Origin of the sequence: Acinetobacter sp. YH12138, from assembly GCF_015218525.1 — a bacterium.
Lineage (GTDB): Bacteria > Pseudomonadota > Gammaproteobacteria > Pseudomonadales > Moraxellaceae > Acinetobacter > Acinetobacter amyesii.
Window position 1 is genome coordinate 1 of record NZ_CP048670.1, and the last position, 230686, is coordinate 230686.

Annotated in this window: 207 protein-coding genes, 6 tRNA genes, 3 rRNA genes, 4 pseudogenes and 1 riboswitch; of the genes and pseudogenes, 129 read left to right on the forward strand and 91 right to left on the reverse strand. The window is 41.9% G+C overall.

Going from position 1 to position 230686, the window contains the following annotated elements:
- The 5 genes from dnaA (at position 1) to G0029_RS00025 (ending at position 6809) form a co-directional block, all read left to right on the forward strand.
- A complete protein-coding gene (gene dnaA, locus G0029_RS00005) occupies positions 1-1386 on the forward strand; it encodes a chromosomal replication initiator protein DnaA (protein WP_168379515.1) in 1386 nt (461 codons plus the stop codon).
- A 108-nt stretch (positions 1387-1494) separates the two neighbouring features.
- Positions 1495-2643 (forward strand): DNA polymerase III subunit beta, encoded by a 1149-nt coding sequence (dnaN, locus tag G0029_RS00010; RefSeq protein WP_168379516.1) that lies wholly within the window; start codon positions 1495-1497, stop codon positions 2641-2643.
- A gap of 23 nt (positions 2644-2666) precedes the next feature.
- Positions 2667-3749, forward strand: coding sequence for a DNA replication/repair protein RecF (recF, locus tag G0029_RS00015; RefSeq protein ID WP_180074177.1), 1083 nt, complete (start codon positions 2667-2669; stop codon positions 3747-3749).
- A 43-nt stretch (positions 3750-3792) separates the two neighbouring features.
- Complete coding sequence (gyrB, locus tag G0029_RS00020) at positions 3793-6261, forward strand: DNA topoisomerase (ATP-hydrolyzing) subunit B (RefSeq protein ID WP_180110247.1); 2469 nt, start codon at positions 3793-3795, stop codon at positions 6259-6261.
- 170 nt (positions 6262-6431) lie between these two features.
- On the forward strand, positions 6432-6809 hold the full coding sequence (locus G0029_RS00025; RefSeq protein WP_180110246.1) for a hypothetical protein: 378 nt from the start codon (positions 6432-6434) through the stop codon (positions 6807-6809).
- 531 nt (positions 6810-7340) lie between these two features.
- Here G0029_RS00025 and G0029_RS00030 read toward each other — a convergent pair.
- The gene (locus G0029_RS00030) at positions 7341-9278 is read right to left on the reverse strand and encodes an ATP-binding cassette domain-containing protein (RefSeq protein WP_180056038.1); all 1938 of its coding nucleotides are present in this window, start codon (positions 9276-9278) and stop codon (positions 7341-7343) included.
- Positions 9279-9474: 196 nt separating this feature from the next.
- On the opposite strand from G0029_RS00030, the gene G0029_RS00035 reads away from it, so the two are divergent.
- The 4 genes from G0029_RS00035 (at position 9475) to erpA (ending at position 13425) form a co-directional block, all read left to right on the forward strand.
- Positions 9475-10479 (forward strand): putative solute-binding protein, encoded by a 1005-nt coding sequence (locus G0029_RS00035; RefSeq protein WP_180022815.1) that lies wholly within the window; start codon positions 9475-9477, stop codon positions 10477-10479.
- Positions 10480-10735: 256 nt separating this feature from the next.
- Complete coding sequence (locus G0029_RS00040) at positions 10736-11746, forward strand: putative solute-binding protein (RefSeq protein ID WP_180005536.1); 1011 nt, start codon at positions 10736-10738, stop codon at positions 11744-11746.
- A gap of 201 nt (positions 11747-11947) precedes the next feature.
- On the forward strand, positions 11948-12955 hold the full coding sequence (locus G0029_RS00045; RefSeq protein ID WP_180110245.1) for a putative solute-binding protein: 1008 nt from the start codon (positions 11948-11950) through the stop codon (positions 12953-12955).
- Positions 12956-13089: 134 nt separating this feature from the next.
- Positions 13090-13425: an iron-sulfur cluster insertion protein ErpA gene (gene erpA, locus G0029_RS00050; RefSeq protein WP_078194440.1), complete on the forward strand. Its 336-nt coding sequence runs from the start codon at positions 13090-13092 to the stop codon at positions 13423-13425.
- Between the two features lie 68 nt (positions 13426-13493).
- Here the strand turns inward: erpA and G0029_RS00055 are convergent, their stop codons facing one another.
- The 4 genes from G0029_RS00055 to grpE all read right to left on the reverse strand — a co-directional run bounded on the left by G0029_RS00055 (position 13494) and on the right by grpE (position 17753).
- Complete coding sequence (locus G0029_RS00055) at positions 13494-13871, reverse strand: hypothetical protein (RefSeq protein WP_171263823.1); 378 nt, start codon at positions 13869-13871, stop codon at positions 13494-13496.
- Positions 13872-13991: 120 nt separating this feature from the next.
- Entirely contained in the window at positions 13992-14903 is a 912-nt protein-coding gene (locus G0029_RS00060) for a matrixin family metalloprotease (protein ID WP_180110244.1), read from the reverse strand.
- A 215-nt stretch (positions 14904-15118) separates the two neighbouring features.
- Positions 15119-17059 carry a molecular chaperone DnaK gene (dnaK, locus tag G0029_RS00065; protein WP_078194438.1) on the reverse strand — a complete coding sequence of 647 codons (1941 nt, stop codon included), beginning with the start codon at positions 17057-17059 and terminating at the stop codon, positions 15119-15121.
- Positions 17060-17213: 154 nt separating this feature from the next.
- Complete coding sequence (gene grpE / locus G0029_RS00070; protein WP_111885723.1) at positions 17214-17753, reverse strand: nucleotide exchange factor GrpE; 540 nt, start codon at positions 17751-17753, stop codon at positions 17214-17216.
- A 936-nt stretch (positions 17754-18689) separates the two neighbouring features.
- On the opposite strand from grpE, the gene G0029_RS00075 reads away from it, so the two are divergent.
- On the forward strand, positions 18690-18917 hold the full coding sequence (locus G0029_RS00075; RefSeq protein ID WP_227591845.1) for a hypothetical protein: 228 nt from the start codon (positions 18690-18692) through the stop codon (positions 18915-18917).
- Between the two features lie 182 nt (positions 18918-19099).
- Here G0029_RS00075 and G0029_RS00080 read toward each other — a convergent pair whose 3' ends face one another.
- Positions 19100-19669 carry a hypothetical protein gene (locus G0029_RS00080; RefSeq protein WP_180110242.1) on the reverse strand — a complete coding sequence of 190 codons (570 nt, stop codon included), beginning with the start codon at positions 19667-19669 and terminating at the stop codon, positions 19100-19102.
- A gap of 201 nt (positions 19670-19870) precedes the next feature.
- Between G0029_RS00080 and G0029_RS00085 the strand changes: the two genes are divergently transcribed.
- Positions 19871-20941, forward strand: coding sequence for an alpha/beta hydrolase (locus G0029_RS00085; RefSeq protein ID WP_078194436.1), 1071 nt, complete (start codon positions 19871-19873; stop codon positions 20939-20941).
- 63 nt (positions 20942-21004) lie between these two features.
- Here the strand turns inward: G0029_RS00085 and G0029_RS00090 are convergent, their stop codons facing one another.
- Positions 21005-21676 carry an acetoacetate decarboxylase family protein gene (locus G0029_RS00090; protein WP_180110253.1) on the reverse strand — a complete coding sequence of 224 codons (672 nt, stop codon included), beginning with the start codon at positions 21674-21676 and terminating at the stop codon, positions 21005-21007.
- A 101-nt stretch (positions 21677-21777) separates the two neighbouring features.
- On the opposite strand from G0029_RS00090, the gene G0029_RS00095 reads away from it, so the two are divergent.
- The 11 genes from G0029_RS00095 (at position 21778) to G0029_RS00145 (ending at position 33047) form a co-directional block, all read left to right on the forward strand.
- The gene (locus G0029_RS00095; protein ID WP_180005529.1) at positions 21778-22347 is read left to right on the forward strand and encodes a peptidylprolyl isomerase; all 570 of its coding nucleotides are present in this window, start codon (positions 21778-21780) and stop codon (positions 22345-22347) included.
- 429 nt (positions 22348-22776) lie between these two features.
- Positions 22777-24315 (forward strand): 16S ribosomal RNA (locus G0029_RS00100).
- A 61-nt stretch (positions 24316-24376) separates the two neighbouring features.
- Positions 24377-24453: transfer RNA gene (locus tag G0029_RS00105), tRNA-Ile, on the forward strand.
- Between the two features lie 74 nt (positions 24454-24527).
- Positions 24528-24603, forward strand: a tRNA-Ala gene (locus tag G0029_RS00110).
- 442 nt (positions 24604-25045) lie between these two features.
- Positions 25046-27939: ribosomal RNA gene (locus G0029_RS00115) — 23S ribosomal RNA — on the forward strand.
- 196 nt (positions 27940-28135) lie between these two features.
- Positions 28136-28250 (forward strand): 5S ribosomal RNA (rrf, locus tag G0029_RS00120).
- The 16S, 23S and 5S rRNA genes sit together here with 2 tRNA genes alongside, the layout of an rRNA operon.
- A 219-nt stretch (positions 28251-28469) precedes the next feature.
- Positions 28470-29021, forward strand: coding sequence for a DUF4256 domain-containing protein (locus G0029_RS00125; RefSeq protein WP_180110344.1), 552 nt, complete (start codon positions 28470-28472; stop codon positions 29019-29021).
- Between the two features lie 407 nt (positions 29022-29428).
- Positions 29429-30778, forward strand: a complete 1350-nt coding sequence (locus G0029_RS00130) for an aromatic acid/H+ symport family MFS transporter (protein WP_180110345.1) — start codon at positions 29429-29431, stop codon at positions 30776-30778.
- Positions 30779-30937: 159 nt separating this feature from the next.
- Positions 30938-31519 carry a group I intron-associated PD-(D/E)XK endonuclease gene (locus G0029_RS00135; protein WP_180110346.1) on the forward strand — a complete coding sequence of 194 codons (582 nt, stop codon included), beginning with the start codon at positions 30938-30940 and terminating at the stop codon, positions 31517-31519.
- A gap of 73 nt (positions 31520-31592) precedes the next feature.
- Positions 31593-32462: an IS982 family transposase gene (locus G0029_RS00140; protein ID WP_005137615.1), complete on the forward strand. Its 870-nt coding sequence runs from the start codon at positions 31593-31595 to the stop codon at positions 32460-32462.
- Positions 32463-32735: 273 nt separating this feature from the next.
- Positions 32736-33047 (forward strand): ankyrin repeat domain-containing protein, encoded by a 312-nt coding sequence (locus G0029_RS00145; RefSeq protein WP_180063070.1) that lies wholly within the window; start codon positions 32736-32738, stop codon positions 33045-33047.
- 69 nt (positions 33048-33116) lie between these two features.
- On the opposite strand, the gene G0029_RS00150 is transcribed toward G0029_RS00145, so the two are convergent.
- Entirely contained in the window at positions 33117-33686 is a 570-nt protein-coding gene (locus G0029_RS00150) for a type 1 glutamine amidotransferase domain-containing protein (protein WP_180110327.1), read from the reverse strand.
- A 443-nt stretch (positions 33687-34129) separates the two neighbouring features.
- Here G0029_RS00150 and G0029_RS00155 point away from each other — a divergent pair, with 443 nt between their 5' ends.
- Positions 34130-35305, forward strand: coding sequence for a PQQ-dependent sugar dehydrogenase (locus G0029_RS00155; protein WP_180110326.1), 1176 nt, complete (start codon positions 34130-34132; stop codon positions 35303-35305).
- Between the two features lie 93 nt (positions 35306-35398).
- Here the strand turns inward: G0029_RS00155 and G0029_RS00160 are convergent, their stop codons facing one another.
- A complete protein-coding gene (locus G0029_RS00160) occupies positions 35399-36439 on the reverse strand; it encodes a TauD/TfdA family dioxygenase (RefSeq protein ID WP_180110325.1) in 1041 nt (346 codons plus the stop codon).
- 471 nt (positions 36440-36910) lie between these two features.
- Between G0029_RS00160 and G0029_RS00165 the strand changes: the two genes are divergently transcribed.
- On the forward strand, positions 36911-37306 hold the full coding sequence (locus G0029_RS00165; RefSeq protein WP_180051169.1) for a tautomerase family protein: 396 nt from the start codon (positions 36911-36913) through the stop codon (positions 37304-37306).
- Between the two features lie 478 nt (positions 37307-37784).
- The gene (locus tag G0029_RS00170; RefSeq protein WP_180110324.1) at positions 37785-39074 is read left to right on the forward strand and encodes a glutamate carboxypeptidase; all 1290 of its coding nucleotides are present in this window, start codon (positions 37785-37787) and stop codon (positions 39072-39074) included.
- A gap of 325 nt (positions 39075-39399) precedes the next feature.
- On the opposite strand, the pseudogene G0029_RS00175 reads toward G0029_RS00170, so the two are convergent.
- Positions 39400-39732 (reverse strand): annotated as a pseudogene (locus G0029_RS00175) (NADPH-dependent FMN reductase); the annotation flags it as partial.
- Between the two features lie 115 nt (positions 39733-39847).
- On the opposite strand from G0029_RS00175, the pseudogene G0029_RS00180 reads away from it, so the two are divergent.
- Positions 39848-40910 (forward strand): annotated as a pseudogene (locus tag G0029_RS00180) (RNA-guided endonuclease InsQ/TnpB family protein).
- Positions 40911-40928: 18 nt separating this feature from the next.
- On the opposite strand, the pseudogene G0029_RS00185 reads toward G0029_RS00180, so the two are convergent.
- The 5 genes and pseudogenes from G0029_RS00185 to ribF form a co-directional block, all read right to left on the reverse strand.
- Positions 40929-41138 (reverse strand): annotated as a pseudogene (locus G0029_RS00185) (NADPH-dependent FMN reductase); the annotation flags it as partial.
- A 145-nt stretch (positions 41139-41283) separates the two neighbouring features.
- Positions 41284-41766 carry an FKBP-type peptidyl-prolyl cis-trans isomerase gene (locus tag G0029_RS00190; protein ID WP_078190656.1) on the reverse strand — a complete coding sequence of 161 codons (483 nt, stop codon included), beginning with the start codon at positions 41764-41766 and terminating at the stop codon, positions 41284-41286.
- Complete coding sequence (gene lspA / locus G0029_RS00195) at positions 41759-42298, reverse strand: signal peptidase II (RefSeq protein ID WP_078190655.1); 540 nt, start codon at positions 42296-42298, stop codon at positions 41759-41761. Before lspA ends, G0029_RS00190 begins: the two co-directional genes overlap by 8 nt.
- Positions 42291-45137, reverse strand: a complete 2847-nt coding sequence (gene ileS, locus G0029_RS00200) for an isoleucine--tRNA ligase (protein ID WP_180110311.1) — start codon at positions 45135-45137, stop codon at positions 42291-42293. The genes lspA and ileS overlap by 8 nt, the downstream gene beginning before the upstream one ends.
- 63 nt (positions 45138-45200) lie before the next feature.
- Positions 45201-46202, reverse strand: a complete 1002-nt coding sequence (ribF, locus tag G0029_RS00205; RefSeq protein WP_180110312.1) for a riboflavin biosynthesis protein RibF — start codon at positions 46200-46202, stop codon at positions 45201-45203.
- 208 nt (positions 46203-46410) lie between these two features.
- Here ribF and G0029_RS00210 point away from each other — a divergent pair.
- The 3 genes and pseudogenes from G0029_RS00210 to G0029_RS00220 all read left to right on the forward strand — a co-directional run bounded on the left by G0029_RS00210 (position 46411) and on the right by G0029_RS00220 (position 49572).
- Positions 46411-47551 (forward strand): annotated as a pseudogene (locus G0029_RS00210) (TDT family transporter).
- Positions 47552-47810: 259 nt separating this feature from the next.
- Complete coding sequence (locus tag G0029_RS00215; RefSeq protein WP_180110313.1) at positions 47811-48887, forward strand: aromatic ring-hydroxylating dioxygenase subunit alpha; 1077 nt, start codon at positions 47811-47813, stop codon at positions 48885-48887.
- A 118-nt stretch (positions 48888-49005) separates the two neighbouring features.
- On the forward strand, positions 49006-49572 hold the full coding sequence (locus G0029_RS00220) for a 5'-nucleosidase (RefSeq protein ID WP_180110314.1): 567 nt from the start codon (positions 49006-49008) through the stop codon (positions 49570-49572).
- Positions 49573-49641: 69 nt separating this feature from the next.
- Here G0029_RS00220 and G0029_RS00225 read toward each other — a convergent pair whose 3' ends face one another.
- The 15 genes from G0029_RS00225 to ubiG all read right to left on the reverse strand — a co-directional run bounded on the left by G0029_RS00225 (position 49642) and on the right by ubiG (position 62992).
- Positions 49642-50262: a TetR/AcrR family transcriptional regulator gene (locus G0029_RS00225; RefSeq protein WP_078190649.1), complete on the reverse strand. Its 621-nt coding sequence runs from the start codon at positions 50260-50262 to the stop codon at positions 49642-49644.
- Positions 50263-50608: 346 nt separating this feature from the next.
- The gene (locus G0029_RS00230; RefSeq protein ID WP_180027319.1) at positions 50609-51415 is read right to left on the reverse strand and encodes an ABC transporter ATP-binding protein; all 807 of its coding nucleotides are present in this window, start codon (positions 51413-51415) and stop codon (positions 50609-50611) included.
- A gap of 10 nt (positions 51416-51425) precedes the next feature.
- A complete protein-coding gene (gene ssuC / locus G0029_RS00235) occupies positions 51426-52241 on the reverse strand; it encodes an aliphatic sulfonate ABC transporter permease SsuC (protein WP_180107839.1) in 816 nt (271 codons plus the stop codon).
- The gene (ssuD, locus tag G0029_RS00240) at positions 52241-53416 is read right to left on the reverse strand and encodes an FMNH2-dependent alkanesulfonate monooxygenase (RefSeq protein ID WP_168379803.1); all 1176 of its coding nucleotides are present in this window, start codon (positions 53414-53416) and stop codon (positions 52241-52243) included. The genes ssuC and ssuD overlap by 1 nt, the downstream gene beginning before the upstream one ends.
- A 33-nt stretch (positions 53417-53449) precedes the next feature.
- A complete protein-coding gene (locus tag G0029_RS00245; RefSeq protein ID WP_180107838.1) occupies positions 53450-54439 on the reverse strand; it encodes an aliphatic sulfonate ABC transporter substrate-binding protein in 990 nt (329 codons plus the stop codon).
- A 26-nt stretch (positions 54440-54465) separates the two neighbouring features.
- Positions 54466-55428 carry a sulfonate ABC transporter substrate-binding protein gene (locus G0029_RS00250; protein WP_180107837.1) on the reverse strand — a complete coding sequence of 321 codons (963 nt, stop codon included), beginning with the start codon at positions 55426-55428 and terminating at the stop codon, positions 54466-54468.
- Between the two features lie 338 nt (positions 55429-55766).
- On the reverse strand, positions 55767-57119 hold the full coding sequence (gene argA, locus G0029_RS00255) for an amino-acid N-acetyltransferase (RefSeq protein WP_111886026.1): 1353 nt from the start codon (positions 57117-57119) through the stop codon (positions 55767-55769).
- A gap of 86 nt (positions 57120-57205) precedes the next feature.
- Entirely contained in the window at positions 57206-58267 is a 1062-nt protein-coding gene (locus G0029_RS00260; protein WP_194087875.1) for an RNA-guided endonuclease InsQ/TnpB family protein, read from the reverse strand.
- A 178-nt stretch (positions 58268-58445) separates the two neighbouring features.
- Positions 58446-58856: an RcnB family protein gene (locus G0029_RS00265; RefSeq protein WP_168379728.1), complete on the reverse strand. Its 411-nt coding sequence runs from the start codon at positions 58854-58856 to the stop codon at positions 58446-58448.
- Positions 58857-59098: 242 nt separating this feature from the next.
- Complete coding sequence (locus G0029_RS00270) at positions 59099-59509, reverse strand: RcnB family protein (protein ID WP_180107834.1); 411 nt, start codon at positions 59507-59509, stop codon at positions 59099-59101.
- Positions 59510-59821: 312 nt separating this feature from the next.
- Positions 59822-59977: a hypothetical protein gene (locus G0029_RS00275; protein WP_168379727.1), complete on the reverse strand. Its 156-nt coding sequence runs from the start codon at positions 59975-59977 to the stop codon at positions 59822-59824.
- A 232-nt stretch (positions 59978-60209) separates the two neighbouring features.
- The gene (locus G0029_RS00280) at positions 60210-60629 is read right to left on the reverse strand and encodes a hypothetical protein (protein ID WP_180024665.1); all 420 of its coding nucleotides are present in this window, start codon (positions 60627-60629) and stop codon (positions 60210-60212) included.
- A gap of 168 nt (positions 60630-60797) precedes the next feature.
- Positions 60798-61547, reverse strand: coding sequence for a YciK family oxidoreductase (locus tag G0029_RS00285; RefSeq protein ID WP_078190639.1), 750 nt, complete (start codon positions 61545-61547; stop codon positions 60798-60800).
- Positions 61548-61583: 36 nt separating this feature from the next.
- Positions 61584-62282: an HAD family hydrolase gene (locus tag G0029_RS00290; protein ID WP_180107833.1), complete on the reverse strand. Its 699-nt coding sequence runs from the start codon at positions 62280-62282 to the stop codon at positions 61584-61586.
- On the reverse strand, positions 62282-62992 hold the full coding sequence (gene ubiG / locus G0029_RS00295) for a bifunctional 2-polyprenyl-6-hydroxyphenol methylase/3-demethylubiquinol 3-O-methyltransferase UbiG (protein WP_078190637.1): 711 nt from the start codon (positions 62990-62992) through the stop codon (positions 62282-62284). Before ubiG ends, G0029_RS00290 begins: the two co-directional genes overlap by 1 nt.
- Positions 62993-63174: 182 nt before the next feature.
- Here ubiG and G0029_RS00300 point away from each other — a divergent pair, with 182 nt between their 5' ends.
- Positions 63175-63792, forward strand: coding sequence for a thiol:disulfide interchange protein DsbA/DsbL (locus G0029_RS00300; protein WP_111885097.1), 618 nt, complete (start codon positions 63175-63177; stop codon positions 63790-63792).
- 59 nt (positions 63793-63851) lie between these two features.
- Here the strand turns inward: G0029_RS00300 and G0029_RS00305 are convergent, their stop codons facing one another.
- A complete protein-coding gene (locus tag G0029_RS00305) occupies positions 63852-64529 on the reverse strand; it encodes a TetR family transcriptional regulator (protein WP_180107832.1) in 678 nt (225 codons plus the stop codon).
- Between the two features lie 176 nt (positions 64530-64705).
- On the opposite strand from G0029_RS00305, the gene rph reads away from it, so the two are divergent.
- A complete protein-coding gene (gene rph, locus G0029_RS00310; RefSeq protein WP_111885099.1) occupies positions 64706-65422 on the forward strand; it encodes a ribonuclease PH in 717 nt (238 codons plus the stop codon).
- Between the two features lie 150 nt (positions 65423-65572).
- Entirely contained in the window at positions 65573-65812 is a 240-nt protein-coding gene (locus tag G0029_RS00315) for a hypothetical protein (protein WP_180084467.1), read from the forward strand.
- Between the two features lie 72 nt (positions 65813-65884).
- Here G0029_RS00315 and nadC read toward each other — a convergent pair whose 3' ends face one another.
- Positions 65885-66730, reverse strand: a complete 846-nt coding sequence (gene nadC, locus G0029_RS00320; RefSeq protein ID WP_180107831.1) for a carboxylating nicotinate-nucleotide diphosphorylase — start codon at positions 66728-66730, stop codon at positions 65885-65887.
- 198 nt (positions 66731-66928) lie between these two features.
- Between nadC and ampD the strand changes: the two genes are divergently transcribed.
- Positions 66929-67501: a 1,6-anhydro-N-acetylmuramyl-L-alanine amidase AmpD gene (gene ampD, locus G0029_RS00325; protein WP_180107830.1), complete on the forward strand. Its 573-nt coding sequence runs from the start codon at positions 66929-66931 to the stop codon at positions 67499-67501.
- Between the two features lie 86 nt (positions 67502-67587).
- On the forward strand, positions 67588-69129 hold the full coding sequence (gene murJ, locus G0029_RS00330; protein WP_180107829.1) for a murein biosynthesis integral membrane protein MurJ: 1542 nt from the start codon (positions 67588-67590) through the stop codon (positions 69127-69129).
- 164 nt (positions 69130-69293) lie between these two features.
- Here the strand turns inward: murJ and G0029_RS00335 are convergent, their stop codons facing one another.
- Positions 69294-69452: a DUF1328 domain-containing protein gene (locus G0029_RS00335; RefSeq protein ID WP_005006601.1), complete on the reverse strand. Its 159-nt coding sequence runs from the start codon at positions 69450-69452 to the stop codon at positions 69294-69296.
- 167 nt (positions 69453-69619) lie between these two features.
- Here G0029_RS00335 and G0029_RS00340 point away from each other — a divergent pair, with 167 nt between their 5' ends.
- Complete coding sequence (locus G0029_RS00340) at positions 69620-70072, forward strand: YcgN family cysteine cluster protein (protein ID WP_180054337.1); 453 nt, start codon at positions 69620-69622, stop codon at positions 70070-70072.
- Positions 70073-70099: 27 nt separating this feature from the next.
- On the opposite strand, the gene G0029_RS00345 is transcribed toward G0029_RS00340, so the two are convergent.
- Positions 70100-70576 carry a DUF523 domain-containing protein gene (locus tag G0029_RS00345; RefSeq protein ID WP_180107828.1) on the reverse strand — a complete coding sequence of 159 codons (477 nt, stop codon included), beginning with the start codon at positions 70574-70576 and terminating at the stop codon, positions 70100-70102.
- Positions 70577-70596: 20 nt separating this feature from the next.
- Positions 70597-72393, reverse strand: a complete 1797-nt coding sequence (locus G0029_RS00350) for an EAL domain-containing protein (RefSeq protein WP_180107827.1) — start codon at positions 72391-72393, stop codon at positions 70597-70599.
- Between the two features lie 252 nt (positions 72394-72645).
- Between G0029_RS00350 and G0029_RS00355 the strand changes: the two genes are divergently transcribed.
- Positions 72646-73914, forward strand: a complete 1269-nt coding sequence (locus G0029_RS00355) for a replication-associated recombination protein A (protein ID WP_180107826.1) — start codon at positions 72646-72648, stop codon at positions 73912-73914.
- Positions 73915-74252: 338 nt separating this feature from the next.
- Here the strand turns inward: G0029_RS00355 and purC are convergent, their stop codons facing one another.
- From purC to dapA, 3 genes are read right to left on the reverse strand one after another with little or no spacing between them, the layout of a single operon-like run.
- Complete coding sequence (purC, locus tag G0029_RS00360) at positions 74253-74972, reverse strand: phosphoribosylaminoimidazolesuccinocarboxamide synthase (protein ID WP_078190626.1); 720 nt, start codon at positions 74970-74972, stop codon at positions 74253-74255.
- Positions 74973-75008: 36 nt separating this feature from the next.
- A complete protein-coding gene (locus tag G0029_RS00365) occupies positions 75009-75614 on the reverse strand; it encodes a lipoprotein-34 precursor (NlpB) (RefSeq protein ID WP_078193263.1) in 606 nt (201 codons plus the stop codon).
- A gap of 15 nt (positions 75615-75629) precedes the next feature.
- A complete protein-coding gene (gene dapA / locus G0029_RS00370; protein ID WP_078193262.1) occupies positions 75630-76529 on the reverse strand; it encodes a 4-hydroxy-tetrahydrodipicolinate synthase in 900 nt (299 codons plus the stop codon).
- A 723-nt stretch (positions 76530-77252) separates the two neighbouring features.
- Between dapA and mhpT the strand changes: the two genes are divergently transcribed.
- The 5 genes from mhpT to ppk1 all read left to right on the forward strand — a co-directional run bounded on the left by mhpT (position 77253) and on the right by ppk1 (position 83032).
- Complete coding sequence (mhpT, locus tag G0029_RS00375) at positions 77253-78464, forward strand: 3-(3-hydroxy-phenyl)propionate transporter MhpT (protein ID WP_078193261.1); 1212 nt, start codon at positions 77253-77255, stop codon at positions 78462-78464.
- Positions 78465-78616: 152 nt separating this feature from the next.
- Positions 78617-79006, forward strand: coding sequence for a hypothetical protein (locus G0029_RS00380; protein ID WP_180084462.1), 390 nt, complete (start codon positions 78617-78619; stop codon positions 79004-79006).
- Between the two features lie 70 nt (positions 79007-79076).
- A complete protein-coding gene (gene pncA / locus G0029_RS00385) occupies positions 79077-79727 on the forward strand; it encodes a bifunctional nicotinamidase/pyrazinamidase (protein ID WP_180107825.1) in 651 nt (216 codons plus the stop codon).
- 73 nt (positions 79728-79800) lie between these two features.
- A complete protein-coding gene (locus G0029_RS00390) occupies positions 79801-80766 on the forward strand; it encodes a bile acid:sodium symporter family protein (RefSeq protein WP_180107824.1) in 966 nt (321 codons plus the stop codon).
- 202 nt (positions 80767-80968) lie between these two features.
- The gene (ppk1, locus tag G0029_RS00395) at positions 80969-83032 is read left to right on the forward strand and encodes a polyphosphate kinase 1 (protein ID WP_180107823.1); all 2064 of its coding nucleotides are present in this window, start codon (positions 80969-80971) and stop codon (positions 83030-83032) included.
- A 48-nt stretch (positions 83033-83080) separates the two neighbouring features.
- Here the strand turns inward: ppk1 and G0029_RS00400 are convergent, their stop codons facing one another.
- The gene (locus tag G0029_RS00400; RefSeq protein WP_078190618.1) at positions 83081-84337 is read right to left on the reverse strand and encodes a hypothetical protein; all 1257 of its coding nucleotides are present in this window, start codon (positions 84335-84337) and stop codon (positions 83081-83083) included.
- A gap of 77 nt (positions 84338-84414) precedes the next feature.
- On the opposite strand from G0029_RS00400, the gene serB reads away from it, so the two are divergent.
- The 3 genes from serB (at position 84415) to G0029_RS00415 (ending at position 87019) form a co-directional block, all read left to right on the forward strand.
- Entirely contained in the window at positions 84415-85635 is a 1221-nt protein-coding gene (serB, locus tag G0029_RS00405; protein ID WP_111885109.1) for a phosphoserine phosphatase SerB, read from the forward strand.
- A gap of 414 nt (positions 85636-86049) precedes the next feature.
- Positions 86050-86382, forward strand: a complete 333-nt coding sequence (gene aciT, locus G0029_RS00410; protein WP_078190616.1) for an AciT family ciprofloxacin tolerance protein — start codon at positions 86050-86052, stop codon at positions 86380-86382.
- Positions 86383-86539: 157 nt separating this feature from the next.
- Positions 86540-87019 (forward strand): SCP2 sterol-binding domain-containing protein, encoded by a 480-nt coding sequence (locus tag G0029_RS00415; protein WP_078190615.1) that lies wholly within the window; start codon positions 86540-86542, stop codon positions 87017-87019.
- 82 nt (positions 87020-87101) lie between these two features.
- On the opposite strand, the gene dtd is transcribed toward G0029_RS00415, so the two are convergent.
- Complete coding sequence (gene dtd / locus G0029_RS00420; RefSeq protein ID WP_180107821.1) at positions 87102-87542, reverse strand: D-aminoacyl-tRNA deacylase; 441 nt, start codon at positions 87540-87542, stop codon at positions 87102-87104.
- A 229-nt stretch (positions 87543-87771) separates the two neighbouring features.
- Between dtd and G0029_RS00425 the strand changes: the two genes are divergently transcribed.
- The 5 genes from G0029_RS00425 to asd all read left to right on the forward strand — a co-directional run bounded on the left by G0029_RS00425 (position 87772) and on the right by asd (position 93176).
- A complete protein-coding gene (locus G0029_RS00425; protein ID WP_180107820.1) occupies positions 87772-89289 on the forward strand; it encodes a catalase in 1518 nt (505 codons plus the stop codon).
- Between the two features lie 181 nt (positions 89290-89470).
- Positions 89471-89971: an ankyrin repeat domain-containing protein gene (locus G0029_RS00430; RefSeq protein ID WP_078190612.1), complete on the forward strand. Its 501-nt coding sequence runs from the start codon at positions 89471-89473 to the stop codon at positions 89969-89971.
- 146 nt (positions 89972-90117) lie between these two features.
- Positions 90118-91326: a nicotinate phosphoribosyltransferase gene (gene pncB, locus G0029_RS00435; protein WP_111885113.1), complete on the forward strand. Its 1209-nt coding sequence runs from the start codon at positions 90118-90120 to the stop codon at positions 91324-91326.
- 153 nt (positions 91327-91479) lie between these two features.
- On the forward strand, positions 91480-92328 hold the full coding sequence (locus tag G0029_RS00440; protein WP_180107848.1) for a sulfurtransferase: 849 nt from the start codon (positions 91480-91482) through the stop codon (positions 92326-92328).
- Positions 92325-93176, forward strand: coding sequence for an archaetidylserine decarboxylase (gene asd / locus G0029_RS00445; protein ID WP_078193251.1), 852 nt, complete (start codon positions 92325-92327; stop codon positions 93174-93176). Before G0029_RS00440 ends, asd begins: the two co-directional genes overlap by 4 nt.
- Before the next feature lie 145 nt (positions 93177-93321).
- Here asd and G0029_RS00450 read toward each other — a convergent pair whose 3' ends face one another.
- Together G0029_RS00450 and argS are read right to left on the reverse strand one after the other, a co-directional pair.
- A complete protein-coding gene (locus G0029_RS00450; RefSeq protein ID WP_180041413.1) occupies positions 93322-93921 on the reverse strand; it encodes an SPOR domain-containing protein in 600 nt (199 codons plus the stop codon).
- 245 nt (positions 93922-94166) lie between these two features.
- Positions 94167-95957, reverse strand: coding sequence for an arginine--tRNA ligase (gene argS / locus G0029_RS00455; protein WP_180107819.1), 1791 nt, complete (start codon positions 95955-95957; stop codon positions 94167-94169).
- A gap of 177 nt (positions 95958-96134) precedes the next feature.
- Between argS and G0029_RS00460 the strand changes: the two genes are divergently transcribed.
- Entirely contained in the window at positions 96135-96422 is a 288-nt protein-coding gene (locus G0029_RS00460) for a DUF2798 domain-containing protein (RefSeq protein ID WP_372491143.1), read from the forward strand.
- 59 nt (positions 96423-96481) lie between these two features.
- Here the strand turns inward: G0029_RS00460 and G0029_RS00465 are convergent, their stop codons facing one another.
- From G0029_RS00465 to G0029_RS00480, 4 genes are all read right to left on the reverse strand, one after another.
- Positions 96482-97075, reverse strand: a complete 594-nt coding sequence (locus G0029_RS00465; protein ID WP_180036023.1) for a hypothetical protein — start codon at positions 97073-97075, stop codon at positions 96482-96484.
- 106 nt (positions 97076-97181) lie between these two features.
- Positions 97182-98492, reverse strand: coding sequence for a DUF445 domain-containing protein (locus tag G0029_RS00470; protein ID WP_180107847.1), 1311 nt, complete (start codon positions 98490-98492; stop codon positions 97182-97184).
- 26 nt (positions 98493-98518) lie between these two features.
- Positions 98519-99076, reverse strand: a complete 558-nt coding sequence (locus G0029_RS00475; RefSeq protein WP_180107818.1) for a CC0125/CC1285 family lipoprotein — start codon at positions 99074-99076, stop codon at positions 98519-98521.
- A gap of 59 nt (positions 99077-99135) precedes the next feature.
- Entirely contained in the window at positions 99136-99675 is a 540-nt protein-coding gene (locus tag G0029_RS00480; protein ID WP_111885117.1) for a DUF924 family protein, read from the reverse strand.
- A 210-nt stretch (positions 99676-99885) separates the two neighbouring features.
- Here G0029_RS00480 and gshA point away from each other — a divergent pair, with 210 nt between their 5' ends.
- Positions 99886-101463, forward strand: a complete 1578-nt coding sequence (gshA, locus tag G0029_RS00485; RefSeq protein ID WP_180109600.1) for a glutamate--cysteine ligase — start codon at positions 99886-99888, stop codon at positions 101461-101463.
- A gap of 20 nt (positions 101464-101483) precedes the next feature.
- Positions 101484-102011 carry a disulfide bond formation protein B gene (locus G0029_RS00490; RefSeq protein WP_078190602.1) on the forward strand — a complete coding sequence of 176 codons (528 nt, stop codon included), beginning with the start codon at positions 101484-101486 and terminating at the stop codon, positions 102009-102011.
- Between the two features lie 69 nt (positions 102012-102080).
- Here G0029_RS00490 and G0029_RS00495 read toward each other — a convergent pair whose 3' ends face one another.
- Complete coding sequence (locus G0029_RS00495) at positions 102081-103412, reverse strand: alpha/beta hydrolase (RefSeq protein WP_180109601.1); 1332 nt, start codon at positions 103410-103412, stop codon at positions 102081-102083.
- Positions 103413-103655: 243 nt separating this feature from the next.
- On the opposite strand from G0029_RS00495, the gene G0029_RS00500 reads away from it, so the two are divergent.
- The 8 genes from G0029_RS00500 to G0029_RS00535 all read left to right on the forward strand — a co-directional run bounded on the left by G0029_RS00500 (position 103656) and on the right by G0029_RS00535 (position 113155).
- Entirely contained in the window at positions 103656-104255 is a 600-nt protein-coding gene (locus G0029_RS00500; RefSeq protein WP_180109692.1) for a YqiA/YcfP family alpha/beta fold hydrolase, read from the forward strand.
- A 188-nt stretch (positions 104256-104443) separates the two neighbouring features.
- Positions 104444-106324: a DNA topoisomerase IV subunit B gene (gene parE, locus G0029_RS00505; RefSeq protein WP_111885120.1), complete on the forward strand. Its 1881-nt coding sequence runs from the start codon at positions 104444-104446 to the stop codon at positions 106322-106324.
- Positions 106325-106697: 373 nt separating this feature from the next.
- The gene (gene urtA / locus G0029_RS00510) at positions 106698-107984 is read left to right on the forward strand and encodes an urea ABC transporter substrate-binding protein (RefSeq protein ID WP_180109602.1); all 1287 of its coding nucleotides are present in this window, start codon (positions 106698-106700) and stop codon (positions 107982-107984) included.
- Between the two features lie 96 nt (positions 107985-108080).
- Positions 108081-109715 carry an urea ABC transporter permease subunit UrtB gene (urtB, locus tag G0029_RS00515; protein ID WP_180109603.1) on the forward strand — a complete coding sequence of 545 codons (1635 nt, stop codon included), beginning with the start codon at positions 108081-108083 and terminating at the stop codon, positions 109713-109715.
- Positions 109716-109719: 4 nt separating this feature from the next.
- The gene (gene urtC / locus G0029_RS00520) at positions 109720-110793 is read left to right on the forward strand and encodes an urea ABC transporter permease subunit UrtC (protein ID WP_180109604.1); all 1074 of its coding nucleotides are present in this window, start codon (positions 109720-109722) and stop codon (positions 110791-110793) included.
- The gene (gene urtD / locus G0029_RS00525) at positions 110790-111611 is read left to right on the forward strand and encodes an urea ABC transporter ATP-binding protein UrtD (protein ID WP_180109605.1); all 822 of its coding nucleotides are present in this window, start codon (positions 110790-110792) and stop codon (positions 111609-111611) included. Before urtC ends, urtD begins: the two co-directional genes overlap by 4 nt.
- A 10-nt stretch (positions 111612-111621) precedes the next feature.
- Complete coding sequence (urtE, locus tag G0029_RS00530; RefSeq protein WP_068532840.1) at positions 111622-112320, forward strand: urea ABC transporter ATP-binding subunit UrtE; 699 nt, start codon at positions 111622-111624, stop codon at positions 112318-112320.
- 352 nt (positions 112321-112672) lie between these two features.
- Positions 112673-113155 carry a DUF1877 family protein gene (locus G0029_RS00535; protein ID WP_180109606.1) on the forward strand — a complete coding sequence of 161 codons (483 nt, stop codon included), beginning with the start codon at positions 112673-112675 and terminating at the stop codon, positions 113153-113155.
- 17 nt (positions 113156-113172) lie between these two features.
- On the opposite strand, the gene G0029_RS00540 is transcribed toward G0029_RS00535, so the two are convergent.
- Positions 113173-113673 carry a GNAT family N-acetyltransferase gene (locus G0029_RS00540; protein WP_180109607.1) on the reverse strand — a complete coding sequence of 167 codons (501 nt, stop codon included), beginning with the start codon at positions 113671-113673 and terminating at the stop codon, positions 113173-113175.
- Positions 113674-113774: 101 nt separating this feature from the next.
- Entirely contained in the window at positions 113775-114536 is a 762-nt protein-coding gene (locus tag G0029_RS00545) for an outer membrane protein OmpK (RefSeq protein WP_168379688.1), read from the reverse strand.
- A gap of 496 nt (positions 114537-115032) precedes the next feature.
- Between G0029_RS00545 and G0029_RS00550 the strand changes: the two genes are divergently transcribed.
- From G0029_RS00550 to G0029_RS00570, 5 genes are all read left to right on the forward strand, one after another.
- Entirely contained in the window at positions 115033-115398 is a 366-nt protein-coding gene (locus G0029_RS00550) for an HPF/RaiA family ribosome-associated protein (RefSeq protein WP_111885127.1), read from the forward strand.
- Positions 115399-115526: 128 nt separating this feature from the next.
- Positions 115527-116069, forward strand: coding sequence for an ankyrin repeat domain-containing protein (locus G0029_RS00555; protein WP_180109608.1), 543 nt, complete (start codon positions 115527-115529; stop codon positions 116067-116069).
- 14 nt (positions 116070-116083) lie between these two features.
- Entirely contained in the window at positions 116084-116854 is a 771-nt protein-coding gene (locus G0029_RS00560) for a transporter (RefSeq protein ID WP_180109609.1), read from the forward strand.
- A gap of 54 nt (positions 116855-116908) precedes the next feature.
- Positions 116909-118705, forward strand: a complete 1797-nt coding sequence (gene dsbD, locus G0029_RS00565) for a protein-disulfide reductase DsbD (RefSeq protein WP_180109610.1) — start codon at positions 116909-116911, stop codon at positions 118703-118705.
- A 2-nt stretch (positions 118706-118707) separates the two neighbouring features.
- Complete coding sequence (locus G0029_RS00570; protein ID WP_180101675.1) at positions 118708-119376, forward strand: glutathione S-transferase family protein; 669 nt, start codon at positions 118708-118710, stop codon at positions 119374-119376.
- Between the two features lie 34 nt (positions 119377-119410).
- Here G0029_RS00570 and G0029_RS00575 read toward each other — a convergent pair whose 3' ends face one another.
- Positions 119411-120577, reverse strand: coding sequence for a GGDEF domain-containing protein (locus tag G0029_RS00575; protein WP_227591846.1), 1167 nt, complete (start codon positions 120575-120577; stop codon positions 119411-119413).
- Positions 120578-120859: 282 nt separating this feature from the next.
- On the opposite strand from G0029_RS00575, the gene G0029_RS00580 reads away from it, so the two are divergent.
- Positions 120860-121429, forward strand: a complete 570-nt coding sequence (locus G0029_RS00580) for an FMN-dependent NADH-azoreductase (protein ID WP_180078552.1) — start codon at positions 120860-120862, stop codon at positions 121427-121429.
- 86 nt (positions 121430-121515) lie between these two features.
- Here G0029_RS00580 and G0029_RS00585 read toward each other — a convergent pair whose 3' ends face one another.
- Positions 121516-122427, reverse strand: a complete 912-nt coding sequence (locus G0029_RS00585; RefSeq protein ID WP_180109612.1) for an alpha/beta hydrolase — start codon at positions 122425-122427, stop codon at positions 121516-121518.
- A 155-nt stretch (positions 122428-122582) separates the two neighbouring features.
- Between G0029_RS00585 and G0029_RS00590 the strand changes: the two genes are divergently transcribed.
- Entirely contained in the window at positions 122583-123020 is a 438-nt protein-coding gene (locus G0029_RS00590; RefSeq protein WP_078193227.1) for a DUF2147 domain-containing protein, read from the forward strand.
- Between the two features lie 105 nt (positions 123021-123125).
- Here G0029_RS00590 and G0029_RS00595 read toward each other — a convergent pair whose 3' ends face one another.
- Together G0029_RS00595 and G0029_RS00600 are read right to left on the reverse strand one after the other, a co-directional pair.
- The gene (locus G0029_RS00595; RefSeq protein WP_180109613.1) at positions 123126-123473 is read right to left on the reverse strand and encodes a Spx/MgsR family RNA polymerase-binding regulatory protein; all 348 of its coding nucleotides are present in this window, start codon (positions 123471-123473) and stop codon (positions 123126-123128) included.
- A gap of 629 nt (positions 123474-124102) precedes the next feature.
- Positions 124103-124921, reverse strand: a complete 819-nt coding sequence (locus G0029_RS00600; RefSeq protein WP_078193225.1) for an exodeoxyribonuclease III — start codon at positions 124919-124921, stop codon at positions 124103-124105.
- A gap of 40 nt (positions 124922-124961) precedes the next feature.
- Here G0029_RS00600 and pyrE point away from each other — a divergent pair, with 40 nt between their 5' ends.
- The 3 genes from pyrE (at position 124962) to G0029_RS00615 (ending at position 127160) form a co-directional block, all read left to right on the forward strand.
- Positions 124962-125612 carry an orotate phosphoribosyltransferase gene (gene pyrE / locus G0029_RS00605; RefSeq protein ID WP_180041430.1) on the forward strand — a complete coding sequence of 217 codons (651 nt, stop codon included), beginning with the start codon at positions 124962-124964 and terminating at the stop codon, positions 125610-125612.
- 275 nt (positions 125613-125887) lie between these two features.
- Entirely contained in the window at positions 125888-126610 is a 723-nt protein-coding gene (locus G0029_RS00610; RefSeq protein WP_180084441.1) for a hypothetical protein, read from the forward strand.
- Between the two features lie 85 nt (positions 126611-126695).
- On the forward strand, positions 126696-127160 hold the full coding sequence (locus G0029_RS00615) for an SMI1/KNR4 family protein (protein WP_076753373.1): 465 nt from the start codon (positions 126696-126698) through the stop codon (positions 127158-127160).
- A gap of 41 nt (positions 127161-127201) precedes the next feature.
- On the opposite strand, the gene G0029_RS00620 is transcribed toward G0029_RS00615, so the two are convergent.
- Positions 127202-127399, reverse strand: coding sequence for a DUF3565 domain-containing protein (locus G0029_RS00620; RefSeq protein WP_180054181.1), 198 nt, complete (start codon positions 127397-127399; stop codon positions 127202-127204).
- A gap of 125 nt (positions 127400-127524) precedes the next feature.
- A complete protein-coding gene (locus G0029_RS00625; RefSeq protein WP_180109614.1) occupies positions 127525-128427 on the reverse strand; it encodes a GGDEF domain-containing protein in 903 nt (300 codons plus the stop codon).
- Positions 128428-128751: 324 nt separating this feature from the next.
- Between G0029_RS00625 and gshB the strand changes: the two genes are divergently transcribed.
- The 8 genes from gshB (at position 128752) to lpxC (ending at position 138115) form a co-directional block, all read left to right on the forward strand.
- The gene (gene gshB, locus G0029_RS00630; RefSeq protein WP_180109615.1) at positions 128752-129696 is read left to right on the forward strand and encodes a glutathione synthase; all 945 of its coding nucleotides are present in this window, start codon (positions 128752-128754) and stop codon (positions 129694-129696) included.
- Positions 129697-130034: 338 nt separating this feature from the next.
- Complete coding sequence (gene murG / locus G0029_RS00635; protein ID WP_218947989.1) at positions 130035-131096, forward strand: undecaprenyldiphospho-muramoylpentapeptide beta-N-acetylglucosaminyltransferase; 1062 nt, start codon at positions 130035-130037, stop codon at positions 131094-131096.
- Between the two features lie 14 nt (positions 131097-131110).
- Positions 131111-132559 carry a UDP-N-acetylmuramate--L-alanine ligase gene (murC, locus tag G0029_RS00640; protein WP_078190576.1) on the forward strand — a complete coding sequence of 483 codons (1449 nt, stop codon included), beginning with the start codon at positions 131111-131113 and terminating at the stop codon, positions 132557-132559.
- Positions 132560-132618: 59 nt separating this feature from the next.
- Positions 132619-133548, forward strand: a complete 930-nt coding sequence (locus G0029_RS00645; RefSeq protein WP_180035427.1) for a D-alanine--D-alanine ligase — start codon at positions 132619-132621, stop codon at positions 133546-133548.
- A gap of 3 nt (positions 133549-133551) precedes the next feature.
- Positions 133552-134406 (forward strand): cell division protein FtsQ/DivIB, encoded by an 855-nt coding sequence (locus G0029_RS00650; RefSeq protein WP_180109617.1) that lies wholly within the window; start codon positions 133552-133554, stop codon positions 134404-134406.
- A 68-nt stretch (positions 134407-134474) separates the two neighbouring features.
- A complete protein-coding gene (ftsA, locus tag G0029_RS00655; RefSeq protein ID WP_078193217.1) occupies positions 134475-135737 on the forward strand; it encodes a cell division protein FtsA in 1263 nt (420 codons plus the stop codon).
- A 159-nt stretch (positions 135738-135896) separates the two neighbouring features.
- On the forward strand, positions 135897-137087 hold the full coding sequence (gene ftsZ / locus G0029_RS00660) for a cell division protein FtsZ (RefSeq protein WP_180109618.1): 1191 nt from the start codon (positions 135897-135899) through the stop codon (positions 137085-137087).
- Positions 137088-137212: 125 nt separating this feature from the next.
- Positions 137213-138115 carry a UDP-3-O-acyl-N-acetylglucosamine deacetylase gene (lpxC, locus tag G0029_RS00665; RefSeq protein ID WP_180109619.1) on the forward strand — a complete coding sequence of 301 codons (903 nt, stop codon included), beginning with the start codon at positions 137213-137215 and terminating at the stop codon, positions 138113-138115.
- Positions 138116-138212: 97 nt separating this feature from the next.
- On the opposite strand, the gene G0029_RS00670 is transcribed toward lpxC, so the two are convergent.
- Entirely contained in the window at positions 138213-138653 is a 441-nt protein-coding gene (locus G0029_RS00670; RefSeq protein WP_111884464.1) for a DciA family protein, read from the reverse strand.
- 106 nt (positions 138654-138759) lie between these two features.
- Between G0029_RS00670 and G0029_RS00675 the strand changes: the two genes are divergently transcribed.
- The 3 genes from G0029_RS00675 (at position 138760) to G0029_RS00685 (ending at position 144421) form a co-directional block, all read left to right on the forward strand.
- The gene (locus tag G0029_RS00675) at positions 138760-139455 is read left to right on the forward strand and encodes a M23 family metallopeptidase (RefSeq protein ID WP_078193213.1); all 696 of its coding nucleotides are present in this window, start codon (positions 138760-138762) and stop codon (positions 139453-139455) included.
- Positions 139456-139736: 281 nt separating this feature from the next.
- On the forward strand, positions 139737-142439 hold the full coding sequence (aceE, locus tag G0029_RS00680) for a pyruvate dehydrogenase (acetyl-transferring), homodimeric type (protein ID WP_180109620.1): 2703 nt from the start codon (positions 139737-139739) through the stop codon (positions 142437-142439).
- Positions 142440-142441: 2 nt separating this feature from the next.
- Positions 142442-144421, forward strand: a complete 1980-nt coding sequence (locus tag G0029_RS00685) for a 2-oxo acid dehydrogenase subunit E2 (protein WP_180101664.1) — start codon at positions 142442-142444, stop codon at positions 144419-144421.
- A 48-nt stretch (positions 144422-144469) separates the two neighbouring features.
- On the opposite strand, the gene G0029_RS00690 is transcribed toward G0029_RS00685, so the two are convergent.
- Positions 144470-145180: a methyltransferase type 11 gene (locus tag G0029_RS00690; protein WP_180101663.1), complete on the reverse strand. Its 711-nt coding sequence runs from the start codon at positions 145178-145180 to the stop codon at positions 144470-144472.
- 58 nt (positions 145181-145238) lie between these two features.
- A riboswitch (yybP-ykoY riboswitch) is annotated at positions 145239-145381 on the forward strand.
- 74 nt (positions 145382-145455) lie between these two features.
- Between G0029_RS00690 and G0029_RS00695 the strand changes: the two genes are divergently transcribed.
- The 7 genes from G0029_RS00695 to recJ all read left to right on the forward strand — a co-directional run bounded on the left by G0029_RS00695 (position 145456) and on the right by recJ (position 153005).
- A complete protein-coding gene (locus G0029_RS00695) occupies positions 145456-146034 on the forward strand; it encodes a TMEM165/GDT1 family protein (RefSeq protein WP_078193209.1) in 579 nt (192 codons plus the stop codon).
- A gap of 194 nt (positions 146035-146228) precedes the next feature.
- The gene (locus tag G0029_RS00700; protein WP_180109621.1) at positions 146229-147026 is read left to right on the forward strand and encodes an MBL fold metallo-hydrolase; all 798 of its coding nucleotides are present in this window, start codon (positions 146229-146231) and stop codon (positions 147024-147026) included.
- Positions 147027-147124: 98 nt separating this feature from the next.
- Positions 147125-147490: a YkgJ family cysteine cluster protein gene (locus G0029_RS00705; RefSeq protein ID WP_180109622.1), complete on the forward strand. Its 366-nt coding sequence runs from the start codon at positions 147125-147127 to the stop codon at positions 147488-147490.
- A gap of 219 nt (positions 147491-147709) precedes the next feature.
- Entirely contained in the window at positions 147710-149176 is a 1467-nt protein-coding gene (guaB, locus tag G0029_RS00710; RefSeq protein WP_078190562.1) for an IMP dehydrogenase, read from the forward strand.
- A gap of 118 nt (positions 149177-149294) precedes the next feature.
- The gene (glmM, locus tag G0029_RS00715) at positions 149295-150626 is read left to right on the forward strand and encodes a phosphoglucosamine mutase (protein WP_180109623.1); all 1332 of its coding nucleotides are present in this window, start codon (positions 149295-149297) and stop codon (positions 150624-150626) included.
- 18 nt (positions 150627-150644) lie between these two features.
- Positions 150645-151301, forward strand: a complete 657-nt coding sequence (gene pdxH, locus G0029_RS00720) for a pyridoxamine 5'-phosphate oxidase (RefSeq protein ID WP_180109624.1) — start codon at positions 150645-150647, stop codon at positions 151299-151301.
- Positions 151302-153005: a single-stranded-DNA-specific exonuclease RecJ gene (gene recJ / locus G0029_RS00725; protein ID WP_180109625.1), complete on the forward strand. Its 1704-nt coding sequence runs from the start codon at positions 151302-151304 to the stop codon at positions 153003-153005.
- A gap of 71 nt (positions 153006-153076) precedes the next feature.
- Here recJ and G0029_RS00730 read toward each other — a convergent pair whose 3' ends face one another.
- Positions 153077-153862, reverse strand: a complete 786-nt coding sequence (locus G0029_RS00730) for a putative porin (protein WP_180109626.1) — start codon at positions 153860-153862, stop codon at positions 153077-153079.
- A 325-nt stretch (positions 153863-154187) separates the two neighbouring features.
- A complete protein-coding gene (locus G0029_RS00735; protein ID WP_180109627.1) occupies positions 154188-155036 on the reverse strand; it encodes a putative porin in 849 nt (282 codons plus the stop codon).
- A gap of 181 nt (positions 155037-155217) precedes the next feature.
- Between G0029_RS00735 and prfB the strand changes: the two genes are divergently transcribed.
- The 5 genes from prfB (at position 155218) to G0029_RS00760 (ending at position 160199) form a co-directional block, all read left to right on the forward strand.
- Positions 155218-156313 (forward strand): peptide chain release factor 2 gene (gene prfB, locus G0029_RS00740; protein WP_111884474.1). Its coding sequence is split into 2 segments (ribosomal slippage): positions 155218-155289 and positions 155291-156313, totalling 1095 coding nucleotides; the frame shifts between segments, so codons are not numbered across the junction.
- A gap of 154 nt (positions 156314-156467) precedes the next feature.
- The gene (locus G0029_RS00745) at positions 156468-156767 is read left to right on the forward strand and encodes an ArsR/SmtB family transcription factor (protein ID WP_078190555.1); all 300 of its coding nucleotides are present in this window, start codon (positions 156468-156470) and stop codon (positions 156765-156767) included.
- 37 nt (positions 156768-156804) lie between these two features.
- Entirely contained in the window at positions 156805-157893 is a 1089-nt protein-coding gene (locus G0029_RS00750) for an alkene reductase (RefSeq protein ID WP_180084429.1), read from the forward strand.
- A gap of 87 nt (positions 157894-157980) precedes the next feature.
- Positions 157981-159261 (forward strand): 3-deoxy-D-manno-octulosonic acid transferase, encoded by a 1281-nt coding sequence (locus G0029_RS00755; RefSeq protein WP_180109628.1) that lies wholly within the window; start codon positions 157981-157983, stop codon positions 159259-159261.
- Positions 159262-159488: 227 nt separating this feature from the next.
- Positions 159489-160199, forward strand: a complete 711-nt coding sequence (locus G0029_RS00760) for a 16S rRNA (uracil(1498)-N(3))-methyltransferase (protein WP_180109629.1) — start codon at positions 159489-159491, stop codon at positions 160197-160199.
- On the opposite strand, the gene G0029_RS00765 is transcribed toward G0029_RS00760, so the two are convergent.
- On the reverse strand, positions 160185-161156 hold the full coding sequence (locus tag G0029_RS00765) for a mechanosensitive ion channel family protein (RefSeq protein WP_180109630.1): 972 nt from the start codon (positions 161154-161156) through the stop codon (positions 160185-160187). The two genes, G0029_RS00760 and G0029_RS00765, sit on opposite strands and share 15 nt — an antisense overlap.
- A gap of 123 nt (positions 161157-161279) precedes the next feature.
- Complete coding sequence (locus G0029_RS00770; protein WP_180109631.1) at positions 161280-161858, reverse strand: DUF805 domain-containing protein; 579 nt, start codon at positions 161856-161858, stop codon at positions 161280-161282.
- Positions 161859-162142: 284 nt separating this feature from the next.
- Between G0029_RS00770 and acs the strand changes: the two genes are divergently transcribed.
- Complete coding sequence (acs, locus tag G0029_RS00775) at positions 162143-164086, forward strand: acetate--CoA ligase (protein WP_180024609.1); 1944 nt, start codon at positions 162143-162145, stop codon at positions 164084-164086.
- A 306-nt stretch (positions 164087-164392) separates the two neighbouring features.
- On the forward strand, positions 164393-165571 hold the full coding sequence (locus G0029_RS00780; protein WP_180109632.1) for an acyl-CoA dehydrogenase family protein: 1179 nt from the start codon (positions 164393-164395) through the stop codon (positions 165569-165571).
- 71 nt (positions 165572-165642) lie between these two features.
- On the opposite strand, the gene G0029_RS00785 is transcribed toward G0029_RS00780, so the two are convergent.
- The 4 genes from G0029_RS00785 to msuE all read right to left on the reverse strand — a co-directional run bounded on the left by G0029_RS00785 (position 165643) and on the right by msuE (position 170172).
- Entirely contained in the window at positions 165643-166257 is a 615-nt protein-coding gene (locus G0029_RS00785) for a riboflavin synthase subunit alpha (protein WP_180024607.1), read from the reverse strand.
- Between the two features lie 125 nt (positions 166258-166382).
- Positions 166383-167801 carry a cryptochrome/photolyase family protein gene (locus G0029_RS00790; protein WP_180078595.1) on the reverse strand — a complete coding sequence of 473 codons (1419 nt, stop codon included), beginning with the start codon at positions 167799-167801 and terminating at the stop codon, positions 166383-166385.
- Positions 167802-168294: 493 nt separating this feature from the next.
- The gene (sfnG, locus tag G0029_RS00795; protein ID WP_180024605.1) at positions 168295-169401 is read right to left on the reverse strand and encodes a dimethylsulfone monooxygenase SfnG; all 1107 of its coding nucleotides are present in this window, start codon (positions 169399-169401) and stop codon (positions 168295-168297) included.
- A 39-nt stretch (positions 169402-169440) separates the two neighbouring features.
- Positions 169441-170172, reverse strand: coding sequence for an FMN reductase (msuE, locus tag G0029_RS00800; protein ID WP_078190544.1), 732 nt, complete (start codon positions 170170-170172; stop codon positions 169441-169443).
- A 375-nt stretch (positions 170173-170547) separates the two neighbouring features.
- Between msuE and G0029_RS00805 the strand changes: the two genes are divergently transcribed.
- A complete protein-coding gene (locus G0029_RS00805) occupies positions 170548-171198 on the forward strand; it encodes a response regulator (protein WP_078190543.1) in 651 nt (216 codons plus the stop codon).
- Between the two features lie 170 nt (positions 171199-171368).
- Here G0029_RS00805 and G0029_RS00810 read toward each other — a convergent pair whose 3' ends face one another.
- Together G0029_RS00810 and G0029_RS00815 are read right to left on the reverse strand one after the other, a co-directional pair.
- Complete coding sequence (locus G0029_RS00810; protein WP_180101642.1) at positions 171369-172136, reverse strand: hypothetical protein; 768 nt, start codon at positions 172134-172136, stop codon at positions 171369-171371.
- 429 nt (positions 172137-172565) lie between these two features.
- Complete coding sequence (locus tag G0029_RS00815) at positions 172566-176054, reverse strand: PAS domain-containing hybrid sensor histidine kinase/response regulator (RefSeq protein WP_180109633.1); 3489 nt, start codon at positions 176052-176054, stop codon at positions 172566-172568.
- A 181-nt stretch (positions 176055-176235) separates the two neighbouring features.
- Between G0029_RS00815 and G0029_RS00820 the strand changes: the two genes are divergently transcribed.
- Positions 176236-176568: a DUF485 domain-containing protein gene (locus G0029_RS00820; RefSeq protein WP_078193192.1), complete on the forward strand. Its 333-nt coding sequence runs from the start codon at positions 176236-176238 to the stop codon at positions 176566-176568.
- A 1-nt stretch (position 176569) separates the two neighbouring features.
- Entirely contained in the window at positions 176570-178285 is a 1716-nt protein-coding gene (locus G0029_RS00825; RefSeq protein WP_111884487.1) for a cation acetate symporter, read from the forward strand.
- Between the two features lie 89 nt (positions 178286-178374).
- Here the strand turns inward: G0029_RS00825 and G0029_RS00830 are convergent, their stop codons facing one another.
- On the reverse strand, positions 178375-178749 hold the full coding sequence (locus G0029_RS00830; RefSeq protein ID WP_180108155.1) for a hypothetical protein: 375 nt from the start codon (positions 178747-178749) through the stop codon (positions 178375-178377).
- A gap of 251 nt (positions 178750-179000) precedes the next feature.
- Here G0029_RS00830 and G0029_RS00835 point away from each other — a divergent pair, with 251 nt between their 5' ends.
- Entirely contained in the window at positions 179001-179696 is a 696-nt protein-coding gene (locus G0029_RS00835; protein WP_180008803.1) for an ion channel, read from the forward strand.
- A 59-nt stretch (positions 179697-179755) separates the two neighbouring features.
- Here G0029_RS00835 and omp33-36 read toward each other — a convergent pair whose 3' ends face one another.
- On the reverse strand, positions 179756-180631 hold the full coding sequence (gene omp33-36 / locus G0029_RS00840) for a porin Omp33-36 (RefSeq protein ID WP_180108156.1): 876 nt from the start codon (positions 180629-180631) through the stop codon (positions 179756-179758).
- Positions 180632-181727: 1096 nt separating this feature from the next.
- Between omp33-36 and G0029_RS00845 the strand changes: the two genes are divergently transcribed.
- Entirely contained in the window at positions 181728-183434 is a 1707-nt protein-coding gene (locus G0029_RS00845; protein ID WP_180108157.1) for a GGDEF domain-containing protein, read from the forward strand.
- Positions 183435-183475: 41 nt separating this feature from the next.
- On the opposite strand, the gene G0029_RS00850 is transcribed toward G0029_RS00845, so the two are convergent.
- Complete coding sequence (locus G0029_RS00850) at positions 183476-184285, reverse strand: toxin-antitoxin system YwqK family antitoxin (protein ID WP_180078613.1); 810 nt, start codon at positions 184283-184285, stop codon at positions 183476-183478.
- 202 nt (positions 184286-184487) lie between these two features.
- On the opposite strand from G0029_RS00850, the gene blaOXA reads away from it, so the two are divergent.
- Positions 184488-185339 (forward strand): class D beta-lactamase, encoded by an 852-nt coding sequence (gene blaOXA / locus G0029_RS00855; protein WP_180108158.1) that lies wholly within the window; start codon positions 184488-184490, stop codon positions 185337-185339.
- A gap of 258 nt (positions 185340-185597) precedes the next feature.
- On the forward strand, positions 185598-187331 hold the full coding sequence (locus G0029_RS00860; RefSeq protein ID WP_180108159.1) for a P-loop NTPase fold protein: 1734 nt from the start codon (positions 185598-185600) through the stop codon (positions 187329-187331).
- Between the two features lie 113 nt (positions 187332-187444).
- Here G0029_RS00860 and uvrA read toward each other — a convergent pair whose 3' ends face one another.
- Positions 187445-190276: an excinuclease ABC subunit UvrA gene (gene uvrA / locus G0029_RS00865; RefSeq protein WP_180109634.1), complete on the reverse strand. Its 2832-nt coding sequence runs from the start codon at positions 190274-190276 to the stop codon at positions 187445-187447.
- A 179-nt stretch (positions 190277-190455) separates the two neighbouring features.
- Here uvrA and G0029_RS00870 point away from each other — a divergent pair, with 179 nt between their 5' ends.
- The 3 genes from G0029_RS00870 (at position 190456) to G0029_RS00880 (ending at position 192224) form a co-directional block, all read left to right on the forward strand.
- On the forward strand, positions 190456-190839 hold the full coding sequence (locus tag G0029_RS00870) for a hypothetical protein (protein ID WP_180035452.1): 384 nt from the start codon (positions 190456-190458) through the stop codon (positions 190837-190839).
- A gap of 134 nt (positions 190840-190973) precedes the next feature.
- Positions 190974-191312, forward strand: a complete 339-nt coding sequence (locus tag G0029_RS00875; RefSeq protein WP_180108161.1) for a GlpM family protein — start codon at positions 190974-190976, stop codon at positions 191310-191312.
- Between the two features lie 189 nt (positions 191313-191501).
- Positions 191502-192224, forward strand: coding sequence for a hypothetical protein (locus G0029_RS00880; protein WP_180109635.1), 723 nt, complete (start codon positions 191502-191504; stop codon positions 192222-192224).
- 107 nt (positions 192225-192331) lie between these two features.
- Here the strand turns inward: G0029_RS00880 and tenA are convergent, their stop codons facing one another.
- Entirely contained in the window at positions 192332-192997 is a 666-nt protein-coding gene (tenA, locus tag G0029_RS00885) for a thiaminase II (protein WP_180109636.1), read from the reverse strand.
- A gap of 207 nt (positions 192998-193204) precedes the next feature.
- Between tenA and G0029_RS00890 the strand changes: the two genes are divergently transcribed.
- The 4 genes from G0029_RS00890 to ahpC all read left to right on the forward strand — a co-directional run bounded on the left by G0029_RS00890 (position 193205) and on the right by ahpC (position 197296).
- Positions 193205-194290, forward strand: a complete 1086-nt coding sequence (locus G0029_RS00890; RefSeq protein ID WP_180035454.1) for a DUF475 domain-containing protein — start codon at positions 193205-193207, stop codon at positions 194288-194290.
- Between the two features lie 155 nt (positions 194291-194445).
- Positions 194446-195810: an MFS transporter gene (locus G0029_RS00895; protein ID WP_111884498.1), complete on the forward strand. Its 1365-nt coding sequence runs from the start codon at positions 194446-194448 to the stop codon at positions 195808-195810.
- Positions 195811-195861: 51 nt separating this feature from the next.
- Entirely contained in the window at positions 195862-196449 is a 588-nt protein-coding gene (gene ssb, locus G0029_RS00900) for a single-stranded DNA-binding protein (RefSeq protein WP_078193176.1), read from the forward strand.
- A 283-nt stretch (positions 196450-196732) separates the two neighbouring features.
- Positions 196733-197296, forward strand: a complete 564-nt coding sequence (gene ahpC, locus G0029_RS00905; RefSeq protein ID WP_078190520.1) for an alkyl hydroperoxide reductase subunit C — start codon at positions 196733-196735, stop codon at positions 197294-197296.
- 67 nt (positions 197297-197363) lie between these two features.
- Here the strand turns inward: ahpC and G0029_RS00910 are convergent, their stop codons facing one another.
- Entirely contained in the window at positions 197364-198287 is a 924-nt protein-coding gene (locus G0029_RS00910) for a LysR substrate-binding domain-containing protein (RefSeq protein ID WP_180088779.1), read from the reverse strand.
- Between the two features lie 107 nt (positions 198288-198394).
- The gene (gene ycaC / locus G0029_RS00915; protein ID WP_078193174.1) at positions 198395-199021 is read right to left on the reverse strand and encodes an isochorismate family cysteine hydrolase YcaC; all 627 of its coding nucleotides are present in this window, start codon (positions 199019-199021) and stop codon (positions 198395-198397) included.
- A 328-nt stretch (positions 199022-199349) separates the two neighbouring features.
- Here ycaC and G0029_RS00920 point away from each other — a divergent pair, with 328 nt between their 5' ends.
- The 3 genes from G0029_RS00920 (at position 199350) to G0029_RS00930 (ending at position 202786) form a co-directional block, all read left to right on the forward strand.
- Entirely contained in the window at positions 199350-200228 is an 879-nt protein-coding gene (locus G0029_RS00920; RefSeq protein ID WP_078190517.1) for a pirin family protein, read from the forward strand.
- 430 nt (positions 200229-200658) lie between these two features.
- Entirely contained in the window at positions 200659-201957 is a 1299-nt protein-coding gene (locus G0029_RS00925) for an FAD-dependent oxidoreductase (protein ID WP_180084408.1), read from the forward strand.
- Position 201958: 1 nt separating this feature from the next.
- Positions 201959-202786, forward strand: a complete 828-nt coding sequence (locus tag G0029_RS00930; RefSeq protein WP_180109637.1) for an SAM-dependent methyltransferase — start codon at positions 201959-201961, stop codon at positions 202784-202786.
- Positions 202787-202837: 51 nt separating this feature from the next.
- Here G0029_RS00930 and G0029_RS00935 read toward each other — a convergent pair.
- The 4 genes from G0029_RS00935 to G0029_RS00950 all read right to left on the reverse strand — a co-directional run bounded on the left by G0029_RS00935 (position 202838) and on the right by G0029_RS00950 (position 205933).
- Positions 202838-202913: transfer RNA gene (locus G0029_RS00935), tRNA-Thr, on the reverse strand.
- Positions 202914-203103: 190 nt separating this feature from the next.
- Positions 203104-203331 (reverse strand): hypothetical protein, encoded by a 228-nt coding sequence (locus tag G0029_RS00940; protein ID WP_078190515.1) that lies wholly within the window; start codon positions 203329-203331, stop codon positions 203104-203106.
- 572 nt (positions 203332-203903) lie between these two features.
- Positions 203904-204761 carry a hypothetical protein gene (locus G0029_RS00945; protein ID WP_180108164.1) on the reverse strand — a complete coding sequence of 286 codons (858 nt, stop codon included), beginning with the start codon at positions 204759-204761 and terminating at the stop codon, positions 203904-203906.
- A complete protein-coding gene (locus G0029_RS00950; protein ID WP_180108165.1) occupies positions 204758-205933 on the reverse strand; it encodes an MvaI/BcnI family restriction endonuclease in 1176 nt (391 codons plus the stop codon). Before G0029_RS00950 ends, G0029_RS00945 begins: the two co-directional genes overlap by 4 nt.
- Before the next feature lie 81 nt (positions 205934-206014).
- On the opposite strand from G0029_RS00950, the gene G0029_RS00955 reads away from it, so the two are divergent.
- Positions 206015-207577 (forward strand): DNA cytosine methyltransferase, encoded by a 1563-nt coding sequence (locus G0029_RS00955; protein WP_180108166.1) that lies wholly within the window; start codon positions 206015-206017, stop codon positions 207575-207577.
- A gap of 345 nt (positions 207578-207922) precedes the next feature.
- Here the strand turns inward: G0029_RS00955 and G0029_RS00960 are convergent.
- Positions 207923-208013, reverse strand: a tRNA-Ser gene (locus G0029_RS00960).
- 122 nt (positions 208014-208135) lie between these two features.
- On the opposite strand from G0029_RS00960, the gene G0029_RS00965 reads away from it, so the two are divergent.
- The gene (locus G0029_RS00965) at positions 208136-210016 is read left to right on the forward strand and encodes a potassium transporter Kup (RefSeq protein WP_078193161.1); all 1881 of its coding nucleotides are present in this window, start codon (positions 208136-208138) and stop codon (positions 210014-210016) included.
- A 203-nt stretch (positions 210017-210219) separates the two neighbouring features.
- On the opposite strand, the gene G0029_RS18530 is transcribed toward G0029_RS00965, so the two are convergent.
- The gene (locus G0029_RS18530) at positions 210220-210936 is read right to left on the reverse strand and encodes a hypothetical protein (protein WP_180109638.1); all 717 of its coding nucleotides are present in this window, start codon (positions 210934-210936) and stop codon (positions 210220-210222) included.
- 263 nt (positions 210937-211199) lie between these two features.
- Here G0029_RS18530 and G0029_RS00975 point away from each other — a divergent pair, with 263 nt between their 5' ends.
- On the forward strand, positions 211200-212288 hold the full coding sequence (locus G0029_RS00975) for a DNA/RNA non-specific endonuclease (protein ID WP_180109639.1): 1089 nt from the start codon (positions 211200-211202) through the stop codon (positions 212286-212288).
- Between the two features lie 117 nt (positions 212289-212405).
- Entirely contained in the window at positions 212406-212654 is a 249-nt protein-coding gene (locus G0029_RS00980) for a hypothetical protein (RefSeq protein WP_078193158.1), read from the forward strand.
- 98 nt (positions 212655-212752) lie between these two features.
- On the opposite strand, the gene aqpZ is transcribed toward G0029_RS00980, so the two are convergent.
- Both aqpZ and G0029_RS00990 read right to left on the reverse strand, forming a co-directional pair.
- Positions 212753-213439, reverse strand: a complete 687-nt coding sequence (gene aqpZ, locus G0029_RS00985) for an aquaporin Z (protein ID WP_180035460.1) — start codon at positions 213437-213439, stop codon at positions 212753-212755.
- Between the two features lie 166 nt (positions 213440-213605).
- Positions 213606-214616: an AraC family transcriptional regulator gene (locus tag G0029_RS00990; protein WP_180109640.1), complete on the reverse strand. Its 1011-nt coding sequence runs from the start codon at positions 214614-214616 to the stop codon at positions 213606-213608.
- Positions 214617-214727: 111 nt separating this feature from the next.
- Between G0029_RS00990 and G0029_RS00995 the strand changes: the two genes are divergently transcribed.
- Positions 214728-215348, forward strand: coding sequence for a hypothetical protein (locus tag G0029_RS00995; RefSeq protein ID WP_180109641.1), 621 nt, complete (start codon positions 214728-214730; stop codon positions 215346-215348).
- 374 nt (positions 215349-215722) lie between these two features.
- Here G0029_RS00995 and hisF read toward each other — a convergent pair whose 3' ends face one another.
- Positions 215723-216484 (reverse strand): imidazole glycerol phosphate synthase subunit HisF, encoded by a 762-nt coding sequence (hisF, locus tag G0029_RS01000; RefSeq protein WP_320109244.1) that lies wholly within the window; start codon positions 216482-216484, stop codon positions 215723-215725.
- 110 nt (positions 216485-216594) lie between these two features.
- Here hisF and G0029_RS01005 point away from each other — a divergent pair, with 110 nt between their 5' ends.
- Genes G0029_RS01005 through G0029_RS01015 form a run of 3 tightly spaced genes read left to right on the forward strand, consistent with a single transcriptional unit; the run spans position 216595 to position 218631 of the window.
- A complete protein-coding gene (locus G0029_RS01005; protein WP_180106109.1) occupies positions 216595-217545 on the forward strand; it encodes a homoserine kinase in 951 nt (316 codons plus the stop codon).
- Between the two features lie 27 nt (positions 217546-217572).
- Positions 217573-218199: a DUF1294 domain-containing protein gene (locus G0029_RS01010; protein ID WP_180010574.1), complete on the forward strand. Its 627-nt coding sequence runs from the start codon at positions 217573-217575 to the stop codon at positions 218197-218199.
- Between the two features lie 39 nt (positions 218200-218238).
- A complete protein-coding gene (locus G0029_RS01015) occupies positions 218239-218631 on the forward strand; it encodes a DUF4870 family protein (RefSeq protein ID WP_168378990.1) in 393 nt (130 codons plus the stop codon).
- Positions 218632-218721: 90 nt separating this feature from the next.
- Here G0029_RS01015 and G0029_RS01020 read toward each other — a convergent pair whose 3' ends face one another.
- The 8 genes from G0029_RS01020 to hisB all read right to left on the reverse strand — a co-directional run bounded on the left by G0029_RS01020 (position 218722) and on the right by hisB (position 225194).
- Positions 218722-219609 (reverse strand): DMT family transporter, encoded by an 888-nt coding sequence (locus tag G0029_RS01020; RefSeq protein WP_180024922.1) that lies wholly within the window; start codon positions 219607-219609, stop codon positions 218722-218724.
- Between the two features lie 68 nt (positions 219610-219677).
- The gene (hisA, locus tag G0029_RS01025; RefSeq protein ID WP_078190493.1) at positions 219678-220409 is read right to left on the reverse strand and encodes a 1-(5-phosphoribosyl)-5-[(5-phosphoribosylamino)methylideneamino]imidazole-4-carboxamide isomerase; all 732 of its coding nucleotides are present in this window, start codon (positions 220407-220409) and stop codon (positions 219678-219680) included.
- A 193-nt stretch (positions 220410-220602) separates the two neighbouring features.
- Complete coding sequence (locus G0029_RS01030; RefSeq protein ID WP_180109642.1) at positions 220603-221367, reverse strand: hypothetical protein; 765 nt, start codon at positions 221365-221367, stop codon at positions 220603-220605.
- Positions 221368-221801: 434 nt separating this feature from the next.
- Positions 221802-222467 carry a 3'-5' exonuclease gene (locus G0029_RS01035; protein ID WP_180109643.1) on the reverse strand — a complete coding sequence of 222 codons (666 nt, stop codon included), beginning with the start codon at positions 222465-222467 and terminating at the stop codon, positions 221802-221804.
- Positions 222468-222641: 174 nt separating this feature from the next.
- A complete protein-coding gene (locus G0029_RS01040) occupies positions 222642-223115 on the reverse strand; it encodes a DUF805 domain-containing protein (RefSeq protein WP_180109644.1) in 474 nt (157 codons plus the stop codon).
- Between the two features lie 228 nt (positions 223116-223343).
- Entirely contained in the window at positions 223344-223853 is a 510-nt protein-coding gene (locus tag G0029_RS18480; protein WP_180009276.1) for a DUF805 domain-containing protein, read from the reverse strand.
- A gap of 130 nt (positions 223854-223983) precedes the next feature.
- On the reverse strand, positions 223984-224601 hold the full coding sequence (gene hisH / locus G0029_RS01050) for an imidazole glycerol phosphate synthase subunit HisH (RefSeq protein WP_180106118.1): 618 nt from the start codon (positions 224599-224601) through the stop codon (positions 223984-223986).
- Positions 224601-225194, reverse strand: a complete 594-nt coding sequence (gene hisB / locus G0029_RS01055) for an imidazoleglycerol-phosphate dehydratase HisB (RefSeq protein WP_078190487.1) — start codon at positions 225192-225194, stop codon at positions 224601-224603. Before hisB ends, hisH begins: the two co-directional genes overlap by 1 nt.
- A 97-nt stretch (positions 225195-225291) precedes the next feature.
- Here hisB and G0029_RS01060 point away from each other — a divergent pair, with 97 nt between their 5' ends.
- The 9 genes from G0029_RS01060 (at position 225292) to G0029_RS01100 (ending at position 230354) form a co-directional block, all read left to right on the forward strand.
- Positions 225292-225681, forward strand: a complete 390-nt coding sequence (locus G0029_RS01060; protein ID WP_078193146.1) for a GNAT family N-acetyltransferase — start codon at positions 225292-225294, stop codon at positions 225679-225681.
- Between the two features lie 194 nt (positions 225682-225875).
- Positions 225876-225951 (forward strand) — tRNA-Phe (locus tag G0029_RS01065).
- 137 nt (positions 225952-226088) lie between these two features.
- A tRNA-Phe gene (locus tag G0029_RS01070) sits at positions 226089-226164 on the forward strand.
- Between the two features lie 157 nt (positions 226165-226321).
- Positions 226322-226771 carry a hypothetical protein gene (locus G0029_RS01075; protein WP_180106120.1) on the forward strand — a complete coding sequence of 150 codons (450 nt, stop codon included), beginning with the start codon at positions 226322-226324 and terminating at the stop codon, positions 226769-226771.
- The gene (locus tag G0029_RS01080; RefSeq protein WP_180106122.1) at positions 226771-227493 is read left to right on the forward strand and encodes a hypothetical protein; all 723 of its coding nucleotides are present in this window, start codon (positions 226771-226773) and stop codon (positions 227491-227493) included. The genes G0029_RS01075 and G0029_RS01080 overlap by 1 nt, the downstream gene beginning before the upstream one ends.
- 105 nt (positions 227494-227598) lie before the next feature.
- Positions 227599-228333 (forward strand): class I SAM-dependent methyltransferase, encoded by a 735-nt coding sequence (locus tag G0029_RS01085; RefSeq protein ID WP_180106124.1) that lies wholly within the window; start codon positions 227599-227601, stop codon positions 228331-228333.
- Positions 228334-228526: 193 nt separating this feature from the next.
- Complete coding sequence (locus tag G0029_RS01090) at positions 228527-229054, forward strand: hypothetical protein (RefSeq protein WP_227591847.1); 528 nt, start codon at positions 228527-228529, stop codon at positions 229052-229054.
- 192 nt (positions 229055-229246) lie between these two features.
- On the forward strand, positions 229247-229996 hold the full coding sequence (locus G0029_RS01095) for a hypothetical protein (RefSeq protein ID WP_180106126.1): 750 nt from the start codon (positions 229247-229249) through the stop codon (positions 229994-229996).
- Positions 229997-230075: 79 nt separating this feature from the next.
- Positions 230076-230354 (forward strand): hypothetical protein, encoded by a 279-nt coding sequence (locus G0029_RS01100; RefSeq protein WP_078190480.1) that lies wholly within the window; start codon positions 230076-230078, stop codon positions 230352-230354.
- Positions 230355-230686 lie beyond the last annotated feature (332 nt).

Consider the following 230686-nt stretch of genomic DNA (forward strand, 5'->3'; position numbering starts at 1 on the left):
ATGCTTTGGACAGACTGCTTAACTCGCTTGCGACAAGAGCTTTCAGGAAATGTCTATACAATGTGGATACGCCCACTGGTGGCAGAAGATGCAGGTGATAGTCTAAAACTCTATGCACCGAATCCGTATTGGACACGCTATATTCAAGAGCACCATTTAGAACTGATTTCAATTTTAGCGGAACAGTTGTCTGAAGGTCGGGTACGTAAAGTCGAGATTTTGGTCGATTCACGGCCTGGTGCAATTTTATCTGCAGCTGAGCAACCTGCAACAACCACCGCAGCATTAGAGTCAACGCCACAAGTGTCGGCACCAACACGTCCTAAAAAAGAAAAAGAAGAGACGTCTTCAAAAAATAACCGTAAGCGTCAGCTTAACCCATTATTTACCTTTTCCTTGTTTGTTGAAGGTCGTTCCAATCAGATGGCGGCAGAAACCTGTCGTAAAGTCTTGACGCAGCCCGGTGCTTCGCAACATAACCCGTTATTTTTATATGGACCGACTGGTTTAGGTAAAACCCATTTAATGCAAGCCGTAGGTAATGCATTATTGCAAGCGAAGCCGAATGCACGTGTGATGTACATGACGGCTGAAAGTTTTGTACAAGACTTTGTGAGCTCGTTACAGCAAGGTAAGGTCGAAGAATTTAAGAAAAACTGTCGTTCGTTAGATTTGTTATTGGTGGATGATATTCATTTGTTGGCGGGTAAAGAGGCCAGCTTGGTTGAGTTTTTCTATACCTTCAACGCGTTATTAGATGAATCTAAGCAAATCATTTTAACCTCAGATCGTTATCCAAAAGAACTGACTGAACTTGATCCACGTTTGGTTTCACGTTTTTCGTGGGGCTTATCGGTGGGTGTTGAACCGCCTGATATTGAAACCCGTATTGAAATTTTACTGAAAAAAGCGGAAAGCAATGGGGTGGAACTTCCACGGAATTGTGCGTTGTTTATTGCTCAACAAGTGGTTGCCAATGTCCGTGAACTAGAAGGTGCGCTGAATAAAGTCGTAGCCATTTCTCGTTTTAAAGGCACCCCAATCGATCTAGATGTGGTGCGTGAATCGTTAAAAGATGTGTTGGCAATTCGTGCGCGCACCATCAGCACGGAAAATATTCAGCGTGTGGTGAGTGAATATTTCCGTATTCCACTGAAAGAATTGATTGGTCCAAAACGTACACGCATTTATGCACGTCCACGTCAGTTGGCTATGGGGCTAGCACGTGAGCTGACAGGGGATAGTTTTCCTGAAATTGGTATGGCTTTTGGTAATCGTGACCACAGTACTGTGATGCATGCCTGTGAAAAAGTACAAAGCCTGCGTGAAGAAGATCCAATCTTCAATGAGGACTATAAAAACTTGCAACGTCTGCTGCAAAGTTAAGTCTTTTCGTTCAAATTCTGTTCTTGCAATGCGGTATATTCTGCCGCATAGTACACTGCTAAAAAATTAATTTATTTTGTCTGTCTTCAGTTTTTAGAGGAATGTATCGTGCGTTTAAAAATCGCGAAAGAAAGCTTACTGAATGTTCTATCACATGTCGTAGGAGCGGTTGAACGTCGCCATACCTTAAATATTTTATCCAATGTAAAAGTACAGGTAACAGAGCAAGCTTTGACCATTACGGGGTCGGATCTTGAAGTGGAACTGGTTGCAAGCACATCACTTACTGAAGGTGCATGTTTACAAGCAGGTGTGACGACTGTTCCTGCACGTAAATTGATGGATATCTGTAAATCATTACCGTCAGCGGCATTGATTGATTTGCAAATTACTGAAGATCAACGTTGTATTTTAAAATCTGGAAACAGTCGTTTTGTATTGGGTACTTTGCCTGCAGAAGACTATCCATTATTAACCACTGAAAATACTCAAGGCACTCAAGTCGGTGTGACTCAGCGTGAGTTAAAGCGTTTATTTGAGAAAACATCTTTTGCCATGGCGGTTCAAGATGTGCGTTTCTATTTGACAGGTACTTTGCTTGAAATTGATGAAAATCAATTGCGTGCAGTAACGACCGATGGTCACCGTTTGGCGATGTGTGAAACAGCGGCAAGCTCGAATGCGACACAAGCAATGCAAGCGATTGTTCCACGTAAAGCTGTAGGTGAATTGCAGCGTCTATTGAGTGTTGAAGACGAGCAATTATCGTTGTTGATTGGTCGTGAATTATTAAATGTAACGATTACCATTGCCAGCCGTGATAAAGAGCAGGGTGATATTACCGTACGTTTCACCACAAAATTGATCGATGGTAAATTCCCTGACTACCGCCGTGTGATTCCACGTGGTGGTGATAAAAATGTGCGCATTGCACATGATGTATTTAAACAATCACTACAACGTGTGGCGATTTTAAGTAATGAAAAATTGCGCGGCGTATTCTTGAAGTTTGATGCGGACACTTTACAACTTCGTGCCAATAACCCTGAGCAGGATGAAGCTATCGAAGATCTCGCGATTCAATATGCTGATGCACCGATGGAAATGTCATTCAATGCACAGTACTTATTGGAAGTTCTGAATGTATTGGATGGTGATGATGTTGCAATGACCATGACAGAAGCCAACCAGTCTGTATTGGTACAAGATCCACAGCAACAAGATCAAACCTATGTTGTGATGCCAATGCGTGTTTAATTCGGACTGACGTCTCAATTATTATGCATATCACGCGTTTACATGTAGAACGTGTTCGAAATTTAAAGACGGTTGCACTCTCTGGGTTGCAGCCGTTTAATGTCTTTTATGGGCAAAATGGTTCAGGTAAAACTTCTGTATTAGAAGCAGTACATTTGCTGGCAACTGGACGTTCTTTTCGAACCCATATTCCGAAAAACTATATTCAAAATAATAGCCCTGACGCTGTCGTCTTTGCGCAGTCTGCAACAGACCGCATTGGTATGCAAAAAATGCAGTCGGGCGAGCAAGTGATTAAAGTCAATGGCGACCTAGTGGGGACACAAGGGCAGTTGGCTAAGATTTTACCGCTACAACTCATCGATCCACAAAGTACCGATATTATTGATCATGGTGCGAAGCCACGACGTCAACTTTTAGATTGGTTGATGTTCCACGTGGAACCGGAGTTTTACCATGCATGGCAATATTATGCACGGGCATTAAAACAGCGGAATAGTTTGCTGAAATCACGACGTCATTTGAGTCTGTCTGACTTAGAACCGTGGAACAAAATGCTCAGTGACTATGGTGAGATATTACATAGTCTACGCAGCAATGTGGTGGAACAGTGGACTCGATATTTTCAACAAGATCTTGAAGCATTATTGCCTGATTTAACAGTGACATTGGAATATAGTGCAGGCTTTCATGCTGAAACAGGACTGCTGAATGATCTGACCAATCAGCATTTTAAAGACTGCGAGCGTGGCTTTACTGAGTATGGTCCGCACCGTGCAGATTTAAGGTTAAAAACTGCTATGGGTGATGCAGATGTTGTGCTCTCTCGTGGGCAAAAAAAGTTATTGATCATGGCGTTAAAACTGTCACAGATTGCAATGCTACATGCTTGTAATAAGGAAACTGTGGTATTATTAGATGATCTGACAGCAGAATTAGATTTAACCGCACAACAGCGTTTAATTGAGCGTTTAAGCCATCTTGGTAGTCAAGTTTTTATTACCACTTTAGACCATGATTCAGTGCAAAAACACTTACATGATTTATCTATTTCTTATCAATTATTCAAAGTTGAAAATGGTACGGTGCAGGCTGTTGTGCAATGAAATACCACCTTTGGATAGACCTATTTTTCACTAGGGAGAAACCATGAGTTCAGAAGATCAAGCTGCTTCTCAAACAGAACAAACCATAGAAAAAGCTTATGATTCCTCTAGCATCAAAGTATTACGTGGTCTAGACGCTGTACGTAAGCGTCCGGGCATGTATATTGGTGATACTGACGATGGTACTGGCCTACACCACATGGTGTTTGAAGTTGTCGATAACTCAATTGATGAAGCGTTGGCAGGTCATTGTGACGAAATTCAAGTCACCATCCATGAAGATGAATCTGTAAGCGTATCGGATAACGGCCGTGGTATTCCTACCGACATTCACCCAGAAGAAGGTGTTTCTGCAGCAGAAGTGATTTTAACGATTCTGCATGCGGGCGGTAAATTTGACGATAACAGTTATAAGGTTTCAGGTGGTCTTCACGGTGTTGGCGTTTCAGTTGTAAACGCTTTATCAGAAAAGCTCCTATTAAATATTCGTCGTGCGGGTAAGAGCTATGAGCAGGAATATCGCCATGGCGATCCTGTCTATAAATTACGTGAAACTGGTGTGACTGAAACTTCAGGTACAACAGTCCGTTTTTGGCCAAGTTCTGAAACCTTCAGTCAAACGATTTTTAATGTCGATATTTTGGCGCGTCGTTTACGTGAATTATCTTTCCTGAATGCAGGTGTGCGAATTGTACTACGTGACGAACGTATCAATTTAGAACACGTTTATGACTATGAAGGTGGTTTGTCTGAGTTTGTAAAATATATTAACCAAGGCAAAACCCATCTGAATGATATCTTCCACTTCACTACTCAAGCCGATAATGGCATTGGTGTAGAAGTTGCATTGCAGTGGAACGATTCTTATCAGGAAAATGTTCGTTGCTTTACCAATAACATTCCACAAAAAGATGGCGGTACGCATTTAGCGGGTTTCCGTGCTGCATTAACCCGTGGCTTAAACAGCTACATGGAAAGCGAAAACTTACTCAAAAAAGAGAAAGTGGCGGTTTCTGGTGATGATGCGCGTGAAGGCTTAACTGCAATTGTTTCGGTGAAAGTGCCTGATCCAAAATTCTCTTCGCAAACCAAAGAAAAATTGGTGTCGAGCGAAGTGAAAACTGCGGTTGAACAAGCCATGAATAAATCGTTCTCTGAATATCTTTTAGAGAATCCACAAGCTGCTAAATCGATTGCAGGCAAAATTATTGATGCAGCACGTGCGCGTGATGCAGCGCGTAAAGCACGTGAAATGACTCGTCGTAAGAGTGCGCTTGATATTGCAGGCCTGCCAGGTAAATTGGCCGATTGTCAGGAAAAAGATCCTGCATTGTCTGAACTTTACTTAGTCGAAGGTGACTCTGCGGGCGGTTCTGCAAAACAGGGCCGTAACCGTAAGATGCAAGCGATTTTGCCGCTGAAAGGTAAAATCCTCAACGTGGAACGTGCACGTTTTGACAAGATGATTTCTTCACAAGAAGTGGGAACATTGATTACCGCTTTAGGCTGTGGTATTGGCCGTGAGGAATATAACCCAGACAAACTGCGTTATCACAAAATCATCATCATGACCGATGCCGATGTCGATGGTTCGCACATTCGTACGCTACTGTTGACTTTCTTCTTCCGTCAAATGCCAGAACTTGTGGAACGTGGATATATTTATATTGCACAGCCACCGTTGTATAAGCTGAAAAAAGGCAAGCAAGAACAGTACATCAAAGATAATGATGCACTTGAGACTTACCTGATTTCAAATGCAATTGATGAGCTTGAATTACACATCAGTGCAGAAGCGCCAGCCATTCGTGGTGAGGCTTTAGCGGGTGTGATTGCGGATTATCAAACCTCTCAAAAGAGCTTGCATCGTCTGACTGTACGTTATCCTGCAAGTGTGTTGGATGGTTTATTGGCAGTGGACGGCTTTAAGTTAGATCAAGCAAGTAACCAAGACTATGTACAGACTTGGGGTGAGCAGCTACGTGCCAATATTGAGAAAACTCAGCCTAGCTTACGTCCTGAATTAAGTTTAGAAACGTTTGAGAATGAGGATACCGAAGGCAATAAGTCAGCGACCTATTTCCCGCGTATTACCATCTATGTTCATAACTTACCACACCAATACTTGTTAGATTCAGGTCTATTAGGTTCAGGTGAATATGCGCGTTTACTCAAAAATTCGAAGAGTTGGTTCACCTTATTGGAAGAAGGTGCTTACCTACAAAAAGGCGAGCGCAAAATTCCAGTGAGCAGCTTCCATCAGGTTTGGCAAAACATCTTACAAGACTCACGCCGTGGCATGATGATTCAGCGCTATAAAGGTTTGGGTGAGATGAATGCTGAGCAGCTTTGGGAAACCACGATGGATCCTGAGAACCGTAACATGCTGCAAGTAACGGTACAGGACGCGATTGAAGCTGATCGTATGTTCTCTTGCTTGATGGGTGATGATGTGGAACCACGTCGTGCTTTCATTGAAGAAAATGCGTTAAATGCGGATATTGATGCCTAAATTCTGATTACAGAATCATTCAAAAAAGCACTCTTCGGAGTGCTTTTTTTTGTGTTATCTTAAATAAAATCGAATATTAAATCGCCAATTTGTGTTTTATAAAATTGACTTATTCTGATGCTAAGCTCAAATCTATTTGAACTTAGCAGCTAAAAATAAGAGGTCTATATATGATGGACAATCAACTTGAACACATTCGTGACATTTGGGTAAATGCATTTTTTACCGGAAATTATACCGTTCTTGCCAAATACGAAGATGAGCACTTTAAGGTGGTTTATGAGCAAGACGGGCGTGTCGAAAGTAATTATGTCCGCTATGAACGTATTGCACATGCAGTGAAGAATGGGGTTTGGAAACCACAAAAACCAGACGTAGAATTTGAAGAATATGAGTTTAATCGTGACCAAACTGAGTGCAAAATTTTAATTGGTTTAGCCGAAACACAGCAGCAAATACAGGAAATCTGGCATTTTGATCAGACCTGGAAAATACAAGAATTACGTTTTTTAAAGGCAAAAAAAGTCCATCCTTCTGCCTTATCTTAAACAATAAAAAGTTTAAATTGATGTAGTCAGTGGAGATAAAATGCATCCATCTTATAAATGTGGGTAAGTTTTGTGAATTTTCACATTTAATAGTGTTCAACATCAAAGTCATTTATAATTGTGGATAATATCATTTAAAAATATTTATCCACAAAAAAGGTGGTTCGATATTTTGAATTTAAAAAATAAAAATGAATTTAAAACCAAGATTTGAATTTAAAAATGGCTTTTATGGATAACTATGGCAATGAGTTTGATGTGAAGTATATTTTTTGAATTCATTTACAAAGTTAGGGTAAAAGCTATCGCTGAATTTTTAGATTCTTTCCGAATAGAAATGCCTTAACGATGCAATAACCAGTTGGATATGAACATTCGATTTTTTAAATATTTTTTAGATTTATAGTGTGATTATTATTGTGAAGTATAAATAAAAAATCGCCGTGGAACATTTAAATTTCACGGCGATTGATTTTTTGAGCTTAAGTTAGGTTTTCTTAATAATGCAAATCTAGGGTTTTGCTTTTTAAATTAAGCCTCAAAACTACTTTCCATTTCTTCTAATTCCATCATTAATTCAAGCATTTGCTCTTCGACAGATTCAAGTTTGGCTTTTAATTCTGTTTGCTCATTCATCAGTTTGAGTAAGTCATCTTTACGACTGGCTTCATATAAAGCACTGTCTGCTAATAATTCCTCGATTTCGTTTAAGCGTGGCTGAATTTTGCTGATTTGCGCTTCATTTTTTTCAATGTTTTTACGAATCGGGCGGGTCAATTCACGCTGACGTGCAGCTTCTTTACGTTGCGCTTCTTTATCGACTTTGGAAATCGTCGGTTTAGTTTCAACTTGAGATTTGATGGGAGTCGGGGCTTGTTGACTATTTTTCATCATGTCGATCCGTGCTTGACGCAGCCAATCGGCATAAGCCACGAGGTCACCATCAAATTCGCGACATTTCCCATGATGTACCAATAATAATTCGTCACAAACACTGGCAATCAATTGACGTTCATGCGAAACCAAAACCACAGCGCCTTCAAAGTCTTGTAATGCCATAGTTAGCGCATGACGCATATCAAGGTCTAAATGGTTGGTCGGTTCATCTAGAATTAAAACATTGGGGCGCTGCCAAACAATCAAAGCCAAAGCCAATCGTGCTCGTTCACCGCCTGAAAATCCTTCACTTGGCGTATCCATGCGTTCGCCACTAAAACCAAAGCTACCTAAGAATGAACGTAATGCCGCTTCACTGATTTTTTTGTCAGCGATTCGAGATAATTGCAACATTGGGCTGGCATTGCCATCTAGAGCATCCATTTGATGCTGTGCAAAATAGCCAATATTCAACAGTTCCGAGGCTTTGCGTGTCCCTTGTAATAAGGGAAGATCACCAACCAAGGATTTAATTAAGGTTGATTTACCAGCACCATTCATTCCCAGTAAACCAATACGACTGTTTGGGGTAATCTGTAAATTCACATTGGTGGCAATCAGTTTGTCACCATAGCCAATGTCGACATGTTCCATTTGTAACAGTGGTGAGCTCATTTTGGTTGGCTCACGGAAACTAAAGGTAAATGGCGTATCGACATGCGCGGCAGAAAGTTCCTGCATGCGTTCTAATTGTTTAATACGACTTTGAGCCTGCTTAGCTTTAGTGGCTTTAGCTTTAAAACGGTCAATAAATTTTTGGAGATGCGCACGAGTTTCGAGTTGTTTTTCATAGGCTTGTTGTTGTTGTGCCAAGCGCTCAGAACGGGTGCGTTCAAAGGTTGAATAGTTACCGGTGTAAAGCGTCAGCTCTTGATTTTCGATGTGTAAAATATGATCAGTCACCGCATCTAAGAAATCACGGTCATGTGAAATCAAGATCAGTGTGCCTTCGTAAGCTTTTAACCAATCTTCTAACCACAAAATCGCATCTAAGTCTAAGTGGTTGGTTGGCTCATCGAGTAATAATAGGTCAGAACGGCTCATCAGGGTACGCGCAAGGTTTAAACGCATACGCCAACCACCTGAAAAGCTTGAAACATTGAGCTGGGACTGATGTTCAAAGAAACCCAGGCCGGCCATCAGTTGTGAGGCTTTTGATGGAGCTGTATAGCCATGGATTTCATCAAATCGGCCATATAAGTGTGCCAGCGCTTCATTGTCTAATTGTTCTGGATGTTCAAGTTTATGTTGTATATCCCAATATTCTTCATCGCCTGAAAGAACGAAATCAATCGCTTTCATATCGAGCGCTTTGATTTCTTGCGCCATATGCGCGACGGTCCATACCGCAGGACGAGTTAATGAACCACCATCAGATTCCATTCCACCTAAAAGTGCAGAAAAAAGAGTCGATTTACCTGCACCATTTACACCGGTTAAGCCGATTTTCCAGCCTGGATGCAATTGCATAGATGCTTTTTGAAATAAAACACGCCCACCGCGACGAATGGAAAGTTGGTCTAACTGAATCATGGAACTAACTAAACAAGAAGAATGTGAGGCTATTCTAATGGATGGCTTTGCAAAAGAAAAAACAAAGCATCGCAACCATCTGAAAAAATGTGACAGATTCCACGTATTTAGGTATATTGAATGGGCTTTAGTATTAAAAAAATATTTCAAGTTGTTGTTTTAAATGGATTAATAAAACATATTGGGAATATAAGAAATGAGAAAAGGGATTTTAATTTTATCGCTTCTTTCAGGTGTGATGTCTGCACAAAGCTATGCCAATCAGAAGGTCTGTGTGTTCGATTTACTTGGAAAAGCAGGGGAATCTTATAAGCTAATGGAAGAGTGGTCTCTAGCCAGTAAGGCATGGGGAGCACAAGTTCAACTGATTTCATATCAAGATGAATCCAAAGTCGATAAAGATTTTAAAGAAGGGAAATGTGACGCATTTTATATGACCTCGATGCGGGCACGTGCGTATAACAAATTTGCTGGTTCGATTGATGCCATTGGCGGTGTACCGAACAATACCATCGCACAAAAAGCCATTACCTATGTCTTAGATAAGCGGAACAGTAAGCGACTGATTACCAATTCAGGTAAAGATAGTTATGAAGTGGCAGGGATTGGGCAAATTGGTTCAGCCTATATTTTTGTCCGTGATCGCAATATCAATAATTTAGAAAAAGCTGAAGGTAAAAAATTTGCCATTTTGCATTATGACTATGCGCAAAAAGAGATGGTCGACCGTGTCGGCGCTGTGCCAGTCATGTCGGAAATTTCCAATTTTATTCGCAAATTTAATCAGGCCGAAGTTGAAATTGTGGCTGCGCCGGCTTATGCCTTTAAGCCACTCGAAATTTCAAAAGGCTTAGGCACTACTGGGGCGATGGTTAATTTTCCTGTGGTGAATGTCACGGCAGACCTGATTATTCGTAACAATAAATTCCCAGATGGTTTTGCTGAACCCTCTCGGCAATGGTTCGTTAAACAATTACCGAAAAGTTTTGCCATGGTAAAACGCATGGAAGCTGAAATTCCTGCCAAATATAAGATGAATCTCAGCAAAGATGATCAGTTGAAATATCAGAAAATTTTGCGTGAAGGACGGATGGATTTAACCAAACAAGGAATCTACGACTCCACCATGATGACGGTACTGAAAAAAGCACGTTGTACGATTGAGCGAACCAATTTTGAGTGTTCAGTGGCGGGTGAATAAGCTTTTTTCTGTATTTCTTTGTAAAGTTTCATAAAAAGGCTGTAAATGCAAAAAGCCTTTTTTGCATACAACATGATGATTATATTTATAATTTTGCCTTAAATAAAAAAGTGATATTAATCACAAAAAAACAGAATGTGCCAAAATGACATAAATAAATGGAGTAAATGCTCTATTTTTTTTAAATTAACTTGCTTAATATCGGCGTTGTGTAAGGACACCTCTGAACCATAAAAAGATTTGAAAGGAAAATAGAATGAAAAAAACGCTCCTATCATTGGCTACATTTGCTGCAATTGGCTTTGCTGGTTCAGCTCAGGCAGCAAAAGTAGATATCTGTGTATTTGACTTACTGGGTAAGTCAGGTGAGTCATACCAAATGGCTCAGGAATGGGCGCTTGCAGCAAAAGGCTGGGGTGCTGAAATTAACTTAATTCCGCGTCAAGATGAAGCAGTAGCCGACAATGATTTTAAAGCGGGTAAATGTGATGGCGTATTTATGACGGCAATGCGTGCTCGTCAATACAATAAATTTGCAGGTTCGATTGATGCGCTTGGTGGCGCACCGAGCAATGCAATTGCGCAACGTGCGATTACCTTTGCATTAGACCAACGTAATGCTGCAAAAATGGTCAGCAACCTAGGTGGTAAGAAATACGAAGTGGCGGGTATTGCTCCACTGGGTTCAGCATTCATCTTTGTCAAAGACAAAAAAATTGACTCAATTGAAAAAGCAGCAGGTAAAAAGTTTGCAGTATTAGGCTATGACGAAGCACAAAAAATCATGGTGCAACGTGTCGGCGCTCAAGCTGTGGTTTCAGATGTATCTAACTTTGTGGCGAAGTTTAATAATGGTCAGGTCGATATGGTGGGTGCGCCTGCGTATGCCTACAAACCATTAGAGATTTATAAGGGTTTAGGTACCAATGGTGCGATGTTTAACTTCCCAGTTTTACAAGTGACCGCGGACTTTATTATTCGTCCTGATCAGTTCCCAGCAGGCTTTGGTCAAAAATCTCGTGATTGGTTTGTGAAACATTTACCGAAGAGTATTGCGATGATTAACCGTTTAGAGGCGGGTATTCCTGCGAAATATAAACTTAACTTAAGTGCAGAAGATAAAACCAAATATCAAAAATTATTGCGTGAAGGTCGTATGGATATGACGAAACGTGGCATTTATGATGCGGGCATGATGTCAGTATTGAAAAAGGCACGTTGTTCTGTCGATAAAGCCAATTTTGAATGTTCACTTAGCGGCGAATAAACTGATATTTAAAGAAAAAAGCCTGGATTTATCCGGGCTTTTTTTCGCAAATGCACAGGTCATTTTCGCCATTGAGTCAGCAAAATATTCAGGTAATCTAAATTGAAATCGAGGGCTGTGAGTATATTTAATCATACTCCGCATGACCCAAAAATCAAAAAATGGTTAAAACAAAAACAGTAAAAAACAAGGAAAGTCAGTATGAAACAATGGACAAAGGCATTGAGTATTGCTGCTGCGTTAATGGTGGTGAATGGCGTAGCTCAAGCAAAGCAAGTGGTGTGTGTATTTGATTTGGTGGGTAAAAATGGTGATGTTTTTACCCTGATGAGAGATTACCAATTGGCGGCAAAAAACTGGGGCGCAGACATTGAGCTCCGCGTCGGTCAAAATGAAGCGGTGATTGCAGAAGATTTTAAAGCCGGTAAATGTGATGGGATTAGTGTTACTGGTATGCGTGGTCGTCAATTTAATAATTTTACCGGTTCTTTAGATGCCATTGGTGCGATTCCAGATTTGAAATTGGCCGTAAAAGTTATGCAAGGCCTTGCAAGTCCAACATTTGCTAAGAGCATGGTCAATAGTAAATATGAAGTGGCAGGTGTGATACCTGTTGGTGATGCCTATCTGTTAGTGAATGACCGAAGTATTAATACTGTCGCTAAAGCAGCAGGTAAAAAAATTGCGGTGCTTGACTACGATGAAGCACAGAAAATTATGGTGCAGCAGGTCGGAGCTCAAGCAGTCAGTGCCGATGTAACCAATTTTGGCGCCAAATTTAACAATGGTCAGGTAGATATAATTGGGGCACCTGCTGCGGTGTTCAAACCATTAGAATTACATAAAGGTTTAGGCAGCAAAGGCGCAATCGTCAATTATCCAATTTTACAAGTGACGGGAAATATCATTATTCGCCCAGATAAATTCCCAGCGGGGTATGGACAAAAATCACGTGATTGGGTCAAAACACAATTACCTCGTGCATTCACGATATTAGGCAAAATGAAGTCAGAAATTCCAGCCAAATATTGGATGGATGTTCCAACAGCAGACAAAGCTGGTTATCAAAAAATGATGCGTGAAGCGCGTATCGATTTGACTAAACGTGGTATCTACGACAAGCGAATGATGAAACTATTATGGCAATTCCGCTGTAAACAAGACCCTAAAAACTTCGAATGCGCATTACAGGAAGAAAACTATAAATAAGTTTTAAATGAATCTTGAGAAAAATACTCTGATTTAACTTTAAACTGTGAAGACTGACCATATATTGAGTATGTTATACTTGAAATATGGTCTTTTCTTTTTAAAGACACCCCAATGACTCAGAGGAATCCATCATGAATGCTCAAGCACTTGTGCTGACTGACAATGCTGCCAATAAAGTACGCCAATTGCGTGAGAGTGAAGGTAATCAAGACCTTATGTTACGTGTATATGTGACTGGTGGTGGTTGTTCAGGTTTCTCATATGGATTTAATTTTGCTGAAAGCCAAAACGAAGATGATGCTGAATTTATCAATGGTGATGTGAAGATGTTGGTTGATTCACTGAGCTATCAATATTTAGTTGGTTCAACAGTCGACTATATTGAAGGTCTTGAAGGTTCTCGATTTGTGGTTCAAAACCCGAATGCGACAACCACGTGTGGATGTGGATCTTCATTCTCGATCTAATCGTGATGATGAATTGAGCCATAAAAAAGCCCTCATTTAGAGGGCTTTTTTAATGTTTAAAATCGATATTAGGCTTCAAATTTTAGTGCTTCTAATAGATCTAAAATTACGGTAGTCACGTCTTGAGTCAATTGATAATTATTAAAAATTTCATATGCCGTAATGGTGACATCGGTATCACTCGGAAGCAGGCGTTGTTCTTCTTCGATGAGGTCACGGATCGGCAATAGGGTTTGTTTGACCTGTAAATGCAAGACATCTTTAAACTCAAGATTTTCGTCTTCGAGCTCAATTAATTGCTCATTAAAAAAGGGTAAAAGTACCGCATGGAGATAAGGTTGAATGTCTGTAATATCAAAAATCTCAATATCACGGGTTTGTTCAATCGTGCTGATGTGGTCATTCACTTCAATTAAGATATGGTAGTAACTCACATTGCTCTCCACGTAAGATGTCATTGATATAAGGGAATTATTGCAAATCAACAATAACATGAAATGCTAATTATTGTTGGTGAATCCTATAATATCCTTATAGATTGTATGGTTTTTTTTGCTTAGGGTGTTCTAACGATAATATAGTAAGCCTTGGTCTGCTGGCATCAGTTTAAAGTTTTCTAATTGTTGCGCGCCTAAGATTGGGTACATTAATGCAGCAGGGTCATTATGGTGAGATAAGCCGAGAGCATGTCCGAGTTCGTGGGCAAGGGTAAGGCGTAAATCATCTTCGGCATCAAATTGATAAATCTGAATCTGATCGCCCATAAAGACACCTTTATGAAACTCTCGTGCAGGAAAGCGCTGACTGGCTTGTATCACGCCTGCATTATATTGATCGATTTGCTGGTTATAGCTTAAGACTTGTTGGTTAAATTGATCATTTTGCTGATTAAATCGATCTATTTCTTGGTCTAATTGCATCGCTTGTGCTTTAACTTGCTCAAGTTCTCTTTCAACGCGTTGCATATTGGGGCCTTGCGCATGCTCGATTCGGCTCCAACCCATACGTTCTTGCGACAGTTGTACTATTTCAGCACGGATCATGGCTTGTTTTGATCGGAGCTGTTGCTCATTCATCTCCAGACCTTTTCTCGAATTTGCTAAGTTCTCGGCATATAAATCATTACGGGCTTTATCTGCGGCTAAGGTCTTTTGGACTTGCTTATAGGCATTGTATTGTTCTTGGCGGTCATCATAAATTAGATGGATCGCCAGTTGTGCATCTGGGTCATAGATAAATAACGGTTTGAGTGTCCCTTTATGCCATATCTCTGCGGCTTCTTGGCTAAGTTGAATGACTTGTTGCTGGCTTAATCCAAAACGCGGATCGACATCAGCAACCCGATAACGCAGTCGGGTATCGAGAGGGTGTAAAAGTCGATCTGAAATTGAATTAAATTTCAGTTGAGGATGCTGCTTGGTTTGATAGATCCACCAAGTACTCAAAACGATGACAACAATAATTAAAATCAAACGCATAGCGTCGCAAAACTTGATTATTTTGCATTAATTTAACTGAAATTTAGCGCTATGCAAATCTAAGTTTAGATTGATAGTGAGTCGAGAAGAATGTGGCTGTTTGAACGTTTGCGTGTTATTTGAATATTGCCTGATGCAGATAAAATCATCCACAAAAAAAACCGCGCTTTCGCGCGGTCTTTTTGAGCTTTGAAAGACTCAGTTAAAGCGACAAATTATTTTTTGTCATCTTTCACTTCAGTGAACTCAGCATCTACAACGCCGTCATCTGCTTTTTGAGCTTGACCTTCAGCGCCTTGGAAAGCGTTAGGATCAAAACCTTCAGCACCGCCTTGACCTTGTGCAGCTTCATAAGCACGTTGAGTGATCGGCATAATGATGTTTTGAAGTGCTTCAGTTTTCGCTTTGATTGCATCTACATCGTTTTCTTTAGTTGCTGCTTCGAGCTCAGCTACAGCAGCATCGATTGCAGATTTCTCATCAGCAGTTACCTGTTCGCCAAGATCTTTTACTGCTTTTTGAGCAGAAGAAACAAGTGCATCAGCTTCGTTACGTGCTTTCGCTAATTCTTCAAATTTACGATCTTCTTCAGCATTCGCTTCAGCATCTTTGATCATCGCTTCAATTTCAGCATCGCTCAAACCAGAGTTAGCTTTAATTTGAATTGATTGCTCTTTACCTGTGCTCTTATCTTTTGCAGATACTTTCAAGATACCATCAGCGTTGATGTCAAATGATACTTCAATTTGTGGTACACCACGTGGAGCAGGTGGAATATCGCCCAATTGGAAGTTACCCAACAATTTGTTTTGTTGAGCCATTTTACGTTCACCTTGGTAAACTGAAATGTCTACAGCTGGTTGGTTGTCTGCAGCAGTTGAGAACACTTGAGATTTCTTCGCAGGAATCGTCGTGTTTTTCTCAATGATCGCTGTTAACACGCCACCCATTGTTTCAATACCAAGTGTAAGCGGAGTTACGTCAAGAAGAAGTACGTCAGTTTTATCACCTGAAAGTACTGCACCTTGAATCGCAGCACCCATCGCTACAGCTTCATCTGGGTTCACGTCTTTACGTGGCTCACGGCCGAAGAACTCTTGTACTTTTTGTTGTACAAGTGGCATACGAGACTGACCACCCACCAAGATTACGTCAGAGATGTCAGAGGTTGAAAGACCTGCATCTTTAAGTGCAATCTTACATGGTTCAATTGTACGAGCAACCAATTCAGCAACTAAACCTTCAAGTTTAGAGCGAGTCACGTTGATCACTAAGTGTTTAGGACCAGTCGCATCTGCTGTGATGTATGGAAGGTTGATTTCTGTTGCATTCGAAGAAGAAAGCTCGATTTTTGCTTTTTCAGCAGCTTCTTTTAAACGTTGAAGTGCAAGAGGATCTTGTTTCAAGTTTACGCTTTGTTCTTTCTTGAACTCTTCAACCAAGTATTCAATTAATGCATTATCGAAGTCTTCACCACCAAGGAATGTATCACCGTTTGTAGACAATACTTCGATTTGTTGGTCGCCATCAAGATCAGCGATTTCAATGATTGATACGTCGAAAGTACCACCACCTAAGTCGTAAACCGCAACTTTACGGTCGCCTTCTTTTTTGTCCATACCGAACGCAAGTGCAGCAGCCGTTGGTTCGTTGATGATACGTTTAACATCTAAACCAGCAATTTTACCTGCATCTTTCGTTGCTTGACGTTGAGCATCGTTAAAGTACGCAGGAACAGTAATTACCGCTTCAGTTACTGTTTCACCAAGGTAGTCTTCAGCTGTTTTTTTCATCTTTTTCAAGATTTCAGCAGAGATTTGTTGTGGTGCAAGTTTCTTGTCGTTTACGTCAACCCAAGCATCGCCATTGTCAGCTTTGATGATTTTGTAAGGTACAAGGCCGATATCTTTTTGCACAGCTTGGTCTTGGTACTTACGACCGATCAAACGTTTGATTGCAAATAATGTGTTTTTAGGGTTAGTCACTGCTTGACGTTTAGCAGATTGACCGACAAGGATCTCGCCATCTTTATACGCAATAATAGATGGAGTTGTACGAGCGCCTTCAGCGTTGTCGATTACTTTTACTTTGTCGCCTTCAAGTACTGCTACGCAAGAGTTTGTAGTACCTAAGTCAATACCAATGATTTTCGCCATTTGGATGTTTCCTCTAAAATTCTTTTATTCCCAAACTCTTCCCTTTCTCAAAGGGAAATAAAAAGGGATTTACTTGTTATCCGATATGAGAGCCAATCAAAAATTTTCAAGTAATATTGGTTAAAATTTTTAATTCGTCTCAGAAAATTTGTCTTTATGCACCAACCATAACCATAGCAGGGCGTAATAGGCGACCGTTTAAACTATAGCCTTTTTGCAATACTGTTCCGATTTCATTCGATTTGGCATTTGGATCGATGCCCACAGCTTGGTGAAGATCTGCATTGAAACCATTTGCAGTATCCACAGCAACCACACCAAATTTTTCTAAAGTGCTGAGCAATGATTTCAGTGTAAGTTCTACACCTTCAGATAAACCTGATTTTTCATCACCTGCCGCAGCAATCGCGCGTTCAAGGTTATCAACTGACTCAAGCAATTGTTTTGCAAATTTTTCCAGCACAGTGTCTTTATGCTTTTCAGATTCGCGTTGAATGCGTTCTACACTTTTTTGCGCTTCATATACGGCATTTGCAGTACGTGCTTTTTCAAGTTTTAAGCTTTCTTCTAAATTGGTGATTTGTGCTTGTAAATCTTCAACTGAAACTTCAGCTTGCTCGTTTTCAGCTTGAGTTTGCTGTTCTGCTTGCTCTTGTTGAAGATCTTGAGCGTCTTGGTTTTGCTCAGTCGCCATTGATTTACTCCGTTTAAATGGGTTCTTAAACATGTTCAGTCCTTATAGCTGTGCGTTCAAACGACATCGATGCGTAACTGCCATGCGTTTTGAATTCATGATTAATAAAAGAAATCGGGGCAGGGGATAAAAATTCAAGCGAAGTCAGCGATTAAATGCAGTTTTTTATTCAAATAAATGGTTTTTCAGCAAAATATCGACTGCAAAATTAAATTCTATGAAAATATAAATTATTGATTTGAATGTATAATCATATTTTGATCGGATTTGTAGATTTTCATCATAAATTTTAACGGTTTCTCTTTGTGCCTGAAAATTTGAATAATTTATCTATCGGAAGTGACCATATCCACTGGAGAGAGGGATATGGTGACTACCTCTAGATTTTAGAAACACTTTTCCATGCTGATTTCCCAAGAATCAGCATTTTTTTTGCCTCAAAAATAGTGGTTAATATTTATACATAAAAACTCTTAGTATCAGTTTTATTAAATATTTCACAAAAAATGATCAGCACAGTATTCTTTGTTTCAGATTCTATCGCTGTAGTTTCCGAATTTATTTCGAATGTGTTTTTCATGGCCTGCTTCTCTCATAAGCAGGCTTTTTTTTGCATGAAATTTATAAAAACAGCCACTTAAGTAACTGAGTTGCAAGTTTTGTTGGAATTTATTGTATTCAAAAGCTCTGATCACGCTTTATTTAAAACCATTTATATTTATTTTATTAATAAAAAACAAAGCACTTGAGTTAAATAAATGATGTAAAGCCTCAAAATGAAAGAAAACTGCCTAATTAATAAAACGTTTCATAAGCTGTACCGTGCCTCGTAAAAAGTACAACTCAGAAGGTGGGAACTTCACAGAATTATTTTCCATTATGACTCGGGCAAAGTTGAGCTTTGCTTTTAATGATTCAATGAAGGAAATAATGAAGATGAAAAAAATTGGTTTATTCGCTGTCGCAGTTTTAGGTTTTGGTTTAGCTGCGGTAGGTTGTACGTCTCAAGATACTGTAGAATCTCCAGAAACCGCACAAGTAACGTCTGCAACTGAAGCATCTGTTACGACAGAACAATCAGGTGCTGTGGTTCAAGCAGATCCATCAGCTCAAGGTGCTGAAGTTCAATCTGCGCCTGCACCACAACCTACAGTTCAGCAATAAGATTGTTTAATGCTCTCTGACCTGTAACAACAGGCAGTCAAGAATAGACAGAAGATAGGATGCCTCTTCTGTCTATTTTCTTTTCTATTGCTTTTTTTACCTTTTCTATTTTTAGTGAGCGAAAAAAAAGCCCATCATGTAGATGAGCTTTTTACTTCTAACCGATCTGCAAAAAACATCAATTAACGGCGATTTTCCCATGCGCGACGACGTTCTTCAGCCGCTTTACGTTGTTGATCTGATGCCTTTCTTAAATCTTGAATATTTTTTTTGCGCTCTTGCTCAGTTTGTTTTCTACGATCTTGGCTGGCTTTACGGCGCTGTTCTTCTAAACGCTGACGCTCTTTGCTGACTTTTTGACGATCTTGTTCAGCACGTTTACGACGTTCCGCTTCAGAGTTTTTACGCTGTTGTTCTAGACGTTGACGTTCGAGTTCGTTTTTACGACGATCCCACTCTTGTTGATTTTTACGATTCTGTTCCCAGTTACGCTGGTCAAGTTGCTGCTTTCTACGTTCAAGCTCTAAACGATTACGTTGTTGTTGCTGACGTTCCCATGTACGACGGTCTTGTTCATAACGACTGTCGTAACGGCGATCATAACGATTGTCATAGCGTCGATCATTATTATCATAACGGCGGTCATAACGTTGATCATAACGTCCATCGTAGTAACCATCTTCAGGGAATGCTACGCAGCCTACAGCCAAAAAAGCAGTCGCAAAAGACAGAAGGATGATCTTTTTAGCCATGGTGAGTATCCTTTATCGAGAATGGGTTAGCATAATCAACCCATAAAACTTGGGTAAATTGTCAATGACAACTCTATAAAAGAAGATTAGCTTAACTAGGTCTGTACTATGTATGTTGATGTTGAGACTTATATGTGAATATGGTCACATTTGACCTAGATCATGTAGAAAGTATGAAGAGCATAATTCGAAGGATAGAGCATGTTTGCATTGAATGAATCACTTAAAAATATGAAAGATAAAGGCCAAGGTACGGCTGCTCGGTTACTTGATCGTCTTCCTAACTTTGCCAAAGAAAGCCTCGCAAAACGTCTCGATTATCCGTTTATTTTTCCAGAATTAGATCCGCTGGTGAAATGCATGATGGCGGCTCAACTCAAGCAAGGTAAGTCAGGCTTTGTGACTGAAGACTATGTGAAGTCTCGTAAATTATTTGATTTACAGATGGAGTCGATCAAGACCAAGCCGACCTTTGTGAAACAAGTGCAAGATATACGTCTACCTTTACAAAGTGCTACGCTGTTTGCGCGTCATTATCATCCTGCTCCAAATAAAAAATTACCGATGATCGTGTTCTATCACGGTGGTGGTTTTGTGGTGGGTGGTCTAGACACGCATGATGAAGTTTGTCGTTTATTGGCCGTGCATGCCAAAGCACAAGTTTTAAGTATTGATTATCCACTCACGCCAGAGGCCAGCCCAGCTCAATTAATGCAAAGTTGTGAAGATGCCTTGGCTTGGACTTATCAAAATAGTCGTCAGTTTAAAATTCTAAAAAATCGAATTGCGGTGGCAGGGGATAGTGCAGGCGGCAATATTGCTACCGCAGTTGCGCAGCGCAGTGCTCAGAAAGTTTTTGCCCCGCAAGCTCAGCTATTAATTTACCCAGTAGTGGATTTCAAGAGTCGCCACCCATCTTTCTATGCGTATAAAGATGGTCTAGTTCTGACTGAAAAAGATATTGATGTCGTAACGGCTTTATATGCAGAACAACATGCTGTGGCCTTGGATGATCCATTAATTTCACCGACCTATGGAAAATTGGCAGGTATCGCACCTGCGTATATCGTGACGGCAGGGCATGACGTTTTACATGACGAAGGTGAAATTTATTCGCATAAACTCCGTCAGCAAGGGGTAAAAGTGTTTTATCAAGAATATACCGATCAAACCCATGGTTTTATCAATTTAACCCCGGTTTCGCACCGAGCTAAAAAATACGTGATCGAGATCAGTACGAAGTTCCGTAAATTTTGGGATAAACGTAGCTAATCATTCCTTTATATAAAGTAAACCCAGTGTTTCACGTGAAACACTGGGTTTTTATTTATTGAGTTATTTATCTTGGATTTTTGCAGCAGGAAATACGAGGCTAAATTCGGGGACATAAAAGCTTTGCAATAATCGTGCTTCGGCAAAATTAGGAAAAATCTTCTGCGTGTTGTGCCATTCTACCTGTTTCAGTTTAGAGAGCCGTCCACGAAACTTCGGTGAAAATTGATAGCTCTTACCTTCCCACGCTTGTCTGATTTGCAACATCGCTGCTGGGATATGATGACTATTAATATAGAAAGAACGCTGTGAACGTGATTTTTTTAAACGGATCTGCATTTTGTGTTGTTCAACTTCTATAGTACAGACCACTTCATTGTCATGTTGTTGCCATTCAAACTTTGCCAACTCTTTAGGAATACCCCAGAGTTTTTGACCATGAATGACAGAGATATCTGTCGAAACATAAATCGTAGGAATCGAACTTAACCTTTTCTTACTCCATAAAGGGTGATCTAAAATCAGCAATTCGTCATAAGGACCCACAGGCGAATCATGGTATCGGACCAATAACACCTGAACCACACGACCTAAAGGCGATGTCGCTAAACGGAACATCTGCGCTTGTTGGATAAAACTCGGAGAGATCCAATAATTCAAAATAAAAGCATCGCCACGCAGTTGCCAAGGCGGTAAATGTGTCAATGGAGTGTCCGACGGTATTATTTGCGTCATCATTGTTCTCGTTTTAATAATGGCAGAATAATTACTTTTTAATCATCAAAGACTAATATACAGTCAATAACAAGTACGAGATCAACCAGAAGAGTTAGCAAATGTTAAAACAGATTTTATTTACCGCAGCACTTGGCTGTGTGAGCTTAAGCAGTTTTGCTGCCAATACTATTGTCGAAATGAAAACCTCTCAAGGTAATATTGAAATTGAGCTATTCAATGACAAGGCACCTATCTCAGCTAAAAACTTTGAAAGCTATGCAAAAGAAAAATTTTATAACGGCACGATCTTTCATCGTGTGATTCCTGGATTTATGGTTCAGGGTGGGGGTATGGATGTCAAAATGCAGGAGAAGCCAACAAAAGCGGCTATTAAGAATGAATCAAGTAATGGCTTGAGCAATAAACGCGGCACATTGGCAATGGCACGGATGAATCATCCTGATTCAGCAAGTAGTCAGTTCTTTATTAATGTTGCAGACAATGACTTTCTCAATAAAAGTGCAATGAATGCGGGATATGCTGTTTTTGGTAAGGTCACTAAAGGTATGGATATCGTCGATAAAATCGTAAAAGTTCCAACTGCGAACTATGGAATGCACCAGAATGTCCCTGTAAACCCAGTGGTTATACAGAGTGTGGTGATTAAAGCAGCACCTGTAAAAAACTAAGCACACAAAATAGGAAAAATATTTTACATGATATTTGTAATAAATATCATGTATTTATGTGAATAAAGTGTGTTTTTTGAACCATAATGGTGCATAAAAATAAAACACTCGTGTTCTTTGTGAGTGAAAAGCACTTGCACGTGTAAGAAATTGCCCTATAATGAGCACCATACCGACGAGATAGACGGAAACGAACGAAACGCGAAGCGTTGAGTTGTTAAGTTTATCGAAGTCTAGCTTCTAGCATTGACGAGATGTTAGGAAGATCATTAAGAGATTATGAAGAACAACTTGTGTGGATTTTTACTGATTGATTGATCGAAATTATTTTCATTGATTGATGGTAGAAATTACTCGAAGTTTATTTGAGCAAATTTTTGTCAGTAATTGATGAGCCAAGATTGGTACACTATATGTACTATTGATTTTAAACTGAAGAGTTTGATCATGGCTCAGATTGAACGCTGGCGGCAGGCTTAACACATGCAAGTCGAGCGGGAATAGGTAGCTTGCTACCGATTTCTAGCGGCGGACGGGTGAGTAATGCTTAGGAATCTGCCTATTAGTGGGGGACAACATTTCGAAAGGGATGCTAATACCGCATACGTCCTACGGGAGAAAGCAGGGGATCTTCGGACCTTGCGCTAATAGATGAGCCTAAGTCGGATTAGCTAGTTGGTGGGGTAAAGGCCTACCAAGGCGACGATCTGTAGCGGGTCTGAGAGGATGATCCGCCACACTGGGACTGAGACACGGCCCAGACTCCTACGGGAGGCAGCAGTGGGGAATATTGGACAATGGGGGGAACCCTGATCCAGCCATGCCGCGTGTGTGAAGAAGGCCTTTTGGTTGTAAAGCACTTTAAGCGAGGAGGAGGCTACTTTGGTTAATACCTAGAGATAGTGGACGTTACTCGCAGAATAAGCACCGGCTAACTCTGTGCCAGCAGCCGCGGTAATACAGAGGGTGCGAGCGTTAATCGGATTTACTGGGCGTAAAGCGTGCGTAGGCGGCTTTTTAAGTCGGATGTGAAATCCCCGAGCTTAACTTGGGAATTGCATTCGATACTGGGAAGCTAGAGTATGGGAGAGGATGGTAGAATTCCAGGTGTAGCGGTGAAATGCGTAGAGATCTGGAGGAATACCGATGGCGAAGGCAGCCATCTGGCCTAATACTGACGCTGAGGCACGAAAGCATGGGGAGCAAACAGGATTAGATACCCTGGTAGTCCATGCCGTAAACGATGTCTACTAGCCGTTGGGGCCTTTGAGGCTTTAGTGGCGCAGCTAACGCGATAAGTAGACCGCCTGGGGAGTACGGTCGCAAGACTAAAACTCAAATGAATTGACGGGGGCCCGCACAAGCGGTGGAGCATGTGGTTTAATTCGATGCAACGCGAAGAACCTTACCTGGTCTTGACATAGTAAGAACTTTCCAGAGATGGATTGGTGCCTTCGGGAACTTACATACAGGTGCTGCATGGCTGTCGTCAGCTCGTGTCGTGAGATGTTGGGTTAAGTCCCGCAACGAGCGCAACCCTTTTCCTTATTTGCCATCGGGTTAAGCCGGGAACTTTAAGGATACTGCCAGTGACAAACTGGAGGAAGGCGGGGACGACGTCAAGTCATCATGGCCCTTACGACCAGGGCTACACACGTGCTACAATGGTCGGTACAAAGGGTTGCTACTCCGCGAGGAGATGCTAATCTCAAAAAGCCGATCGTAGTCCGGATTGGAGTCTGCAACTCGACTCCATGAAGTCGGAATCGCTAGTAATCGCGGATCAGAATGCCGCGGTGAATACGTTCCCGGGCCTTGTACACACCGCCCGTCACACCATGGGAGTTTGTTGCACCAGAAGTAGGTAGTCTAACCGTAAGGAGGACGCTTACCACGGTGTGGCCGATGACTGGGGTGAAGTCGTAACAAGGTAGCCGTAGGGGAACCTGCGGCTGGATCACCTCCTTAACGAAAGATTGACGATTGGTAAGAATCCACAACAAGTTGTTCTTCATGACGATGTATCTGAGGGTCTGTAGCTCAGTTGGTTAGAGCACACGCTTGATAAGCGTGGGGTCACAAGTTCAAGTCTTGTCAGACCCACCATTCTGACTAACGAAGTATTTGAATAAAATACGGAAGCAAACAGAAAAACAGAAACATTGACTTATTGATAAGCTGGGGACTTAGCTTAGTTGGTAGAGCGCCTGCTTTGCACGCAGGAGGTCAGGAGTTCGACTCTCCTAGTCTCCACCAAATTTCAAGATAAGAAAAACAACGTTTTTCCTTGAAATTTAAGCAAGAAGCTACGCTTCGCGCAGGCTTTAATCAAACGAAGCTTGAGCTGAGTGTTAAACACCCAGATAAGTGTTTAGATCCTAGAGATTAACAAGTACAAGCGTTATGATACGCGGACTTGATAATCTCTGTGATTTATCACAGTTTCCTGACCTGACGAAGGCTGGAAAAATCATTAACAGAATATATTTGAGTTGAAATAATTTGTTCATACTCGTTTGATTTAACCTAACAAGCAATTGTGAAATTTAAATGAAATGAGTTACTAGCGAAATTAACTGAATCAAGCGTTTTGGTATATGAATCTAATTGAAGCTGTACAGTGATTAAATTCACGAAGCTCTAAACTGTAATGTTGGTTGATCTACTTGTAGGATCAAACGACTGTTTGGGGTTGTATAGTCAAGTAATTAAGTGCATGTGGTGGATGCCTTGGCAGTCAGAGGCGATGAAAGACGTAATAGCCTGCGATAAGCTCCGGGGAGGCGGCAAATATCCTGTGATCCGGAGATTTCTGAATGGGGAAACCCACCCGCTATAAGGCGGGTATCATAAACTGAATACATAGGTTTATGAGGCGAACGAGGGGAAGTGAAACATCTCAGTACCCTTAGGAAAAGAAATCAATTGAGATTCCCTCAGTAGCGGCGAGCGAACGGGGAAAAGCCCATTAAGTTATCTAAGCTTTAGTGGAACGCTCTGGGAAGTGCGACCATAGTAGGTGATAGTCCTGTACACGAAAGGGCTTAGATAATGATGTCGAGTAGGGCGAGGCACGTGAAACCTTGTCTGAATATGGGGGGACCATCCTCCAAGGCTAAATACTCCTGACTGACCGATAGTGAACCAGTACCGTGAGGGAAAGGCGAAAAGAACCCCTGTGAGGGGAGTGAAATAGATCCTGAAACCGCATGCATACAAGCAGTGGGAGCCAACTTGTTTGGTGACTGCGTACCTTTTGTATAATGGGTCAGCGACTTACATTCAGTAGCAAGGTTAACCGATTAGGGGAGCCGTAGAGAAATCGAGTCTTAATAGGGCGTTTAGTTGCTGGGTGTAGACCCGAAACCGGGTGATCTATCCATGAGCAGGTTGAAGGTTGGGTAACACTAACTGGAGGACCGAACCCACTGTCGTTGAAAAGCCAGGGGATGACTTGTGGATAGGGGTGAAAGGCTAATCAAACTCGGTGATAGCTGGTTCTCCCCGAAAGCTATTTAGGTAGCGCCTCGGACGAATACCATTGGGGGTAGAGCACTGTTTCGGCTAGGGGGTCATCCCGACTTACCAAACCGATGCAAACTCCGAATACCAATGAGTACTATCCGGGAGACAGACTGCGGGTGCTAACGTCCGTAGTCAAGAGGAAAACAATCCAGACCGCCAGCTAAGGCCCCAAAATTATAGTTAAGTGGGAAACGATGTGGGAAGGCATAGACAGCTAGGAGGTTGGCTTAGAAGCAGCCACCCTTTAAAGAAAGCGTAATAGCTCACTAGTCGAGTCGGCCTGCGCGGAAGATGTAACGGGGCTAAAACTATATGCCGAAGCTGCGGATTTACACATTAGTGTAAGTGGTAGGGGAGCGTTCTGTAAGCCGATGAAGGTGGATTGAGAAGTCTGCTGGAGGTATCAGAAGTGCGAATGCTGACGTGAGTAACGACAAAACGGGTGAAAAACCCGTTCGCTGAAAGACCAAGGGTTCCAGTCCAACGTTAATCGGGGCTGGGTGAGTCGACCCCTAAGGCGAGGCCGAGAGGCGTAGTCGATGGGAAATTGGTTAATATTCCAATACTTCAGTGTAATGCGATGAGAGGACGGAGAAGGTTAAGTCAGCCTGGCGTTGGTTGTCCAGGTGAAAGGAAGTAGGCATGTATCTTAGGCAAATCCGGGGTACTCTATGCTGAGATCTGACAGCAAGCTGTACTTGTACAGTGAAGTGGCTGATACCATACTTCCAGGAAAAGTCTCTAAGCTTCAGTTACACTGGAATCGTACCCGAAACCGACACAGGTGGTCAGGTCGAGTAGACCAAAGCGCTTGAGAGAACTCTGCTGAAGGAACTAGGCAAAATGGTACCGTAACTTCGGGAGAAGGTACGCTGCTTTTGGTGATGGAACTTGCTTCCTGAGCTGAGAGCAGCCACAGAAACCAGGCCCCTGCAACTGTTTATTAAAAACATAGCACTCTGCAAACACGAAAGTGGACGTATAGGGTGTGATGCCTGCCCGGTGCTGGAAGGTTAATTGATGGGGTTAGCGTAAGCGAAGCTCTTGATCGAAGCCCCAGTAAACGGCGGCCGTAACTATAACGGTCCTAAGGTAGCGAAATTCCTTGTCGGGTAAGTTCCGACCTGCACGAATGGCATAATGATGGGGGCGCTGTCTCCAGCAGAGGCTCAGTGAAATCGAAATCGCCGTGAAGATGCGGTGTACCCGCGGCTAGACGGAAAGACCCCGTGAACCTTTACTGCAGCTTGACATTGAACTTTGATCTTACTTGTGTAGGATAGGTGGGAGGCTTTGAAACCGAGACGCTAGTTTCGGTGGAGCCAATCTTGAAATACCACCCTGGTAATATTGAGGTTCTAACTCTGTCCCGTTATCCGGGACGAGGACCATGTCTGGTGGGTAGTTTGACTGGGGCGGTCTCCTCCTAAAGAGTAACGGAGGAGTACGAAGGTGCGCTCAGCGTGGTCGGAAATCACGCGTAGAGTATAAAGGCAAAAGCGCGCTTAACTGCGAGACCCACAAGTCGAGCAGGTACGAAAGTAGGTCTTAGTGATCCGGTGGTTCTGTATGGAAGGGCCATCGCTCAACGGATAAAAGGTACTCTGGGGATAACAGGCTGATACCGCCCAAGAGTTCATATCGACGGCGGTGTTTGGCACCTCGATGTCGGCTCATCTCATCCTGGGGCTGAAGCAGGTCCCAAGGGTATGGCTGTTCGCCATTTAAAGAGGTACGCGAGCTGGGTTTAGAACGTCGTGAGACAGTTCGGTCCCTATCTACCGTGGGCGCTGGAAATTTGAGAGGATCTGCTCCTAGTACGAGAGGACCAGAGTGGACGAACCTCTGGTGTACCGGTTGTGACGCCAGTCGCATCGCCGGGTAGCTATGTTCGGAAGGGATAACCGCTGAAAGCATCTAAGCGGGAAGCCTACCTCAAGATAAGATTTCCCTTGGACTTTATGTCCACTAAAGAGCCGTTGAAGACTACGACGTTGATAGGTTGGATGTGGAAGTGCGGTGACGCATGAAGCTGACCAATACTAATTGCTCGTGAGGCTTGACTATACAACACCCAAACAGTTGTATAAATAGCATCAATTGATTCACATATAATCAATCAAACTTGATTTAGTTGAAAAGCTAGATAAAATGAACACCTTAAATTAACTCAAGTACTTCTGTTAATAACTCATTTGGTAGAAAACTTAGCACGAAGAGCACTGCTCTGAGATTAGACTAAGCAAGTATCCATAACAGTTGTGCTGGCGACAATAGCAAGAGTGAACCACCTGATCCCTTCCCGAACTCAGAAGTGAAACCTCTTAGCGCTGATGGTAGTGTGGGGTTACCCATGTGAGAGTAAGTCATCGCCAGCTCATTATTCGAAACACCCCCTGCACTAGTCAGGGGGTGTTTTTTTATGCGTGATGAAAAGGGAAGAAAAAAATAATAAGAAAAGCAGAAAGACAAACTGGGAAATGATAGATATTTAAAAATAATACGGCTAAACAGCGCTAAAAATTTACATCAAGGTGAGTCTATATTCTTTATAGTGAAGTTCAGTCTCCAATGTATAAAAACAATAGGATGTGCAAATGCTCCAAGATCTCAATAAAGTCTCTATTTTAGAGATATTGCAGCAACGCTTTGAGGCAAATATGCAGCGTCATCCAGAATTGCTTTGGGATGATGTTAAAAAACAATTGATTGCACAGCCCTCAAAACTAAAAACTGTAATCGAAATGGAAAAAACAGGGGGTGAGCCAGATATTGTGAGGCTGAATCGGCAATCTCATGACCTGATATTTTATGATTGCAGTTTAGAGTCGCCAAAGCCTAGACGACGCTTATGTTATGACCGTGATGCCTTGGAGAATCGGAAGGATCATCCTCCCAAAAATAACGTAATAGACATGGTTCGAGACATCGGTGCTCAGCTGCTTACAGAAGAGGACTACCGAGCGATACAGCAAGTTTTTCATTTCGATTTAAATACTTCGAGCTGGATCGTGACGCCAGCAGATATTCGGCAAAAGGGTGGGGCACTGTTTTGTGACCGACGTTATGATCATGTATTTAGCTACCATAATGGCGCACAGTCATATTATGCGTCTCGTGGATTTCGCTGTAAGCTGGTGATTGCTTAATCTCAGCGCTATCAAGGTATTTAAAACAATCTAGAGTGTTCAAACGAACTTTTCTAAAGATATATTTTCGTTTGTTTTTTAGACATTTAAAATTTTTCTAAACTAAAGATAGAAATAAATGATGGTGTGTCGTTCTGAAGTTGAATGAAAGAATAGAAGAATTAGACCTAAAAACAAGGACATTATTATTTAAAAAAAGAAGTTAAATAATCATATATTGATAATGTTTAATAATTAAACTAAAGCATGAAAAATAACACAATTAACATGTACTTATAAGAGACTAGATTTATTAAACATACGTCTAATATCCCTAGAAAACACTGTTCCGTATATTCCGTGGCTGTTGAATTTTACTTAAAAATTCAATGAATGTTATGGACAAGTACTCATGGGAGATGAGAACGATGACAACGGAAAAAATAGACATAAATTCTGTAGTCGATAAGGCTAAATTTACCCCGTTCCACTTCAATGTAGTGGCTTGGTGCTTATTGATTATTTTATTTGATGGCTACGATTTAGCGATTAATGGCGTGGTTTTACCATTATTGATGCAAGACTGGGGCTTAAGTGCAATGCAAGCGGGGATGCTTGCCAGTACTGCGCTCGCAGGCATGATGTTTGGTGCCATGTTCTTTGGTTCTTTAGCAGATAAGATTGGCCGTAAAAAAGTCATCATGATCTGTATCGTTTTATTTAGTGGTTTGACCTTTGCTGGTGGTTTTGCGTCGAATCCAACAGAATTTGGTATTTTGCGTTTCTTGGCTGGTTTAGGGATTGGCGGTGTAATGCCTAACCTTGTGGCTTTAACGTCGGAATACGCGCCGCAGAAGATGCGTAGCACACTAGTAACGACGATGTTTAGTGGTTATGCAGTCGGTGGTGTGATGGCGGCACTTTTAGGTTCATGGTTCACCCCTGACTTTGGTTGGCAAATCATGTTCTTTATTGCAGGTATTCCACTTTTCCTTTTACCAGTGATTTGGAAATTCTTACCTGAATCTTTGGCATTTATGGTGAAAGAAAACAAACAGGAAAAAGCTCGCAGTATCGTGAAGCGCTTAGCGCCTGAAGTGAAAGTAACCGAAAATACAGTGTTCACTTTACCGCAGGAAAGCGTGCCTGAAGCTGCTAACGTGGTGAGTTTGTTCCGCCGTGGTCGTGCCGTAAATACATTGCTGTTTTGGGTGGCGTTCTTTACGTGCCTATTGACCATGTATGCGCTAAGCAGCTGGTTACCAAAACTGATGATGGCAGCCGGTTATTCTATGGATAACAGCTTAATGTTCATGATGGTCATGAACGTGGGCGCAGTTGTGGGTATTGTTGGCGGTGGTATTTTGGCTGACCGTTTCCACTTAAAACCTGTGTTGATGGTTTTGGGTATGATGGGCGCGATTGTGATGAGCTTGATGGGCTTCCAATCGAATCAGTTCTTACTATACATCTTGGTGTTCTTGGCAGGTGCTGCGTCTATTGGTTCGCAAATGCTGCTTTACAGCTATGTAGCGCAGTATTACCCACTTGCTGTACGTTCGACAGGTATTGGTTGGTCTTCTGCGATCGGTCGTATGGGCGCGATTGTAGGGCCGATTCTGATTGGTGGTTTGCTCGGTATGAACTTACCTGCGCATTTCAACTTTATGGCAGTAGGTTTACCTGTACTGATTACTGCGATCGCGGTTGCATTGATCATGCATGAAAATGACAGTGATAAAATTGATGTTAAAGAGGCATCTACAGCCAAAGCTTAAGTTGTGATTCTTTAAAAAGAAAAGCCTCCGAAAGGGGGCTTTTTTTGGGTTATTTAAAATGCTAATAAAATAATTATTTTATATTTTCTAATATTCTATATTTATAAGTTTTTAAAAAAGATATAAAAACTTAACTATGACTATTTTATGGGGGGAGAGATGGAGTTTATTGAGCAAATTAAAGAAGTAATGAAGGAATCGCGAAAAGAAATGCATGTTGATCAAATAGCAGAAGCAATCGTAGCGAAATATCCTCATACTCAGCAGCATCTAGATGTTTTATCTAAGAAAATCTCTTCGATACTTTCAAAGGATATTGACAAATATAAAACAAAATCAGAGTTCACAAAACCAAAAAATTCTAAAGGTGCTCCAAGACGGGGAATTTACAGATTAAAAATCAAAAAAGTTGTACCTGATATTGTTCCACCGCCACCTACAGTTAATGCACTGTATACGGGCAAGGCTGGTGAATTTGCAGTGATGGCTGAATTATTATTTTTTGGATTTAATACATCATATATGGCTGTTGATGATGGTATTGATCTTGTCGCAGCAAAAGATAATAAATACTTTCATATACAGGTTAAAACAGCCAATATATCTGAATCAAATAATCAGTATAGATTCACGATAAATCAGAGATCTTATGATTCAAAGGATGCATCATCTACTTTCTATATTTTTGTATTACGATCATGTAATGGTCCATCTTATGTAAATAACCCGAATCGCGGATAAGAAATAAACTTGAAAATAAGAAGACTAGAGCCATCAGTTGAGTTACCACACAAAACTCACAACTCTAGTCCTAATGTTCAATAGTACCGAATTATTCTGCGTAATTGATGATTTCTTTCTTAAATTTGAAGCAACTTATTGGAACTTTCTCAAACAAAATAACCATTCTTTAAGAATCAGACGTGCTCATCTGACGATCTCAGAAATCTGCTTTATTGCCATTTGGTATAAATGTTCTTATTTCAGCAATTTCAAAGCCTTTTTCACATGGTTAAAAGAAGATAAAAGACATTTGTTTAAAAGCTTACCATGTTACCAACGGATGATTCATCTGATCAATATGCACCAATTAGCAATACATGCTTTACATGTGGCTCTGATGAAAGGTCAAAATACCCAATATTTGTGGATTGATTCAACGACTTTGCCAGTCTGTAAAAATCAACGTATTCAACGCCATAAATCATTAGCTCAAATAGCATCTCGTGGTAAAAGCTCAATGGGCTGGTTTTATGGCTGTAAGCTACATATTGCGATGAACCCATTTGGTGAAATCGCTTGTTCTGCTTTATCAAATGGGCATATAGCTGACATAAAAATGGTTGAGCAATTGGCTGACGGCTTAGAAGCAAAGCTATATGGAGATCGTGGTTATATCAGCCAGGAACTAAAAAGCAGGTTAAAAGATCAAGGTATTGATTTGATTACTTACCATCGAAAAAACATGCAATCCATCCAACTATCTGCATCAGATGAATATCACTTAAGACAACGAAATAAGATAGAAACGTTATTCAGCTTATTGAAAGGACAATACAATTTAGTGACGAGTAAAGCTCGTAGTATTCATGGATTTCTGAGTGGGATTTACGCATCGTTATGTGCATATCAACTTAATCATCAAAATAAACCAACAATTCAAATTATGGAATCATTGGCTTAAGCGGGATTCGGGTTAAATAATTATATTATTCTTCCAAATAGTGATATCAGTCGATTACTGGAATCTGGAACTATTACACAAGCGGCTAAATTATCCATTCGTATTGAACGCGATAAAAATGGAAAATATTTATTAAATTCAAAGGAAACTGTGAATTACGCTTTAAATAGATTTGATAAAATTCGTTAAATAAACTGATTTATATGACCAATTCTGCCATGGTCATTAATTGACAAGCGATATTTATAGAAATTACAAATAGGTATTATGATCATGCAATTTAATTCTATCTCGCCAATCCCTGAAGATGATGCAGAACTGCATCTGCCTGAACTGGTGTACTGGGCATCTTTAGGTGAACTCGCAGAAGTCGAAAAATCTTTAGCGAATGGCACAGACGTAAACACTGCCGATGAAGAAGGCTATAGCGCACTGCATGCAGCCGCAGAAAACGGCTATTTAGACGTGGTGAAGCTTTTGGTAGCTAATGGTGCAAATGTACAGCATAAGACCCAATACACAGCATTAGAGCTTGCAGAAATGGCAGGCAATGATGATGTGGTAGCTTACTTAAAAAATTTGTAAGCCATAATATTTTATGAATCAACATTATAAAATACCCGCATGCAATATGCGGGTATTTTCATTTTAGTATTATTGTTGCTGTTGCTGTTGCTGTTGCTGTTGCTCAAGCTCCTGCTGAATCGCTTGATTAAACGCAGGCAAGTCATCTGGACAACGAGAAGTAATGAGCACCCAACCACCCGTATTACAGCGGTGCACCTGCTCATCGACCCAATGTGCACCCGCATTTTCCAAATCCAAACGAATACTTTTATAAGACGTCAGAGTTTTATCACGAATTCGTTCAGCATTAATGAGCGCCCAAGGACCATGACAAATTGCAGCAATAGGTTTTTGATGGTCAGCAAAGTTTTGAATAAGTCGCAGTGCATCTTCATCGATCCGTAGATGATCTGCATTGACAGTTCCGCCTGGAATTACTAACACATCATAGTCTTCAGCATTTACGTTGCTCAATTGGGCATTGGGTTGAACTTCAGCTTCGACCTTTTTGTCGGCTTTTACTGTTTGGACAACCGCATGTTTAATAGCGGCATGAATGGCTTCAATTCCCTTTTCATTTAAATAATTTAATGGTTGGATCAGCTCGTCATGTTCAACACCGACATTTGAAGTTATCACTAAAGCTTTTAAAGTCATGATTGACTCCTTGCAATGAGGATTGTCTACCACGCTAACAAGCTGACGGATTTGGGTATGTAATAATTTCGCAGGAAACTGTAAGAAGTTTTGACAGAGATGTTATGCGAAAGTTCTAGATTAGAGCGAACTTTTAAAAATCAGCTAGAAAAAGAAAACCCCGACATCCTGTCGGGGTTTTCTTCGTATTTCGTGTTCTAGATACAACTCCTTGTCATATCTCACGTCCTGATGTAGAAACTTATTGTTATTGTTTTATGTTTCGGAAACTTCCTGTCTCCTGATAACTGTAGATTAGGCCTGTTTCATAAACTTGGAAAGCCGCAATTTTCTGCATGTCATGTAAGCCAAAACGTACAAAATTATTCTGTTACCTTTCCAAAGAAAAATCATCTGATTAATTGATTAGAATCAAATGATTATAAAAGGGAAGGGAACAGTAAATGAAACAATGCTTACAATATTTTCGAACGCCTAGCCTCATCGTTGGCATCCTGATGACAGCCGCATGCCATGCGGAAAACACCACAACTACAGCACAAGATCAAACACCAAGCCAAACTCAAAATTCTGCACAAGTCCAGCAAGAACAGGGCTTTAAAATACAAAAAATCGCTCAATTCAATGAGCCTTGGGCCATCCAGCCACTTACAGACGGCCGTTTATTGCTGACTGAAAGAAAAGGTCAGCTAATTATCTTTAATCCGCAAAACCAGCAGAAAATACAGGTGAAAAACCTTCCCAAAGTTGCCTATGGCGGACAAGGCGGCTTAGGTGATATTGCACTCGATCCGCAGTTTGAAAATAATCATCAGATATATCTGAGCTATGCAGAAGCCGGACAGGGCGGTTATGGCGCTGTCATCGAAAAAGCCACATTAAACCTCAATGAAGCTGCGCCAAGTTTAAAACAGCGAAAAATCATTTGGAGGCAAATTCCAAAAGTAGAAGGTCAAGGCCATTATTCACACCGAATGCAGTTTGGCGCAGATGGAAAATTATGGGTGAGTTCGGGCGAACGTCAGAAGTTTGATCCTGCACAAGATCTACAGTCAAATTTGGGTAAAGTGCTGCGCTTAAATAGTGATGGAACACCTGCTGCAGATAATCCATTTCAGACCCAAGGTGAGGTTGCAAAGCAAGTCTGGAGCTTCGGGCACCGTAACCCTTTAGGCATGGCTTTTGATGCAAAACAGCAACTTTGGGTGGCCGAAATGGGCCCGAAAGGCGGTGATGAGTTAAATCTTGTGCAGCGTGCGAAAAACTATGGCTATCCACATGTGTCGAATGGTGATCATTATGATGATCAGCCGATTCCTGATCATCATACACGGCCTGAATTTGAAGCGCCTGCCATCAGCTGGACACCGGTGATTTCACCGTCGAGCCTGATGTTTTACCAAGGGCAAAAGTTCCCTTTGTGGAAAAATAAAGCGCTGATTGGCGGTTTGTCGTCTCAAGCAATCGTGATTGTGGACACAGCGCATCAGCCGGCAGCAGAAATCCAGCGCATCAACATGCCGCAGCGTATCCGTGGCTTGATAGAGGCCAAAGACGGCGCCATTTGGGGGATTGAGGACGGTGAAAAAGCATGGTTATTCAAAATTGAGCCAAAATAGCGGCTAAAAAATAAACAAAAAATTCAAAAAATAAAAAAAAAGCCCCTACGGGGCTTCTCACATACAGGCCTGCACGAATTTTAAATCCGTCAGCTAAGCCGCATAGTGCTCATCGGCATTAAATGCATTGGCTTGAATTTGAATTAATTTACGATTTCCTTGTTCTCCATTCATTCGCCAATGCGCAATTTTAATATTATCGACGATCGCAACATCACCTTTATGCCACTGCAAAAGCAGGGCATCTTTATACATCGCATCAAAAAATTGCTGCTTTTCGGCATCGCTCCATTCAATTTGTTGACCTTCTGGCGTGTAAATTTCCCAAGTCAGTTGCATGCCGTCCGCTGTCGAATCGATTTCAATCTCCCCGCGATTTTCAAAGCAATTTTTGGCCGCCTGATGGGCAAATGGATTGGTATTATTAGCAAAAGCCCACGGCTGAATCACATGCTTTTTCGTATCGGGGTGATGAATCACCAGTGGCGAACGCTGCAAGGTCAGTTTGGCTTTTTTATCTTGTCGAATCTCTAGACTAAACGGGCTCTTTTTCAGCAATAATCGGTCAAATAGCCCCACCTCGCGCGCCGAGACATAAGAAAAATGGTTCCATGCACCAAGATATTTTTCCTGTAGATGTTTCGGAAAACTCTCCCAAATCTGCTCTAAGTTATTAAATCCTGTTTCTGCCAAATACGTCGAAGGTTCCTGACAAAATAAGGCGATATAACGCGAGCGTTCTGAGCGTACTCCGCCTTCAACATGCGGGCCTTGTACCGAGTTTTCGACTGGACCCAATTGCACTGTGTTGCGGTCTATATAACGACGGTAGTCGCCAGCACCGAGCAAGTTCTCGCTGTATTTTCGCATCCAAGATGCAACCCAGCTGGGCATATTGGGGTTAAAAGCATTCCATGGAGTAAACTGAAAATATTGTTCAATCAGTTGGTTAAATTGTTCGGGTTGCTCGATGTTAAAACCACGAAATAGCAAGATGCCATTTTCATGGATTTGTTGTAAAAGCTCTTGTCGATGCGCGCCAATATATTGTGCAAGATCTTGTGGGCTATTGTGTTCTGGAGCGGCATGAAAAATGCGGGTAAAACTATTCAGTTGTTGCTGTTGCAATTGCATAGGTCATTCTCTAATTTTTTAATTCAATTTTTATTGTTGTCGCCTAATCCCTAAGCGCTGACAGTTCGAGCTGCTGAACTCGCAGCCGTTATTCTGTCTAAATTCTCTGCCGATTATAAGTACAGTTTTACTGTTGCGATGTAAGTATTGTTGATAAATTGCGATTTTTCGACGAATAGAGTGCGATCTCTGAATGAATGACGACATGAAAAAAGCCCTCGACATCCTATCGAGGGCTTTTTAGATTCATTCTAAAGATATGACTCCTGTCATACCGATCAGCGTTCCTGCTGCATGTGCATTATTTATTTTTATTGCAAGACATCCTGTCTCTGTATGTTCTTACTATAGGCGCGTTGCTGTTGAGGCCATAGGCGTAAATACTGCAAGCGCTGTAGGTAAATGCCTACAGCAGAACGTGGCTAGATCCTGCTAGTGTAGTGATCTAAATAACAACAATGAGTTTCGCGCATGCCTGCAACACAAATCGATATACGGATGCAATACAGCATAGAACAAGAACAACAGTTGATAAATGCTGTCTTTGACGCCTTACAACAGAGTTTTCAACTGCCTCGATATGACCGCAATATACGTTTGCAAGTGCATGCGCTACATCGGTTTCAGGTGCTTGATCATTTGACGCAGCCTGAGCGCTTTACACATATCACCATCGATTGTTTTGCGGGACGAACCGTGGCAACCAAGCGTAAGTTATATCAAATGCTGGTGCAAAATTTGGTGGAATTTGGCATTCCGGCCGACCATATCATCATTACCTTACGTGAAAGCCCTCTAGAAAATTGGGGGATACGAGGTGGTCAAGCCGCTTGTGATGTCGATTTAGGTTTTCAGGTCGATGTTTAGTCTGTGCAAATACATGGAATGTTGCTTTCACATCGCCTAAACGAAAAAAGCCCCGACATCCTGTCGGGGCTTTTTCGGATTCATTCTAGCGGTATAACTCCTGTCGTACCGTTAAGCTTCCTGCTCATTGTCTTATCATTGTTGTTTTATGTTCAGTGACATCCTGTCGCTGTATGACCTTAATATAAAAGTAATCCAATAACGTGAATAGTGTCTATTATCCGCATCTAATGTAAGCCAAAACGTACAACACCTAAATTATCATTCTATCCGTCTTGCATAGCATCTAGGCTCTCGACCGATAGAACTATTATCCAAATCGATCTAAACCCATTTTAAAACAGCAGGACGCTGGTTTTGATGTGACCAAACACTTCGCCTGTGGTGTTACATATTTTTGCGATTAATTGGTTGAATGGTGAACTAATTTATCAGACATTAAAAATTCATAATGAAAAATATACAGGGAATAGGATCGATGCTAAGAACACTTACACAACAAAGGACGACATCAAAACTTCAGCTCGCGTTAGGCTGCGCCATTGCGCTTAGTGCTTCAGCAAGTTGGGCAGCATCTCCACAAGAGATTAAGAAAATTGCGGAAAGTCAAAAGCAAAGTTATTTAGAAACCTTGAAAACCTTGGTCAATATTGAATCTGGAAGTAAAGATATTGAGGGTTTGAATCAAATTGCCAAGGTGGTCGCAGAGCAATTAAAAGCCACAGGGGCTGAGGTGAACGTGATTCAGCCCAAAGACATCATGAAACTCGATGGTGCGCCAGATCAGACAGGGCCGATTGTAAAAGCGATACTAAAAGGCAAAGGTAAAACGAACATTATGTTGTTGGCACATAATGACACGGTATATCAAAAGGGCCAATTACAAGGTCAACCGTTTCGTATAGACGGTAATAAAGCCTATGGCTTGGGTATTTTGGATGACAAGCAAGGTGTTGCTGCAGTGATTCATGTCTTGGATATGCTGAAACAGCTGAAGTACCAAGATTACGGCACCATTACAGTGTTAATTAATTCAGATGAAGAAATCAGTTCACCCGGCTCGCGCCAATTGATTATGGATACCGCTCAAAATCAGGATGTTGTCCTCTCCTTTGAAACCGGTGGTTTAGAGGGAAGTTTGATGTTAGCCACCAGTGGGATTGGTGCGGCTTATTTAGATATTAAAGGGCGGGGTTCGCATGCGGGGGTAAAACCTGAAGCAGGGGTCAATGCCTTGACAGAACTGGCTTTTCAGATTCAACAATTGGAAAATCTATCCAATCCGAAAACGGGTTTAAAGCTGAATTGGACTGTTGCGACGGCTGGAAAAACCCGAAATGTGATTCCTGACCATGCGACAGCGCAGGCAGATGCTCGTTCCTTAAAACCCCAAGATTTTGCCGAGTTGGAAAAAACCTTGAAGCAAAAAGTCAAAACCAAAAAATTGGCGGAAAGTCAGGTCGAGGTTAAATTTGAAGTCCGTCGTCCACCTTTAGAAGCCAGTCCACAAGCCAAAAAATTAGCCGCGACAGCGCAGCAGATTTATACAAATGAATTAAAGCTGCCGATGAAAGTTGAAACGACCGCTTGGGGTGGTGGTACCGATGCCGCTTTTGCTGGGGTTAGTTCAAAAGCCGCGATCATTGAAGGAATCGGTATGTCTGGCGATGGATTACATTCAGATAAAGCTGAATATATTTTGACAGATTCTATCGTGCCGCGTTTGTATTTGGTGACCCGCTTAATTGTGGAAAGTTCTAAAAAGTAATCGCATCCGATTGGATGAGATCCATTGAGCCATGGCCCTGAGTTTGGTTATGGCTCATGTTAGAGCTACACTTGTGCAGCATTTGAAATGAAAAAAGCCCCGACATCCTGTCGAGGCTTTTTCAGATTCATTCTAGCGGTATAACTCCTGTCCTACCGTAAGCTTCCTGCTTAGTCTTATCATTGTTGTTTTATGTTCAGTGACGTCCTGTCTCTGTATGTTTTAACTTTATCGTGGATGATGCATGGCGTATAGCTGCCATCTGCCGAAAATAATGTAAGCCTGAACCTACAAAAGGCGGCATTTATCACGCGAACGGCAATAATTAAGCACTCACATATTGCAGTAATTTTTTGAAAATCCCTTTAACCGCTTTGTTGTCAAATTCATTCGGTTCGAATTTATCTGTTTGATTACGCGTGAAAATGTCACGAATTTCAACTACAGCATTACTGTCAATTAAGCCCAATTGAGTTGCCACTTGGCGAATTTGATCAATTGAACGTGAACCATTGGTGCCACCATAGCTAACGTATGCCGCAGGTTTTCCGCCCCATTCTTTACCGAGGTAATCCAACGCATTTTTGAGCGCAGGGCTATAGCCGTGGTTGTATTCAGGGCTAATGAAAATAAATGCGTCGCCTTGCGCGATTTTATCAAATGGAGCGTAAAACTCTGTCCTTCAGGTCAGAGATATAAGCGACACGACATGAAGTGTCGTTTGATTTAACTAAGGACTATTTTCCTTGAGTTTTGATTGTTAATATAAGTACATGAAAACCCTTAAATTACGTATAAAAGACAAACATTGCAAGGTGTTAGACCAACTAGCATCAGAAGTGAACTTCGTCTGGAATTATGTCAATGATTTAGGGTTTAGGCATTTGAAGCGGAAAGGTGAATTTCTCTCTGCTTTTGATATTGCCAAATATACGAAAGGCACATCCAAAGAATGTAATTTACATAGTCAAACCATTCAGGCTGTAACTGAAGAAGTAGTCACCCGAAGAAAGCAATTTAAAAAGGCAAAGCTGAAATGGCGTGTCAGCAATAAAAAATCAGCAAGGCGCTCTTTGGGATGGGTTCCCTTTAAAAAGGTGGCTATCAAATATGCCAATGGATATGTCCAGTATGGAAAACACCAATTTAAGCTTTGGGATAGCTACGGTTTAAGCAAATACACGTTAAAAACAGGTTCATTTGTAGAGGATAGCCGTGGGCGTTGGTATGTATGTCTTGTTGTTGAATCGCCTAAGCAAGATAAATCGACAGCAACCAAAGCGATTGGTATTGATCTAGGCTTAAAAGATATTGCCACCTGTTCTGATGGCACAGTAATTTCAAATCCAAAATTCTATCGAAAATATGAGCAGAAATTAGGTATTGCTCAGAGAGCCAGGAATAAGAAGCGTGTTCGTGCATTACACGCCAAGATTGCAAATAGTCGAAAAGATCATTTGCATAAAGCAAGCACCAAGCTTGTGAATGAAAATGCATTGATTATTGTAGGTGACTTGAGTGCTAAAAAATTAGTAAAAAACCAAAATGGCAAAATCTGTTTTGGATACAGGATTTTCTGCACTAAAAACAATGCTCAAGTATAAATGCGAGAACGCAGGCGTATTGTTTGAAGAAGTCCAAGAAGCCTATACCACCCAAATCTGTTCGTGCTGCGGTGAGATCACCTCAAGTAGTCCAAAAGGTAAGACAGATCTTGGAATAAGAGAATGGGAGTGCATGAGCTATGGTACAGCTCATGATCGAGATATAAACTCAGCTCTAAACATTCTTGCGCTTGGGCATAAGCGTCTAGCTGTAGGAATCACCCTCTTTTAAGGGGGTGAGGATGTCAACTGCCCATGCTTGTTGTTTGGGTTGGTCATAAATCCCGGTTAATGGTGGATGTGCGCCTGCAAAAATAGGCAGATCCCATTCTTTTAAATCGACAATTTCAGTTTCTACGGTACTGTAGTCATAGCTTTCGATTTCTGAAAGTAGCCAGTTGGCAATCTTAATTGCCGTGCGGCCTTCGCGGACACTGCCGACAATAATATGAAGTTTCATGGTATTTCCCGTCTTGTTTTAAAGTCTTGCATTAAATTAATATGAATTCGGTCCGTTGCATATACAGAAAATGTATCGAGTCGATTGATAGTTATAAAAATAGTGATAAAAAAAAGCTCCCGAAGGAGCTTTCATTTGCTGAAACTTAGATCAGTTTCACGCCTTGTTGACCGGCAGGGGTCACTTTGAAAATTTCAACTTCAAAGGTGATATTTTTACCGGCTAGAGGGTGGTTGAAATCCACTTCGGTAATGTCTTCACCTACAGTTTTGATCACCCCATACAGACTTTGTTTGGCTTTATCTTCAAACTCAATCATATGGCCTTCAACAGGACGTTGCTCAAATTTGACAGTATCAAATTTTTGTACGTTTTCCGGGTTCCATGGACCAAAAGCATCTTCAGGAGGAAGGCTCACAGTACGGCGGTCACCTGCACGTAAACCGAATAAAGCTTTCTCAAAACCCGGTAATAAGCTGCCATCACCCATGACAAGGCTGACAGGTTCAGCACGGCTACGGGTATTGTCAATTTCTACGCCATTTTCAATAGCAACAGAAAAGTGAAGGTCTACTTTAGAACCTTCTTCAATACGAGTTTCCTCGTTAGGATTGATAAAATCAGTCATTTTGCGCTTCCGCACGTTGAATTCGGTGTTTTTCTAAGAAAAACGTATCGATAAGAAGCAGAATCGTGCCTAATGTAATGGCACTGTCTGCAATATTAAATGCAGGAAAGTGGCTGTTGTTGTAATACACGTGAATGAAATCCACCACATAACCTAAAGATACGCGGTCAATTAAGTTGCCGATTGCGCCGCCTAAAATCAGGGCAATGGCAATTGGAAGGACTTTCACGTTTTTTGGCATACGCATGAGCCAAAATACAAAAATGACAGACACAAGTCCTGCGAGTGAAGTAAAGAAATAACGTTGCCATCCACCGGCATCGGACAAGAAACTAAAGGCAGCGCCATAGTTATGTAGTAATGTCCAATTTAAAAAGGGCATGACAGGTACAGGATCTGCGTAGTTCAGATGTGTACTTGCAATCCATTTGGTCCATTGATCCAAAATAATGGCAACAATGGATAAGCCCACCCACACTAAATTGTGTGGGTAGAATTGAAAGAAGCCCTTTTTTTCTTGTGGATTAGGCATATTTTCTCTCTTCGCCTTGACCTGTAGGGAGGTTAATAATACAACGAGAACAAAGACCTGGATGTTCGTGATGTGTATTCACATCTGGCAGTACATGCCAGCAGCGTGCACATTTTTCACCATCAGCAGCAGAGACTTTGACATTTAAACCGTCAAGGTCAGAGGCTTCGCCTTGTGCTGCGTCAAATTCATTAACAATCACTTGAGAGGTGATGAGGACAAAACGCAGTTCTTCACCGAATTTGTCTAAAACAGCTTTCAGTTCAGCATTGGCCCAAAGTTCAACTTTGGCAGACAAGTTTGAACCCACAGTTTTTGCAGTACGTGCAGCTTCAATAAACTTGTTTACTGCAGATTTGACGGTGATCAAGGTTTGCCATTCAGCTTCAGTCACCAGATTCGCTGTAGAGGCTACAGGAATGTCATACCACTCCGCAGTAAATACATATTTCTCAGATTGCTCTGGAATCAACGGCCAAGCTTCTTGTGCGGTAAAGCTCAAGATAGGAGACATCCAACGGACAAAGGCTTGAACCAAGTGATACAACGCCGTTTGTGCAGAATGACGCGCTGCTGAGTCTGCTTTGGTGGTGTACTGACGGTCTTTGATGATGTCGAGATAGAAACCACCCAAGTCATTAATACAGAAGTTGGTCAATGCGCTAGTCACGATATGGAAGTTCATATCTTCATAAGCTTGTTGAATAGTTTTTTGTACTTCCGCAGCACGTTGCAAGATGTATTGATCCAGTGCGATCAATTGATCGACAGGCAAAGCATCAGTCGATGGTTTGAAGCCATTCAAGTTAGCCAACAAGAAACGCAACGTATTACGGATACGGCGGTAACCATCTGATGCACGGCTGAAGATTTCTTTACCTGCAGTCATTTCATAACGGTAGTCTGCAGACGCAATCCAGAAACGTAGGCCATCTGCACCCATGTCTTTAATGATGTCTTGCGGAGTGATCACGTTACCGATCGACTTCGACATTTTGCGGCCTTTTTCATCCACAACGAAGCCGTGAGTCAATAAGCCTTTGTAAGGTGCGCGGTTATTAATCGCCATAGATGTTAACAATGAAGATTGGAACCAGCCACGATGTTGGTCAGAACCTTCAAGGTACAAGTCAGCAGGGTCTTGCAATTCTTCACGTTCACGAAGTACTGCAAAGTGTGTTGTTCCAGAGTCAAACCAAACGTCTAGAGTGTCACGAACTGCATTGTACTGCTCTGCATCTGCACCGATAAACTCAGACGCATCACGGTTATACCAACCGTCAATACCTTCTTGTTCAATCAGCTTCGCGACTTCTTCGATTAGCTCAGGGGTACGCGGGTGAAGTTCGTTGGTATCTTTATGCACGAAGAATGGAATTGGCACGCCCCATGTACGTTGACGTGAGATACACCAATCTGGACGACCTTCAATCATCGATTGGATACGGTTTTTACCCCAATCCGGTACGAAGCTGATGTCATTTTCAATCGCGTTCAATGCACCTTGGCGTAAACCTTTTGCATCCATGCTGATGAACCATTGCGGTGTTGCACGGAAGATAATCGGTGTTTTATGGCGCCAGCAATGTGGATAGCTATGTTTGATCACCACATGTGCCCAAAGTTTGCCTGCTTCGGTTAAAGCAGCAATGATTTTTGGATTGGCTTTGTAGATGTGTTCGCCTGCAAAAATTGGCGCAGTCGGTAAATATACACCGTTGCCGCCAACTGGATTGTCGACTTTCAGGTTGTACTGTAAGCCAACTTTATAGTCGTCCACACCATGGCCTGGCGCGGTATGCACAGCACCTGTACCACTGCCGTCTGTGACATGCTCACCCAAAATCACTGGCACTTGGCGTTCAGCAATTAACGGATGTTGTAGTACTAGATTTTCAAGTTTTGCACCTACAAACTCAGCAATCACTTCTACTGCGTTAAAACCATAACGCTGAGTTGCAGATTCAACTAATGATTTTGCAAGGATGAAGTTTTGCGCTGCTTTGTCTTCGCCAGTTGCTTTCACCAATTGGTATTCAAGCTCAGCATGTAGAGCAACCGCTTGGTTGGCAGGCATAGTCCAAGGCGTGGTTGTCCAGATTACGATATCTGTAGAATCGCTAACTGTAACACCTAGGCGTGCAGATAAATCAGCTAAATCAACAACGCTAAAACCCACGTCAATCGCATCTGATTTTTTGTCTTCGTATTCCACTTCAGCTTCAGCTAAGGCAGAACCACAGTCTAAACACCAGTTGACTGGTTTAAGACCCGGCTCAATATGGCCTGCTTTGGCAATTTCACCGAGCGAACGAACGATGTCGGCTTCTTGTTTGAAGTTCATGGTGAGGTAAGGATTGTCCCAATCACCAAATACGCCCATACGCACGAAGTCTTTTTTCTGTAATTCGACTTGGGTGTAAGCATATTCACGGCAGGCTTTACGGAAAGTTGAGGCATCTACTTTTACGCCGACTTTACCGACTTTTTCTTCAACTTTCAGTTCGATTGGAAGACCGTGACAGTCCCAACCTGGTACATACGGTGCGTCAAAACCGTCCATTACACGGCTTTTGATGATGATGTCTTTGAGGACTTTATTCACCGCATGGCCTAAGTGAATTTGGCCATTTGCGTATGGAGGGCCGTCATGAAGCACATATTTTTTCTTGCCAATACGCGATGCACGAATCTGCTGATAAATGTTGTCGGCATACCACTCTTCTAACCATTTCGCTTCACGTACTGCGAGATTTGCTTTCATCGCAAATTCAGTACCTGGGAGGTTTAGCGTGGCTTTATAATCCACTGCATTTTCAGGAGTTTGCTTATCGCTCATGCAAGTTGTCTTCCAAATTTATCAGCCCGTTGACTGACGCGTTTTACAATAAATAATCGGGGTTTAAAAGGGGAAATGAGGGTGCTGACCTCGAAACTCAAGGAGCTTTTCGACGTCGTCATCAATTCCGGCTTTCAGTGCTTCAAGCGAAGGGTAGTCCTTTTCGCCATGTAAAAAGTTCAAGAACGTCACCCGCATTAACAGGCCATACAGATTAGCAGAAACATCAGGAAAATGTACTTCTAATCGCCATTCAGGATGTTCCTGTTTAATTGCGGGACGCGTACCAACATGCCCTGCACCAAACAGGGCAGAGGGTGCATAACCTGCAACCCCTAATTTGTCAGCATTTTCGTTTTTTACTTTATCTGTTAAAGATTCGGTTTCACAAATGACATCGACTGCATAAATGCCATTTAAACAAGGTTTATGACGGTTTAAACGCACATTAATGGTAGGAAAATTAATGGTGCGACCGATTTGATCGCCATACTGCACACGACCGGTGATGCTATAAGGACGACCTAAAAGTTTTGCGGCATGGGCAAGGTCGCCTGCTTGTAATGTCTGACGAACCAGTGTCGAACTGACACGTTCGCCATCAACTTCGACATTTTGCAGGGCTGTGACTTGGAAGCCGTATTGGCGTAAAAATTCGCTATTGCCTTGGCGGTTTTTGCCAAAGTGATGATCTTCGCCCAAAACTAAACTTTGTGTATTGAGTTTATTTTTTAAAATATCGGCAAATTCTTCGGCGCTGAGATTACGAAAGGCATTGTCAAATTTCGCCACCACAATATAGTCGACGCCCAGTCCAGTTAAATATTCGACTTTTTCACGTAGTGAACTGATTCGAGGCGGTGCATCATAAGCTTTAAAGAATTCAAGCGGTTGTGGCTCAAAAATCATCACAGCTGTTTTTAAGTTTTGTTGCTGTGCTATGTCTTTGAGCTGGCTGACCATCGCTTGATGACCCAAATGTACGCCATCAAAATTGCCAATGGTCACGGCAGTTTTGGGGAGTTCTAAGTGGGGCGCTAAAGCATTCAGACGGAGCAGCTTCATGGGCGAATCAATTGTTGAAAATGTTTGAGGGCTATATATTGCCATAATCTTCTGCGTTCGTCTTGTTGTTGTGTTTTTACTCAAGTTTTTTTATGCAGAGATGAATTTATTATCAGTAAAATAAATTATAAAAATAAATATTAATAAATTTTTCTTATTTAATGGTGTGCTTAAACTATAGACATTCCATTTTGATGAGCATCATGCGATGAAAATGCCATTTTATCAACTCCAGCATAAACAAGACTTGATTCGTCATTTCACCCCAAACTGGTTTACGGTGGTGATGGGCACAGGTGTGGTGGCCCTCATTTTACCATCTATAGCGGTGGCGCCGCAGTGGATGTGGTCCTTCGGAGCAGCGCTGTGGCAGATCAGCATCGTGTTGTTCATATTGTTTAGTGGGATGTATCTCAGCCGATGGATATTGTACCCACAAGCAGATTTTCCAGCATCCAGTGATGAGTTTATTTCTTGGGGCGATCCCCATGGCACTGGCAACCCTGATCAATGGCGCATTGAAATTTGGCACCACGCTATACACAGAGTTTTTGGGCATGAGCATCATCACATGGGCTGAATATTTATGGTATGTCGATGTGTTGATGTCAATAGCGATTGCATGGTGTGTTCCATTTCTGATGTTTAGTCGTCAGCAACATGCGCTGCAAGGCATGACCGCAGTATGGTTATTGCCGATAGTGGCTTGCGAGGTGGTTGCCAGTTCAGGCGGTTTATTGTTGGCGCATTTACCTGCACAGGCCCATTCTGTCCATATTTTGCTGGGGAGTTATCTGCTTTGGGGGATCTCAGTATTTCCTGCATTTGCCATCTTAAGCATCTTGTTGCTGCGTCTGGCTTTACATCAATTGCCAAGTAAGGAAATGGCGATCAGCAGTTGGTTGGCCTTAGGACCGATTGGGACAGGGGCTTTAGCGCTGTTACTTTTGGGCGAGCAAGCCCCACGTATTTTGACAGCAGTAGACTTGGCAGATTTAGGACAGGTGTTGCTTCAAGGCGGCGTGTTCGCAGCCCTTGTTCTGCTCGGATTTGGTGTATGGTGGTTTGGAATCGCTATACTCATCACACTAAAACATTTACGAGATTTACCCTTTAATCTCGGGTGGTGGGCGATGACGTTTCCATTCGGCGTTTTTAGTTTAGCAGTCATCAATTTGGCGGAACAGACGCAATTACACGCTATTCAACAGTTCGGTACTTTTTTTGCAGTATTGCTCTGTACGCTTTGGTTATTGGTGATGCTGAAAACCATACAAGGGTTTTATCGCGGCAGCTTATTTTTTTCTCCGTGTTTAAAAGCGTATTGTGATGCTCAGCGCGCATCTTAATTGATGTCGGGTGAATGTAAATCCGTTGAAGAAAAATATAGCGCGTTGGCTTTGACGGATTTCAGCAAACAAATATAGAGCTTGTGCAAGCGTGTGATGCAGTTACGTTATTTTGCTATCCAAGCAAAACATTCATGTATAAAATTTGCGCGTATTTTCGAGAGATCAACTGGCTTCGAGATATAAACTTGCTTGAAGTGTAGGAACTAGAGCAAGGCATATGGATTAAAACAAAAAAGATAAAAATAAGGATCGAATTATGTGTAATCAAACCCGTTTTTGGGATGATGCCAAAGGATTATTAGAAGAGTGGTACGTCGCTTGTACCTCTAAAGAACTCAAAAAAGATCAACCTTTTTCAGCCACCCTGTATGGTAAAAAATTTGTTCTGTTCCGACAAAAAGATGGAACAGCCGCTGCATTGCTCGATCAATGTGTGCATCGTGGTGTGCCTTTGTCTAAGGGTAAAATGACCGATGGCTGCGTGACATGTCCATATCATGGTTGGTCGTATCAGGGCGATGGGCATGTGGCGCATATTCCTAGTGTCAATGGACAATTTTTTCCAGAAAAACCGCATCCCTTTAAACAGCGTAGTTTTGATGTATGTGAGCAAGATGGGGTGGTATGGATTTATCTCGGTGAAAAGCCCAAACAGGAACGCCCGGAAATATTTAAATTACCGTTTTATGATCAAGCCGGCTGGGTCAGCTATTACATGGTCGGCAGTTATGATGGCGAGATGGGCGCTGTTGCACAGAATATAATGGATGTAACCCATACCATATTTGTCCATGAAGGCTGGTTTCGTTCAGAGTCGGGAAAAGCCGTGGATGCCACCATAGATGTCGGGCCGCGCAAAGTAGTCGTTGACTATCATGACCATGATGCAGATGTCGGCATGATGCCATGGCTGACCAATCCGCATGGTGCTGAACAGGTCCACCGCGACAGTTTTATCGCGCCGAATATTACCTTGGTGGAATACCATTGGGGAGAGCCATCGGGCATGGTGTTTAATAGTCTGATTAGCCCTGTGGGACCGTATGAGTCAAGGGTTTATACCTGTGTTAGTTATAAATTTCCGATTCCAAAATTGTTGTCTAAGGCATTGATGCCTGCTGTGAATGCCTATATTTGGGTCGTGAATAAACAAGACATTAAAATTTTGTCAGCGCGAAGAGCTGGGATCGAGCATATGCCAATGACCCATTCGCATAGTGTACGAGGGGATATGGCACATATTGCCTTAGAGAAGATTTTAGATGCCTTACGTCATGACCAACAATTGGCACCGTCATTTATTGGCAAACGTCCGATGCAATTTCAAATTTGATAACAGTCGAATCTGTTTGAGGAGTTTATTTTTCTGAGCAATGTGATTTTGGAAGATGATTTTTTCTGCGCACGTGCAAATGTATGCTATATGAAGGCATCAATTTGAGGAGACCGCTATGCGTCAGCAAATCGCTTTAATTATGGCACTGCCGAGTGAATCTAAAGGCTTGTTTGAAGCCGCAGGCATTGAAGTGCATTACAGTGGTATTGGTAAAGTCAATGCCGCATTTAAAGCCTTTGATGTGATTCAAAAAACCGGATGTCGTACTTTACTGAATTTGGGCACAGCGGGAAGTTCACATTTTGATGCACATGCTTTGGTTGAAGTGGCTCAATTTGTACAACGGGATATGGATGTATCGCCTTTGGGCTTTGATGTGGGTGTGACCCCGATGGATACTGATCATCCTGCTGAAATTCAGCCAGAGAGCATGTTTAGTCATTTGCCTAAAGGAATTTGTGGTACAGGCGACAGCTTTGAAACTGGGCTGCCGAAAGTACCGTGTAATCTTGTCGATATGGAAGGCTACGCAATCGCTAAAGTATGTAAAAAACTGGGTGTTCGCTTTGTATCGGTAAAATATATTACCGATGGTGCGAATGACACAGCACATCTGGATTGGGAAGAAAATTTATTATTCGGCGCAAAGAAATTATTGGAATTATATCAAACAGTAAAATAAGGCATTTAGCTAATTTCGGTCGGCGACCATAGAATGCTATGGTCGTATGCCAATTCGACCCAATTCAATTTACTTTTCTGGGCGTGGAATTACACCGTAAAGCATCATATGAACGGTATGTTGAATAATCCGTTGTTGCATACTGCGATTACGTAAGGTTTTTCCAGTGACCATTTCCATTTGGGTTGCAAAGTCAGCATAGTTTTGCGTAATTGCCCAAATGTTCAGAATTAAAAGTTCTGGATCAATATCTTTTGAAATTTTACCTTGCTCTTGCCAGTTGCTAATGACTTTGGCTTTGCGTTTCACTAATTTTTTTAGTGGGCCTTTTAAAATTTCAAGAATGTGTGGTGCGCCCTGAATGACTTCAAGTGCGAACAAACGTGAGGCTTTCGGTTGCGTACGAGATACTTCAATTTTCTGCAATAGATAATTGGTGATCGCTTCTTCAGGCTCAAGGTCTGCTTCCAACATTTGTAGCGGAGCAAGCCACTTTTGTAGAACCGTTGTCAGAACTTCAACATAAAGCGCTTCTTTATTTTCATAGTAATAGAAAATATTCGATTTATGCATTTCTGCAATCTGTGCGATCTCATCCAAGCTGGCGCCATTGAAGCCATACAGGGAAAAGACATCCAGTGCTGCATTAAGCAACTGGTGGCGTTTCTGGGTACTCTTTTTTTGTTCCATTAGCTCTTTTAAGAAAATGAAAAGGGAATATTGAATTGTACGGCAAATCAACAGATTTGTGCACAATCATCGTTTTTAATTTTATGAATTTTGGCAGTTTATTCTGTTCAACGGTCAAATAAATACGACGAATGCCATAATATTTCAAATAATCATTTTAGGGTGAAATTTAAATAAATCATTATTTTTAGTCATGGATTTATATGATTTGTCGTAATTTTTGTGATGTATTTGTCAACAGGCGATAAATCTACCTCAATGCTAAATATGGTTTTGTTGCGATATTGTTCTTGAATAGTACAGGAAGTCACACGGTTTAAGTGATGATTTCCTGCACAAGTACAGCTTAAGTGGCCAAGACCGCTTGTAAGACTTGTTGTTCAAGTTCAGTAAATTCAATGCCTTTTTTTCGTGGGCGGGTCAAATCGACACTAAATTCTTTGGCAATATGGCCTTTATCGAGCAAGATTATACGGTCTGCCAACTGCACGGCTTCACTTACATCATGCGTGACCAAAATCGCGGTAAACCCTTGTTCAGTCCAGAGTTTTTCAATCAAATTCTGCATATCTAAACGTGTTAAGGCATCGAGCGCACCCAGTGGTTCATCTAGCAGCAAAATGCGTGGTTTATGTGACAAAGCACGTGCCAGTGCAGTACGTTGACGTTGCCCCCCTGATAGCTGTGTTGGCCAAAGCCCCGCTTTGTCTTTTAAACCAACTTTCTCGAGGAGTGCTGTGGCATTGGCATGTTGGTCTTTGCTTAAACCGAGTTGCACATTTTTCTCAATGCTACGCCAAGGCAGGAGGCGAGGGTCTTGGAACATCACACGAATATCATCACTGGTGATGCCTTCACGAATATGACGAGCAGACTTAAATTTAATTTCGCCATAACTCGGTTTTTCTAAGTCGGCGATGAGGCGAAGCAGGGTACTTTTACCACAGCCACTACGACCGACAATCGCCAAGAATTCACCGGGTTGAATATGCAGGTCAAGGTCTTCAAGGACTTTAACATCGCCATAAAATTTGTGTAGTTGTTCGATCAGGATCTCTGCGCCCAACACCGCATGGGGGTTGATATCCTCGACAGAAGAACGCTGAGGTTGGGTTGAGTCGTCTGCATGACGGCTTATGCTTAAATCGGTCATCATATGCTCCTTATTTTTGGTAACCCGAGTGCCAACGGAGTAAATATTTTTCTAAGGCAACAGCCAGTACATCGGCTAATTTACCGAGTAGGGCATACAATAAAATCCCGACCAAGACGATGTCGGTTTGCAGGAACTCGCGTGCGTTCATGGTCATATAACCGATGCCGGCTTGTGCAGAAATGGTTTCTGCCACAATCAACAAAACCCAAACGAGACCGAGTGAAAAACGCAGACCAACCAAAATAGACGGCATCGCCCCCGGTAGAATGATTTCTTTATACAGTTGCCAGCCACTCAAACCGTAGCTTTTGCCCATTTCAATCAGTTGAGGGTCTACAGAGCGAATACCATGATAGGTGTTGATATAAATGGGAAAGATTACGCCAATAGCAACTAAAAAAAGCTTGGCCGATTCATCGATCCCAAACCATAAAATCACCAAGGGAATCAGGGCAAGAGCAGGAATGTTACGGATCATTTGCAGCGTGGTATCAAGTAGCGTCGATGCTGTTTTGGATGAACCATTCAGCAGCCCTAAAAAAAGACCTAATCCACCACCGACTAAAAGCCCAACCAAAGCACGACCCGCACTGATTTGAACATGCTTCCACAGTTCACCACTGATCAGTAAGTTCCAAAAGGCCACCACCACCTCACTTGGCGCAGGCAAAATACGACTTTCTAACAGCCCTGTAACAGAGGCAATTTGCCATACAATAATTAATGCAATAGGAAACAACCAAGGCAGCAAACGCTGCCCGAGTTGTGTTCCACGTGAAACCTTCGGTGCTTTGAAGGTTTCAACAGAAACAGTTTTGGACATTAGGCCGGCTCCTGAATCTTTTCAGCTTTTTTATTTTCATCTGGGGTGTAGTTGTTCGCGACAATCTCACCAAATGGGCCCGTTAAGTTAGGTTGAACCAATTTCTGACGCGTTTCCAATGGTAGTAGTGGGAACACCAATTCTGCGAAACGGATCGACTCTTCAAGGTGTGGGTAACCAGAGAAAATAAAGGTGCTAATTCCTAGATCAGCATATTCTTGGATACGTGCGGCTACCGTTTCAGGATCACCAACGAGTGCCGTACCTGCACCACCACGAACCAGGCCAACACCCGCCCATAAGTTTGGCGATACTTCTAATTTACTACGGTCGCCGTTGTGCAGTTCAGCCATACGGCGTTGACCAACAGAGTCCATGGTTTTGAACTTGGCTTGCGCGGCTGCAATGGTGGCATCGTCGACATATTGGATCAGCTCTTCTGCTGCTTTCCATGCTTCTTCATTGGTTTCGCGCACAATGACATGTAAACGAATGCCATAATTCAGTTCACGTCCTTTGGCTTTGGCTTTTTCACGCACCACTGCAATTTTTTCTTTTACCGCAGCAGGTGGCTCACCCCAAGTTAAATAGGTGTCAACTTGATCTGTCGCGAGTTCAACAGCTGCCTCTGAAGAACCGCCAAACCATAGTGGTGGATACGGTTTTTGTACCGGTGGATAAAGTAATTTTGCGTCGTCCACACTCAGGCGTTCGCCATGGAAGGTATAGCTTTCACCAGTATGTGAACGGGTTAAAATTTCACGCCAAATCGTGGTGTATTCTGCGGCAGTTTGGTAACGCGTCGCATGATCTTCATAGACACCATCACCCTTGAGTTCTTGCTCATCACCGCCTGTGACTAAGTTGAGTAAGATACGACCGCCAGATAAACGGTCAAAAGTTGCAGCCATACGTGCAGTCAGTGCAGGCGTTGTCACCCCCGGACGTAGAGCGACTAGAAATTTTAAATTTTTGGTGGCATCAATCAAGCTTGCAGCTGTAAGCCATGGATCTTCACATGAACGACCTGTCGGAATCAGAACGCCTTCATAGCCAAGATTATCCACCGCTACCGCAATTTGCTTCATGTAGGCATGATCGACTTGGCGTGCACCTTTACTTGTTCCTAAGTAGCGACTGTCACCGTGGGTAGGGATAAACCAGAAAATTTTCATGTTCAGTTCCTTGTATTTTTGATGGCTCGGGTATCAATGTGATGAAGGTGTCCAAACTTGCTTTTGGACTTGAATGTTGTTTGGAATCAGTTGGACTTGTTTAAATAAGTCCGCAATATTTTGCTGTGCTTGTATGACCTCGGGTGTCAGCGAGCGCACAGGAGATGGTTTAGATCGGCGAGAAAAGGCTTGTGCAGCAATATTCTTTTGCAGCCCTGTGCTGTTTTGATAAATATCTAAAGCCACATTTTGGTTCTTCACAATCCACTGATCGGAAGCGTCTAGGGCCTTTAAAAATTTAGCTGGGGCATCAGGGTGTGCTTGAACGACTTTTGGATTTGCCACATAAAATGAATAGGTCTTTGGAAAATCACCGGATTGAATCAGCACTTTAGCTTGAGCATCCAACTCCGCTGCAGATAAAAACGGGTCCCAAATGGCCCATGCATCAATTGATTTTTTATCAAATGCGGCTCGTGCATCTGCTGGTGGAATCCAAATTGGTTGGATGTCGCTCCACGTCAAACCGGCTTTTTCTAAAGTCTTGGCTAATAACTCATGCGCACTCGAGCCTTTTTGTACAGCAACGCGTTTGCCACGTAATTCTTGAATGGTTTTGATTGAGCTATCCGCTGGAATCACGACAGCAAGCGACTGTTCAGGCACCACTTCATAGCCAATATAATTCAGGTCTTTATTGGCAGCTTGGGCAAAAATAGGCGGGGTGTTGCCGACATAGCCATAATCCACCGCACCGACCGCAAGGGCTTCTAACATTTGTGGGCCAGCAGGGAATTCCTTCCATTCAATGTGAGCGCCGGGAAATTGTTGTTCAAAGAGCTTTTGTTCACGGGCAACCAGCAAATTTAAGGCTGATTTTTGGAAACCGATAACCAAGGTTTTTACGGCTGTTTCAGCTGGTTTTTCACGATCCTGCTGTGCTGTTTCTTGTTTTTGGCAGGCACTGAGTCCAAGGCCAAAAGTGGTTAAAGTTAGTATGGAAAATGTTCTTAGAATACGCATGGCATCGCCCTTATGCTGTGGTCGGCTTATTTGATAATGGCCGACTCAATATTTAATTTATTTGGAATTAATTTTTCGTTATAAAACGCATCAGCGACTTGCTGCTGCTCTTGCGCCACTTGTGCAGTAATTGGCGTCACTTGATTGCCTAAGCGGGAAATTGATGTTTTAAGCACATCCAGACCTAAGCCAGTTTTGCCTTCGAGTAATTTGGCCGCTTCATCTTGATTTTTAGAGACCCATTGCGTGGTCAAATTCAACTCATTCACCACAGCTTGCAGGACTTTTGGATTTTCCTGAGCAAATTTGCGATCGGCCAAATAGAACTGGTAGTTCTTCACCAAGTTTTCGCCATTGGCAATGGTGCGAGCATTAAGTTGATGCTCAGCGGCGGAAAGGAACGGGTCCCAAATTACCCATGCATCGACTGCACCTTTTTCAAAGGCAGCTCGTGCATCGGCAGGCGGTAAATACACGACATTGATGTCGCTAAATTTAAGCTGATTGGCTTCCAACAACTTGAGCAACAGGTAATGCACGTTTGAGCCTTTGTTTAAGGCCACACGTTTACCTTTTAAGTCCTGAATACTGTGAATAGCCGAATCTTTTTGCACAATTAACGCTTCAGCTTTTGGAACAGCAGGTTGGTTGGCAATGTAAACTAAATCAGTTTGAGCGGCTTGAGCAAAGATAGGCGGTGCTTCACCGACTTCACCAAATGACACGCTGCCCACATTGAGGCCTTCAAGCAGCTGTGGACCCGCAGGAAATTCCACCCATTTGATATTTACACCTTGGCTTTTTAAGGCTGTTTCTAAGGTTCCGCGTTCTTTTAAAATTGGCAATAAGCCATATTTTTGGAAGCCGATATTTAAGGTGACATTTTCATCAGCCTCTTTTTTGCCACAGCTCGACATCATCATGGCACCCACAACCGCTGTAGACAGTACAAGTGTTTTTGTCCAAAGTTTTACTTTGTGAGTACGCATGTGTTGCTCCTATAAAGGTCTAAATGTGCAGAACTGTTGATTTATGAACACATAAGCTAAAGAGTTTTCTTTTTCGAAAAAAATAAGAAAACTTAAATTTAAAATCAGGAAAAAAGATAAATAAAAATCAGAAAAACTTATGAGAAATTATGATTTTAGAAAAACATATAATGTGCAGAGGTATTATTTTAAGTTGTTGAAATTATTTTATTTATTATGGTTATTTAAATGGCAGATATGGTTATTCTGTGGCTTGCAAAGTGATTTGAGGGTGTAGCCAAGGGATTCGGCATAACCTTATGCAAAATAATGCTATTCAGCGCATAAAAAAAGCCACTTTAAAGTGACTTTTTACAAACCAATGAGTTTCTTTGGTAGTTATATAAGGCCTGACGGGCATTCGGTAAGTCATCGACACTGACTTGTTCAAAACCTTGTTCAAGGAACCAATGCGCTGTCCGTGTGGTCAAAATAAACAATTGTTCAATACCTAAATCTCGCGCTTTTTCTTCTAAATAATGCAAAATTTGGCTGCCACGATTCGATTTTCGATAACCTGGATGCACAGCCACACATGCGATTTCAGCAGAGCGTTTTTCATTCCCTGTGACAGGAATCGGGTATAACGCAGCGCAAGCCAAAATCGTACCGTCACGTTCAATCACTGCAAATTGTCCAATTTCATTTTCCAGACGTTCGCGTGAGCGATAAACCAAGATGCCTTCTTGTTCGAGAGGGCGTAACAGATTGATTAAGCCACCCACATCTTGAATATCGGCAGTACGCACTTCTTCATAATGCGCATCCGTGATCATGGTGCCAGAACCGTCACGCGTGAACAGTTCTTCGATCAATGCGCCATCATAGGCATATGAAATAAGATGAACACGGTGTACGCCTTGTAACGAGGCATCTTTAGCAACGCTTAAATGCAGGGCAATATCGGGATTAGAATCTTGATATTGCAAAATATGCTGATCAAGTTGATGAGGTGTAATTTCGCGTTGTAGCTGCCCATGTTCATTGTGCAAACCGTGTTGTTTGCCCAAGAAAATTAACTTATCCGCTTTTAAACTGATCGCAGTTTTGGTCGCAACTTCTTCAGCCAATAAATTAAACACTTCACCTGTAGTGGAATAACCTGTCGGCCCAAGCACCACAATGTTTTGGCTCTCTAAATGACGTTGAATTGCATCGATATCGACGGAACGAACTTCACCAGACAGTTGAAAATCGATACCGTCACGAATGCCATACGGTTTTGCCGTGACTAAATTACCTGAGACCACATCAATACGCGCGCCGTACATCGGTGAGTTGGCTAAACCCATAGATAGGAGGGCTTCAATTTGCAGACGAATGGAGCCAACAGCATTCATCACAGCAGGTAAAGATTCGCGAGTGGTGATGCGACGATGATGATGAAATGGTGTCTGGATGCCGCTGCTTTGTAAATTATGATTGATTTGCGGACGGGCACCATGCACCAAAATTAGACGAATACCAAGCGAGTGTAATAAGGCAATATCGTGAATAATATGTTGAAAATTTTCATGTTGCAGCGCTTCACCATCAAACATGATGACAAAGGTTTTGTTGCGATGCGCATTAATATAGGGTGCAGAATGACGGAACCAATGCACATACTGTAAGGTTGTGCTGGAAGATGGTTCAGTGATATTCGTTTGCATGCCTATGCCTGTTTATTCGCTCTGGTATGGATGATTCTAAACAAAAACATATGACAGCGGAAAGCAAATTTGACATCCTCACCCCCTTAAACGAGGGTGATTCCTACAGCTAGACGCTTATGCCCAAGCGCAAGAATGTTTAGAGCTGAGTTTATATCTCGATCATGAGCTGTACCACAGCTCATGCACTCCCATTCTCTTATTCCAAGATCTGTCTTACCTTTTGGACTACTTGAGGTGATCTCACCGCAGCACGAACAGATTTGGGTGGTATAGGCTTCTTGGACTTCTTCAAACAATACGCCTGCGTTCTCGCATTTATACTTGAGCATTGTTTTTAGTGCAGAAAATCCTGTATCCAAAACAGATTTTGCCATTTTGGTTTTTACTAATTTTTTAGCACTCAAGTCACCTGCAATAATCAATGCATTTTCATTCACAAGCTTGGTGCTTGCTTTATGCAAATGATCTTTTCGGCTATTTGCAATCTTGGCGTGTAATGCACGAACACGCTTCTTATTCCTGGCTCTCTGAGCAATACCTAATTTCTGCTCATATTTTCGATAGAATTTTGGATTTGAAATTACAGTGCCATCAGAACAGGTGGCAATATCTTTTAAGCCTAGATCAATACCAATCGCTTTGGTTGCTGTCGATTCATCTTGCTTAGGCGATTCAACAACAAGACATACATACCAACGCCCACGGCTATCCTCTACAAATGAACCTGTTTTTAACGTGTATTTGCTTAAACCGTAGCTATCCCAAAGCTTAAATTGGTGTTTTCCATACTGGACATATCCATTGGCATATTTGATAGCCACCTTTTTAAAGGGAACCCATCCCAAAGAGCGCCTTGCTGATTTTTTATTGCTGACACGCCATTTCAGCTTTGCCTTTTTAAATTGCTTTCTTCGGGTGACTAATTCTTCAGTTACAGCCTGAATGGTTTGACTATGTAAATTACATTCTTTGGATGTGCCTTTCGTATATTTGGCCATATCAAAAGCAGAGAGAAATTCACCTTTCCGCTTCAAATGCCTAAACCCTAAATCATTGACATAATTCCAGACGAAGTTCACTTCTGATGCTAGTTGGTCTAACACCTTGCAATGTTTGTCTTTTATACGTAATTTAAGGGTTTTCATGTACTTATATTAACAATCAAAACTCAAGGAAAATAGTCCTTAGTTAAATCAAACGACACTTCATGTCGTGTCGCTTATATCTCTGACCTGAAGGACAGAGTTTTACCCTCCATTTGATAAAAAAACACCTGAACAGTGTTCAGGTGTTGGGAAAGGGACTTAAGAGATCGTCGAATGATTAGCCATTCTTAATGCGAATGATGCGATCGGTACGATCATTGACTAGCACGTAGTCACCATTGATTTTGTACCATTGTTGATAACGACCGGTGTTCGGTAAACGGCGCGCTTCACGATCACTCACTTTGTAGCGGCTTGAATCGAAATAACGAGGAAAGCTTTGACCAACACGCCAATCGCGGCTTGGATTTACACGACGAAAGTCATTACGGTCGTAGCGATTATTGTCATAACGGTTGTTGTTATTCCAATTGCTCGGACGGTGATCTTTGTCCCAACGGTTGTCTTGATGTTGGTATGACGGATGGTAACGGCGGTCATCTTGACGATGGTCTGGCGCAGCAATGGCTGCTGTTGTAGCCATCAAAGCCGATACGGAAAGAACTAAACTCGATACGATTTTGTTCATGGGACACCTCTATACATTTCTAATCTGTTTTTCGATGATTCAAAATTAGCGAGAAAGTTCAGAGAAAGCGTGGGGGCAATATAGTTGAATTGTGAAATGTATGGAGGAAATTTGAAGGTGTGTAAATGATCTGAACGCTAGGCAGCATCAGCTTTTGCGGTTAAACATTAAAAAAACCTCATAAAAAAAGCCCAGAGTTGATCTGGGCTTTAAAAAAATGGCGAAATTAAATTCAAAACGGCTTACATACCTAAAATTTTCAGAATACTGTTACTATCTGAGTTGACCAATATGTAGTCATTATTGATTTTATACCATTGCTGATTACGCGATGGTTTAGGTAAGTTATGGTCTTTATAATTGACTTTATAACCATTACCACGATAATGCTGTGGCATCACATAGCCCGTTTGCCATTTATGTTGTTGCAAACGTTTGACTCCACGTTGTTCACGCATACGGCGTCGATCTTCAAGATCGTCATCGTCCTGATAACCACGGTAATCACGATCTTCTTTCATTTGACCATATGCATTGCCGCGTGGGCCATCAAAGCCACGTTCATCGTTCTTGAAGTGAGGCGCTGCAGACGTGATGCTGCTTGCTATTAAAGCACTGAAAGAAATAGCCAAAATTGGCAAAATCTTTTTCATGTTCAACCCTCATGAGTAATTTATCTTCAATATCACTACTGTACGCATTAAATGCAGAGAAACTGTGAAGAAAGATGAATATTTCTTTAAATAAAACGAAGAGATTGCGGATATTATGCGATAAATTTCGCGCTGAGAACAATCTTTCCATCTTGGAAGAGATGGTCCGATAATGCGCGCTTTTTATCCTTGCAATTCAGCTTTGATTAAATTTGAGGTCTATTGTAAGCATGATCAAAAAAGCCCATCAAGTCTTGACAGGCAAATGAGGGGGAGAGATGAAAGACTGAAAATGTTGAGTAACTTCGGGTTTTAGTACCACTGCTCGTTTAGGCATTGGAGTGAATAAATTGCTTGAGCCACAGATTCAGCTTGCTCGGCATCGTCCATTGCAGAGATCAAATTTTCAGTCAGTTGTAAGTTTTCAATTGAACGAATGGTTTCAATTTTGCGTGTTTGATCAGCCATTTGGGTCTCCTTGCCGTCGGTCTATGTCATGGCAAGCAGTCTATGCTTTTATATTTAATTTGAAAAACCGAATATTATTATAAAAATAATTTAAAAATACGATCAATGGCAAATTGGGTAATGAAGCTGTCTATTGATCAAAGCTTGTTGAATTTCAAATGCTAATCTAAGAGTTTAAAAAAAGGGCATCAAATGGCCCTTTTTAGTTCTAAATGTGTCACTTGGAACGTAATTAGTATGCGTATTTCAGGTCGGTATAATCCGTTAATGATTTTTGAATATGAGCTTGAATAAATTCATTAATATCTTCAGGTGTCATTGCTGCACCTTGTTTGGTAATCACATGCTCAAACGGTGCTTGATCTTGCGCAATGATGCGATAAACAAAGTTAGTGATCACTTGAAAGCCTGCTTCTTGCTTTTGAATGCAAGTGACATAGAAATAGGCATGCTCAAAGTTTAAGTCAGTATGCGAAAAAATAAATTGTTCAAATAATTTTGCATTTTGACCGACATCTAAGCCCTTTAAATCGTCCACGATACTCGGGTCGAATTTTATGCCATATTTTGCTGAAATCGGTTGACCATCGACCAGTAGGTTAACCATGCCATCCTCAGTTGGAGTCACTGTAATATTGCTAAAGTCAGACATGTATCAATCCAATGTTTTTAAAGAATGCCCCAAGTATCGGCAAATTTGCTAAAAACTCAAGTCGACTTTCGCGTGGGCACTGCAAAATCATTCGGTTAATGATGCGTTGTAAAGATTCAAGGCATAAAAAAAGGAAGCGCGAGCTTCCTTTTTAAATTGGCTTTCAGCTTATTCATCTTGAGCATCTATGCTGGCACCGGTTAAATGCAAGCTGTCATCACCCATCAAATATAAATACGCAGGCATGATACTTTCAGGCGTAGGCAAAGTTTTTGGATCTTCGTCTGGATACGCCTTTGCACGCATGGCAGTACGTGTCGCACCGGGATTAATGCAGTTAAAACGAATATTGGGATGCTCATTTTCTTTGGCGAACAATGTACTCACGGCTTCAATGGCAATTTTTGAGACCGAGTACGCGCCCCAACGTTCACGGGCTTCACGTCCCACACCTGAACTGGCAAAGACCACTGAGGCATGCTCAGATTTTTGCAGTAATGGCATTAGCTCTTGAGTCAGTACAAAAGGCGCACGAAGGTTCACCGCCATAACATCATCCCATACATCCACAGGATAATGTTCTAGTTCAGTCCGCTCACCCAAAATCCCGGCATTATGCAAAATGCCGTCAAGGCGTCCAAATTGCTTTTCTAAGGTATCGACCAACAGCTCATAATCACGAGGAGAGGCACTAGACAGTTGTAGCGGTAAAATCGCCGGTTGGGGGGCACCCAATCCTTCAATTTCATCGTAAATCACTTCTAGTTTATTCAGTGTGCGTCCATGTAAAACCACGGTTGCGCCATGTAAGGCATAGCTGAGGGCAGCCGCACGGCCAATACCATCGCCCGCACCTGTAATCAGGATAATGCGATCTTTGAGCAGATCGGGGCGAGGTTGATATTCTGAATATTTCATCCGTACCTCCTCGTTTTATTGTGTTGTGTTCTATCGTTATAAAGTCGCTGTGTTTAGCGTTTTCGGTTTGATGACCAAATCATGAATGACTTCATGCAATTCAGCAACAGTCTTCACTATACAATCTGCATGCCAAGCTGTTAAGTCATCTTTGTGTTGTAAAGGTAAATAGCCATAAGCCGCAAGAATTGTGTACATCTGCGCATTACGACCGGCATCGATATCACGTGGATGATCACCGACATAGATACAGTCTTGAGCATCTAGATGAATGTGCTTGGCTGCTAAATACATCGGCTCTGGGTCTGGCTTGGTTTTACTGACATCGTCTGGGCAAACCAATACCGAGCAGCGCTCATTCAAATTCAACGCTTTGAGCAACGCTTCACTGAGTGAACGCGGCTTATTGGTGACAATGCCCCACGGAATTTGATGTTGTTCTAACTCTGCGAGTAGTGGATACATGCCTTCAAATAGATCGGTATCAACTGCAATATCAGCACCATACAGATCTAGAAAGCGTTGACGATGTGCCAGAAAGACAGGATCTTCAACGTCTAACTCTGGATAGACCAGTTTGACCATCGCACGCGCGCCTTCAGATACTTGTACACGAATATCTTCTGCACTGACCACCGCAATGCCTTTGTCACGGCACATGTCTTGAATAATACGAATAAAATCAGCCGCGGTATCAATCAGTGTACCGTCAAGATCAAAGAGTACAGCTTTCATTAGGCTTCTTTCACCGTATGAACCATATAGTTCACATCCACATTCGGTGCGAGCCAATAGCGTTTGGTGATCGGGTTATAATGTAAACCAGTCATATCTTTGAGTTTTAACTCGGCTTGACGAATATCATGAGCTAATTCTGAAGGTTTAATAAACTTCGAATAATCATGAGTGCCTTTCGCCAACATACGTAAAACATATTCCGCTCCAATAATCGCAAACAAATACGCTTTAGGATTACGGTTAATGGTCGAGAAGAATACATGACCACCCGGTTTTACCAGTTTTTGACACGCTAAAATAATTGATGCTGGATCAGGTACATGTTCGAGCATTTCCATACAGGTAACGACGTCATATTGACCTGCTTGTTCTTCTGCCAATTGCTCTACAGGCACTTGGCGATATTCAATATTTTGCACATTTTCTTGTTCGGCATGTAGGCGTGCAACATTTAATGGCGCTTCGCCCATGTCGATACCCAATACTTGCGCGCCACGACGTGCCATGCTTTCAGCTAAAATACCGCCGCCACAGCCTACATCTAATACTTTCTTGCCAGTGATACCATTTGAATGCTCATCAATCCAGTTCAAACGCAGAGGATTAATCATGTGCAAAGGGCGGAACTCAGAATGCTGATCCCACCATATGGCTGCGAAAGCTTCAAATTTGGCAATTTCTTGTGGATCAACATTCAATTGCGACATCGGTTGCACCTCAATCAAGTCTTTATATTTTAGAAAAAAGTTTATGGGAGTTAGTGTAGCGCGTCCTGAAAAAAAAGCGATAAAAGCCTTAAAAAAGTTCACAGAATGAAAACGAAATCGACAGATTTGATTTATAGTGTTGCCATAAACTAATCATAATGATTTTGAGGACGATAAGTTCAATGAAAAAATTCCTTTTAGGCACGATTACAACAGCTATTTTGGCTTTTTCTGGCAGTGCGATGGCAGCGCAATTTGTCGCGGGGACTGATTACACAGTTATTCCAAAACCGATTAAAGTCGAACGTCCGGGTAAAATCGAAGTCCGTGAGTTCTTTTGGTATGGCTGCCCACATTGTTTTACATTAGAACCGCATATGCAAACGTGGTTAAAGCAATTGCCTAAAGATGTACGTTTTGTCCGTACACCTGCAGCAATGAACCCACTTTGGGAACAAGGCGCACGTGCTTACTATGCATCGGAAGCATTGGGTGTTCGTCAAAAAGCACATTTACAATTGTTCCATGACATTCATGTGGGTCAGAAAAATATCTTAGAACAAGGCGCATTTGCGAAGTTCTACACCCGTTATGGTGTTCCTGAAGCGAAATTTAACAGCACATTTAAATCATTTGCTGTGTCTTCAAAAATTGCTCAAGCGAAAAGCTTAGCAGCTCAATATCAATTGAGCGGCGTGCCTGCGATTACCGTCAATGGTAAATACATCGTACAAGGTGAAGATGCACGTACCGTTGAAATCGTGAAATTCCTTGTTGATAAAGAACGCAAAGCGAAATAACAGATGTTTTGAAAAAGCCGCACTCGATGCGGCTTTTTTATGACGGCACATTTTGCGTTTTAGGTCGATAAATTTTGCGGATCAGCGATTTGAGCCAAAGATCGATCCCAATGTAAGATGCCACGAAATAAGAGCTGAACTTGAGTCTGAGCTTGGCGGCGAAATTGTTGTAGCGCATCAGTACGTTGTGGAAGGTCAATATGTCGATGTAAGTCAATCCACTGCATTGCCCAACTTAAGGCCAATTCAAACAAAATTTGTCCCAATACTTTGAGGTCTTGTTCGGATTGAATATGTTGAGTCGCTTCAACTTGAGCCAGTGCATGGGCCAAATCGGTACTGAGAAAATTAAACTCACGTGTAATAGCTTGCCTTAAGGCTGCTGAACCACCCCAACGTTCAGCAATAAGAAACATCCATGCCTCAGGAAATTGCTCAACGGCATGAAATAAATAATCCAGACTTTGTCGTGTGCGTGCATCTGGCGCTTGAAAGCATTGCTGACTCATTTGATTGAGGACATTGCGAAGGTGCAGGGCCATTTGGTCGACCAGTTCCAAACCGAGTTCGTCCATGTCCTGAAAATGACGATAAAATGCAGCGGGGACCAAGCCAACATGACGGGAAATTTCGCGTAAGCTCAGGCTACTGAAAGAACGGCCCGTAGTACTCAATGCAAGCGCTGCATCAAGGATGGCTTTACGACTTTGTTGCTTACGTTCTTCCCGTATCGACATGCAATTCGTCCTGAATTTTGCGTGGCTTCAGTCTAACAAATTTCCTGATGACGTACGACGGGCCTATCAAAACTTGGATGAATGGATTTTGTAAATGCGCACGAATGCGTCCCGAATCTGGCTGTACCTTCTGTTATAATGTGCCGCAATCAATTTTGTCAGATTAAGGACTCATTATGCGTATCGACCAACGAGCATTAGATCAATTACGTGAAGTAAAAATTACCCGTAACTACACACGTTATGCGGAAGGTTCTGTATTGGTTGAATTTGGTCATACAAAAGTTCTTTGTACTGCAAGTGTCGACAACTCAGTGCCACGTTTCCTTAAAGGGAAAGGTCAAGGCTGGGTAACTGCGGAATACGGCATGCTTCCACGTTCTACACATACCCGTAGTGACCGTGAAGCAGCACGTGGTAAACAAAGTGGTCGTACACAAGAAATCCAACGTTTGATCGGTCGTAGCTTACGTGCCATGGTTGATTTGAAAAAATTGGGTGAAAATACAATTAGCATCGACTGTGATGTGATTCAAGCAGATGGCGGTACACGCACAGCATCAATCACAGGTGCAGCTGTTGCTTTGGTCGATGCGATGAATGTCTTGCTTGAAAATAAAAAAATTAAACAAGATCCGCTTAAAGGCTTAGTTGCAGCTGTTTCTGTAGGTATGTATCAAGATGAAGCATTACTTGATCTTTGCTATGAAGAAGATTCAAACTGCCAAACTGACTTAAATGTGGTCATGACACAAGCAGGTGAGTTCATTGAACTTCAAGGCACAGCTGAAGACAAACCATTTACGCGTGCACAGTGTAATGAAATGCTTGAATTGGCTGAAAAAGGCATTCAAGAATTGATCAAAAAACAACAAGAAGCTTTAGGCTGGTAAGTTGTTTGATTCAGTTTAAACTGAATAAAGAGCGCATCTTCGGATGCGTTTTTTTATGCGCTGAATATAGAAAATCCAACAAGAATCGGCTATTCAGTAGCGTGTCTTTGACTCAAATTAATAGGATCAGAATGCTTTGAAGAACTAAAAATGAAAAATTGGATGATGTATTTTTCTTTATTCAGCGTATTTTTGATCAGTGGTTGTGATTTTTTGGGGAATCAGGGTCAAGAGCGTGAAGGTGGTCGTTTATCTGAACAAAGTGAAAACTCAAAAGATCAGGACGATGATCAAGATGAGCGCGAGCAGCATGAAGACGATGCGGAGCATGAAAAGGACTCTGAACATGAAGATCAACGAGGTGCAAAACAACAGCAAGATGATGATTAAGTCATGCTAGAGGTTAAGCAGAAAAAAGGGTGCGACAGCACCCTTTATTTATGTTTAGAGTAAGCCTAGAGCTTAGGCATTAAAGCGCATCGATAAATCAATCGCTGTGACATCTTTGGTAAGCACACCCATCGAAATATAATCGACCCCTGTCGTTGCCACTTCACGTAAATTTGCAATAGTGATATTGCCTGAGGCTTCAAGTTTGCAGCGACCATTCACATGTTTGACGGCATCAATCATTTGTTGCTGACTAAAGTTATCCAACATCACAATATCCGCACCTGCTTCCAACGCTTGGTTGAGTTCATCCCAAGTTTCTACTTCCACTTCAACGGGTTTACCCGGAGCAATGGTATGCGCTTTAGCAATAGCTTGGCTAATGCCTCCAGCAGCCATGATGTGGTTTTCTTTAATCAAAAAGGCATCGAATAAACCTAAGCGATGGTTTTGACCACCTCCGACAGCAACTGCATATTTTTGTGCAATACGTAGGCCTGGCAGCGTTTTACGCGTATCTAATAAGCGAGTATTTAAACCTTCCAATTGTTGAACATATTCAGCTGTTTTAGTGGCTACAGCCGATAATGTTTGCACAAAATTCAGTGCAGGGCGTTCAACGGTTAATAGGCTACGTGCAGAACCTGCTAATTTTAAAAAGGCTTCGCCTGCGGCAACACGGTCACCATCATGTTTCAACCAAGTGACTTGGACAGCGGCATCATAAGCCTGAATGAGCGCATTGACCCACGGTTGCCCTGCTAGCACCATATCTTCACGACTAATAATTGTTGCGGTCGCTTGTTCATCTTCTGGAGTTAAAAGGGCAGTGATATCGCCTTCGCCAATATCTTCTTGTAGTGCGTGTTGAATATTGATTTGGATAGATTGTTCAAGCAAAGATTGCGATATGCTCATAAGAAATTCCGTATCTTTTTAACCCGAGAAAATGTGCGCGCTATATTAGCATTGTTCATGAAAAATGAGCGATTTTTAACTCCTTTCACAGACTTGAATTGAGATTTCAATGTGAAAGTTTTAGCATTAAACCTTTCAAGTAGGGCTCGGCGTTTTGATCTGCAGCATTGCAGGCCGGCTTAGACACAGGATTTTTTTATGTCACAAGCAACAACATTTCAGGTGCAGGATGGGCAATTGCTAGGTGCGCGTCAAATTCCATCACCGAATTTTAACCAGCGTCCTGAAGATACCGAAATTCAGCTTGTCGTCATTCATAATATTAGTTTGCCACCTTCTCAGTTCGGCGGTGGTTATATCGAAAAATTTTTCCAAAATCAGTTGGATTGGTCGAAACATCCTTATTTTCAAACTATTGAAGGGATGCAAGTATCGACACATTTATTGATCTTGCGTACAGGTGAAGTACTGCAATTTGTGAATTTTAATGATCGGGCTTGGCATGCAGGTCGTTCAACCTATTTAGCACAAAAAGAATGCAATGATTATTCGATAGGCATCGAACTCGAAGGAAGTGATGATTTACCTTTTGAAGCTGCACAGTATGCCGTGCTGACCGAGGTCGTGGCGTGTTTACAACAGGCTTATCCTAAAATTCAACAACATATTGCAGGGCATTCAGATATTGCACCGGGACGTAAAACTGATCCAGGTCCATTTTTTGAGTGGAACACTTTTCGTCAACAGCTGCATCATTTTAAAAACAAATAAACAATACATACTGCGTTTAATAAACCAATGAAATTCCTTGACGAGTTTCATTACAATAGGCGCACTTTCAAAAGTGAGAAATACCGATGGCGCTTTGGCGTTCGACAGTCATTGTCAGTGCAATGACTATGTTGTCCCGTGTATTGGGACTGGTACGGGATATTGTCCTGTTAAATGTATTTGGTGCAGGTAAAGACTTCGATACCTTCGTGGTTGCCTTTCGTATTCCTAACTTTTTTAGGCGCTTATTCGCAGAAGGGGCATTTTCACAAGCCTTTATTCCTGTATTGACTGAATATAAAACCAGTCGAACCCATGCCGAAGTCCAGATTCTGATTAGCCGTGTTTTTGGCTGTTTAGGTCTGGTGATGACTAGTTTGACGTTCATCGCGATGGTTGCGGCACCTGCCATTATTTATATCTATGCACCGGGTTTCCATGGTGATGCAGACAAGTTTGCGTTAGCTACCGATATGTTCCGCCTAACGATTCCTTACTTACTGTTTATGTCTTTAACGGCATTTGCCAGCAGTATTTTGAATAGTTATGGCTCATTCAGTACACCTGCGTTCGCTCCAGTGTTACTCAATATCGCGATGATTGCCGGTGCGCTGTGGTTAACCCCTTATATGGCTGAGCCAATTATGGCTTTGGGTTGGTCTGTTGTCGCGGCAGGATTCTTGCAATTGGCGATTCAGATTCCAGAGCTGTGGCGTAAAAAATTACTGATTCCACCCAAAGTAGACTTCAAACACGAAGGTGTTGATCGGATCATGAAGTTGATGCTGCCAGCACTGTTTGGTGTCTCAGTGACGCAGATCAACCTACTGTTGAACACCATTTGGGCGTCTTTTATGCAAGATGGTTCAGTATCATGGCTATATAGTGCTGAACGTATGACGGAGCTACCTTTAGGTTTGATTGGGGTAGCTATTGGTACCGTGATTTTACCGTCATTGTCTGCACGCCATGCTGAACAAGATCAGGACAAATTCCGCCGTATGATTGATTGGGCAGCTAAGGTCATTATCTTGGTGGGTGTGCCTGCCAGTATTGCGCTTTTCATGCTCTCTACACCTATTATTCAGGCCTTATTTGAACGTGGTCAATTTAGCTTTGAAGATACACAGATGACCGCATTGGCATTGCAATGTATGAGTGCCGGTGTGATTTCATTCATGCTCATTAAAGTGTTTGCACCAGGGTTTTATGCGCAGCAAGATACCAAAACTCCAGTACGTGTAGGTTTAATGGCGGTCGCAGCCAATGCCATTCTTAATGTGGTGTTTATTGGATTCTTTAAACTGATTGATTGGCATGCTGAGCATATGGCTTTGGCATTGGCATCATCGGGTTCCGCTTTAGTGAATGCAGGGATGCTGTATTTCTATTTACATAAGCGCAATATTTTCCGTTTTGGGGCGCATTGGAAAAAATTGGTGATTCAGTTTGCGATTGCCAATGCTGTGATGATTGCTGCACTGTGGTACGGCTTAACATGGTACAACGGTGATGTGTCTGCGTGGATGCGTGTCGCGGAAGTGATCATCTTATGTGTGATTGGTGTTGCTGCTTATGGTATCGCCTTAATTGCAACAGGCTTTAGACCACGTCATTTAAAACCATAAAGCTAAAACCATATAACGTAGTAAGTTTACGTGGATGTAAAAAAATAAGAGCTCATAGGCTCTTATTTTTTTCATTGACACTCAAGATGATAAAAACGTACGTTTCTTATCCATGAGTCTAAGGGGGGGTAATTTGTAGTTTAAAACGACATACAATCCGTCGCCTAAACTTTTCCTCGAGAGAGGAAACCAACAATTGCAAGGATAACTGCAATAACCAAAAGAATAACAGCAAAGTCTTTGGATAAGCCTGCCACACCACCAAAACCTAGCAGACTCGCAATCAATGCAATTACAGCGAAAATAATAGCCCAACGGAACATAGTTTTATCTCCATGTGATTTTTTATTCTGTATGCCCATTATAAGAGGCTAAAAAAACCTACTATGTAGTCTTTTGTTTATTTAATGTTCAATATTCGGTAACTTAAACAAAGAATTAATGTGCAGGTTCAGTTAATATGCCTGCCACCTTTGTTGCGAGCGAGAAGATGACCGATACTCTACGCCCACATTTTTGGAAAAAGCATGCTTTGACTGAACTCACCCATTTGGAGTGGGAGTCACTCTGTGATGGTTGCGGGCTTTGCTGTTTAATTAAGCTTGAAGATGAAGATACTCATGAGGTTGCCTACACCAAAGTGGCATGCAAACTTTTAGATTGTGAAAAGGCATCTTGCTCCAATTATCCAAATCGTCAATCACATGTTCCAGACTGTATACAGCTGACGCCACATCAGATTCACCAATTTCATTGGCTACCACCAAGCTGTGCTTATCGTAGAATTTCTGAAGGTAAAGATTTACCACGTTGGCATCATCTAGTGACGGGAAATCGTGACAGTATTTTGAAGGCACGAAAGTCTGCCGCAGGGCGTTGCATCAGTGAAGAAGACGTCAACCCTGATGATATTGAAGATTATATTGTACGTTGGGTACGCTAAAGGACACAGATACGCTCTATCTTGGATCTAGAGTTGATCTTGTATCATAGCCAGAAAGTCTTGTTCTGACAGAACCTGAAAACCGTGCTGTTTGAGGAGTGCTGTGGTTACTCCATAGCCTTCAATTTTCGTACGGGTAAAGCTGCCGTCATAAATATAATGGCTGCCGCAAGACGGGCTGCGATCTTTCAAGACAACAACATCAACTTTGTGTAATTGGGCCAATTCTAACATTTGTTGAGCACCTGCAATAAATTCAGCACTAACGTCTGTCCCCAAAACATCTTTAACTTGAGCTGTACCATTGAGCACATCAGTGGCTTGACCATTTTGAATTTCTGCAGGAAAACGTGGACAGCTCAGGCCGCCCATCATTTCTGGGCAGGCCGTAATGACTTGGTGAGTCTGCATCAGTTGGCAAATCGCTTGTTGTGTATTCGATTTGGCATCATAACGAACGGGTTGGCCTGCCAGACAGGCACTGACTAAATACTTCAGTGTCATCGTGTCTTGCTCCACAAGTTTTAGTGACTCAAAAGTTCCATCGCATGGTCATAACTGAGCGGACGATAAAAGTAAAAACCTTGTCCAGTATGACAATTACATTCTTTTAAGGTATCGACCTGTTCCGGTTTCTCTATACCTTCGACTAATATATTCAGGGAAACACTCGCACCAATTTGTGTAATCGCTTTGACAATGGCAAGTGCTGAACAGTCGGTATGCATGCGTTCCACAAAATTACGGTCTATCTTAATACAGTCGACAGGGTAATTACTCAAACGTGTTAATGATGAATGACCTGTACCAAAATCATCTAGAGAAATGTGTATGCCATGCTCTTTTAATAAATGGAGAGCGCGAATCACATAATTTGAGCCACGTTCTGACAGGCTTTGCTCGGTAATTTCGACCTCAATAATGTCTGGTGAGATACCAAACTGCTTTAAGCGATTCAGTAATTTTTCCGCATAGTCATCACGTAAAAATTCGACAGGTGCAGCATTTATTGAAATCGGTAGCGGTTGCAGTCCAAGTTCAATCCATTTTTGAATATCTTGAAAGATTTTAATTTGCATTGTTTCACTAATGCGTGAAGCCAATTCATAATCTTGAAATGCAGCAAAAATTTGAGAAGGTAATTGTAATTGTTGGTCTTTATCATACCAACGTAACAAGGCTTCAAAGCCGATAACTTGACTGTCAGAAAGACGAACCTTGGGTTGATAAAACGGAATAATTTGATTGGACTTAATCAAGCTGCGTGCAAGCGTTAATTGGCGAGTAGTATTTTCAAGGGTTTTGAACATAGTATGGTTGAACATTCGTACACCACCACGACCACTGCTTTTTAAATCATTTAGCGCAATATCAGCACATTTAAGTAAATTGGAGGTATTTTGTGCATCGCGTGGGTAGATCGCACAGCCAATACTCATACCAATATTGATACTTTGCCCATTATAGAAAATGGGCATGTCCATTTGCTGACAGGCGATGCTGGCAAAATTCTGTAATTGTTGTTGCGATTTTAAATTTGGAATAGAAATGGCAAATTCATCGCCACCTAAACGTGAAACTACAATATTTGTATCAAAACATTGCTGAAAACGCTGCCCAAGGGTATGCAGTAAATGGTCTCCTGCACTATGACCTAAGGTGTCGTTAATATGCTTAAAATAATCTAGATCGATTAATAACAAACCCAGTTGTTGCTGATGTTCTCGCGCCACTTTTAATTGGCTTTTAAATACTCGACTAAACGCACGGCGGTTTAATAAACCTGTTAAATCATCTCGTTCAATGATGCGTTGAAGTTTATTTTCTGCAAGTCGCTGTATCGTAATATCACGTGATACACAGAGGATTTCTTTGACTTGGCCATATTCGTTGAATACTGGGCTGAGCATATTATCCCAATAAGCCAAGGGTTCATCTGCTACTTGGCTCATGCCGACAAAGCGAGATATTTTACCTTCTTTGGCTTCGGCAAAAGCATTCAAACACGCGTCACGGACTTCTTCAGGCAGTAATTTATGCCAAGACATACCAAACTCAGTTTCAGTTAGAGGTACGCCCAGAGCTAAACATCCCGCGCGGTTCATATGCAGAACATGACCGTCTAGACTTAATAATTTTATACAGTCGACACTAGCATCTAACATTTGATTACGACTATTCAGTTTTTCTCGTAATTCAGCGAATTGATTATCTTGTAATTGTATATTCTTGGCTTGGGGCATTTTTTGAAATAAATTTATAGGTAGATCAATGCCTTGTTGAACTTGAACGATTCGCTTTTGCTTTGTTGATTGCTTCATACAATCTGTCCAATTGGGTCAGGCAAGTCTAAAATGGGATATCTTGCCGATGATACTTTAATTTGATCAATAAGGGCTAGGATGTCTTGTTACATTATAGTTAACATTCGCCTAAGCTTTTTTACATGCAAGATACTTAAATAACGACATTAAACCACCCTCATAAATTGAATACCGAATAAAGCAAAGATTCTGCCAAGGCAGTGTTAGAATAGAAAAAACGTCCCCAATTGCCGGAAACGAAATAATAAGATGTCAGACAGCCAAATTCCTCTTCCTGAACGCATGCGTCCTCATGATTTATCTCAAATTATTGGACAAGATCACCTTTTAGGTGAAGATGCACCGTTACGCCAGATGATTGACCAAGGGCATTTGCCATCGATTATTTTTTGGGGACCTCCGGGGGTAGGTAAAACCACGATTGCATTGTTGTTGGCGCAGGCTGTTGACCGACCATTTATTAGTTTATCTGCGCTCAATACTGGGGTGAAAGAGTTACGTGAAATCATCGCCGATGGTGGAGATTTATTGACACCTGTGGTGTTTATTGATGAAATTCATCGTTTTAATAAGTCACAACAAGATGCCTTACTGAATGCAGTTGAAAAGGGCAAAATTACCCTGATTGGTGCAACCACAGAAAACCCTTCATTTGAAGTTAATAATGCCTTATTGTCGCGTTGTCAGGTGTATACCTTAAATGCTCTGGATAATGACGCAATTCAGCGCTTATTGGATCAAGCCATTCACCAAGATTCGTTTTTAAAAGAGCGTTATATTCAAATCGAAGAATATGAAGCTTTATTTCAATTTGCCGCAGGTGATGCTCGTAAAGCATTAAATCTTTTAGATTTAATCGCCAGTACGTTTGAGCCAGACTTAGAAAATATCATTAACAATGCGGTGGTAGTCAAAGTTGCGCAGCAAAATATTGCACGCTATGACAAATCGGGCGAACAGCATTATGATCTAGTTTCGGCTTTTATTAAGTCGATTCGAGGCAGTGATCCAGATGCCGCTTTGTATTGGATGGCTCGAATGCTCAAAGGTGGTGAAGATCCGGTCTTTATTGCCCGTCGTATGTTGATTGCGGCATCTGAAGATATTGGCAACTCAAATCCAAATGCTTTACTGTTGGCTGGAGAATGTTTCCGATCTGTGCAGGCAATTGGTATGCCTGAATGTCGAATCATTTTGGGGCAATGTGCGGTATATTTGGCAACCAGTGCTAAAAGTAATAGTACTTATTTGGCCATCAACAAAGCCTTAGATTTGGCAGAAAAAACCTCGAATTTACCTGTGCCACTACATTTGAGAAATGCGCCAACCAAATTGATGAAAGAGCAAGGCTATGGCGTGGACTATTTATATCCACATAATTATCCTGAACATTTTGTCATGCAGGACTATATGCCGCCTGAACTAAAAGGCACTAAGCTGTATGAGTCTGCACGCAATAAACGTGAAGTCGAAGGTGAGCGTTTGCAGCAACGACGTTGGATGCAACAACAGCAGTAATAATTTGAATGATCATAATGGGAAGGCGCTTCGGCGCCCTTTTTTATGTCTATTTCATGCAAAAAAAAGCCCAACTCAAGGCGAGCTGGGCTGAAAAAATAGGATGTCTTTGGGGAGATACATCCTAGAGGGTAGATGGAAAATCTGGTCGGCATACACATTGGAAACTTATAGATCCTGGTGCTGCCTGGTATGTAGCTATCTTAGTGTGAACGTGGGTAAATGTGAAACAGAGGTTTTTTATGGTTAACATTTGTTTTTTCGATCATGGATTAATCGAGTAATATTTCATTAAAAAACCGAGCTAAAGAGCTCGGTTTTTTAAATCGATGAACGACTTAGATATCAGAAAGGTCGATACCTAAACGTGCAGCAACTTCTTCATAAGCTTCAACTACACCGCCTAAACCTTGACGGAAACGGTCTTTGTCGAGTTTTTTCTTAGTGTCTTTGTCCCATAGACGGCAGCCGTCTGGAGAGAATTCGTCACCTAGTACGATACGGTCGTGGAACACGCCAAATTCAAGTTTAAAGTCAACAAGCAGCATGTTGCCTGCATCGAATAGACCTTTAAGTACTTCGTTTACTTTATAAGTCAATTCTTTCATTTGAGCGAGTTGTTCTGCAGTCGCCCAACCTAATGCAATCGCTTGTGATTCATTCACCATTGGGTCGCCTAACGCATCGTCTTTGAAGAACAATTCGAAAGTTGGCGGAGTAAGTTCTTTACCTTCTTCAACGCCTAAACGACGGCAAAGTGAACCTGCTGCATAGTTACGAATTACGCACTCTACAGGAACCATGGTTAATTTTTTCACTAAAACTTCAGTTGGAGAAAGAAGTTTTTCGAAATGAGTTTCGATACCAGCCGCAGCCAATTTTTCCATGATAAAGGCGTTAAAACGGTTGTTCACCTTACCTTTGCGATCCAGTTGTTCAATTTTTTCACCGTTGAATGCAGAAGCATCGTCACGGAAAACTAGGATGAGGTGGTCAGAACTATCTGTTTCATAAACAGATTTCGCTTTACCAGTATAGAGCAAGGTTTGTTTTAACATGAGGGAACCTTTTTCGAGAAAAAATGCCTAGTACGACTAGGCTGGCCAATTTTGGTAAATCTGAGCTAACAGATCTGCAGCTTTTTCTTTGTCTGCAAAACTGTTATCGGCATTGAACACAGCGATGTTATTGCTTGAACCTACAGAAGAAAGTCTTAAGACATAGGTCTGCTGATCGACCTTGACGGTTACTTCGTAACGGTTTTTGCTCTGACCAACAATGGTATGGTTAAGGCTGCTGAGGGTAGCAAGTGTGTATTGCCAAATTGTAGCAGAATTTCCTTCAACTTTGATCAGTGGATTTTGATTTCCATCCACCAATAGTTGAGGGCGGCTAATATTTGTACTGTCTGTTGAGGAATCTGCAACGACATTATTTTTTTCCGCGGCTGGACGCGGAAGGGCATAGCGATTGCCGCGCTTATTTTCAAGCTTTGGTGCATGCTCAATTGCTAGCGGGTCAACTGATGGAGCAGGATACAAAGGCGTTGCAGGACGAACCATTGACCCTTCAGGGTATTTCAGCGGTTCAACATCTGTGGTTTGTTTATAGTCCAGTGTGCCATTATTAAAGGCAAGTGAACTACAACCGGCTAATGTAAATACTGAAAGTGCCAGGCTAAGTCCTAAACGTAATTGCATGATGTTTGCTCTTCTTTATTTGATAACGCCCGCAGTGATGAGTGCTTCACGAAGCGGAGTACGATATTGTTCTGCAAGGGGTGTTAATGGTAAGCGAATGCCTGTTTCAATCAGGTTCATCTCATGAAGTGCCCATTTCACAGGAATTGGGTTCGATTCGCAAAATAAAATTTGATGTAAATTTGCAACAGTATTGTTTTGTTGCTCGGCTTGGACTGCGTCACCCGCCAAAGCGCTTGCACACACTTCGCTCATCTCTTTTGGCGCCACGTTCGCAGTAACCGAAATGTTGCCTTTAGCACCTAAACCCATTAACTGATAAGCCGTTGCATCATCACCTGAGTACACCACCATATCTTTGCCTTTAAGGCCTTCAATGAGTTCTTGACCACGAGGAACATCGCCAGTGGCGTCTTTAATGCCCACGATTTGTGGAATATCAGCAAGACGGATCACGGTGTCGTTGTGCATGTCTACACCGGTGCGGCCAGGTACATTGTATAAAATTTGAGGTAAATCAACAGCTTCAGCAATCGCTTTGTAGTGTTGATACAGGCCTTCTTGGGTAGGTTTGTTATAGTATGGTGTAACTAATAATGCTGCATCTGCACCTAATTCTTTGGCTTCTTTGGTGAGTTCAATCGCTTCGTGGGTTGAGTTTGCACCTGTGCCGGCAATAATTGGAATGCGTTTGTTCGCCACACGGATGATTTCTTTGATCACCTGAGTGTGTTCGGCCATGCTCAAGGTAGAAGCTTCACCTGTAGTCCCTACAGCAACAATACTATTGGTGCCTTGCTTTATATGCCACTCAACCAGCTTCTCGAGGCTCTTCCAATCTACGCTGCCATCTTCAAACATTGGGGTGACGATTGCGACAATTGAACCTTGAATGGTCTGAGCTTGCTGAGTCATTTTGAAAAGCTATCCTATTTGTCCATCCGACAAGATGAAATATTGATTTCTGGATGGTTTCGAATTTTGATTTGTAGCATGTTCATTGGGCTATACCCAAATTGAATAATGCTTACGCAAATTATGACTGATCAAACGCATAAGAACAATATGCTTTGGTCAAAGCCATAAAATTCTTTATACAAATCAAACTTAAAACAATCAAGTGTAAAATAGCGGTTTTTTTGCAGGCTGAAAATTGTTCAGCAAGGGCTGAATCTTGAAAATGTGTTATTCAATCGAGAGGGTTGGCATGGTTGATGGGATTGATTAAATCATCAGCAAAAGGTTGATCTATGTGTATTTCGTGCTTTTTAATCAGAATTTAAGATTAAATAACAATGACTAAAGATTTAAAAACTATATCAATTCGCTCGGGTTTTATTACAAATGATTGTTAAAAACTTGGGTAATAATCTTTTTTATATCTAATAGAAATAGACATGTTTTTATGAGTGTTTAAAAAGATCGCTTGATTTGACTGTTCATTGCACGATTCATATTTTTTTATTTTAAATTTTTAATTGTTTTTACGACTTTGTGACTTAAAGCACAAAAACTATTACACCATGCACGTAATCCAATTTTGGACGAAAGGCTTCAACTTATTGGTAGTTATATCCTTTATAAGGCTCAGCGATGATGCGACTTAATTTGAACGCTGATGACAACAAGGATTCTCCAATGGAAAAGTCAGATAATAAGCATGCTATTGTCACGGTAGCAATCTGCTTCCTTATTGCCGTAATCGAAGGTCTGGATATTCAGGCTGCAGGTATTGCAGCAGCAGGGATTCGTGAATATTTCGGGCTGGATAGCTCGCAGCTAGGGGTGTTTTTTAGTGCCGGTATTTTAGGATTATTACCTGGTGCTTTGTTGGGTGGTCGGATTGCAGACCGAATGGGCCGTAAAAAAGTATTAATTTGGTCTACGGGGATGTTCGCCATCTTTACCTTATGTACGGTATGGGTAAATAGCTTCCATAGCTTACTCGCTGTACGTTTTCTTGCAGGTGCAGGTTTAGGTGCAGCAATGCCAATTTTAATTACCTTGGCATCTGAAGCGGTAACGCCACAAAATCGTGGTCGTGCAGTCGGTTTGATGTACTGTGGTATGCCTGTGGGTGCGGCAATCTTGTCATTAGTTGCAATGACGGACTTCGGTGCAAACTGGAAAAATATTTTCTATTTAGGCGGTTTATTACCGATTGTTGTGATTCCATTGATGATTTGGTTCCTGCCCGAATCGCGTGAATTCTTGAAAGCCAAAGATCAAGCGGTTCAAGCGACTGCCAATGGTGAAGTGCAACAAGGTGCTTTCAAAAACCTCTTTAACACAGAAAACCGCTTACGTACTTTCTCAATTTGGGTGAGCTACTTCTTCACCTTGATGGTGGTGTACATCATGCTGAGCTGGTTACCGTCGTTGTTCACCGAACTCGGTTTCACTCGTAAAGATGGTGCAACTGCGCAGTTCTACTTCATGGTGAGTGCAACCATTGGTACGATCATTTTAGGTATGTTGACTGACCGTTGGAAGAAAGCTTATGTGATCATTTTGATGTACGGCGGTATTTTGGCAGGTCTATTTGCGCTGAATGGTGCAGGTTCATTGACTCAAATGTACATGGCGTCAGCTTTAGTCGGTGCATTCGTGATTGGTTGCCAAGGTGTATTGTATGCCTTCGGTGGTATCGTGTATCCAACACAGTTACGTGGTACGGGTGTTGGTGTCGCTTCAGCCGTTGGTCGTGTCGGTGCAATGTTAGGCCCTGCAATTGCGGGTCAGTTATTGGCAGCAGGTTTTGGTGCGGCAGGGGTGATTACCGCGGCAATTCCATGTATCGCAATCTCTGCAATATTTATGTTGTTATTGGTACGTCGTATTCCATCATAAGGAACATGCCATATCAAAAAAAGCCCGCATCATGCGGGCTTTTTTTATGGCGACAATAGAAGTCGCACTAATGCTCTAAACCAATATAAATAAAAGTATTTGATGTAAAAATACAGCAGAAAGAAAAAACAAAAAATCAACGTAGAGGGGCTATGTCAGCAAGAAAACTGGTCGCAATTTTTAAAGTTGATCAACGTGAATTTAGTTTGTATCTACATCAGCACGAATTTATCTTGGAACTCAAACCTGTATTTCAAAGACATCGCCAACATCCGAGACAAAATGCGTGGTTAGCCTTTGCCGATGAACCTACCCTAGAAGATGTTGCTGAAAATATTAATGCATTTGAGGTCATGCAACAGACACGCAGCCATTTATTAAAATATATCTTTCAACATCAACCGCGATATTTTTATTTTCATGCTTCGACTCGGCGAAAAGCCCGTATTTACCCACGCTTTGCACAACGTTTGGTTGAGCATTTGCCCAAGTATCGGTATTGTCAGGAAGGACAGTCATTTTATTTTTACGCACAGGACTGAATACTAAGGCTTTTAAAATATGAGCGAATCAGTAGAGTCGCCGATAATGCATGACAACGGATGGAGAGATATGCAAAAAAATACAGCGCTGATTGTGGTCGATGTACAAAATAGTTTTACCCCAGGTGGTCAGTTGGCTGTTGCCAATGCCGATCAAATTATTCCAGGGATTAATCAATTGGGACAATACTTTGCGAATATTGTGCTGACTCAAGATTGGCATCCAGCCGACCATATTTCTTTTGCTGAAAATCATCCTGAGCATGCACCTTATGACAGCATAGAGCTGAATTATGGAACGCAAGTATTGTGGCCGACGCATTGTGTACAAGGCACACAGGATGCCGAATTGCATCCTGATTTAAATTTACCAACGGCGCAGCTAATTATCCGTAAAGGTTTTCATCAGCATATCGACAGCTACTCTGCTTTTATGGAAGCAGATCAGAAAACTTCAACAGGTTTGGCGGGCTATTTGCGCGAACGTGGTATTGATACAGTCTTTGTGGTGGGCATTGCCACGGATTTCTGTGTTGCTTGGACGGCAATGGATGCACGTAAGCTTGGTTTTGAAACTTTTGTGATTGCTGATTTGACCAAAGGGATCGATTTACAGGGTTCGCTTCAGCATGCATGGCAAGACATGTTGGCGAATGGGGTGAAGCGTATTTACCTGAAAGATATTGTGCAGCAGCATGCACAGGCATTATCTTTGGCATGACCCAGTGGGCTCAGTTGAGAAAAGGCACAAGGGTGTGCCTTTTTTTGTCCCTGTTTTTAAATGGAAGATGCCTATGTCGGCTTTCTTAAAATTCACTCAATTTGTGCAGAAAACATTTGCGATTTGGGTGGTGCTGTTTGCAGCGCTCGCCATGTTTTTTCCCGATGTATTTGTTTGGTTAAAAGCATATATCCCATGGATGCTAGGCATCATTATGTTGGGTATGGGCATGACCATGACACTGCAAGATTTTAAAAGTGTATTGCAAAGTCCGAAAGCTGTGATGATCGGGGTTTTGGCACAGTTTATTGTGATGCCGGGATTGGCTTTTTTCTTATGTAAATTATTACAACTGCCGACAGAGATCGCGATCGGGGTCATTCTTGTCGGTTGCTGTCCGGGTGGAACGGCCTCTAATGTCATCACCTATATGGCAAAAGGCAATACCGCATTATCTGTTGCCTGTACCTCTGTTTCGACATTACTGGCACCGGTTTTAACCCCTGCGATTTTCTATTTGCTGGCAAGCCAATGGATTGAAATTAATGCGGCATCGATGTTGGTTTCAATTTTACAAGTGGTTTTATTTCCGATCATTGTGGGGTTAATGATTCGAACTGTATTTAAGCACCGAGTGGATGCCTATATACAGGTCATGCCATTGGTTTCTGTTGTGGCAATTGTGGCGATTGTGGCGGCAATCATTGCGGGTAGCCGAACACAGATTTTGCAATCAGGTTTACTGATTCTTGGGGTAGTTGCCTTACATAATGGCTTGGGCTATCTATTGGGTTTTTGGGCCAGCCGAATATTTAAATTGCCCTATGCAGACTGTAAAGCAGTATCAATTGAAGTCGGGATGCAAAACTCAGGTTTGGGTGTGGCATTGGCGGCGACCCATTTTGCTGCTTCACCTTTGACCGCTGTGCCGAGTGCGATTTTTAGTTTGTGGCACAATATCTCGGGTCCTGCATTGGCAACCTATTGGGCAGCACGGACGAGTGAGCCCAAAGCATCGGAACAAGACAAGCCTGCATAAAAAACAATTCAGTAAAAAAGAGGGTAATCTCCCTCTTTTTTTATGTCGAAAATAAATTTTACGATTTGATGAACAGTGTTTTAGGGAATTGCATGCTTTTTTAATTGATTAATGCTATTTGTAACATAAGTGTCATCTCCGCATGCCTAACATGCCGGCAACCACTTTAGATATAGACTGTTTCAAGCAGCATTGAGAGGGTATGCAACATTTTCAGCATTCATCAGAGACCTATTATAATCGTGAATTGTCGCTTTTAGATTTTAATCGGCGGGTCTTGGCTCAAGCACTCGATTCAAGTTTACCGTTACTTGAACGCTTGAATTTTCTCATCATTTTTTCACGCAATTTAGATGAATTCTTTGAAATTCGCATTGCGGGGCTGATGAAACAACGAGATTTGAATGCGATTGCACGGACGCCAGATGCCATTCCGACTGAAGTGGTCTTAGATGAACTTTCCCAAGTGATTCATGACACGGTTGCACAGCAATACCACACCCTCAATCATGCTGTATTGCCTGCATTACAAAGTGAAGGCATTCGCTTTATTCAATTTAAAGATATTTTAGAAAAACATCGGGCGTGGATTAGCCATTATTTTAGTAAAGAAGTTCAACCAGTCTTAACACCAATTAGCTTAGATCCATCGCATCCGTTTCCACGCTTGGTCAATAAAAGCCTCAACTTTATTGTGAGTCTAGAAGGCAAAGATGCCTTTGGTCGTGCCATTGAAATGGCAATTGTGCCTGCGCCACGCTCATTGCCGCGTTTAATCAAAATGCCCGCCGAGGTTGAAGGCAGTGCAGAGACACAAATTTTCCTGACCGCCATTATTCAGCAACACATTAATGATTTATTCCCGGGGATGAAAGCGACGGGCTGTTATGCTTTTCGAGTGACGCGCAATGCAGATTTAGTTCTGGCTGAAGATGTGGATGACTTGGCGGTGGCATTAAAAGATGAATTGTCTTCACGGCGTTTTGGTCGGGCAGTTCGCTTAGAAATTGAAGATGATTGTCCGCAAAGCATTATTGATTATTTGTTAGATGAATTTGATTTGAGTGAGCAGGAGCTCTATCGCATTGACGGCCCGATCAATTTATCGCGTCTCAGTACCACTTTTAATCGACCTGAACTGAAATATCCGGTCTATACACCGATTATTCCTAAAGTTTTTCGTAAACAAACCGCGATTTTTGATGTATTAAAAACACAAGATGTGTTGTTACATCATCCGTTTGACTCCTTTCAACCGGTCATCAACTTATTACGTGAAGCTGCAAAAGACCCTCAGGTATTAGCCATTAAGCAAACGCTCTATCGTAGTGGGCCAGATTCGGACATCGTACAAGTTTTAGCGGAGGCAGCACGCAACGGCAAGGAAGTAACCGCCGTCATCGAACTTCGGGCGCGGTTTGATGAAGAATCCAATATTACCGTGGCCAATATATTGCAAGAAGCTGGGGCTGTCGTGGTGTATGGCATTGTGGGCTATAAAACCCATGCCAAGATGATTTTGATTGTGCGCCGTGAAAATAATCAGCTGTTACGCTACGCCCATTTGGGAACAGGTAACTACCACGCAGGCAATGCGCGGATGTATACCGATTATGGCCTGATGACGACGCATCCCGATATTTGCGAAGATGTGCATCGCATGTTTCAGGAATTGACCGGTATGGGCAAGATGGCGAAGCTGAAAGCCTTACTGCATGCACCATTTACTCTGCATACAGAATTACTGAAACTGATTGAACAGGAAATTGTTGCCGCACAAGCGGGAAAATACGCAAGAATTATTGTGAAGGTTAATGCACTCACGGAACCGCAACTGATTGCTGCTTTGTATCGTGCATCGCAAGCAGGGGTATCTGTAGATTTAATTATCCGTTCGATTTGTTGTTTGATTCCTCAGGTCAAAGGTATGTCTGAGAATATTCATGTGAGATCTATCGTCGGACGCTTCTTAGAGCATACTCGAGTGTATTATTTTGAGCATGCAGGCGAAAAACGATTGTACTGTGCCAGTGCTGATTGGATGGGACGTAACTTATTTTCACGGGTCGAAACCTGTTTTCCCATTTTGGAAAGCCGTTTGAAAAAACGCATTATGAAAGATTGTTTACTTAACTATTTGGAAGATAATCAAAATGCATGGGAAATGCAGTCGAATGGGCAATGGGAGAAAGTCGCGGTTGAAGCAGGTACCGAACCGCATAACGCGCAAAAATATTTGATTGCACAGAAAATTTCGACTGTTTAAGACAAAAAATCCCGACTTAAGTCGGGATTTTTGATTTCGCTCAAACCTTTACGAGGCTTTTGACTGTTTGGATTTTAAAATTTCAGTTCTGAAGTTTTGAGCCAATTCAGCGGCATCACTGTCCATCCCATTGAGCATAAATGCATGACGAGTGAGCACATTGGTCGGATTTGGCAAACTGACCAATTGGAAATGATCTGAAATCTCTTTGAGCAAAGTTGTCGGCACATGAATGGCACTTTCTTTAGCAACCAATTGTTGGACTAAACGTTCAGCCGCTTGCACAGAAGACAATTGCATGGCTTCGACAGAGCTTGAAATCGCGCTACGGGTTTGTAAAACGAAACGTTTTTCTTCACGGTAGCGTTTATATAAAACATCTGAAAGCAATTGGAATACTGAGCTGATCATGGTGAGGCAACGCAGCGCATCTGGAGTGTCAGCGGTCATGCTGATGGTTGCGCCATGTTCATCAAACTTATGTACCGTACTGATGTCAGAACTGTTCAATTTATAATGTTGAACACAGAGTTCTGTGGTTTTATTCAAGAAAATTTGGCAGAGATTAAAATACGGCACAGACACGGTTTTGTTGACGCTATCGAGCAGCTGTTTCGGATCATAAAATTGGATATTTAATGCCAAGCTGTTGCTGTCGAGAACCACTGGTTTCATGTCTTTATGCTGTTTTGCTTTGGCTTGCGCATTTTGCTGCGCTTGAGCAATCGCCACAGCGGCATTATGTTTTTCTTGTTCTAAAGCCTGCGCTAGCGTTTGAATTTCGTGTTTTAGACGTGATTCATTGTTGATTCGCGCTAAATATTCAGTACGACTTGGACGTGCAATAGCGCGATACGCCAACCATAACAAGCCATGTAAGAATAATGAAAATAGAATCGCGGCCCATTGCGTACGTAAGATTTCACCAATACTTGGTTTAATTAAAGTGATTTCAACTGTTCCGACTTTCTTTTCGTTTTGCAACGCATCACGAACAAAGATTTCACCGTCACGGGTTTTGGTCAAACCGCCTGTGGCCAAAACTTGATTATTGGCATTTAAAATGCGGATGGAAGCCACGCTCGGGTTGGTTGCATAGCGGTCAGCAAGTAAGGCTAATGATACGGTATTGGCCGGCTCAAGCTCAGATAGGCTGTCTGTAACCAATTGACTGGTCATCAGTTGTCCCTGACTGGCACGGTTTTCGTTCAGTTGGTGGGTTGTTGCCAATACCAATAAAAAGGTATGCAAAGCAAAACAAACTACTAATAGGCTAGCAAATAGCCCTTGTCTAGGCGCATTCAACGTAAACTTCCAAGGCAATTCTATTCAATTTAGATTATGATTCTTACATTAGTTGTAGCTCAGACCCGAGTCAATTCATGCGAGAAATCATTCTTATATCACTTTTAGGACCTGACCAACCTAATCAATTTACACGATTAATGCAGGTTTTGTCCGCACATTCCTTACAGATTTTAGATGTCGGACAAGCAGTCATCCACAATCAGCTGACTTTAGGTATTGTTGTTTCGTCGGAAGACCAGACTGCGACAGCATTAGCCATGAAGGAGATGTTGATTTTAGCACATGATATTGGCTTAACTGTGCGCTTTAAACCAATCTCTACAACAGAATATCAACAATGGGTAAATGAGGGAGGCCGCACACGCTATATCGTTACGGCACTTGCGCCAGAATTACAGGCGTCTCATTTACAGGCAGTTACAAATATTGTGTCCAGTCAAGGCTTCAATATTGAAACTGTGACTCGTTTATCTGGCCGTCCAGAGTTAGATGGATCAAGCGAAGGTCCGCGCCGTGCCTGCGTTCAATTTGGTTTAAAAGGCCAGATGTTGGATGCTACTGCAATGCGTGCAGCATGTTTACGTCTATCTACCGAACTTGGGGTAGATGTTGCCGTTCAAGAGGACAATGCTTACCGTCGTAATCGTCGTTTGGTCTGCTTTGATATGGACTCGACGCTGATTGAGCAAGAAGTGATTGACGAATTGGCGATTGAAGCGGGTGTCGGCGCTCAAGTGGCTGAAATCACTGAACGTGCTATGCAAGGTGAACTCGATTTCCAACAAAGTTTCCGTGCACGTGTGGCACTGCTCAAAGGTATGGATGCTTCGGTATTGCCTAAAATTGCAGAACGTCTGACCATTACAGAAGGTGCGGAACGTCTGATTTCAACGCTGAAATCACTGGGATATCGCACAGCTATTTTGTCAGGTGGTTTTCAGTATTTTGCCGAATATTTACAAGCAAAACTGGGTATCGATGAAGTGCATGCCAATGTACTGGACGTCCAAGATGGCGCGGTAACAGGTGAAGTGAAAGGCCATATTGTGGATGGTGCTCGCAAAGCCTTCTTATTGACACAAATCGCTGAAGAAATGGGGATTTCATTAGAACAAGCCATTGCAGTCGGTGATGGTGCGAATGATTTGCCAATGTTGTCTTTAGCCGGCTTAGGCGTTGCTTTCCGTGCGAAACCTTTAGTGCGTCAAAATGCCAATCAAGCCATTTCAAGCGTGGGTCTAGATGGTGTTCTTTACCTGCTTGGTGTGCATGATAAAGATTTAAATCGTGCTTAAAACCATTTAAGGCACAGTCAAAAACGTAGCCAAAAGGCTGCGTTTTTTTATGCCAAGAATTCAGCTCATCCGATGAACGGTAGAAGAAAATTGTCGATAAAAACAACGATTAACAGCATTCGAAAAATTAATTTTTTTAGCCTAAAACCAGCTGTTTTTTTTGTAATGACACTCGAAACGAGATGCCATCATTGTTCCAGAAATTCTTTAAAAAGAAAAAATGTAATGACAAAATAATGTTGCGACAAGGTGTGTCGCATTAACAAAAAACGAGACTTTTTTTATGCAAAAAACTCAGCATAATGCTTGCAAGAGATTGAGATCGACCAAATCTATTTACTGAAGATACAGTAGTGAGACGGCTCAGCATCCTGTAAGACAAGAGATGTCAGCTGTCAAATGACGGAGGTTTTTATGTTAACAGCGAATTTAGCAACAATCGTTGGCCTGAGCTTGGTATCGGCGGCTGTGATTGCTGTTTTCTTCTCGCCTTATCGTCGCTGGTTAAGTTTTATGCTGGCGGGGATGCTGGTGTGGGGACTCATTGAAGTGATTCGATTTGGCACACAAACCATGTTTGAATTATCAGTGACTTATAGTTATTTAACGGCATTAATGGCCGCAATGGTGGTATTCACTTTAGTATTGTTACGTGAAGACCGCCGTGCAGAGCGTGCGATGGCAAAGCGCCAATGTATAGAGCACACGCCTGTATATGATGAAGAACAGCAATGTTCGAGCCGATAAGTGCCAGAACAAAATTTCAATGAAAAATGCGCCTAGGGGCGCATTTTTTTATGAACGCATTAGTCCGATTTGAGATACAAAGCCTTACTTCTCAAAAGCCAAGTTATGTTAGGATGAAGCCAGTCAATTTTCCAACAATTACAATAGGCTTTAAGTCATGAAACTATCATCAATTCCTGTCGTAAAACTACCTTTAGTTGATGTCAGTACGGATCCACTTGATTTACTCGTGGCAGGTTTAGCGCTTCGTATGAAACAGCTTGCACGTACTAGCCCTAAATTCATTGAATTGGTTCATGAACGTCAATTCCGCATTCAAATCGGCACGGATTTAGGTGTTGCACGTCAAATTATTGTAAATAACGGACAGATTGATACTGTTTCAGGCGATGCTGAAAAAGCCGACTTTATTTTGCAATTTGCAGACAGCGAACAGGGCGTAAAAACTCTGATGAAAGGTGACCCAACTGCATTCATGACGGGTATGCAAAATGGCAGTATTAAAATGGAAGGTGATTTTGGTCTACTGGTTTGGTTTAACCAAGTGGCGAAGTTAATTCCACCTAAACTTCCAAAACCGGTTAAAGAAAAAATCAAAATCGCACGTGCGTTTATTAAAGAAAAAACAGGTAAGTAAGATTTACGCCTTGTTCTCCTCCTTTAGTGGGAGGATTAAAAAAAAAAGCCCTCTTTTGAGGGCTTTTTTTATGCTTCAGTGGTTATTCAACTTCTAAATTAAAGGTCACTGGACCGTCATTGACCAAATGCACTTTCATGTCGGCAGCAAAGATACCTGTTTGTACATGGTCATATTGGCGCTTGGTGTAATCGACCAGCTGTTCATACAGTGCTTTGGCATCGCTTGGCGGCATGGCAGGGCCAAAATCAGGGCGCAGGCCTTTTTGCGTTTGTGCCATCAGAGTAAATTGAGACACCAAGAGGATACTGCCGCCAGCTTGACTGACATTCCAGCCCATCTTGCCTTGTTCATCATCAAAAAAACGGTATTTCAAGATCTTATCGATCAGTTTTTTGCCCTTTTCTAAATCGTCATCTTTACCAAGTCCTAAAAACACTAAAATACCGTGATTGATTTCACCCGTGATCTCACCATCGACCACCACTTTGGCTTCCAAAACACGTTGTAACAAGGCCCGCATAAATTCTTCCGAGTAGAAAATTGAACATAGGGCAGGGATTGTAGCAAAGACAGCATTCTTTCGAAGCGATGTTTAGAAAATTTTGGGCTCAAACATTTGAAAATGAAATGTATATTTTTTATAAATCTAATAATGCGATTGAATTTATGAAAATAATCTGTTTTATCTATTTATTAAATGTCAGTATCTTTGCGGGGCAGGAAAGGTATTTAACAGAGAGATTAAGACGATGTTTAAGCGTTCTTTATTGGTTGCGATGTTAGCAACAGCAACAGCGGCGACTCAAGCAGCGCCATTAACCAAAGACAATGGTGCACCAGTAGGCGATAACCAAAACTCGATTACTGCGGGTCCAAATGGTTCAGTTCTACTTCAAGACGTACAATTGGTTCAAAAATTACAACGTTTTGGTCGTGAGCGTATTCCTGAGCGTGTGGTACATGCCCGTGGTACAGGTGCTTATGGTGAATTCGTTGCAACTAAAGATTTATCTGATCTCACCATTGCTTCATTGTTCAAAGCAGGTACTAAGACTCCAGTTTTCTTACGTTTCTCGACTGTAATTCATGGTAAAGGTTCTCCAGAAACTCTACGTGACCCGCACGGTTTCGCGATCAAGTTCTATACGCAAGAAGGCAACTGGGATTTAGTGGGTAACCAAACTCCAGTCTTCTTCATTCGTGATGCAATTAAATTCCCTGACTTCATTCACGCAATGAAGCCAAGCCCAATTGACAACGTTCAAGACGCGAACCGCGTATTTGACTTCTTGTCTAGCCAACCATGGGCAACTAACATGTTGACTTATGTGTATGGTAACCAAGGTGTTCCAACTAGCTACCGTGAGCAAGATGGTTTCGGTGTACACGCATTCAAAATGTACAACGACAAAGGCGAATATAAATACGTGAAGTTCAACTTCCGCTCTAAACAAGGCGTGAAAGGCCTGAACGTTAAAGAAGCGATGGAGCTGCAAGGTAAAGACTTCAACCACTTAACCAACGATCTTTACAAAAACATCAACGCGGGCAACTTCCCGAAATGGGATCTTTATATCCAAGTGTTAGATCCTAAAGATTTAAACAGCTTTGATTTTGACCCGCTTGATCCAACAAAAATCTGGCCGACGAACCTAGTTCCAGAAACTAAAGTCGGTACGTTAACGCTGAACCGTATGCCGAAAAACTTCTTCCAGGAAACGGAACAAGTGGCATTGGCTCCAGGTAACTTAGTCCCAGGTATCGAGCCATCAGAAGACCGTCTGCTGCAAGGCCGTATCTTTTCTTACTCAGATACACAAATGTACCGTTTAGGTGCGAACCACCAACAAATTCCAGTCAACCGTCCATTAGTTGCTGTAAACAACAACAACCAAGATGGTTACATGAATGTTGGCGGCACTTCATCAAATGTGAACTACGAGCCAAGCCGTATTGAGCCAAAACCAGCAACTGCGAAAGCGCGTGCGGTTGAAACACCGCTTTCTGGCACAGTTCAGCAAAAAGGCGTGAAAGAGCAAAACTTCAAGCAGGCGGGTGAGCTTTATCGTTCATACTCTGCGAAAGAGAAAGAAAACTTAATCATGAACTTGGCTGCTGACCTTGGCAACGTAAAAGATTCGGAAACGAAACACATCATGTTGTCTTACTTCTACAAAGCAGATGCAGACTACGGTATGCGTATGACTAAAGCAGTAAACGGCAACCTTGCAACAGTAAAAGCTAAAGCAGCACAACTGAAAGACTAATTTCGATCAGTCTGAAGGATTGGTAACTAGGGTCTAGAACGTTACCTCAAAAAAGTCCTATGAAGCTCCATACCTTTCCTGCACCCTAGGGGGAGTTTCATAGGCACTCCTTAAATATTCATTTTTATGAAATGAATTATTTCTAATTCAATTCTACATTCGATTTCTGTTGGAGTTCATCATGAAAGTTATGCAGCATTTGACTTTAGCCAGTCTTCTTGCGTTTGGTTCCGCATTCGCAAACGTGGCAATCGCGGAAGATATCTCCCCCGCTAAAGCGTCTGCAAGCGATCAGATGACCTCACAACAGGAATTGATTGCAATATTTTTTGCCGCAGCCAAAACTGGCAATGAAGAAGTGATTAATGAGTTTCTCAAGCATGGTTTTCCAGTCGATGTACGCAATGCCTCGGGTTTTACACCGCTGATGATGGCGACCTATTATGGTCATCAAAATATTGTAACTCGCTTGTTGGAACATGGTGCAGACCGCTGCGCACGTGACAATAAAGGCAACACTGCATTGATGGGTGCCATGTTTAAATTAGAATGGGCGATTGCAAAGCAATTACGCCAAGTGGATTGCGATGCAAATGCCAAAAAAACGGGGCAAAAGACTGCAGAACAGTTTGCACGTGAATTTGGTCAAGAAGAAAAATATCGACAATTACTCAAAAAATAATGAGCTTGATCGCGCTCAGCTTCAGCAAAAAAATTGAAAAAAGTCGATGAATCGCGGTGATTTATAAGTTATTCCACTAAATCAATCGGCTTTTTATCAATAAAGTATGCTTTAATGCAAAGAGTTGATAAAAACTGAAAGTCTTTATGTCTCCAATCATCCAATCCTTATTAGACACAGATCTGTATAAATTCACCATGCTTCAGGTGGTGTTACACAAATTTCCGCAAACCCACAGTGTGTATCACTTTCGCTGCCGTAACTTGGATGATACAGCCTACCCACTGGTTGAAATTTTGGATGATTTAAACATGCAGCTCGACATGCTTTGTCAGTTGAAGTTTAAAGAAGATGAATTGCAGTATTTACGCAGTTTACGTTTTATTAAAAGCGATTTTGTTGATTATCTTGAATTATTTCAGCTTAAACGCCGTTTTATTAAAGCGGGTATTGATGATGAAGGTCGACTCGACATTTGGGTAGAAGGCCCAATGGTTCAAGCGATGATGTTTGAAATCTTTGTTTTAGCCATCGTCAATGAATTATATTTCCAACGTATTCGTACACCAGAAGTTTTAGCCGAAGGTGAGCGCCGTTTACAACATAAGATTGCCTTGCTGAAGCAGTATGAAGCACGGCAAAATCCAAATGATCCACCATTCTTGGTCTCTGATTTTGGCACGCGTCGTCGTTATAGTTATGCATGGCAAAAGCATGTAATTGAAGAATTAAATCAGGCTTCACCGTATATTTTCCGCGGTACAAGTAATGTTCTGATTGCCAAAGACTTGAACATTACTCCAATTGGTACGATGGCGCATGAGTTCCTACAAGCATTCCAAGCGCTTGATGTTCGTCTACGTAACTTCCAGAAGTCTGCGCTAGAAACATGGGTGCAGGAATACCGCGGTGACTTAGGAATAGCCTTAACGGACGTTGTCGGTATGGATGCGTTCCTACGTGACTTCGATTTGTACTTTGCCAAACTATTCGACGGTTTACGTCATGACAGTGGCGACCCGTATGAATGGGGCGATAAAGCCTATGCACATTACAAAAAGCTTAAAGTCGATAGCAAAAGTAAAATGCTGACCTTTAGTGATGGTCTAAATATCGAAAAAGCGTGGGATTTGCATAATTACTTCAAAGACCGTTTCCAAGTTAGCTTTGGTATTGGCACCAACTTGACCAATGATATGGGGCAAACTGCGCTGAACATCGTACTGAAACTGGTTGAATGTAATGGTCAATCTGTGGCAAAAATTTCAGATAGTCCGGGTAAAACCATGACGGATAATGATACTTTCTTAGCGTATCTACGTCAGGTGTTTGACATCTCTGAAGTTAGCGCTTAAACACAGCATTAGATAAAAATAAAAAAGCCGAATCAATGATTCGGCTTTTTTATATCTAAAATATTGCTAAAGGAATGCAAAAATTCAGAATAATAGTGAAAATGACTTATGCTAAGATCGAATTTAATCGCACAAAATACAACACGAACAACGATGACAGCATCTACACTGAATTTTGGTCTACTGATTGAAGCGGAAGAATTGGTTCCACATCTTGGTAATGAAAAACTACGGATCGTCGATTTGAGTCGTCGTTCGGTTTATGACCAATTGCATATTCCACATGCACTGCATGTGCAGCCGAAACTGTTAGTGCGCCAAGAAGAACAAGCGATGGGGCTTTTACCTGATCAAGCCGGTTTAGAACAGCTCATCAGCTATCTGAGTATCAGTCCAGAACATCATGTAGTAGTTTATGACGATGAAGGTGGGGCATGGGCTGGTCGACTGATTTGGAACTTACATTGCCTCGGTTTTGAAAATACCAGTCTCCTCAATGGTGGCATCCATGCTTGGCTTGGGGCAGGCTTACCGACCTCGTCTGAAATTGAGAAATTTGAACCCGTAAGCCCATTGGTTGAAGTAAGTGCAGAGGCGCGTGCTCAGTATCAAACAGATTATGATGAGCTATTGGCTCGTGTGCAGCAGGAGCAGATCCAAGTATGGGACTGCCGTACCGAAGATGAATATACAGGACTACGTTTAGCAGCGCGACGCGGCGGTCACATTCCAGGTGCACGACATTTCGAATGGAGTACTGCCCTTAACCGAGAAAATCATTTAAAATTGCATCCTTTAGAACGCACACAACAACGCTTAGAACAATTGGGATTCAATTTAAACGAACCTGTGGTGGTATATTGTCAGTCCCATCATCGGTCGGGCCTAGCTTATATACTAGGACGTTTACTCGGTTGGAATATTCGAGCTTACGATGGTGCGTGGAGCGAGTGGGGCAACCGACTCGATAGTCCTGTGATCACCGGAGAGTTGCCGTCTTGAGCCTTACATCTCAGTTAAAAAAACAAATTTTTATTCAAGCTCAGCGTGTTGTTCCACAGCACAAATTATCACGTATCGTCGGTAAATTGGCTGCAAGCGAAAACCCTGTGGTGAAAAATGCTGTGATTACCGCATTTAAAGCACAGTATGGCATCGACATGTCGATTGCTGAGCAAAGTAATGCCCTGAAATTTAAATCATTCAATGAATTTTTCACTCGTTCTTTAAAAGAAGGCGTACGTGTAGTTGATGCAAATGCCAACAGTGTTGTTTCACCCGCAGATGGTGCGATTTCACAACTGGGTAAAATTGAAAATGGTGACGTATTTCAGGCCAAAGGGCAGAAGTTCACCGTTGAAAACCTGATTGCCGATCCACAATTGGCAGAGCCGTTTAAAAATGGTCAGTTTGCTACGGTTTATTTGTCACCAAAAGACTACCACCGTGTACATATGCCATTTGCAGGAACATTGACAGAAACCCTGTATGTACCGGGTGAATTGTTCTCAGTAAACCAGACCACTGCTGAAAATATTCCGGGTTTATTTGCCCGTAATGAACGTATGGTCTGCTTATTTGATACAGAAGTCGGACGTATGGCGGTTGTATTAGTGGGCGCAATGATCGTGGCAGGTATTGAAACCGTGGCTACAGGTAAAGTTAAACCGACAGGGCGTTTGGAACTCAATCAACACGATTTATTCTTAGAAAAAGGTGCAGAATTGGGCCGTTTCTATTTAGGTTCAACAGCGGTAGTGTTGTTTGAAGAAAACAAAATGCAATGGGATGCGACCTTTAAAGCCAACTCGACTGTGGTGATGGGCGAAGCTTTAGGGCATACCATTTAATGAATTCCCTGTCCCTTTAGGAGAGGGTTAGGGAGAGGTTTTTGAGCTAAGCTGATGTATTCAAAAAAGAATCCCTTCTAACCTCCCTTTATTAAAGGAATGAATAAAAAAAAGCGCCATCAGGCGCTTTTTTTAATTGCAAAATTTAGCGTTTTACGACAATCGAGTCGATACTGCTATGACGTAAAGTTTGCTGTGCAATCACAGCAGCTTCTTGTGAATCATAGGGGCCAGACACGACGCGATACCAAACTTTGCCATTTTCATTACTTTGGATCACATCGGCAGATAAGCCATTTAAAATAATTTCCGCACGACGGGCATCGGCTTGGTCAGGGTCATCATAGCTACGCACTTGCAAAATATAGCTTGCAGGGGCAGGTGTTGTTTCTGTGGCTTCAATACCCGGCTCAGTCGGTGCAGTGGTAGCCGTTTCAGGTGCTTCAACGATCACCACGGTTTCTTTGGTATCTGTTTCAGGCACAGCTTGATCTGGAATCGGGGTGACTTGTTGCTGAGGCAACAGATCATAAAAACGGTAATCTTTATTGGTTTCTTCTTGGTAGTGCTCAGAGGTAATTTGACCTTTCGGTTTTACCGGCTCCCATGGTTTCCATAACATCAAGGCCACCAAGAAACTCAACACGATTAAAATGATCACAAGTGTACCTAACCATGCAGGAATCAATGGTTTTTTAGGCTGATTTGGCCGCTCTGATACACCGCGTTGCGTTTTTCCAAACACGAGGAAACCTCTTTAATTGTAATTGTTACGAACCTAGTGGGAACTGACCCAAAACCAAGTTCTGATTATTATATATTACATGACTGTCATGCTGTTTATGTTTAATTTTCACAATTTCAACATCTTCAATTTTTCATAAAAAGATGACTGAATATCCATGAAAATACAGGCTCATAAAGAGCCTGTATAGGCGTCAATGTATATGGTTCATACATGGACGGATTCTAACGTATACTAAGAATGGCTTACATTGATTCAGGCGCACTCACACCCAATAATTCAAGACCATTGCGTAAAACTTGCTGTACGTTTACAGACAGTAATAAGCGTGCTTGAGTCAGTTCTGCATCATCACCCAAGACTTTATTTTCGTTGTACCAACCATGGAACAACGCCGCTAATTCTTTCAAGTAGTTACCCACTTGGTGTGGTTCATAGCTGTTTGCTGCACGAACCACAATTTCAGGGTAAGCCGCAAGTTTAGCAAGAACTTCAGTTTCAGCTTCTAACTCAAGTTTAGCTGCAAATTGACGTGCAGCTTCAGCAGAGAATTGAACGTCTGTCGCAGCGGCTTTTTCGAGCATACGGCAGATACGTGCGTGTGCGTATTGAATGTAGTACACCGCATTGTCTTTGCTTTGAGACACAGCAAGGTCTAAGTCGAAGTCAATGTGTTGTTCTGATTTACGCATGACATAGTAGAAACGAGCAGCATCGTTGCCTACTTCTTTACGTAAGTCGCGTAAAGTCACGAATTGACCTGAACGAGATGACATTTGAACCATCTCGCCGCCACGCCATAGGCTCACAAATTGAACCAAAAGCACCGTCAATTTTTTAGAATCATAGCCAAGCGCATCAATCGCTGCTTTCACACGTGCGATATAACCGTGGTGGTCTGAACCCCAGATATCCACGATATCGGTATAGCCGCGTTGTAGTTTATTTAAGTGATAAGCAATGTCAGATGCGAAGTACGTAGTTTGACCATTACGACGTTTTACAACACGGTCTTTTTCATCACCAAATTCAGTTGATTTGAACCAGATGTTGCCATCTTTTTCGTATAAGAAACCACGTTGATCGAGCATTTGTAATGCTTCATCAATTTTTTCAGTCAAGGTTGCTTCGCTGAACCATTGATTGAAAGTCACGCCAAATTCACCGAGGTCATCTTTAATGTCATCAAGAATGGCTTTCAGCGCAGCTTGATGGAACACACGGTAACCCGCAGCCAAATGGTTTTGTGAATTATGAATCAAACCATCAATGTGTTTTTCTTTATCACCTGAAACAACGACTTTATTGCCTTCGCTATCGAGTTCAGCGGCATATTGCACATCTTCTGGAACATCTTTGTAGATGTCGACAACAGGGCGTACATAAGCATCGCCATCTTTGTCGATAATGCTTTGAGCGATTTCTTTAACGTAGTCGCCTTGATATGCATTTTTAGGGAAGACCAGTTGTTGACCGGTCAATTCTAAATAACGCAAGTAAGTCGATGTCGCCAAGATATCCATTTGACGGCCAGCATCGTTGACGTAGTATTCACGGTCAACTTTAGCACCTGTTGCTTCAAGAAGATTGGCAACGGTCATACCGTAAGCTGCGCCACGACCATGACCAACGTGTAGGCTAGACGTTGGGTTGGCTGAAACGAATTCCACTTGAACACGTTTTTCAGCATTGGCCTGTGTACGACCGAACTGATCTTTCTGAGCTTGAATTTGGTCTAAGACAGCAAATCGTTGGTCAGCATTTAAAAAGAAGTTAATAAAGCCAGGACCTGCAATTTCTGCTTTGCTGATATCTGCGACTTCTGGAAGATTTGCCAGAATTTTTTCGGCTAAATCACGCGGCTTCATACCTGCAGCTTTAGAGGCAATCATGGCAATGTTTGACGCAAAGTCACCGTGGCTTCGGTCTTTGGTTCGGGTCAAATTGCTAGTATTGTTCCAGTCAGTTGGGAGTACACCTTCAGCTTGAAGGGATTGCACTGCATGATCGAGCGCTGCTTGTATTGCCGTATTCATAATCAGTCGAAAAATAAATGTCGCAGAAAAACGGTAAATATAGCAAATTTCAGACTCTTTAGGTGAACCCATTTGTTGCGAATAAAAAATATTCGATAAAAGTGAAGCATTGCTTATATCGAAGTAAAACGATATAAGTAGTTTAGCGATTCAGGATCACTGCTTGAGTATATGGACATGTCACAACCCACCCCTAAAATTTTTGGCAATGTGCCGAAGTTAGCTGCACGCTGGGCGCTGATTATCGTGCCATTTATTTTGTCCTGTCTCATGAGCGGCATTATTTCGTTTATTAATATGCTCAGAAATTTAGGTTGGTTTGAGGGTTTTCTTACCCTATGGCTGCATAATTGGATGATTTCTTGGGCAATTGCTTTTCCCATTGTACTGATTTTATTGCCATTTGTTCGAAAGTTTACAGGCCTGCTGGTTGATATGTCAGGGCCACAGCCACCTGCAAAATAAGCCTGCATGTAAGTCACAGTTGAGTAAAACGGTGACTTACTGCATTTCGCTTTAAATATTTATAGGCTATCGCGACAACTTACTGCTTTAGAGAGTAATTCGGCTTTGTTGTTTTGGAAGGTATAGAGTTTTGAGGAATTAAATACTTTAATGACTTTGGCCTGAGCGACAGCGGTTTTAAAGCTTTGGAACTTTTGCTGATGGGCTGTCTCAAACGGATTTCCAAAGTTTTTATTGTCGAGCAGAATTTGAATTTGCCCCACATTTGTATCATGTGCTTTTAGGATCTCTTGGCCATCCGCGTTGCTTATACTGAAAGTTGGGCGCTGAGTGCTGATTTTGCAATTCAATTTGAGGCTCAAGGTGAAATTGTCTGCCGATTTATTTTTGAGGGTAGATGTGCCTTGTTGATCATTTTCAATATAGACCCACTGATTTTTCGGCATATTGGTCAGCAGAGTTTCTAACTGTTGTTGGGTACTTTTGCTGATATCGACCGTGCCTTTTTTATCGATTTCAGGGGCTTTTTCTTTACCGAGCATGCCCATCACTTTGTCGCTGACTGTGCTACTGGTTTTGGAAATGGTCTGGCAAGCGCTTAAGCTACTGATGATTAGAATGAATGGTAGTGTATAGATGGCAGGTAAATGCATAGATTTTATTGTTCTATTAAATTTTCGGATCGGCAAAGTTTAACGGTTCTACGCATAAAGCTCAAACCTGCGGCCAATCTCCTTTGAGGAGGACTGCTGCAGGCGGCTAAAGCAGCCATTCTACACAGGCACGAATAATCCCCAGTGCGAGGCCAATAAAACCACCGACCACGACACCATTGACTCGAATCATATGCAAGTCGCCACCGACTTCGTTTTCGATCTTATCGATCATTTCACGTGAGTCCCATTCATGTATACGTTCACTGATAAACCGAATGACTTTTTCGCTGTATTGATCGGAGAGATTGATGGCAATATCACTCATTTTTTCATTCAGCAATTGGCGTACAGCAACGTTAGAGACAATATTTTCGCCCACTTGTTGAATGGCGACGCGTAGGTTTTGTGCAATACCTGAGTCCGGCTTTTGTAGATCAGATTTAATCGCATCACATAAAATCACAACAGCGCCGCTTAAAAAGTTAAGCATTTGTGGGCTGTCTAATAAAGCGTCCTTGGTGCTATTCAAACGTTGGCTGGCTACACTTTGATTGTCTGCCAACTCATGCATGAGTTGCTGTGCCATTTCTTCAATTTTTCGACGCCAAGGATGTTCTGGATCGGCCAACATAGATTCGACACGGCTCACCAATGAATCAATGGTGCGTTGTTGTACATCAATGCCGATCCAGCTGGCGCCTTTAGCTAACTTCCATACCCCAAGTTCTTTAAACAACTGGCGTGAAAGGTCGCGGGTTTGTTCTGGATGCTGTGTGACCCAATCATGGGCTAAATCGAGCCCGCGCTGTAACACATCTTGATGGAAGTCATTTTCTAAAACTGCCCGTAGCATTTCACTGGCAAGATGGTTGACTTGCGTATTGCGTACCCATTGCACGCTGTTATTTTGGATAAATCGTCCAATTTGTTCCTGACCGACAAATTCGAAAATTTTCGGTACCGTTTGCTGAATGACTTGGGTCACTTGAGCATTATTGTGCGGATTGGCTAACCATTTCCCGACGGCAAGAGAGAGATCCGTCTCCGCTAAGCTTTTTTCAACCACTTGTGGTGAAAGAAAATTCTCCTGAACAAAGCGGCCCATTGACTCGGCAATGCGTGCTTTATTACGAGGAATAATTTCTGTGTGGTCACGTAAAAATTTAGGAATCGGAATCCGACCAAAGGGATTGCGAAATAAAACGGTTATCGCATACCAGTCTGCCAAACCACCAACCACGCCAGCTTCTGCTGAAAGCATTAAAATATGAATGAGCCAGACGTATTCGGGCAGCAATTTAGCTGCGATCATCAATGCAATCCACGCCAGCACCGCCACCACCAAAGCAATGGTGGCGAAGCGTTTACTGCGTTGCAGATTGGGCGAAACAGCAGGCTGTTCAGTTGGGTTCATCAATGATCGGGTCTCTATGGGTTGACTTATTTGGTGGTAGGCTCAGCGGCTATAGGTAAAGGATTTCCTTGGCTGTCTAAACCATATTTAGCCCCGAGTGATTGCAAAATCAAGCGAGCATCAAAGGCATCCTGAGGGGCTTTGGCACGATCTTTATAGCAAGTAATACTGTAGGAAACTTGAGTTGGATCGAGTGTGACCACCTGTGGAACGTCATAAAACGGGCCTGGCCAAAAACCAGGATGGCGACGGTAATAGCCATATGGATAAGGCATTGGGTCTGGGTAAATCACCGCTTGGCGCGGCGGTTTTTGACTCCGATTACTCGGGTCATCCATGACTTTAAAATATTGAAAGCCATTGTGTAGGGTGGTTTGAGCGGCTTTAACCAAGGTAATTTCTTCGGCAGTACCATAGCTCATATTGGGTCTAGCTTGAAAGCTAATCCGGTAGCTTTGCGCATTTAATGGTGTCGCAGAATATTGACCGAGTTGTTCAAAGGTCAAAGGTTTTGATGGGGTTGTGGCACAGCCAGTCAAACCGAGTGCTGCGGTTATGGCTGCTGCGATAATGAGTTTGTTCATGCGCATACTCCTGTTTAGTCGGTTCATGGCAAGGGGAGATACTGGCCAAAAGCCGTCAATTAAAAGCTAGAATTGGGCTGGGTTAAAAATTCCAATTCCTCTGCTGTAGATGTTCTGTCCAATACCGCATTGCGATGCGGGTAACGTCCAAATCGATCGATAATCACTTTATGCTTTTTTTCAAATTCTAAGTTGATCGGATTGCCCAGTTGCTCAAATAATTTTAACGCGCTTTGATGGATTTTTGTCGATTCGCTATGCATAAAGGGCATATATAAAAATGAGCGCTGTTCAGGGCTTAATTGTAGATCTAAACCCTGCGCGATGGCTTCTTGTGCAAGCGCCAAAGCCAGTGCATCTTGGGCAAAAGCCAAGCCAGAGTCACGGAATAAATTTCTAGAAAATTGATCTAAAACAATAATTTCAGCCAATCGACCTTCGGCAGTAGTACGCCATTGCCACAGTTCTGCTTGACTGGCCGCTTGATGGATGTCTTTAAACTTTTTTTCGATTAAAACATCAAAATTATTGCTTTTAGCGAACCAATTAGGCTGATTTTCTGGGTTAAACCAAAATTCGAGAATATCTTGATAATTCATAAGTTTTAAGCATTATTAGCATATATTTGTTTATAAAATCACAAATTTCAAATGTCATATAGAGTAAGTTTGTGATAAAAAATTGCCAAAATAAAATCACGGTTTGTCTCAAAACTATACAGTGCGTCATATGCCCACTTCAAATCGCGTTATACTGATATAAACTGATGATTTTATTTTAGTAGTTTCTTCCATTTAAGCGAGATAGCAATGAGTCAACCCGAATCGACCTCTCAAGACATTTTACCGACTTGGGTAGATTCTTCGCTGATTAAAGGAATGTTGCGCGGTATTGAGCGTGAAAGCTTACGTATGCAAAGCAACGGTTTCTTGTCTCAGGCCGACCATCCCCAAGCTTTGGGTGCGGCTTTGACTCATCCGCATATTACGACAGACTATTCTGAAGCTTTAATGGAATTTATCACGCCACCAAAAGAAACTATTACAGAGGCGTTGAACTATCTGCAAGATATTCATGCTGTTGCGCATACGCATTTAGAACATGGTGAAAAACTTTGGCCGTTGTCGATGCCATGCATGTTGGATAAAGACGAAGACAGTATTCGTTTAGCGCAATATGGCAGCTCGAATATAGGACGTTTTAAAACCTTGTACCGTCGTGGTTTAGGGGTGCGTTATGGTCGCCGGATGCAGACCATTTCAGGGGTGCATTATAATTTATCCTTCCCAGATCATTTCTTTGAAGCACTTCAACAGCATGAAACTGACGACGCCCTCAAGGCATTGAGCTTACAGGATTATCGCAGTCATCGTTATTTCGGCCTGATCCGTAATTTTATTCGTTTAACGCCATTGGTGATGTTTTTGGTTGGGGCGAGTCCGTCGGTGTGTAAATGTTTTATGACTGGACGTGAACATCAGCTGTTACCGCTCTTAAAAGGCACGCTATTTTTACCCTATGCAACGGCGCTGCGTATGGGAAATTTTGGCTATCAAAATTCAGCACAAAAACAGTTAGGGATTCACTACAACGACATTCAGGCATATTTGGAAGGTTTGCAAAAAGCGGTCCATACCCCGTATGCCGCATTTAGTCATTTAGGTTTAAATGATGAACAGGGTGAACCGATTCAAATTAATGACCATGTGTTGCAAATTGAAAATGAATACTACAGTTTGGTTCGTCCGAAACAAGTGCCGCAGGATGGTGAAACACCGTCTGAAGCCCTGCAAAATCGTGGCGTAGGTTATGTTGAATTACGCGCGGTAGATGTCAATCCTTATAGCCCGATTGGGATCAATGAAGACACGGCAGGCTTGCTCGAAGTGGTGGCTTTGTACTGTTTATTGCAAGACAGTCCAGCGTTGTTAGATGCCGAACAAAATGAAATTGAGAAAAATCAGGCGGAAGTAGTGAACCGTGGTCGTGCGCCAAATGCGGTGATTTTACAGCAAGGTCAGGCAATTCCAATTGAAACATGGTGTCGTACACATGTTGCAGCGATGCAACCGTTGGCTGAATTGCTGGATGATTCTTACAATACAGATATTTACACTCAGGCAATGGCTGTGATGCAATCACGCATCGATGAAGTCGATGAAACATTGTCGGCACGTATGATTAGCGATACTTTAGAACAAGGTGGAACTTGGGGCTTTGGTAGCTTTATGGCCTTACAACATGCTGAAGTGTATGAGCAGCATGTCTTGAACCCTGAAACTGCAGCATACTTTGCACAAGCTGCTGAGCAGTCTTTAGAAAAACAGGCTCAACTTGAGCAAGACTGCACCTTGAGTTTTGAAGAATATTTGAAAAACTTTAGATAAAAAATTTAAGAGGATTTACCATGAAATGGAGTTTCCGCTTCGTGAGTGGTTTGTTGTTTTTAGCCAGTGTGATCGGTATGTCTTTTGCGCTGTTTTTAGAACATGTACAAGGCTTAGAACCTTGTCCGTTATGCGTATTCCAACGTATTGGTTTGATTGGACTCGGCATCATTTCATTGATTGCATTGATTCACAATCCAGCATCGAATTGGGGTAAACGCATTTACGCATTGTTGGGGACACTATCAATTCTTTGGTCTGCTGGGGTGGCTGCGCGTCATATTTGGCTGCAAAATTTACCGCCAGACAAAGTGCCGAGCTGTGGCCCAGGACTGGATTATTGGGTAGAAACGCTGCCGTTAAAATCGGTCTTTGAGCAAGTGCTGACCGGCTCTGGTGAATGTGCCAAAGTGGATTGGACCTTCTTGGGACAATCATTACCGGTTTGGTCATTGGTGTTTTTTGCGGTATTAACCTTGCTCAGTCTTTGGCAGTTATTGCGTAAATACCCAAGCAAACCAGTCCCACGTTTACGTGATAAATTTTAATTCTATGATGCAAAAAAAGCCCTCAACTGAGGGCTTTTTTTTTATGAGTCTGAATGGGGGAAGTTTACCTTAGGTCAGGGCAATGCCTTCCATACTTTCCAAGTCCATCATAAATTCATAGATATGATCACAAGCTTTATCGTCATTGTTTGGATAGAACCAATGCACGATTTGCTCAGCCACTTGCGGATGATGCTGAATTTCAAAATGGTTCAGGCCATAAAATATTGCTTTATGTGAGTCAGGTACTTTTAATTGGTAGCGTGGGTTTGGGTGTTCTCCTAACGCACTTTTCACACTGACCAAGTAATCTCCAATCACATGTCGCGTTTTATTGCGACGATGTTCATATTCGATGGTCCCTGCAACGAGGTATGTATTGATATGCGATGGAATCGGGGCTGGTTTACGGTTGTCGTCCATGAGTCCAATACGAACATCATTATGTTCCCAATCATCATCACGCACGCTGCCATAGCGCAAATCTAAAATGCCGTTACTGCGAATATTCACCACGTGACCTACGATTTTGACCAAGGGGAAACGCCCCAATTGATCTTGCAGATGAAATCCGATACGTTCAAGCACAGCACCATGATGCGGTGAGCCTAAGCAGACTAGATTTTCGACTTGATGAATCCATTGATACATATTTTGTTTGCCATAAAAAATGGCACTACGGGACACTAAGCCCCCCATACTATGACCAATTAAGTCGATACTGGTAATACCCGGGTTGCGACGGACCAAATCTTCTAATGTATTGGCAAGGCTGCGACCATTGGTCGAGATACGACGACCCGTGTTGTAATTTAAATACAGCATGGTGTTGTGGTCACGTTGTGACAGTAATTTTTCACCAATGCCGCCATATTTGGCTGTCGACCATGACAGATGATTCATGCACAGCCCATGAATTAACAGGGTAATACGACCGTTTAATTCGCCTTTTTGTACCGCACCATAATGGTCGTAAACCACCATCGGTAAGGCCATCGGGTTGTGATATTTCAGTAAATAGTCGCCTAAGACCCCATTCAGTGCGCCCACTAAAAAATGTAAAGACGGGGTGAGGAGTTTGTCGTGTAAGCGTGGGAATTTTTCTATAATGCTACGCAGCGTTGGTGCAAGTAAATAATTGCCATAATTGAAAAAAGTGTTGTAAGAAAATTCATAAATCCGTGCAATGGTCGGCTGCTTATGAAAGGCTTTCGAGCCTTGTTCGCTCATTCCAAAAATACTGATTAAAATTTCACGTTGAATGTTTTTGATCAAGTCATGCACGACATCACTAAAACGCATTGTCACGAGTTGTGCCAAACCTTCCAGCACATCTGCTTGACTGGGTGGCGTGCGGTCCCATTTACAATAGGTTTCATGCAATGGTGTTAAGCTAGGCATAATGTTCCTATCCTTACATTCAATGCTATCCCTCGATTGTATTTATTACTGGAATAGCCTGAAGTTTCATTGTTTATTTTATAAAATTCTCACGAACAGCTTTTACAATACCGATAACAGACCTGTCGGTGAATGCCTTTTGTCTGACAATTTTACTAAAAATTCAAATTTAGAAAATGTGACGCAGTTAGCACTTATATGCCACTTTTAAAGCAATTTAAAGATCAATTTGGAATCAAAATGATGAATATTGTGTATTTGCATGGTTTTCAAAGTAACTCAAATTCAGTGAAAGGACAGATACTGCGGCGCCATTGCGCAGACTTAAATGGTGTGCACGTGCATTTGCCAGATTTGAATATGCCACCGCTACAGGTGATGCAGCAGATGTCAGAGCTGATTGACGGTCTAGATGATGTGGTTTTAGTGGGCAGCAGCTTAGGTGGCTTTTATGCGACGCAGTTGATGGCATGCCATCACATTCCTGCAGTGCTCATCAATCCTGCGGTCTATCCATGGCAATTATTTCGTGACTTATTTGGCGAGACGGCATTGCCCTATCAGGTGACTGAAACGTGGTGCTTGGATGATGCACAGCTCAATCAAATGCAGGCTTTGGCGGTATCTAAGGTTGAAAATGCAGATCAACTGTTGGTCTTGCTCCAACAAGGTGATGAAACCTTGGATTATCGTGATGCTGCTGATTTCTATAGTGCGGTTCAAGCCGGCACGGCTATGCTGATCACTGAGGTGGGTGGAACACATGGCATGGATGATTTTGCAGAAAAAATACCGATGCTCTTGCAGTTTTTATCTGATGCTGTCAAAAATATGCCTAAATAAAATGATCCAATACAAATGCTGACCAGCTAGATCTAACATACAAAAAATGGGCAGTTACGACATCATTTGACGTTTAAATTGTTTAAGAAAATGGCGGCTGATCGCAAGAGATATGCATTTTAATAAAAAAGCATATACTGTAGCGCTTGAAGAAATGTTTTAACCAAAAAAGCAGGGAATTTTGCAACGTGACGCAATATACGGCTCAATCACTTGAAGTTTTATCTGGCCTAGATCCGGTACGTCGTCGTCCGGGGATGTATACAGACACTACACGACCAAACCATTTGGCACAGGAAGTGATAGATAACTCCGTCGATGAAGCGCTTGCAGGTCATGCCAACAAAATTACTGTGACGGTTTATAAAGATGGTTCTTTGTCGGTAGAAGACAATGGACGCGGTATGCCTGTTGATATTCATCCTGAGTATGGCCAAAGCGGGATTGAAATTATTCTGACCAAATTACATGCCGGTGGTAAGTTCAGTACCGATAACTACCAATTTTCAGGTGGTTTACACGGTGTGGGTATTTCGGTGGTGAACGCACTGTCAGATCGTGTTGAAGTGGAAGTTCAGCGTCAAGGCAATCTATATAAAATGGCCTTTGAACATGGCGTTCCTGTGGCACCGCTTGAGGTGTTGGAAGGTAAATGCGCTAAACGTGCAACGGGTACTACCGTGCATTTTTGGCCTGAAGCCAAATATTTTGATTCGCCTAAATTTGCGCTGAAAGCCTTAAAACACAACTTAAAAGCCAAGGCTGTTTTGGCGGCAGGCTTGCAGATTATTTATATCGATCAAATCAACAACGAAAAGATCGAATGGCAATTTGAAAATGGTCTGGTCGACTATTTGATGGATGAGCTACAAGACCGTGACATCGTTCCTGTTCCTGCATTTGTGGCGACTGGTGAAGCTGAACGTGCTAGTGCTGAATTTGCCATTTGCTGGAACGTTGAAGGCGGCGAACAGATTCAAGAAAGTTATGTCAATTTGATTCCAACTGCGCAAGGCGGTACACATGTCAACGGTTTACGTTCGGGTGTGACAGATGCGATTCGTGAGTTCTGTGAATTACGGAATTTATTACCACGGAATATGAAGCTGTCTGCCGAAGATGTGTGGGATGGCGTCAACTTTATTCTGTCTTTAAAATTCCAAGAGCCACAATTTTCGGGTCAAACTAAAGAACGACTTTCAAGCCGTGAAGCCTCTAGTGTGGTGTTAAATATTGCCAAAGACGCTTTTGCATTATGGCTGAATCAAAACTCCGATATTGCTATGCAACTGGCAGAAATGGTGATTGCCAAGGCCGGTCGCCGTTTAAAAGCTGCGAAAAAAGTTGAACGTAAAAAGATCGTTTCCGGCCCAGCTTTGCCGGGTAAACTGGCTGACTGTGTGGGCCATACCCTTGAAGAATCAGAACTGTTTATTGTGGAAGGGGATTCTGCAGGTGGTTCTGCCAAGCAAGCACGTGATAAGAACTTCCAAGCGATCATGCCGATCCGCGGTAAGATTTTAAATACTTGGGAAGTGTCTTCTGATGAAGTCTTAGCATCGCAAGAAGTACATGATATTGCGATTGCGATTGGTGTAGATCCGGGCAGTGATGATTTGTCAGAACTACGTTATGGCAAGATTTGTATCTTGGCCGATGCCGACTCGGATGGTTTGCACATTGCGACTTTACTTTGCGCACTGTTCGTCAAACATTTCCATACTTTGGTTGAGGAAGGACATCTGTTTGTGGCGATGCCACCGCTGTTCCGTATCGATGACAATAAAGATGTGCACTATGCCTTGGATGAAGATGAACTGGAAAGCATCTTAAAGAAATGTAAAACCAAAAATCCTCAAATCACTCGATTTAAAGGATTGGGCGAGATGAACGCGAGTCAGCTGCGTGAAACGACTATGGATCCCAATACACGTCGTTTAGTGCAACTGGACTTGGATGACGTACAGTTTACTTCAGGTTTACTCGACAAATTATTGGCGAAAAAACGCTCTTCAGACCGTAAGCATTGGTTGGAACAGAAGGGTAATTTGGCAGATTTGGCGGTTTAAAATTGCAATAAGAAAAAAACCACGCAAGTGGTTTTTTTTGCTTTAAATTTAGGAAAAGCTGCATGATTTGTGTGCTAATACACCGTATTTTTTGAAAAACGTCGCAAAATTGTTCAATTATAGGTCAAATGTTGGATACAAGTTTGTATGCATCTTTGCGGTGATTTTATGGTATTTGAATCGACCCATAAAAAATTAAAAGCAGATTTTATGATTGTAACTATATGAAAAATAATATTTAAAAATAAATAAAAGCACTCAATCAAAATAAAAAATAAGGCTTGGCACAGTTATTGAATTGCTCTGTTGTGATGAAAGACAACAAATGCATTTTAAAAATGTGACTTACAAGCTTAGGTTGGGAGTGTGAATAATGTTTCAACGCAATGTATTTGCTAAAAGTATTTTAGCAGCAACGATGACTGGGGCGATTGCTTTAACGGGCTGTTCAAAACCTGCAGAAGAAAAAACAGAAAGTGCTGTATCTGAACCAAAAGCCGCTGCAGCAAGTGGCGATACTATTAAAGTCGGGATCTTACATTCGCTGTCAGGCACGATGGCGATCTCAGAAACTTCTCTGAAAGATACGGCCTTGATGGCGATTAATGAAATTAATGCTAATGGCGGGGTATTGGGCAAAAAACTAGAACCTGTGGTGGTGGATCCGGCATCGGACTGGCCATTATTTGCGGAAAAAACCCGTCAGTTGATTACCCAAGACAAAGTAGCCGTGATTTTTGGTTGCTGGACGTCGGTATCTCGTAAGTCGGTTTTACCCGTGGTTGAAGAATTAAATGGCTTATTGTTCTACCCTGTTCAGTATGAAGGTCAGGAACAATCTAAAAATATTTTCTACACAGGTGCAGCACCGAATCAGCAAGCGATTCCTGCTGTCGAATATCTGATGAGTGAAGAGGGTGGTAAGGCAGAACGCTTTGTACTGTTGGGCACAGACTATGTTTACCCACGCACTACCAACAAAATCTTACGTGCATTCTTGAAGTCAAAAGGCATTGCCGATGCAGACATCATGGAAGAATACACGCCATTTGGTCATAGCAACTATCAAACCATTGTGGGCAATGTGAAGAAGTTTGCGGCAGGGAAAAAGACTGCTGTGATCTCGACCATTAACGGCGATTCAAATGTGCCGTTCTATCGTGAATTGGGCAACCAAGGCATCAAAGCTGCGGACATTCCAGTGATGGCGTTCTCTGTAGGTGAAGAGGAATTACGCGGTATCGACACCAAGCCGCTGGTCGGACACTTGGCATCGTGGAACTACTTCATGTCAGTGAAAAATCCAATGAATACTGAATTCACCAATAAAATGAAGCAGTATGCCGTGGAATACAAATTGCCAAATGCAGACAAGTTTGTGACCAATGACCCGATGGAAGCTACCTATGTCGGCATCAATATGTGGAAACAAGCGGTAGAAAAAGCAGGAAGCACAGATGTCGATAAAGTGCGTGAAGCTATGGCCGGCCAAGAATTTAAAGCGCCATCGGGCTATACCTTGCAAATGGATGCGTCGAACCATCATTTGCATAAACCAGTCATGATTGGTCAGATCCGTGCCGATGGTCAGTTTGATGTGGTACACAAAACGGCAAAAACCATTGCTGCAGAGCCATGGAGCCCGTACATCCCTAAATAATTCAATCCAAATGCCTGCTGCCATTGTGTAGTGGGCATGTTTTGATGTGATCCCTAGATGGGATTTGTTCTATTACTCAATAGGGATGCTTATAAGATGAAAAAATTACGCAATTTCCCGATCCTGTTTCTATTCCTGAGCCAATTATTCTGTCTGCAAATCGTGCATGCAGAAACAGCAGCAGATGTGGCACCTACGGTGCAATCTGTGCAGCAAGGTGACGCCATTCAGCAATTTGTTCGTGGTAGTTTTACCGAGCGACGTAGTTTACTGAATCAATGGCCGGGCGATATTGAATCCTTAGATCAGTTGGCCGCATTGGTCGAAAAAGACCAGTTATATAGTGGTCAAAGCGGTCAAACCTATATTTTAGAAACTGACGAAAAATTATTGAGCTATCCAGATTTGCAAACCGTGACGGATTGGCCTGCCGATTTATCTCAAGTCACCTTGGTGAATACCCTTCGTAAAGCCTTAACTTTTGCGCAAGCGAAAGAAAAGCTGCAATCGGATGATTTAAACCAGCGTTTAGATGCGATCGATATTTTAGAAAATAACTTGGCTGAGTTGGATGTTAAAAATATTAATCAATTGTATTTAAATGAAAAAAATAACAAAGTTAAAGCCCGTTTAGCGCAGCTCAAAGCACGTTTAGACTATCAAAACCCCGATGTATTACAAAAAATACAGGCGGCTAAAGTGCTGCAAGATTCTAACCGTCCCGATGTGTTGGCAATGGTGGAGCAGGAATTACAACAAGCCAATCTGCATCCCGAGTTAAAAGCCGCACTGACAGAAGCCAAGAGCAATATTAAAACCCGTATTCAGGCCAGTGAATGGACTGGACATGTCTTTTCCGGACTGAGCACGGCCAGTATTTTACTGCTTGCAGCGTTGGGACTAGCCATTACGTATGGCCTGCTAGGCGTGATTAATATGGCGCATGGTGAACTGATCATGATCGGGGCCTATACCACGTATGTGGTGCAAAGCCTGTTTAGGAGTCATCTCAGTAGCTATGTCGATTGGTGCCTCATTGCCGCGATTCCTGCCGCATTTATTGTAAGTGCTCTGATCGGCATGTTGATTGAACGTACTGTTATTCGTCCCTTGTATGGCCGTCAATTGGAAACACTATTAGCCACCTTTGGTGTGAGCTTAATTTTGATGCAATTGGTGCGCATGGTTTTTGGTGCGCAGAACGTTGAGGTGTCGAATATTTCATGGCTGTCAGGAGGGATCGCTGTGACACCGAGTCTGATGCTGCCTTATAACCGCATTGCCATTATTGGCTTTACCGTTGCGGTACTGTTGTTACTGGTTTACTTGCTGAATAAAACCCGCTTTGGTTTATTTGTTCGTGCCGTGACGCAAAACCGTCAAATGGCACAGGCCGTGGGTATCCGTTCTAGCCGCATTGACATGATGGCTTTTGGTTTAGGTTCAGGGCTTGCAGGTCTGGCAGGTTGTGCCTTAGCACAAGTCGGCAATGTCGGTCCTGATTTAGGACAAAACTATATTATTGATGCGTTTTTGGTGGTTGTGGTGGGCGGTGTTGGTCAAGTATGGGGTGCAGTACTGGCGGCCTTAGGTCTAGGTGTCAGTGGCACAGTGCTGGAAATCGGCATGGGTGCGGTCTTAGCGAAAATTATTCTACTGGTTCTTGTGATTTTGTTTATTCAAAAACGTCCACAAGGTTTGTTTGCCATCAAAGGCCGTTTTGTGGAGTAAGCGCATGAAAATCACTTCGTTATTATCGGATAAACCCTATAGCGGTATGGCGATTGCCGTGTGCTTTGCCATTTTGCTGATTTTGCCTTGGTTACATGTATTGCCAGCCGATTCAGCACTGCATTTATCAGCGTATTGGGTCACGCTCATTGGCAAGATTATGTGTCTCGCCTTGGTGGCATTGGCCTTAGATTTGGTTTGGGGCTATGCCGGCATTTTAAGCTTAGGGCATGGTCTGTACTTTGCCTTGGGCGGCTATGCCTTCGGTATGTATCTCATGCGCGAAGCGGCAGGGGATGGCTTACCCGATTTTATGCGCTTTTTGAGTTGGACCGAGCTACCGTGGTACTGGATGGGTACTGAACATATCGTGTGGGCATTGGCTTTGGTGGTTTTAGTCCCAGGACTGATTGCCTTCATTTTTGGCTTCTTTGCCTTCCGCTCCAAAATTAAAGGCGTGTATTTTTCAATTATTACCCAAGCCATGACCTTTGCTGCGGCGCTACTGTTTTTCCGCAATGAAACAGGCTTTGGCGGTAACAACGGCTTTACCGGTTTTAAAACCATCTTAGGTCTAGATATTACCTCTGCACCAATGCGTGCAACCTTGTGTTTCCTCACGGCACTGACTTTACTGGTCTGTTTTGTCGGTTTACGTCACCTGATGAATAAACCCTATGGTCGCGTACTTGGTGCAATTCGTGACAGTGAAAACCGTTTGCAATATTTAGGTTATCGCACCTTATGGTACAAGCTCTCTGCATGGGTCTTGTCCGCTGTGATCGCAGGGATTGCAGGTGCTCTGTATGTCCCTCAAGTCGGCATTATTAACCCGAGTGAGATGAACCCTGTCAATTCGATTGAAATGGCGGTGTGGGTGGCTGCAGGGGGGCGCGGTACGCTGATTGGCCCAATTTTGGGTGCAGGTTTAATCAACGGGGTGAAGACCTATTTTACGGTGGCTTATCCAGAGGCATGGCTATTGATTTTAGGTGCGCTGTTTATTGTGGTAACGATATTCCTGCCAAAAGGTGTGATTGGGCTATTAGAGCGGTTTAAAAAGGAGCGCAGCGAATGAATGATCAATGGGTTCAACCGCATGGTGGCCATGCTGCTGAAGTCTATGGGCGACCAAAGGAGCAGGGTGCAGATTTCAGTCACGGGATTGCCCTGTATTTGGAAAAAGTCAGCGTTTGGTTTGATTCTTTCCGTGCATTAAATGATTTGTCGTTATATATCAAAGAAGGTGAGCTGCGCTGCATCATTGGTCCCAATGGTGCAGGAAAAACCACGCTGATGGATGTGATTACAGGGAAAACTCGCCCAACAGAAGGTTCGGCTTTTTTTGGGCAAACCTATGATTTGGCAAAAATGAGCACAGAGCAAATTGCAGAAGCCGGGATCGGTCGTAAGTTTCAAAAGCCAACCGTATTTGAAAATTTTACCGTGATGGAAAACCTGTTATTGGCAGCGCCGAAAGATAAACGGGTGAAAAAGAGTTTTTTCAGCAAGCTTGATCCAGATGCGCAAAATGCCTTGGACGAATCTTTAGCACAAATCCGCTTAGAAGAATTGATCCATAAACCGGCAGGGCTGTTGTCACATGGTCAAAAGCAGTGGTTAGAAATAGGCATGCTACTGATGCAGCGTCCAAAGTTGATTCTGCTGGATGAACCTGTAGCAGGGATGACCGATGCTGAAACAGAGCGTACCGCAGAGCTGTGTTTAGAGTTGAAAAAGAACCATACCCTTGTTGTGGTTGAACATGACATGAGCTTTATTGACACCATCAGTGAAAAAGTCACCGTATTGGCGCAAGGTGCGATTTTGGCCGAGGGTACATTGGCCGAAGTCCAAGCCAATGAAGATGTCATTGAAAAATATCTTGGACGTTAAGGAGCAGACCATGTTAGAAGTCAAAGACGTCAATCAGTTCTATGGTGGCAGTCATATTTTAAGAGATGTGACATTTGCCGCTCCTGTGGGCGCATGTTCGGTGGTGCTCGGGCGAAATGGTGTGGGTAAAACCACCCTCTTAAAATGTTTAATGGGTATTTTACCAATCAAGTCAGGGCAGATCTTACTGGATGGCAAAGACATTTCTAAACTGAGTCCAGAGCAACGTGTACGTGAAGGCTTGGCTTATGTACCGCAAGGACGGGATATTTTCTCGACCTTGACCGTTGAAGAAAATATTTTGATTGGGATGGCAAAATTTAAGGGCGCTAAGACCCGAAAAGTGCCAGAACATCTCTACGAAATTTTCCCCGTATTGGATGAAATGAAACATCGTCGAGGTGGAGATTTATCTGGTGGTCAGCAGCAACAATTGGCGATTGCCCGTGCGCTCGCTTCCGAACCACGGGTATTGATTTTAGATGAGCCGACCGAAGGCATTCAGCCCTCGATTATTAAAGATATTGGTCGTGTGATTCGTCAGTTAGCCGATGGCGGAGAAATGGCGATTGTCTTGGTTGAACAGTTTTATGATTTTGCAGAAGAACTGGCAGATGAATATACCGTGATGGCGCGGGGGCAAGTGATTGCACAAGGTGTCGGTAGTGAAATGCCTGAAAAAGGCATTCGGGAACTGGTGGCGATTTAACATTTAGTTGACTACGATGTGTGGCGGGCTTGTATGAATCAAGCTCGTTACTCTTTTAATTCAATTTACTAAGATCAAAAAATCGTTGCTAGTCATGGCAGTTGAATCAAAAAAACGAGTGGCATAAAAAAAATTTGTTTAAGCCATACGCTTAAGTTGTTCTCAGCAGAGTCATTTGAAGCTTCAGCATCTAGTGCTTAAATGATGCTAAGCGCAGTACTGAAACTTTAGTAAAAGGCGACTTGGCATCCATCAGTATTCGATCAAATGCGGCCGAATATACAAAATATCTGCTTTATTTTTGTGTGGATTACATTAATCTAAATGTACGACATAACAAGAAGATAAGAATATGGACGCGATATTATATTTGATCCCACCGAATGATTTGGAAACACTGATTTTAGAAGCAGAAACCCCTCAAGATGTCTTGGATTCACCCTTTGTACAACATTCCTTATTTTTAGGGGAGGCATGGCAAGAGTTGAATCCATTATTAAGCGTGAAAAGGGATTCAGCTGCGGCACTGAGTTATGCCATTCAGGCAGAACATCCATTGTCAGAGCGACGACCGGGACTGAGCCTTGCAGTGCATTACAATACCGTAGTTCGCGTTGCAGAAATCCATCAGGCATTACAACAGTTAAGCGTGGATGAAATCAAAAAACGTTATTTGGTCACGATTGCAGAAACCGCACCTGAGCAAGAGCTTAAATTGGCCGAATTAAAACTGCTTTTTTTACAGTTACAAGATCTTTATCGTGATGCGGTGCGTCATAATTTATCGGTGCTGAGTGTGATACAAGATGGTATTCGTTTGGATAAATTACCATAAACACAGCTCAACACGGGCTATAACTGAAGTTGCATCAGGACCAGATCACGCCATTCACCAAATTTTTGTCCCACTTCAGGCATATAACCTGTTTGCTTAAAGCCTAATTTTTTGTGCAGGGCAATCGAGGCGCTATTGCCGTGATCAATGCCTGCAATCATCACATGTATATTTTGGCTTTTGGCATGCTGAATTAGGTGCTCTAATAATTGCTGACCAAGACCCAGTCGAGCATAGTTTGGGTCAATATAAACAGAATGCTCAACAGTATGTCGATAGCCAGCAAAATGACGGAAAGAACCATAGTCAGCATAACCGGCGATTTGCTGTTGATCCTGATCTTCAATCACCACAAATGGAAAATTTTGCTTTTGCAAATCCAGCAATTTCTGTTGAAAAGAGTCAAGGGTATAAGCTTGATCATTCCATGTCGCAAAGCCGTTGAGAACTTCATGATTATAGATTGCGAGCATGGCAGCTAAGTCTTGTAGAATTGCAGGTCGAATGAGAAAAGACATGCGCAAATTTCTGATAAAAATAAAGTCAATTTAAAAACTTAGGCATAAAAAAAGCAAGGTAAAGAACCTTGCTTTTTTCTTCATCGCGTTCTGAGTTGAACTTAGAAGTGGTATTTCACCAACGCGCTGACATCGTTTTGGTCCTGACCTTTCAGACCATATTTGTTGTTCCAAACCGAGTGTTCAACACCTACGTAGAGCTTAGTCTTAGGAGAGATATGCTTACCGATATTCCATTTATATTGGCTTGTCCAGTTTAATTCACTAGCTTGCGCCCCTTTTTCAGCGGTTGACCAGTCAAGGAAAGCATCTACTAGAAAATCTTCAGAGCCGATTTTAAATGGCACAGCATAAGTGATTGTCATTTGATAATCATCTTTAGTACCGGCTGATTTAGAATCGTTATCGGCTTTATAGAAGTTGATGTTTGCATACTGTGTATATGGAATGTCTAAAGCAAAGCCAATACCATACAAGAAGTTATTAAACTCAGAATTTTTGTCGTAGCCGGCATTATGTTCCCAAGTCGTTGCAATAAGAACGTCTTTGATCGGACCCATAGAAAGGTCTTTACCAGAAACTTCACCTAAGCTAAGGCGCGGTGCTAGCTCAAGGTAAGTCGATGCTTCATCATCTTTGTCCCAAGCTTGGTCAACGAAGAAGAATACATCTGAATATTTCAGTTTAGCGGCATATTCAGCTGTGATCGTTTTTTGTTCATTGTTGTCACCATCAAAAGGCACAACATAATTTTCACCATATAAGCCAGTTAAGCTGAAATCTTGCCATACGATAGGTGAAGCTTGAGTGAAAGCAGCAGCAGATGCTAATGCACATGATGCAACGATTTGTGTAAGTTTCATTAAAAAATATCTCCCCCCGAGAAGCACTGAAAGCATACAGATTATTAAGCAAAAATAAAGCCAAATTTTACTCAACGGCCAAATTGTTTTGTAATTTGAAGGGGAAATATGCCGTGAATGATCAATAACGGTAAAAGTGAGATTTTGAGTTTGAATGGAATTGTGCAAATAGAAGGTGGACGTCGAGGAAATGCACAAAAATATGACCCAAATCAATTAAAACAATGCAAATCTACAATAAAGTCTTACTTTTTGTATGGATATTAAAAAAATATCAAAATAGCACTTGCAAAATGTCAATATAAGACCGATATTCGAAGTATAAGGACACGGATCTGCAGACTCTAAAGTGTTCATCATTCAATGTGGAGGACGACGTTCCATACAAAGTTGAAGATGGTCATTGCTGTAACATTTACAGCAAATGTAACGTGCCAAGATAATAAGTTTTGCACAAATATTTATAGATATTACAGATAGATATGAGGATGATATTATGAACATAGAAATCCGTACAGATAAAAACATTCCTAATAGTGATCGATTAATTACATACGTTCGTGCAGAACTTAATGAAGAATTTCAGCGCCATAGTGAACGCATTACTCACTTTTCGGTGCATTTAAGTGATGAAAATGGGGACAAGGGTGGTAGCGACGACATTAAATGTATGATTGAAGCGCGTCCTGCTGGTTTGAAGCCTGTCGTGGTCAACCATCGTGGTCATAATGTAGATACAGCTATTCACGGTGCAATTGATCGACTTAAACGTAGTCTTGAACATGTGTTCGAAAAGAAAGAGAACCCACGCAGTACACAACCTGCTTTTGCTGAAGCAGATGACAGCGTAGACGACGAATAAGTCTCAAAATTTAAAAAAGCCCTGCGGGGCTTTTTTTGTGTGTTTTGTATTTTGTTTTACATGAAATTCAAACAAACGCAGCTTTATTCGGCATAATAGATCAAAATAAATTGAAGTGAGCTTTCCCGATGTTAACAGCGCAACAACAGCTTTTTGTGCAAGCGTTAGAAGAACAAGATCTTGCACAGGTGCAACGCCTGTTGGCAGATGGTCTTAATCCTAATTTTATCGATTTTGAAAAAGGACCAGCCGTTTCTGTATGGTCTGATGGTTTGTTTAAATGGTGGGAAATGGTTTGCGAAGCGTATGAAGCAGGTCAACCCTTAACAGCAGAACAGAAAGCACAACATTTAGACGTACATATGCAAATCTTGGAAGCGCTGATTCAAGCCAAAGCCAATGTGCATTTATGGGATGCTGAAGAAATTTACGGTCCATTATGGGACGCCGCGAGTGCAGCATGTGTCCCTGCGGTACAACGTTTATTGGATGAAAAAGTGAATCCAAATATGATTGATAGCGATGGTTTAACCATTTTATCGTCGATTAGTGAATTATTTTTTGACTGTGATTTTGACGCGGTAAATTGGTCGGAAGCATTGGAAGAAGAAAAACAAACCTTGGAGCTTTTGCGTAGCCATGGCGCAAAAATGAGCAAAGAATTAGCATAATTGTGAGTAAAAACATGACTGTATTTAAAGTTTTAAGCATTGCAACATTATCCGGTTTGAGCCTGTCTGCATTTGCGGCGAATTTTTCATTTGACCGTCCGGGCGCGGGTATGGGCACAGGCATTACCCCTGTAGGTCGTTTGGCGTGGGAACAAAGTTTGCCGGCAGCGAGCTATAGTGAAAGTCGTGATGACAATGGTGAAAAAGTAAAAAACACCACTTTAAATGCAGACATGTTATTCCGTACTGGTTTGGCAAAAGATTTGGAATTGCAATTGGGTTGGCAAGGTCCTGCATGGTCTAAAACCAAAGTTGCGGGTCGCTCAGTTGAAGAAGATGGTTTGGGTGATGTCAGCATTGGCCTGAAAAAAGCCATTGATTTGAATGATGAGAAATTATCGATGGCCATTCTTGCAGAAGCCATTATTGCAACAGGCAATCAAGGCTTTAGTGCTGAAGATGACATTTATAGTCTGACTTCAGCCGTGGCTTATGATTATAGCGATACAATTGGGACTTCAATGACCATGCGTTATGAAGTTCAAGATGGTGATTGGGCTGTGAGTGCTATTCCGGGAATGGAATATCACATTGCGGGTAATTTATCAGGTTTTTCTGAGCTGGTTTATCGCAAAGCAGAGAGTACCGATCAGGAAGTGTCATTAGCATCAGGTTTGACGTATGCCGTTTCGGATCGTATGCAGTTGGATGCGAGCGTCGGTCTAGAACTCACGGGCGGTCATAAAAATTATCAGTCAGGTTTAGGCGTATCTTACCTGTTCTAAAAGAACCCTAAATTTTAAAACGTATAAATACAGACTGAGGATGAATTCAGCTGAATGAAACAATGGACTTATGTTGCGGCAGCGGCTGTGCTGTCGTTCAGTATGGGCGTCTCTGCTCAGGATGCATTACTTTCAGCTGAAGATGCTTTTCCTTTCTCGGTCGTCTCCGATCGTGCAGATCAGGCGGAGCTGAGTTGGAATATTCCAGCGCATTATTATCTGTATCAGCACAAAATAGAGGTGAAGCAGGGCAATCAAGTTTTAGCTTTGGATTTGCCTGCTGCTGAGGATTTAAAAGACGATAACTATGGTCATACGCAGGTGTATTACCAACAGTTGAGTTTTAAAATTCCGACTCAAAAACTGCAGACCTATAAAGTCAGTTGGCAAGGCTGTGCCAAGGATCGAGTGTGTTATCCACCACAGAGTATCAGCTTTAAAACGGATGCTTCTGGTTTAGTCACACAGCAAAATCTAGCCACTCCAAGCAAACGTTTACTCGACTTTGCAGCAGAAAATACTGCCGAACAGCCTATGGCGAATCGTTTAGATCAGCAGCGGGCAGAGAATGCTGCATTGGCTTCTGAACGCTATACCGCAAGTGACCAAATGTGGTCTGAAAAATTAGCACAAAGCTCTATATTTTATGGACTTTTACTGTTTTTTGGACTGGGTTTTTTGCTGGCTTTTACCCCATGTTCATTGCCAATGCTGCCGATTTTAACCTCACTGATTGTCCGCGACAGCCGAGGTTTAAAAGCATGGATGATTGCACTGACTTTTGTCACCAGTATGGCGATGGTGTATGCCATTCTCGGCTTGGTGGCATCGTCTGCAGGTTTGAATTTCCAGCGTTGGTTGCAACAACCCTCGACTTTAATTGCCTTTAGCGTGCTCTTTGTAGTTTTTGCCCTGAATTTATTTGGTTTATTTGAACTGAAATTGCCACGCAGTTGGGTCAATCGCTTAGACCAAGCGCAGTCGATGCAAAAGGGCGGTAGTCTCGTTGGCGCTGGAGTCATGGGGATGATTTCAGCATTGCTAGTCGGTCCTTGTATGACAGCACCGTTGGCAGGTGCATTATTATTCATTTCCCAAACCCAAAGTCAGTGGCAAGGTGCATTATTGTTATTCACCCTCGGCTTTGGCATGGGGACCCCGCTATTGTTGGCCAGTGTCCTTGGCTCACGGGTATTGCCTAAAGCGGGTTTGTGGATGAATCAAATCAAGGTGCTCTTTGCTTTCATCATGTTGGCATTAGCTTTGTATTTTATTCGACCATTGATCAGTGAAGCTTGGTTACAGTGGTTATCCCTTGCTCTGGGGCTGGTGTTTAGCGCTTATGTGCTTTGGCGCATTTTATGGCGCAGTACTCAGCTCAAATGGTTGTATATCTTGGTGTTCTGTGCAGCTGTACCTTATATTGTGTACAGTCAATATCAACACAGCCAACGTTTTTTAGTCGAAGAAAATCAAAAACAAAGTGCTTGGCATGTGGCACATACAGCGGAAGAGTTTCAACGTTTATTAAGTGAAATTCCCCAAGGTCAATCCGCGATTATTGATGTCTATGCCGATTGGTGTGTGGCCTGCCAGCCGATTGAACATAAAGTTTTAAAATCGGCTGAGGTACAACAGGCTTTGGCACCGTATTACTTAATTAAGTTAGATTTGAGTCAGTATGATGCAACCCATCAAGTACTGCTCAATCAATGGGATATTTTAGGGCCACCGACCTATTTATTTTTAGATACAGCGCATCAAGAGATACGTGGACTGCGTTTGACGGGTGCTTTTAGCGAGAAAGAATTGTTAGCGCAATTGGAAAAATTTAAATCGCGTGGAGAATAAAAATGATGCAATTATATATTGCCAATAAAAACTATTCGACGTGGTCTATGCGACCGTGGTTGGTGTTACACGCGTTTAATTTACCCTTTCAAGAGATCTTGATTCATTTTTCTGAAGAAGCAGATGGCGGAGCATTCAAGCAGCAAATGTTAGCCCTACATGCCAATGGCAAAGTGCCCCTACTACAACATGACGGTGTGATGATTTGGGACTCATTGGCGATTTGTGAATATTTGGCAGAGCAGTTTCAAGAGCTTCCACTGTGGCCAAAAGATGCTACACAACGTGCATGGGCACGGAGTATTTGCGCGGAAATGCACAGTAGTTTTATGCAATTGCGTAGCTTATGCAGTATGAATCTGCAGGTGGATTATGGTCGTCATGGTCAGAGATTATGGTCTGAACATGCTGAATTGCGTGCTGAAGTGACTCGAATCGAGCAGATTTGGTCGAGTCGTCCTGCGGTGGATGGCTTTCTATGCGGTGAATTTAGTATTGCCGATGCATTTTTTGCACCCGTAGTGACACGTTTACAGACCTTCCAGCTACCTGTGAGTGACAACACACAGCGTTATATGCAAAAGATTTTGCAGCATCCTTCTGTGGTGGCATGGATCACGGCTGCTCAACAGGAACAGCCAGTCCGCCGTATGGAACAGTATCCACGTTAAAAGCTTAATGCCGCATCTGAGCTATATAAAAGTTTTAAACCAAATGGCTAAAGCTTTGTTGTTCGGTGTAGGCCATGACCATGTTACGACCACCAGCTTTAGCTGCATATAGCGCCTGATCAGCATGGGTCAGCAATTGTTGCGGTACCAATTCAGGCGTAGAAATTGCAATGCCAAAACTAGCTGTCACATGAATTGACTGACCGTCATGCCCCCAAATTTCAAGCTGTTCAATGGCTTTTCGACAGCGCTCTGCAATGAAAATCGCTTGTTCTAAGTTAGAATTTTTTAACACCAAAATAAACTCTTCCCCGCCAAAACGCCCAACTACATCACTACCGCGTAAATGTTGGTTTAATACTTGGCTGACGAGAATCAAGGTTTCATCGCCTTTATCGTGTCCGTATTCATCATTGATGCGTTTAAAATGGTCTAAGTCCAACAAGACCAGTGCATATGTATCTGTTTTAGCACTATCGAGCTGTTCCAAACACTGATTGATACTGCGTCGATTAAATAAATTGGTCAGTGGGTCGACTTGACTGAGTTTTTGAATCAAATGCTCACGGTGACGCCATTGGCTCAGTAAGATTTCAAATAAAGCCAGACAGGTTAATAAAATAGGAACAATGAAAAAGATCATTGAGAAGAGCCAAAAACTATTTTGATAGCCATAGGCATGAGGTTGAAAAATCGGGGCATAGGGAATAATGCCGCGAATACTTAAATACATGCAAATAGATAAAAAAATCGTGGCTGGAATCAGCATGCTATAGACGATTTTTCGTGTAAATAGCACTAATCCAACGGTCACCAGGCTCACATAGGAGATCATGGTGGCTGGGCTCATGACACCAATTAAATAACCATCACGACATAAAGAAATGACGAATAAGCCGACCGAAAGATAAGGTAAAACACGCTGAATTTTTGGGTTGTCTTTTCCAGCATAACAAGGCCAAATCAATAGCACCATTAAGCAAAAAAAGACGATGTTGGTCCACAATTGAGAGTGGATGAGTTCAAGGTTAACCCACTGCCAAAGTTCTGGCGTGAGTGAAATATATAATTTCCAAATGATCCAAAGCAGATGAATGGCTGAGCCAAGCATCAGCATGAGCATACACTTTTTCAGGATACTCCAATTCATGACCACTTCATCTTCCAGTAAATACTGGGCGATTCTATTGCGGAGGATCATGTCACGTATGCTTGATTTCACCGTCATCCTGTGTCATTGCCCTGTTCGAGTTATCAGTTTTTTTTCTTAAAGTTTATATAGATATCATTTTATAGGCTTACATTAGCATGAAAATTTACACTTGATAACGGTCAAGAACCGCTCAGTAATTTTAAATTTTTTGCGAGTTCAAAAAGATTGTTCTAAAAATAAAACATAGTGTCATAAGGATCGGGATTATTCTATTTATGAAAAGTGATTACACTAGGCTCAAGTTAATAACAACAGCTTTAGGTTTTAGTCATGAAAATTTTGCATATTGATTCAAGCATCATGGGCGACGCTTCAGTTTCACGTCAACTCAGCGCTGAAATTGTACAACAGCTACAGCAAAAACATGGTGATGCGGCACAGGTTCAATATCTCGATTTAGCAGTACAGCAGATTCCACATCTCAGCAGTGAAATTTTGATGGGTCAAAATGCAGAACAATCGGCTTTAGGCGAGCAGTTGTTACAACAGTATTTAGATGCCGATGTGGTTGTGGTTGGTGCTGCTATGTATAACTTCGGTTTGCCATCAACTTTGAAAGCATGGATTGACCGTATCAGTGTTGCAGGTCGTACCTTTAAATATACAGAACAAGGTCCAGTGGGTTTGGCAGGTGACAAAAAAGTCTATATTGCCAGCAGTCGTGGCGGTGTGTATGGCGATAACAGCCCTGTAGATTATCAAGAAGGTTTATTAAAAGCCGTGTTTAATTTCACAGGTGTCAGCGATATTGATGTGATTCGTGCCGAAGGTGTCAATATGGGACCAGATATGAAAGCACAGGCAATGGCGACAGCTCAGGCTCAAATTCAAGCCATTTAACAGATTGACATTTCCCTCTTAGGTCAGCATCTGCTGACCTTTTTTTATGGTGACTTTGATGCATTTCAGGGATTATTTTTCAGCGATTAATCCTGATCCAGTCGGTGTGCAAAATCGGCTAAATCACTCAGCGCACGCTGTCCTTCTTCAAACCATGGGCTAAACATTTGGAAGTTATGCCACATGCCGGTGTATAACTTGAATTCGACATCTAGGCCGGCTTCTTCTGCTTTGACTTTAAAACGCTGCGCATCATCCAATAAAATTTCTTTAGAACCCACTTGAATATGAATCGGAGGTAGTCCTTTGAGCTCTGCAAAAAAAGGCGAGACCAATGGATCAGCTCGATCGACCGAGCGGGGTACATAATAATCAATGCCTGTTTCGAGGGCTTCTATGCTTAACAGCGCATCATGCTTACGGTTATAGCGTAGGGATTCACTACTCAGCGTCAAGTCTAAAAACGGTGACATTAACACCAAACCACTGACTTGTGGAAGTTGGTCCTGTTGAATTTTAAGGGCTAAGGCAAGCGCCAAGTTTGCACCACAAGAGTCGCCTGACAAAATAATGTCTTTGGCTTGAACCCCTTGATCTAATAACACCGCATACACATCAAAAAGGGCATCGAGTGCTTCAGGGAACTGTGCTTCAGGGGATAAAGGATAATCCAAATGTAACACTTGCATTTGCGTGCGTGCCGCAACTTGAGTCAGAAACGCCCGATGCGTGTTCATCGAACCCAAGAAAAATGCGCCCCCATGAATATGAAAAATGAGTTGGGTCGATGCCTGTTGAGGTTTGATTTCTTCGGCTTTTAAGCTGGCTAAGCGAATAGGACGAATTTGTACATCGGGGTTTTGGGGAAATGCACGACACATTTGTTCCAAAGCAAACCTTAAAGTATTGGGCGGTAAATTGAATTGGCTCGGCCCACGAATTGTGGTTTTTAAAATGCTTTCTGTAATCAGTTGTTTCGTCAGTGGCGATATCTTCATTGTCTTTCCATCTTTTTCTATTTTTGGAATCGTGTGAGCATATTTACCAACACAAATTACAAGGTTACACTAAACGGTCACATACAAAAATTGATAAATTGTTGTGACTTTTGGATACTAATGTCGTCTATATCAGACCAGGGAAATAAACAAAAATGAAAAAAATTGCACTAGCATTAGGATTGATGAGTTTAGCCGCATTTGCAAATGCTGCAGATCCGCTAAATGGTACAACTTGGAAAACCATTGATGATAAAACCAAGCAGCCAAAAGCGATTGTAAAATTCACTGAGCAAAAAAATGGTACGCTTTCTGCGAGCATTCAGTCAGTTTTGACACCAGGTGAAGAAAACGCTTGTAAAAAATGTGAAGGCCCATATCACAACAAATCATTAAAAGGCTTACGTATTGTGACAGGTCTTAAAAATGTAGGTGGTACAAGCTATGAAGACGGTTCAATTTTGGATCCTCAATCAGGTAAAACTTACAAGTTAAAAGGTCAATTGGCTGATGGTGGCAAAAAACTAGAGCTTCGCGGCTTTATTGGCGTTGCTGCTTTAGGTCGTAATCAAACATGGATTCGTGCCAACTAATTTGACATGATTCAAACAAAAAAAAGCCTGACAATGTCAGGCTTTTTTATAGCCTATTTTCAGCCACAATTGAACTAGAGCCGTGCATGAGTGTGATAAAAAAATTTATTTCAATGCACGGTAAGCGCTTTCATCAAAGCCAACCAATAAATCGCTACCTGTATCGAGTACAGGACGTTTAATCATGCTGCTATGCGCTGTTAAACACTGAATCAAATTTTCTTCACTGGCTAAGGCTGTCTGTTGCTCTTCTTCACTGAGTTTTTTCCATGTGGTGCCTTTTTTGTTGAGAATCACATCAGCGCCTTTGGCATCGAGCCATTTTTTTACGGTTTTAGCATCAATCGCTTGTTTTTTATAGTCATGAAATTCGTAGCTTAGGCCTAATTCGTTGAGCAAGTCGAAAGCTTTTTTCATGGTATTACAGTTTTTGATGCCATAAATTTTAAGCATGAACAGGTGTCCTCAATTATTCAAACAATAAGATAAAAATACAATTCAGCATTATCCTACAGGCTAATTCATCAATGCTCAAAGCTCGATCTGGATGTGGATTGAGAAATAAATGTTTTGCTGTAAAAGTCGCATGTAATAAATATTGGGTATTGTCATCAAAACGACATTTTGGTCTTTTAGAATAGCCTACAGAACAAAACGATGCTCAGAAAAGAAAGCGATGCAATAACAAGAAAATTCAGCTTAAGGTTGCACAGTCAAAAGTAGAAAGAAAGCGAGAATAAGAAAATGCTGTGCAGATCGAATTTTTAGCTGTTTTATTTGGGGGATGTTTGAGTCTATAGATGTGGGGACTAGATAAGAGAAAACCCGCATTTAATCATCCTGATCATGCGGGTCTCAATCCAACGTCCATTGTCACATCCTTGAAAACAAGCTAAATCATTTAGTTTGTTTTTATACTTCCTTCGGCGTCCAATCCTTTTATGTCATCCTGACATGTCCCTTTGCCGTGCGACCATAATGCTATGTTCAAGTTATGAGATAAATCCACAAATTCGTCATGTAATGTGAGAAATAAGCTCTAATTGAGTAAACAATCGTTCACTCAATTAATTGTTGGAAGCTTAAATTTTATAATCAATAATGACAGGGGCGTGGTCGCTAAACCATTCATCTTTAAATATCCAAGCATTGACTGTACGTTCTTTCCAGTCTGGTGAACATGCATGGTAGTCGATACGCCAACCCACATTTTTGGCACGCGCTTGTCCTCGGTTAGACCACCAAGAGTAAAGCTCGGCTTCTTTACGTACCTCACGGAAGGTGTCGACATAGCCAAGCTCATCATAAATATGATCGAGCCATGCACGTTCATGTGGTAAGCAGCCTGAAGCCTTTTGGTTCCCAGACCAATTTTTAATATCAATACGTTTATGCACGATGTTGTAGTCACCGCAAACAATCACTGACTTATTTTCAGCACGCCATTGCTTCAAAATTTGTTGATATTCGCCTAAAAATAGGTCTTTGCGCGCCTGAGCTTCTTCACCCGATGAACCAGAAGGCAGGTAGAGCGAGCAAATATGTGCAGTTTGTCCAAGTCCTAAATCGAACTCAGCAGAAATAAAGCGGCCTTGAGTGTCTGCCAATTCAAAACCTAAACCATCTGTCACTGAAACAAAAGGTAGGCGGCTATAAATCGCAGTACCGGCATAGCCTGGGCGTTCTGCAGGGAAAAGGTGTGTAAACCAACCTTCGGGTTTAAATTTATCGGTCCATTGTTCATGGGTAATGCGGCTTTCTTGCATGCAGATGACATCGGCATCTGAAGTTGCCATCCAGTCAAAAATACCTTTTTTTTCAGCGGAACGCAGGCCATTCACATTAATTGAAACGACACGTAAAATTTTTTGATCACTTGGATAGCTACTCTTTGGTATCATGCTCAGGTTTAACCTCAAACTTAAAAAAATGGAGCACCTCATGACAGCGCAAGCGGCATTTAATCCACAAGCTTTTATCGAACTGGCATTATCACGTGGTGTGCTTAAATTTGGTGAGTTTACTTTAAAATCGGGTCGTGTGAGTCCTTATTTTTTTAATGCAGGTCTACTAAACGATGGCGAAGCCTTATCATTATTGGCTTCTGGCTATGCAGCTAAATTAACACAATGCGATAATGTGGAAGTGGTCTTTGGCCCAGCTTATAAAGGTATTCCATTTGTAGCAGCAACGGCTGTCGCACTGTCACAGAACCATGGTGTGAGCGTACCTTGGGGCTTTAACCGTAAAGAAGCGAAAGACCATGGCGAAGGCGGTGTATTGGTTGGTGCGTCTGTTGAAGGTAAAAAAGTCTGGATTATTGATGATGTGATCACTGCGGGTACAGCGATTCGTGAAGTAGTGACTATTCTGAAAAATGCCGGTGCACAAATTGCGGGCGTATTGGTGGCGCTAGACCGTCAAGAAAAAGGTCAGGGCGATTTGTCTGCGATTCAAGAAGTACAAAAAGAGTTAGAAATTCCTGTACATGCTTTAATCACTATGAAAGATTTAATGACTTTCTTAGATGCAAAAGGCGAAACTGAAGCCTTGGCGAAAATGGAAGCGTACCGTGTTAAATACGGCATCTAATTTTTCGGGATTTCAAAAGGCAGCTGAAGCTGCCTTTTTTACGTCTTTAAATGATGATTGTTGCATCTAAATAATAAAAAACGTGAAATATTGCTTAAAAAGTAGGCGTTAAACGTGAAGAATCAATAAAAAGCCGTCTCAGTGCGCTATTTACTGAAACGGCTTTAGTTAAAGTATTGATGCTTATAGAAAATTTAAAGAATTTCGTATAACGTGTATTATGTTAATTTTAGGAAAGCTCACTAATCATCAAATTAAAAATATAAGAGAGACTTATGGACTCATATCTTAATTCAGGGGCTGGTTTTCCTGCTGGAACACGTATAAATACAGACAAAGGTTTAATCGCCATTCAGAACATTAAAGTCGGAGATTTAGTACTGTCAAAGCCAAAAAATGGTGACGGAGAGTTATGCTATAAACCTGTTATAAGAATATCTACTTGTGAGAATAGTGAGATTTGGGAGCTAACCTATTTCCAAATTAAAGCAAATACAGATTTATCAAAATTAAATAAAAGCAAATTATTGCAACTTTCTCGCAAAGGAAAAATGGTCAGTAATATGCTGAGGTCTAATCAGACATTCTGGGTTAAGAATATTGGATGGACGCGCTTGGATGAGTTGAAGAACGGTCAAGCTATAGAAACATCTGATCAAGAAATCATTGGTCTTGTTTTTATGGTGAATCCATTACGAAAAACAAGTATGGAAAATGTGGCTGGAAGTTACCATCCTAGCAATATATTTAATGCGGATAAAAAAGGTTTTGATATTGAAAATGTTGAATATTTTACTTTTATCAAATATGGCTTAGAAGGACCTATCGAATGTATAGGTGATGATAATGTACCTAGTCCAATATGTGTTAATGGTGAAAGTGTTCACGTTCTCTCAGAGGCATTCCGATTAAAAACTTACAGCTTTGACGTTGAGGATGATTATACTTGCTTTATTACGAAGCTAGGATTGTGGGTTAATAATACTGCCTATAAATAATATAAGAAATAAATTACTAATTTTCTTATTTAACATAATGGCGATTATACGAAATTTCGTTATTCCTAGCAGGTAAAACAATCATATGCCTTATCAGAACTTAAATATTATGTATGACTTCGGACCAATCGACGTAAAGGTCATAGAAATTTTTGAGCAAGATAATAAAATTAATTTTCCTTTAAGTTATAAAAAGCTGATTGCTTCCCACAATGGGGTGCAATTTATTGAGAATAGCTTTGAATATTCTGATTCTAACAATGAAGTTGGAGAATCTAGCATAGCCTTTTGTTGTTTTGGACAAGGGGTAGGAGGTGATCATATTGAAAACTGTCAAGATCAGGATATATATGGCCATGATAAGATAGTCGTCTTTGGACTAAATGGTTGTGGTGACTATATCGGATTTGACTACAGATCTGACGTTAATAATCCGAAAGTAGTTCTTATGTACCATGATCAATATATCAAGGATCAACATGGACAGCCTAAATTAGAATTGATAGAAGTATGTGATAGTTTTGATAATTTTTTGAACTTACTAAGATAGCTTAAATTATTAGCCTGAGACTATATTTAACATAAAATCTCTTATACGAAACTCTCTTCATCACACTTCTTACATTCCAACATCACTCCTAACTTTTCATTCCGTCCTTGCTCAGTGATAACCCAAGGACGGTTTTGCCATGGAGGATCATGGCGGACATGCTGTGTATGACCACAAGCTAAAATGGCATACCAATGATTTTCATCATCCAAGGCAAAATCAACAATGGCTTGCTGCATATTAAACACCTATCTAAATTAAAATGATGCTGAAAAGGGAAAAGAGTTCATGTTGAGCAATCACAACGGCTTGAATATCGAATTGCAAAATAGACTGTGAAATTTGGTTTATTTCTGGCGCACACTTAGGCCGCGACAATTCTATTTTTCCCGCCATGTTTAGCTTTATACAGCGCTAGATCAGCACGTTGAATTGTATCTTCGTAGGTGCAATCTTCAGGCATGATGGTTGTCACTCCTATGCTCACGGTGACATGCGCGTTATCTATTGAAAACCGACTTAATTCTTTTCTGGAATGTTCATGAATCCGTTTGGCAAACTGGATGGCCTGCTCGCAGCCCGTGTTGGGCAAGGCGACCACAAACTCATCTCCACCTAAGCGGCAGGCGCAATCGGTCTTGCGCAGCGTTAAACGAAGAATATCTGCGACTGCTCGGATTGCCTCATCACCAACATGATGGCCTTTGCTGTCGTTGATCTTTTTGAGGTTATCAAGATCAAACATCAAGATCGAGGTCTGTATGGAATGCCGTAGGTATGACTCATAATGTAATGCTAAGTCATGCTCTAATTTTCTTCGGTTGAAAAGACCGGTTAACTGATCTGTATGGCTGAGTTCCTTCAGCTTGATTTCCAAGTTGTGACGCGCTGAAATATTACTTGCGACCCAAAGTACAACGTCTTCTTCATCTACCGAAAAACTGAGGGATTGGATGCGCACCTCAAACCAAATGGACTCTTCAGGACCATAATCGGGCAGACCTTTTACATCCCTATTGCTCAATTTGTACTCTTCGATGAGTAGATTTCCTGACGCTAGAGCTTGGTCGATCAATTGCATAAAAAAGTTGGCTTTATCTGGCTTGATCACATCTGAAATATAGGTACCAACAAGACCGGAACCATCGTGGTAATAACGAATATCGCGCCCGCCAAAAACTGCAACGTATTTTCCACTACGTGATATGACAAATGCAGGGTCTGGTAAAGCATCAAGAATGATAGCCATCTGCTCAATGTTGATCATCAATGAATTCTATTTTTTATTTACAATAATTAACACAATAGCTAAAAAAAATAAAAAATCACGTATTTTTTAACCAAAAATAGGGCTAAGTATATTTGGAAGTAATTAAACAGGTAGCAATGCTTTTGTATTTATTTATGCAAACCTATCAAATGATATTATTAAAGCTTATTTCCATTATTGAGATAAGGTGGATGATAGAAATGTTTTTAAATATTGCATGCATCACACGAATCCATACATACGCATGCAAAATCTGAATAAACAAAAGAAAAATCTCGGCTATACTCGTTCATAAATTGATAATGAACAGAGCACTGAATAATGCGTGTACTTGTTGTGATGGATCCCATCGAAAATGTAAACCTAAAAAAAGATACCTCAATGGCGATGCTATGGGCAGCAGCACGTCGTGGACATGAGCTAGGCTATGCATTACAGCAAGATTTATATATCGATCACGGCAAAGCCTTTGGTTTGATTTCACCGCTAAAAGTTTTTGAAGACTACAATCACTATTTTGAACTCGGCGAAAAACAAAAAGAATCAATTGCTGCTTATGACGTAGTTTTGATGCGTAAAGATCCTCCGTTTGACATGAACTTTGTCTACACCACCTATATTTTGGAACAGGCTGAACGCGAAGGCGCATGGATTATTAACAAGCCACAAAGCCTACGTGACTGCAATGAAAAATTGTTTGCGACGCAATTCCCTGAACTTCAAGTACCGACCTTGGTGACCTCGCAGCAAAGCCTGATTCGTGAATTTTTGCACGAACACGGCGATGTGATTGTGAAGCCATTAGACGGCATGGGTGGTATGGGCATTTTCCGTTTATACCAAGATGGCGTTAATATTGGTTCAACCATTGAAATCCTGACCAATAACGGCACACAGCCGATTATGGCGCAGCGTTACATCCCAGAAATTGTGGATGGCGACAAGCGCATCTTGATGATCAATGGCGAACCCGTACCGTATTGTTTGGCGCGTATTCCGCAAAATGGTGAAGTGCGTGGCAACTTGGCGGCAGGTGGTTTGGGCGAGGCGCGTCCATTGACTGAAAATGATAAAGCCATTGCAGCCAAAGTGGGGCCATTCCTTCGTGAAAAAGGTTTAGTCTTTGTTGGTCTGGATGTGATTGGTAATTACGTGACTGAAATTAATGTCACCAGTCCAACCTGCGTACGTGAAATTGATGCGCAATTTGGCACCTCGATTGCCGATGATTTATTCGATGTCCTTGAGGCAGGTTTAAAAGCTTAATTTTGCACTAGATTTAAAAGAGTCCTCCACGGGCTCTTTTTTTGTCCTGCGCTAAGGGGAGGGGAGCTTAAAAAGCAAAAAACTGTAAGTGAATGCAATTAAAGTGAAAAATTGTCTGATTTTTTTTCAATTCTCATAGATTAATAATAAAACTAGTTTAAACTTTTAAAATAGTAGAAAAAAACAATCATACGCCTGTTGAAAAAAAGTAAATTACCTTTCACGGTCATGCGTTTGTGATTACAATTGTTTGCTTAAAATCGAATATCATTAGCCTCTTTTTAGAATTGAAGAATTAGACAGTGACCGAAGTAACGCAAGTAAAGCCGAAACATGTCATGATGATGGCTGCCGGAACCGGTGGTCACGTCTTTCCAGCGCTCGCTGTTGCCAAAGAGTTGCAACAACAAGGCTGTGAAGTTTCTTGGCTCGCAACGCCAACAGGCATGGAAAATCGCCTGCTTAAAAATCATAATATTCCAATTTATCAAATTGATATCCAAGGCGTACGCGGCAATGGAGTCGTGCGTAAGCTGATGGCACCGTTTAAAATTCTCAAAGCTACTTTGAGTGCCATGCGTTATATGAAACAACTCAAAGTCGATGCTGTTGCAGGCTTTGGGGGTTACGTGGCTGGGCCAGGTGGCTTGGCAGCTCGTGCATTGGGCATACCAGTCATTATCCATGAACAAAATGCTGTAGCAGGTTTTACCAATACGCAGTTGTCACGTGTGGCTAAAATTGTCTGTCAGGCATTTCCAAATACCTTTCCTGCGCAAGATAAAATCGTAACCACAGGTAATCCTGTACGTAAGGAAATTACAGAAATTTTAAATCCGTCATGGCGTTACCAAGAGCGTGAAAAAGCTGGGTTGCCATTACGGGTATTAATTGTAGGTGGCTCACTGGGCGCACGTGCCTTAAATGAATGTGTGCCGGCTGCTTTGCAGCAATTAGAACAGCCCCTCAGTGTATATCATCAGTGTGGTCAAAATAATGCTGAAAGCACATTGGCTCGTTATGCAAGCGCACCTGAACATATACAAGTTGAAGTTCAGCCGTTTATTGAAGATATGGCAGCAGCCTATTCTGCAGCGGATTTGATTATCTGCCGTGCTGGTGCGCTAACCGTCACTGAAATTGCGACAGCGGGTGTGGCAGCCGTGTTTGTTCCTCTGCCAAGTGCAGTGGATGACCATCAAACTGCAAATGCAGGGTTCTTGGCCAATATCAATGCTGCAAAAATTTGCCCACAAGCGGACATGACCGCAGAAAGTTTAACAGCGTTGTTGAAGCCGCTGATGAATCGCCAACGACTTATGGAAATGGCGGTTAAGGCTCGACAACAGGCACAACCCGATGCGACACAGCACGTGGTTGGTTTAATTCAAGATTTGTAAAATTCGAGTAATCTATGTCTCCATCAACGCCTGCCGATCAAGCGAAAAAGCTCATTAAAGTGCCAGAAATGCGCCGTATTAAACACATCCATTTTATTGGGATTGGTGGTGCGGGCATGTGCGGTATTGCCGAAGTATTGAAAAACCAAGGCTATAAAGTTTCAGGTTCAGATATTAAAGCGTCGAAAACCACGGCTCAGCTTGAAGAAAACGGCATTCAAGTTTTCATCGGTCATGCTGCTGAAAATATTCAAGGCGCCAATGTAATCGTGGTATCAACAGCTATTGATTCTGAAAACCCAGAAGTGAAAGCGGCGATTGAAACCCGTACACCTGTCGTGCGTCGTGCAGAAATGTTGGGTGAATTAATGCGTTACCGTCATGGTATTGCCGTTGCGGGGACGCATGGTAAAACCACGACAACCAGTCTGGTGACCTGCATGTTGGCAGAAGAAAATCTGGACCCAACTTATGTCATTGGTGGTTTATTAAATCGTACTGGTGTGAATGCTGCATTGGGTGCAAGCCGTTATATCGTGGCTGAAGCAGACGAATCAGATGCGTCATTCCTGCATTTACAGCCGATGGCAACGATTGTCACCAATATCGATGCTGACCATATGGATACCTATGGCGGTAGTTTCGATGTATTGAAAGATACCTTCGTACAATTCTTACAGCGCCTTCCATTTTACGGTTTAGCTGTGATGTGTGGTGATGATGCCAACATCCGTGAAATTATGCCGCGTATTGGTCGTCCTGTCGTGACTTATGGTTTCAATGAAGACAATGACATTCGTGCCGTTGATGTGGCTCAAGAAGGCATGCAATCACACTTTACAGTTTTGCGTAAAGACCGTGAGCCGTTACGTTTAACCATTAACTTGCCGGGTCTTCATAATATCTTAAATGCCTTGGCAGCGATTGGTATTGCAACGGATGAAGGCGTTTCTGATGCTGCGATTGCGCGTGCCTTAGAAAGCTTCAGTGGTGTAGGTCGTCGTTTCCAAGTACAAGGCGAATTTGAAGTTGAAGATGGCTTGGTGAAATTGGTCGATGACTATGGTCACCATCCAAAAGAAGTCGAAGCGACCATTAAAGCGGCACGTGCAAGTCATCCAGATCGTCGTTTAGTGATGATGTTCCAACCGCACCGTTTTAGCCGTACGCGTGACTGTTTTGATGACTTCGTCGATGTATTGTCACAAGTTGATCAACTCTTGTTATTGGAAGTTTATCCTGCGGGTGAAAAACCAATTGTGGGTGCGGATAGTCGTGCATTGGCTCGAAGCATTCGTCTACGTGGTGAAGTTGAGCCGATTCTTATCGATCCAGTAGAAGGCAACTTACAAGCAGTAATGAAAAAAGTGTTACAAGCAAATGACTTGTTATTAACACAGGGCGCAGGTAATGTTGGAGCAATCTCAATCGAACTTGCTCAAAACAATCTCTATGTAAAATGATTACCGCTTGGTGATCCAAAGTTTGTTTAGACCGTAGATAAAAGTTTAAGGATATAAACGTGTCAAATGCTTCAAAATTCGGCAAAGTTGCCGTGTTATTAGGTGGGAAATCTGCCGAACGTGAGGTTTCTCTCGATAGTGGTAAAGCTGTACTTGAAGCATTGGTGCGTTCGGGTGTAAATGCCGAAGCATTCGATCCGCAGCAACGCAGTGTGACTGAGTTGGTGGCTTATGACCGTGCATTTATCGTACTTCATGGCCGTGGTGGTGAAGATGGTCAAATTCAGGGTACTTTGGAATGGTTAAACATTCCGTACACTGGAACGGGCGTTCAAGGCTCGGCGATTGGTATGGATAAAGTCAAAACTAAACAAGTTTGGCAAGGTTCAGAACTACCGACAGCACCTTATCGTATTGTCAGCAAAGACTCAGATTTACAAGAAATTGTAGATTCAATTGGTTTGCCATTTATTATCAAGCCGGTGCATGAAGGCTCAAGCATTGGTATGAGCAAAGTTGAAAAAATTGAAGACTTTGCAACTGCAATTGCAAAAGCGACCCAGCATGATGCAGTCGTGATGGCTGAAAAATGGATTACCGGACGTGAATTTACCATTGTGATTTTAAATGGTCAGGCATTACCGGTGATTCGTTTAGAACCGCCTGCAGATGTGGCTTTTTATGATTACGAGGCGAAATATAACCGTAACGACGTGCAATATGGTATTCCATGTGGATTGACTGAAGATGAAGAAAAGCGTCTACAAGCTTTATCTTTACGTGCTTTCCAAGCGGTAGGTGCGAGTGGTTGGGGCCGTATTGACGCGATGCAAGATGCAGACGGAAACTTCTGGTTACTTGAGGTAAATACCGTTCCGGGTATGACCAGTCATTCTCTAGTACCAAAAGCAGCCAATGCCGTAGGTTATAGTTTTGATGATCTTTGTGTCGCAATTTTGGAACAAACCCTGACAGGTGCGGCACACTAAATTATGGCTCAACTTCCTGCGTCTATGCGCCGTAAACGTGCAGCAACGACATCGATACATGACAAACCACCGACACGTAAGGAAAAGCTTACCAATCTGGGTGGATGGTTGTTGTTGTTTATTGCATGTGTGGTCTTGATTGCCGGAATTTGGGGGCTATATAAAGTCATGACGGATGCACGTGTGGCTGAACTTGATGTGGTGGGTGTGCGGAGCGCCCAAGAAAAACAACAAGTCATATCATACGTTTCACCGATGATGACTGAAAACTATTTTACCTCTGATTTACGTGTCATTCGTGACCGTACTTTAGAAATCTCTTGGGTCGATCGCGTGGTGGTATCGCGTGCTTGGCCAAATGCAATTCGTGTACGGGTGATGCCGCGTCAAGCGATTGCACGTTGGGGAACTGGGCGACTGTTAAGCGATAGTGGTGATGTATTTGCCGAATTAACCCCGACCAATCATCAGAATTTGCCGTTATTGCATGGGCCGACGAGTCAGTCCAAAATGATGATGCGTCGCTATAATGAAATTAATCAATTGTTTATACCTGTTGGTATTCGTTTAAAAGAATTATATTTAACCGAACGAATGACTTGGTTTATGCAGTTTGATTCAGGCTTACGCGTGATTGTCGATCAGGATCAGACCATGAGTAAGTTGCAGCGTTTAAGTTATCTCGCACACAGTGACTTAAAACCTGTTTGGCCACGAATTTCTGCCATCGATTTGCGCTACCGAAATGGTTTAGCGATTCAATGGAAAAACTCTGTGCCAGCAAAGTCGGTAAATGGTCAGTTTGTTGTAACCAGTGATGACATAGGCATTGCGAATGCAGCGCCTGTAAAGCCATAATGATCGGCTTTATAAGTAGAGGCTTTAAGCCATAAATTAAACAAACATGTGAATGGTAGTAGTAAATAATGAATGAAGCTGTTCCCTCGGTTGTTGCGATTGACATTGGGACACACAAAGTTTCAGTTTTGATTGGTAAGGTACACGCGCCAGACAATATCCAAGTGGTAGGGATGGCGACCGCTCGTAACCGCGGCATGAATAAAGGGAAAATTGTCAGTCTCGATAAAGTTGTTACCGCAATTAAAAATGCAGTGCAGGAAGCGGAAGATATGGCGGAATGTCGTGTACATTCTGCGTGGATTTCCATTCCAAGTGCTGAACTAAAAAGTTTTTATGCCTCTGGTCGTACTCCAATTGAAAATAATGACCATGCGATTACCACCAATGAAGTGGTGCGTGCTTTAGAACTGGCCAAAGCCAGTCATTTAACGTCTGACCATTATTTGGTGAGTGCTGTACCTTTAGGTTTTGAACTAGATGATGAACCTGAATGGGTGTTAAACCCGATTCGCATGTCAGCACGGAGTATGACAGGACATTATCATTTGATGATGTTGCCCATCAGCACCATGCAGAATTTGGATCGCGCATTAAAAGGTGCCAATATTGGTGTTGAACGCATGGTCATTTCATCATTAGCAACAGCTGAAGCCAGTTTGCTTAAAGATGAAAAAGAATATGGTGTGTGCTTGGTTGATATTGGTGCTGGTACGACCAACATTGCGGTGTATTTAGATGGTCGCTTGGCGATGACACACACTTTGCAACGTGGCGGTGAGCATGTAACGCGTGATATTGCTGCTGTATTGCAAACCACAACAGAAGAAGCTGAACGTATTAAGCTGTTATATGGTTGTGTTGATCTGAAAGTGGTTAAACCTGAAAGTATGATTCAGTTCCAAGGTATTGATGGTCCACAAACCATTAGCCGTATTGAACTGACCGAAATCATTATTGCGCGCTATGAAGAAATTCTTAATCAAGTGCGTAATGAGTTGGTCGATCATGGTGCGATTCATGGGTTATACCATGGTGTTGTACTCACAGGTGATGCCTGCCAAATTGAAGGGATGGTGACATTTGCGCGTCGGATGTTAGGTGTTTCTGCACATTTAGGTAATCCACCTATGCAAGTGTATGCTGATGATCAACAGCAAGCCGCTTTACGTCGTTCACAATACGCGACTGCCGCAGGTCTGTTAATTTTCAGTCAAAGTGAAACACAAGATACGATCGTTGAGCCAGAAGATACGGAAAAACTTTCAGTATTGAATCGGGTAAAACGTGCATGGTCGGGCTTCAATGACACCTTGAAGTCGATCTTTTAAGTTGAAATATTTGGGAATATTGTTGGGAAGTTGTACGGATTATTGCTTGTACTTGACAAGCTGGAACTTGGACAGCATTCTAAAAAACAATTTTTATTAAGATCAAGGCAGTATACGGGCTGAAGTGTCTGCCAATTATGGATTAGGAATTTTTTAGGCATGGCCTCATTTGAATTTTTAGAAGATGATCAAAGCGACAGCAACGGTCAAGCCCGTTTCACAGTATTCGGTGTAGGTGGTGCTGGCGGTAACGCTGTGCAACACATGTTGGAATCAGATATCGAGGGTGTAAAATTTGTTTGTGCCAATACAGACAAACAAGCACTCGACCGCATGAATGCACAATTTAAAATCCAACTCGGCGAGCAAAGTACGCGTGGTTTGGGTGCAGGTGCAAATCCACAAGTGGGTCAAACTGCTGCTGAAGAAAGCCGTGAGTTGATTCGCCAACACCTTGAAGGTACGGACATGGTGTTCGTGACTGCAGGTATGGGTGGTGGTACAGGTACCGGTGCTGCGCCAGTTGTTGCTGAAATTGCCAAAGAAATGGGTATCTTAACTGTAGGTGTGGTGACGACTCCGTTTAACTTTGAAGGTAAACGTCGTCAGCAATCTGCTGAGAAAGGTATTGAAGCACTTGAGCAACATGTTGATTCTCTGATTATTATTCCGAACCAACGTCTACTTAAAGTATTCCGCGATATTTCAATGAAAGATGCCTATAAAAAGGCAGACGATGTATTGTTAAATGCGGTGCGTAGTATCTTTGATTTGGTGGTACGTCCAGGTCATATCAACCTTGACTTCGCCGATTTGAAAACTGCCATGAGTACACGTGGTTATGCAATGATGGGTGCAGGTTCTGGTCGTGGTGAAAACCGTGCGCGTCAAGCTGCTGAACAAGCGATCCGTAGCCCATTGTTAGATAACGTGACCATCATGAATGCAAAAGGCATTTTGATTAACGTTACAGGTGGCGATGACGTAACCTTCGGTGAAATTGAAGAAATCACTGATGTGGTGAACCAAATTGTGGATCTTGATGAAGGTCAAGTGTTCTACGGTACGGTATTTGATCCAGATGCACGTGATGAAATTAGTGTAACGGTGATCGCAACGGGTTTAACTCGTAATTCTGCCGATTCTGCTGAGCCGGTGAAACGCCCTGTCTCACAAGCAACGCGTACAGTCGCTTCTGCACAAGTACCTGTAGATGAAGATGATGTGCCAGCGATTCAACGTCAGCACAATGAAGTATCAGCTCCAGCTGCAGCAGCGGCGTCAGCATCCAATTCACGCCCTACGCCAATGAGTATTCAAGACTATTTGAAAAATCAGCAACGTAAATAACATAAATTCAATGACTTAAATGTCTGTTGATTACAAAAGGTAGCTGATCAGCTACCTTTTTGTTTTTTATCAATGGCTAAATATGCTAACGTATAGCGGTTTTGTGAACAGATGATAGAAGACACATGTTGAAACAACGTACCCTGAAACGCATCGTGAAAGCGAGTGGCATCGGACTGCATAGTGGGCAAAAAGTGATGATAAACTTTGTACCACATCATGCCGATGGGGGGATTGTGTTTCGTCGTATCGACTTAAATCCACCGATTGATATTCCAGCCGATGCTATGCTGATTCAAGAAGCATTCATGTGTTCTAACTTGGTGCAAAAAAATGCCAAGGTGGGCACAATTGAGCACATTATGAGTGCGATTGCTGGTTTAGGGATTGATAACCTGATCGTGGAAGTGTCGGCGTCTGAAGTGCCCATTATGGATGGGAGTGCCGGCCCGTTCATTTATTTGCTTATGCAAGGTGAACTACAAGAACAAAATGCACCTAAAAAATTCATAAAAATACGCAAACCTGTCGAAGCACTGATCGATGATAAACGTGCTGCCTTCCAACCGCATGATGGTTTCCAATTAAATTTTACGATTGATTTTGACCATCCTGCATTTAAGAAAGAATTTCAGTCGGCAACTATCGACTTTTCAACCGAAACTTTTGTTTATGAAGTCAGTGAAGCGCGGACTTTTGGCTTTATGAAAGATTTGGATTACCTCAAAGCCAATAATTTGGCTTTAGGGGCAAGTCTCGAAAATGCCATTGGCGTAGATGATAATGGTGTGGTCAATGAAGAAGGTTTACGCTTCTCAGATGAGTTTGTTCGTCACAAAATATTAGATGCCGTGGGTGATTTATATTTGCTCGGTCATCAAATTATTGCGAAATATGATGCCTATAAGTCAGGTCATGCATTAAATAATCAGTTATTACGCAATGTCAAAAGTGATCCAGACAGCTATGAAATTGTAACATTTGATGACATTAAAGATTGCCCAATTAGTTATGTGAATGTGACATAAGTCATTGTCTTATAATAGTGATGTTATATTGTATCATTTGTAAGTGTTAAGTCTGTCACATTCTGAATATTCAAATTTATCTGTTACAACTCGGTGGTTACTTTTTATTGCTTGCCAAACGCAGCATTGCTTGGCTAAGCTTAGGGTCGCTCACAAAGTCAGCAGCATTACGGAGTAAATCCTGAGTTTCTGTACTGAGGGTTCTTGAAATTTTTTCAGGGGAATGGGGCGTTGGAGACGGAGTTCTCAGACGAACTTGAATCTTGTGTAAATCCTTGAATTCGTATATTTGTGATAACTGTGCAATATATTGCTTTTGTAAATAGGCCAACTGACTTATCAGTGCCTGATTTTCACCAGTTAATATAAGTACACCATTTATATAACAAACGACTTGCCATTGATCCGGTTGGGGCAATAGCGGTTGGACAATTTTCGTAAGCTTCTGCCATGCAGCAACTTGCGTTGAGAGAAACGAAAAGTTTCCTGTTTTTATGTGTTTTCTTGTTGGTTGAAAGACGTTGACAGGTTCTGACATACATATTTCCTACATGTTTATGTCTTAATCTTATGCGCTCCTTTTGGCTGATATCAAGGACGAAATCACACAAGGAACAAAAGAGAACAGTTTATAGAGGTTTTTTATGCATTTACGACGTATTTTATTGGCGTTTTCATTGGCTGCTTCGGCCGCTTCAGTCGCTTTTGCAGATTTAGTTGAATTAAATCAAGCAGATTCATCATCAGATCGTATTGAACAATTAACTCGCACTTTGTCTCAAGGTGCTTACTCTGAAAGCAATGATATTGATATTCCAGCAGAAACAAAGTTGAATGTTAAAATTCGTGAAAAATCAATTGAACTCAACAATGCGACAATCGCAAAAAAATACGGTTCAAGCAATTCCTCTAAAAACTATTCAGCAAGTTCAAATAATCCATATTCATGGTTAATTGCCCACCCACTTCCAGACATGAAGCGTGTAAGTTCAAACTATGGTGGTCGTACCATGGGTGGCCGTGCAGAAAATCATTCAGGTTTAGATCTTTCTGCGGCTAGTGGCACACCTATTTATGCAACGGGTCCAGGCATTGTAACAAAATCAGGTTGGGGCACAGGTTATGGTCAATATGTTGAAATTAACCATGGTAATGGTTACCTGACACGTTATGCACATGCATCACGCTTAATTGCACGTGTAGGCGACCGTGTTGCTGCGGGTGAGCATATTGCTAACGTTGGTTGTACTGGTCGTTGTACTGGCCCACATTTACATTACGAAGTAGTGAAAGATGGTCAACGTAAAAATCCATCAACGTATTTAGCGATGTTGCCATAAGCACATACAACATCGGTATACGAAGCCATTGTCTGAACCTCTACAGACAATGGCTTTTTTATTTATCGCTAATAACTATAAAATTATCATTTTAAAAAATATTGTCTGTATGAAAAATGGCGAAAATTGACCCAAAAATGTAAATTTGTGTAATTGTTAATCAATGAGTATTTAGTAAATAAATAACAGAGCTATTTCGTATTCATTTGTGGCGATAACTGAGCCTAGCCAAAATATGGTACTAATAGAGCCATATATTTAGCACATAGGATAGGTGAAGTATGGCGTTTTATGGCGATACAGATGCGCAAGAAACCCAAGAATGGCAGGACGCATTTGATTCAGTTTTACAGCACATGGGAACTGACCGCGCTGCATTTTTGCTTGAAAAACTCTATCAACAAGCGATTGCTAAGCACGTTCCCATTCAGCGACTAAATACTCCTTACTTAAATACCATTTCAGTTGAAGAACAGCCACCTATGCCAGGTGATTCGGATATGGAGCGCCGTATTCGTGCGTTGATCCGCTGGAATGCCTTAGCGATGGTACTGCGTGCCAATAAAACAGGTGATGACTTAGGTGGTCATTTGGCAAGTTTTGCATCATCTGCAACTTTATATGACGTGGGCTTTAACCACTTCTTCCGTGCCAATAGCGAAAGCTTTGGCGGTGACATGATCTATTATCAAGGTCACTGTGCACCGGGTATCTATGCACGTTCGTTCTTAGAAGGTCGTTTGACTGAAGAACACTTAAATAATTTCCGTCGTGAAGTCGGCGGTAAAGGTTTGCCTTCATACCCACATCCGTACTTGATGCCAGATTATTGGCAATTCCCAACCGTATCGATGGGTCTAGGTCCAATCATGTCGATCTATCAAGCACACATCCAAAAGTACTTGATGAATCGTGGCCTGATCAAAGAAGAAAACCGTAAAGTTTGGGCTTACCTCGGTGATGGTGAAATGGATGAACCTGAAAGTACAGGTGCCATTTCACTTGCAGGTCGTGAAAAGCTCGACAATCTGATTTGGGTCGTGAACTGTAACTTACAGCGTCTAGATGGCCCAGTTCGTGGTAATGGTAAAATTATTCAAGAACTTGAATCATTGTTCCGTGGTGCAGGCTGGCGCGTGATTAAGGTGGTATGGGGTCGTCATTGGGATCCGCTACTAGCAAAAGATGATTCAGGTGCCTTAAAAGCGGTGATGGAAGAAGCGGTCGATGGTGACTTCCAACGCTATCAAGTGAAAGGTGGTGCGTATACGCGTGCGCATTTCTTTGGTAAATATCCTGAAGCTGAAGAGTTGGTGCGCAACTTAAGCGATGAAGATATTGATAACCTGAACCGTGGTGGTCATGACCCATTCAAAGTGTATGCGGCTTATGCCGAAGCGATGAAGGAAACGGGTCAGCCAACAGTTATCTTGGCAAAAACAGTCAAAGGTTATGGTTTGTCGGAAGAGATTGAAGCAGTCAATAAGACGCATCAAATCAAGAAAATGCAGCTTGAGTCGTTGAAATACGTGCGTAACCGTTTCAACTTGCCATTTACCGATGAACAGCTTGAAGAAGTGCCATTCTACCGTCCAAGTGAAAATTCACCTGAAATTAAATACATGAAAGCACGTCGTGAGGCATTGGGTGGTTATTTACCTGCACGTCGTAAAGAAAGCGAGCAGCTGGCGATTCCTGAATTGTCTGTGTTTGATGCGGTACTCAAAGGCAGTGGCGGTAAAGAGCAATCGACGACCATGTTGATGGTACGTTTGATTTCATCATTATTGAAAGAAAAAGCCATTAAAGATCGTGTCGTACCAATTGTGCCAGATGAAGCGCGTACTTTCGGTTTGGAAGGTATGTTCCGTCAGTTGGGGATCTATGCTGCGCATGGTCAAAAATATACCCCTGAAGACCAAGAACAGTTGATGCATTACCGTGAAGCTAAAGATGGTCACATGTTACAAGAAGGGATTAACGAAGCGGGTGCGATGAGTGCTTGGGCTGCGTTAGGAACCAGTTATTCAACCAATAACTTGCCAATGATTCCGATGTATATGTACTACTCGATGTTCGGTTTCCAGCGTATTGGAGATATTGCATGGGCGGCAGGTGATGCGCAGGCGCAAGGTTTCTTGCTCGGTGCAACTGCGGGTCGTACAACACTGAATGGTGAAGGTTTACAGCACCAAGATGGTCATTCACATATCTTGGCAAATACGATTCCAAACTGTATCTCTTATGACCCATGTTTTGGTTATGAGTTGGCAGTAATCGTACATGACGGTTTAAAACGCATGTACGTGAACCAAGAGCGTGTGTTCTACTACTTAACAGTAATGAATGAAAACTACGAACATCCAGCTATTCCTGAAGGTGCTGAAGAAGGCATTAAACGTGGTATGTATCTCTTCGAAGAAGATGAGAAAGCAACGGTTCAGTTGATGGGTTCAGGTGTGATTCTGCGTGAAGTGATTAAAGCAGCGAAAATCCTTCGTGATGAATATCAAATTCATTCAAATGTGTGGAGCGTCACTAGCTTTAACGAATTAGCTCGTGATGGTATGGCGTGTGAAGAATACAACCGCCTACATCCGTTGGCTGAAGATACGAAAGAAGCTTGGGTCTCTCAATTACTTCGTGAAAAAGACGGTATTGTGGTATCGGCAACTGACCACATGCGTGCATATAGCGAACAAATCCGTGCCTATCTTCCAGACAATCGTCCGTTTGTTGCATTAGGCACAGATGGTTATGGTCGTTCAGATACACGTGGCAACTTACGTAGCTACTTTGGTGTCGATGCCGCACATATTGTGGTAGCAACATTGAAAAAACTCGCGGATGAAGGCGAAGTTGATGCACGTTTGGTTAAAGATGCCATCTCAAGCTTTGAACTAGATACTGACCGTCCAGCGGCATGGGCTCCGCAGGAAACGCCGGAACTGCATGCTGTGGCTGACTACAAAGAGGAGAACTAATCATGCAAATTACGACTCCTGATATTGGTGTAGATAAAGCAACGGTCGCTGAGATTTTAGTGAAAGTCGGCGACACCATTAGCGTTGATGACAGCATTGTGTTGTTAGAGTCTGACAAAGCCTCTGTTGAAGTGCCAAGCACTTCGGCAGGCGTGGTGAAAAGCATTGCAGTTAATCTGGGTGACAGTGTTGCTGAAGGTGCTGTGCTGATCGAGTTGGAAGCAGAAGGTCAAAGCGCTGCTACCGTTGAGCCAGTACAAAATGTAACTGAAGACGAAGCAGCAGAACCAACTCCGGTTGTGGAAGCAGAACAAACTTCAGCAGCATCTGTTGCAGCCAATGCTACTCAGTCGCAAAGCATCGATGTGCAAGTCCCTGATATTGGCGTAGAGAAAGCTACGGTAAGTGAGATTTTGGTCTCTGTTGGTGATGAAATTGATGTTGATCAAAGTATTATCGTGGTGGAATCAGACAAAGCGACAGTCGAAGTCCCAAGTACTGTATCAGGCCGTGTCGAATCGATCACGATCAGTGCTGGCGATGTAGTGAAAGAAGGTGTAGTGATTTTAACGGTGAAAACGGCGACTTCATCTGCTGCGGTTGAATCGGCTGCTGTGCAAGAAACTGCACAGCCTGTTGCTGCACCTGTTGTTGCAGAAGCAACACCAGCGCCGTCTACGGCTACAGCGTCTGGACCTGTTGAAATTGCAGTGCCTGATTTAGGTGTTGATAAAGCAGCAGTGGCTGAAATTTTAGTCGCTGTGGGTGATGTGGTTGAAAAAGACCAAAGCATCATCGTGGTGGAATCAGACAAAGCAACGGTAGAAGTGCCAAGCTCTACAGCTGGTAAAATCACCGCGATTCATGTCCAGTTAGGGCAAAGTGTCTCTGAAGGCGTCGCTTTAGTGACGATTGAAGCCGAAGGTCAAGCTATTGCAGCACCAGCAGCGAAACCTGCTCCAGCTGTAGCACAGCCTGCGACAGTTGCACCTAAAGCGGAAAGCAAAGTTGAAGCAGCAGCACCGCAACCACAAGGCGCAGATAAGCTCACCAAAGAGCAAAATGCTGCCAATGCCAAAGTGTATGCAGGTCCGGCCGTTCGTAAGCTTGCACGTGAATTGGGTGTGGTTTTAGCAGAAGTCAAAGCATCTGGTCCGCATGAGCGTTTAATGAAAGAAGATTTATTCGCTTATGTGAAAACCCGTTTGACCACTCCGCAAGCTGCACCAGCAGCGCAAGCTGTGGCACAGGTTTCAGGTTTGCCGAAGTTGCCAAGTTTTGATGCTTTTGGTGGTGTCGAAGAGAAAGTTTTGACACGTTTACAACAAGTGTCGATTCCGCAATTGTCTTTAAACAACTTTATCCCGCAAGTGACGCAGTTCGATGCAGCGGATATTACTGATCTTGAAGCTTGGCGTAATGATTTAAAAGCTAACTTTAAGAAAGAAGGTATTGGCTTAACCATTATGGCTTTCATCATCAAAGCAGTGGCTTATTTGTTGAAAGAAGAGCGTGAATTTGCAGGTCATTTGTCTGATGATGGCAAGTCAGTATTGTTACGTAATGAAATCCATATGGGGATTGCCGTTGCCACGCCTGATGGTTTGACCGTGCCTGTACTGCGTAATCCAGATCAAAAATCCATTAAGCAGATTGCAATTGAGTTGGGTGAGCTGAGTCAAAAAGCACGTGACAAAAAATTGTCGCCGAAAGATTTACAAGGTGCGAACTTTACCATTACCAGTCTGGGTTCAATTGGTGGCACGGCATTTACACCGTTGGTCAACTGGCCACAGGTGGCGATTTTGGGTATTTCACCTGCAACCATGCAGCCAGTATGGAATGGTGAAAGCTTTGATCCACGTTTGATGCTGCCGCTGTCATTGTCATACGATCACCGTGTGATTAATGGAGCGGATGCTGCACGTTTTGCCAATAAACTGACGAAGCTGCTCAAAGATATCCGAACTTTATTGATCTAATCTGACCTGTTTAAGTTTCAAAATGAACCCTGCTTTGGCAGGGTTTTTTTATGGCGTGGTGGTGGTGGACTGACAAAGCCAATCAGGAAGTTCAATGGGTGAAGGGTAGAGCTTTAATGCCGAGTTTGCGTTGAGGTTATAGGTGAGTGGAAGCGTACGATGTGGCTGCGCCGTCGACCAAAGCTTATGTCGTAAATGTTCAAAGCGTTGGAAGTCTTTTAAAAATAAACCCCAAAACTTTTCATAATGCCCCAGTTCTTGCACATGTTGATGTTGATACGCATGTGTTTGGCCCTGTTGGTGCTGGAAGTCATAGCCCATCAGCCAAATACGCTGCGGTTGAAAGAGATGTGCGAGTGAATAGGCTTGAAGGCCGCAATTATTACCATACACAAAGTACGGTGAATGAAATAAATCCGCTTGCGTATCGATGCGCACGGTTTTGAAGTTAATCACTTCATGTTCAGGATATGGGCGGTTGTGACCTAAACCACATCCGCTAATGATGTCACCTTGAAAGCAGGCTTTGAGCATGGGTTGATAGTGTAACCACCACGCATAATCTGAATGATGGGCAATTTGAGCCTGAGGAAGTTGAAGAAAACTTTGATTACAGCAAATGATTAGCAGCTTTTTTGAGGGCTGAATGGTGGTTAAGTCAAAACTGAGCTGAGACGGGCCGCCTGCAATGATTAATACATCCTGCACATGCATATAGTGTTGAATAAATTCTTGAAATTTTTGATTATTGTTTTGCATATCAAATTGAGTCATCGAAAATTAAAATTGCGAAAACATGCATTCCTCGCTAGAATAGCATTACTTCATTGGGGAGTAGCCGCTTTTTACGCAAAGTAAAAAGGTGATGGTCAACATATTTGCTCTAAAACGAGCATGGTCATCATAGCAAAGAACCAAATGAGCTCTTCATAGCTTTCTTTTGTTGGCAAGACCTTTGATTTATCACTCTGCACATTGGCTAGCAGGAGGGATAAGTCATCGGTATATGTTATTGCTAGCCAGAGAAATGCACCATGTTAACCGCTTTCTTCATTTCCCTTGCTGTTGTTGCCCTGTCAGAAATGGGCGATAAAACACAACTACTTGCCTTACTGCTTGCTGCACGTTTTCGTAAACCCGTTCCGATCTTAATTGCAATTTTCCTCGCGACTGTGGTGAACCACGGGGTTTCTGCTGTGCTGGGTCAATGGATTACCACCGTTTTAAGCCCAATCGTTTTATTGTGGATCGTTTCTCTGGGCTTTATTGCCATGGCGGTGTGGATGTTGATCCCCGATCAATTGGATGATGAATCTGAAAGTATCAATAAGTGGCAAAAATATGGGGTTTTCGGCGCCACTTTCGTTTTGTTCTTCTTGGCTGAAATTGGAGATAAAACCCAAATTGCCACTGTTGCACTGGCTGCACGCTTTGACAGTATTGGCTGGGTGACTTTGGGGACGACATTAGGCATCATGTTGGTTAATGCGCCTGCGGTATTTATTGGCAACAAACTAGCAGAAAAACTACCGATTTCACTGATTCATAAAATTGGCGCCTTGGTATTCTTGGTGATTGGTTTGGCTGCGTTGGCACAACACTATTTATTTTAAATAATGATCTCACCATATTAAAAATACATGAAATCCTGAGTTAAAAACTCAGGATTATTTGCCAATAAATGAGACCCAATTCACTGATATTTCAGATAATATTGACTGAATATTTATTGTAAGTTTCCCTAAATAAATATATGTTATTCACCTATAGAATATATATTTTTTGATAAAAAATTTGGGGAATGGGAATGGCTTTCGAACGCACAACATCACAGGTACTTTATGATGATGGAAAGCATAAATGTATTAGCTTTACCAGCTTGGTAAAAGGCGAGGGCGTACAGGCGAACCAGTTCCTGATTTTGGATAATGAGCGCGCAGCAGTGCTCGATCCGGGTGGTGACTTGACCTATGTCCCACTGACTATGGAACTGAATAAATATACCCGTTTGACCAATCTTGACTATGTGATGGCCTCGCATCAGGACCCTGACATTATTACCTCGATGCCGCGTTGGTTGGTTTATACCGACGCCAAAGTGGTGGCATCTAAGCTGTGGGCGCGTTTCTTACCGCATTTAAACTCTGCATTTATGAGTGACCGCATGAAAGGCAATTGGTTGGATCGTTTGATCGAACTGCCAGATCATGGTGAGGTGATTCCATTAGGCAACAGCCATTTGGTGGCTGTTCCTGCACACTTCCTACATTCGGTTGGTAACTTCCAATTTTATGACCCGATTGCCAAAATTTTATTCTCAGGGGATATGGGCGCATCTATGGTGGACGACGCCTCTAAACCTTTAGAAAATTTTGCCGCTCATATCCCTAAAATGAAAGGCTTCCATCAGCGCTATATGTGTTCAAACAAAGTGATCCGTCTGTGGGTCAACATGGTACGCACGATGGATGTGGAAATGATCGTACCGCAGCACGGCACGCCATTTATTGGTAAAGAACAGATCAATCAATTCTTAGATTGGATCGAAACCTTACAATGTGGTGTCGATTTAATGGATGAGACAGTTTTTACTTGCCCAGTATAATGACTTGAAAATTTCAAAAAATAATTGAGTTTGCAGATAACATTTTTTAGTATTTTTCGTCCATAAAATAAGCTTTTAGATGACGAGAATAGATAAAAATGTTGTCTCAAATACCGACTCAGGATGCATGTTTAACCTGTGGAGCATGTTGTGCCCACTATCGCGTTTCTTTTTATTGGGCAGAAGGGCTGAATATGCCCGAACATTATACTGAGCCGGTTAATGCCGTGTATTCATGTATGGCGGGCACCAATCAAACACAGTCTCGTTGTATCGCTTTGGGTGGGAAAATTGGGCAAGCAGTGAGGTGTAGGGTGTACGAGGCTCGGAGTTCCACATGTAAAAGTGTGCAGATAGCTGATGAGCAATGTAATAAAGCACGCATCGCGCATCAAATGATTCCATTGATCAGTATTCCACTGCATGACGCTGAAAATGATGAAGATTTCGATCAAGTCAGTTAAGGCTTTAGTTCCAGAATAAATTTATTGAAATTAAGCGGTAGAGTCTTCGGATTCTGCCTGTATTGAACAAGTTGCTGACTAACCCTCAGTGTATTCTTGCTGAAAACAGCATATTCGATGGTTAATATTGAAAACTCTGTAAAGAATTGCCGCAATTAAAATGAAAATTGAACGGAAATTTGTATATAATGGCTCACGGAAATTACCAGCGAGACTGTTATGTTGACCATCGTTCAAGAAGCCCTAACCTTTGATGATGTCTTATTACTCCCTGCCTATTCTACTGTTCTCCCAAAAGATGTCTCTCTTAAGACACGTTTCACACGTGGCATCAATTTGAATATTCCACTTGTTTCTGCTGCGATGGATACTGTGACTGAATCACGTATGGCAATTGCAATGGCGCAAAACGGTGGTATCGGTATCCTGCATAAAAACATGGATATTGCTGCACAAGCTGCAGAAGTTCGCCGCGTGAAAAAATTTGAAGCAGGTATGGTGAAAGACCCAATTACCGTTACACCAGAAACGACTGTACGTGAGCTGATTGCTTTAACTCAAGCAAATAACATCAGCGGTGTACCAGTGGTGAAAGACGGTCAAGTGGTGGGTATTGTTACTGGTCGTGACACTCGTTTTGAAACCAATCTTGAGCAACCTGTTAGTAACATCATGACAGGCCATGATCGTTTGGTGACTGTTCGTGAAAACGAATCAAAAGAAAACATCCAAGCATTACTTCAAAAACACCGTATTGAAAAAGTCCTTGTTGTAAATGACAACAACGAACTGAAAGGTTTAATCACGGTTACTGATTTCCGTAAAGCTGAAAACTATCCAAACAGCTGCAAAGATGACTTAGGTCGTTTACGCGTTGGTGCTGCAGTTGGTACAGGTGCAGAAACACCAAGTCGTGTAGAAGCATTGGTAGAAGCGGGTGTTGATGCGATTGTTGTTGATACAGCACATGGTCACTCTGCAGGTGTAATTGAACGTGTACGTTGGGTTAAAGCCAACTATCCACAAGTTCAAGTGATTGGCGGTAACATCGCGACTGGTGATGCAGCTCTTGCATTATTAGATGCTGGCGCAGATGCAGTGAAAGTGGGTATTGGCCCGGGTTCAATCTGTACTACACGTATTGTTGCTGGTATTGGTATGCCGCAAATCTCTGCGATTGACAGCGTTGCCAATGCACTAAAAGATCAAATTCCATTGATCGCAGACGGTGGTATCCGTTTCTCTGGTGATATGGCAAAAGCGATTGGTGCCGGTGCGAGTACCATCATGGTAGGTTCATTGATGGCGGGTACTGAAGAAGCACCAGGCGAAGTTGAATTCTTCCAAGGTCGTTACTACAAAGCTTATCGTGGTATGGGTTCATTGGGTGCGATGGCAGGTGCAACAGGTTCTGCTGACCGTTATTTCCAAGACTCAAAAGCCGGTGCTGAAAAACTTGTACCAGAAGGTATTGAAGGTCGCGTACCGTACAAAGGCCCAATGGGTAACATCGTTCATCAAATGATGGGTGGTTTACGTTCATCTATGGGTTATACCGGTTCTGCGGTGATCGATGACTTACGTAAAAATGCACAGTTTGTCAAAATTACTGCGGCAGGTATGTCTGAATCTCACGTACATGACGTGACTATTACTAAAGAAGCACCAAACTACCGTGTTGGTTGATATTTAGTAGCTTTTAGCCGAAAAGGCCGTCATTAATATGACGGCCTTTTTGTTTTTGGTGTAAAGTATTTGCAGTAAAAAGTGATGATTAAGATCACCATTAAGAAGTGAGTACAACATGAGTTATTTTGGTACAGATGGCATTCGTGGCAAATTCGGTGAATTGCCTATTACCCCTGAATTTGCATTAAAACTAGGATTTGCCGCAGGTAAAGTATTAAAACAATACAGTAAAAAAGCAAAGCCCATCGTTGTACTAGGTAAAGATACCCGATTATCGGGCTATATTTTAGAGTCAGCGTTACAAGCTGGTTTAAACGCAGCAGGTGTTTATGTTCATTTGTTGGGTCCATTACCTACACCTGCAATTGCCCATTTAACTCGTGCATTACATGCTAGCTTAGGCATCGTGATCTCGGCGTCGCATAACCCTTATTTTGATAATGGCATTAAGTTCTTCTCGAGCGAAGGTAAAAAATTGCCGGATGAAATTCAAGAAGCCATAAACAAAGAACTTGAAAATGACTTGGTGATCGAAGACCCTGCAAACTTAGGTAAAAGTGTGCGTGTAAAAGATGCCAATGGTCGTTATATCGAATTTTGTAAATCAACCTTCCCGTACCATTTTGACCTGACAGGCTTAAAAATTGTGGTGGACTGTGCCAATGGTGCAGCCTATAGCGTCGGTCCTTCGGTATATCGTGAACTGGGTGCAAAAGTAATTGCGCTGTTTAACGAACCGGATGGTTTAAACATCAATAAAGACTGTGGTTCGACGCATCCTGAGTTTTTACAAAAAGCAGTTGTTGAACATCAGGCGGATTTAGGGATTGCCTTTGACGGTGATGCTGACCGCGTGATTATGGTCGATAAAAACGGTCAGCAAATTACTGGTGACCATATTCTCTATATTTTAGCCACTCAAGCGAGTCAAACACCTGCGGGTATCGTGGGTACCGTAATGAGCAATATGGCGCTTGAAATTGCTTTAGATCAAGCCAAAGTGCCGTTGCTTCGTGCCAAAGTTGGTGACCGCTATGTTCTACAAGGCCTAGAAGAAAAGGGCTGGGTAACGGGCGGTGAGCCATCAGGTCATATCTTGACTTTGGACAAGAGCACCACAGGTGATGCGATCATTGCTTCACTTCAGGTGTTAACGGTAATGGTTGAGCAAGGTAAAGCCTTACATGAATTGGTGGAAGGTTTTGAGTTATTACCTAACGTTCTGGTAAATGTTCGCTTGGCTGCGATGTTTGATCCCTACGCTGTACCTGCACTGGTGAGCGAGTTTGAAAAAGCTGAAGCTCAACTTAAAGGGCGTGGTCGCATCTTGATTCGTAAATCAGGCACAGAACCGGTCATTCGTGTCATGGTTGAAGGTAATGACCTTGAAGAAGTCACCGCTTTGGCAAATCATTTGGCTGATGCTGTTCGTGCCAATGCAGCTTAAATCAAGAGGGGAAATTGCATGAATGATGTGATTAAGGACTTAAGTGAACTGCGTTTAACTTATCAAAAAGGTGAGTTGCATGAAGATCAGGTGAACCGTGATCCACATGAGCAGTTTTTATTATGGTTTAACCATGCCTTAGCAGCACAACTGCATGAACCCTATGCTATGTCTTTGGCTACGGCAAATGCCCAAGGTCGTCCGCACGTGCGGACGGTCTTGTTGCGCGGTGCGACCCATGCAGGTTATGACTTCTACACCAACTATGACAGTCAAAAAGGCAATGATCTGCTTGATAATCCTTATGCAGAATTATTGTTTTATTGGCAAGAGCAGGAACGTCAAATTCGGGTCAGTGGTCGTGTGGAAAAGATATCTCTAGAAGAATCTACGGATTATTACCATAAGCGACCGCGTGATAGCCAAATTGCAGCGCACATTAGCACCCCACAAAGTGGTGTTATCGCCAGTCGTGAAGAATTACAACAGCGATTCCAAAATTTGCATGATCAAGTGGAAAGCAAAGACGTATTGGCGAAACCTGAGTTTTGGGGTGGCTATCGTTTAGTTCCGGATTATTATGAATTTTGGCAAGGCCGTCCGAATCGTTTACATGACCGCTTGAGTTATGAACAACAGGATGGTCAATGGGTTCTACAGCGACTGATGCCATAAATGTCTAAACTTTTAATTCAACAAAGACCCTATTTGACGCGCCCTGAAGATATTCAGGGCGTTGCGCCGTTTATTGCGGACTTATTGGCACGTCGCGGGGTTTCTTCCGCACAAGAACTGGAATTGAAGCTCAAGCATTTACATGCCCCGACCTTAAAAGGCATGCAGCAAGCTATAGAGTTGATCGACCAAGCCATTGATGCACATAAAAAAATTGTCATTGTAGGCGACTATGATGCCGATGGTGCAACCAGTACTGCATTGATGGTCTTGGCACTGCGTGATATGGGCGCGGATGTTGAATATCTGGTTCCAGACCGTTTTAAGTATGGTTATGGCCTGACACCCGCCATTGCTGATTTAGCCTTCGTGAGTTTTACCCCAGATGTGCTGATTACAGTCGATAATGGTATTTCGAGCCATGCTGGTGTAGCACAGGCACAGGCGCATGGTATGCAGGTGATCATTACAGACCATCACCTGACTACGAAGGAAACACCACAAGCAGAAGCGGTGGTGAATCCGAATCAGTTGGGATGTGAATTTCCAAGTAAAGCCTTGGCTGGCGTAGGTGTTGCATTTTATGTGTTGGCCAATTTGGCCAGTATGCGTAAAAAAAATGCTAAATCCACAGCCAACCTCAGCCAATATTTGGACTTGGTGGCTTTAGGCACTTATGCCGATGTTGCAAGTCTAGATCTGAATAATCGGATCTTGATCGATGCTGGTTTGAAGCGGATTCAGCAAGGACTATGTCGTCCAGGGATCAGTGCATTATTGGATATTGCCGGTCGTGATCCTGCACAGTTAAAAGCACAGGACTTGGGCTTTGTGGTCGGCCCACGACTCAATGCAGCTGGGCGTATGGAGACTATGGATATTGGGATTGAGTGTCTGATTGCGGCAGATTTAAGTACGGCTTATCCGATTGCGCAGCAGTTGAATCAACTCAATATTGAAAGACGCCAAGTCGAAGGGCAGATTAAACAGGAAGCTCTGGCTGAGTTAGAACATATTCAGCTTGATCAGGATAATCTACCTGCAGCCTTGATTATGTTTGAACAGCATTGGCATCAAGGGGTGATTGGGATTGTTGCAGGGCGTTTAAAAGAACAATTCCATAGACCTGCAATCGTCTTTGCTGCAGATGAAGATGGTGTGCATATAAAGGGTTCTGCGCGTTCGATCGAAGGTATTCATATTCGAGACAGTATTGAGCGTATTGCTGAATTACATCCGCATTTGGTGAGTCATTTTGGCGGGCATGCTGCCGCGGCAGGACTAACCATTCAAAAGCAGCATTTTTCTGAATTTAAAACTGCCTTTGAGGCACTGATCGCAGCGCAAGACGAAAGTTTATTTCAGGCCACTATTTGGACAGATGGCGAATTGCCTGATTCGGCCATTAATGTCGAAACCGTCGATCTTCTGCAAAATTTAAGTCCATGGGGACAAAAATTTCCTGCACCGGTCTATGAAGGCCTATTTAAAGTTTTAGATTATCGTTGGTTGAAAGACCTGCATCTGAAGTTAAAACTTGCTTTAGATAATGGCTTAATGGTGGACGCAATTGCATTTAATGCGGCAGAAAAGTATGAATTTAATCCTATGCAAGATCAAATCCGTTTGGTCTACGAACTCGATAAAAATGAATTTAGAGGAAATGTCAGTGTTCAATTGAGAGTTCTACACTTGGCTCAATAAATTCTATTTTTACAGGCAAATAAAAAAACCGCTCAGAAGAGCGGTTTTTTTATGATTTTGACTTCAATGGATTAGAAGCGGTATTTCGCTGCTACACCAAATGAATTGTAGTCATTGTTGCCAACTTCACCGAAACCAACACGACCTTCAAGGCTCACTTGTTGGTTGAAGAATTTACGTGCATTGATCCCTACTTCGTTACGATCAGTGACATCGTTGTTGTAGTAGTCAGCACCAACACTGAATGTTTTGTCGATGAAGTAATCCGCTGCTAGATTGAATTCATCTAGATCACCGAATGCTGCACCCGCTTCAAGGTTAATGTCTTTACCATTGCTTAAAGTTGTTACGTATTTAGCACGTAAAGTTGGATCTACACCATCATCATCATCGTTATCCCAACCTTTCACACCAGCTGCAACTAAGAAGCCTGGTGCAGGAAGATAACCGACTTCAGCGCCGTAGTAAGTTGTATCGTTGTCTACTGTGCCGAATGGAGTGTCAACTTCGACATTATTACGGCTTACATCACCAGATACATAGAAATCTGAGTTTGGTACAAAGTATTCGATACCAACGCCATAAGTATTGTCGTCAACATCGCCACGGTCAGCGAAAGTTGCATGTGCATTTACATTACTTGCACGGTTTAAGAATGCAGCTTCTGCAAGAGGAGCGTTACGAGTTTGAACAGGGTTGAAGTAATAAGTACCGTTTACACCAAATTCACTGCCAGAGCTTCCATTATCTGGGTCGATGTAACCAGCTGAAGCGCCTACTTCTGCTTGATAAGCATGAGCTGTACCTGTAATAGCAAGTGCAGAAAGAAGTGCTGAAGCAATTGCGAGTTTTTTCATGGAAACTACCCCTCTAAATTGTTTGGCTAAATTTAATACATTTTTTGTTACAAGTTTTAGTCTAGAGAATTTTTAAAGATGGTCAATCGCTGCAAAGTTGCAGAACTGTGTATTCGGTAATTTTATGTAATTTTAATTACTTAAGATGTTGAAAAATATATAATTATTATTAATGTTTTGTTTTATTAAAACTGTGTAGATATTATGAATTTGTAGATTATTTGGTCAATAAGTCGACTTTTTTTAAAGTAAATATTACATCCAAAAGAAAAAAGCACCTCAATTTTGAGGTGCTTTTTAATGCAAATTTCTAATTCAAACGAAATTAGAAACGTAAAGTTGCATTGATGTTGAACGCTTGAACGTCATCACCAAAACCAACTTGACCACCGATTGCTAGGTTCGGGTTAAGGAAGTATTTTGAACGGATAGCGAAGTAATCCGTGTCTTCATCACCATCATCTTTGATGTTGTAAGATGCACCTACGCTAAATGCTTGATCGAAGTAGTAGTCTGCGCCAATCGTAACAGAGTCTAAATCACCAAAAGCACCATCTGCTTCCAGGTTGATGTATTGACCATTGTTCAAAGGCGCAACATATTTTGCTTTGACAGCAAAACGGTTGTCTTCGTCTTCATCATTGTCACCTTGATAGCCATCAATACCAACAGCAAGTAAAAGGTTAGAGACAGGTAAATAACCTACTAATGCGCGGTATGTTGTTGAATCATAGTCCTCGCTTGCTGAAATACCAGCAACTTTTACTTCAGCTTTTTCTTCTTTGTAGCCTAATTCACCATTAAAGTAGAATTGTTCAAAGAAGTATTCAGCACCTAATGAAATATGGTGGCTGTCATATTCTGCTTTGCCTGCAAGCGGACCTGAAACAGGAAAATAATCTGATACATCAACTGTTTTTGTATCTAAATATTGATAGCTATATTTAGCATAAATATTGCTGTTATGACCTAAAAATGCAGCTTCGTTTAATGGGCCATTTTTAGGGTTTACTGAGTCTAAATATAACGTGCCTTGTAAGTTGAACAATCCGTTTGAATCTACGATGTCATTGTCCCAATCTGTATAAGTAAAACCGCCATCAACTTGACCATCATAAGCAAAAGTTGATGAAGTGATAACAGCTAACCCTAGTGCAAGTAATGTCTTGTTCATAAAACCCTCGAAACATTATTGTTGTAAAAAAAATGTAATAAATAGTAATGCGAGCGTATTGTTCATATTATGTGCATTGAAGTCAATGATTTGGATGATCAATCTGGCTGAAACTGTGCAAATGCTCTGTGATATAATAGGCGGCTATTTAAGCCAAATTTTTTGATTGAGAGTAATTCACGTGGAAATTAATCCGTATCTATTACAGCTAAAAGACTTAAACGACCGTGGTCAAACATTACGGGGGTATCTTTGACTACGATCTGAAAAAAGAGCGTTTAGAAGAGGTTCTACGTGAGCTGGAAGACCCAGCAATTTGGAATGATCAAAGCCGTGCGCAAGCAATGGCAAAAGAAAAAGGTGAACTCGAAAACGTCATTAACGTGCTCGAAGGGCTTTCAACTCAACTAGAAGATGCCCAAGCGATGCTGGATCTTGCGGTTGAAGCAGAAGAAGAAAGCTTACTTGCAGATGTGCAAGCAGAGTTAACTTCAGCGGAAGCAGAACTTGCGAAATTAGAATTCCGTCGTATGTTCAGTAATCCGATGGACCCGAACCCATGCTATGTCGAAATTCAAGCAGGTTCAGGTGGTACTGAAGCACAGGACTGGGCATCGATGTTACTACGTATGTATCTACGTTGGATTGAACGTCATGGTTTTAAAGCAGAAGTGATGGAAGAGTCTGATGGTGATGTGGCAGGGATCAAGTCTGCAACGATCCGTGTAGAAGGTGAGTATGCATATGGTTGGTTACGTACAGAATCTGGCGTACACCGTTTAGTCCGTAAGTCACCTTTTGACTCGGGTAACCGTCGCCATACTTCATTCTCAGCGGTTTTTGTATCGCCTGAAATTGATGACAATATTGAAATTGAAATCAATCCTGCTGATGTTCGTACTGATACCTATCGTGCATCTGGTGCGGGTGGTCAGCACATTAACAAAACAGACTCTGCAGTACGTTTAACTCACGCTCCAACAGGGATTGTGGTGGCATGTCAGAACCAACGTTCACAGCACGCCAACCGTGACCATGCTTGGAAACAGTTACGTGCAAAATTGTACGAACTTGAGATGCAAAAACGTAATGATGCGGCACAAGCGTTGGAAGACACCAAGTCCGATATCGGTTGGGGCAGCCAAATTCGTTCATACGTTTTAGATGACTCGCGTATTAAAGACTTACGTACCAGTGTGGAAAGTTCAAACACCGGCGCGGTACTTGATGGTGATTTAGATAAGTTTATTGAAGCCAGCCTCAAACAAGGTTTGTAATTTAAATTTATATAGAAAACAAAGTTCTATCTGTTTTTGATCATCATATCTAAAAAAATCGATATAAAAATCGAAAAAATACGATATAGTGTATTCAAGATGCTGAATAGAACTTTGTTGTCCAAATTTTTATTTAATTAAACCCGTTTAAATTATGGATATTGATTTAATTTTTAAAGCACTTGCCAATCCGACTCGACGTCAAATCTTGGAATGGTTGAAAACACCAGAACAGTTTTTGTCAGAAGAACAATGTGGCGGCTTTAATCGTGGTGTATGCGCTGGCAATATCGAAAAACTCGGTAATGTTTCGCAGTCTACGATGTCTAATCATTTGTCTGTGTTACAACAGGCGGGCTTAATTCAAGCCGAGAAATATGGTCAATGGTCGTATTTTTCACGCAATGAAGAACTCATTCAGCAATATATTGATTATCTGCAGAACTCACTTTAAATCATTTTTCGCATTTGAAGTGTCAGGCGAGACATATATGGCTGAACTTAATACTCCTCTCATTTTGGGTGATTTACACCTCAAAAATCGCGTTGTAATGGCGCCACTAACCCGTAGTCGTGCAACCATTGACCGTGTTCCAACGCCGATGATGGCTGAATATTATGCACAGCGTGCAAGTGCAGGATTAATCATTTCAGAAGCAACAGTCATTTCAGAAGCCGCTAATGGCTATTTGCAGACGCCGGGTTTATTTACCGATGCTCAAGTTCAAGGCTGGAAACTGGTGACCCAAGCCGTACATGAACAGCAAGGTTTAATTGTGGCGCAATTGTGGCATGTCGGACGTGTCTCACATCCCGACCTTTTGGATGGTGATACACCAGTGTCTGCCAGTGCGGTACAACAGGCAGGTTATGTCAGTCTGCTTCGCCCAAAACGCGAATATGTCGTGCCACGTCCATTAGAGATTGCAGAAATCAAAAGCATTGTTGAGCAATACAAACAGTCTGCAATCAAAGCCAAAGAAGCCGGTTTTGATGGTGTGGAATTGCATGCGGCCAATGGTTATTTGATCGATCAATTCCTACAAAGCAAAACCAATTTACGTGAAGATGAGTATGGTGGTTCTGTCGAAAACCGCGCACGTTTATTGCTCGAAGTGGTGGATGCGCTGATCGAAGTGTGGGGAGCAGGTCGTGTAGGTGTGCATCTTGCGCCGCGTGGTGATGAACACGACATGGGCGATCATGATCCACGTGAAACCTTTGGCTATGCCTTAGAGCAGTTGGGGCAACGGAAGATTGCATTCTTCTTTACCCGTGAATATCTGGCGGATGACAGTATTAGTGACTATCTGAAACAGCGCTCAAATGGTGTGCCGTACATTGCCAATATGCGTTTAAGCCGTGAAGATGCCGTTGATTTATTGGCCTCAGGTAAAGCCGATGCGGTGTCTTTTGGTAAAGCCTATATTGCCAATCCAGATTTGTTTGAACGTTTGCTGGCGAATGCTGCACTGAATGAATTGCAGTTGGAAAATATGATTGGAACTGATGTAGCCGAAGGCTATATTGATTATCCAAGCATGAAAAATAAATTTGGTTCAGGTCGTTCAACCTATTAATCGACACTTGAATACGCATTATCCATTAACATGTGGATAATGCTCTGATATATTCTGCCGATTCAAACCGTTTTTGAGCGTAATAATTTGACTACTCCTTTTTGGTATAACGCAGCTTTGGCGCTGATTAAGCCGCTATATCAATGGCGCATCAAAAAACGTGCTGAAGATCTCCAACTATATCAGCAAGAGTGTCTTGAGCGCTTTGGGCCATTTCAGCCGGTTAAAAACCGCAATGCAATTTGGTTTCATGTGGTTTCCGTCGGAGAAACCAACGCTGCACAGCCGCTGATTGAACATTATCTCAAAGCAGGTCATCCGGTCTTAGTCACCAATACCACCAAAACCGGACAAGCGCGTGCGAAACAATTATTTTTAAAAGCACCGTATGAATCGCTGTTTCAGGCCGTGTATTTGCCGGCAGATCAAAAAAAATTAGTCCGTCGTTTTATCGAAAAATATCAACCGAAAATGTTGGCTCTAGTCGAAACTGAACTCTGGCCAAATTTGATGATTGAAGCCGATCAGGCTAACGTTCCGAGTTTATTAATTAATGCCAGATTATCTGAAAAATCGGCGAAGGGTTATGGCAAAGTCCCGAGTTTGACGCAGCCGATGCTAAAGAGTTTGAAACAATTATTGGCGCAAGATCAGGCAACTTTAGCACGATTTATTGAGTTGGGTGCAAACCCGCATACCAGTCAGGTCGTGGGAAGTATCAAATTTGATATTCATGCGCCTGATAGCTTTGTGCAACAAGCAGCGCAGTTGCGTCAAGATTGGGATTTGCAAGGCCGTAAAATCATCACCATTGCCAGTACGCATGCACCCGAAGAACAAAAACTGCTCGCGGCACTGCAGCCGATTTTGCAACAACAGCCTGAGCTGTTATGTATAGTTGTACCACGGCATCCCGAACGCTTTGATGAGGTTTTTGTAGAAGCGCAGAAACTGAATTTACGCACACAGCGCCGCAGTTTAAAGCAAACGATTCAGCCTGAAACGCAAGTGTATTTGGCGGATAGTATGGGTGAATTATGGCTTTGGCTGGCACTGAGTCAGGCTTGTTTTGTTGGCGGGTCTTTAAATGTACCGGGCGGTGGACATAATATTTTGGAACCTATCGCGCTGCATGTCCCGACAGTATTAGGTCAGCATTATTTTAATTTTCAAACCATTGTGGATGAATTTGTAGCGGCCCATGCGGTTGTGGTTGTGCAGGATTTTGAGCAGGCGGCTAGTGCATTGGTTGAGATCATTCAAAATACTGCGAAAGCGCAGGCTTTAAATGATGCAGCTCAGCTGATTATGCAAAAGAATACCGGGTCGCTGCAAAAGCATATTCAGGTGATTGATCAGTACCTTTAAGTTTTAATTTTGCGATACATTAATTTTTATTAGGCAAGTTTTATCACGGCCTTATTTTATGGTGATCGTTGAACATCCTATTCGTAGGCATAATCTACTTTTAAAGGATTAAAAGTAGCAAAAATCCTCTGTACGCTGAAGGTACTTCCTGTACCTCAGCGCACAGGCGACATCCATGTCGCCTGTCCTCAATGACATATGCTTTGCGTGAATTGATATGGTTATTTATGAACATCGTCTTGCTTGATCCTCGTCAAACTGAATCTGAACTTTGGAGTATTAGCGCCAAACGTCAAATTGAGCATTTAAAAAACCATGTGAATATACAGGTGGGCGATACACTCAAAGTCGGTATTCGGGAAGGAAAACGCTATTTAACCCAAATCGTCAGTATCAGTGATGAGCGCATTCAACTTAAATCCTTACAAGAAGAAGAAGTACCTGCAAAGCATCCGGTGACTTTAATTGTGGCAATGCCTCGTCCGAAAGTGTTGCGCCGTCTGATTATGGATGCCGTCACCTTAGGCGTAGAAAAAATCATTTTGCTGCACAGTTATCGCGTGGATAAAAGCTATTGGCAGACGCCATTTTTACAGCAGCTCGATCACTATGTGACGTTGGGTTTGGAGCAGGCAGGTGACACCATTGCGCCCAAAATTGAACTGTATAAACGCTTTAAGCCCTTTGTGGAGGATGTTCTACCGAGCATGATCTCCTCGGACTATCCCGCTTATGTGGCGCATCCTTATGTCGAAGATGTGATGCCTACAGGGATTCAACATGGATGTACGATCATCATTGGACCTGAAGGTGGATTTATTCCTTATGAGGTAGATTTACTCATAAAAAACGGCTGCCAAGCAGTCAGCTTAGGCAACCGAATTATCCGTACAGAAACTGTGATTCCGTACGTTTTAGGGCGATTATTTAGCTGTTGAAGCTTCTGCCTCAGCTTGATCACCACGGTAAACTTTTACTTCCTGTACAGGGTACGGAATTGAAATACCATTTTGATTGAATGCTTGGATAACGTGTTCTTGCACTTCACTGATCGAGTTCGCAGTGGTGGTTTCTGTGGTATCTACCCACCAACGGACATTGAGGTTGACTGAGAAATCAGCCAAAGCATTCACGTTTACGGTAAACGCAGGTTGGCTCAAAATGGTCGGGTCTTTGTCTAAAATGGCCAAAACAATGTTTTTAGCTTTTTGAATGTCATCTTCATAACCAATACCCACCACAAATTCACAACGACGACGTTGATAAGCGGTATTCACCGTTACCGCACTGGTGTAAACCGTCGCGTTTGGAATCACGATACGACGACCATCGGGAGAGCGTAGGAAGGTTGCACGAATTTGAATATCTTCAACTGTACCTTCCATTCCTGACACAATAATGTCGTCACCGATTTTGAACGGTTCACCGAGGAGAATCAAAATACCCGACAGTAAGTTCTGGAAAATATCTTTAAACGCGAAACCGATTGCAACCGAACCAATCCCCAAGGCACTCATGAGCTGACCCGGTGTGAAACCAGGGATCGCAATGACCATTGCAATCAGGAAACCGAAGAACATAATGGCTGAGCTACCGACACGGTTCAGGACCAAAACTAGATTTTGTTTTGAATAAGAACGGTCAGTGAGCGCTTTACGAACAAAGAATCTAAAGAGTTTTGACAGTAGATAGAAGATCGTAAAAACAATTAATGCGATACAAATATAAGGCAGGCGTTCCCAAAATCCATCGACAAATTTATCGATCGTTGAGTATGCGTCATTATATTTAGAGGTATGTTCCAGCACGGTTTGTGCGGTTTTTTCAGTTGCCTCTTGCAAAAGTTGAGTCGTGCCTTGAGTGACATCACTCAAGGCATTTTCTTTATCAGCCACGAGTTTTCCAAATGTTCAGATTTTTCGCTATTTTGCCTGAAATTAGTGGCGAAAATAACCCTCATTTACAGGCTTGCGAACAGATGTATCAAAATTCAGACAGGCTCAAATTCGGTCAGTGGCTTAGAAGTATTCAGTACCTTGTTGAATGATTTCTGTAGGCGATTCAATTTCTCCGCTACCCATCATATACGAGGTGATGCTACCTGTAGCCAAGAGCGACAAGACACTGATTAAAATCATCAACCATGCCAGAATTTTTTCCCAAACCGCAGCAGGGCGTGGCGCGCCGTATTGATTTACGGTCGGTGTGCCTGAGGCCAATAATAAATATAGGATAAAAAATAGATTGATCACGGGGATAAATAAAAGCAGTAGCAACCAACCGGCTTTATTGAGGTCATGCAGCCGACGCACGACAAAGACACAATAAAAATAAATGTAGAGAATCATAATTGCCAAATAGGCGAGGCCAGATACCCCGGTGAATATGCCAACAAATTGCTCATTTAACGCCATGGTATTGATGTTGAAAATACCCACGGCAAGGCTTAAAACGATCAAGGCAAAAAAGCTGATGATATTGAGAAAGCCATACCAACCAATCATGCTCAGTCGACCAAAACGTCCATCAGGTTTCAAGGGATTATCCGATGTAGTGGTCGTCTGACGGAAAAAGAAAGAAGAGTCATTGGTATTCATGCTTGGGTCAACTCAACGTGTATGGAAGAATAAAAAAGCGGAATGCTGAGTAAAATTACCTTTGCATTATAGGTTCAAATGAACTGATCAGATACTGAATTGAAACATGTTTTTGTTGAAATTTTGCTTATAGATGTGCTTTAAATGGGAAAGAATAATACGACCAAAGCATGATTGCTGCGATTAAAAATTAATCGTCATACTGCTGTGATGCAGGAATTATAAAAGTAGAAATGTGGCATGGCATCTCGTGATGAGATGAATCAGATCAAGGAAAATACAATATGAAAGAGATCTATCCAGTACCTGAAAGTTTCAAAAAAACCGCGCGCATCAATGAGTCGGAGTACTTTGAGCGTTATCAAAAATCGATTGAACAACCAGATGAGTTTTGGGCGGAGCAAGCGCAAAAGATCGATTGGATCAAACCGTTTACCCAAGTTAAAAATACAAATTTTAAGCAAGATGATTTTAAGATCGAGTGGTTTGCTGATGGTGAACTGAATGTCAGTGCCAACTGTCTCGATCGACATTTAAAAGAACATCCACATAAACCGGCCATTATTTGGGAAGGTGATCATCCTTCAAGGCATAAAATCATTTCTTTTGAAGAACTGCATGATGAAACTTGCCGTTTTGCCAATGTGCTGAAAAAACATGGCGTGGGCAAAGGCGACCGTGTGGTGCTGTATATGCCAATGGTGCCCGAAGCGGCAATTGCGATGTTGGCCTGTACCCGAATTGGAGCAGTACACTGCGTGGTTTTTGGCGGGTTCTCACCAGACTCATTGGCAAGTCGTATCGATGACAGTCAGGCGAAAGTCGTGATTACTGCGGATTGTGGGATGCGTGGTGGTAAGCCGATTCCACTCAAAGAAAATGTCGATCTTGCACTCGACATCGAAGGGACATCTTCGGTTCAAAATGTCATTGTGGTACACCGTACAGGTAACCCGATCGAAATGAAAGCGGATCGTGATTTGTGGTATCACATGGAAATCATGTCGGTTAATGATATTTGTCCACCTGAACCCATGAATGCCGAAGACCCGCTGTTTATTTTATATACATCAGGTTCAACTGGAAAACCGAAAGGTGTATTGCATACCACGGGAGGCTATTTAACCTATGTGAATTGTACTTTCCGTGAAGTTTTTGACTTAAAACAAGATGATGTGTTTTGGTGTACTGCCGATGTTGGTTGGATTACGGGACACTCTTATGTGTTGTATGGGCCATTGTCGAATGGCACCACGACCGTGATGTTTGAAGGGGTGCCGCAATATCCAAGTTGGGCTCGGACCGGACATATTGTCGATAAGCACAATGTCACTATTTTATATACGGCACCGACTGCAATTCGCGCCATGATGCGAGAAGGGGATGCCTTTGTCCGAGAAAGTGACCGCAGTAGTCTGCGTTTACTAGGTTCGGTGGGTGAACCGATTAACCCAGAGGCATGGAATTGGTACTACACCGTGGTAGGTGAAAGCCGCTGCCCAGTGGTGGATACATGGTGGCAAACAGAGACGGGTGGTTTCATGATTACGCCATTGCCGGGAGCAACCGATTTAAAACCGGGTTCAGCGACGCGTCCATTCTTTGGTGTACAACCTGCGATTGTCGATGCTGAAGGCAATGAGCTTGAAGGCGCCGTAGAAGGTAACTTGGTGATTAAGGATTCTTGGCCGGGACAAATGCGAACCATTTGGGGTGATCCTGAGCGCTTTATTGAAGCCTATTTCTCCACTTATCCGGGCACATATTTTACAGGTGATGGCGCACGTCGTGACGAGTCTGGCTATTATTGGATTACGGGTCGTGTGGATGACGTCTTGAACGTTTCAGGGCATCGATTGGGAACGGCTGAAATTGAAAGTGCATTGGTTGCACATGATGCTGTGGCAGAGTCTGCAGTGGTGGGTATGCCACATGATATTAAAGGGCAAGGGATTTGCGCCTTTGTGACCTTACAAGCAGGGACAGCTGAGTCGGATGAGTTACGTCAGGAACTGGTGGCTTGGGTACGCAAAGTCCTTGGACCAGTGGCAACGCCAGATGCATTACATTGGGCGCCGGCCTTACCGAAAACCCGTTCTGGTAAAATCATGCGCCGTATTTTAAGAAAAATTGCGGCCAATGAATTGGACTCTTTAGGTGATACTTCGACCTTGGCAGAACCTCAAGTGGTTGAACATTTGATTGCTACGGTTTATCCGAAGTCATAAGAACAATTTGAGCGTCAGTGATCACGTTCTGATGAAAGTTCACTATGGCTTATATGAAGGATTATTAAAGCAATAATGAACGTCCTTTCTCCTATATAAAGTTGATTAGGATGAAGGGACGTTCATGATGCATTTTATCCATCCTAAATACGACGTATAAAATGATCAAATTATAAGTCGCCTGAATCTTGGTGACTTAGATTTCATGAGATATAGATTTTACAGATATAGACTGCAGGCATTGAGATAAGCTGAATGCCTCTACTTTGTTAAGCTAAAACTGTAACAGAATAATCAGACAGACATATGAATGCTTCAACTCCATTGACTCAAGATCCGATCGATATTGCCCAAAAACTGGCGGCAGAATTTGCCACGACGGCTGCTCAGCGTGATAAGCAGGGGGGAAATCCCAAAGCTGAACGTGATTTGATTCGTCAAAGTGGTTTACTTGCATTGTCCATTGGAAAACAATACGGTGGACAGGGTGCAGATTGGCAGACGATTTTTAAAACCATTCAAACCATTGCTCAAGTGGATAGCTCATTGGCGCATGTTTATGGTTTTCATCATTTATTGATTGCAACCGTGCAGTTGTTCGCGCAGCCCGAGCAATATGGCCCGTGGTTTGAACAGACTGCACGTGAGCATTTATTTTGGGGCAACACCCTAAACCCTTTAGACCGCCGTACTACAGCGACGCAACTGTCTGAACATGAATATGTGTTTCATGGCGATAAAAGTTTTTGTTCGGGTTCCATGGATTCAGACATTTTGCTGTGTTCTGGCTTCAATGAAGATGGAAAATTATTGATCGGGGTGATTCCTACAGCACGTGAAGGCGTCAGTTTTCTCGGCGATTGGGACAATATGGGACAACGTCAAACCGACAGTGGAAGTAGCCATTTTGAACAGGTAAAAATTTCCAAAGATGAATTACTACTGAACCCAGGCCCATTAAGTACACCTTATTCGAGTTTACGCCCTTTGATTGCACAGTTGATCTTTGTACATATGTTCTTGGGGGTAGCCGAAGGGGCTTTTGAAACAGCAAAACAGACGGTTCAAAACCAAAAAGCATGGTCAAAATCATTGGTTGAAAATGCAGTGAATGACCCATTTATTCAAAAGCATTTTGCTGAGTTTTATGTGCAATTAGAAAGTGTACGTTTATTGGCAGATAAAGCGGTTCAGCGTTTGCAATGGGCTTGGGAGATTGGTGAAGCTTTAACGGCGGAACAACGTGGAGAAGTTTCTATTGCGATTGCAACAGCCAAAATCGCAGCCACCAATAGCTCGCTATACATTACGCAAAATATTTTCCAAGTGATGGGCGCACGTGCCACAACTGCCAAACTAAATTTAGATCGCTTCTGGCGCAATGTACGTACCCAAACCTTACACGATCCGATTGATTATAAATATCAGGAGGTCGGTGAATGGGTGCTCACAGCGAAAGTGCCAGATCCAAGTTTTTATTCTTAAACGTATATTGCACATGAGCCAATAAAAAGCCTCCGTTTTGGAGGCTTTTTTGCAATGTGCTGTCAGTCGATTTAACGCTGATGAATATTTTCTAAGGTATCAACTAAGGTTCGCGTTGTTTGATCAATCTCATAATTCACGGCATCACCGACTTGGACATCTTTCCATGTAGTGAGGCGCAGTGTTTCAGGAATAAGATCGATTGAAATTTCACTGCTGGCACGATCAACACGGTTCACAGTCAAACTACAACCATTGAGCCCAATAAAACCTTTGAGAAAGAAATATTTAATATTGCCTGCCGGAATGTGAATATCGAGATGAAAGGTTTCCCCGCGATGCTCTAAGTTTTTGATCGTGGCTGTGCCTTCGATATGACCATACAGATTATGACCACCATTTTCTGCCCCAACTTTGGCTGAGCGTTCGACATTGACCTCATCACCGGCCTTGAGTGCTTTTAATGTGGTGAGTTGATTGGTCAAATCAGAGACATCAAAATGCACTTGGTTGGCTGCCAAATCAATATGTGTAGCCGTTAAACACACGCCATTAATCGCCACACTTGCCCCGATAAAGACATCATGAAAAAAATTCTGATGATTTGAAATCACCAAGGTTGTGAAGCCATTACCTTGACGAATCTCTAAGACTTTTTCTAAACCTTGCACGATGCCTGTATACATGGGAGCGTCTCTAAAATGATTTGCGTTTTCTGTATTGTAGGGACAAAACGAACGCTCGGCTATGCTTTACAGTGACCATTTCAGTACAGCATTTTGATCTGTCGCAGTTCGATTTTGGCAATGGCCTACAATGCTCGGAATGTTTCAATTGCCGCTAGGCGAGACTGTTTTAAGTCAACGATCGGCTGAGGGTAGTTCAATTCCAATTGAGGATTTTTGGCAAAGGGTTGGTGAATTTGCTTTGCATCCAAATCTGCCAGCTCAGGTAGCCATTGACGTAGATAATCTCCGTTCGGATCAAATTTCTGAGATTGGCTGATCGGGTTAAAAATCCGAAAATAAGGTACAGCATCTGTACCCGTCGAGGCGCACCATTGCCAACCGCCATTATTGGCCGCTAAGTCGCCATCGACAAGGTGCTGCATAAACCATTGCTCCCCCAACCGCCAATCGATCAGTAGGTTCTTACTAAGGAACATGGCACAAATCATCCGCACCCGATTATGCATCCAACCCGTAGCCAGTAGTTGACGCATCCCTGCATCGACGATCGGAATGCCCGTCTGGCCGTATTGCCACGCAGCAAAGTCTTGTGGTGCATGGCGCCATTTTATTTTTAAGGTTTTGGTTTGAAACGGCTGGTGCTGAGAAACTTGCGGGTAGTCAAATAAAATGTGCTGGTAAAATTCACGCCAAAGCAGCTCATCGAGCCAAGTTTGTTGTCCTCTGTGGTCGATCTGGAAATAGCCGCCTTGTTCACGAAACAGGGCTTGCAGACATTGGCGAATAGACAAGATGCCCAAGTTTAAATACATGCCAATTCGACTGGTTCCATTGAGCGCAGGAAAGTCCCGATCATCAGCATAACGATGCAGATGTTGTTCAATAAATTCATCTAAGCACTGTATTGCGTGATCTTCTCCAATCGGCCAAAGCTCGATTTGAGCAGCTAACAGCGATGTGGGATAAAAAGGACGTAAATCAAATTGATTTTGCCACAGCGGATGCGGTTCGAGAGCCGCTTGGGCTTCAATAGCGGGATAACAAGTAGGCAGACTGATGCTTAATTTTTCGTAGCAATTTTTCTTAAATGCACCGAAAACTTGATAAGGATGTCCAGATTGATTGCGAATACTGCCAACAGGAAACAGGGTGCGGTCATGGTACAGCTCAACAGAGATGTGCTGCTGTTCTAATAACTGTTGTACTTCGCGATCTCGTTTAAGCTCATTCACACCATGTTCAATATGTGCATGAACAGTGTGTATATTGAGCTGAGTGCATAGGGTTAATAGCTCATTGGCGATGTCTGACCAATGGGGAATATGCTGAATAATCAGTGGAATATTTAGTTCAGCCAATTGCTGTCGCAAAAGTTCCAGTTGGGCAAGATAGCGATGGATTTTAATGGGGGCATCGTCATGCCTTGTCCATTGTTCAGGAGAAAGCGCAATAAAGGCAATCGTTGGACCAGACTGTGTCGCCTGCCACAGTGCGCTATGGTCATGTCGTCTTAAATCTTGTCGAAACCAAACCAGTTGCATGTTTATTGCCTCGTTTTGTTGGAAATATCACCAGAATTACGGGGGTATCTATTGGTAATGAAATTATCTAAAAAATCGATTTCTATAAAAAAACCATATAATATCTATGGTTTAACTTAACCGATTGCGCACAATGCTGTCAGCTTAAGCGTACAAGCAACGAAGTTTTTGACGCTAGGCGCACTTTTAAATTTTACCTAAGATGAACTCATACAGGAACAGGATGTTCCGGAACATAAAACAATAAAAAAGTGTTCACCATCAGGACTGTGAAGCAAGACAGGAGTCATGCTTAAGTATCCATATAGAAAAAGCCCGACAGGATGTCGGGCTTTTTCTTTGTCTACAGGTCAGCTCATTTTCTAGAATCAGAGCATGTCTTTAAATGGTACTCGAGATAAAAAATCCCCTAAGCCGAGCCTTAGGGGAGGAAAGTGAAGTGAGCCGATTGTGATTATTATGCTGATTACATGAGCTGTGACTCCATCAACAATTATGCTGATTTAGCCTGCACAACTTGCTGCTGTTGAGCTTCCAGTTCACGAACCAGTGGCAACACTTTTTCGCCAAAGTATTCCACTTCTTCAATGAAGTGGAGAAAACCTGAGAGAACCAAATCGACACCTACACTTTTGAGTTCCACAATGCGTTCGGCAATTTGTTGTGGCGTGCCAATCAGATTGGTTTTAAAGCCGTCGTTATATTGAACCAAATCTTCAAAAGTAGATTTTGCCCAGTTACCTTCGCCTTCTTTTGTGGATGCACCTGCTTCACGAGTTGCATCGCCAAAGGCATTGACCGCTTCAGTATTGGCATTGTCGATAATAGCTTGAAGCACCGCTTGGGCTTCTTCCTCAGTATCTCGGGCAATGATGAAGGCATTCACCCCGATTTTGACCTGATGGTTATTGGCCTTGGCTTTTTCACGAATATCATCGATCTGCTTTTTCAACTCAGCAGGGGTATTGCCGTTGGTGAAGTACCAATCGGAAACACGTGATGCCATGTCACGTGCTGCACGTGAACTGCCACCTTGGAAGATTTCAATATGCGGTTTTTGCACCGGTTTCGGAGATAGAGTGTAGTCTTTAAATTGATAGTATTTACCATCAAAACTAAAGTTATCCTGCGTCCAAACACCTTTTAGGCTACGAATGAACTCTTCAGAGCGCGCATAGCGTTGATCATGCTCGGGCCATTCTTCACCAATCGCATCAAACTCACCACGGAACCAGCCACTCACGACATTAATCGCAATACGGCCATTGGTAAGATGATCGATGGTCGACAATTGTTTCGCAGCCAGAGCCGGTTTCCAAGGGCCGGGTAAAATCGCTGCAATGACTTTGAGCTTTTCAGTTTTGGCCAAAATACCATGACTGAAGCTAACTGATTCGTGTTGATTTTCCGCGTTATAGCCTGCGGTAAAACGAATTTGAGTCAGCGCATAATCAAAGCCACTTTTTTCTGCAGCTTGTGCCAAACGCACGTTATAGTCATAGCTCCAATCGGTACGCTGTTCAATATTACTGACCACCAAACCACCACTGACGTTTGGTACCCAATACGCAAATGTAATGTTTTTTTCTTGTACTGACATTTTGCAAACCCTCGGGATCGAATTGTTATGCTGTGGTGTTTAGGCCACTTGCGTTTTTGGCTTTTTACTATGCAGTCGAGCTTCAGCAGCATCCAAACTTGGAACGGCTGCAGAAGGAAGGACTTCTTCTTGCTCGATTTGCTTATTAATGCCCAAGTTTTGGTTGGCTTGTTGAGACTTGGCTTTCACCACTTCAGCACGCTGACCTTTGGCTGGAGCCCATTCCAAAATCGGCAGCGCACGTGCTACAGCTAAAGTAATGCGGTCACGGAGTAATTCACTATGAATGGTGTATTCAGGGGTGAAATCACGATCTGTTGCATAGACCCCAATCGGTAATGTTTGCGCTTGAAAGAAACTGAACAATGGACGCAGTTGATGTTCAAGCACTAAGGCATGGCGTTCAGAACCACCCGAAGCTGCAAGCAAGACAGGAACATCGACCAATGCAGTTTGTTCGACAAAGTCAAAGAAGTGTTTAAACAGACCTGTAAATGAAGCACGGTAAACTGGCGTTCCAACAATCAGTGCATCAGCAGCTTCAACGGCAGCAAGGTCATCTTGTACACGTTGTGGCAATTGGTTACGGTAAATCGCACCACCTAATAAATTGCCAATTTCGCTAAACTTAATAAAATGCACATTGATTGGAGTCGCATCACCGAGCTCATCAACAATAGCTTGTACCAAAGCTTCGGTTTTAGATGGATTGTTTAGGCCACCTGATACAGCAACAATATTCAGGGGTTTTTGTAGATTAACTTGAGACATTTTTTAAACCTAAAAGTGTGGTTTCTCGGAATGCCTTTTATTAATCCCGATGGGTGGATCACTGTAAAATAACGAAAATCAGAAAAGTTATCTGATTTTTAGATATGTTGGAAAAACCACAAGATTCGTGAAATTTCAAATTTTAAACTGTTGATATTTCAACATATAATGCTTAGATATAAGCATTTTTACTGTGTTGATAAAATTTATATGAAAATATGATTAGATTTAAAGATTTATAGAAAATGCGAAAAAAAGACGCATTTTAGGTGAAAATCTACATTTTAAATGCAAAAAAATAAGTTCTTGCATATCCTTCACATAGCATGTGTGGTTAGAATAGGGTCATTGTGCACAAGATCTCTCACGTTGCTTATGAATATTTTAATCGTTGATGATCACCCGCTGTTTCGTCATGCTTTAATTCAGGCGGTTCGTTATAGTTTGCCTCAGGCGCAAATTCATGAGACTGCAGCAGTCAATGAATGCTATGAACGTCTTGAAAATGGCCCTGAGCCTGATCTTGTGTTATTGGATTTAAACTTGCCGGGTGCTTCAGGCTTTTCTGCCTTGGTGCATATTCGCGCACAATATCCATCGATTCCAATCATTGTGGTCTCTGCGCATGAAGAAGCGTCGATTATCCAACGTGCGATTGCACATGGTGCGATGGGTTATATTCCAAAATCTGCACATCCAAGCCACATTGGTGAAGCGATTCGTCAAGTCTTAGAAGGCGAGATTTGGTTACCACCAAATTTACCTGCCAACATGAACTTTGACCCACGTGCTGCAGATGAAACAGCATTGGCAGAACGTATTCAGTCTTTAACACCGCAACAATTCCGTGTGTTAATGATGGTGGCAGAAGGTTTGTTGAATAAGCAAATTGCCTATGAGTTGGATGTGTCTGAAGCAACTATTAAAGCGCATGTAACGGCAATTTTCCGTAAGTTGGGCGTACAAAACCGAACCCAAGCTGTATTGGCAATTAATGCACTGAATATTGAAGAAAAGAAAATCTAAGGATTTTTTCAAAAAAAAAGACCTCCATCGTGGAGGTCTTTTTTTTGCTGTTTAAGCACTAAGGCTGGCGCTAGATCATTTCGCATTTTAAATGCCGTTTGGTCTTTACATGCGGTTTAAATGCAATAGAGCAATGCAACTTAACAATGACTTAAACAGACCACTTCAACTTAAGCAATATAGTCTTGCTTAGGCGTCAGATCGGTACAATACAAAGGATTGAGCGCACATTGCAGTTCATCAATTTGTTCATCGGACACATAGCCGCGCGCTTTGAGATAATCCGCGACACGGTCATCACGTAAACTTAGAAAAGCAGCATCATAAACACCCAAATCCACAAATAGGGCTGCAGTTTCTAAGCTGTTAAAACGGTCCAGATAGACATCATTGTCGTACATCAGGAAGATATGGTCTTGCTTGGAGTTGGCATCGACATTTAAACGTTGTGCCAATTCAAATGGCGCTGTTTTAATAAACAGTAAATCAGATAATTCATCAAACTGTGTTTTATCCAGCTGGTTTTTGTCGGTTTTGACTTTACCGAGCCAAGCTTTAAATACTAAGACCGCACCACCACGCAGTAGCATGCTCCAAATCTGATGACGGGTGTCCAAACCTAAGCTATTGGATTCTGCTTCTAAATTTTGCAGCAGTAGATCTTCTTGTTCTGCCAGTCGATCGAATAAGCCAAGACCTTGGGGTTTGTAGGCATTTGGTGCAAAGACATCAAAATTCAGTTCGTCAAATACCTGTAACGCAAGAGGAACGGCACTGCGATAGAGCGTTTCTAGCGCTTCGACATGCACATCACTTAATTTGCTGAACTTAAATAGCTGACGCCAATCGATCTCTGGCAAAATGGCATTGGCACCATACTGACGATGAAACTGTAGATTTTGATCAAAACCATGCGGCATTGTTTCTGAAATATTCACAAGATCACTCCTAATATGCGGGGGAGATCAGCTTCTCAAGTGTTGAGTTATGACGCTTCTTGAATTGGCTTGAAACTGATCAACTTCTTATGAATATTTTTAAAACGAACGGCGGCAGCTAAATATAAGACTAAAGTTTTAGTTTTTATTTTTGCTTGTAAAAATCTGATTTAAATCAAATATATTTTTAATTGTAACTAAGTGTACAAGTGTTCACTCATGCATTCGATATCTTTTGCCATAGGCAATCAAAATTTGATATTTATGGCTAATAAATAGACGAAATATCGGGGCTATTTTGAATGATCTTGCCGCTGAGACAAATTTTTTTGCCAGTTAGGTAAGTTTAAGTAAAAGTAAGGTAAACAAAAGCCCATTTCATGTGAATGAAATGGGCTACTTTTCACAGAGCGATGTCCTGTAACAGCGCTACTGATTTGAAATCTTCAAACCAGATAACCATGAACGCAGTGAAGCTGGTTTCAATGGTTTTTTCAGTAAGACGATGTTTAACTCTTTTAGACGTTGCGGTAATTCAGGATCAGAATCTGCGGTAATCAGCGCCACAGGGACATTTTCCTGACGGTTATCTAAAATAAAGTCGAGACCGATCTTGTTGTTATTTAAGTGTTGGTCAACCAACCAAACTTGAATATTTTCTTGTTGAATCAACACCATGGCCTGTTCAGGTTCAGTGGCCTTAAAGACTTGATAGCCCCATTTGGTCAGTAAGGTCGACATACCTTCTAAAATCGTTTCATCATTGTCTAAGCACAGAATTTTATAGGCTTTGGTTTTCAGCGGAACCGCTTGGGTCGGTGCAGCGACCACTTTTGGCGCAGCGACCACCGGCACTTCAATCATAAAGCACGAACCATGACCAAGTTCTGAGAACACATGCACAGGATAGTCGAGTAGGCTGGTCATCCGTTGCACGATGGCTAAACCTAAGCCCAGACCCTGTTCACCCCATGGAGAGGTGTGTCCACAGCGTTCGAACTCTTGGAACAACTTAATGCGCTGTTCTTCCGCGATCCCAGGACCTGTATCCCAAACGCCAATACGAATATGCCCCGGACGTGCTGAACGTAGCACACCCACCACAACACGACCACGCGCTGTATAGCGTAAGGCATTGCTGACGAAGTTTTGAATAATACGACGAATCCACTGTGGGTCGGTGTCAATCCAGAACTGAGCATCATGTACGGTCAGTTTGATATTACGCTGTGCTGCAATCGATTTAAATTGCAGTTCAAGATCGCTGAGTAAGTCATGTAGTGGATAAGGCTGACGTTTCGGTTGGATCGTTCCGCCTTCGAGTCGAGCAATGTCCAAGAGGGCAGAGAGCATACTTTCCGCACCATGCAGCGCACGATCAAGTTGCTGAAGCGTTTTACGATCATCATCATTTTGTACGCTTTGCTCGAGGGCGGTACTAAACAGACGCGCAGCATGCATCGGTTGCAATAAGTCATGGCTTGCAGCAGCAATAAAGCGGCTTTTCGACATATTGGCTTTATCGGCTTGCTCACGTGCCAATTGTTGTTCAGACAGGGCGTCTGCCAACTGTTGGGTACGATCTTGCACACGGCCTTCAAGCAAGGCTTCATTTTCACGGAATGCGGTAATATCGGCAAAGGTCGTCACGAAACCGCCGCCTTCGATCGGATTACCACGCATCTGAATTACACGACCATCTTTACGAATCCGTTCAAATTCGTGTGCGCTGCCGACTTGCATCCAATGCATGCGTTTACGCACATGTTCTTCGACTGAACCGGGACCACATTCGCCGCGTTCAGCGTTATAACGAATCAAGTCTGAAATTGGGCAACCGACGTAGACAATGTCTTTTGGATAATCAAACAGTTTGAGGTATTGATTGTTCCATGCCACCAAACACATATTTTCATCAACCACGGACACACCTTGAGTCATATGGTCGATCATGGTCATGATCAGGTTTTGGTTAAAGCGCTGCCACTGTGAGGCTTGGTCAAGAATATTGGCGACCTGACCGAGTGCTAAACCATTATTGACCATGGCTGTGGTGAGTAAGGTACGGGCAGATGCCGCACCGATGGTGCCGGCAAGATACTGTTCGGTAAAACGCCACCACATGCCGTTGGCGCTGCTATTTTCATTTAAAACGACATTGTTTTGTGCGCAGAACTGGTTGAAGGCACGCATGGTTGGACCTTCACCGGTAATGCGTTTTGCCAAAGTAATCAGATCACCTACTTTTAAGCGCGCCACATCATGGTGAATATAACTGATGTCATTCGATGTACTTTGAGCAGGAAGGGGCTTGGTTTCATAATAAAAGAAACTTTCGGCCTGAATTTGCTCGGCAACACTTGGACGGAAGACGCGGGAAATCCAAATATAGAGGGTGATATTTAAACCGAGCGCCCAAACTACGCCATGGGTAAGTGGATCGAAAGATTCAAACCCTAACAGTGCTTCAGGACGTAACCAACTCAAGCCTAGCGGACCCTGACTTAAAAGATTTTCGGTAAATGTTTTAAATTGTTCAGGTAAGCTACGCAATACGGTTGGTAATAACAGGGTATAAGCCCACATGCCAAAACCGACCAACAGACCCGCATATACACCTTGCTTACTTCCGCCACGCCAATACAAACCACCAATTAGTGCCGGTGCAAACTGTGCCACAGCACTGAAGGCCAATAGGCCAAATACCGATAATTGGTCAATGTCATTGAAGAAATGAAAGAACAAGAAACCCAATAACATGACCGCTAAAATACACACACGACGTGTAAATTTCAGTACGAGTGGTAGGCGCTTATCGTGGCGTGATAATAAACGTGTACGCCATAGTGCAGGCATGATCAAGTCATTACTGAGCATGATGGATAAGGCCACTGACGATACCAACAGCATGCCTGTCGAAGCAGAAAAACCACCGAGAAAGGCAAGTAAAGTCAACCAGTCTTGGTTATAACTTAAAGGCAGTGAGAGCACAGCAACATCGGGGATTGCCAAGTAGGCAGGTGCTGCATGCAGCGCCCAACTGGCAATCGGGATGATCGCGATAATGGTTAAAATCAGATAAATGGCAAACCAACGACGAGCACCACGAATATGCTTTTCATCTCGCAGTTCAACCACTGCGACATGGAACTGACGTGGTAGACAAATAATCGCTAAAGCAGCCAATAATGTTTGAATCCAAAAGCTTTCTGGCACACCTTTGAGCTGGACATCTTTAAATGTACTGTTAATGTCATGGCTGATTTGCGCCATGTTTTCAGGTGATTCAAAAACAAAGAAAAATGCGACTGCAAGTAGTGCAAACAGCTTGACGAAAGACTCAAATGCCACAGCCAACATTAAGCCGCCGTGCTGTTCAGTATTGGCAATCTGTCGTGTCCCAAACATCATCGCCAAAATCGCCAATACACCGGTCAAAAACAGCACACTATTGGTGGTACCTGTCAGACCAGCGGTCGGTTCTAAAATGACCGTTGCACTTAGGGCAATCGCACGTAGCTGCAAGGCTAAATAGGGAATAATGGCAATCACGGCAAGGATCGTGACCAGTGAAGCTAAGGGGCCACTTTTACCATATCGTGCTGCTACAAAGTCGGCAATCGATGAAATGGCATGATGCTGACGGACACGCCCTAAACGTCGCCAAATATCATAGCCGAGCGCAACAAATAGCAGCGGTCCCAGATATATTGGTAGGAAAATAATGCCCTCACGAACGGCGGCACCCGTTGCGCCATAAAATGTCCAAGATGAACAATACACCCCTAAAGTTAGACTAAAGAGAAGCATTCTGCCGCGAGTACTGAGCCTGCTGGCATGCTTTTCACCAAAGAATGCACATACAAAGAGTAATGCGATGTAAAGGGCCAATACCCCGACGATAAGCCAACTATTCATAGAGCCTGCAGCATATTAATTCTCGCTTAATGATAACGCATCCATAGGCTTAGGAAGGTTATTGCTCAAAATTTAACGACCAAAGTCTAAATTACAAGAGATAAGGAACATTGGTAAGTTTAGCTTCGAAATAATTCGAATTAGAAAATTGCGCGCCAAGGTTCGGCGTAAGGAGAATATTATGGATGAGAGACAGGTAGAACAAATTCTACAGAATCCAAAATTTAAGGAAATGGTCAGCCGTAAAAGTAAGTTGAGCTGGACTTTGACGATCATCATGTTGGTGGTCTATGTCGGCTTTATGCTCCTTGTGGGCTATAACAAAGAGTTCTTGATGCAATCCGTGAGTGGTGGTGTGACCACGATTGGTATGCCATTAGGTCTAAGCATTATCGTATTGTCATTCTTACTGTGTGGTGTTTATTCGTATATTGCAAACAACAAGTTGGATGCATTAAACGCAGAAGCAATGCGTGAAGTAGAAGCAATTACTCAAGAAAAAGGACCGCACTAAGATGAAATGGAATTCATTGAAAGCAATAGTATTAGCGGCTCCTGCTCTGCTCATGTCAAGCATGGCAATGGCTGGACCAGATTTAGGTGAAGCACAGCAACAAGCAACCAACTGGCATGCGATTATCATGTTCGCAATTTTTGTTGGCTTGACTTTGTTTATTACCAAATGGGCAGCGAAGCAAACCACCAACACTGCAGACTTCTATACTGCCGGTGGTGGTATTTCGGGTTTCCAAAATGGTTTAGCGATTGCCGGTGACTACATGTCAGCAGCATCGTTTCTCGGTATTTCCGCAATGGTATTCAGTTCAGGCTTTGACGGCTTGCTGTATTCATTGGGCTTTATGGTGGGTTGGCCCATCGTATTGTTCTTGGTGGCTGAGCGTCTGCGTAACTTAGGTAAGTTTAACTTATCTGACGTGGTGTCATTCCGTCTAGCTGAGAAACCTGTCCGTACCCTTGCAGCAGTAAGCTCACTTGTGGTTGTAGCGTTCTACCTGATTGCACAGATGGTGGGTGCAGGTCAGTTGATTAAACTGCTATTCGGTTTGAACTACAACATTGCGGTTGTGATCGTTGGTCTACTGATGATGGCTTATGTAATCTTCGGTGGTATGTTGGCAACAACTTGGGTACAGATCATTAAAGCAGTGATGCTACTTTCTGGCGCAAGCTTCATGGCATTCATGGTCATGAAAGGCGTGGGCTTCAGCTTCTCTGAAATGTTCACTCAATCGATCCAAGTTTTCTCTAAAGTACATGACGTATCTTTAGCTGAAGCTGCAAACATTATGGGTCCAGGTAAACTTGCAGCCAACCCAATTGATGCGATCTCTCTAGGTCTTGCATTGATGTTCGGTACAGCAGGTCTTCCACACATCTTAATGCGTTTCTTCACAGTAAAAGATGCCAAAGAAGCACGTAAATCAGTAGTTGTAGCAACAGGTTTCATTGGTTACTTCTACCTATTAACTTTCATCATCGGTTTTGGTGCGATCCTTTATGTATCGAACAACCCACAATTTCTTGATGTAGCGAAAATGGCGGTAACTGGCAAGTTAGAACTTGTTGGTGGTAACAACATGGCAGCGGTTCACTTGTCTGATGCATTGGGCGGTGACTTGTTCATGGGCTTCATTTCAGCGGTAGCATTCGCAACAATTCTTGCAGTAGTTGCAGGTCTAACGTTGTCTGGTGCTTCAGCAATTTCACATGACTTGTATGCAAACGTATTCAAGAAAGGTCAAACTACACCTGAATCTGAACTTCGTATGTCTAAAATTGCGACTTTAGGTCTTGCGATCTTCGCAATGATTTTAGGTATCTTGTTCGAGAAACAAAACGTTGCATTCATGGTCGGTCTTGCATTCTCTGTAGCTGCATGTGCAAACTTCCCAGTGCTTGTATTGTCGATGTTCTGGAAAGGTTTAACGACGCGTGGTGCAGTGATTGGTGGTGTGGTTGGTCTAGCAACTGCCGTGATTCTAATTGTATTGTCTAAAGCAGTTTGGGTAGATACATTCGCAATCTCTGAAACACCAATTAACCCATTCAATGGCCCTGCTATCTTTGCAATGCCATTGGCATTCATCTGCTGCTGGTTGTTCTCTGTGACTGATAATTCAGCACAAGCACAAGCTGAGCGTAAAGCATTCGATGCACAGTATGTACGTTCACAAACTGGTATTGGTATCTCTGGTGCTTCAGATCACTAATCTGAATCGCCTAAAAAGCCCCTAATAAGGGGCTTTTTTTATATTTGAGTGAATGATATGAAACAGTGGTTTGTGGACAAATCTCTGTCCTATTTGCGTGTATAATTTTCTCCATTGATCGACATCTTCCAATGGCCTTGATCATCTTGATAAGGCGAGCGCTGAATGGTGAATTGTTGAGAGAAATTATCCTGACCGATGCTAAAGCTCTGATCACCAAAACTGCTCAAATGGGCTTTTATTCGCGACTGTTCAGCACCACTGAAGGTTTGGTTGGCAATACTTTTTTCAGTATGTTCTTGATGGTAATACGTCACTTCGCCCGACGATTTGATCACTATTTCACTGTGGTTGTTTTGCCAAGTCCCCACATAATTTTCATGGCCTTTGAGGAGCGGACTGTTTTGTGTACAGGCAGAGAGCATGAGCAGATAGAGGGGTGCAAATACGAGATGTTTTTTCATAATGAAATCTACCACGCAGGAGATTTCTTTGAATATGTGCCTGAAAACTGAAACTTACAGTAGTTTTTTTGAACCTCTTTGGTAATAAGAAACCCAGCTAGAACAGTGCTCATATGGATGCTTTTTCAGATTAAGATCAACAAATTTTTGCAATAAAAAAAACTCACTTCGTGCTAATTTAAAATCAATCAGTTGATGATGCTTCAGATCGATCATTTCAGCGCATGATAAAAATATAGAGATTGAAAATAATGCAAGGTTTTGTAGATTTTTGGAAAAGCTTTAGACTTTTACCCTCAGCATGGCTGTTACTGGTGCAGTTTCTGATCTTGGTTTTAACCGCGATTACCCGAGAAAGTCTGTCTTTTCGTGCGCTAATTTGGGTACTTGGGGTGTCGGTACTATTGATCATTGCCAAAGTGATTCGCCAAACTCCAATGTTTACGATTCTAGGACTGAGTTTTGTTGGCTGCGCCGTATTGTTTTCTACTTTGATTATGCTCGGTGTAAATCATCCCAATATTCAAATTATTGCGCATGGTTTTGAAGCATGCGCATATTTTAGTGCAGCCTATGGCTTATTACGCTATATGTTTGCCGATCGTTATTTAACCAAAGATGAACTTTTTGCAGCAGGGGCAGTATTTACCCTCATCGCATGGGGTTTTGCTTTTCTCTATAGTATTTGTCAGCTGATTTATCCGGATAGTTTTGTAAATCCTGCAGAGCCGGGTATGCAGTCGTGGTTAGATTTATTATTTTTAAGTTTTAGTTTGCAGTCTGCCACGGGTTTGTCAGATCTCATGCCAGTGAGCGCGCCTGCACGGGTGTTGGCTATGCTTCAAATGTTTTGTGGAGTGATGTATTTGGCTCTCATCGTTTCACGCTTAATTGCTTTGCAATATATTGCCCATTTACCGGAACGCCATGAACCCAAAGACAAATAATGGCAGAATAAAAAAAGGACGCAAATGCGTCCTTTTTGGTATTCAGTATCTAATATGAATTAGAAACGGAATTTAGCGTTTACGCCAACAGTTTGAGTGTCAAGCGCAACTTCTTCAGCATTAGCATTTACATAGCTAGCACCAACTGCAACAGCAGGAGTGATGAAGTAGTTTACGTTCGCGCCCCAAGCTGAGTCTGGAGTACCAGCAAAGCTAGATTCAGCGTAAGAAGCACCAACGCTTAATTTAGGAGTTACGAAAAGATCAGTTTTGAATTGGTAAGCAGTGTCATCACCGTAGATGATGCCTGATTCGAAACCAATTGCCATGTTAGTGTCGTCGATTGCGCCAACATATTTAGCACGTGCAGTGATTGCGTCTTGGTCTTGGCCAATAGTTGTAGCTTCAGCAACAGCTTTAGCAACACCGTTACCCATAACGTTGAACGCGTCAACAGCAGCTTGGTCAGCAACGCTAGTGTAACCAACAGCAACTAAGAAGTTTTGAGTTGGAAGCGCACCAACTTCTAATGCATAACGGTCGCCATTGTTGTCAGCGAATTTTTGGTTTTTGCTGTCAAGAATAGTGTGGCTGTAAGACGCGCTTGCATATACAGGAACAACTTTAGTTGGAACATAAGCTTCAGCTTTAGCACCGAAGTTATGAGCAATTACGTCAGTACCTTGTGAACCAACTTCACCGTAGTTGTAAGCAACAGATACGTTAGAAGCTTGGTTTAAGAATGCAGCTTCTGCTAAAGGACCTTTTGTAGAGTCAACATTTTTGAAGTAGTAAGTACCTTGAACACCACCAATGAAATCTTTGTCATTTGCAGTTGTGTCGATGTATTCTGCTTGGCCTTGAACTTCAAATTGGTAAGCTTGAGCACCGGTCATGGCTAATAATAAAGCAGTGGCTAAACCGAGTTTTTTCATGATTTTCTACCAGTTGTTACAAATGGATTAAACATTGAGCATTGTATTGTAACAATATATTAAGTCAATGATCCTAAAGGTTATTATTCAGTCTCTGACTCAGATCTTTATTTCATAATAAGAAATTCAGTTTTTACTCTAACTAATAAGTCACTGAAAAAAAATCATTGAGAACAATTAAGTAAGTTTGATTAAATTCTTAATTAAAAAAATACACTTGAAAAAATACACAACTTTTCAATCTAAAATAACATTTATTATTGTTATTTTAATTCAAAATAACATTTATTGTAGTGGGTAAATTCTAACGCTTTTCACGCATTTGAGGTAATAAATCGGGACTTTGACTGTTGAATTGTTGGGCTAAAACCACTTATTTGTATATTAAATAGACATTTTTGTTTTAAGTTTGAGGGATATGTCACTTAAATATGTGTCTTTGTGATATTTTTAATATCCTAGTGAAATACTTGGCTTTACATCAGGTTTTATTTGATTCATAATTTGCCAATCGAGTCGTCACACGGTTTAAAAGTGTGACTTTGACCCTGATTCTCCATTATTGTTTTTTATTCGCCCAGCTTTCCCCAAGGTTGGGCTTTTTTTTATTTAAAAATGCAACTTTATATTAAAGATAAAATATAGAGCAAATATCTCGTAGAAATAAATGCACTTTTATGGTGCGTTAATAATTCTATTTATCTTTCAATTAAAGCGATATAGACAAAAAAAATCCTGATTTTCAAGGAAAATCAGGATTTTTTAGCCAAAATTTTCGGGAAACTAAAATATTCTGCTGAGGAAGAAATCTAGTGTGCCCTAATACGGTGCATTCTGCACCAATTTATTGCAATTGTAAATATTTATTTAAACAAGTTAATAAAAAATATTTCGCTTTGATATATGCTGCTGTTTTTTAGCAAATTATCTCGTTCTAAAGTGATAAAAATGTGACAGATTAAGCACATTTATATAGAATTTAGAGCTATAAATGTTCACTTTACAAATTAATAAATTATTGGTCATTAATTTAAATATTCCCGCGTTTAGTTGAGAAGTGGGTTGGGGTATGCAACAAGTGTGGGGCATAAAATAGATGGAAACATTACGAACAGAGCATATTAGTAAGCGCTTGCAACTTGCGATGCTAGTAATCGTCTTGTCTATCGTATTTATCAGTGTTCCATTGATTGTGAGCAGCAATCAACATTACCTCAAAAGTGCCGAAGCGCTGAAAGAAATTCAGATGCTGAAAATGGTGGCAGATTTAACCAACCAAATTTCCCGTGAACGTGCGCCAGCTAACAGTGCAATGTCGAGTCAAGGTGAACAGCGCGAGCAAAAAATTATTGAGTTGGCTGAATATCGTCAAGGCGTTGATCGGCAATATCAAGATACACTGAAAGTTTTAAAAGAAACGGGCTTTGCACCGATCGCCCAGCAGTTAGAGTCCAATTTATATCCATATTTGTTGCAGGGTCGCAAAACGGTCGATCAATATATTGCGCTGCCGACACAACAGCGTGAAGCTAAAAAATTGGATCATGCCATTTTGGCGATGTTCCAAGCTTGGGATCAAAGCTATATTGCCATGCAGAAATTGGTCAATCATTCACATGGTAAAGATACCCGTGTATCGAATTATTACACGCTGATTTTATTACTGGCAGAATTACGTGATCAGGCGGGAAGAGTCGCATCAAATATTATGGCTGCGGTATCATTTCAACAGGAAATTCCAGAGCAAAATTTAGCGCGGAGTTTACAAACCCAGCGTCAAACACGCTATCTATGGGAATTGATCAATGTCGTGCAGTCTGAACATGACAAAACTCCCGAGTTTAAACAGTTACATCATGCGGTAAGGACGGAATTTTTAGATAAAGGTTTGCCAATTATTGATGGTTTGACTCAAAAAAGTCTTCAACATCAGCGTTATCACATGGATGGCACCCAGCTCACTGATGCAATGGTCAACAAATTTGTCACAGTGGTGGAATTGCAAAGTTATATTTTAGATTACAGTCTCAAAGTAGCTGCGGATGAACAACGTGAAGCGCGAAATAAATTGATCTTTACGCTTTTTGTCTCACTCGTGTCATTACTGACTGCATTATTAACGATGTTCTATGCCAAGAAATGGGTGTTTGAACCTTTAATTCGTGCTCGTAATCAGTTATTTAAACTGGCTCGGCACCGACAAATGGATCAAGGCGTGATTGAACCTGCCAAAGTAGGTTATCTCAGTTTATTTGACGCCATTCAGCATATTGAAAACATGCTGGAACAGCGTGATGCCTTTGAATTTCAGCTTAAACATATTGCCAATACTGACTCACTCACCAATGTCGCCAATCGTTTTGCCTTAGATGAATATATTAAATTTCGCGACAGCCAAAATTCAGGCTTTTTACATACAGCACTGATCGTGATTGATATTGATCACTTTAAACAGGTGAATGATCGCTATGGGCATATTGTCGGCGATTTGGTGATTCAACATGTTGCCAATCAATTACGAAAACATATTCGTTCATCCGACTTGGTGGTGCGATATGGAGGAGATGAGTTTTTAGTCCTGATCGAGGGGATTGATATGCTCAAAGCTCAGCACATTGCCGAAACCATACGGCATGATATTCAGCATGTGAATTTCAATTTGGTAGAAGACGAAACCGATCTCATCGTGACGGTGAGTATTGGAGTGGCAGTGGGGGCCAAAAGCTGGATCGATTTATTAGAGCGAGCAGACCAAGCATTGTTTAAAGCCAAAGCTGCGGGGCGTGATCGTGTTTCAGTCTAAATGCAGCTTGGCAGATTCATAAAGTTAGCTAGACAAATGAATTAATCTTCATCTTTATATAATTTATTGCAGGCTTGTTGGTTCATTTGACTACCATCTTCATTCCAACACTGGGCTTGGGTAATTTTGCCTAAATCGTACTGAAGCACCGCTTCAGGTTGCCCATCGTCATACCAAATTTTATAACTGTTATGACGAACGCCATTACGATAATAACCTTGGCGTTCTAGTTTGCCGTTTTCAAACCACATTTTCAGCTCGCCAATCAGTTTATTGTTTTGAAAATTGGCATAGGTCCACGGTTTACCATTACTGTACCAGCGTTGGCGCAGGCCATGCTCGATACCATTTTTATAATTTTGAGAAAAAGCCAGTTGCCCATTTGGATGCCAAATTTTGTAATCCCCCTGAGATTCACCATTGATGATGCTACTTTCTTGCTCTTTTATCCCATTGGCAAACCAAAACTCAAGTTTGCCCTCGTACTCCCCATTTTTATAGGCAATGCGGCTACGGGATTTGCCGTTGGGGAAGAAACTTTCAAATACGCCTGAGCCTTGAATACCATCTGGAAAGTGAATTAGATGTTCACATTCACCATTTTTAATTTTGCTGTTGCTCAGAAAGATGGTGGTTAGGGCATTGCCATTGGCATAGACATATTGATTTTCATAGATCCCTTTGTGTGAAGTCGGGGTACTGAGGGCTTTACACTGCGGCTTATCTTTCCATGGGCTAAGATCAGGGTCTTCTTGTGAGACAAACAGCACCATGTATTCGTTTAGATAGCCATCGGCAAAGCTATATATTGGACATAATAAGAGACTGAAACTTAAGATAAATTTATTCATTGTTAGTATGCTTTTATATTTTAAAAAGTTAAAAATTATTCGTTGTTGAGTTCACGATAGGCGTCATCATAAGGATGTTTTGTTTAAAAATAAATAGTCGTTATGCTAAGTTTGCAACAGATACAAGACTGTTGAAAAGTACACAATTCAGGTTTGAACTTCATCTTATACTGTGGACTTTAAACGCCATAAAAATAGTGCAATGAAAAAAATATATCTATCGTTGATGACTGTCCTGAGTTTGTCAGCATGTACAACAAATGAAGGCATGTTGGATTCATCTCAACACTTAAAACAAACGGCTCAAGCCAATTTAGTAAATTCACGGGTGAGAGAGATTCCGTCTTTATTTAATCAAGCACAGACACAGGCGGTATTTGTCACATTTGATGGTCAGCGTTTGAGCCATTATGGCAATGACTTACAGCGCGCCCACACCGAATACATTCCCGCATCTACTTTTAAAATGTTAAATGCATTAATTGGTTTGCAGCATCAGAAAGCGACAGCCACTGAAGTTTTTAAATGGAAAGGTGAAAAACGTGCTTTCCCGTCATGGGAAAAAGACCTGACTTTGGGTGAAGCGATGCAAGCATCTGCAGTTCCTGTATATCAGGAACTGGCAAGGCGAATAGGTTTGGCGTTAATGCAACAAGAAGTCAAACGGGTCGGTTTTGGCAATGCCAATATTGGCAAACAGGTGGATAATTTTTGGTTGGTTGAGCCGTTAAAGATTACGCCTGAACAAGAAGTCAAATTTGCGTATCAGCTTGCGACAGAGAAATTACCGTTTGATGTCGCGGTACAAAAGCAAGTCAAAGATATGCTTTATATTGAAAGCCGTGGGGATGCGAAGTTATATGCCAAGAGTGGTTGGGGTATGGATGTAGAGCCGCAAGTTGGGTGGTATACCGGTTGGGTAGATGATGGTCATGGCAAGATCACGGCGTTTAGTTTGAATTTGCAGATGGCTGCAGGGGATGATGTGGCGGAGCGTAAGCAGTTGACGTTGGATGTGTTGGATAAGTTGGGTGTGTTTCATTATTTACGTTAATTTTTTGAATTTTGAATTTTGAATTTTGAATTTTGAATTTTGAATTGGCACGTCCTCGCTTTGCATTAGGTTTTAGCTTCCATTGCGTAGGATTTATCTTACTTTTGAAAGCACAAAAGTAAGCAAAATGCTTTTGTTTGACTGAGGGCACATCCGTGCTGCCCCAGTCAAACAGGCGACATCCATGTCGCCGTCATGTGATTGAATTTATTGTTTTTTGCAGATATAAAGGATACAAGTTATTAATATTTCAAGACAATGAACCAGTCTCAAGAACAACGTTTAGAAGATATTTTTAGAACAAATGATAATAATGGGATCGCAATTGCGATTACTGGGTCTTGGGGAGTTGGGAAAACTTTCTTCTGGAATAGCTTTTTAAAAGTTCAATCAATCAAAGAACAGGAAAGGAAGTATTTACCACTGTCCGTAAGGCTTATGCATAAGAATTTTTTTGATAAAAAATATGCTTATGTTTCTTTGTTTGGTATAGAAAATTTATCTGATCTTAAAGCTGCTATATCCACAAATATGAGTAGTAATTACTTTAATCAAGAGTCCACAAAGAACTTTGAAATACCTACATTCATCAAAAAGGGACTTACAGCTTTAAGAGAGGTTAAGCTAACGAGCAGCGAATATGGAATTAGTTCTTCTGCACGAATTTTTGAATCCGTGTTATATGCTCAAGTTAAAGATGCGATTATCTGCTTTGATGATTTTGAACGTATGTCAAACAAGCTTGATATAAAAGATGTCATGGGCTTGGCAAATCAGCTTAAACTAGAAAGAAATTGTCAGGTCGTTTTGATTTTAGATGAAGATAAAGCTGAAGGAGAGAATAAGAAAAAATATGCTGAATATAAAGAAAAGTTGATTGATGAAACCATAAAAATTACATCTGTTGAACCTTTGATTCGTGCAAATACAAAAGATATAGATGATGATTTAGTTAATTTGATGATTAAATTTGCTGAAGAGTTAGAGATTCATAATTTTAGATTTTTTCAAAAAGTCATAAAATTGTATAGCCAGTTTCTAGATCAACTACCTAAAGTGGTGGCCGATTCCACTAAACTAATTATTCTAACTAGAATTCTACAAGGTTATTTCATTTCTGATTTTGGTGTTAAATATGATTTTCAATGGGAAGATATCCAATTGGTTCTCGAAGATAATCAAAAAGATTGGTCTGAGAGGAAAGTTAAAACATATAAAGCATTACAGAATATTTCGTACAATTTTATACATTCTGATGTATGGCTTAGTGAGTTCAAAAAATGGTTTGATCAAGTAGATGAACTGGATTTCGGTTTATTAAAAGAGTTAGCTAGTTCTGAATTGATATCCGAAAAAAATAATGACTATACAAAAAGTTTTCATGCAATAACTAAGAAATTTTGGAAGTTGCAAGCAGATGAAAATTTTCCTAAAGATTTATTTGAAATAACAAAAAAAGTAATAGGCTTAGAAAATTTAGGAAATATAAGTTTTGCAATTAAACTTCTAGAGCTATTTGGGCATTCCGATCAAGCGATCGAATTAGAATGTATTGCATGTGAGTGGATACATGAACAAATGATTAGAAATAGAAGATCATTTATAGGTATAAATCAATTAGGTGAAATTAGACCCGTTTTTGAAGATTATATTGAAAAATTTGAGTTGAGTTCTGAACATTTACCAATTCTAGTTGATGCTGTTTTTAAAATATTTGTTAATGGCGCTGGAAGTAGTGAGGATGAGTTATCCGTAGAAAAAGCGAATAAACAACAATGGAAAGAACTGTTATTTATTCAAATCCTCCAAGATGAAAGATTTAATGATATTAATAGTAGCTATATAGTAAAAAAAATACTCGAAAGGCCTACTGCCTCAAATTTTAAAGCTTCTTTTAGAACAATGATCACTGAAATCTATGAAGAAAAAGGAAAAGAATCTGAATTTTATAAAAATTATATGGATTATCTGATAACTCGACTAGAGAACTAAATCTCCCCCTAACCCTGAGCCATATATGGCGCAAGGAAAAAGAGGGGGGAACTCCACTGAATTAATAATGGAATACTCCCTCCTTTATTAAAGGAGGGTTGGGGAGGATTGAATTACTTCAACATCGGCTTCAAGAACTTAGCTGTATGCGATACTTTATTCTTAGCCACCTGCTCAGGTGTACCTTCGGCAATAATCATACCGCCACCCGCACCACCTTCAGGGCCTAAGTCCACAATCCAATCGGCAGTTTTAATCACATCCAAGTTATGCTCAATCACTACAATGGTATTGCCCTTATTACGCAGCTCATGCAGGATGTCGAGCAACTTGGCAATATCATGGAAGTGTAGACCAGTTGTTGGTTCATCAAGCACATACAAGGTTTTGCCTGTATCGCGCTTCGCCAACTCACGAGCCAATTTGACACGCTGCGCTTCACCACCCGAAAGCGTGGTTGCAGATTGACCTAAACGGATATAACCCAAGCCAACTTGGTTCAAGGTTTCCAAACGACGGTGAATCACAGGAATAGCATCAAAGAAATGCATCGCATCTTCAACCGTCATTTCTAAGACATCTGAAATGTTACGACCTTTATAGCCAACTTCCAGCGTTTCACGGTTATAGCGCTTGCCATGGCAGGCATCGCAAGGCACATACATATCAGGTAAGAAGTGCATTGCGACCTTAATCATGCCGTCGCCTTCGCAGGCTTCACAGCGACCGCCTTTCACGTTAAACGAGAAACGACCTGCAGCATAACCACGTGCTTTGGCTTCAGGGGTTTGCGCAAAAAGTTCACGAATTGGGGTAAACAAACCGGTGTAAGTTGCAGGGTTTGAACGTGGTGTACGACCGATTGGGCTTTGGTCAATATCAACGACTTTATCGAGGAACTGTAAGCCATCAATCGAGTCAAATTTTTCCGCAGTCAGTGTGGTTGCCCCGTTCAATTGAGTTGCTGCAAGCGGCAATAATGTCCGGTTAATCAGGGTCGATTTACCTGAACCCGACACACCCGTTACACAGGTCATTACCCCTAAAGGAATAGTCAAATCGACATTTTTCAGGTTATGACCCGCAGCGCCCATTAACTTAATTTGCTCTTCAGGTTTTGGCGGTTGTGTGCGTGTTTTCGGCACATCAATACTGAGCTTTCCTGATAGATATTGACCAGTTAATGAATCTGGATTTGCCAAAATTTCGTCATACGTCCCTTCGGCAATCACATGACCACCGTGCACACCGGCACCCGGCCCAATATCAATAATATGATCCGCAGCACGGATCGCATCTTCATCATGTTCTACAACTAATACGGTATTACCAAGGTCACGTAGGCGAACTAAGGTTTCAAGCAAGCGGTCATTATCACGCTGATGTAGACCAATTGAGGGTTCATCAAGGACATACATCACGCCCATAAGGCCCGCGCCAATTTGTGAAGCCAGACGGATACGCTGTGCTTCACCACCCGACAGTGTTTCTGCCGAGCGCGATAAACTTAAATAGTTCAAACCGACAGAGACTAGGAAGTGCAAACGTTCACGAATTTCTTTGAAAATCTTGTCAGCAATTTCACCTTTGGCACCGCTTAAGTTGAGGTCTTGATAATAGCTTTCAGCATCGCCGATCGACATCTTGGTGATTTGCGCGATGGTTTTATCTTTAACTCGGACATGGCGTGAAATTTCATTGAGACGTGAGCCACCGCAAGCATCACATGCGGCATTTGACAAATACTGTGCTAAATCTTCACGTACATAGTTAGATTCCGTTTCACGGTAGCGACGTTCTAGGTGCGGCAAAATCCCTTCAAAGGCTTGCACACGTTTGTGCGAACGACCACGCTCATCAATATAGCTGAGGTCAACTTTTTCCTTGCCTGTACCATAAAGGAATTTCTTTTTGGTCTCGGCATCGAGTTCATTCCACGGTGTATCTAAAGAATAACCAAAATGATCGGCAACTTTTTGGATCATGCTGTAGTAATACGGACGTTGACGGTCCCAACCACGGATTGCCCCTTGGCTAATTGATACATCTGGACTTGGAATGAGTTTTTCAGCACTAAAATGGCTGCGTGTGCCTAAACCATCACAAACAGGACAGGCACCGAATGGATTATTGAAGGAAAATAGACGCGGTTCCAGTTCACCTACGGCACGTTCACATTCAGGGCAGGAGTGTTTGGCTGAAAATACGCGGTCTTCTTGTTCGCCTTTCATCCATGACAAAATGGCAATATCACCGCCCATGCGTAAAGCCGTTTCAAAACTTTCTGCAATCCGGTTGCCAAGATCATCACGTACTTTAAAACGGTCGACCACCACTTCAATGGTGTGCTTTTTCTTTTTGTCTAATTCGGGTGGTGTGTCGATATCAATAACTTCACCATCGACACGGGCACGGACAAAACCCTGACCTTGTAATTGTTCAAATAAGTTGGTGTATTCACCCTTACGGTCACGGACCACAGGGGCAAGCAACATAAGCGCCGTGCCTTCTTCTAGACCTTTGACGGTATCGACCATTTCAGACACAGTCTGAGCTACCATCGGGAGGTCATGTTCAGGACAATACGGCGTGCCGACACGGGCATAGAGTAGACGTAAATAGTCGTAAATTTCGGTGATTGTTCCCACTGTTGAGCGTGGGTTGTGGCTCGTTGATTTTTGTTCGATGGCAATCGCAGGACTCAAGCCTTCAATCGAGTCGACTTCTGGCTTTTCCATTTGCGAAAGGAATTGGCGTGCATAGGCAGATAAGGACTCAACATAGCGACGTTGACCTTCAGCATATAAGGTATCAAAAGCCAAAGAGGACTTCCCTGAACCAGAAAGACCCGTAATGACCACAAACTTGTCGCGTGGAATATCGAGTGACACATTTTTTAAGTTATGGGTACGTGCGCCTCGAATACGGATATGGCTTTGGCTCATGCAAGGGGTCCTAAAATATTCATCGAAAAACCTATATATGATAGCGCATGAAAAATGTTCAAGTGTAATTTAAACCTAGATTTATGCGTGACTTTGTGAGAAAAATGGCCGAATCAAAATATAGCTGTCTGTGCCGATGCCCTAAAACATCCGCAAATCAGCAATCTAGGACTTTTAACATGAAATGGCAACTTCATCTCAATCCAACATTAGGTGTGATGGGTTTATTGATGTGTAGTGTGTTTTTGAGTGCATGTACCCCGAACCACACACCGAAAGCGCAAAAATATGACAGCTTAGAACAAGCAACTTTGGCGCTGAATACCGAAAGTGAAAAAATTGATCTGTATATTGCGAAATTAGGTCAAGCCAAAACAGAAGCTGAAAAAAAGCATCTGGCTTGCGAAAAAATTCCTCAACAGTTTGATTTGGTTTTGGCAATTGTTGAAAACAATCAACATTTGATGAGTGCTGAAGATTTAAAAGTTCAAGCGCAGTTTAAGCACATGGCTGAGCAACAAAAAGCGCGCTTTACATCTAGCCTGTGGTGTAAAGGTGCATAAATATAAAAGCGCTGTGACTGTTTTGAGTTCATCGTTTAAATCTCCTGTGCTATGCGCATAACAATTCATTGGAAAATCTCAGGACTATCGCAGAAAAGGCGTAAAATGCAGTTTTCTCTAAACTATTGAATGCCATGTTGTCCTTATTTTTCAAAAGCTTAATGGGTGCCTTTGTTGTGGTATTAATTGCTTTGCTGTCTAAAAGTAAGGCGTTTTATATTGCAGGTTTGGTTCCATTGTTTCCGACTTTTGCGTTGATTGCCCATGTGATCGTGGCAAATGATCAGGGTGCAGCCGCATTACAAAAAACAGCGCTGTTTGGACTCTGGTCTCTCATCCCCTATTTCATTTATATATTGATGGTGTACCTGCTCGCAACACGTATGAACTTAACGGCATGTTTGAGTGTAGCAACGTTGAGTTGGGTACTTGCTGCGGCTGTTTTGATTTATGCATGGCAGAGTTTTCAGTAAGCATCAAAAGCCTATATCGATGCTGATTTAGATCAATTTTTTATGGGTTCTAGATCATTTATAAAACTATAGATTTGGCTAAAATTATGATGAATTTCCAATCGTTAAATGTGTGATTTTAAATGTAAGTATTTGAATAATTAATTATAATTCTGACAGAACAGCAAATAATCATGATAAGAGCAAATAATGTTAAAACAATTTTGGGTGATCATCTGCCTCATGTTTTCAAGCCAAATCCTGTGGGCTGAAGACAGTCAAATCCTCGCGTTTGAACAGTTTATTGACCCTGCAGCCGAGCAGCGTTATAGCGTGAGCGTGCCTGCGGTCGGGCAAAATGAACAGCTATGGTCTGTGGTATATATGGTGCTACAAACCAACCAAGTCCCTGACAACACCGTATTAGACTTTAAAGTCGTTTCCCAAGGTTTATTATCGAAAAATAATCCTGCACAAAAAATACAAGAGTATGCTTTTGACGGCGTACAGTTGGCACAGAAAAAAGACTATGTTCTGTCCCAATTTTCCGATTTGAGTGAACAACTGGAAGATCAAACGGGCAAGAAAGTGCAGGATGCATCGCTCTTTGATACCAGTCGTGCCCATGTATATGCCCGCGTCGAAGATTGGGTGCCTGACTATAATGCACAAGCCACCCAACTGAATATTGAACTGGGTAAACTGAATGAAATGCAGGTGAAAGGGCTGTATTTGATTTTAGGTAAAGGCGAGAAACCTAAGGATCTATTGGCCATTGCTCAACTAGATCCGATGATCAAATCACAATTTCATTCAGAAGAAATACAGGAACGCAAAGCAGCTCGCAGTGAATTGCGTGAAGCACGTTTGGCGATTTTTTTGGTGATTATCGCGATGGGGATTTTCCTCGGATGGTATCGTTTTAAACGCTAATGCCTGAAATGATCGTGCAAGGTCATTTGAACCGAATCCAACCGTATAAAAAAGGATCTAAAAGCAATTTTAGATCCTTAATTTTTTATACAGTTTAAATCAAAGGTTTATTCTACAGGCCATGTGCGCTGTTGATACGCGCTGTCCCAGAACATCCATTCTAATTTTGCGCCGTTCGTATAAGCCGCATGCATTTTTTCACGTGTATCTGCATCGCAGCGAGCCGCCACTCGATCAATAGTTTGAATCACGTTTTGCACAGCAGTATGGAAGTCTTCACCTGAGTAGGTGTCGATCCATGCTTGGTAAGGGTTATTAGGCACAGATTGGCTGACAATGGCTTTGCCGACTTCAGCATAGATCCAAAAGCAAGGCAGGAGTGAGGCAAGGACCACAGGGTAACTTTCTGACCATGCTGTCGCTGTTAGAAATGAAGTGTAATGATGGCAGGCAAGGGTCAGTGGAGTATTTTCAAACTGTTCTTTGCTAATGTTGAAACCTTGCATAAAGTCATTGTGCAGACTGCGTTCCACCACGATGGCAATTTTTGCCGCTTCAGAAAACTGAATCACATCGTCGGCATCAAATGCCTTGGCTGCACACACTGCAAGCGCACGACCATAGGCCAATAAATAATGGGCATCCTGAATGACATAGTGGCAAAAGGCATCGCGGCTTAAGCTACCCTGAGCCAATTCCTGATTAAACGGTAGATGGAGAATCTGCTGATATAACGCGGTATTACGTTGCCAAACTTCTTCAGAAAAACGCATTGAACATTCCTGTCGTTAAAAATGAAAGACGGGTCTACACCATGATGCGATGTAATTGAGAGCCTCCATCTTAGAGTGTTTATTCAAAATGTAACGAATAATTTTTGGTTTCAATCCTGAAAAGCTGCATAATTGCGCCATAAACTTAGCTTCAAACTGGGTATTCCCTCATTTTGAAATCTTATTGAATGAATAGGTCGATCTATCATGATGAAACATTTTGGTTTCTCAATCGTCTTTACGATCGTGTGTCTTGCCATTTCTGCATATTGGGGTCTGAATCATGGCCCAAATGCAGGTGTGCAAGCCATGCTGACAGCACTGACCATTACTGCAATTTTGGCAGTGATGGAAGTATCATTGTCATTTGATAACGCTGTAGTGAATGCATCGGTACTCCGTGGTTGGGATCATTTCTGGAAAATGATTTTCTTAACCGTCGGGATCGTGATTGCTGTATTCGGTATGCGTTTGATTTTCCCAATCGTCATTGTTGCTGTAACGGCTGACATGGGCGCTATGGAAGTGGTGCAATTGGCATTGAATAATCCAATTGAATACTCTGCAAAATTGATGGCCCATCATGCAGAAATTGCGGCCTTTGGTGGTGCTTTCTTATTGTTGGTGTTCCTGAACTTCTTCTTAGATGAAGGGAAAGATACCCATTGGTTCCGTTGGTTAGAGCGCCGTTTGGCCAATCTTGCGAACGTTCCTGCGATGTCCGTGTTTATTGCCCTAATTGCGTTATTGGTAATGGCAGCAAACGTGGCCGAAGCCTCTCGTCTAGCGGTAGTCATGGCGGGTATCTGGGGGATCGTGGTGTATATCGGTGTCCAAGTACTGAGTCATTTATTGGGTGGTGAACCTGAAGTTGATGAAAACGGTAATGCGGTTGGACATGACGCAAATGGCGTACCGACGGGCGTGATCAAAGCAGGTTTTGGTGGTTTCCTTTACCTTGAAGTACTCGATGCCTCATTCAGTTTTGATGGTGTGATTGGTGCATTTGCGATTACCTCTGATGTCGTAATCATTATGCTCGGTCTTGCTATTGGTGCTATGTTCGTGCGTTCAATGACCATTTACTTAGTGGATAAAGGCACCTTAGATGCTTATATCTTCCTTGAACATGGTGCGCATTATGCGATTGGTGCTTTGGCCTTCATTATGTTGGCGAGTGGCACAGGTCTTCATGTCCCTGAAGTGGTAACGGGTCTAATTGGTGTGGCATTTATTGTTTGGGCTGTGATTGCCTCAATTCAATATAAAAAGCGTCAAGAAAATCTAGGCTAATTTAAATTTGCCTAAAATCTCCCAAAAAGCGCAGCGTCAGCTGCGCTTTTTATTTGTCCAATCATCAGGATATTTAAAATCAATAAAAATCCTGCTTCGCTTTAAGCTGAATGTCCTATAATCCCATTCCAAGATTAATGAATTTTTAACCAGCTATGATGAATGCTCTTGAACGACGCTCAACTTTTGCTTTGAGTAGTATTTTCGCCTTACGTATGCTGGGGCTGTTCATGATTATTCCTGTTTTCTCTGTGGCAGGTCAGCAATATGCAGGGGCAACACCGGCACTCATTGGTTTAGCGGTGGGTGTCTATGGGTTGACCCAAGCGATTTTACAGATTCCGTTTAGTTTGATTGCAGACCGTTATAGCCGTAAACCGTTGGTGGTGATCGGGCTGCTGTTGTTTGCTTTAGGTGGTGCAATTGCTGCAATGTCCGATAGCATCTATGGCGTGATTATCGGGCGTGCGATTGCCGGTGGTGGTGCTGTATCTGCCGTAGTGATGGCTTTGTTAGCCGATGTCACACGTGAAGAACAGCGTACTAAAGCCATGGCCATGATGGGGATGAGTATCGGTTTGTCCTTTGTGGTCGCGTTCAGCCTTGGACCTTGGCTCACAGGTTTAGTCGGCATCTCGGGTTTATTTTGGGTGACCACCATCATGGGACTTGCCGCGATTGCGATGTTGCTATTGGTACCGAAAGTAACGCGTCATCATAAAAATTTTCAACAAGGTTATCTGACGCAGTTAAAGCAAGTACTGAAAATGCCTGATCTAAATCGTTTACATGTTTCAGTCTTTTCATTGCATTTACTGCTCACAGCGATGTTTATCTATGTGCCGTCTCAGTTGATTGACTTTGCCAATATTCCCTTGCATTCGCATGGTCTGGTGTATTTGCCGCTTTTGGTCGTGAGCCTGTTTTTTGCCTTTCCAAGTATTATTTTGGCGGAAAAATATCGCAAAATGCGCGGCATTTTCTTGACCGCCATTGGTGGCATTATTTTAGGATTGGGCATCTTAATTTTTGGTTTCGAATCAAAATATATTTTGCTGACAGGCTTAGGTTTATTCTTTATCGCATTTAATGTGATGGAGGCATTATTACCGTCATGGTTATCGAAAGCAGCTCCAATTCAATCCAAAGCGACTGCCATGGGGGTGAACGCCAGCAGTCAGTTTCTGGGGGCATTTTTTGGTGGTATGATTGGTGGGCAACTTCTGTTGCTAAATGATACGGCAATGGGATGGGGCATCCTGACAGGGCTAGCCATTTTATGGTTGATCATTAGTTTTGGGTTGGCTCAACCGCGTTATTTATCGTCTATGGTTTTCAGTTTGCCTGAAGATAAAGAAACGGATGAATGGACTTCTCAGCTTTTAGCAATTCGTGGTATTGAAGAAGTTGTGGTGATGTCTGACCAGCAAGTGGCTTATGTAAAAGTGGATAAGCAGCAGATGGATGAATCTGCGCGACAACATTTAACGCACTTGTTAGGGAAAGAGGTAGCCATTTAAGCATAACTCTTATAAAGTAAATAATAGAAACAAATAGGAAGAATACGTCTGATGCGTGGTGTAAATAAGGTCATTTTAGTTGGTACTTTGGGTCGTGACCCTGAAACAAAAACTTTCCCAAATGGTGGTTCTCTCACTCAGTTTTCAATTGCAACGAGTGATTCATGGACAGATAAAAATACAGGTGAACGTAAAGAGCAAACAGAATGGCACCGTATTGTGTTACATAACCGCTTAGGTGAAATTGCACAGCAATATTTGCGCAAAGGTTCTAAAGTGTATATTGAAGGTTCATTACGTACTCGTCAGTGGACAGATCAAGGCGGTCAAGAGCGTTACACGACTGAAATTCGTGGTGAACAAATGCAAATGCTTGACAATAATCGCCAACAAGGCGAACAAGGTCAAGGCGGTGATTTTGGTCAGCCTCGTTTTAATAATCAACAAGGTGGTTATAACAATAACCAAAACCAAGGTGGCTACGGTAATAGCTCAAACCAAGGCGGTTATGGCAATAACCAACCGGCTCAAGGCAATAGCTATGGCAATAACAACCCAGGTGGTTTTGCGCCAAAACAACAGCCTGCACCGACACCGGCTCCTGCAGCAGCAGATTTAGATGACGACTTACCGTTTTAATGAACCTTAAACACAGCGTTTAAAACGGTAGATCATCATCAAAAAAAGCCCTCAATCTTGAGGGTTTTTTTATGTGTATCTAAATGTTTGCCAGTACTGTGTTCAGCATTGAGCGAATAGATTATTGATTGGTAGCGTCGATTAAAATCTAATATTAATATAAATAATAAATCTAAAAATCCGATAGTTTTTATAAAAAAGTTCGGTTTTACCTATGATTTGATAAGTCGTATTCTAGCTTCAACAGATAAGCAATCCCTGAAATGAGTTAGAGGAATATCAAATGAGTTTAATTAATACTGAAGTAAAACCATTTAACGCTACCGCTTACCAAGACGGTCAATTTATTGAAGTTTCAGAAAAAGACTTCTACGGTAAATGGTCTGTGGTGTTTTTCTATCCTGCTGACTTTACTTTTGTATGTCCAACAGAATTAGGCGATCTTGCTGATCACTATGCTGAATTCAAAAAAATGGGCGTAGAAATTTATTCAGTATCTACTGATACACACTTCACGCATAAAGCTTGGCACGATTCTTCTGAAGAAATTAAGAAAATCGAATACCCAATGGTTGGCGATCCAACTTGGACACTTGCGAAAAACTTTGATGTTTTAATTGAAGCGGATGGTCTTGCTGACCGTGGTACTTTCGTAATTGACCCTGAAGGTAAAATCCAAATCGTTGAAATCAATGCAGGTGGTATTGGTCGTGATGCTTCTGAATTGATGCGTAAAGTAAAAGCTGCTCAATATGTACATGCACACCCAGGTGAAGTATGTCCTGCAAAATGGAAAGAAGGTGAAGCGACGCTTGCACCATCGATCGACCTAGTGGGTAAAATCTAATTTGGTGATCCAACCGTAGATTTAAAAAAGCCAGAACTCAGTTCTGGCTTTTTTGTGGTTTAGATCATTAGACTAAATAGCCATCATGTTCTGGAGCATAGCCACGAACTCCATCGACTAAATAGTCAATTAATCTTTCCATGACTAGGCGTTGACCTTTGCGCGAAGCATATACCAATTGCACCGTACCGACATTTGAGCACCATTCGGGGAAGAGGTGAATTAAACGACCTGCCTCAATATCTGCTTGCACGGTTAAATAGGGTAAGTCTGCAATGCCTAAACCATCGAGTGCTGCATAATAAGCACCGGCTAAGTCATTGCTTTTAATCCGAGGCTGTAAGGCAATTTCAATCTGTTCTTGCTGTCCCGTATGATGCAAATGCCATTGATAGCGGTTTTTCTGTGTGCCCAAAACGATACTCGGAAATTCTGTCAATTCGGTAATATGCTTTAACTCGCGTCCTTGTAAAAGTTCAGGACTAATCACTAAGCAATGCACGGTTTTAATCACGTCACGTACAATAATGCTCGAGTCTTCATTCTTACTAAAATTGGTGCGAATCGCCAAATCAATGTCGTCATGTAAGACATCCACACGGCGGCTAGACAGCTCGAGTTCGACCTGAACTTTGGGATGATCTTTTAAAAATTGATTTAACAAGGGGCGAATTTGATGTTCCATCATGACTGGTGGACAACTAATTTTAACCAAGCCTTCAAGTTCACTTTTTTGCTTCAGGAGTACCTGATGCGCACATTCGACTTGTTCTATCACTTTTATGCATTCTTCATACAATTCTTGGCCTAATGTCGTGACCTTAAAGTGTCGGGTAGAACGCTGAATAAGGGTGACATTATATTTGGCTTCAAGATCTAAAATGCGTCGGCTTAATTTTGATTTTGTAATATTCGATGCTTCACTTGCAGCGCTAAAACCGCCATGTTTCACCACCAAGTAAAAGTAGTAATAGTCATCAAATGAATGCATGGATCACCTTATGCAGTGAAAAATTATTTCAATTCCAATTATCATACGTCAATTTATACATCAGGTATAAAAAAAGCGGCTCGAAGCCGCTTTTTACTACTGGAGGATTATTTCTTTTCAGTATTTTGCGTATAGCTGTTGATGAGGTTACGGTAGTCTGGAATATGGTTGCCGAAAAGCGCACCTAAACCTTCAATATCATTACGCCAGTCACGGTGTAATTCACACGCGGTACCAAACCACGTCATGAGCTGTGCACCCGCTTGCGTCATACGTTCCCACGCTGAGTCGCGGGTTAAATGGTTGAAAGTACCTGAAGCATCGGTCACCACAAAGACGTCAAAGTCTTCTTCTAAAGCAGACAAGGTTGGGAATGCCACACACACCTCAGTCACTACACCGGCAATAATCAATTGTTTTTTGCCGGTTGCTTTGACTGCTTTCACAAAATCTTCATTATCCCAAGCATTAATTTGACCTGGTCGTGCAATATAAGGTGCGTCAGGGAACATTTCTTTGAGTTCTGGAACCAATGGCCCGTTTGGACCTTGTTCAAAACTGGTGGTGAGAATTGTTGGAAGATTAAAATATTTCGCGGCTGCAGCCAGTGCAAGCACATTATTTTTAAATTTATCTGGATCAATATCGCGAACCAATGAAAGTAGACCTGTTTGATGGTCAACTAAAAGTACCGCGGCATTGTCTTTATCTAAACGAACGTAAGGTTTGCCCATTTTATTGTCCTCTTTCCTGTTTGCAAGTACGCAGGATCAGATGAAGTCTGCGTGTTAACTCGATTTAGCATAGCTATAAAAATGGGATAATGGAATGGGTTTAAATGAGAAAAACAATCATAAAATTGGGATAATTCATTGCTGAATATGACTTAAACCCCTATATTTTCCAAATCAATGCTTGTTTTTGAGTAAATTTTAGATTGTATTACTGATTATTGTTCTATATTTGAGATATATAATGCTATTTGGATGATGGTCAGCAAGTATTTCAAAGCTTAAAATAAGCGCTATGTTCATCCTATCGTATGAATATAGGAGCTAAGAAATGAAAAAAGTAATTGGTGTTTATCGTAATCAGCAAATGCATTGGGTGGGTGATGGTTTTCCAGTCAAAAGCTTATTCTCCTATGATCGTCTAGGTCAGGCCATTAGCCCATTTTTGCTTTTGGATTATGCGGCACCTTATCAGTTCGATCCCACCACTGCACAGCATGGCGTGGGTTCACATCCACATCGTGGTTTTGAAACCGTGACTATCGCCTACAGCGGTGAAGTGACTCATAAAGACTCAAGTGGTGGTGGCGGCACAATTCAAACGGGCGATGTGCAATGGATGACCGCAGGTTCGGGTTTGGTACATGAAGAATTTCATTCGCCTGAATTTGCTCAAGCAGGTGGTCTTTTTGAGATGGTTCAATTGTGGGTGAATTTACCGGCAAAAGACAAAATGACTCAGCCTCGTTATCAAGCGATCACGCGCCAAGATATTCCACGCATAGACATGGATGAAGGTGCAGGCCATATTCGGGTGATTGCCGGTGAAATGGGTGGTCACCTTGGGCCAGCACAGACCTTTAGTCCAGTGAATGTCTGGGATGGTGAGTTGAAAGCTCAATATGAAACCACCTTACATGTACCTGAAGGGCATAACACCATTTTGGTGGTCTTGAAGGGTGAGGTTGTGGTGAATGAAAGCCATAAAGTGCAAGACAGTTCGATGGTCATGTTTGCCAAAGACGATATCGCCATTCAGCTACAAGCGTTGCAGGACACACAATTTTTGTTGCTTAGCGGTGAGCCACTAAATGAGCCGATTCAAGGTTATGGCCCATTTGTGATGAATAGCAAAGCTGAAATCATTCAAGCCTTTGATGATTTCAATAACGGAAAATTTGGTGAAATTGCACTGGCGCATGAAGCTTAAGCGAAAATCATGTCGTTGAAATAGCCGAAAAAAAAGCCTCTGAATAGTCAGAGGCTTTTTTATTGAGCGCTGTAGTATTTATAGTTGTCATGATTTAAATATCATTTTACTTTTTATAAATTGTGATGAATTTATCACTTTCTTATGTGGCGCATCTTAGCGACACTTGGCTTTAAAGTAAACCAAAAGTTATAAAAATGGTTAATTTAATTGTTTGGTTTTATAGGGTAATTAAAATTTTAAAGAAAAATGTGGTTAAAAAACAAAGCTTAAATTGTGTGTTTTTTGAATGTAAATATTTGTAAATTTAACTTAAAAACCGCTGTACTGAAATCCATACAAAAAATGCGAATCTGGTATTTTTTAATAGCTATTTTTAAGTTCTGATCAGTCATACTTTTAAACTGTGTTTTATAGATGGAAAAGAAAATTGGAAATTGCAGTCATCGGTAGTGGCATGGCTGGGCTGGCTACCGCAAGAATTCTTAAAGACGCAGGGCATAACATTACAATTTTCGAAGCTCTGCCTGGTCGTGGTATGGATAGCCACAGCACTGAGTTTGAAGGCGGCTTGATCGATGCCCCTTTGCGTGTGATGAATCCACACCTCTGGAAAAATACTTTAAGTTTGGCGACCCATTTAGGGATTAAAACTTTCCCTGTCCGTACCTATATGGCATGCAGTTGGCTATTTGAAGATCGTACAGAAACGTGGTTGACCACCAGTCGTAGCCGTATTGGTAATTTCCCAATTATTAATAACCGTAAAGGCTTACAACAATATGGCTGGCGTTTAGTCAAAGGAATGTTGCAACTCAAAGCCGCGATCACTCGATTTTTTAAATCAAAAAATCAGGACATCACGCTTGCCGAGTTCATTAATAAAAATGAAATTGAAGAAGTATTTTGGCATGGTGCGGTCATGCCTGTGTTGTATACCATTTGCACCTGTAACCCGAAAACGATTGGCGAATGGCCTGCAAAACCGCTATTGATTTTCTTGCGTCAATTGACCAATGGTGATGCCTTGCTGCGTATCCAAGGTGGTACACCTGCGTTGGTTGATAAACTGATTGAAGGTTTAAATATTCAAAGTGGTACGGCAATTACCAAAGTGCACGAGCAAGACGATAAAGTCTTGGTGGAAACTGAGGCGGGAGCACATCATCTATTCGATCGTGTAGTTGTTGCGACACCAACCACCAAAACGGAAGAATTTTTAGATTCAACCCAGTTTGCTGACGATATGGAGCTCTTAAAGAAATTTAAATTTGAGCAAGGTCAGTTGGTGATTCACACCGATCAAACCGTGATGCCGCCGAAGCGTAAAGATTGGTCTGTACTGAGTTATATGATGGACCGTAAATTTACCCGTCAGCAATTTACCGTGTGGCTTAACTCAATCGAGCCGAGCTTGGTAGGTAAAACTCCAGTGTTCCAAACTTGGCAGCCAGTGACACCGATTGATCCTAAAAAAGTGATCTCTTCGGTCAGTTTGACACGCGCAGTGGTGGATTCACATACCGTGGCGCTGAATAAAGAGTTACAGCAACGACATTTATCCCCTGAGCGTAAAGTCTTCTTTTGTGGCTCATGGTCTTGCGATGGTCTGCCGATTTTAGAGTCCGCGGTAACATCTGCTATGCATATTGCAGAAATTTTTGGTGCGCCATTGCCGTTTGTGGGTTTAAAACCTAAAGTGGAGGTTGCCCCTCAACTCGGTTACTAACATGAAATGGCTTCAAGCAATTCGTCAGTACGTCCCTAGCCATAAATATGCGATTAACAGTCGATTACTCGGAGATGATGCGGAGCTTGCTTGGAGCAATTTGGGCTATTGGGATGATGCAAAATCATCCTATCCTGCAGCCTGTCAAAAACTCGCTTTATATCTTGCCGAATCCATTCAATTAAAATCTACAGATCGTGTTTTAGACCTTGGTTGTGGGCAGGGCGCGAGCTTGGTTTTTTGGATGGAACATTTTCAAATTCAAAACTTATCCGCAGTCGAATTGCAAACCGAATGTGTGGAAAAAATCCAAAAAAATTTAAATTCAAAAATCAAAATACAACAAGATTCATTTTTGAATTTAAAAAATATTTATCCACAAAACTGTATGGATGCCGTACTGTGTATTGATGCTGCGTATCATAGTGATTTGAATTTATTGCTTTTATCGATATTTCATGTTTTGAATTCAAAAGGGCGCTTTGCTTTTCACTATTTAATGTTGTCCGATACGTTTTTGAATTTAAATTCATTACAGCGACTGAAATATCAAAGTCTGTTGAAAGCAGCAGATGTGAATTTGAAAAATTTAAATTCAAAGCAAAATTTACAACACCAAGTGCAACAGGCAGGTTTCGAAAATATCCAGATTGAAGATATCAGCGAATTCGTATTTCAGGGTTTTGCCGATTATATTCAAGAACAAAAAAGTCAGATGAGCCTGAGTCATGTGGATCAATTCAAAATCAAGATGACGGCAAAATTGTGCGAAAAGTTGTATCGAGACGGGCTGATTCGTTATGTGCAGATTAGCGCGAGGAAGCCATAAAAGAGCGGCTCTAAAAACATCAAAGCCTCACTAAAAAGCGAGGCTAAGAAATGGTGCCGGCACACGGATTCGAACTGTGGACCTACTGATTACAAGTCAGTTGCTCTACCAACTGAGCTATGCCGGCGTTGTGGAATGCATTCTACAGATTTTTTGAAGTGGTGCAAGTTAAAAAAACAGCAAATCGAATGTAATTTATACGTTTGATTTATTCAGCATTCGACCGATGTTTGGCTCTAAAAACCAGAGAAATAAAATTAGGCAATGTTTCGCCCACAAGATGTGGGCGAAAAAGTAGGATAGATGAACGTTGGGTGCTATTTCATTCTTAAAATTTGGTCTAGATCCTGTGCGCATTCTTCAAGTGTATATGCCATCTCCAGTTGCATTTGGGGGCGGAGTTCATTGGCGAGCTTTCGCCATTCGTCAATCAGACGCTGTGCTTTTTGAATTTTATGTTTATTGATGTCTTTGGCAAGGGTTGGGGTATAGCCACCACGTTTGGCGTTCTTGATCTGCTTAACATAATTCTGGCTGTTATTCATGTTCTCTCCCGAATAGCAGTGATATATGAAAGGTGTTTTTTAAGTTTTTCGTTGATCAAGTTAAAAGTACCGCAATCGCGTTTCAGTTCTATGATGTTTAAATTAATGAATAATTTTTTGAATAGTACCTATATTGAGAGGATGATTAATTTTTAGCATAGGCTTAAGTAATTGTCTTTAGAATATAAAATTTGTATTTGTAAATAAACGTGTCTTTCTTGCTGCCAATAAAAAATCCATAAGTCGTGCATTAGGAAAAAAACGTGTGAATTAAATCCATCAATCAGGACTCAAATATTGTGATGTCATTGAGCCAAAAAGTTTAAAGATCAATTAGGTAGAAATATTTAATATTGAGGACAATAAAATTAAAAAAGGCCTAAACTTTATCAATTTAGACCTTAATTCTGCTTGGCATTGCAGTTTATTCTGGCGGTGAAAGAGTCCGTCAGGTTTAATATCTAAATATATGAAATAGTTAAACATAAAAAATCAGATCTGTAAATGTACCGACACTTATACCGCCAAGGGTAATTTACCATGTACTGATCGAGACTTTGATTCTTTTACATTTAGTGAGCTGCTATCAAAATTTCACTTTGGCATAGATTACAGATTATATATTTGTCAGTGTAATCATACTTGAACTTTGCGAATCTATAATTTTTCAGATTTAATTGCCAATCATATATTGAGCAGACAGGACATTCTTCTTTATCTTCACTTTTATTAAGTCCGATAAAACTAAGAGTTTCATTGGTGGTTAGGAAGAAAGAGTTTAATTGATACATTTCTAATAGTGTTTTATGTTGGTCATTCTCTTCTTCACCTTCTGCAACAAAATTAGTTAAATCATGGTAGCTATCTAAAGCTCCAATTTTTGATGAAAAAAATTTAAAGATCGTTCCATGATCACTAATATTTTTGTTCCAAATCTTATCTATAAAGAAAGCTCCGACTTTGAAAAGCTTTTCAAGGCTGATCTCTGTAGATCGACCGCTATGAACGAATTTATTCCTCATAATCCGAAGATGTTCAAAAGAGTCTTTCAAAGAGATATCTTCGGTAGACTCGTAAATGACAGCATAAAGTTTGAGAAGGTCTGTAAAACCATGCATATAAAATTCGTCAAAATCCATGGCTTTCCATTTTATATCAGCTAAATCTGCTATCAATAAAAGTGGAGAATGCTGAGCAATTTTATATTTCAAATAGTTTTCAATAGAAGAGAAAATTAATAGGGCAACATTACCTACTTTAATAGGTTCAGCTTCACAAAACTCTTCATCATCGAATCCACATTCGGGCGAGAAGAAAGATTCAAAGTTTGTATCATCAGGGCATAATTTTACCAATATTAACAGTGCCTCAAAATATAAGTCGGCACTTATCTCTAAAAAATCTTCAGGTGAAGGTATATTTTTTATCATAGATAATAATCCTTAGGCTCAGGGAACAATAGCTCAAGGTGTTGGGGTTTAATTTTAAAAAGAGGTCCTTTTTCTGTCGTCTTCCCTGTCATGTCTTTACGTTTAATTAAATGATCCATAGTGATGATCTGTTGCTCCATTAAAAGTAAGAACTGGCTAGCTAAAGGGTTTTTAGTATGCGTAACTGATTTAAGTGAGAAATATTCATCTCCACTCGTTGATCGGGTATCGGCCTTAATCCAGAAGGTTTCTCTATGCTTTTCGAGTAGTTTATTTCTGAGAGTCTGACCTAACCAGCTTACAATATTTCCATCTTTTTCATGAACTTCATGCAACATATCGTTATTAAAATCGATATCAAAACCTAAGCCTTGGGAATTATATTTATTTGCTGACAAGGTGCAGTATAGCTTTAGATCATTGTCTCGTTGGTAGCCATATTTATCTACGATTTCCTTACTGCTCTTTAGTATGCTGATTGACCAATCCGGCACTTGGGCAAACAAAGTACTACGATTAGATGTCTTATTAAGTCTTGCGGATTTTAATTCGATTCCTTTGTAATCTGGGTAAGGTGATGAATTAGCAGGAATTCCCAACGCTTGCTCAATGGTCATTCCAATCGCCGTATCTCCTGATTTGATAGCCTTTAATGCACCCTGTTTACTTAATATCTGAAGCTTTTCTAATAGTTCTTGTGCTATGGCTTCGTAGTCATTGATGATCTGATTAAGTATTAGATTTTGAGTTAAGTCTAATTTTGAAATATTGAATACGTAAAGTTCACCTTTTTCTAAAATTAGAGCAATTTCATCACCAGCTTGAGCACTATTCTTTAAGCCGTAAATCCAGATCCTAGGATCGCCCTTTTTAGTCTCTGGGCGGTATAGACTGACTTTCTGACTTTGAGCATCGTTGTTTGCGATAACTAAGACACAAGGATTTAAAACTTTAAAGCTTGTACCTTGAAGTTGTTCATCATAATTATGATATTGACGGTCTTTAAAATAAGCACGTAGTGAACCTACTGCATCCATGATGGATTTATCTAAGCCAGTTTGGGTGATAGATAATAAACCGAAATCAATGCCTTTCTGAGCAAGATATTTTCTATTTTTTAATGAAAGTTCATTCTGTTGGCTTGTTAGTGTTACTGGAGCTATTTGATTCATATTATAAAAATGATAAGGCCTGGACTTTTGTTTTAGTCTACTTTAGAATAAATGGGTTTTAAAAAATTATATGAGTATATTTTGAACTATATCGAGCTATTTGCCGGTTGTGGTGGTTTATCTTTAGGTCTTGAAGCTTCAGGCTATAATTTGGTTATGGCAAATGAATTGTCTCCAATGGCTTCAGAAACATTCGCATATAATTTTTTTAATGAGAATTTAGATGGTAAAGGTTATCCGCAGCATACGTTATGGATAAATTCTAACTTTTCCAAAGAAGAAATAAACAAACGATTACGTGAGAATCCTAAAACATACCCAACGATAGCAGAAGGGGGTTTTAGTGATATTGATGAAAGTTCAAATCTAAATAAGAAACTGTTAGTAGGTAGTATTGTTGATTTAAATAATCTTTTAGAACAAAGCCCGCAATTACTTCAGCAAATTCAAGACAATGGTCTGCCTAATGGATTGGATCTAGTGTCTGGCGGTCCTCCATGTCAAAGTTTCAGCATGGCAGGTTTACGCCAATTAGGTAATGAAAGGAATACATTGCCTTGGGAGTTTGCTAAATTTGTTGATCATACAAAACCTAAATTCGTGCTTTTAGAAAACGTAACAGGGATTTTAAGAGCCTTTAATACTGAAAAAGGGCAGTTTTATGCTTGGTATGAAGTTGCTAAAGCCTTTGCTGGAATTAACTATGTACCGCTTTGCCTGCATGTGAATGCTAAATACGCTGGTGTTGCTCAAAATCGCCCAAGATTTATCTTGTTAGGTGTACGTGAAGATGTTTATAAGAAAATTGAAAATCGCTTAAGTAGTGTTGAAAAAGAAGCATTTTTGAGAAGCTTCAATTTTTTTGAAAAAGTAAAAGCTAATCCTGAATTAGAGTATGGCCATTTAAACTATTATGATGTAGATAATGATACCGCATTTTTTGAAGCTTCATTTCTAAAGCCTTTAGTTAGATTCAAAGGGAGAGAATTTTCAGTCCAAGATGCCATTCAGGATTTATCTGTAACGGCTAAATTAAATCAATCTAAATATGTTCATGAATTGGACAAGCTTTTTAATCCGTTATTGGGATTACCTGAAGCATTAAGTAATTACGAATTACGAGCAAATGGAATCCATGTACAAAAACGTTTCAAGCTTTACCAAAACTTGAACTTAGTTTCAAAAGACGTGAAAAAGGAAGTTCAACAAGTCTTAAAGGGTAATAGTGACTCTTTATCAGAAAAGGCCGTTAATGAAATTTTACCGCTAGAATTTTTAAATGAAGAAAGTAAGCTCATTAGATTTGAGGATCGAAGTACATTATTAAATTATTTAAAAGATCATCAAACTAAAAAGCAAACACAAAAAGCTTTACTTCCTAATCAACCAGCTCCAGCAGCTTTGTCTATTCCGGATGATGCTTGTCATTATAGTGATTTGAGAACGCTTACAGTACGTGAAATGGCTCGTATACAATCTTTCCCGGATAACTTTAAGTTTCTATCCAAAGTAACAACTGGGGGGCAAATGCGTAAGTTTGAAGTGCCTCAATACACGCAAGTTGGGAATGCTGTTCCGCCGTTGCTGGGATATGCCCTAGGTCAATCGATAAAGCACTTAATCAATTTATATAATCAAGAATAGTTGATAAAATGGTGGTACTTGTGCCCACCATTTTGTGTTAAGTTTTAGATAAGTTGTGGTCAAAAATAAACTATAAGAACTTTTGTTGACTTGCAATTTTTATGAATGCTCTCCATACCGCAATTGTTAGAATCTGTAGGACTTCGCTCATTTGACGGTATAAATTTCAGGAAAAACCTGACTCACTCCCTATTATAGTCATCTGCGAGCAGATACCGTCAAAAGTACCGACAAATATGTCGGGATACTACTGGACTGTGCTGTAATGTACAGGCGTAAAAAAGGCTTAAATCCTTGTTGATTCAAGCCTTTTGCTACTGCTTTGGATTGCAGTTCTTTTCGATTTGGCGGTGAAAGAGGGATTCGAACCCTCGAAACGCTATAAACGTTTACACACTTTCCAGGCGTGCTCCTTCAGCCACTCGGACACTTCACCTTTTGCGCGGTGGATAATAGCGAAAAAAATATATTCTGCCAAGAGAAACAATTGAATTAGACAAAAACATCTTGAGCGGTGCTATGATTCGCAAAAATCCTGTCTAAATTGAAGACAATTATATGCAAAGTACTGCACAAAAAGCCGCATTGCCTGCCATCACCTTGGCAGCTTTGGGCGTAGTATTCGGAGACATTGGGACGAGCCCGTTATATGCGCTGCGCCAATGTTTCCTCACAGCACACTTGGCGATTAGCGAAGCGTCTGTGCTGGGTATTCTGTCCCTGATTTTCTGGTGCATCATGCTGACGATTAGTTTTAAATACGTCAGCATCATCATGCGCGCAGATAACAATGGCGAGGGCGGCATTATGTCGCTGTTGGCCTTGAATCTACGAACCACACGAATTGCCGAAAACAAAAAAATTTACCTGATTGCCCTTGGCTTTATTGGGGCATCTTTGTTCTTTGGTGATGGGATCATTACCCCCGCAATCTCTGTGTTATCTGCGATTGAAGGCTTAAGTATTGCGACGCCGATGTTTAACCAATGGCTGCAACCCTTATCGATCGGTATTTTGGCGGGGCTATTTTTAGTGCAACGCCATGGCACAGGCACGATGGGTAAATTCTTTGGTCCCTTGACGCTTATGTGGTTTTTATCCATTGGTGGTTTTGGACTATGGAGTATTTCGCAAACGCCATTTGTGTTGACCATGATCAGTCCGCATTGGGCTTTCAATTTTGTGGTACAGCAGCCCTATGTTGCATTCTTGACCATGGGTGCGGTCATCTTGACGATGACAGGTGGTGAGGCAATCTATGCCGATATGGGGCATTTTGGCCGACTCCCAATCCGCTTGGCATGGTTTATTGTGGTGATGCCGTGCTTGCTGTTGAACTATGCGGGTCAAGGTGCTTTGCTACTGCGTAATCCTGAAGCTTTAGCCAATCCATTCTATATGCTGATTCCTGAATGGGCATTGTATCCAATGATTGCTTTGGCAACAGCGGCCGCGGTGATTGCCTCTCAAGCGGTGATCACAGGGGTATTCTCTATGGTCAATCAGGCGATTCAATTGCGTTATTTGCCGCGTTTGACAGTGAAACATACCTCTGAAGTTGAACGTGGTCAGATTTATTTGCCATTTATTAACTGGGCATTGTTTATCTCGGTGCTGATCTTGATCTTGCTGTTTGAAAACAGTGCGAATTTGGCCAGTGCGTACGGCGTAGCTGTGACCATGACCATGCTCTGCGGTACGATTTTGATCTCAGTTTTAGCTTATGGTTTATGGCGTTGGCCGGTTTGGAAAGTGGCGATTTTTGCAGTTCCATTTTTATTGATTGATTTGATTTTTGTTGCATCGACATCATTAAAAATTGCAGCGGGCGGTTGGGTTCCAATCCTGATTGGTGCGGTATTGTTTACGATTTTAATGACGTGGAAAGATGGTCGGGCATTGGTGCTCAATCGACTCGGTAAAGATGCCTTGCCTATTGACCTGTTTATTCGCAGTGTCAGCATGGGCAGTGAAACCAAGTTTGTTCCAGGTGATGCGGTATTCTTAACTGGAACGCCTGAGATCGTGCCTCATGCCATGTTGCATAATATCAAGCACAATAAAGTCCTGCATGAACGCAATATTATGGTTACGGTCAACACCCGAGATGTGCCATTTGTACCCGAAAATGAGCGGGTGATCACGGAAAAACTAGATGATCGATTCTATCGAATCACGATGTTTTATGGGTTTAAAGATCAGCCGAATATTCCTGCCGCTTTGGAGCATGCGTATCGTGAATTGGGCTTTGAATTTGATCTTATGCAAATCAGTTTCTTTATTTCCAGAGACCGTATTATTCATACCTTGGGTGAAGGCATGGCACCTTGGCGAGAAAAGCTGTTTATCTCTATGCAGCGAAATACCAGTCCAGTCAGCGATTTTTATCAAATTCCAACCAACCGTGTGGTTGAGTTGGGCAGTCAGATTGAAATTTAAGACTTAGATTGAACTTTTAGGCATAGATTTAAAAGTTAGACACGAAAAAGCCAGATCAATTCTGGCTTTTTTTTATCTGTAATAATTAAACTTTTTTAGTCCAAAGACATAGAGATCATTCTGTTGCTTTTTCCTGGGAGGAGTATGCGAGCAAAACAACAGAATGAAGATGTTGCGTTATTTCATCCTTGAAAATACGCTGATTAGTTGATTGTCGCGTCTACATCTGCAGAGGCTTCAGGCGCAGCTTGGATGGCTTCGTCAGCAACAGGTGCTTCTGGGTTGGCTTGAATTGATGCATCTGCAGGATTTGCACTTTGAGTTTCAGGTGCTGCCATAAAAGCATCTTGTTGTGCTTGAGGAGCTTCAGGCAATGCAGCCGATGCGCTATCGGCATTCACTGGCGCTTCTGCAGAAGAGGCAATGACGGGTGCAGCATTGGCATCCGTTGCTACGGCTTCAGGTGCTTGCTGTGCTGTTTCCACAGGTGCTTCAGTTATCACGGCTTCAGGTGTATTGGCCACTGCCGTTTGTTCAGTTGGAACGGACTGCTCTGTAGGTGCAGCAGCTACACTTTGTTGTTCATTTGCGAGTGCATTTTCCGCTTCAGTCACGGCTTGTTCAGCATTTGCAGGGACTGCAGGGGCATTCGGATCGATTTGGTTTGCCTGAGCCTGTTCAGGGTTTAATGGCTGTTCTGTTGCAGCGGCATTGACTTGTCCGGCAGGAGCTTCAACCAATTGAACTTGGCCACTTGAAACTAAGTCCTGAATGGAACCAGGTTGACCATTCACGGTGGTCACAATTTTGACTCTAGATAAGCTTTCTAATGTATCACCGGGTTGAATCGGCGGTTCTGCAAATGCTGCTGCGCTCATTAAACCTGAAATTAAACCTAAACCTAAAATTTTAGAATGCATAATCACTCCGTATATTTTTATCGCAATTTTTCGTATTTTTACCTTGTCATAATTCTTGAGGCGAATTCAATGAAACATACGCAACTGCTTCATGACCTCCTATAAAGAACTGCACAACTGCGACATAAAGTTACATCAACTGCTGCTTTGTTAAACAATATTTGTGTGATTGTTAAGCAAATTAAAAAAGAAAAGTGTACTAAAATTTGCACCCTTGCTAAGCTGCGGAAAAATAGTCCTTTTAGAAGTCATTGTTGTAAGTCATGGTCAAAAAGAAACGCAATTCAGCAAATCCGTTTTCACAGTTATTTGGGCAAAATGGCATAAAAGTGCTGTTGGGTCTGGTGGCAACAGGAAGCTTTGCTATTGCTTTCGGGCAAGAAAAAATTCAACAACTTGTTTCTATGAGCAGCACTTCAAATAGCGCCTGTTTGGACCAATTTTATCGTGAAGTGCCACCTTATTTGGTCCGTGAAAGCCTACATAAAAACAGTTTTCCACTGTGTTTTAATGGCTTTAATGTCATGTATTCAGGGATATCCAAGACACCGCTTTGGGTTGCAGAAGCATTAACCCCCGCACGCCTGAGTCAAAAAATTCCGCGTGAAGATAACTTTCATGAAGAGACTCGCGTGCCGTCTGAATATCGGGCTTTGCTTTCAGACTATAAATCTTCAGGCTATGACCGTGGACACATGGCGCCAAATGCCGATATGCCCAATAAAGCTGCGCAGTTAGACAGTTTTTCTTTGGCCAATATGGTGCCGCAAGCTCCCAAAAATAATCAGCAAGTGTGGCGTGAGTTAGAAGAAGCCACACGGGCGATAGTGACCAAACAAAAGCAAGATGTCTATGTGGTAACGGGGCCGGTATATAGTGCGAAAAAATTAAAAACCATCGGACAAGGGGTCATCGTGCCGACCGCTACTTATAAGGCGATCTATTTGCCGAAAAAAGGTGTTGCAGGCGTGTACTATGCAGACAATACCTTGCGTGATACGGCACCGACAGTCAAAGTCATGAGTATTTGTGCGCTAGAAGAACTGACTGGAATTAATTTCTTTCCAGAATTAACCGAAGACCAAAAGCGTAATACCTACCGTTTGCCACTCAAAGCCACCCAAGTCAAAGCAAATCAAGACATCGCTTATTTGCATTGGGATGCTGAAAGCCAGTGTGCTGCAGATGTCGCAGAAGACAAGATTTTAAGTTTGCAAAAAGAGTTTAAATCGAGTGGTGGTTCTGTGGGAGAGACATCCATGGCAAGCAGTGAAAATGACAACAATCAAGATGCCTTGGTCAAACAATTGATTGAAGAAATTTTGCAATATCTGCTACAAATTTTGAAATAATCAAGCAGATAATAGCGTTGAACTGCGAGCGATGAAGAGGATCATTGCTTGCAGTTGAAATCTTTTTCACGTATTTCTATTGCTGCATCACTACAACAAAAAAGAAGGATATCCAACATGTTTAAAGCATTTGAAAATGATACAGCGTCGCATGCAATTCATGACTTAACACTAGAAAATGGCCAAGATCGAATTAATATTTATGGCAACTTACAGGTGACGAAAGACCAAGCTGGTTTAGCTGCAGCGAAAGCTTTACAGGCATTTTTCAATGATGTGGTGACCACGCTTGAGGCAGAAACTAACTTAGCTGAAAAAATAGCGCAGGGCGGTGAAGACAACGAAGTGGAAAATCCATTTCTTTAATGCTGTGTCATCGGCTGTCGAAGGACGCAATGCTCAATTCGGGATGAATGAAAAAAAGCTCACAGGTTGTGAGCTTTTTTTGTGGCGTATTTTTCTATTTATGCGTCTTTTGCCATCAGTTTATAGATGACCGCACCAATCACTGCGCCAATGATTGGGGCTACCCAAAACAGCCAAACTTGTGACAGCGCAGCAGTTTCAGCAAAGAATGCGACACCCATACTACGCGCTGGGTTGACTGAAGTATTGGTGACGGGAATGCTTATGAGATGGATCAATGTAAGCGCAAGACCGATCGCAATTGGGGCAAATCCAGCAGGGGCACGTTTATCCGTTGCTCCCATGATCACAATCAGAAAGCCAGCCGTCAGCACAATTTCAATGATTAAGGCTGAGAGCATAGAGTATTTGCCCGGAGATAATTCATCATAGCCATTGGTGGCAAAACCGCCGACGCCGGTAAATCCGGCCTGACCTTGCACAATGATGAATAGAATAAATGCGGCGAGGGTTGCACCCAGCAATTGAGAAATAATATATGGAGCCAGTTCTTTCGCTTCAAAACGACCGCCAGCCCACAATCCGATACTCACGGCAGGGTTAAAATGTCCCCCTGAGATATGACCCAGCGCATAAGCAGCCGTTAATACCGTTAAACCGAAGGCCAGTGCTACGCCAGCGAAGCCAATGCCAAGTTCAGGAAAGGCCGCAGCCAAGACCGCACTACCACAACCACCAAAGACCAGCCAAAACGTACCAATCAGTTCTGCTAAATATTTATTCATTTAAAACTCCATTTGTTTTTGTCATTTGGAATAGATTTTCAATCTTTCACTCAGCATGAGTGCAATCTAGTTGTGAAGTGTTGTTTTATTCATTTATTGAATATGCATAGATTTAATGGATTTTGCGGAAAATCACAACATTTAAAATGATAACTGTGTCACATTTTTAACTTGCTGCTTCAATTTGCGATAAGCGCCATTGCTGTGGGGTTAAGTTTCGCCATTGTTTAAACGCACGTTGAAACGCACTCTGTTCTGAATAACCCAGCAGTAACGCAATTTCTTGCAAACTTAAATGCGGGTCTCTTAAAAATTCTTCTGCCATCATGCAGCGGACTTCCTGCATACGTTGCTGATAGGTGCTGCCTTGTTGTTGTAAATGGCGTTGTAATTGTCGGACGGACAGATTCAGTTGCGTAGCGACATGTTCAATTTGGAACTGATTTTTTTGCAAACCCATTAAGATGGCTTGCTGTAAGCGTTGGTCGATTTGCGTGGTATTCGGCAGCTTTTCCAATAAAGACTGTGCCTGTTGCATCAACAGTTTTTGTAAGGTCTGATCGCCTTGGGAAAAGGGACGAGACAGTTCTTGAATGGGAACAATAACCTTCGACTTTTCTTGGGAAAAACGAACTTTGCAGCGAAAATATTGTTCATATTGAGCGACATTTTTTGGTGCAGGATTATGAAAATGTACTTCGTGTAAATTGATATCTTCAAAACGCATGAATAATTTTAGAAACTGCAGCATTAACGCAATCGCAATTTCATCGGTCAATTGATTGGCCATATTCATGGGTAAATCATTCCAACCGATAGAGAAAAAATCATTTTGAATATCAATCAGCAATGGACTGCCATCGAAGATTAAGCGATGAAAATCATGGTAGCGGAGCAGTGCTTCGCCCAAGTTTTCACAGGACAGAGCAATATACGCAATAATGCCAATATGTTTGGGTTGCACATGTTCTGCAATTTCTAAACCCAGCGCCGGCTTTTGGATCTTTTGATCTAAATCCATCAATAAATCACGCCAAACGGCATAATCAAAACGCTCTAAGTTTTGAACTTTATTCAATTTTTCAGGAATAGCAATGCCTTGAGCTTGGTGATAAGCATAGAGCAAATGGCCGAGTCCTCCATAGACCGATCCTGTATAGTCCTTGAGTTGTTGCATATTTTTTTAATTCTAAATTTTGTCGTGTTTTGTCAATAATATTAAAAAAAACGGTCAATATCTAGCCCTTTTCATTACCTATAGTGGAGCTAAGAAAAGGAGATATTGGTCATGTTAAAAGGTTTTATTGCAGGGTTGGTCGTCGCCAATGCCTTTGAATGGTTCGCACATAAATATGTTTTGCATGGGACACATCGGTCAGGCAAGCCACGTTTTAGTCCAGTACCGAAAAGCATGAAATCACATTGGGAACATCATCGTGAAGTTCGAAAAACAGATTTTCATGATCATGGCTATGTTGAAGGTGTACAGAACTGGCGCACGAAAAATGAAATATTGTCACTGGTGGCAGTTTCAGCCGTATTTGTCCCGCTGTTTTATCCTATTTCCAAAGGAATGAGTTTGTCGGTACTGTATTGTGCAGGGAATTATTATTATATCCATCGTCGCGCACATCTTGAGCCAGAGTGGGCGATGAAAAAGATTCCATGGCACTATGACCACCATATGAATTCAAATCAGGATGCCAATTGGTGTGTGACTAAGCCGTGGTTTGATTATATTTTAGGGACTCGGGTGATCTCCTCGGCGAAATTACAGGAACAGAATCCACTGGGTGTGCTACTACCGACAGCGATTGCCAAGCCAATGTCACACTGGGTGAATCGGGTATTTCCTGCAAAGTGGGTCGCTGAGCGTGAAAAGCCAGCTGCACTTCTTGAAACGGTCTAATATGAATGCACTGTGCGTTTTGACAACAAGCGTTGCCATTCAATTGAATTGTCGCAATTTGTCAATAAATTATGAATCTACTGTCAATCAAATGCAGTGCAAATGCCCTATATTTAAATCATCAAAAGGCTTGTACACGACGAGTTGATTGATGAAGTTGCTATGTATATTTTTTCATTTGTTTTAAGTATCAGACCAAGTGCTGTAGTTTTTCTTGGTTTATAGGAGCCGACAAGGCTCCTTTTTTTATGTCTATAGTAAATGAATTTTATGGACGATGCTCTGCTACAACGTCAATGACGTGGCATCAAAGCAACAAGGCAAAAAAAGAGCGAATCATCGCTCTTCTTCAATCTTCATTGAAAATGAATCAATTAAAGGCGCATTTCAATGCCTTGTTCTGCTAGATATTTTTTCGCTTCAGGAATGGTGTGTTGACCAAAGTGGAAAATAGAGGCTGCAAGCACCGCATCTGCACCGCCTTTTAAAATACCATCGGCCAAATGTTGTAGATTACCGACACCACCAGAAGCAATGGTTGGAATGGTCACACGGTCATTAATATTACGCATCAGTTCAATGTCATAACCAGCTTTGGTTCCATCAGCATCCATCGATGTGATGAGTAATTCACCTGCACCGAAGTCCGCCATTTTTACTGCCCATTCGATGGCATCGATACCGGTTTCTTTACGACCACCGTGGGTGAAAATTTCCCATTTATTATCGCCGGTTTTTTTCGCATCAATAGCAACCACAATACACTGTGCGCCAAAACGCTGAGAGGCTTCTTGTACAAATTCAGGATTATAAATAGCCGCAGAGTTAATCGAAACTTTGTCCGCACCAGCATTTAATAACAGGCGGATATCTTCTACTTTACGCACGCCACCACCGACTGTTAATGGCACAAATACAGACTCAGCCATACGCTCTACTGTACGGTAAGTAGTATCACGACCATTTGAGGTTGCGGTAATGTCTAAGAAGGTAATTTCGTCCGCACCTTGTTCGTTATAACGGCGTGCAACTTCAACTGGATCGCCTGCATCACGAATATCAAGAAATTGAACACCTTTCACTACACGACCGTTGTCCACGTCGAGGCAAGGAATAATACGTTTAGCAAGCATAATTTTTTCCAAAAATAACAGCCGATTATGAAACTTCGCGACTTAGATGCTACACCTTAGTAGTCGGAGCGGTTATTCTATCAAAAATATGTAAGTTTTTTCGCAGGTTTTCTATGTCGGTTTATACCACTTTGACTTTAAAGGAAGTTCAGGATTTTGCAGCACCTTATGGACTGGAGGTGATTGACCTGATTCCGATTCAAGGCGGTATTCAAAATACCAACTATTTTATTGTTTGCGAAAATGGCACGCAGTATGTATTAACCGTTTTTGAAGAGATGGACGAGCAAGGTGCAGGGGAATTGGTGCCTGTACTCGAACACTTGGGGCAGGCTGGTCTAGCTGTGCCTGTACCACTGAATCATTCGGGTAAAGCGATTCATAGCTTAAAGGATAAACCTGCACAGATTGCGCCACGCATGCAAGGTCAACATCCCATGCCTGCGAGCTTAGCGCAAGCAGAAGCGATTGCTGTAGCCCAAGCGAAAATGCATGTGGCTTTACAAGATTTCCCTTTGGAACGTGCAGAATATCGTGATCATGCTTATTGGTTACAAGTTTCACGTAATATACGTCCAACATTAAATGAAGCTGATACCACGTTACTTAACAATCTGTTGGGCTTATATGACATCTTAACGGCGATGTATCCAGACCGTCCTACCGGTTTTATTCATTCTGATCTGTTCCGTGACAATACTCTATTTGAAGGCGATCAACTCAACGGCATTTTAGACTTTTATGAGTTAAATAAAGACGAACTCTTGTTTGATATTGCTATTACTTTAAATGACTTTTGTACTGAATATCCGGATGTACATTTGAATGAAGACAAAGCCATTGCCTTTTTAAATGCCTATGAAAGCGTGCGTCCATTAACCGCAGATGAAAAATCATGCCTAGAGTTATATTTGGCGATGGCGGCGGGTCGCTTCTGGATGATGCGTTTACAGGTGGCACAGAAAAATGCGGCAGAAGGCCGTACAGGGGATGATATTTTGCAGAAAAACCCTGCTGAAATGCGTAATATGCTGATTGAACGATTAAAATTCGTCACAGCATAAATTTTAAAAACAACGAGAGGGAAAAGCATGCGTGATCAAGGACGCTTAGTAGAATGGTTTGATGACAAAGGCTACGGCTTCATTCAACCGAACGATAGCACCAAAGATCGCGTATTTTTGCACATCAAAGACTTTTCCCGTCCCGGCCCACGACCAATCGTGGGCTGCGCGTTGGATTATGCTGTGATCTTAGACGAACGCGGACGCTTTCGTGCGCAGCAAGTGCATTATTTAAAAGCCTCACAAACCAAAGCTACACAACGCCCCAATAAAAAAAATGTGGTGCAGATGCCGCGTCAGGCACAGCCGATGCAAATCTTGTGCATTGTGTATATCCTAGCCTTGGCGGGCTTATCTGTGGCGGGTTTACTCAGTGGCATGGTGCTGCTTTTTGTGAGTATTATTAATGTCCTGACCTATTGGTTCTATGCTCAAGATAAAGAAGCTGCGCAAATGGGGAACCGACGTGTGCCAGAAAATACACTGCATCTTTTGTCTTTTTTAGGTGGGTGGCCGGCGGCATGGCTGGCTCAGCAACGTTTGCGGCATAAAACACAAAAACAACCATTTCGAAAAATATATTTCTGTACCATAGCTTTTAACATATTACTGATTTTATGGCTGATTTCACCATTTAATATCCTGCATATTTAGGGTGGAATGATCCGCAAAATCATCATGACGGAGAGCGAAATGAATTATTCTATTGATAAAGATCCAAACCGCCTGCTCACGATTATTTTGTATATTCTTTATATTGTGGCGATTTTTTCTGCCGGCTTGCTTGCGGTCCTCGCGCTGATTATCAATTACGTCAAACGCAGTGACGTCCGCGGTACGATTTTTGAAAGCCATTTCACTTGGCAGATCCGTACGTTTTGGTGGTATCTCATTTGGAACATCATTGCTTTCGTGCCTTTTATTTTTCTGTTCTTTACCGGCAATAATGCCAATGCTTTTGCAGGTGTAGCACTGGGAGCGAGTACCTTCTGCGTCACGGTAATCGGACTGTCTTGGTTATGGATTGTGTACCGCGCGATTAAAGGTTTAATTCGTGTCAATGACAACCGACCGATGTATGAGTAATGCGAGTTCAGAACTTTTTGGAATAAAAATCTTAGCATCAAAAAAGCGACCGTATGAGTCGCTTTTTTGATCTAATAGAGGATGCAGAAATTAGCGTTTCTTTAACCATTTCGGCCGCCATTCACTCACAATCACACCAAGCACTACACACAGTCCACCAATGAGAGCGAGCGGTGTTAAGCGTTCACCCGCAAGCCGCCCAATGATTGCGGCCCAAACCGGTTCACCTGCATAGATGATTGCCGCCTGTGCAGGATCAACCATACGCTGCGCCCAGTTCATCACCAGTTGAATCACGGCGCTGGCCAGCCCCAATCCGCACAGTACAGCGATTAATGGCCATTCAAATTTGGGCAATGTGGTTTCACCTACCAGTGGAGCAAAGCAAAAACAGAACAGTGAAGCAAATGCCAATTGTAGAACCGTCACTCTGCGTAGATTGACGCGGGGTGCAAAATAACTGATCAAGATAATTTCAAAGGCAATGGTAATTGACCCGAGCAACGTAATGATTTGTCCAAAATTGAGCTGAATAGCCCCAAAACCATTACCAGTTAAAAAGACCAAACCGACAAAAGCCAAACTTACACCTAGCCATGTCATCAGATGTGGTTTATGCCGAAAACACAGCCACATAAAAATCGGAACCAGCGGCACATACAGCGCAGTTAAAAAGGCCGATTCGCTGCTGCTGATACTTTGCAAGCCGACCGTTTGCGTCGCATAGCCGATCGCAATCACCGCGCCAATACTTGCGCCCGCAATGACATCATATTGAGAAAAATGTCTAAGATATTTGAGCGATAACAGACTCACAGCCAGTGTTGCTGCGGCAAAACGTAGACCGACAAACAGAACGGGACTGCTAAAATTTAAACCGTATTGCACGGTGATAAAACTGGCGCCCCAAATCATGGTAATCAGGATGAGTGCGAGCTGCGGAAACTTGGCTTTCCAAGCAGATTGTACGGTTGGCATGTGTATTTGAATGTTCAAAGAGGAGAAATAAAAAAGAGGCCCGAAGACCTCTTTTCTGCTCGGGCAAATTATAAGCTTTGTTGATCAAGCAGTAATTGAGCTTCACGAAGGTTCAATGTCCCTTCATAAATTGCACGACCAGTAATCGCACCTAAAATGCCCGGTTGGCCTTTTAAGTTACGTACGTCGTCAAGGTTAGTCACGCCACCCGATGCAATAACAGGTAAGCCTGAATATGTTGCAAGGTTTACGGTTTGTTCAACGTTCACACCTTGCATCATGCCATCACGTGCGATGTCGGTGTAGACGATGCTCGATACGCCGGCATCTGCAAAGCGTTTTGCCAAATCAGTAGCTTTCACATCAGTGACATTTGCCCAACCATCCGTTGCTACCATGCCGTTCATGGCATCGATACCGACAATGATATGGCCTGCAAATTTTTTGCACGCTTCTTCAACAAATTCAGGCTCTTTTACCGCTTTTGTACCAATGATGACAAACGATACGCCTGCATCAAGGTAGTGTTCAATGGTTTCAAGAGAGCGGATACCACCACCAATTTGAATTGGTAATTCAGGCTGTGCTTTAGCAATCGCTTCAACCACAGGCTTATGAATCGGTGTACCAGCGAAAGCACCGTTTAAATCTACCAAATGTAAGCGACGCGCGCCTTCATTTACCCAATGCTGTGCAGTTGCCACTGGATCGTCAGAAAATACGGTATCGTCTTCCATACGACCTTGTTTTAAACGGACACATTTGCCATCTTTCAGGTCAATTGCAGGGATGATCAGCATGCTTTCGCTCCTTGCTCAATCAAATTAAGAATGAATTTGTACCTAATCTTATCAAATAAACGGCTATTCACTAAATGCTAATATCAGAATTGATGAATTAAAAAAGCCTGACATGTGTCAGGCTATTGCAAATAGAGGATTGGATTTTATTCTTGGTCTATAAAAATGCGCTGTGTATTAGTGTTTTTAGTCATTAAACATAAGCGGTTGTTTGTAATAAATCGATGTTTACGGATTGAAGTAAGCTACCGACATCGTATAAGCCTTGATTGAGGGCTGTGGTACTTTCACCGACCACCTGAACGAGATCACCGACCACAGGGAGTTCAGTGGCAATCGATGTAATCGGTACAATGTCATCCAGTAAGGCATCTAAAGTGCCTGAAACATCTTGCACGACACTACCCATACTTGCTAAAGGATCATTCAGGACGGATGTTAATAATTCGCTAGGATCAATACTGGCTACATAGTCGCCCGTTTCAGCCAACAAGCCTGTTAAATTCCCCGTACTTTCGCCTACTGCATCCAATAGACCGCCCAGCAATGGCAGGTCAGAAAGTACATCTGTGATTGGTGCAGCCACGCCACTGAGATGATCAACCAAACCTGCAACTTCCGTCACGGTTTGGCCGACCACACCAGTTACGCCATTGAGAGCGGTTTGTACACCGCCGAGAAGATCACCTGTCGCTAGTTGATCGGCTACCGCATGTAAGCCATCACCTAAGGTGCCGACCAACTGATTTTCAACCGCGAGTACTTTTTCGATGGTCCCACCAATGAGCGGAAGCTCAGTCAGTGCATCCGTTAAGGGCGCTGTTAAGCTACTTACGGTCTCTAATACGCTGTCTACTGTATCCAAAACAGTATTTAAAACCAGTCCAACCGCTTTACTGATCCCTTGTAAAGTCAGGCTGAGTACACCGCTGATTTTTCCTGTAAATAAGTTCAACATGTCAGGTTCTCCAAGCTTTTAAATTATGATGTGTTATGTATTTGGCAGACTTGTTTTAGCAAAAGGAGATTGATGAAAACAAATTATGAAAGTATAGAAAGAATGAGATAAATCATGTAATTCTGCTAGAAAACCCCAGAGAGATCAAAACCTTAGCTGAATAAAAATATAAATGTATATTAATGTAATTAAAATGAGTTAAATCAAAGATATAAATGTACTTAAAAGGTGCGATTTTATTGTTTTTAGACTGTGTTGTGACTATTTTTAAGGCAATAAGGTACTGTTTAAATCTCTAGTGCAAATAAACTGCAAATTCATTGGCACTCTTCAGCCGATCTTTGCACTTGGTCATGCCATAGATTGGGGCAATATCCAGTTACAGAGCGGTTACATCGCTGAATATAAATTAAATCATTAAAATAATTAAGGATTTAAAATTTCATGTGCGGACGAATTCTTAGTTTGAGAGACGTATTGGGAATGGTTTTAGGTAATAAGCCACGTTGTAATAATTCTTCAAAGACCAAAACAGGGGCATAGGCATCGGCAGCGGCATAACGAATTTGTTCTGGATTTAAGCGCTTTTTGGCCCAATTCGAGGTGCTGACCGATTTAGATTTTGGAAAATTCACACGAAAAAGCAGTGCCATGGCATTTTTTAAACCGACGGGTTGGGTTAAGCCAAAAGAAGCAAAGCACTTGGAGAGTTCCAAGACACTATTCAGTTGGATGCCTTTTTTACGAAATAAATGCGCATCATTTTTTAAGCCAAAACCCACTTTAATTTGATCACGATTACTCAAGATTGGTCTTAAAAAATCCCAAGTGCATTCGTTCATTTGAAACAACCATGCCTGTTGCGCCGTCGCGAGTTGGATTAAATGTGGGCCGGTAGAGACCTCACCTTTACGAAAAGTCGGCTTAGATTCAGAGTCGAAACCGAATAAGGCAGTTGTCTGTAATTCATCGGACCAGTGTTGGCATTGTTCGGCATTGTGAATGACATGGATCTGCTCTGGCACTAAATTTTGGAACAATGGAAAATCTTTAATCTGTTCTTTTGTTGGCAAAATAGGTGTCAGTAGAGCATCAGTCATTGTGATTCAATTCAAAGGCTTGTTGTTGCAGCCTAGAGCGTTTAGTAGGGAAATGCAAATACCGAGATGTGGCGTTGAGCATGAGCCATTGACTCACCTGCCTGTCATAGCGCGTTGCTATGACAGTGACGAGGGCACTTAAACACAGTGACCAAGAGGTTTAAAGACAGTAACTTAAAACAGAAAACGCGCAGTAAATAATACATTTACCAAGATCAGTAAGAATAAACCGATAAAGAGAAAGGCGAGAACCACCTCCCATGTTTTGGATGCACGTGGCTCGCCATATTGATTGGCATTTGCAGACCCTGGGATGAGCATCAGCGCAATGCACATGACGATATTGAGCAACGGAATCAGCTCTAAGAGTGCAAACCAGCCTGAGAGATTAAAGTCATGCAAACGACGCACTGAAAAAATCATCAAAGGGATCAGCATTAAAATATTTAGGATCAATCCAATCACTTGCGTCATTGGATTTTCAGCATGAGCTATTAGGGCATTGAGGGTATTGGGCATCATGCTGACGATCAGTAGCATCAATATGCTCAGCATGAGGCCATAGAAGACATTCCAACCGATAAAAGACATGCGATTAAAACGACCGTCACGGTTCCAACCAGAGTTTATATTGGGTGAATTATTCATATTAAATGATCTTAAATTATCGTAAAAAGTATAGTTATCATTCATTTTTAACCGCAAAAATTGAGCTAAAAACGACATAAAAATGTGAAAAAGTACAGGATTTGATCCTGAACATAAAAAGCGCGTTGATTATAAAGGTAAAGTACAAAAAAAGCCCACATGTGTGAGCTTGTTTGAGTAGATGTATTGCTGTTTAGAGCGATCTAGGCGGCATTTAATGATTTATCATTATTGTTGTTGAATCGTGGTTTGCTGAGAGCGGATCACATAGTTTTGGTAAGACGGAATCATGATCGCAGCAAGTATCCCGACTATAAACACCACGATATACAAAACAGCCAGCACTGTTTCCCAACCTTTGGTCGGGCGTGGTTGTCCAAAGCTATTACTACCGCTATTACCCGGTGCAAATAACACATAGAGCGCAAATAATATATTCACTACAGGAACTAAGATCAGCAGTGCAAGCCATCCAGAATGGTCTCGGTCATGTAAACGACGGATTAAGAAAATGACGCTGTAATAAATGACGATGGCATACATGATAAAGAAAATAATCATGAGTGGCGTCGACATTGCACCCTCAGTCAACGCATTTTGCGCACCGGGTATGAGCAGGCCGACCACAACAGCAATTAGTGTAAAAATAATGCCGAGAAGTAGATTCCATGCAAGATATGCGCGCCGGCTAAAGCGGCCACTGGCTTGGGTCGGTGAGTCAGATGTGAATGTATTCATTATTATTCCTAGGCTTTGGTATTTTTATAAGTAGGCAAATTCTAAAATGAATATGTAGAAAATAAAAGGATGAAAAATAAACAGTACAAAAAAGCCCGCAAGGAGCGGGCTTTTTTGCGGTGAAGGAATTTTAAATATCCCATTCCACAAAGTTTTTCAGCAATTGCAGGCCGGCTGTATGACTTTTTTCTGGGTGAAATTGTGTCGCAAACAAGTTTTCCTTGTAAATTGCGGTACAAAATTCCAAACCATAGTCACAGGTAGCAGCGACAATGCTTGAGTCTTGCGGCTCTACATAGAAGCTATGTACGAAATAGAAACGTGCATCTTGCTCAATGTTTTTCCACATCGGATGGCTAGGGTCTGCCTGATGCACTTGGTTCCAGCCCATGTGCGGTACTTTTAATCCCTCTACATCAGGGAAGCGTTTAACCGAACCTTCAAAAATACCCAATGCATCTGCACCGCCATTTTCTTCGGAATGCTGCATTAGGGCTTGCATACCGACACAGATCGCAAGCACAGGTTTATTAAATGCCGCTTTACGGACCACTTCATCAATGCCTGCATCATGCATGCCTTGCATACAGTCACGCATTGCTCCCACACCGGGGAACACAATTTTATCTGCTTGTGCAATCAACTTAGGATCATTGGTGACATCAACAGTTGCACCCACGTGTTCGAGGGCTTTTGCTGCTGAGTGAAGATTTCCCATGCCATAGTCAAGAAGGGCAATACGGGTCATTACAATGTTCCTTTGGTAGACGCAACAGTATTTTCGGCACGCGGGTCAACTTCACACGCCATACGTAATGCACGGGCAAAGGCTTTAAATACGCTTTCAATTTGGTGGTGGCTGTTTTTGCCTTTTAGGTTGTCGATGTGCAGCGTCATTAACGCATGGTTCACAAAACCTTGGAAAAATTCAGAGAAAAGATCCACATCAAAAGTCCCGATGCGTGCGCGAGTGAATGGAATATCCATCCAAAGACCCGGACGGCCAGATAAATCAACCACAACACGACTCAGTGATTCATCCAGCGGCGCATAGAAGTGACCGTAGCGACGTAAACCTTTTTTATTGCCTAATGCTTGAGCAAAGGCTTGGCCAAGTGTAATCCCACAGTCTTCTACGGTATGATGATCGTCAATTTCAAGATCGCCATCACAATGAATATCAATATCAAACAGACCATGTCGCTTGATTTGATCAATCATATGATCTAAAAATGGAACACCAGTGTTTAAAGTGCCTTGACCAGTACCATCAAGATTCACACGAACTCGAATTTTGGTTTCGTTGGTGTTTCTTACCACTTCACTGATACGATCTGTCATAGACACGTTCCTCAAATACGTCAAAATGATTGATGTAAAAATATTTTCGCTGTGACGAAAAGTCACCGCATATTAGATTGCTCAGGAGGGTTTATCAATGCCTATTACCGTACATGCCTATACTTCTTTGGAAAATGATGAAGTGCGCAGCCAGCTTGAGCGACTGTATGACACCAGCCCTGAGTTTAGCGACGGTTCCGATGCGATTGAACAACTTGAGCAGAACTTAGCTCAGTATACCTTAGTTTATACTGCAGAATTTAATACAAAATTGATTGGCGCGATTTGGTGTACAGGCCAAGGTGAAAGCAAAACCCTTGAATATATTGTGGTACACCCAGCAAATCGTGGGCGTGGTGTTGCAGAACGTCTAGTGAGTGAAGCGACACGTATGGAGGAAGAAAAAGGGGTGAAAACTTTCGAGCCAGGTTGTGGCGCGATTCATCGTTGTTTAGCACACATTGGTAAAATTGACGTAGTTGAGTAAAGTTCAATTTTTAAAAGACAGTCTCCGTGCTGTCTTTTTTTCGTCTGAATAATTAAATTGACTCAGACTTAAATGTAAATAAGACAAAAAGTAAGCGATTAGTGTGAAATGTTGATTTAAAAATAAACATTTGAGAAAAAAGCCCATGCTTATGCTTGACGGCATACAGCTTAAATTGTTTAATACGCCCCATCGGCGTGATAGCTCAGTAGGTAGAGCAACGGATTGAAAATCCGTGTGTCCCCAGTTCGATCCTGGGTCTCGCCACCATATTCAAAACTGATTTTTCAGTTTATCAATCCCTGATCCCATCAGGGATTTTTTTTGCCTAAAAAATATGCATACAAAAAATATTTTTATAAATATGATTGACTAATTAACTAAGATACGGCTTAATACACCGCATCGGCGTGATAGCTCAGTAGGTAGAGCAACGGATTGAAAATCCGTGTGTCCCCAGTTCGATCCTGGGTCTCGCCACCATATTCGAAAAAACCTCAAACCATTGTTTGAGGTTTTTTTTTGCCTGTTGTTTTTTCGGTTGTTTATCATTTACACAATTTAACTGCTACAATCTACCGAATATAATTTGACTGATAGTTAAAAAAAATTTTTAAAAATAAAAGGTATGACAATGCATATGAAAAAAATGTTAATGGCTTTAACCATAATTACAAGCGCTGTATTAACAGCATGTGGCGGTGGAAGCAGTGGGAGTTTTAATTCATCATATGAAAAAGAATTTACTTTTGGTACTCAAACCTATATTTGCCACAGTGAAAAAGCAGCAAATGCATGCGGTAGTGCAAGTCGAGATTGTTCAGCGTGTGATCTTAAAACACCGTCTACCAATGTGATCACGGCAATATGTACTCAACCTGTAGCAAAAACCCATAAAGTGACAACAGCAGGCTGTGTATTAAAGCTAACAAATGATATCCAGACAGGAATCTGTACATCAGAAGGATTAAGATTATTGTCAGGCAGTAATCGAACTAAAGAAGAAGTGAATCAGGGGGCATTATTTACAAATGGAAGTCTGAAAATCACGCTGGCGAATAACGTGACTGAAACGATTACCTGTAATTAATGCTGATGAAATTCATTGTGCCAATGTTGATTGGCCTCGTCTGTTTGGGATTGGGCTATTTAATAGCCCCGTCTAATACTGTATCTGATGATCCTACAGTTATAGAAAGTAATAGAGATCAGACAGGGACTAGGTTTATTCAAAATTTTCAGCAGAATATACCTGAGCAGTCTGAAAATAATATCGAATTACAACAGCAACTCAAAAATCAAATGACTCAGGTGAATGCCGTCATTGATCAGGCGACACCACAACAGTTGGACCAATATTTAAAACAAGCCTTTCCTAGCTATGATTTATCGGCAATAAAAAACAAACGCGAATTTGCAAAGCATCTTGTACGCGAATTTGTTGATGCAAAAAATAATCCTCATGAGCCTATGAGTGGACGAGCCACGGTTATGGCACAACAAGAATACGGGGTTGAAAATGTACTGCCGCGTGACATTTATGCAGAACAGCAGTTGTTTGCTCACTTTGATACTTTAGGAAAAACTCCGAATAGTGAGCAGGTTTTTGTACGTTGGAGCGATCAATCTACTGGAGAAGTGCTGTTTTTTATGCCTCAACGGATTAGTGCTCAGCGTGAACAGAATTGGGTCAGTTTTAGTCCTGTCGCTGGCTGGAAGCCAGGGCACTATGATGTGAAATATTATCAAATGAATGATCAATTAAGCCCGATTGCACAGACCAGTTTTTATATACAGCACGTGATTGAGTAAATATTTGAAGCTCAAATTTTATCGCTGAAGCTAGGACTTAAGTGCTAGTTTCCGACCCTAAAAATTCGATTAAACTGATAAAAAAATAAATAATGAATTTTTACAATGAAAGACCTTTTCTCTACAGGGAGTGCGCTGTATCAACAATCACGTCCAAGTTATTCTGCTGAAGTCGTCGATAGCATCTTGCAGCATGTTGCCGTGCGTGAACTGGCATGGGACTGTGGTGCAGGTTCAGGTCAATTTACCAAAGGTTTGGCGTCCTATTTTCAACAGGTTTTAGCGACAGATCTGAGTGCCGAACAATTGGCACAAGCACCCAATTTAGACAATGTACGTTATGAGCAAGCTAGCGCAGAACATTGTCCGCTTGCTGACCATTCAGCGGATTTAATCACAGTTGCGCAAGCGATTCATTGGTTCGATTTTGCTGCCTTTTATGCAGAAGTACGACGCGTTTTGAAACCCCAAGGTCACATCGCCATTGTGGGCTATGGTCTGATTCAATTTGAACATGCGGAATTGAACCAGCTTTTACAGGATCTGTATTTTGTCACCTTAAAAGGCTATTGGGATGTTGAACGTCGTTACATCGACGAAGAATATCGCAGTATTCCGTTTCCATTTCAGGAGTTAGCGACACCTCAGCTGTTTTTAAATTATAGGTGGAGTGCACAGCAAATTTTGGACTATTTGCAAACGTGGTCTGGGTTAAAACACTACCAAAAACAATATCCAACACATCAACCGTGTGCAGCTTTGCATGACTTCTTTAGCCGTCATCCGCAGCAAGAGTTTGCTTTGTCATTTCCTGTGCTGTTAAGAATTGGAGCAGTATAAAAAAGAAAAAGCAGCCGCAATATAGATAGATAAAGGATGATATCTTAAGTCTAGAATGAGCAACGTGAGGTTTAAATAGGTCGTACTCTCCTGCCGTTTGTCGGGCTTAAATCTAGTAAATTGATTAATTGTTGTACAATAATGGCAGTGTAAATTTTTTCAATTTTCTATTTTTAAATCTCTCGGAATGAACATGATGAATCTCCCTAAATCTGTTTCCGTTTTGGTTTTTGTTAGCGCAGCAATGACGGCTATGAGTACTTTGGCTGCGGAAAAAGCCACTACAAAAGCTGAGGATACCGAACAACAAGCTATTCAGATGCCTGCTTTAACCATTATGGCAGAGCGTGAAATGCGTGCAGAGACGGGCATTGTTGAGTATCAAGAGCAGGTGGATCGCCGTAAAGCTTTACAGCAACGGGTGATGCAACTTGAGCGCGATACGCAAAACAAAGGTGTCGATGCAACAATTGTATCAAATGTAGATGTCTTGCCTGCGACAGCAGTGCCTGATATGTCGAATTTATCGCCTTTGATGCAGCAGCATGTTTTAGATATTGCCGCAGGTTTACAGTCTTCTGACCCACGCAATGGTTTATATATTATGTTGCAACCCTTTGGGATAGACCGAAATGCGACCAATGTGCAAATCAGTCGTGATCAAATCAATCTTGGCAATATTGACCGTCAGTTAAATACCAATCCGATCAAGACCCCATAATCGAATACATCTCTATAGCAAATTGAAGGCGAAAATTCATGTTTTATCCATGAATTTTCGTTTTGATGACGTGCGCAATTTAAGTGTATTGACATTGATGTTTTCAAATAGCCTTCTTAAAAAGCATGGCTATTTTATCGTCAACCTTCAAACTTTTGGTTAAACTGAATAAAAGGGCATTCGGAGCTCATTATGCCGCGTATCTTTGTTGTCTTGGCCAGTGCTACGGTATTGGTCTTTGGATGGATGTTTTATCAATATTCAGTACAGCAAAAAGAAGCTGTGCAACTCTCGACCTATGAAACGGTTTTGCGTGAAAAGACCGAGCAAATTTTTCAGCAAGCTCAGCACTGGGAAGAGCCGATACAACTCAATGTGACAGATGCACGGCTAACGGGTGATTATAAAATCATGTCGGATTTTATTTTGAGCCAAATGCTGCAGCGTGCAGAAGCGCGAAATCAATATATTCGTGATCTTAAAGCACTGAATTGGGATAAATTTCTCGACATCGATCGCTTGTTGCAAGATAAAAAAAACCAATATCAAGAGACTGAGCAAATGCTGCAACAGGTGCATGCTGTGGTCGCTGCTTATGAGCAAAAAACCACTCAGCAAGAGGAAAATGGTTTAGCTCAGGCCAAACAGTTGGCGGTCAAACAGGTGTTTCGTCAGCAAATTGCCCAGAGTTTAAGAGACAGTCGTGATAGTGATGAGTCGCATGCTTTATTTGAGTTAGAAAAGCAAAGCTTGGCGAAGGCTGATGAGCTCTTTGCTGTGCTGAAAGCCAATAAATGGGAAAAGAAAAATAAATTATTTATGTTCTATGAAGATGCGCCTTTAAAGCAGTTTAATCAGCTTTATACAGAGATGTTAGCGCTCAATGCGCAAATGGATGAGATTCGCCAAAAGAACCGTTCAGAGTTGAAACAAAAGCTTTAACTGACTGTCATCACTCTTTCAAATTTGCGCGATAAAGTGGCTTATAGCAGGGTTTTACATCATATAGAGGTCCATGCTCATGCGAGCTATTCAGATTTTTGATGATATTCAGCAGGTCTATATCGACTTTATCGCGAACCGCCAATATCCACGTTTGGAAAGTTTAAACAATTGGGGCAAGAACCGTTTTTTCTTCAGTCAGTATTTTCGCATGATTGAAGATTGGCATCTGACTGAACAGATTGTGATTGAATTTAATCAACAATTTTATAGTTTGGATACAGGGACGGCGCCTGACTTTATGGATCAAGACAAATACATGGCTTGGTTGATGGAACAATTACAAATATTAAAATAAGTCCTTTTCATTCAAATTATTCAGCACAGCTTCGAGATATGTTATGCAATTCAAAGCCATCCTTTAGCGGATGGCTTTTTTTGTTGCTAGCGAACTTAATTGGGGGGAGCGTGGTCTGAGCTAGTATGAATGGCGCAGAAAACGTGAGCCCTAAAATTGTCCTGAGGCATTGGATTTGCAAATTTTATACAACTATTAATCAATAGTGTGACTTAAATCACTTAAAATACGCCGAAAATTTAAACATAAATTTTTAGCCAGCAGCCCATAACGCATAAGAAGCTGAGCTGTATTGAACTTGCAAACATTCTAACCTTAGACCGATTGGCTTT

What these genes read in the sequence shown, in the direction of transcription:
- dnaA (WP_168379515.1), top strand. Translation starts at nt 1, where the DNA reads ATGCTTTGGACAGACTGCTTAACTCGCTTGCGACAAGAGCTTTCAGGA.
- recF (WP_180074177.1), top strand. Translation starts at nt 2,667, where the DNA reads ATGCATATCACGCGTTTACATGTAGAACGTGTTCGAAATTTAAAGACG.
- gyrB (WP_180110247.1), top strand. Translation starts at nt 3,793, where the DNA reads ATGAGTTCAGAAGATCAAGCTGCTTCTCAAACAGAACAAACCATAGAA.
- G0029_RS00025 (WP_180110246.1), top strand. Translation starts at nt 6,432, where the DNA reads ATGATGGACAATCAACTTGAACACATTCGTGACATTTGGGTAAATGCA.
- G0029_RS00030 (WP_180056038.1), bottom strand. Translation starts at nt 9,278, where the DNA reads ATGATTCAGTTAGACCAACTTTCCATTCGTCGCGGTGGGCGTGTTTTA.
- G0029_RS00035 (WP_180022815.1), top strand. Translation starts at nt 9,475, where the DNA reads ATGAGAAAAGGGATTTTAATTTTATCGCTTCTTTCAGGTGTGATGTCT.
- G0029_RS00040 (WP_180005536.1), top strand. Translation starts at nt 10,736, where the DNA reads ATGAAAAAAACGCTCCTATCATTGGCTACATTTGCTGCAATTGGCTTT.
- G0029_RS00045 (WP_180110245.1), top strand. Translation starts at nt 11,948, where the DNA reads ATGAAACAATGGACAAAGGCATTGAGTATTGCTGCTGCGTTAATGGTG.
- erpA (WP_078194440.1), top strand. Translation starts at nt 13,090, where the DNA reads ATGAATGCTCAAGCACTTGTGCTGACTGACAATGCTGCCAATAAAGTA.
- G0029_RS00060 (WP_180110244.1), bottom strand. Translation starts at nt 14,903, where the DNA reads ATGCGTTTGATTTTAATTATTGTTGTCATCGTTTTGAGTACTTGGTGG.
- dnaK (WP_078194438.1), bottom strand. Translation starts at nt 17,059, where the DNA reads ATGGCGAAAATCATTGGTATTGACTTAGGTACTACAAACTCTTGCGTA.
- grpE (WP_111885723.1), bottom strand. Translation starts at nt 17,753, where the DNA reads ATGGCGACTGAGCAAAACCAAGACGCTCAAGATCTTCAACAAGAGCAA.
- G0029_RS00075 (WP_227591845.1), top strand. Translation starts at nt 18,690, where the DNA reads ATGAAAAAAATTGGTTTATTCGCTGTCGCAGTTTTAGGTTTTGGTTTA.
- G0029_RS00080 (WP_180110242.1), bottom strand. Translation starts at nt 19,669, where the DNA reads ATGGCTAAAAAGATCATCCTTCTGTCTTTTGCGACTGCTTTTTTGGCT.
- G0029_RS00085 (WP_078194436.1), top strand. Translation starts at nt 19,871, where the DNA reads ATGTTTGCATTGAATGAATCACTTAAAAATATGAAAGATAAAGGCCAA.
- G0029_RS00090 (WP_180110253.1), bottom strand. Translation starts at nt 21,676, where the DNA reads ATGACGCAAATAATACCGTCGGACACTCCATTGACACATTTACCGCCT.
- G0029_RS00095 (WP_180005529.1), top strand. Translation starts at nt 21,778, where the DNA reads ATGTTAAAACAGATTTTATTTACCGCAGCACTTGGCTGTGTGAGCTTA.
- G0029_RS00125 (WP_180110344.1), top strand. Translation starts at nt 28,470, where the DNA reads ATGCTCCAAGATCTCAATAAAGTCTCTATTTTAGAGATATTGCAGCAA.
- G0029_RS00130 (WP_180110345.1), top strand. Translation starts at nt 29,429, where the DNA reads ATGACAACGGAAAAAATAGACATAAATTCTGTAGTCGATAAGGCTAAA.
- G0029_RS00135 (WP_180110346.1), top strand. Translation starts at nt 30,938, where the DNA reads ATGGAGTTTATTGAGCAAATTAAAGAAGTAATGAAGGAATCGCGAAAA.
- G0029_RS00140 (WP_005137615.1), top strand. Translation starts at nt 31,593, where the DNA reads ATGTTCAATAGTACCGAATTATTCTGCGTAATTGATGATTTCTTTCTT.
- G0029_RS00145 (WP_180063070.1), top strand. Translation starts at nt 32,736, where the DNA reads ATGCAATTTAATTCTATCTCGCCAATCCCTGAAGATGATGCAGAACTG.
- G0029_RS00150 (WP_180110327.1), bottom strand. Translation starts at nt 33,686, where the DNA reads ATGACTTTAAAAGCTTTAGTGATAACTTCAAATGTCGGTGTTGAACAT.
- G0029_RS00155 (WP_180110326.1), top strand. Translation starts at nt 34,130, where the DNA reads ATGAAACAATGCTTACAATATTTTCGAACGCCTAGCCTCATCGTTGGC.
- G0029_RS00160 (WP_180110325.1), bottom strand. Translation starts at nt 36,439, where the DNA reads ATGCAATTGCAACAGCAACAACTGAATAGTTTTACCCGCATTTTTCAT.
- G0029_RS00165 (WP_180051169.1), top strand. Translation starts at nt 36,911, where the DNA reads ATGCCTGCAACACAAATCGATATACGGATGCAATACAGCATAGAACAA.
- G0029_RS00170 (WP_180110324.1), top strand. Translation starts at nt 37,785, where the DNA reads ATGCTAAGAACACTTACACAACAAAGGACGACATCAAAACTTCAGCTC.
- G0029_RS00190 (WP_078190656.1), bottom strand. Translation starts at nt 41,766, where the DNA reads ATGACTGATTTTATCAATCCTAACGAGGAAACTCGTATTGAAGAAGGT.
- lspA (WP_078190655.1), bottom strand. Translation starts at nt 42,298, where the DNA reads ATGCCTAATCCACAAGAAAAAAAGGGCTTCTTTCAATTCTACCCACAC.
- ileS (WP_180110311.1), bottom strand. Translation starts at nt 45,137, where the DNA reads ATGAGCGATAAGCAAACTCCTGAAAATGCAGTGGATTATAAAGCCACG.
- ribF (WP_180110312.1), bottom strand. Translation starts at nt 46,202, where the DNA reads ATGAAGCTGCTCCGTCTGAATGCTTTAGCGCCCCACTTAGAACTCCCC.
- G0029_RS00215 (WP_180110313.1), top strand. Translation starts at nt 47,811, where the DNA reads ATGTGTAATCAAACCCGTTTTTGGGATGATGCCAAAGGATTATTAGAA.
- G0029_RS00220 (WP_180110314.1), top strand. Translation starts at nt 49,006, where the DNA reads ATGCGTCAGCAAATCGCTTTAATTATGGCACTGCCGAGTGAATCTAAA.
- G0029_RS00225 (WP_078190649.1), bottom strand. Translation starts at nt 50,262, where the DNA reads ATGGAACAAAAAAAGAGTACCCAGAAACGCCACCAGTTGCTTAATGCA.
- G0029_RS00230 (WP_180027319.1), bottom strand. Translation starts at nt 51,415, where the DNA reads ATGACCGATTTAAGCATAAGCCGTCATGCAGACGACTCAACCCAACCT.
- ssuC (WP_180107839.1), bottom strand. Translation starts at nt 52,241, where the DNA reads ATGTCCAAAACTGTTTCTGTTGAAACCTTCAAAGCACCGAAGGTTTCA.
- ssuD (WP_168379803.1), bottom strand. Translation starts at nt 53,416, where the DNA reads ATGAAAATTTTCTGGTTTATCCCTACCCACGGTGACAGTCGCTACTTA.
- G0029_RS00245 (WP_180107838.1), bottom strand. Translation starts at nt 54,439, where the DNA reads ATGCGTATTCTAAGAACATTTTCCATACTAACTTTAACCACTTTTGGC.
- G0029_RS00250 (WP_180107837.1), bottom strand. Translation starts at nt 55,428, where the DNA reads ATGCGTACTCACAAAGTAAAACTTTGGACAAAAACACTTGTACTGTCT.
- argA (WP_111886026.1), bottom strand. Translation starts at nt 57,119, where the DNA reads ATGCAAACGAATATCACTGAACCATCTTCCAGCACAACCTTACAGTAT.
- G0029_RS00260 (WP_194087875.1), bottom strand. Translation starts at nt 58,267, where the DNA reads ATGAAAACCCTTAAATTACGTATAAAAGACAAACATTGCAAGGTGTTA.
- G0029_RS00265 (WP_168379728.1), bottom strand. Translation starts at nt 58,856, where the DNA reads ATGAACAAAATCGTATCGAGTTTAGTTCTTTCCGTATCGGCTTTGATG.
- G0029_RS00270 (WP_180107834.1), bottom strand. Translation starts at nt 59,509, where the DNA reads ATGAAAAAGATTTTGCCAATTTTGGCTATTTCTTTCAGTGCTTTAATA.
- G0029_RS00275 (WP_168379727.1), bottom strand. Translation starts at nt 59,977, where the DNA reads ATGGCTGATCAAACACGCAAAATTGAAACCATTCGTTCAATTGAAAAC.
- G0029_RS00280 (WP_180024665.1), bottom strand. Translation starts at nt 60,629, where the DNA reads ATGTCTGACTTTAGCAATATTACAGTGACTCCAACTGAGGATGGCATG.
- G0029_RS00285 (WP_078190639.1), bottom strand. Translation starts at nt 61,547, where the DNA reads ATGAAATATTCAGAATATCAACCTCGCCCCGATCTGCTCAAAGATCGC.
- G0029_RS00290 (WP_180107833.1), bottom strand. Translation starts at nt 62,282, where the DNA reads ATGAAAGCTGTACTCTTTGATCTTGACGGTACACTGATTGATACCGCG.
- ubiG (WP_078190637.1), bottom strand. Translation starts at nt 62,992, where the DNA reads ATGTCGCAATTGAATGTTGATCCACAAGAAATTGCCAAATTTGAAGCT.
- G0029_RS00300 (WP_111885097.1), top strand. Translation starts at nt 63,175, where the DNA reads ATGAAAAAATTCCTTTTAGGCACGATTACAACAGCTATTTTGGCTTTT.
- G0029_RS00305 (WP_180107832.1), bottom strand. Translation starts at nt 64,529, where the DNA reads ATGTCGATACGGGAAGAACGTAAGCAACAAAGTCGTAAAGCCATCCTT.
- rph (WP_111885099.1), top strand. Translation starts at nt 64,706, where the DNA reads ATGCGTATCGACCAACGAGCATTAGATCAATTACGTGAAGTAAAAATT.
- G0029_RS00315 (WP_180084467.1), top strand. Translation starts at nt 65,573, where the DNA reads ATGAAAAATTGGATGATGTATTTTTCTTTATTCAGCGTATTTTTGATC.
- nadC (WP_180107831.1), bottom strand. Translation starts at nt 66,730, where the DNA reads ATGAGCATATCGCAATCTTTGCTTGAACAATCTATCCAAATCAATATT.
- ampD (WP_180107830.1), top strand. Translation starts at nt 66,929, where the DNA reads ATGTCACAAGCAACAACATTTCAGGTGCAGGATGGGCAATTGCTAGGT.
- murJ (WP_180107829.1), top strand. Translation starts at nt 67,588, where the DNA reads ATGGCGCTTTGGCGTTCGACAGTCATTGTCAGTGCAATGACTATGTTG.
- G0029_RS00335 (WP_005006601.1), bottom strand. Translation starts at nt 69,452, where the DNA reads ATGTTCCGTTGGGCTATTATTTTCGCTGTAATTGCATTGATTGCGAGT.
- G0029_RS00340 (WP_180054337.1), top strand. Translation starts at nt 69,620, where the DNA reads ATGACCGATACTCTACGCCCACATTTTTGGAAAAAGCATGCTTTGACT.
- G0029_RS00345 (WP_180107828.1), bottom strand. Translation starts at nt 70,576, where the DNA reads ATGACACTGAAGTATTTAGTCAGTGCCTGTCTGGCAGGCCAACCCGTT.
- G0029_RS00350 (WP_180107827.1), bottom strand. Translation starts at nt 72,393, where the DNA reads ATGAAGCAATCAACAAAGCAAAAGCGAATCGTTCAAGTTCAACAAGGC.
- G0029_RS00355 (WP_180107826.1), top strand. Translation starts at nt 72,646, where the DNA reads ATGTCAGACAGCCAAATTCCTCTTCCTGAACGCATGCGTCCTCATGAT.
- purC (WP_078190626.1), bottom strand. Translation starts at nt 74,972, where the DNA reads ATGTTAAAACAAACCTTGCTCTATACTGGTAAAGCGAAATCTGTTTAT.
- G0029_RS00365 (WP_078193263.1), bottom strand. Translation starts at nt 75,614, where the DNA reads ATGCAATTACGTTTAGGACTTAGCCTGGCACTTTCAGTATTTACATTA.
- dapA (WP_078193262.1), bottom strand. Translation starts at nt 76,529, where the DNA reads ATGACTCAGCAAGCTCAGACCATTCAAGGTTCAATTGTCGCAATCGTC.
- mhpT (WP_078193261.1), top strand. Translation starts at nt 77,253, where the DNA reads ATGGAAAAGTCAGATAATAAGCATGCTATTGTCACGGTAGCAATCTGC.
- G0029_RS00380 (WP_180084462.1), top strand. Translation starts at nt 78,617, where the DNA reads ATGTCAGCAAGAAAACTGGTCGCAATTTTTAAAGTTGATCAACGTGAA.
- pncA (WP_180107825.1), top strand. Translation starts at nt 79,077, where the DNA reads ATGCAAAAAAATACAGCGCTGATTGTGGTCGATGTACAAAATAGTTTT.
- G0029_RS00390 (WP_180107824.1), top strand. Translation starts at nt 79,801, where the DNA reads ATGTCGGCTTTCTTAAAATTCACTCAATTTGTGCAGAAAACATTTGCG.
- ppk1 (WP_180107823.1), top strand. Translation starts at nt 80,969, where the DNA reads ATGCAACATTTTCAGCATTCATCAGAGACCTATTATAATCGTGAATTG.
- serB (WP_111885109.1), top strand. Translation starts at nt 84,415, where the DNA reads ATGCGAGAAATCATTCTTATATCACTTTTAGGACCTGACCAACCTAAT.
- aciT (WP_078190616.1), top strand. Translation starts at nt 86,050, where the DNA reads ATGTTAACAGCGAATTTAGCAACAATCGTTGGCCTGAGCTTGGTATCG.
- G0029_RS00415 (WP_078190615.1), top strand. Translation starts at nt 86,540, where the DNA reads ATGAAACTATCATCAATTCCTGTCGTAAAACTACCTTTAGTTGATGTC.
- dtd (WP_180107821.1), bottom strand. Translation starts at nt 87,542, where the DNA reads ATGCGGGCCTTGTTACAACGTGTTTTGGAAGCCAAAGTGGTGGTCGAT.
- G0029_RS00425 (WP_180107820.1), top strand. Translation starts at nt 87,772, where the DNA reads ATGTTTAAGCGTTCTTTATTGGTTGCGATGTTAGCAACAGCAACAGCG.
- G0029_RS00430 (WP_078190612.1), top strand. Translation starts at nt 89,471, where the DNA reads ATGAAAGTTATGCAGCATTTGACTTTAGCCAGTCTTCTTGCGTTTGGT.
- pncB (WP_111885113.1), top strand. Translation starts at nt 90,118, where the DNA reads ATGTCTCCAATCATCCAATCCTTATTAGACACAGATCTGTATAAATTC.
- G0029_RS00440 (WP_180107848.1), top strand. Translation starts at nt 91,480, where the DNA reads ATGACAGCATCTACACTGAATTTTGGTCTACTGATTGAAGCGGAAGAA.
- argS (WP_180107819.1), bottom strand. Translation starts at nt 95,957, where the DNA reads ATGAATACGGCAATACAAGCAGCGCTCGATCATGCAGTGCAATCCCTT.
- G0029_RS00460 (WP_372491143.1), top strand. Translation starts at nt 96,135, where the DNA reads ATGTCACAACCCACCCCTAAAATTTTTGGCAATGTGCCGAAGTTAGCT.
- G0029_RS00465 (WP_180036023.1), bottom strand. Translation starts at nt 97,075, where the DNA reads ATGCATTTACCTGCCATCTATACACTACCATTCATTCTAATCATCAGT.
- G0029_RS00470 (WP_180107847.1), bottom strand. Translation starts at nt 98,492, where the DNA reads ATGAACCCAACTGAACAGCCTGCTGTTTCGCCCAATCTGCAACGCAGT.
- G0029_RS00475 (WP_180107818.1), bottom strand. Translation starts at nt 99,076, where the DNA reads ATGAACAAACTCATTATCGCAGCAGCCATAACCGCAGCACTCGGTTTG.
- G0029_RS00480 (WP_111885117.1), bottom strand. Translation starts at nt 99,675, where the DNA reads ATGAATTATCAAGATATTCTCGAATTTTGGTTTAACCCAGAAAATCAG.
- gshA (WP_180109600.1), top strand. Translation starts at nt 99,886, where the DNA reads ATGAGTCAACCCGAATCGACCTCTCAAGACATTTTACCGACTTGGGTA.
- G0029_RS00490 (WP_078190602.1), top strand. Translation starts at nt 101,484, where the DNA reads ATGAAATGGAGTTTCCGCTTCGTGAGTGGTTTGTTGTTTTTAGCCAGT.
- G0029_RS00495 (WP_180109601.1), bottom strand. Translation starts at nt 103,412, where the DNA reads ATGCCTAGCTTAACACCATTGCATGAAACCTATTGTAAATGGGACCGC.
- G0029_RS00500 (WP_180109692.1), top strand. Translation starts at nt 103,656, where the DNA reads ATGAATATTGTGTATTTGCATGGTTTTCAAAGTAACTCAAATTCAGTG.
- urtA (WP_180109602.1), top strand. Translation starts at nt 106,698, where the DNA reads ATGTTTCAACGCAATGTATTTGCTAAAAGTATTTTAGCAGCAACGATG.
- urtB (WP_180109603.1), top strand. Translation starts at nt 108,081, where the DNA reads ATGAAAAAATTACGCAATTTCCCGATCCTGTTTCTATTCCTGAGCCAA.
- urtC (WP_180109604.1), top strand. Translation starts at nt 109,720, where the DNA reads ATGAAAATCACTTCGTTATTATCGGATAAACCCTATAGCGGTATGGCG.
- urtD (WP_180109605.1), top strand. Translation starts at nt 110,790, where the DNA reads ATGAATGATCAATGGGTTCAACCGCATGGTGGCCATGCTGCTGAAGTC.
- urtE (WP_068532840.1), top strand. Translation starts at nt 111,622, where the DNA reads ATGTTAGAAGTCAAAGACGTCAATCAGTTCTATGGTGGCAGTCATATT.
- G0029_RS00535 (WP_180109606.1), top strand. Translation starts at nt 112,673, where the DNA reads ATGGACGCGATATTATATTTGATCCCACCGAATGATTTGGAAACACTG.
- G0029_RS00540 (WP_180109607.1), bottom strand. Translation starts at nt 113,673, where the DNA reads ATGTCTTTTCTCATTCGACCTGCAATTCTACAAGACTTAGCTGCCATG.
- G0029_RS00545 (WP_168379688.1), bottom strand. Translation starts at nt 114,536, where the DNA reads ATGAAACTTACACAAATCGTTGCATCATGTGCATTAGCATCTGCTGCT.
- G0029_RS00550 (WP_111885127.1), top strand. Translation starts at nt 115,033, where the DNA reads ATGAACATAGAAATCCGTACAGATAAAAACATTCCTAATAGTGATCGA.
- G0029_RS00555 (WP_180109608.1), top strand. Translation starts at nt 115,527, where the DNA reads ATGTTAACAGCGCAACAACAGCTTTTTGTGCAAGCGTTAGAAGAACAA.
- G0029_RS00560 (WP_180109609.1), top strand. Translation starts at nt 116,084, where the DNA reads ATGACTGTATTTAAAGTTTTAAGCATTGCAACATTATCCGGTTTGAGC.
- dsbD (WP_180109610.1), top strand. Translation starts at nt 116,909, where the DNA reads ATGAAACAATGGACTTATGTTGCGGCAGCGGCTGTGCTGTCGTTCAGT.
- G0029_RS00570 (WP_180101675.1), top strand. Translation starts at nt 118,708, where the DNA reads ATGATGCAATTATATATTGCCAATAAAAACTATTCGACGTGGTCTATG.
- G0029_RS00575 (WP_227591846.1), bottom strand. Translation starts at nt 120,577, where the DNA reads ATGATCCTCCGCAATAGAATCGCCCAGTATTTACTGGAAGATGAAGTG.
- G0029_RS00580 (WP_180078552.1), top strand. Translation starts at nt 120,860, where the DNA reads ATGAAAATTTTGCATATTGATTCAAGCATCATGGGCGACGCTTCAGTT.
- G0029_RS00585 (WP_180109612.1), bottom strand. Translation starts at nt 122,427, where the DNA reads ATGAAGATATCGCCACTGACGAAACAACTGATTACAGAAAGCATTTTA.
- G0029_RS00590 (WP_078193227.1), top strand. Translation starts at nt 122,583, where the DNA reads ATGAAAAAAATTGCACTAGCATTAGGATTGATGAGTTTAGCCGCATTT.
- G0029_RS00595 (WP_180109613.1), bottom strand. Translation starts at nt 123,473, where the DNA reads ATGCTTAAAATTTATGGCATCAAAAACTGTAATACCATGAAAAAAGCT.
- G0029_RS00600 (WP_078193225.1), bottom strand. Translation starts at nt 124,921, where the DNA reads ATGATACCAAAGAGTAGCTATCCAAGTGATCAAAAAATTTTACGTGTC.
- pyrE (WP_180041430.1), top strand. Translation starts at nt 124,962, where the DNA reads ATGACAGCGCAAGCGGCATTTAATCCACAAGCTTTTATCGAACTGGCA.
- G0029_RS00610 (WP_180084441.1), top strand. Translation starts at nt 125,888, where the DNA reads ATGGACTCATATCTTAATTCAGGGGCTGGTTTTCCTGCTGGAACACGT.
- G0029_RS00615 (WP_076753373.1), top strand. Translation starts at nt 126,696, where the DNA reads ATGCCTTATCAGAACTTAAATATTATGTATGACTTCGGACCAATCGAC.
- G0029_RS00620 (WP_180054181.1), bottom strand. Translation starts at nt 127,399, where the DNA reads ATGCAGCAAGCCATTGTTGATTTTGCCTTGGATGATGAAAATCATTGG.
- G0029_RS00625 (WP_180109614.1), bottom strand. Translation starts at nt 128,427, where the DNA reads ATGATCAACATTGAGCAGATGGCTATCATTCTTGATGCTTTACCAGAC.
- gshB (WP_180109615.1), top strand. Translation starts at nt 128,752, where the DNA reads ATGCGTGTACTTGTTGTGATGGATCCCATCGAAAATGTAAACCTAAAA.
- murG (WP_218947989.1), top strand. Translation starts at nt 130,035, where the DNA reads ATGATGATGGCTGCCGGAACCGGTGGTCACGTCTTTCCAGCGCTCGCT.
- murC (WP_078190576.1), top strand. Translation starts at nt 131,111, where the DNA reads ATGTCTCCATCAACGCCTGCCGATCAAGCGAAAAAGCTCATTAAAGTG.
- G0029_RS00650 (WP_180109617.1), top strand. Translation starts at nt 133,552, where the DNA reads ATGGCTCAACTTCCTGCGTCTATGCGCCGTAAACGTGCAGCAACGACA.
- ftsA (WP_078193217.1), top strand. Translation starts at nt 134,475, where the DNA reads ATGAATGAAGCTGTTCCCTCGGTTGTTGCGATTGACATTGGGACACAC.
- ftsZ (WP_180109618.1), top strand. Translation starts at nt 135,897, where the DNA reads ATGGCCTCATTTGAATTTTTAGAAGATGATCAAAGCGACAGCAACGGT.
- lpxC (WP_180109619.1), top strand. Translation starts at nt 137,213, where the DNA reads ATGTTGAAACAACGTACCCTGAAACGCATCGTGAAAGCGAGTGGCATC.
- G0029_RS00670 (WP_111884464.1), bottom strand. Translation starts at nt 138,653, where the DNA reads ATGTCAGAACCTGTCAACGTCTTTCAACCAACAAGAAAACACATAAAA.
- G0029_RS00675 (WP_078193213.1), top strand. Translation starts at nt 138,760, where the DNA reads ATGCATTTACGACGTATTTTATTGGCGTTTTCATTGGCTGCTTCGGCC.
- aceE (WP_180109620.1), top strand. Translation starts at nt 139,737, where the DNA reads ATGGCGTTTTATGGCGATACAGATGCGCAAGAAACCCAAGAATGGCAG.
- G0029_RS00685 (WP_180101664.1), top strand. Translation starts at nt 142,442, where the DNA reads ATGCAAATTACGACTCCTGATATTGGTGTAGATAAAGCAACGGTCGCT.
- G0029_RS00690 (WP_180101663.1), bottom strand. Translation starts at nt 145,180, where the DNA reads ATGCAAAACAATAATCAAAAATTTCAAGAATTTATTCAACACTATATG.
- G0029_RS00695 (WP_078193209.1), top strand. Translation starts at nt 145,456, where the DNA reads ATGTTAACCGCTTTCTTCATTTCCCTTGCTGTTGTTGCCCTGTCAGAA.
- G0029_RS00700 (WP_180109621.1), top strand. Translation starts at nt 146,229, where the DNA reads ATGGCTTTCGAACGCACAACATCACAGGTACTTTATGATGATGGAAAG.
- G0029_RS00705 (WP_180109622.1), top strand. Translation starts at nt 147,125, where the DNA reads ATGTTGTCTCAAATACCGACTCAGGATGCATGTTTAACCTGTGGAGCA.
- guaB (WP_078190562.1), top strand. Translation starts at nt 147,710, where the DNA reads ATGTTGACCATCGTTCAAGAAGCCCTAACCTTTGATGATGTCTTATTA.
- glmM (WP_180109623.1), top strand. Translation starts at nt 149,295, where the DNA reads ATGAGTTATTTTGGTACAGATGGCATTCGTGGCAAATTCGGTGAATTG.
- pdxH (WP_180109624.1), top strand. Translation starts at nt 150,645, where the DNA reads ATGAATGATGTGATTAAGGACTTAAGTGAACTGCGTTTAACTTATCAA.
- recJ (WP_180109625.1), top strand. Translation starts at nt 151,302, where the DNA reads ATGTCTAAACTTTTAATTCAACAAAGACCCTATTTGACGCGCCCTGAA.
- G0029_RS00730 (WP_180109626.1), bottom strand. Translation starts at nt 153,862, where the DNA reads ATGAAAAAACTCGCAATTGCTTCAGCACTTCTTTCTGCACTTGCTATT.
- G0029_RS00735 (WP_180109627.1), bottom strand. Translation starts at nt 155,036, where the DNA reads ATGAACAAGACATTACTTGCACTAGGGTTAGCTGTTATCACTTCATCA.
- G0029_RS00745 (WP_078190555.1), top strand. Translation starts at nt 156,468, where the DNA reads ATGGATATTGATTTAATTTTTAAAGCACTTGCCAATCCGACTCGACGT.
- G0029_RS00750 (WP_180084429.1), top strand. Translation starts at nt 156,805, where the DNA reads ATGGCTGAACTTAATACTCCTCTCATTTTGGGTGATTTACACCTCAAA.
- G0029_RS00760 (WP_180109629.1), top strand. Translation starts at nt 159,489, where the DNA reads ATGAACATCGTCTTGCTTGATCCTCGTCAAACTGAATCTGAACTTTGG.
- G0029_RS00770 (WP_180109631.1), bottom strand. Translation starts at nt 161,858, where the DNA reads ATGAATACCAATGACTCTTCTTTCTTTTTCCGTCAGACGACCACTACA.
- acs (WP_180024609.1), top strand. Translation starts at nt 162,143, where the DNA reads ATGAAAGAGATCTATCCAGTACCTGAAAGTTTCAAAAAAACCGCGCGC.
- G0029_RS00780 (WP_180109632.1), top strand. Translation starts at nt 164,393, where the DNA reads ATGAATGCTTCAACTCCATTGACTCAAGATCCGATCGATATTGCCCAA.
- G0029_RS00785 (WP_180024607.1), bottom strand. Translation starts at nt 166,257, where the DNA reads ATGTATACAGGCATCGTGCAAGGTTTAGAAAAAGTCTTAGAGATTCGT.
- G0029_RS00790 (WP_180078595.1), bottom strand. Translation starts at nt 167,801, where the DNA reads ATGCAACTGGTTTGGTTTCGACAAGATTTAAGACGACATGACCATAGC.
- sfnG (WP_180024605.1), bottom strand. Translation starts at nt 169,401, where the DNA reads ATGTCAGTACAAGAAAAAAACATTACATTTGCGTATTGGGTACCAAAC.
- msuE (WP_078190544.1), bottom strand. Translation starts at nt 170,172, where the DNA reads ATGTCTCAAGTTAATCTACAAAAACCCCTGAATATTGTTGCTGTATCA.
- G0029_RS00805 (WP_078190543.1), top strand. Translation starts at nt 170,548, where the DNA reads ATGAATATTTTAATCGTTGATGATCACCCGCTGTTTCGTCATGCTTTA.
- G0029_RS00815 (WP_180109633.1), bottom strand. Translation starts at nt 176,054, where the DNA reads ATGAATAGTTGGCTTATCGTCGGGGTATTGGCCCTTTACATCGCATTA.
- G0029_RS00820 (WP_078193192.1), top strand. Translation starts at nt 176,236, where the DNA reads ATGGATGAGAGACAGGTAGAACAAATTCTACAGAATCCAAAATTTAAG.
- G0029_RS00825 (WP_111884487.1), top strand. Translation starts at nt 176,570, where the DNA reads ATGAAATGGAATTCATTGAAAGCAATAGTATTAGCGGCTCCTGCTCTG.
- G0029_RS00830 (WP_180108155.1), bottom strand. Translation starts at nt 178,749, where the DNA reads ATGAAAAAACATCTCGTATTTGCACCCCTCTATCTGCTCATGCTCTCT.
- G0029_RS00835 (WP_180008803.1), top strand. Translation starts at nt 179,001, where the DNA reads ATGCAAGGTTTTGTAGATTTTTGGAAAAGCTTTAGACTTTTACCCTCA.
- omp33-36 (WP_180108156.1), bottom strand. Translation starts at nt 180,631, where the DNA reads ATGAAAAAACTCGGTTTAGCCACTGCTTTATTATTAGCCATGACCGGT.
- G0029_RS00845 (WP_180108157.1), top strand. Translation starts at nt 181,728, where the DNA reads ATGGAAACATTACGAACAGAGCATATTAGTAAGCGCTTGCAACTTGCG.
- G0029_RS00850 (WP_180078613.1), bottom strand. Translation starts at nt 184,285, where the DNA reads ATGAATAAATTTATCTTAAGTTTCAGTCTCTTATTATGTCCAATATAT.
- blaOXA (WP_180108158.1), top strand. Translation starts at nt 184,488, where the DNA reads ATGAAAAAAATATATCTATCGTTGATGACTGTCCTGAGTTTGTCAGCA.
- G0029_RS00860 (WP_180108159.1), top strand. Translation starts at nt 185,598, where the DNA reads ATGAACCAGTCTCAAGAACAACGTTTAGAAGATATTTTTAGAACAAAT.
- uvrA (WP_180109634.1), bottom strand. Translation starts at nt 190,276, where the DNA reads ATGAGCCAAAGCCATATCCGTATTCGAGGCGCACGTACCCATAACTTA.
- G0029_RS00870 (WP_180035452.1), top strand. Translation starts at nt 190,456, where the DNA reads ATGAAATGGCAACTTCATCTCAATCCAACATTAGGTGTGATGGGTTTA.
- G0029_RS00875 (WP_180108161.1), top strand. Translation starts at nt 190,974, where the DNA reads ATGTTGTCCTTATTTTTCAAAAGCTTAATGGGTGCCTTTGTTGTGGTA.
- G0029_RS00880 (WP_180109635.1), top strand. Translation starts at nt 191,502, where the DNA reads ATGTTAAAACAATTTTGGGTGATCATCTGCCTCATGTTTTCAAGCCAA.
- tenA (WP_180109636.1), bottom strand. Translation starts at nt 192,997, where the DNA reads ATGCGTTTTTCTGAAGAAGTTTGGCAACGTAATACCGCGTTATATCAG.
- G0029_RS00890 (WP_180035454.1), top strand. Translation starts at nt 193,205, where the DNA reads ATGATGAAACATTTTGGTTTCTCAATCGTCTTTACGATCGTGTGTCTT.
- G0029_RS00895 (WP_111884498.1), top strand. Translation starts at nt 194,446, where the DNA reads ATGATGAATGCTCTTGAACGACGCTCAACTTTTGCTTTGAGTAGTATT.
- ssb (WP_078193176.1), top strand. Translation starts at nt 195,862, where the DNA reads ATGCGTGGTGTAAATAAGGTCATTTTAGTTGGTACTTTGGGTCGTGAC.
- ahpC (WP_078190520.1), top strand. Translation starts at nt 196,733, where the DNA reads ATGAGTTTAATTAATACTGAAGTAAAACCATTTAACGCTACCGCTTAC.
- G0029_RS00910 (WP_180088779.1), bottom strand. Translation starts at nt 198,287, where the DNA reads ATGCATTCATTTGATGACTATTACTACTTTTACTTGGTGGTGAAACAT.
- ycaC (WP_078193174.1), bottom strand. Translation starts at nt 199,021, where the DNA reads ATGGGCAAACCTTACGTTCGTTTAGATAAAGACAATGCCGCGGTACTT.
- G0029_RS00920 (WP_078190517.1), top strand. Translation starts at nt 199,350, where the DNA reads ATGAAAAAAGTAATTGGTGTTTATCGTAATCAGCAAATGCATTGGGTG.
- G0029_RS00930 (WP_180109637.1), top strand. Translation starts at nt 201,959, where the DNA reads ATGAAATGGCTTCAAGCAATTCGTCAGTACGTCCCTAGCCATAAATAT.
- G0029_RS00940 (WP_078190515.1), bottom strand. Translation starts at nt 203,331, where the DNA reads ATGAATAACAGCCAGAATTATGTTAAGCAGATCAAGAACGCCAAACGT.
- G0029_RS00945 (WP_180108164.1), bottom strand. Translation starts at nt 204,761, where the DNA reads ATGATAAAAAATATACCTTCACCTGAAGATTTTTTAGAGATAAGTGCC.
- G0029_RS00950 (WP_180108165.1), bottom strand. Translation starts at nt 205,933, where the DNA reads ATGAATCAAATAGCTCCAGTAACACTAACAAGCCAACAGAATGAACTT.
- G0029_RS00965 (WP_078193161.1), top strand. Translation starts at nt 208,136, where the DNA reads ATGCAAAGTACTGCACAAAAAGCCGCATTGCCTGCCATCACCTTGGCA.
- G0029_RS18530 (WP_180109638.1), bottom strand. Translation starts at nt 210,936, where the DNA reads ATGCATTCTAAAATTTTAGGTTTAGGTTTAATTTCAGGTTTAATGAGC.
- G0029_RS00975 (WP_180109639.1), top strand. Translation starts at nt 211,200, where the DNA reads ATGGTCAAAAAGAAACGCAATTCAGCAAATCCGTTTTCACAGTTATTT.
- G0029_RS00980 (WP_078193158.1), top strand. Translation starts at nt 212,406, where the DNA reads ATGTTTAAAGCATTTGAAAATGATACAGCGTCGCATGCAATTCATGAC.
- aqpZ (WP_180035460.1), bottom strand. Translation starts at nt 213,439, where the DNA reads ATGAATAAATATTTAGCAGAACTGATTGGTACGTTTTGGCTGGTCTTT.
- G0029_RS00990 (WP_180109640.1), bottom strand. Translation starts at nt 214,616, where the DNA reads ATGCAACAACTCAAGGACTATACAGGATCGGTCTATGGAGGACTCGGC.
- G0029_RS00995 (WP_180109641.1), top strand. Translation starts at nt 214,728, where the DNA reads ATGTTAAAAGGTTTTATTGCAGGGTTGGTCGTCGCCAATGCCTTTGAA.
- G0029_RS01005 (WP_180106109.1), top strand. Translation starts at nt 216,595, where the DNA reads ATGTCGGTTTATACCACTTTGACTTTAAAGGAAGTTCAGGATTTTGCA.
- G0029_RS01010 (WP_180010574.1), top strand. Translation starts at nt 217,573, where the DNA reads ATGCGTGATCAAGGACGCTTAGTAGAATGGTTTGATGACAAAGGCTAC.
- G0029_RS01015 (WP_168378990.1), top strand. Translation starts at nt 218,239, where the DNA reads ATGAATTATTCTATTGATAAAGATCCAAACCGCCTGCTCACGATTATT.
- G0029_RS01020 (WP_180024922.1), bottom strand. Translation starts at nt 219,609, where the DNA reads ATGCCAACCGTACAATCTGCTTGGAAAGCCAAGTTTCCGCAGCTCGCA.
- hisA (WP_078190493.1), bottom strand. Translation starts at nt 220,409, where the DNA reads ATGCTGATCATCCCTGCAATTGACCTGAAAGATGGCAAATGTGTCCGT.
- G0029_RS01030 (WP_180109642.1), bottom strand. Translation starts at nt 221,367, where the DNA reads ATGTTGAACTTATTTACAGGAAAAATCAGCGGTGTACTCAGCCTGACT.
- G0029_RS01035 (WP_180109643.1), bottom strand. Translation starts at nt 222,467, where the DNA reads ATGACTGATGCTCTACTGACACCTATTTTGCCAACAAAAGAACAGATT.
- G0029_RS01040 (WP_180109644.1), bottom strand. Translation starts at nt 223,115, where the DNA reads ATGAATAATTCACCCAATATAAACTCTGGTTGGAACCGTGACGGTCGT.
- G0029_RS18480 (WP_180009276.1), bottom strand. Translation starts at nt 223,853, where the DNA reads ATGAATACATTCACATCTGACTCACCGACCCAAGCCAGTGGCCGCTTT.
- hisH (WP_180106118.1), bottom strand. Translation starts at nt 224,601, where the DNA reads ATGACCCGTATTGCCCTTCTTGACTATGGCATGGGAAATCTTCACTCA.
- hisB (WP_078190487.1), bottom strand. Translation starts at nt 225,194, where the DNA reads ATGACAGATCGTATCAGTGAAGTGGTAAGAAACACCAACGAAACCAAA.
- G0029_RS01060 (WP_078193146.1), top strand. Translation starts at nt 225,292, where the DNA reads ATGCCTATTACCGTACATGCCTATACTTCTTTGGAAAATGATGAAGTG.
- G0029_RS01075 (WP_180106120.1), top strand. Translation starts at nt 226,322, where the DNA reads ATGAAAAAAATGTTAATGGCTTTAACCATAATTACAAGCGCTGTATTA.
- G0029_RS01080 (WP_180106122.1), top strand. Translation starts at nt 226,771, where the DNA reads ATGCTGATGAAATTCATTGTGCCAATGTTGATTGGCCTCGTCTGTTTG.
- G0029_RS01085 (WP_180106124.1), top strand. Translation starts at nt 227,599, where the DNA reads ATGAAAGACCTTTTCTCTACAGGGAGTGCGCTGTATCAACAATCACGT.
- G0029_RS01090 (WP_227591847.1), top strand. Translation starts at nt 228,527, where the DNA reads ATGATGAATCTCCCTAAATCTGTTTCCGTTTTGGTTTTTGTTAGCGCA.
- G0029_RS01095 (WP_180106126.1), top strand. Translation starts at nt 229,247, where the DNA reads ATGCCGCGTATCTTTGTTGTCTTGGCCAGTGCTACGGTATTGGTCTTT.
- G0029_RS01100 (WP_078190480.1), top strand. Translation starts at nt 230,076, where the DNA reads ATGCGAGCTATTCAGATTTTTGATGATATTCAGCAGGTCTATATCGAC.